Genomic DNA, 226,601 nt, shown 5'->3' with positions numbered 1-226,601 from the left:
CGGGCAGCTGGAAGTAGTCTGCGATATTCCCCATCACCATCCCGGTGACGATCACCAACGCGCCGGTCAGAGCGTAGGAGAAGAAGCTGATCCATGTGAGCTTGATGCGATTGCTGTTAGTCATGTCTGGCCTGTTCAGAAAAAGAAAAGCGCCCAGGAGGGCGCTGAGAGCGGGCAGATTTTAGACATTAAAGTGATCTATTCATATCTTTTAAGAGAAATTAGAACTTCATTGCATGTTTTTGTGTGATCTATATCACACAAAATGGCGCCAAAGCCAACCGTTTGCGCGGTTACAACTGTTTCAATTTCGTAAAATTAGGTAAAAGGCTGGTCTCCGTTCATACTGCTCTTTAGAATCAAGCCATTCGCTTTTTATACTGCGCTTTGTTAAGGAATTCTCATGCTCAAATCAACACTGGCGGCTGTCGCAGCTGTGTTTGCTCTTTCTGCCGTTTCCCCTGCTGCGCTGGCAGCCAAAGGGGACCCTCACGTTCTGCTGACCACCTCCGCCGGGAACATTGAGCTGGAACTGAATAGCCAGAAAGCTCCGGTTTCTGTGAAAAACTTCCTCGACTACGTGAACAGTGGTTTCTATAACAACACCACCTTCCACCGCGTGATCCCAGGCTTTATGGTTCAGGGCGGCGGCTTCAACGAGCAGATGCAGCAGAAACAGCCTAACCCGCCAATCAAAAATGAAGCGGACAACGGCCTGCTGAACAAACGCGGCACCATCTCCATGGCGCGTACCGCAGACAAAGACAGCGCGACCAGCCAGTTCTTCCTGAACGTGGCGGATAACGCCTTCCTCGACCACGGTCAGCGCGACTTTGGCTATGCCGTTTTCGGTAAAATCGTGAAAGGGATGGACGTGGCCGACAAGATTTCTCAGGTGCCTACTCACGACGTCGGTCCCTATCAGAATGTGCCGTCAAAACCGGTGGTTATCCTCTCCGCAAAAGTTCTGCCGTAATTCTTCTGAACGCGGGCTTCTCCTGCCCGCATTCTGTAACCCTCCCTGCGAAAGCGCGTTTTGCTGCTTATACTTGTGGCAAACGGACTATTCAGGGAGGCGTTAAGTGAAAAAGCTCACCGACAAGCAAAAATCCCGTCTCTGGGAACAGCAGCGTAACGTCAATTTACAGGCCAGTTGTCTCCTTGAAAAAGGTAATGGTCCCTCAGAGCCCCATATTGAGACGCTGGAGCTTGGGCCTTCCGCGCCCGGGTTGCCCCATCTGTGCCTTATTCATCGTCATTTGTACCGCAGCGAGATGAAGCGGGCAGGCGAGTTACGCACTGACGATATTTTTAAGGGTGACATTCCTTTCTGCCATTTCGAATACATCGAGAAGATGGGTAACGAGCTGATGGCGGCGCTGGAAAGCGAAAAGTATCTCGTGGGTCTTGAGAAAGCGGCGTTTGTTGACCGGGTTAGCCACTATTACTGCGAAATCAACATGCTGCATCCGTTTATGCGCGGCAACGGTATTGCCCAACGCGTTTTCTTCGAGCAGCTGGCGCTCCACGCGGGCTACTCGCTGGACTGGCGCGATATCGATCCCGACCAGTGGGTGGCGGCTAACCGAAGCGGCGCAACGGGAGATTTAACCGCGCTAAACGCTATCTTTGCCAAAGTAGTGAGCGAAGCGCGGGAATCTGAGTAGAATAGGGCGGCATTTTTTTCGGGAGCCGCCATGATTCTGCTGATTGATAACTACGATTCCTTCACCTGGAACCTTTACCAGTATTTTTGTGAACTGGGTGCAGAGGTGGTTGTCCGCCGTAACGACGAGGTTGGACTGGCCGATATCGGGACGCTGGCTCCGCAGAAAATCGTGATTTCTCCTGGGCCGTGTACGCCGTCGGAATCGGGTATTTCTCTGGATGCTATCCAGTACTATGCCGGCAAGCTGCCGATCCTGGGCGTCTGTCTGGGCCATCAGGCGATTGCCCAGGCGTTTGGTGCCACCATCGTGCGCGCCGAGAAAGTGATGCACGGTAAAACCTCTCCGGTCACCCACGCCGGCACAGGGGTATTCACGGGGCTCAATAATCCGTTAACCGTGACGCGCTACCATTCCCTGGTGATTGACCCGCCGACGCTGCCCGACTGCTTTGAGGTGACCGCCTGGAGCGATGCGCAGGAGATCATGGGGATTCGTCACCGCGAATGGGACCTCGAAGGCGTGCAGTTCCACCCGGAAAGCATCCTCAGCGAGCAGGGGCACGCGCTGCTGGCAAATTTCCTCAATCGCTGAATATCTGTTGCCTTGCTGTGATTTTTTATGCATATTTTGTGATTATATTTTCACAATAACTGTGACATAAAAATGGATGGTCATGACATGGCAACTGAACAACCAGCAATAACCCGCGCGACATTCGATGAAGTGATCCTGCCGATTTATGCACCGGCTGAGTTTATCCCGGTGAAGGGAAAGGGCAGCCGCGTCTGGGATCAGCAGGGGAAAGAGTATGTGGATTTCGCGGGCGGTATTGCGGTCACGGCGCTGGGTCATTGCCATCCCGCGCTGGTTGAGGCGCTGAAAACCCAGGGCGAAACCCTGTGGCACACCAGCAACGTGTTCACCAACGAACCGGCGCTGCGCCTGGGCCGCAAGATCATTGATGCGACCTTTGCCGAGCGCGTGCTGTTTATGAACTCCGGCACCGAAGCCAACGAAACCGCTTTTAAGCTGGCGCGCTACTACGCAACAACGCGCCACAGCCCGTACAAAACCAAAATCATCGCCTTCCACAATGCCTTCCACGGACGCTCCTTCTTTACCGTCTCCGTTGGCGGCCAGCCAAAGTATTCTGACGGGTTTGGCCCGAAACCAGCCGACATTGTCCACGTGCCGTTTAACGATCTGCACGCGGTGAAAGCGGTCATGGACGATCACACCTGCGCGGTAGTCGTTGAGCCGATCCAGGGTGAAGGCGGCGTGACGGCGGCAACTCCGGAATTCCTGAAAGGGCTGCGCGCGCTGTGCGACGAACATCAGGCGCTGCTGGTCTTTGATGAAGTGCAGTGCGGGATGGGGCGTACCGGCGATCTGTTCGCGTATATGCACTACGGCGTTACGCCGGACATCCTGACCAGCGCCAAAGCGCTCGGCGGTGGTTTCCCGGTGAGTGCGGTACTGACGACGCAGGAGATCGCCTCCGCGTTCCACGTCGGCTCTCACGGCTCTACCTACGGCGGTAACCCGCTGGCGACCGCCGTGGCGGGCGCTGCATTCGACATTATCAACACGCCGGAGGTGTTGAACGCCGTGAGCGAGAAGCGCGAGCTGTTCGTAAAACACCTGCAAAAGATTGATGAGCAGTACGATGTGTTCAGCGAAATCCGCGGGATGGGGCTGTTGATTGGCGCCGAGCTGAAGCCGCAGTACAAAGGTCGCGCGCGCGACTTCCTGCACGCCGCCGCGCACGAAGGAGTGATGGTGCTCAATGCCGGGCCGGACGTGATGCGCTTTGCGCCGTCGCTGGTGGTAGAAGACAAAGACATCGAAGAGGGGTTAACCCGCTTTGCCTCGGCGGTCGCGAAGATCGTTAAAGGCTAATACTCGGTTCGCTTTAACCGGCGCGTTAACCAAATGCCGTGATGCGGACGCTGACGCCATGCCACCGACGAAATGGTGTGCATGGTGTTCAGATGCCCCAGAACGCGCTGCAAATGCTGCTCCAGCGTGCTCATTGGCCCGTGGGTTAACGTCTCCGGCGCTTCCAGAATGTTTGAGTCGCCCGACTCGCCCGGCGCGTCATACTCCAGACGCTGCTGACACCTCTGCAACGCAATTTCACACGACTGCAAATAGCGCTGCGCCAGATCCGGCGTCAGCATCGTGTGCTCGCGCGCCAGCGTGGTCATGGCGTTAATGTGCTCGACGATAAACTGGCTGTGCGTCACCCAGAGCTTCATGTCTGCCAGATAGTGCGAGTTAAAGCCCGGCTCCTGCATCGCCTGGTTGAGCGAGTTAAACAGGGCGTTGTGCGCCTGGTTGACCTTCATCCGCTGATAGGCCAGCGGGGAGGGCTGCGGGTCGTCGCTCAGGATCAGGCGAATAGCCTGCTGGTCGGCTTCCAGCGCGTCGTGGGCGTTCTGCCTCAGCAGCCCGCTCTGCCACTGCGGCCACAGCCAGACCATTCCGCCAAAGGCAATCAGGCAGCCGATCAGGGTATCAATCAGCCTGGCGATAATAAACTGTTCGCCATTGAGCGTGAGCAGCTGCAGGGTATATACCGCCGTCACCGTAAAGCCCACCATCGCCCAGCCGTAATTTTTGCGGATAATCAGGTAGCTCACCAGCGTGATCGCCAGCATGCCTGCCAGGGTATAGCCTTCCGGCACGTGGAAGTGTAGCGTTACGCCCGCAATGATCAGCCCGGCCATCGTTCCGCCAGCCCTGTGCAGAATACGCACCCGCGTGGCGCCGTAGCCGTTCTGGGTGACAAACAGCACGGTCATTAAGATCCAGTACGGTTTCGGCAGGTGCAGCGCCATGCCCATCAGGCTGGCGGTACTGAGCATAACGCTAATCCTGGCGGCGTTGCGCAGGGCGGACGATTTAAGGGAAAGATAGCTCCTGAGCGCGGGCAATAACGGAAGCCGTTTTTGCTTATCCGCCATCAGGTCGCGGGGATAAAGCGGGCGCTGCGTGCGCAACACGCGGGCGATGCGGCTGAAGTGCCAGGCGGCAAACTGGCCGACCGGGTTATCGGGATGCTGGCGGGCGATTTTCTCCAGCGCGCCCAGCTGTTTTTCCATGTTAAAGCGCGTGGGGTAGCGGTGGTAGAGAATATCATCGGCCAGCACGCGCAGACGTGCGGACACGGTTTGTGCGTTCCAGCGGATCACCGCTTCGGCGTGGCTGCGCTCGACCAGCTTTTGCACCTCCTGCGGGTGATGAAGGCTTACGGAGATGTGCTCCTGCAGATCCAGCCCGACCTGGAAGGTGCGCAGCAGCCGTTTGTATTCGTGGTTCTTGTTGGCGGCGAGCATATGCAGCTGCTGATAGCACTGGCTTATGAGATCCACCACCTTCTGCTGGCGCGTCAGCAGCGGCGGTAAGGATTTTTCCGGGTCGGTATGCTGGGTGAGCAGGGTATATTTGGCTTCGCAGTAATCCGCAAGCTGCACATAGAGCAGGCTCAGGGATTCACGCAGCGGCTGTTCGCGCCACAGCCAGAACCAAAACCAGTTAAATAGCCCGTACCATAATGTCCCCAGGGCGTAGATCAGCAGCGGCTCCCACACCGGCATGTTCCCGGCGAGGCTCAGCGTGAAAATAGCCGCAATCAGCGAGGCGGGAAGCAGGCGGGCGTGCAGCGAACTGATTTCCGCCGTGACGCCGAGCGTCATCGCCAGCACGGTCAGGATCAGCGGCAGCGGGATATCCCGGGCAAGCAGAAGCTGCACGGCGAGGCTACAGCCGGCAAACAGGCAGCCACCGATAATCAGGCGTTTGAAAAAGCGCTTATGCGGCGTGTCCAGACCGGCGATGTTGCAGCAGGCGGGCACGAGGGAAAACAGCAGGCCTTGCTGAAGATGTCCGAGGATCAGGCCTATGGCCACAGGAAGACACAACACCAGCGTTTGCCGCTGTGCGTAGTTAACTTCCGGGTGATAGATCAGCCTGCGCCACATGGGGAGTAGAGACAAAAACGGCGTGACACCCTGCGGTGACACGCCGTTTGAGCGGAATTAACGCGTTCCGTAGACCACGATGGTTTTACCGTGGGCGGAGATCAGGTTTTGATCTTCCAGCATTTTCAGGATACGGCCCACTGTTTCACGGGAGCAACCGACGATCTGACCAATTTCCTGACGGGTAATTTTAATTTGCATGCCGTCCGGGTGGGTCATTGCGTCTGGCTGTTTCGCCAGGTTCAACAGGGTTTGTGCGATACGGCCGGTAACGTCCAGGAAGGCGAGGTTACCCACTTTCTCTGACGTGACCTGCAGACGGCGCGCCATCTGGGAAGAAAGACGCATCAGGATGTCAGGGTTAACCTGAATCAGCTGACGGAACTTCTTGTAAGAAATTTCAGCCACTTCACATGCTGTCTTTGCACGAACCCAGGCGCTACGTTCCTGGCCCTCTTCAAACAGGCCCAGTTCACCGATGAAATCGCCCTGGTTCAGATAAGAAAGGATCATCTCTTTCCCTTCTTCATCTTTGATCAGCACTGCCACCGAGCCTTTAACGATGTAATACAACGTTTCCGCTTTTTCACCCTGGTGAATCAGCGTGCTCTTCGATGGGTACTTATGAATGTGGCAATGAGACAAGAACCATTCGAGAGTCGGGTCTGTTTGCGGTTTGCCAAGCACCATGCGCTGTTATCCTCTGTTATAAGCTGTCACCAGAGTCATCAGATGCATCCGGACTCTGGGGTTGCAATCGAATTCTTACCCATACCCTGGGAAGTCGGCTACCGTAACGTTTCGCAGCCAGTAAAGTTTGATGTCCTCTGCATACACGTGTAACGTCAATGTATTACTGTAGCATCCTGAGTGTTTTAGCATAGCTTTCGCCGCGTGTCTCCTGGTGTCTCGCTTCAGCATGATGCAGGTCGCCTTCCATTGCGAGAAATGTAACGCACGCGTAATCTGTCACCAAAAATGCAACGTTGGAGTTAATGAATATGCAAGCGCGCGTGAAGTGGGTTGAAGGTTTAACGTTCCTGGGCGAATCCGCATCAGGACACCAGATTTTGATGGACGGTAACTCCGGCGATAAAGCGCCAAGCCCAATGGAAATGGTGCTGATGGCGGCAGGGGGTTGCAGCGCCATTGACGTGGTGTCGATTCTGCAAAAAGGACGTCATGACGTGACGGATTGTGAGGTTAAACTCACATCAGAGCGTCGCGATGAGGCGCCACGCCTGTTCACCCATATTAACCTGCACTTTGTGGTCACCGGTAAAGAACTGAAAGACGCGGCGGTCTCACGTGCGGTGGACCTGTCTGCGGAGAAGTACTGCTCTGTGGCGTTAATGCTGGAGAAAGCGGTAAAAATCACCCATTCGTATGAAGTGATCGAGGCGTGATTGATGGGGCATCGTGCGTGTTGATGCCCTCACCCTAACCCTCTCCCACTGGGAGAGGGAACATGCTCACGCGATCTGCTTCCCTTCCATCAGTCGCTCCACCAGCGGCGTCATGATGAGCTCCATCGCCAGCCCCATTTTCCCGCCCGGCACGACTAACGTATTCATGTGCGAAATAAACGAGCCCTGCAGCATCGCCAGCAGCCAGGGATAGTCAATGCCTTCGAGATTGCGGAAATGGATCACCACAAAGCTCTCATCCAGCGACGGGATGCTTTTAGCGGCAAACGGGTTGGAGGTGTCCACCGTCGGCACGCGCTGGAAGTTGATATGGGTGCGGGAGAACTGCGGCGTCAGGAAGTTGATGTAATCCTCCATGGAGCGCACCACCGAGTCCATCACAGCCTCTCGCGAATGGCCGCGCTCGCTCATGTCACGCGTCAGCTTCTGGATCCACTCCAGGTTAACGATAGGGACCACGCCGACCAGCAGATCCACGTGGCGCGCCACGTCGTGTTGAGGGGTGACCACGCCGCCGTGCAATCCTTCGTAAAACAGGACGTCGGTGGGTTCCGGCAGCGGCTGCCACGGGGTAAAGGTTCCCGGCACCTGATTCCAGGGTACGGCTTCATCATAGGTGTGCAGATACTTGCGGGACTGCCCTTTGCCGCTCTTGCCATACTCTATAAAGGTTTGTTCCAGCAGGCCGAAGTCATTGGCTTCCGGGCCGAAGTAGCTGATGTGTTTACCCGAATCGCGCGCCTTACGAATGGCCATGTCCATCTCCGGACGCGTGTAGCGGTGAAAGCTGTCGCCTTCGACCTCCGCCGCACGGAGATTCAGCTGGGCGAAAATCTTGCGAAATGCGAGGCTGGTGGTGGTGGTTCCTGCACCACTCGACCCCGTAACGGCAATAACCGGATGTCTGGCAGACATAGCAACTCCCTGACTGAAAAGGGTGGAAGATCAGCCGTGAAACGCGTTGCGGGGCATGATATTGACCGTCTCATGCAGTTCTGACCACACCAGCACCACGTCGCCGCTTTTCAGCTGGCGCTTAACATCGTTGACCTTTTGCTCAAGCGAGCGTTCCTGTTCACCATAATCGGTGCCTTCGCGTAATACAAAGCTTTCAATCAGATTATCGAGCGTAATGGGCGCCAGATCCTGCCAGGGAATAATCATTTTGCACCGTCCAGATAAGGGGTCAGCCAGTCAGGAATACGCGCCTCAAGCCACATTTTCGGGCGGCGCAGCGTGCCGCCGATAAACCCGACGTGGCCGCCATGCTCGGTCAACTGATAGTGAACGTTGTCGGGCAGGAATTCCTGAGCGGGGATCGAGTGATGATCCATAAACGGGTCATCTTTGGCATGAATAATCAGCGTCGGCTGCGTGATCTTGCTGAGCAGCGGCATGGCGCTGCACTGACGATAATAGTCAATCGCATCGGCGAAGCCGTGGATTTTCGCGGTGATCAGGTCGTCGAATTCGCGAATGCGGCGCACCTTTTTCAGCTGGCGCAGGCTGACCGGCAGGGTATCCGGGTAGGCCTTCAGCTTACGCGCCGCGTTGGCCTTCAAAAGGTTGAGCAGGTAGCGCTGATAGACGCGGGAAAAGCCCTTATCCATGTGGTAGCTGCACTGCTCGAGCATAAACGGCGCGGAGACAATGACGGCGGCATCCAGCGGGACGCTTTCACCCTCTTTGGCCAGCAGACAGGCCAGCATGTTGCCGCCCAGCGAGTAGCCCACGGCGGCCGTTGGCACGGTGCCATAATTTTCCCGCAGCCAGTGTAAAAACCACGTCCCGTCTTCGGTTTCACCCGAGTGATAAATGCGTTTCTGACGATTCGGTTCGCCGCTGCAGCCGCGAAAATGCATCACCACGCCGAGCCAGCCGCGCGCTTTTGCCGCCTCAATTAGCCCATGCGCATACGGGCTGTGCAGGCTGCCTTCCAGACCGTGGAAAACCACCAGACGCGGCTTATGGCGAGCCTGTTCAGGCGCTTCGCTCCAGGCGAGATCCAGAAAGTCACCGTCTGGCAGGTCAAGCCGTTGCCAGTGCGGGGTGAACTGAACCTTGCGGCGGATCAGTCGCGGCAGCATGGTCTGCAAATGGGGATTGGCCACGCCGCGCATAGGCACGAACTCAGTGCTGTCTTCGGCCGCAATGTCGAAGTCTGATGGAATGATTTGGGTCATAAGCGCGATGCTGATTCTTGTCGGAAATTTACGATACTTTCCGAATTGTACCCCGTTTAAGCTGGATTTCCGAACCCGGTACGGATTCTGTTCTTCAAACGGGGTAAACAGGTCAGTCAGCCTGCAGCATCGCTTCCAGCTGTTCCTGCGCGTCGAGCCACGCCATCTCGCACTCTTCGAGACTGGATTTGGTCTTCGCCTGGGTTTGCAGGCAGTCGGTCAGCTCAGCCTTGCGGCTCTGGTCATACAGGCCGCTATCGCCGAGCTTCTCTTCAACGATAGCCAGCGTGGCGTTGAGTTTTTCCATCTCTTTTTCGAGACGGGTAATCTCTTTACGCAGCGGCTGCGTCTGGGTGCGAAGCTCCGCTTCACGACGCTTCTGGTCTTTACGCGCCTGCGCGCTGTTGGCGTTGTCTTTCGCTGACTCTTCCGGCTGGTTTTCCTGCTTCTGCACGTCCGTCAGCCACTGCTGGTAGTCTTCCAGATCGCCGTCGAACGGTTCAACTTTGCCGCCGTGCACTAAATACAGATCGTCCGTGGTGGAGCGGATCAGGTGACGGTCGTGCGAAACCACCACCAGCGCGCCTTCGAACTCAATCAGCGCTTCGGTCAGCGCCTGGCGCATGTCGAGATCCAGGTGGTTGGTCGGTTCATCGAGCAGCAGCAGGTTCGGGCGCTGCCAGACGATCAGCGCCAGCACCAGGCGGGCCTTTTCGCCGCCGGAGAAGCGCTCGGTGTTTTCAGTCACCTTATCGCCCTGGAAGCCAAAGCCGCCGAGATAGTCGCGCAGCTTCTGCTCCATCTCCTGCGGCGCCAGACGCGCGAGGTGCTGAATCGGTGATTCATCCGCGCGTAAAAATTCCAGCTGATGCTGGGCGAAGTAACCCAGCTTGATGCCCTTCGCGAGGCCGATTTCGCCGCTGACCGGGTTAAGCTCGCCCGCCAGCAGTTTGATCAGCGTCGATTTACCGGCGCCGTTACGCCCCAGCAGGCCAATGCGTGAACCCGGCACCAGGTTGAGCTTGATGGAATCGAGAATAATGCGGTCGGCATAGCCCGCGCTGACTTTCTCCATCTTCAGCAGCGGGTTAGGCAGGCTTTCCGGCTCGCGGAAGCTGAAGTGGAACGGGTTATCCACGTGCGCCGGGGCAATCATCTCCATGCGTTCCAGCATCTTGATGCGGCTCTGGGCCTGCTTGGCTTTTGAGGCTTTGGCCTTAAAGCGATCCACAAAGCTCTGCAGGTGCGCCACGCGCTGCTGCTGGCTTTCGTACATGGACTGCTGCTGGGCGAGACGCGTCGCGCGCTGGCGCTCGAAGGAGCTGTAGTTGCCGGTGTACTCGAACATCGTTTGCTGTTCGATATGAATGATTTTATCCACTACCGGGTCAAGGAAGTCGCGGTCGTGGGAGATCAGAATCAGAGTGCCCTGATAGCTCTTGAGCCACTTCTCCAGCCAAATAACCGCATCGAGATCGAGGTGGTTGGTCGGTTCGTCAAGCAACAGCAGGTCAGAGCGGCAGATCAGCGCCTGCGCCAGGTTAAGACGCATACGCCAGCCGCCGGAGAAGTCGCTGACCGGGCGTTCCAGCTGTTCGTTGCTGAAGCCCAGGCCGTGCAGCAGGCTGGAGGCGCGGGAGCGAATGGTCCACGCGTCGATGGCGTCCAGCTTGCCGTGAACGGTGGCGATGGCGTGGCCGTCGTTGCGCTCGTTAGCAGCATGAAGTTCCGCTTCGAGCTTGCGGTATTCACGGTCGCCGTCGATAACATAGTCGAGTGCCGGTTCGCTCAGCGCCGGCGTCTCCTGGTTTACCCAGGCGAGCTGCCAGTTTCCCGGGAAGGTGAAGTTACCGCCATCCGCGCTAATCTCGTTTTTCAGCAGCGCCAGCAGGGTGGATTTACCGCAGCCGTTTTTACCGACCAGACCCACTTTTTGGCCCGGGTTGATGGTAGCAGTGGCGTTATCCAGCAGGACGCGCACGCCGCGACGAATTTGTAACGAGGAGAAAACAATCATAGAAGCGCCGTATGTTCCGACTATGTTAATTTGTCATTATGATAATGTAAGGTGTGGGCCATTTTCCGCACCGGGCCGCCATGGTAGCCCAAAACAGCGACGATACACAAAAACAGAAACAAGACCGGGAGGGGAATGATGTCTCAGACAGCAAAAGTGCTGCTGCTGTATGCCCATCCGGAATCTCAGGACTCGGTGGCAAACCGGGTGCTGCTTAAGCCGGCCACACAGCTTAGTAACGTAACGGTGCACGATCTCTACGCGCACTATCCTGATTTCTTTATTGATATCCCTTACGAGCAGGAACTGCTGCGTCAGCATGACGTGATTGTGTTCCAGCATCCGCTTTATACCTATAGCTGTCCGGCGCTGCTGAAAGAGTGGCTGGACCGCGTGCTGAGCCGGGGCTTCTCCAGCGGGGTGGGGGGCAACCAGCTGGCGGGAAAGTACTGGCGTAGTGTGATTACGACCGGTGAACCCGAAAGCGCTTACCGTCACGACGGGCTGAACCGTTATCCGATGAGCGACATCCTGCGGCCATTCGAGCTGACGGCGGCCATGTGCCGTATGCACTGGATGAGCCCGATTATTGTCTACTGGGCGCGGCGTCAGGATCCGAAAGAGCTGGCAAGCCACGCCAGAGCCTATGGTGAATGGCTGGCGTCACCCATTCCGGCAGGAGGTCGTTAATGGAAGGATCGAATTTACTCCTCGCCGGGGTGCTGTTTTTATTTGCGGCCGTCGTTGCGGTGCCGCTTGCAGCCCGTATTGGTATCGGCGCGGTGCTGGGGTATCTGCTGGCGGGGATCGCGATTGGCCCCTGGGGGCTGGGATTCATCAGCGATGTCGATGAGATTCTCCATTTCTCCGAGCTGGGCGTGGTGTTCCTGATGTTCATCATCGGCCTGGAGCTGAATCCTTCGAAATTGTGGCAGCTTAGACGCTCTATCTTTGGCGTGGGCGCCGCGCAGGTGTTGTTCAGCGCCGCGATCCTGGGTGGCCTGTTAATGCTGACCAACTTTTCATGGCAGGCGGCGGTGATTGGCGGGATAGGCCTTGCGATGTCGTCGACGGCGATGGCGCTGCAGCTGATGCGCGATAAGGGGATGAATCGCAACGAAGCCGGTCAGCTGGGCTTTTCGGTGCTGCTGTTCCAGGATTTGGCGGTCATCCCGGCGCTGGCGCTGGTGCCGCTGCTGGCGGGGTCCGGGGACGATCACTTCGACTGGGCTAAAATCGCCATGAAGGTGCTGGCCTTCGCGGGCATGCTGATTGGCGGTCGTTTCCTGTTACGTCCCGTGTTCCGCTTTATTGCCGCGTCGGGCGTTCGCGAGGTGTTTACCGCCGCGACGCTGCTGCTGGTGCTGGGATCGGCGTTGTTTATGGACGCGCTGGGGCTGTCGATGGCGCTCGGGACCTTTATCGCCGGGGTGCTGCTGGCGGAGAGCGAGTATCGTCACGAGCTGGAAATTGCCATCGATCCCTTCAAAGGGCTGCTATTAGGCCTGTTCTTTATTTCGGTGGGGATGGCGCTTAACCTCGGTGTGCTCTATACCCATCTGCTGTGGGTGGTCGTGAGCGTCGCCATCCTGGTGGCGGTGAAGATGCTGGTGCTGTACGTGATGTCACGTATCTACGGGCTGCGCAGTTCGGAACGCATGCAGTTTGCCAGCGTGTTGAGCCAGGGAGGCGAGTTCGCGTTTGTGCTGTTCTCCACCGCATCCTCCCAGAAGCTGTTTAAAGACGATCAGATGGCGCTTTTGCTGGTGACGGTCACGCTGTCTATGATGACCACGCCGCTGCTGATGAAGCTGGTGGATAAACTGCTGTCGCGTCGCCTGAACCCGGCAGACGATGAAGACGAAGCGCCGTGGGTGGAAGACGACAAGCCGCAGGTGATTGTGGTGGGCTTTGGCCGTTTCGGACAGGTTATCGGGCGTTTGCTGATGGCGAACAAAATGCGCATTACGGTACTGGAGCGGGATATCAGCGCGGTCAACCTGATGCGCAAATATGGCTATAAGGTTTACTACGGCGATGCGACCCAGCTCGAGCTGCTGCGCTCGGCGGGGGCCGAAGCGGCAGAGTCCATCGTGATTACCTGTAACGATCCGGAAGACACGATGAAGCTGGTGGATCTGTGCCAGCAGCATTTCCCGCATCTGCATATTCTGGCGCGTGCGCGGGGACGTGTTGAAGCTCACGAATTGTTGCAGGCGGGTGTGAAACACTTCTCCCGTGAGACGTTCTCCAGTGCGCTGGAGCTGGGCCGTAAGGCGCTGATCTCGCTCGGCATGCATCCGCATCAGGCGCAGCGCGCCCAGATGCACTTCCGCCGGCTGGATATGCGGATGTTGCGCGAGCTGATGCCTGTACATACCGATACGGCGCAGATCTCCCGCGTGCGGGAAGCGCGTCGCGAGCTGGAGGAGATCTTCCAGCGAGAGATGCAACAGGAACGGCGCCAGCTTGATGGCTGGGATGAATTTGAATAAAGGGTAAAGAAAGATGGCTGTACGTAAACGCTTTATCGCGGGTGCAAAATGCCCGACCTGCCAGGCGCAAGATACCCTGGCGATGTGGCGGGAAAATAATGTTGATGTTGTTGAGTGTGTTAAGTGCGGTCACCAGATGCGTGAGGCCGATAAAGAGGCCCGCGATCACGTTCGCAAAGAAGAGCAAGTTATCGGGATTTTTCATCCGGACTAGCGATATGCCCTGAGTTTTTTTAAGCTAAAGGGTACACGGGTGCAGATTTCCGCTACAATCTGCGCCAGCAATTTTCCCACGCTCAGGAGATATCATGAAAGTAGCAAAAGACCTGGTGGTCAGCCTGGCCTATCAGGTACGTACAGAAGACGGTGTGTTGGTTGATGAGTCTCCGGTGAGTGCGCCGCTTGACTACCTGCATGGTCACGGTTCCCTGATTTCTGGCCTGGAAAACGCGCTGGAAGGTCATGAAGTTGGCGACAAATTTGACGTTGCTGTAGGCGCGAACGACGCTTACGGTCAGTATGACGACAATCTGGTTCAGCGCGTTCCTAAAGACGTGTTCATGGGCGTTGACGAACTGCAGGTTGGCATGCGCTTCCTGGCTGAAACTGACCAGGGTCCGGTTCCTGTTGAAATCACCGAAGTGGAAGATGACCACGTCGTGGTTGACGGTAACCACATGCTGGCTGGCCAGAACCTGAAGTTCAACGTAGAAGTTGTTGCGATCCGTGAAGCGACCGAAGAAGAGCTGGCTCATGGCCACGTTCACGGTGCACACGGTCACGACCATGACCACGATCACGGCCACGACGGCTGCTGCGGTGGTCACGGCCACGATCACGACCATGGTCACGACCACGGTAAAGGTGGTTGCGGTAACGGCGGCTGCGGCTGCCACTAATACCCGTCGTCTTTCAAGCCGCAGGTGCGTTGGCTGCGCTTTCAAACCCCTGTCACATAGTTATCTATGCTCCCGGGGATTTTCAAGCTTGCCGCCTTCCTGCGACTCGAAATCCATAGGGTATTTGGTATGTAGGCCCGGTAAGCTTCGCGCCACCGGGCACAAAAAAAGCGGGATTATCCCGCTTTTTTTACGCCTCAATAATGAGGAGGTGGCGTCTCTTCTGACTGAGAGGCAATGTTTGACGGCTGTGTAGCCTTCAGCTTTTCCGTCAGCAGGCGCATATGATCCCGCAGTTTTGCCATTTCGAGCTCATGTGCGGTCACGGTCTGGTTTAGCTCTTCGATGGTGATGTCCTGAAAAGCCAGGCGGCTTTCCAGCTCAGCCATTCTCGCTTCTATTGCTGTATCCTTCATCATTCACCTCGTTTGTTTCAGATTCGCCATAATGGCCCTGCGGCGGCGCAGTTTAACTGAGTTTATCCTTAAGTACAGTCTGCATCCCTTTGGCAGGAAACTTATTTAAACAAAAATAGTCTGAAAAGTGGCGAGAATTGGAAGTGTCTGTCTGTAGATTTCTTCCGCAACGTTTTATAGTACGTAACTCATTTACGTTTAACGCTGGGGTGAGAGTCCCCAGGCCCTGGAGATATGGATGAAATCACTGTTTAAAGTAACGCTGCTGGCGACGACGATGGCTGTTGCGCTGAACGCGCCGCTGTCATTCGCTGCTGATACTGCTGCGAAGCCTGCTGCCACTGCAGACAGCAAAGCGGCGTTCAAAAATGACGACCAGAAATCCGCCTATGCACTGGGCGCATCTCTGGGTCGCTACATGGAAAACTCTCTGAAAGAACAAGAGAAACTGGGCATCAAACTGGATAAAGCTCAGCTGATCGCGGGCGTTCAGGACGCATTTGCAGATAAGAGCAAGCTGTCTGACCAGGAAATTGAACAGACTCTGCAGGCGTTCGAAGCGCGCGTGAAGGGTGCCGCGCAGACCAAGATGGACGCGGACGCTAAAGACAACGAAGCGAAAGGCAAAGCCTACCGCGATACTTTTGCCAAAGAGAAGGGTGTGAAAACCTCTTCTACTGGCCTGGTGTACAAAGTTGAGAAAGAAGGCACCGGCGATGCGCCTAAAGACAGCGACACCGTTGTTGTGAACTACAAAGGTACGCTGATCGACGGTAAAGAGTTCGATAACTCTTACACCCGCGGTGAGCCGCTCTCCTTCCGTCTGGATGGTGTGATCCCGGGCTGGACTGAAGGCCTGAAAAACATCAAGAAAGGCGGCAAGATCAAGTTGGTTATCCCACCGGATCTGGCCTATGGCAAAACCGGCGTTCCGGGTATCCCTGCTAATTCTACGCTGGTCTTTGACGTAGAGCTGCTGGATATCAAACCGGCACCGAAAGCGGATGCGAAAGCAGACGCACCGGCTGACGATAAAGCAGCTGCTGCTAAGAAGTAATGTTGAAAAAAACCGCCGCCTTTCAGGCGGCGGTTTTTTTATTGTGGGGCAGATATAATTAACACTGGAAAGCGCTACGCACGCTGTATTAATTTAGTTGTCCGTGTAGATAATGAGCCTGCCCTGAAAACCTAACGACAGGCTCCTGAAAAGGAGTGTTTTTTTCATGTCCAGGTCGCTTTTAACCAACGAAACCAGTGAACTTGATTTGCTGGATCAACGTCCTTTCGATCAGACCGACTTCGATATTCTGAAATCCTACGAAGCGGTAGTGGACGGGTTAGCGATGCTCATTGGCTCCCACTGCGAAATCGTATTGCACTCCCTGCAAGATCTGAAGTGTTCCGCCATCCGCATTGCGAATGGTGAGCATACTGGCCGTAAAATTGGTTCGCCAATTACCGACCTTGCATTGCGTATGCTGCATGACATGACCGGCGCGGACAGCAGCGTCTCCAAATGCTATTTCACCCGCGCCAAAAGCGGCGTGCTGATGAAATCAGAAACCATCGCGATTCGAAACCGCGAGCATCGTGTTATTGGGCTGCTGTGCATCAACATGAACCTTGATGTGCCATTCTCGCAAATCATGAGCACCTTTATTCCACCAGAAACGCCGGATGTTGGCTCTTCTGTTAACTTTGCCTCCTCTGTTGAAGATCTGGTGACGCAGACGCTTGAGTTTACGATTGAAGAGGTGAATGCCGATCGCAACGTCTCGAACAACGCCAAGAATCGTCAGATCGTGCTCAATCTTTATGAAAAAGGGATTTTTGATATTAAAGACGCCATCAACCAGGTGGCCGATCGTCTGAACATCTCCAAGCACACGGTCTACCTCTACATTCGCCAGTTCAAAAGCGGCGATTTCCTGGGACAAGACAAGTAATGCGTTTTGCGTTAATGGTGACAGGCCCGGCGTACGGCACTCAGCAGGCCAGCAGCGCGCTGCAGTTTGCGCATGCGCTACTGGCGGCCGGACACGAGCTGGCGAGCGTCTTCTTCTATCGGGAAGGGGTGTATAACGCGAATCAGTTTACGTCACCGGCGAGCGACGAGTTCGATCTGGTGCGTTCCTGGCAGGCATTAAACGAAAAGCAGGGCGTAGAACTGCACATCTGCGTGGCGGCGGCACTGCGCCGCGGCGTGACCGATGCAACCGAAGCCGCGCGTCTTGGTTTATCGGGTTCTAACCTGCAGCCCGGCTTTTCGTTGAGTGGCCTGGGTGCACTGGCACAGGCGGCATTGACCTGCGACAGAGTGGTGCAATTCTGATGAAGCGTGTCGCGTTTGTTTTTGCCTCCGCACCGCACGGCAATGCGTCAGGCAGAGAAGGGCTGGATGCGCTGCTCGCGACCTCAGCATTGACCGAAGATATCGGTGTCTTCTTTTTGGGCGACGGCGTATTTCAGCTTCTGGCGGGGCAACAGCCTCAGGCCATTCTGGCGCGTGATTACATCGCAACGTTCAAAGTGTTACCGCTTTACGATATCGAAACCTTCTATGTCTGTGCCGACTCCCTGGCCGCGCGCGGTTTAAACGAGGCAACGCCTTTCGTGCTGGATGTGACAGTCATGTCTTCTGCTGCATTGCGCGAACACCTTTCCCACTACGACACCGTTCTGACTTTCTGAGGCTGACATGCTCCATACTCTGAGCCATTCACCGTGGCAATGTGATATCGACGCATTACTGAGTATGCTGCGCGAAGGTGATGATCTGCTGCTGATTCAGGATGGCGTGCTTGCCGCACTGGAAGGCAGTCGTTTCGTTGAAATTCTCACGAATGCCCCCATAACAGTCTCTGCGCTGAAGGACGATCTGGATGCGCGGGGTCTTTCTGGTCAAATTTCAACCAAAATTGACGTGGTTGGCTATACTGATTTCGTCAATCTTACTGTGACGCACGCCAGTCAAATGAACTGGTGATTTGAGATCGCTGTATATTTCTTGACACCTTTTCGACGTAGCCCTAAAATTTCGCGTCCTCATATTGTATGAGGTCGTTTTATTACGTGTTTACGAAGCAAAAGCTAAAACCAGGAGCTATTTAATGGCAACAGTTAACCAGCTGGTACGCAAACCACGCGCACGCAAAGTTGCAAAGAGCAACGTGCCTGCGCTGGAAGCCTGCCCGCAGAAACGTGGTGTATGTACTCGTGTATATACCACCACTCCTAAAAAACCAAACTCCGCACTGCGTAAAGTATGCCGTGTGCGTTTGACTAACGGTTTCGAAGTGACTTCCTACATCGGTGGTGAAGGTCACAACCTGCAGGAACACTCCGTGATCCTGATCCGTGGCGGTCGTGTTAAAGACCTTCCGGGTGTTCGTTACCACACCGTTCGTGGTGCGCTCGACTGCTCAGGTGTTAAAGACCGTAAGCAGGCTCGCTCCAAGTACGGCGTGAAGCGTCCTAAGGCTTAATGGTTCTCCGTTAAGTAAGGCCAAACTGATTTATCTTAATGTCAAACTAAACTCTTTGAGTTTTGGACAATCCTGAATTAACAACGGAGTATTCCCATGCCACGTCGTCGCGTCATTGGTCAGCGTAAAATTCTTCCAGATCCGAAATTCGGATCAGAACTGCTGGCAAAATTTGTAAATATCCTGATGGTAGATGGTAAAAAATCTACTGCAGAAGCAATCGTATACAGCGCGCTTGAGACCCTGGCTCAGCGTTCTGGTAAAAATGAACTGGAAGCTTTCGAAGTCGCTCTCGACAACGTTCGCCCAACCGTAGAAGTTAAGTCCCGCCGCGTTGGTGGTTCTACTTATCAGGTTCCAGTTGAAGTTCGTCCGGTTCGTCGTAATGCTCTGGCAATGCGTTGGATCGTTGAAGCTGCTCGTAAACGCGGTGATAAATCCATGGCTCTGCGTCTGGCGAACGAACTTTCTGATGCTGCAGACAACAAAGGTACTGCAGTTAAGAAACGTGAAGACGTTCACCGTATGGCAGAAGCCAACAAGGCGTTCGCACACTACCGTTGGTAATCCCTTCGGAGTATTAGTCACCAGGCGGGCGCTTCAGAGAAGCCGCCCGCTCTGGGTAACTTAACTGAACGCCTAAAGATATAAACGAGGAATCAAATGGCTCGTACAACACCCATCGCACGCTACCGTAACATCGGTATCAGTGCGCACATCGACGCCGGTAAAACCACTACTACCGAACGTATTCTGTTCTACACCGGTGTAAACCACAAAATCGGTGAAGTTCATGACGGCGCAGCCACCATGGACTGGATGGAACAGGAGCAGGAGCGTGGTATCACTATCACCTCCGCAGCGACTACTGCATTCTGGTCAGGTATGGCTAAGCAGTACGAACCGCATCGCGTAAACATCATCGACACCCCAGGGCACGTTGACTTCACCATCGAAGTAGAACGTTCCATGCGTGTTCTTGACGGCGCGGTAATGGTTTATTGCGCAGTTGGTGGTGTTCAGCCACAGTCTGAAACCGTATGGCGTCAGGCGAACAAATATAAAGTTCCACGCATCGCGTTCGTTAACAAAATGGACCGTATGGGTGCTAACTTCCTGAAAGTTGTTGGCCAGATCAAAACCCGTCTGGGCGCGAACCCTGTTCCGCTGCAGCTGGCAATTGGTGCTGAAGAAGGCTTCACCGGCGTTATCGACCTGGTGAAAATGAAAGCCATCAACTGGAACGATGCAGACCAGGGCGTTACCTTCGAATACGAAGATATCCCAGCTGCAATGCAGGACCTGGCTGACGAATGGCACCAGAACCTGATCGAATCCGCTGCTGAAGCTTCTGAAGAGCTGATGGAGAAATACCTGGGTGGTGAAGAACTGACTGAAGAAGAGATCAAAAAAGCTCTGCGTCAGCGCGTTCTGAACAACGAAATCATCCTGGTAACCTGTGGTTCTGCGTTCAAGAACAAAGGTGTTCAGGCGATGCTGGATGCGGTAGTTGACTACCTGCCATCCCCGGTTGACGTTCCTGCGATCAACGGTATCCTGGACGACGGTAAAGATACTCCGGCTGAGCGTCACGCAAGCGACGAAGAGCCATTCTCTGCACTGGCGTTCAAAATTGCTACCGACCCATTCGTGGGTAACCTGACCTTCTTCCGCGTTTACTCTGGTGTGGTTAACTCCGGTGACACCATCCTGAACTCCGTGAAAGCGGCGCGTGAACGTTTTGGCCGTATCGTACAGATGCACGCTAACAAACGTGAAGAGATCAAAGAAGTTCGTGCGGGCGACATCGCTGCAGCTATCGGTCTGAAAGACGTGACCACTGGTGACACCCTGTGTGACCCGGATCACCCGATCATTCTGGAGCGTATGGAATTCCCTGAGCCGGTAATCTCCATCGCAGTTGAACCAAAAACCAAAGCTGACCAGGAAAAAATGGGTCTGGCTCTGGGCCGTCTGGCGAAAGAAGACCCATCATTCCGCGTATGGACTGATGAAGAATCTAACCAGACCATCATCGCTGGTATGGGTGAACTGCACCTGGACATCATCGTTGACCGTATGAAGCGTGAATTCAACGTTGAAGCGAACGTGGGTAAACCTCAGGTTGCTTACCGCGAAGCGATTCGCGCGAAAGTTACCGACATTGAAGGTAAGCACGCTAAGCAGTCTGGTGGTCGCGGTCAGTACGGTCACGTTGTGATCGACATGTACCCACTGGAGCCGGGCTCTAACCCGAAAGGTTACGAGTTCATCAACGACATCAAAGGTGGTGTAATTCCTGGCGAATACATCCCAGCCGTTGATAAAGGCATCCAGGAACAGCTGAAAGCGGGCCCTCTGGCTGGCTATCCGGTTGTTGATATGGGTGTTCGTCTGCACTTCGGTTCTTACCACGACGTTGACTCCTCTGAACTGGCGTTTAAACTGGCTGCGTCTATTGCCTTTAAAGAAGGCTTTAAGAAAGCAAAACCAGTTCTGCTTGAGCCAATCATGAAGGTTGAAGTAGAAACTCCTGAAGAGAACACCGGTGACGTTATCGGTGACTTGAGCCGTCGTCGCGGTATGCTGCGTGGTCAGGAATCCGAAGTAACTGGCGTTAAGATCCACGCTGAAGTTCCGCTGTCTGAAATGTTCGGATATGCAACTCAGCTGCGTTCTCTGACCAAAGGTCGTGCATCATACACCATGGAATTCCTGAAGTATGATGATGCGCCTAACAACGTTGCTCAGGCCGTTATTGAAGCCCGTGGTAAGTAATCCACAGGATTAAAACCTAAGTCCCGTGCTCTCTCCACAGGGGAGAGCACTATAGTAAGGAATATAGCCGTGTCTAAAGAAAAATTTGAACGTACAAAACCGCACGTCAACGTTGGTACTATCGGCCACGTTGACCATGGTAAAACTACCCTGACTGCTGCAATCACTACCGTTCTGGCTAAAACCTACGGTGGTTCTGCTCGTGCATTCGACCAGATCGATAACGCACCAGAAGAAAAAGCGCGTGGTATCACCATCAACACTTCCCACGTTGAATATGACACCCCGACTCGCCACTACGCACACGTAGACTGCCCAGGCCACGCCGACTATGTTAAAAACATGATCACCGGTGCTGCGCAGATGGACGGCGCGATCCTGGTTGTTGCTGCGACTGACGGCCCAATGCCTCAGACTCGTGAGCACATCCTGCTGGGTCGTCAGGTAGGCGTTCCTTTCATCATCGTGTTCCTGAACAAATGCGACATGGTTGATGACGAAGAGCTGCTGGAACTGGTAGAGATGGAAGTTCGTGAACTGCTGTCTCAGTACGATTTCCCGGGCGACGATACTCCAATCGTTCGTGGTTCTGCTCTGAAAGCGCTGGAAGGCGACGCAGAGTGGGAAGCGAAAATCATCGAACTGGCTGGCTTCCTGGATTCTTACATCCCAGAACCAGAGCGTGCGATTGACAAGCCATTCCTGCTGCCAATCGAAGACGTATTCTCCATCTCCGGTCGTGGTACCGTTGTTACCGGTCGTGTAGAGCGCGGTATCATCAAAGTTGGTGAAGAAGTTGAAATCGTTGGTATCAAAGAGACTGCGAAGTCTACCTGTACTGGCGTTGAAATGTTCCGCAAACTGCTGGACGAAGGCCGTGCTGGTGAGAACGTTGGTGTTCTGCTGCGTGGTATCAAACGTGAAGAAATCGAACGTGGTCAGGTTCTGGCGAAGCCAGGCTCAATCAAGCCACACACCAAGTTCGAATCTGAAGTGTACATTCTGTCCAAAGACGAAGGCGGCCGTCATACTCCGTTCTTCAAAGGCTACCGTCCACAGTTCTACTTCCGTACTACTGACGTGACCGGTACCATCGAACTGCCAGAAGGCGTAGAGATGGTAATGCCAGGCGACAACATCAAGATGGTTGTGACTCTGATCCACCCAATCGCGATGGACGACGGTCTGCGTTTCGCAATCCGTGAAGGCGGCCGTACCGTTGGCGCGGGCGTTGTTGCTAAAGTTCTGGGCTAATTAATTATCCCTGAATAAAAAAAGGACGCTTCGGCGTCCTTTTTTGTTTTCTGCCGCCCAGGCACTGTCACAAAATTTCGCATTTTTTGCCTGCTCCCGCCCCGTATTGTGGCGTTTGTGCTATTGTAATCATAACCATTCTCACTTACACTTTGCGCATAATTTGAACGGGAGTCTCTATGTACGTTTGTTTATGTAATGGTGTAAGCGACAAGAAAATACGTCAGGCCGTTCGTCAGTTTCAGCCTCAGTCATTTCAGCAGCTACGCAAATTTGTTCCGGTGGGAAATCAATGCGGTAAATGTGTACGTGCTGCGCGAGAGATCATGCAGGACGAATTGATGCAGATCCCGGAATACAAAGAGATCGCGTAAGCGCCCATCTTTTTTTTGACATCCCTGTAGCCCGATCTACGCTTCAATGAGTGGAAGCGGAGGGACTATATAATGAAAGGTGATGTTAAAATCATAAGTTATCTCAATAAATTATTGGGAAATGAGCTTGTCGCAATTAACCAGTACTTTCTTCACGCGAGAATGTTCAAAAACTGGGGGCTTAAACGTCTGAACGACGTTGAGTACCATGAATCGATCGATGAAATGAAGCACGCTGATAAATATATCGAGCGTATTTTATTCCTTGAAGGTATTCCAAACCTGCAGGATCTCGGAAAGCTGGGCATCGGAGAAGATGTCGAAGAGATGCTGCGTTCCGACCTCAGGCTGGAGCTTGAAGGCGCCAAAGATCTCCGTGAAGCCATTGCCTATGCTGACAGCGTACATGACTACGTCAGTCGCGATATGATGATCCAGATCCTGGCCGATGAAGAAGGCCATATTGACTGGCTGGAAACGGAGCTGGATCTGATTGCTAAAATCGGTCTGCAGAACTACCTTCAGTCGCAGATTAAAGTGGAAGAGTAACCACCGTCTTCCAGCCTACGCATAAACCCGCTGCTGCCAGAAATGGCCCAAAAGGCAGTGGGTTTTTTAATGCTCCCTTATCGCCGGTGAGTAACGAAAACACAAGAATGCTAAGTAGAGCCATAAGCGCAGCGAGTAACGCCAGCGTAGGCAGTATGCACCAGCCATGCCACGCACCAAGCGCCGCCAGGTATTTTACATCGCCGTATCCCATCCCTTCACGCCGGCAGATAAACCGATATCCCCAGTAAATAACGGCAAAGCCGACATATCCAGCCATCGCACCCACCACTGCACTTGGCAGAAAATCAGGTTGGACACAGAGCTGGAAGAGCAGGCCCGCCCATAGCAGCGGGCAGAGAAATTTATCGGGAAGCAGTCCGTAGCGAATATCCGCATGTACAAGAAAGGCAGTCAGCGAAAAATAGATCAGCAAAAAGGGGAGGGTGGTTAACATGGTAAAGGCCTCAAAGGGGTTTGAGCGCATCCTCGCTATAATCGGCCTGGTCGGCAATCTATAAAAACGACACTTGCGTAGGGGCTCGAGACAAAGCCTTGAGAAGGGATACATTGCGTAAAAAGTTGCGCGCCCTTACGCATACTGCGCCTCTGGCGCTTAATTTCTAAACGGCACTTGCGTCTTGTCCAGATTTACGTATAATGCGCGGGCTTGTCGTAATTGACGGCGGGTTCAATCAGAACCAGAGTAGCTCATTTTGTTACTCAACAATGCTCCCAATTGGGGAGCTACGTAAGAACGGTTACACTCTCCCATCAATCGTAATGGGTTTGAGGAGTAATCATTTTCGTTTATAAAATAATTGGAGCTCTGGTCTCATGCAGAACCAAAGAATCCGTATCCGCCTTAAAGCGTTTGATCATCGTCTGATCGATCAATCAACCGCGGAAATCGTCGAGACTGCTAAGCGCACTGGTGCGCAAGTCCGTGGTCCGATCCCGCTGCCGACCCGCAAAGAGCGCTTCACCGTTCTGATCTCTCCGCACGTCAACAAAGACGCGCGCGATCAGTACGAAATCCGCACTCACAAGCGTCTGGTTGACATCGTTGAGCCAACTGAGAAAACCGTTGATGCTCTGATGCGTCTGGATCTGGCTGCCGGTGTAGACGTGCAGATCAGCCTGGGTTAATCAGGTCATCGAGCGATTGAGAGGTTGAAACAATGATTGGTTTAGTCGGTAAAAAAGTGGGTATGACCCGCATCTTCACTGAAGATGGCGTTTCTATCCCAGTAACCGTAATCGAAGTTGAAGCAAACCGCGTTACTCAGGTTAAAGATCTGGCTAACGATGGCTACCGCGCTATTCAGGTTACCACTGGTGCTAAAAAAGCTAACCGTGTAACCAAACCAGAAGCGGGTCACTTCGCTAAAGCTGGCGTAGAAGCTGGCCGTGGTCTGTGGGAATTCCGTCTTGCTGAAGGCGAAGAGTTCACCGTAGGTCAGGACATTAGCGTTGAGCTGTTTGCTGACGTTAAAAAAGTTGACGTAACCGGTACCTCTAAAGGTAAAGGTTTTGCTGGTACCGTTAAGCGCTGGAACTTCCGTACCCAGGACGCTACCCACGGTAACTCCTTGTCTCACCGCGTTCCGGGTTCTATCGGTCAGAACCAGACTCCGGGCAAAGTGTTCAAAGGCAAGAAAATGGCAGGTCAGCTGGGTAACGAACGTGTAACCGTTCAGAGCCTGGACGTAGTACGTGTTGACGCTGAGCGCAACCTGCTGCTGGTTAAAGGTGCGGTCCCGGGTGCAACCGGTAGCGACCTGATCGTTAAACCAGCTGTGAAGGCGTAAGGGGATAGCAATGGAATTAGTATTGAAAGACGCGCAGAGCGCGCTGACTGTTTCCGAAACTACCTTCGGTCGTGATTTCAACGAAGCGCTGGTTCACCAGGTTGTTGTTGCTTATGCAGCTGGTGCTCGTCAGGGTACTCGTGCTCAGAAGACTCGTGCTGAAGTAACTGGTTCTGGCAAAAAGCCATGGCGCCAGAAAGGTACCGGCCGTGCGCGTTCAGGTTCTATCAAGAGCCCGATCTGGCGTTCAGGTGGCGTGACCTTCGCTGCGCGTCCACAGGACCACAGTCAAAAAGTTAACAAAAAGATGTACCGCGGCGCGCTGAAAAGCATCCTGTCCGAACTGGTACGTCAGGATCGTCTGATCGTTGTCGAGAAGTTCTCTGTTGAAGCGCCTAAAACTAAGCTGCTGGCACAGAAACTGAAAGACATGGCTCTGGAAGATGTGCTGATCATCACCGGTGAGCTGGACGAGAACCTGTTCCTGGCCGCACGTAACCTGCACAAGGTTGACGTACGCGATGCGACTGGTATCGACCCGGTTAGCCTGATCGCCTTCGACAAAGTCGTAATGACTGCTGATGCTGTTAAGCAAGTTGAGGAGATGCTGGCATGATTCGTGAAGAACGTCTGCTGAAGGTGCTTCGCGCACCGCACGTTTCTGAAAAAGCGTCTACTGCGATGGAAAAAACAAACACCATCGTTCTCAAAGTTGCTAAAGACGCGACCAAAGCAGAGATCAAAGCTGCTGTGCAGAAACTGTTTGAAGTCGAAGTCGAAGTCGTTAACACCCTGGTAGTTAAAGGGAAAGTTAAACGTCACGGACAGCGTATCGGTCGTCGTAGCGACTGGAAAAAAGCTTACGTCACCCTGAAAGAAGGCCAGAATCTGGACTTCGTTGGCGGCGCTGAGTAAGTCGGAGGAGTAATACAATGGCAGTTGTTAAATGTAAACCGACATCTCCGGGTCGTCGCCACGTAGTTAAAGTGGTTAACCCTGAGCTGCACAAGGGCAAACCTTTTGCTCCGTTGCTGGAAAAAAACAGCAAATCCGGTGGTCGTAACAACAATGGCCGTATCACCACTCGTCACATCGGTGGTGGCCACAAGCAGGCTTATCGTATTGTTGACTTCAAACGCAACAAAGACGGTATCCCAGCAGTTGTTGAACGTCTTGAGTACGATCCGAACCGTTCCGCGAACATCGCGCTGGTTCTGTACAAAGACGGCGAACGCCGTTACATCCTGGCCCCTAAAGGCCTGAAAGCTGGCGACCAGATTCAGTCTGGCGTTGATGCTGCAATCAAAGCAGGCAACACCCTGCCGATGCGCAATATCCCGGTTGGTTCTACCGTTCATAACGTAGAAATGAAACCAGGTAAAGGCGGTCAGCTGGCACGTTCCGCTGGTACTTACGTTCAGATCGTTGCTCGTGATGGTGCTTATGTCACCCTGCGTCTGCGTTCTGGTGAAATGCGTAAAGTCGAAGCAGACTGCCGCGCTACTCTGGGCGAAGTTGGCAATGCTGAGCATATGCTGCGCGTTCTGGGTAAAGCAGGTGCTGCACGCTGGCGTGGTGTTCGTCCTACCGTTCGCGGTACTGCGATGAACCCAGTCGACCACCCACATGGTGGTGGTGAAGGTCGTAACTTTGGTAAGCACCCGGTAACTCCGTGGGGCGTTCAGACCAAAGGTAAGAAGACCCGCAGCAACAAGCGTACTGATAAATTTATCGTACGTCGCCGTAGCAAATAATTTTAGAGGATAAGCCATGCCACGTTCTCTCAAGAAAGGTCCTTTTATTGACCTGCACTTGCTGAAGAAGGTAGAGAAAGCGGTGGAAAGCGGAGACAAGAAGCCCCTGCGCACTTGGTCCCGTCGTTCAACGATCTTTCCTAACATGATCGGTTTGACCATCGCTGTCCATAATGGTCGTCAGCACGTTCCAGTCTTTGTTACCGACGAAATGGTTGGTCACAAACTGGGTGAATTCGCACCGACTCGTACTTATCGCGGCCACGCTGCTGATAAAAAAGCGAAGAAGAAATAAGGTAGGAGGAAGAGATGGAAACTTTAGCTCAACATCGCCATGCTCGTTCTTCTGCTCAGAAGGTTCGCCTTGTTGCTGACCTGATTCGCGGTAAGAAAGTGTCGCAGGCCCTGGACATCCTGACCTATACCAACAAGAAAGCTGCGGTATTGGTCAAGAAAGTACTGGAATCTGCCATTGCTAACGCTGAACACAACGATGGCGCTGACATCGACGATCTGAAAGTCGCGAAAATTTTCGTAGATGAAGGCCCAAGCATGAAGCGCATTATGCCGCGTGCGAAAGGTCGTGCAGATCGCATCCTGAAGCGCACCAGCCACATTACTGTGGTTGTGTCCGATCGCTGAGACTCTGGAGACTAGCAATGGGTCAGAAAGTACATCCTAATGGTATTCGCCTGGGTATTGTAAAACCATGGAACTCTACCTGGTTTGCGAACACCAAAGAATTCGCTGACAACCTGGACAGCGATTTTAAAGTACGTCAGTACCTGACTAAGGAACTGGCTAAAGCGTCTGTATCTCGTATCGTTATCGAGCGTCCAGCGAAGAGCATCCGTGTGACTATTCACACTGCTCGTCCTGGCATCGTTATCGGTAAGAAAGGCGAAGACGTAGAAAAACTGCGCAAGGTCGTAGCGGATATCGCTGGCGTTCCTGCACAGATCAATATCGCTGAAGTTCGTAAGCCTGAACTGGACGCTAAATTGGTTGCTGACAGCATCACTTCACAGCTGGAACGTCGTGTTATGTTCCGTCGTGCTATGAAGCGTGCTGTACAGAACGCAATGCGTCTGGGCGCTAAAGGTATCAAAGTTGAAGTTAGCGGCCGTCTGGGCGGCGCGGAAATCGCACGTACCGAATGGTACCGCGAAGGTCGCGTACCGCTGCACACTCTGCGTGCTGACATCGACTACAACACCTCTGAAGCGCACACCACTTACGGTGTAATCGGCGTTAAGGTATGGATCTTCAAAGGTGAGATCCTGGGTGGTATGGCTGCTGTTGAACAACCGGAAAAACCGGCTGCTCAACCTAAAAAGCAGCAGCGTAAAGGCCGTAAATAAGGAGCGTCGCTGATGTTACAACCAAAGCGTACAAAATTCCGTAAAGTGCACAAAGGCCGCAACCGTGGTCTGGCGCAGGGTACGGATGTTAGCTTCGGCACTTTCGGTCTGAAAGCTGTTGGCCGTGGTCGTCTGACTGCACGTCAGATCGAAGCAGCACGTCGTGCAATGACCCGTGCAGTTAAGCGTCAAGGTAAGATCTGGATCCGTGTATTCCCGGACAAACCGATCACCGAGAAGCCACTGGAAGTTCGTATGGGTAAAGGTAAAGGTAACGTGGAGTACTGGGTTGCCTTGATCCAACCGGGCAAAGTCCTTTATGAAATGGACGGTGTTCCGGAAGAGCTGGCCCGTGAAGCCTTCGGCCTGGCAGCAGCGAAACTGCCTATCAAAACCACCTTTGTAACTAAGACGGTGATGTAATGAAAGCAAAAGAGCTGCGTGAAAAAAGCGTTGAAGAGCTGAACGCTGAGCTGCTGAACCTGCTGCGTGAGCAGTTCAACCTGCGTATGCAGGCTGCAAGTGGCCAGCTGCAACAGACTCACCTGCTGAAGCAAGTGCGTCGCAATGTTGCACGCGTTAAGACTTTACTGACTCAGAAGGCGGGTGCGTAATGACCGATAAAATCCGTACTCTGCAAGGTCGTGTTGTTAGCGACAAAATGGAGAAATCCATTGTTGTAGCTATCGAACGTATTGTGAAACACCCGATCTACGGTAAATTCATCAAGCGTACGACCAAACTGCACGTACATGACGAGAACAACGAATGTGGTATCGGCGACAAGGTTGAAATCCGTGAATGCCGTCCACTGTCCAAGACTAAGTCCTGGACGCTGGTTCGCGTTGTAGAGAAAGCGGTTCTGTAATACAGTACGCCTTCTCAATACGAATAAACGGCTCAGCGATGAGCCGTTTATTTTTTCTACCCATATTGCAGAAGCGGTGTTATAATGCCGCGCCCTCGATATGGGGCTTTTTAACGGCTCTGATTTTAGAGTCTCAGGTAGTAGTTGACATTAGCGGAGCACTAAAATGATCCAAGAACAGACTATGCTGAACGTCGCCGACAACTCCGGTGCACGTCGCGTAATGTGTATCAAGGTTCTGGGTGGCTCGCACCGTCGCTACGCAGGCGTAGGCGACATCATCAAGATCACCATCAAGGAAGCAATTCCACGTGGTAAGGTCAAAAAAGGTGATGTGCTGAAGGCGGTAGTGGTGCGCACCAAGAAGGGTGTTCGTCGCCCTGACGGTTCTGTCATTCGCTTCGATGGTAATGCATGCGTTATTTTAAACAATAACAGCGAGCAGCCTATCGGCACGCGTATCTTTGGGCCGGTAACTCGTGAACTTCGTACTGAGAAGTTCATGAAAATTATCTCTCTGGCACCAGAAGTACTCTAAGGAGCGAATCATGGCAGCGAAAATCCGTCGTGATGACGAAGTTATCGTGTTAACCGGTAAAGATAAAGGTAAACGCGGTAAAGTAAAAAATGTTCTGTCTTCCGGCAAACTTGTCGTTGAAGGTATCAACCTGGTTAAGAAACATCAGAAGCCGGTTCCGGCCCTGAACCAACCAGGTGGCATCGTTGAAAAAGAAGCTGCTATTCAGGTTTCTAACGTTGCAATCTTCAATGCGGCTACCGGCAAGGCTGACCGTGTAGGCTTTAGATTCGAAGACGGCAAAAAAGTACGTTTCTTCAAGTCTAACAGCGAAACTATCAAGTAATTTGGAGTAGTACGATGGCGAAACTGCATGATTACTACAAAGACGAAGTAGTTAACAAACTCATGACTGAGTTTAACTACAATTCTGTCATGCAAGTCCCTCGGGTCGAGAAGATCACCCTGAACATGGGTGTTGGTGAAGCGATCGCTGACAAGAAACTGCTGGATAACGCAGCAGCTGACCTGACAGCAATCTCCGGTCAAAAACCGCTGATCACCAAAGCACGCAAATCTGTTGCAGGCTTCAAAATCCGTCAGGGCTATCCGATCGGCTGTAAAGTAACTCTGCGTGGCGAACGCATGTGGGAGTTCTTTGAGCGCCTGATCACTATTGCTGTTCCACGTATCCGTGACTTCCGTGGCTTGTCCGCTAAGTCTTTCGACGGTCGTGGTAACTACAGCATGGGTGTCCGTGAGCAGATCATCTTCCCAGAAATCGACTACGATAAAGTCGACCGCGTGCGTGGTTTGGATATTACCATTACCACTACTGCGAAATCTGACGAAGAAGGCCGTGCTCTGCTGGCTGCCTTTGACTTCCCGTTCCGCAAGTAAGGTAGGGTTACTGAATGGCTAAGCAATCAATGAAAGCACGCGAAGTAAAGCGCGTAGCTTTAGCTGATAAATTCTTCGCTAAACGCGCTGAACTGAAAGCGATCATTTCTGATGTGAACGCTTCCGACGAAGATCGTTGGAATGCGGTTCTCAAGCTGCAGTCTCTGCCGCGTGATTCCAGCCCGTCTCGTCAGCGTAACCGCTGTCGTCAAACAGGTCGTCCACATGGTTATGTGGGCAAGTTTGGGTTGAGCCGTATCAAACTGCGTGAAGCCGCCATGCGCGGTGAAGTGCCAGGCTTGAAAAAGGCTAGCTGGTAATTACCAATTGAATCACGGGAGTAAAGACAGATGAGCATGCAAGATCCGATCGCGGATATGCTGACCCGTATCCGTAACGGTCAGGCCGCGAACAAAGTTGCGGTCACCATGCCTTCCGCCAAGCTGAAAGTGGCAATTGCCAACGTGCTGAAGGAAGAAGGTTTTATCGAAGATTTTAAAGTTGAAGGCGACACCAAGCCGGAACTGGAACTTACTCTTAAGTATTTCCAGGGTAAAGCTGTTGTAGAAAGCATTCAGCGTGTCAGCCGCCCAGGTCTGCGCATCTATAAGAAAAAAGATGAGCTGCCAAAAGTTATGGCTGGTCTTGGTATCGCAGTTGTTTCTACCTCTAAAGGTGTTATGACTGATCGTGCAGCGCGCCAGGCTGGTCTTGGTGGCGAAATTATCTGCTACGTAGCCTAATCGGAGGAAAGAATGTCTCGTGTTGCTAAAGCACCGGTCGTTATTCCTGCCGGCGTTGATGTAAAAATCGACGGTCAGGTTATTACGATCAAAGGTAAAAACGGCGAGCTGACTCGTACCCTCAACAAAGCTGTTGAAGTTAAACATGCAGATAACGCTCTGACCTTCGGTCCACGTGATGGTTTCGTGGATGGATGGGCTCAGGCTGGTACCGCGCGTGCCCTGCTGAACTCAATGGTTGTTGGTGTTACCGAAGGCTTCACTAAAAAGCTTCAGCTGGTTGGTGTAGGTTATCGTGCAGCTATCAAAGGGAATGCAGTAGGCCTGTCTCTGGGCTTCTCACACCCTGTTGAGCATCCGCTGCCGGCCGGTATCACTGCAGAATGTCCGACTCAAACTGAAATCGTGCTGAAAGGCGCTGATAAACAGCTGATCGGTCAGGTTGCAGCAGATCTGCGCGCCTACCGTCGTCCTGAGCCTTACAAAGGCAAGGGTGTTCGTTACGCCGACGAAGTCGTGCGTACCAAAGAGGCTAAGAAGAAGTAAGGTAACACTATGGATAAGAAATCTGCTCGTATCCGTCGTGCGACCCGCGCACGCCGCAAGCTCAAAGAGCTGGGTGCAACTCGCCTGGTGGTACATCGTACCCCGCGTCATATTTACGCACAGGTAATTGCACCGAACGGTTCTGAAGTTCTGGTAGCTGCTTCTACTGTAGAAAAAGCTATCTCAGAACAATTGAAGTACACCGGTAACAAAGACGCCGCTGCAGCTGTAGGTAAAGCTGTTGCTGAACGCGCTCTGGAAAAAGGCATCAGCAATGTTTCCTTTGACCGTTCCGGGTTCCAATATCATGGTCGTGTCCAGGCACTGGCAGATGCTGCCCGTGAAGCTGGCCTTCAGTTCTAAGGTAGAGGTGTAAGATGGCTCACATCGAAAAACAGGCTGGCGAACTGCAGGAAAAGCTGATCGCGGTAAACCGCGTATCTAAAACCGTTAAAGGTGGTCGTATTTTCTCCTTCACAGCTCTGACTGTAGTAGGCGATGGTAACGGTCGCGTTGGTTTTGGTTACGGTAAAGCGCGTGAAGTTCCAGCAGCGATCCAGAAAGCGATGGAAAAAGCCCGTCGCAATATGATTAACGTCGCGCTGAACAACGGCACCCTGCAGCACCCAGTTAAAGGTGTTCACACGGGTTCTCGTGTATTCATGCAGCCAGCTTCAGAAGGTACCGGTATCATCGCCGGTGGTGCAATGCGCGCCGTTCTGGAAGTTGCTGGGGTTCATAACGTTCTGGCCAAAGCATATGGTTCCACTAACCCGATCAACGTGGTTCGTGCAACTATTGATGGCCTGGAAAATATGAATTCTCCAGAAATGGTCGCTGCCAAGCGTGGTAAATCCGTTGAAGAAATTCTGGGGTAATTGACCATGGCAAAGACTATTAAAATCACTCAAACCCGCAGTGCAATCGGTCGTCTGCCGAAACACAAGGCAACGCTGCTTGGCCTGGGTCTGCGTCGTATTGGTCATACCGTTGAGCGCGAGGATACTCCTGCTGTTCGTGGTATGGTCAACGCGGTTTACTTCATGGTTAAAGTTGAGGAGTAAGAGATGCGTTTAAATACTCTGTCTCCGGCCGAAGGCTCTAAAAAGGCGGGTAAACGCCTGGGTCGTGGTATCGGTTCTGGCCTCGGCAAAACCGGTGGTCGTGGTCACAAAGGTCAGAACTCTCGTTCTGGCGGTGGCGTGCGTCGCGGTTTCGAGGGTGGCCAGATGCCACTGTACCGTCGTCTGCCGAAGTTCGGCTTCACTTCTCGCAAAGCAGCGATCACAGCGGAAATCCGTCTGTCTGACCTGGCGAAAGTTGAAGGCGGCGTTGTAGACCTGAACACGCTGAAAGCAGCAAACATTATCGGTATCCAGATCGAGTTCGCGAAAGTGATCCTGGCTGGTGAAGTTTCTACTCCGGTAACTGTTCGTGGCCTGCGTGTTACTAAAGGTGCTCGTGCTGCTATCGAAGCTGCTGGCGGTAAAATTGAGGAATAAGTAGCAGATGGCTAAGCAACCGGGATTAGATTTTCAAAGTGCCAAAGGTGGATTTGGCGAGCTGAAACGCAGACTGCTGTTTGTTATCGGCGCGCTGATTGTGTTCCGTATTGGCTCTTTTATTCCGATCCCTGGTATCGATGCCGCTGTACTTGCCAAACTGCTTGAGCAACAGCGAGGCACCATCATTGAAATGTTCAACATGTTCTCTGGTGGTGCTCTCAGCCGTGCTTCTATCTTCGCATTGGGTATTATGCCGTACATTTCGGCATCAATTATTATCCAGCTGCTGACGGTCGTTCATCCGGCCCTGGCAGAGTTGAAGAAAGAAGGGGAGTCTGGACGTCGTAAGATTAGTCAGTACACCCGTTACGGTACTCTGGTGCTGGCAATATTCCAGTCGATCGGTATTGCTACCGGTTTGCCGAATATGCCTGGTATGCAGGGCCTGGTGTTAAACCCGGGCTTTGCATTCTACTTCACCGCTGTTGTAAGTCTGGTCACAGGGACTATGTTCCTGATGTGGCTCGGCGAACAGATTACTGAGCGTGGTATCGGTAACGGTATCTCTATCATTATCTTCGCCGGTATTGTTGCGGGCCTCCCGCCAGCCATCGCCCATACTATCGAGCAAGCGCGTCAAGGCGACCTGCACTTCCTCCTGTTGCTGTTGGTTGCAGTATTAGTATTTGCAGTGACGTTCTTTGTTGTCTTCGTTGAACGTGGTCAACGCCGCATTGTGGTGAACTACGCTAAACGTCAGCAGGGTCGTCGTGTCTATGCTGCACAGAGCACACATTTGCCGCTGAAAGTGAACATGGCGGGGGTTATCCCGGCTATCTTCGCTTCCAGTATTATTCTGTTCCCGGCGACCATCGCGTCATGGTTCGGGGGCGGTACTGGTTGGAACTGGCTGACAACAATTTCGCTGTATTTGCAGCCTGGGCAACCACTTTATGTGTTACTCTATGCGTCTGCGATCATCTTCTTCTGTTTCTTCTACACGGCGTTGGTCTTCAACCCGCGTGAAACAGCAGATAACCTGAAGAAGTCCGGTGCATTTGTACCAGGAATTCGTCCGGGAGAGCAAACGGCGAAGTATATCGATAAAGTAATGACTCGTCTGACTTTGGTTGGTGCGCTTTATATTACTTTTATCTGCCTGATCCCGGAGTTCATGCGTGATGCAATGAAAGTACCGTTCTACTTCGGTGGGACCTCACTGCTTATCGTTGTTGTCGTGATTATGGACTTTATGGCTCAAGTGCAAACTCTGATGATGTCCAGTCAGTACGAGTCTGCATTGAAGAAGGCGAACCTGAAAGGCTACGGCCGCTAAATGGTCGCCTGAGAAGTTACGGAGAGTAAAAATGAAAGTTCGTGCTTCCGTCAAGAAATTATGCCGTAACTGCAAAATCGTTAAGCGTGATGGTGTCATCCGTGTGATTTGCAGTGCCGAGCCGAAGCATAAACAGCGCCAAGGCTGATTATTTCGCATATTTTTCTTGCAAAGTTGGGTTGAGCTGGCTAGATTAGCCAGCCAATCTTTTGTATGTCTGTACGTTTCCATTTGAGTATCCTGAAAACGGGCTTTTCAGCATGGTGCGTACATATTAAATAGTAGGAGTGCATAGTGGCCCGTATAGCAGGCATTAACATTCCTGATCAGAAACATGCTGTGATCGCATTAACTTCGATCTACGGCGTCGGCAAGACCCGTTCTAAAGCCATTCTGGCTGCAGCGGGTATCGCTGAAGATGTTAAGATCAGTGAGCTGTCTGAAGAACAAATCGACACGCTGCGTGACGAAGTTGCCAAATTTGTCGTTGAAGGTGATCTGCGCCGTGAAATCAGCATGAGCATCAAGCGCCTGATGGATCTTGGTTGCTATCGCGGTTTGCGTCATCGTCGTGGTCTGCCAGTGCGCGGTCAGCGTACTAAGACCAACGCACGTACCCGTAAGGGTCCGCGCAAACCGATCAAGAAATAATCGGGGTGATTGAATAATGGCAAAGGCACCAGTTCGTGCACGTAAACGTGTAAGAAAACAAGTCTCTGACGGCGTGGCTCATATCCATGCTTCTTTCAACAACACCATCGTTACTATTACTGATCGTCAGGGTAACGCATTGGGTTGGGCAACAGCCGGTGGTTCCGGTTTCCGTGGTTCTCGCAAATCCACTCCGTTCGCAGCTCAGGTTGCAGCAGAGCGTTGCGCAGAAGCCGTAAAAGAATACGGCATCAAGAATCTGGAAGTTATGGTTAAAGGTCCGGGTCCGGGTCGTGAATCTACTGTTCGCGCTCTGAACGCCGCTGGTTTCCGCATCACGAATATTACTGATGTGACTCCGATCCCTCATAACGGTTGTCGTCCGCCGAAAAAACGTCGCGTATAACGCTCCGTTTTTTAGGTTAGTTGGAGATAGAAAATGGCAAGATATTTGGGTCCTAAGCTCAAGCTGAGCCGTCGTGAGGGCACCGACTTATTCCTTAAGTCTGGCGTTCGCGCGATCGATACCAAGTGTAAAATTGAACAAGCTCCTGGCCAGCACGGTGCGCGTAAACCGCGTCTGTCTGACTATGGTGTGCAGTTGCGTGAAAAGCAAAAAGTTCGCCGTATGTACGGTGTGCTGGAGCGTCAGTTCCGTAACTACTATAAAGAAGCAGCACGTCTGAAAGGCAACACAGGTGAAAACCTGCTGGCTCTGCTGGAAGGTCGTCTGGACAACGTTGTATACCGTATGGGCTTCGGCGCTACTCGTGCTGAATCACGTCAGCTGGTTAGCCACAAAGCAATCATGGTAAACGGTCGTGTTGTTAACATCGCTTCTTATCAGGTTAAAGCGAATGACGTTGTTAGCATTCGTGAGAAAGCGAAAAAGCAATCTCGCGTGAAGGCCGCTCTGGAGCTGGCTGAGCAGCGTGAAAAGCCAACCTGGCTGGAAGTTGATGCTGGCAAGATGGAAGGTACGTTCAAGCGTCAGCCAGAACGTTCTGATCTGTCTGCGGACATTAACGAACACCTGATCGTCGAGCTTTACTCCAAGTAAAGCTTAGTACCAAAGAGAGGACACAATGCAGGGTTCTGTGACAGAGTTTCTAAAACCGCGCCTGGTAGATATCGAGCAAGTGAGTTCGACGCACGCCAAGGTGACCCTTGAGCCTTTAGAGCGTGGCTTTGGCCATACTCTGGGTAACGCACTGCGCCGTATTCTGCTCTCATCGATGCCGGGTTGCGCGGTGACCGAGGTTGAGATTGATGGTGTACTTCATGAGTACAGCACCAAAGAAGGCGTTCAGGAAGATATCCTTGAAATCCTGCTCAACCTGAAAGGGCTGGCGGTGAGAGTTCAGGGTAAAGATGAAGTTATTCTTACTCTGAATAAATCTGGCATTGGCCCTGTGACTGCAGCCGACATCACCCATGACGGTGATGTTGAAATCGTCAAGCCGCAGCACGTGATCTGCCACCTGACCGATGAGAACGCAGCTATTAGCATGCGTATCAAAGTTCAGCGCGGTCGTGGTTATGTGCCGGCTTCTGCCCGAATTCATTCGGAAGAAGATGAGCGCCCAATCGGCCGTCTGCTGGTCGACGCATGCTATAGCCCTGTAGAGCGTATTGCCTACAATGTTGAAGCAGCGCGTGTAGAACAGCGTACCGACCTGGACAAGCTGGTCATCGAAATGGAAACCAACGGCACAATCGATCCTGAAGAGGCGATTCGTCGTGCGGCAACCATCCTGGCAGAACAACTGGAAGCTTTCGTTGACTTACGTGATGTACGTCAGCCGGAAGTGAAAGAAGAGAAACCAGAATTCGATCCGATCCTGCTGCGCCCTGTTGACGATCTCGAGTTGACTGTCCGCTCTGCTAACTGCCTCAAGGCAGAAGCTATCCACTATATCGGTGATCTGGTACAGCGTACCGAGGTTGAGTTGCTGAAAACGCCGAACCTGGGTAAAAAATCTCTTACTGAGATTAAAGACGTGCTGGCTTCACGTGGTCTGTCTCTGGGCATGCGCCTGGAAAACTGGCCACCGGCAAGCATTGCTGACGAGTAACCGGATCACAGGTTAAGGTTTTACTGAGAAGGATAAGGTCATGCGCCATCGTAAGAGTGGTCGTCAACTGAACCGCAACAGCAGCCATCGCCAGGCTATGTTCCGCAACATGGCAGGTTCACTGGTTCGTCATGAGATCATCAAGACGACCCTGCCTAAAGCGAAAGAGCTGCGTCGCGTAGTTGAGCCGCTGATTACTCTTGCCAAGACTGACAGCGTTGCTAATCGTCGTCTGGCATTCGCCCGTACTCGTGATAACGAGATCGTGGCAAAACTGTTTAACGAACTGGGCCCGCGTTTCGCGAGCCGTGCCGGTGGTTACACTCGCATTCTGAAGTGTGGTTTCCGTGCAGGCGACAACGCGCCGATGGCTTACATCGAGCTGGTTGATCGTTCAGAGAAAGCAGAAGCTGCTGCAGAGTAATCTGCAGTAACGTAAAAAAACCCGCTCCGGCGGGTTTTTTTATATCCGCGATACCACCACTTCTCTAAAATGTCTGTATCAATTCTGTTCAATCCCTGGAGCTGGTAATGTGGTTGCTCGACCAGTGGGCAGAACGCCATATTCGCGATGCCCAAAAAAAAGGTGAATTCGACGATCTCCCGGGAAGCGGCGAACCCCTTGCGCTTGACGATGATTCGCACATCGCGCCTGAACTTCGGGCTGGATACCGTTTGCTGAAAAATGCGGGCTGTCTCCCCCCGGAGCTTGAACAGCGCAGAGAAGCTGTTGAACTGGCCGATCTTCTCAAAGAGATCCGCCATGACGATCCACGACATTCTGAACTTAGCCGCCGTCTCGCCCTGCTTGAACTCAAGCTGCGCCAGGCTGGGATGAACACTAATTTTCTTCACGGTGAATACGGTGAAAGATTGCTGCAGAAAATAAGCGAGGAGTAGTTATGTACCGCATCGGTGAACTTGCGAAGCTTGCGAACGTTACGCCGGATACCATCCGATATTACGAAAAGCAGCAGATGATCGATCATGAAGTACGTACTGAAGGAGGCTTTCGCCTTTATACCGATAACGATCTGCAGCGCCTGCGGTTTATTCGTTATGCGCGTCAGCTCGGTTTCACGCTGGATTCGATCCGCGAGTTATTATCGATCCGCATCGATCCGGAACATCACACCTGCCAGGAATCTAAAAGCATCGTGCAGGCCCGGCTGGATGAAGTCGAAGCGCGTATACAGGAACTGCAAACCATGCAGCGCTCTCTGCAAAGGCTGAATGCTGCCTGCTGCGGTACGGCACACAGCAGCATTTATTGTTCAATCCTCGAAGCCCTTGAACAGGGAGCGAGTGGAGAAACGCAGGGCTGTTGATTTTTAGTTCAACCGGGTCTAGACTCCCGTCGTCATAAACCCTGCTCTGGAGACATTATGAGCCGCTATCAGCACACGAAAGGACAAATTAAGGACAATGCCATTGAGGCGTTACTTCACGACCCGTTATTCAGGCAGCGCGTTGAGAAGAATAAAAAAGGGAAAGGAAGTTATCTGCGTAAAGACAAACATGAAAAACGGGGTAACTGGGAGGCCAGTGGCAAGCAAGCGAATCGCTTATTTACCACTGGCCTTCCTGCTTTTATCTATTGATTACACGCGATTATTCTGCTCTTTTAACAGATCGCGGATCTCACTTAACAGCACTTCTTCTTTTGTTGGCGCAGGTGCTGCAGCCGGCTCTTCTTTTTTACGGTTGAGCCTGTTGATCAGCTTGATAGCCATAAATATGGCAAACGCGACAATCACAAAATCAAATACGTTCTGAATAAATACGCCGTAGTGCATTACTACTGCCGGAACATCACCCTGCGCTTCACGCAGCGTGAAAGCGAACTGTTTGAAATCAATGCCGCCGATTAACAATCCTAAAGGTGGCATGATAATGTCGGCCACTAATGATGAAACAATCTTGCCGAATGCCGCACCAATAATGACACCCACTGCCAAATCCACCACGTTCCCGCGCATCGCAAATTCGCGAAATTCTTTAATAAAACTCATTGTTCTCTCCTTGTGCCAGCTGACGAGTTTAAGTTTAACAAATCATTAGCCAATTGCCATTCGGGATAATTAAACATTATGAAAAACAAAAGGCACAGAAATGAAAAGGATAAAGTAAGGGTGCTCTTTCTCGAGCACCCAATTCTTTAAAGGAAGAATGGACTTGGCTGGAATAAACGTTCGACGTCGGTAATAAACTTTTTATCGGTAAGGAACATAATAACGTGATCGCCTTGCTCAATTCGTAAATTATCATTGGCAATCATGACATCATTCCCGCGCACAACGGCGCCGATAATCGTGCCTGGCGGCAGTTTAATTTCGTCGATCGAACGGCCGACGACGCGCGACGTCGTTTCATCTCCATGAGCAACGGCTTCAATGGCTTCCGCTACGCCACGGCGGAGCGATGACACACCGACAATATCCGCTTTACGAACATGGCTCAGGAGCGCGGAAATTGTCGCCTGCTGAGGGGAAATGGCAATATCAATAACGCTGCCCTGAACCAGATCGACATACGCCTTGCGCTGAATAAGCACCATGACTTTTTTAGCCCCCATGCGCTTCGCGAGCATGGCGGACATTATATTCGCCTCGTCGTCGTTGGTGACGGCAATAAAGAGATCAACTTGATCAATATGCTCTTCAGCCAGCAACTCCTGATCAGACGCATCACCATAAAATACAATCGTATTTTGAAGTTTTTCCGCCAGTTCAGCAGCACGCTGTTGATCGCGCTCGATCAACTTCACGCTGTAATCTTTTTCCAGCCGATGTGCCAGACCGGCACCGATATTGCCGCCGCCGACCAGCATAATGCGTTTATAGGGTTTTTCGAGACGCTGAAGTTCACTCATCACCGCACGAATATGCTGTGAGGCCGTAATAAAGAAGACCTCATCACCGGCTTCGACAATCGTGGAGCCTTGCGGGCGAATTGGCCTGTCGTGACGGAAAATCGCTGCAACGCGCGTATCGATATGCGGCATGTGCTCGCGCATGGTGGAAAGCGCATTGCCGATCAATGGTCCGCCATAATAGGCCTTAACCACTGCCAGGCTCACTTTGCCCTCGGCAAAGTTCACCACCTGCAGGGCACCCGGATATTCAATCAGGCGATAGATATTGTCGATAACCAGCTGTTCTGGCGCGATGAGGTGGTCAATGGGGACCGCTTCGGAATTAAACAGTTTTTCAGCATCGCGAACATAGTCCGGAGAGCGAATACGCGCAATTCGGTTTGGCGTGTTGAAAAGCGAGTATGCCACCTGACAGGCCACCATATTGGTTTCGTCAGAACTGGTTACCGCAACCAGCATGTCGGCATCGTCGGCGCCCGCCTCACGAAGGACACGTGGATGCGAACCATGACCCTGCACCACGCGCAGGTCAAACTTGTCCTGCAAGACGCGCAGGCGATCGCCGTTGGTATCAACAATTGTGATGTCGTTGTTTTCGCCAACCAGGTTTTCCGCCAGCGTTCCGCCCACCTGTCCTGCACCCAGAATGATAATCTTCATATCTCGTGACCTGTTCTCAACATCACTCTTTGATTAGCTTAGCGTAAAAGAAGCCATCGCCCTCTTCAGCACCCGGCAGGTTCTGCAGACCCGGGGATTCAGGCGTTCCCGTATCGCGCAGCGCGGCGTCCGGCGTACGTCTAAGGAAGGCCGCGATTTGCTGGCTGTTTTCTTCCGGCAGTACGGAGCAGGTCGCATAGACCAGCGTTCCGCCAGATTTAAGATGCGGCCAAATGGCGTCGAGAATGTCGGATTGCAGTTGGGCAAGTTCCTGAATATCACGATCGCGGCGTAGCCACTTGATGTCCGGATGACGACGAATAACACCTGTTGCAGAGCAGGGGGCATCCAGCAAAATGCGATCGAATTGCGTTTCACCACACCATTCTGCGGGTTTGCGTCCATCGCCCTGCTTAACCTGAGCCTTCATGCCCAGACGCTTAAGGTTGTCGTAGACGCGTGAGAGACGCTGTTCATCGACGTCCACTGCCATCACGCTGGCCTGCGGAGCCACTTCCAGAATATGCGTCGTTTTGCCCCCAGGCGCGGCGCAAAGATCGAGGATCTGCTCACCATTTTTGGGATCAAGCCAGGTCATGCAACCCTGCGCCGAGGCATCCTGTACGGTTACCCAGCCTTCATCAAAACCGGGTAATGCATGTACCGGTGCCGGTGAGGCTAAGCGTACGGCATCCGGATAGGCTTCATGCGGGAATCCACTCATTCCAGTTTCTTCAAGCAATGCCAGCCATGCGGCTCGGGTGTGGTGATTCCGATTCACGCGTAACCACATTGGCGGACGCTGATTGTTGGCATCGGCAATCTCCTGCCACTCCTGTGGATAGGCTTTTTTCAGGCGCTTCAACAGCCAGTCCGGGTGCAGGAAACGTGCTTCGCTTTGGGCAAATTCAGCCAGAAGCTCTTCCTGCTGTCTCTGGAACTGACGCAGTACGCCGTTGATCAGGCCTTTCAGCTGAGGGCGTTTAATCGCAACGGCGCCTTCCACCGTCTCAGCCAGCGCGGCATGAGGTGGGATGCGGGTATGAAGAAGCTGATAAAAGCCCACCATAATCAAATAGTGTACGGTGCGCTGCTTGCCTGTCATTGGGCGTGACATCAGCTTGTTAATCAGCCACTCAAGCTGAGAGAGTGTGCGCAGGACGCCAAAGCAGAGCTCCTGAAGCAGGGCTTTATCTTTATCAGAAACTTTTTGCTGCAGGGGAGGCAGGACGTTACTCAATGACTGGCCCTGCTCGATAACCTGCTCAACGGCCTGGGCCGCCATACTGCGTAGATTTTGTTTTTTCATAACCGTAAAAATAAAAATGCCCGGAAACACCGGGCCTTAAGGATAAATTTGCTCAGGCAAGACGATTGCCCGGAATAAACCATTCGCGGCGGGAATTTAACAGATCCTGAGCGCTCATGGCCTTCTTGCCGGCCGGTTGTAGCGATTCAAGATTCAGGATCCCTTGCGCAGTCGCCACCTGGATCCCGTTCTTGTTGGCGTCAACAATCGTGCCGGGTTCAGCCGTGGTAGTACCGCTAATGACGGAGGCTTTCCAGACTTTCACCGGCTGCTCATCAATTTCCATCCAGCTCATCGGCCACGGATTAAAAGCGCGAATGCAGCGTTCAAGCTGCGCAGCTGACAGGGACCAGTCGATCCGCGCTTCTTCTTTGCTCAGTTTTTCGGCATAAGTCACCAGAGCGTCATCCTGAACTTCCGGTTTCGCCGTATTGTCAGCAAGCTGCTGGAGCGTCTCGATAAGCCCTTGTGGGCCAAGGTCTGCCAGTTTGTCATACAGCGTAGCGCTGGTATCGTCTGACGTTATGGGGCACGCCAGTTTATACAGCATATCGCCGGTGTCTAAACCTACGTCCATCTTCATAATGGTAACGCCCGTTTCGGCATCACCTGCCCACAGCGAGCGCTGGATTGGTGCAGCACCACGCCAGCGCGGAAGCAGAGACCCATGCACGTTGATGCAACCCAGGCGTGGCATATCAAGCACAGCTTTTGGCAGAATTAAACCGTAGGCTACCACCACCATTACGTCGGCATTCAGGTCAGCAACCAGCTGCTGATTTTCCTGTGGGCGCAACGATGCGGGCTGAAAAACGGGTAGCCCATGCTCTTCTGCCAGCACCTTTACCGGGCTCGGCATCAGTTTTTTGCCGCGACCAGCAGGACGGTCCGGCTGGGTAAAGACGCCAACAACCTGGTGACCAGACGATAACAGCGCGTCAAGATGACGCGCTGCAAAATCAGGGGTTCCCGCGAAGATAATACGTAGTGTTTTAGACACGATGATCCTTGTATCCGGGGGGACGCTATGCGCGAGAACGCAAACGATCCAGTTTCTCTACTTTTTGACGAATACGCTGCTGTTTCAGCGGCGAGAGATAATCGATAAACAGTTTACCGACCAGGTGATCCATCTCATGCTGAATACAAATTGCCAGCAGGTCGTCTGCTTCCAGTTCGAACGGGTTACCGTCACGATCCAGAGCGCGAATTTTCACCTTTTCGGCACGCGGTACTAAAGCGCGCTGTTCAGGAATGGACAGACAGCCTTCCTCAATACCGGTTTCGCCACTCTTTTCGAGTAGCTCAGGGTTGATCAGCACCAGACGCTCATCGCGATTTTCGGAAACATCAATCACGATAATACGCTTATGAATGTCCACCTGGGTCGCCGCCAGGCCAATGCCTTCTTCGGCGTACATGGTATCGAACATATCATCAACGATACGCTGGATTTCTGCATTCACTTCTTTGACCGGTTCAGCGACGATGCGAAGGCGCTCGTCCGGAATATGTAACACTTGCAAAACTGCCATAAATTTCCAGAGTCGTGTTCAGGAGTTGATAAGAATACTCTCTCTATTCTAGACAAATCCCCCATCGATTGACAGCATCAGTGACCAATCGCAATGATTGCGGAGGCCGCTTATGGCAGGGGAAAGGATGACGTCTACCGAAATATGGCTACGGCTAATACACACAGGGTCGCTGTGTGGTGATGTAATGCTGGAAGCGGCTGCGCGACTGCAGAAGCAGGAACACCTCAACGTGCTCGTGGCCAGAAACGCCGGGCTGACAGCAAAGCAGGTTGAACGCTTCTTTGCACTCGATGAGAGCGAGCTGGAACGTAGCCTTATGTGGCTTGAGCAGCCGGGACATCATTTATTAACGGCCAACCATCCCCTTTATCCTCCTTTGCTCCGCACGATTCCTGATTATCCCGGGGCGTTATTCATAAAAGGTAATCCTGAGGCGCTTAATACGGTTCAGCTGGCGGTGGTAGGCAGTCGTGCGCCGTCATGGTACGGCGAGCGATGGGGGAAAATCCTGTGCGAACAACTGTCGCAAAGCGGTTTCACGATCACCAGCGGGCTGGCCTGCGGTATTGACGGCGTAGCCCACAGCGCGGCGCTTTCAGTTAAGGGACGAAGCGTAGCGGTGCTGGGGAACGGTCTTTTTAGCATTTATCCACGCCGGCATCAGGCACTGGCGATGCGGCTTATCGAATCTGACGGCGCTATAGTGTCTGAGTTTCCGCTTTCCGCACAGCCCAGGCCGGCAAACTTTCCGCGTCGTAATCGGATTATCAGCGGGCTTAGCAAAGGCGTGCTGGTGGTTGAAGCGGCGCGCCGAAGCGGTTCGCTGGTCACGGCGCGATGCGCGCTCGAACAGGGGAGAGAAGTCTTCGCCTTGCCTGGTCCGATAGGTAATCCCGGATGCGAGGGGCCCCACTGGCTTATTAAGCAAGGGGCAACGCCGGTAACGGAAGTAGGAGATATTCTTGAAAATTTGCAATATGGGTTGCAATGGCTGCAGGAAGATCCCGAAAAGCGACAATATTCATCAGATCAGGGAAAGGTGGCATTGCCATTTCCCAAGCTCCTGGCTAACGTAGGAGATGAGGTAACACCTGTTGACGTTGTCGCTGAACGTGCCGGCCAACCTGTGCCAGTAACGGTAGCACAGCTACTCGAACTGGAGTTAGCAGGGTGGATCGCAGCTGTACCCGGCGGCTATGTCCGATTAAGGAGGGCATGCCATGTTCGACGTACTGATGTATTTGTTTGAGACTTACATCCATAACGAAGCAGAAATGCGAGTGGATCAGGACAAATTGACACAGGATCTTACCGATGCGGGGTTTGAGCGGGAAGATATCTATAATGCGTTGATGTGGCTGGAAAAACTGGCTGATTATCAGGAAGGCCTCGCCGAACCGATGCAGCTTGCTTCTGACCCATTGTCAGTACGCATTTATACCGCGGAAGAGTGTGAAAGGCTGGACGCCAGCTGCCGGGGGTTCATCTTATTCCTTGAGCAGATTCAGGTGCTGAACCTCGAAACGAGAGAAATGGTGATAGAGCGCGTCATGGCGCTGGATACAGCAGAATTTGAACTGGAAGATCTCAAGTGGGTGATCCTGATGGTTCTGTTTAATATCCCGGGCTGTGAAAACGCCTATCAGCAAATGGAAGAATTACTCTTTGAAGTGAATGAAGGTATGCTGCACTAATTCAATGTGCAGCACCAAGAGTTGTTATGGCCAAATCAGCACTATTCACGGTGCATAAAAACGAGCCCTGCCCGCAGTGCGGGGCTGAACTTGTTATTCGGTCCGGGAAACACGGCCCGTTTCTCGGTTGTTCACACTATCCGGAATGTGATTATGTCCGTCCCCTGAAAAGCCAGGCTGATGGACATATCGTTAAAATTCTGGAGGGTCAGTATTGCCCACTCTGCGGTGGTGAATTAGCCCTGCGGCAGGGGCGTTTCGGCATGTTTATTGGATGTAGCCGCTACCCGGAATGTGAGCATACGGAACAAATCGATAAGCCTGATGAAACGGCAATTGCGTGCCCACAGTGTCAGCGCGGTCAGTTGGTACAGCGCCGCTCCCGTTATGGTAAGACTTTCCATTCGTGCGATCGCTACCCCGAATGCCAGTTCGTTATCAATTTTAAACCGGTAGCGGGAACCTGCCCTCATTGCAATTATCCGCTACTTATAGAGAAGAAAACCGCGCAAGGCATGAAACGCTTCTGCGCCAGTAAACAATGTGGAAAGCCGGTTACGGCGGATCAAAATAGTGAATAATAACCTGCCATCAGGCTCCATTGCGCATGCTGTGGACGTACTGAAAAAAGAAGAAGTCATCGCCTATCCAACTGAAGCTGTTTTTGGAGTCGGTTGCGATCCTGACAGCGAGACGGCCGTGAGCCGACTGCTTGCTTTAAAACAAAGACCCGTTGAGAAAGGGCTGATTTTGATCGCTGCGAATTACGAGCAGCTTAAACCCTATATCGATGACTCCATGCTGACGCCGGCGCAGCGCGAGACTATCTTCTCCGCGTGGCCTGGCCCGGTGACCTTCGTTTTCCCGGCGCAGCCGACAACGCCTCGCTGGTTAACCGGACGTTTTGATTCCCTCGCCGTTCGCGTAACTGACCATCCGCTGGTGGTTGAGCTGTGTCTGGCATTTGGTAAACCGCTGGTCTCAACCAGCGCCAACTTGACCGGATTGCCACCTTGCCGGACAACCGAAGAAGTACTGGCGCAGTTCGGGAATGACTTCCCAGTCGCTGTCGGTGAAACGGGAGGGCGCCTGAATCCGTCTGAAATTCGCGATGCTTTGACCGGCGAACGTTTTCGCCAGGGGTAATCTCATGGAAACCTATGCTGTTTTTGGTAATCCGATCGCACATAGCAAGTCACCTTTGATCCATCAGCAATTTGCGAAGCAGCTGCAGATAAATCATCCCTATGGTCGCGTACTGGCACCGGTGGATGCATTTATTCCAACGCTGGAGGCTTTTTTCGCCGCGGGCGGTAAAGGCGCGAATGTGACGGTTCCTTTTAAAGAGGAAGCCTTCGAACGAGCGGATGAGCTCACCGAGCGCGCTTCACTGGCTGGTGCAGTCAATACCGTAAAACGGCTTGAGGATGGGCGCCTTTTGGGTGACAACACCGACGGGATTGGTTTACTTAGCGACCTGGAACGACTGTCGTTTATTAAGCCCGGGTTTCGGGTCCTGCTGATTGGTGCGGGTGGCGCATCGCGGGGAGTGCTGTTGCCTCTGCTTTCACTGGACTGCGCGGTGACCATTACCAACAGAACCTTTCCCCGCGCAGAAGCGCTGGCGGCGTTGTTTGCCCATACCGGCAGCGTGAGCGCGGTAGCGCTTGACGATCTCGCCGATCGTGAGTTCGATCTTGTCATCAACGCCACGTCCAGCGGCATTAATGGCGAGATCCCGGCAATTCCCGCTTCTCTGGTCAGCGCGCATATGTACTTCTATGACATGTTTTATCAGAAAGGGAAGACGCCTTTCCTTAACTGGTGCGAACAACACGGCGCGAAACAGTTAGCCGATGGGCTGGGAATGCTGGTGGGTCAGGCCGCGCATGCGGTGCTGCTCTGGCATGGCGTGTTGCCTGTGGTCGAACCTGTCATTGAAAAGTTAAAGCAGGAGCTTTCGGCGTGAACCAGGCTATTCATTTCCCGGACAGAGAGAGCTGGGATGAGAGTAAACAAGCGGTCTGTTTTCCGGTGCTGGTGCAGGGGATGCAACTTACCTGTGCCATTCATGGGGAAACGCTGTTGCGTCGTTTTGGCGGCTCAGACCCGATAGCGATATTTTGCGAAAATCGCTGGGATCTGGAAGAGGAAGCCAGCGATTTAATCCGCGAACAGCAGGAAGACGATCAAGGCTGGGTTTGGCTGTCCTGATCCAAATAGTCATTCTTCCATTTAACATAGTTGTTCGCCGAGTATTTTAACCCTTCGATCTCTGCCTCCTTCAGGGGGCGGATCTGTTTTACCGGGCTTCCCAAGTAGAGATAGCCACTCTCCAGCCGTTTGTTCTGCGGGACCAGGCTACCGGCACCAATCATTACTTCATCTTCTACTATGACGCCATCCAGCAAAATCGACCCCATGCCAACAAGTACGCGATTCCCGATAGTGCAGCCGTGAAGCATCACTTTATGGCCGACGGTAACCTCTTCTCCAATGATGAGGGGATTACCGTCCGGGTTATAGGAGGATTTGTGCGTGACATGCAGAACGCTGCCGTCCTGAATATTGGTACGGGCGCCAATTGACACATAGTTAACATCTCCCCTGATGGCGACGAGCGGCCAGATGCTGACATCATCGGCCATTCGGACATCGCCAATCACCACGCTGCTGGCATCGATCATCACGCGATCGCCTTTTTGGGGGAACAGATCTTTATAAGGACGTAATACTGCGGGCATATCTACCTCTAACAATGAGCGCTATACAGAAGACTTTGATCATATTAATGGATCGCGGCAAGGCAAAATACGTCAATATTTAAGCAGATCGGGCGGGATTTCAGCGAAAAGCGCGGAAAATCAGCAGTCGGAAAAAAAGATCTAAAAAATACTTGTGCTAAAAAATGGGATCCCTATAATGCGCCTCCATCGACACGGCGGATGTGAATCACTTCACACAACAAGCGGTTCGGTTGAAGAGAAAAAATCCTGAAATAACGGGTTGACTCTGAAAAAGGAAAGCGTAATATACGCCACCTCGCAACGGTGAGCGAAAGCCGCGTTGCAACTGCTCTTTAACAATTTATCAGACAATCTGTGTGGGCACTCAAAGTGACATGGATTCTTAACGTCGCAAGACGAAAAATGAATACCAAGTCTCTGAGTGAACATACGTAATTCATTACGAAGTTTAATTCACGAGCATCAAACTTAAATTGAAGAGTTTGATCATGGCTCAGATTGAACGCTGGCGGCAGGCCTAACACATGCAAGTCGAGCGGCAGCGGAAAGTAGCTTGCTACTTTGCCGGCGAGCGGCGGACGGGTGAGTAATGTCTGGGAAACTGCCTGATGGAGGGGGATAACTACTGGAAACGGTAGCTAATACCGCATAACGTCGCAAGACCAAAGAGGGGGACCTTCGGGCCTCTTGCCATCAGATGTGCCCAGATGGGATTAGCTAGTAGGTGGGGTAATGGCTCACCTAGGCGACGATCCCTAGCTGGTCTGAGAGGATGACCAGCCACACTGGAACTGAGACACGGTCCAGACTCCTACGGGAGGCAGCAGTGGGGAATATTGCACAATGGGCGCAAGCCTGATGCAGCCATGCCGCGTGTATGAAGAAGGCCTTCGGGTTGTAAAGTACTTTCAGCGGGGAGGAAGGTGCTGAGGTTAATAACCTCAGCAATTGACGTTACCCGCAGAAGAAGCACCGGCTAACTCCGTGCCAGCAGCCGCGGTAATACGGAGGGTGCAAGCGTTAATCGGAATTACTGGGCGTAAAGCGCACGCAGGCGGTCTGTCAAGTCGGATGTGAAATCCCCGGGCTCAACCTGGGAACTGCATTCGAAACTGGCAGGCTAGAGTCTTGTAGAGGGGGGTAGAATTCCAGGTGTAGCGGTGAAATGCGTAGAGATCTGGAGGAATACCGGTGGCGAAGGCGGCCCCCTGGACAAAGACTGACGCTCAGGTGCGAAAGCGTGGGGAGCAAACAGGATTAGATACCCTGGTAGTCCACGCCGTAAACGATGTCGACTTGGAGGTTGTGCCCTTGAGGCGTGGCTTCCGGAGCTAACGCGTTAAGTCGACCGCCTGGGGAGTACGGCCGCAAGGTTAAAACTCAAATGAATTGACGGGGGCCCGCACAAGCGGTGGAGCATGTGGTTTAATTCGATGCAACGCGAAGAACCTTACCTACTCTTGACATCCAGAGAACTTAGCAGAGATGCTTTGGTGCCTTCGGGAACTCTGAGACAGGTGCTGCATGGCTGTCGTCAGCTCGTGTTGTGAAATGTTGGGTTAAGTCCCGCAACGAGCGCAACCCTTATCCTTTGTTGCCAGCGGTTAGGCCGGGAACTCAAAGGAGACTGCCAGTGATAAACTGGAGGAAGGTGGGGATGACGTCAAGTCATCATGGCCCTTACGAGTAGGGCTACACACGTGCTACAATGGCGCATACAAAGAGAAGCGACCTCGCGAGAGCAAGCGGACCTCATAAAGTGCGTCGTAGTCCGGATTGGAGTCTGCAACTCGACTCCATGAAGTCGGAATCGCTAGTAATCGTAGATCAGAATGCTACGGTGAATACGTTCCCGGGCCTTGTACACACCGCCCGTCACACCATGGGAGTGGGTTGCAAAAGAAGTAGGTAGCTTAACCTTCGGGAGGGCGCTTACCACTTTGTGATTCATGACTGGGGTGAAGTCGTAACAAGGTAACCGTAGGGGAACCTGCGGTTGGATCACCTCCTTACCTTAAAGAACCTGCCTTTGCAGTGCTCACACAGATTGTCTGATGAATGATGAACTTCTGAATGTACTTTTGAGTGCATTAAGAAGTTTTGCTCTTTAAAAATCTGGATCAAGCTGAAAATTGAAACGACACATCTTAAATGGTGTGTTCGAGTCTCTCAAATTTTCGCAATCAGAAGTGAAACATCTTCGGGTTGTGAGGTTAAGCGACTAAGCGTACACGGTGGATGCCCTGGCAGTCAGAGGCGATGAAGGACGTGCTAATCTGCGAAAAGCGCCGGCGAGGTGATATGAACCTTTGACCCGGCGATGTCCGAATGGGGAAACCCAGTGCAATTCGTTGCACTATCGTTAACTGAATACATAGGTTAACGAGGCGAACCGGGGGAACTGAAACATCTAAGTACCCCGAGGAAAAGAAATCAACCGAGATTCCCCCAGTAGCGGCGAGCGAACGGGGAGCAGCCCAGAGTCTGAATCAGCTTGTGTGTTAGTGGAAGCGTCTGGAAAGTCGCACGGTACAGGGTGACAGTCCCGTACACGAAAGCACACAGGCTGTGAACTCGAAGAGTAGGGCGGGACACGTGGTATCCTGTCTGAATATGGGGGGACCATCCTCCAAGGCTAAATACTCCTGACTGACCGATAGTGAACCAGTACCGTGAGGGAAAGGCGAAAAGAACCCCGGCGAGGGGAGTGAAAAAGAACCTGAAACCGTGTACGTACAAGCAGTGGGAGCACCTTCGTGGTGTGACTGCGTACCTTTTGTATAATGGGTCAGCGACTTATATTCTGTAGCAAGGTTAACCGTATAGGGGAGCCGAAGGGAAACCGAGTCTTAACTGGGCGTTAAGTTGCAGGGTATAGACCCGAAACCCGGTGATCTAGCCATGGGCAGGTTGAAGGTTGGGTAACACTAACTGGAGGACCGAACCGACTAATGTTGAAAAATTAGCGGATGACTTGTGGCTGGGGGTGAAAGGCCAATCAAACCGGGAGATAGCTGGTTCTCCCCGAAAGCTATTTAGGTAGCGCCTCGTGAACTCATCTTCGGGGGTAGAGCACTGTTTCGGCTAGGGGGCCATCCCGGCTTACCAACCCGATGCAAACTACGAATACCGAAGAATGTTATCACGGGAGACACACGGCGGGTGCTAACGTCCGTCGTGAAGAGGGAAACAACCCAGACCGCCAGCTAAGGTCCCAAAGTCATGGTTAAGTGGGAAACGATGTGGGAAGGCACAGACAGCCAGGATGTTGGCTTAGAAGCAGCCATCATTTAAAGAAAGCGTAATAGCTCACTGGTCGAGTCGGCCTGCGCGGAAGATGTAACGGGGCTAAACCATGCACCGAAGCTGCGGCAGCGACGCTTATGCGTTGTTGGGTAGGGGAGCGTTCTGTAAGCCGTTGAAGGTGTGCTGTGAGGCATGCTGGAGGTATCAGAAGTGCGAATGCTGACATAAGTAACGATAAAGCGGGTGAAAAGCCCGCTCGCCGGAAGACCAAGGGTTCCTGTCCAACGTTAATCGGGGCAGGGTGAGTCGACCCCTAAGGCGAGGCCGAAAGGCGTAGTCGATGGGAAACAGGTTAATATTCCTGTACTTGGTGTTACTGCGAAGGGGGGACGGAGAAGGCTATGTTAGCCGGGCGACGGTTGTCCCGGTTTAAGCATGTAGGCGGAGGTTCCAGGTAAATCCGGTACCTTTTAACGCTGAGGTGTGATGACGAGGCACTACGGTGCTGAAGTAACAAATGCCCTGCTTCCAGGAAAAGCCTCTAAGCATCAGGTAACACGAAATCGTACCCCAAACCGACACAGGTGGTCAGGTAGAGAATACCAAGGCGCTTGAGAGAACTCGGGTGAAGGAACTAGGCAAAATGGTGCCGTAACTTCGGGAGAAGGCACGCTGATATGTAGGTGAAGCCCCTGCGGGTGGAGCTGAAATCAGTCGAAGATACCAGCTGGCTGCAACTGTTTATTAAAAACACAGCACTGTGCAAACACGAAAGTGGACGTATACGGTGTGACGCCTGCCCGGTGCCGGAAGGTTAATTGATGGGGTTAGCGGCAACGCGAAGCTCTTGATCGAAGCCCCGGTAAACGGCGGCCGTAACTATAACGGTCCTAAGGTAGCGAAATTCCTTGTCGGGTAAGTTCCGACCTGCACGAATGGCGTAATGATGGCCAGGCTGTCTCCACCCGAGACTCAGTGAAATTGAACTCGCTGTGAAGATGCAGTGTACCCGCGGCAAGACGGAAAGACCCCGTGAACCTTTACTATAGCTTGACACTGAACACTGGTCCTTGATGTGTAGGATAGGTGGGAGGCTTTGAAGCGTGGACGCCAGTCTGCGTGGAGCCGTCCTTGAAATACCACCCTTTAATGGCTGGTGTTCTAACGTAGACCCGTAATCCGGGTTGCGGACAGTGTCTGGTGGGTAGTTTGACTGGGGCGGTCTCCTCCCAAAGAGTAACGGAGGAGCACGAAGGTTAGCTAATCCTGGTCGGACATCAGGAGGTTAGTGCAATGGCATAAGCTAGCTTGACTGCGAGAGTGACGGCTCGAGCAGGTGCGAAAGCAGGTCATAGTGATCCGGTGGTTCTGAATGGAAGGGCCATCGCTCAACGGATAAAAGGTACTCCGGGGATAACAGGCTGATACCGCCCAAGAGTTCATATCGACGGCGGTGTTTGGCACCTCGATGTCGGCTCATCACATCCTGGGGCTGAAGTAGGTCCCAAGGGTATGGCTGTTCGCCATTTAAAGTGGTACGCGAGCTGGGTTTAGAACGTCGTGAGACAGTTCGGTCCCTATCTGCCGTGGGCGCTGGAGAATTGAGGGGGGCTGCTCCTAGTACGAGAGGACCGGAGTGGACGCATCACTGGTGTTCGGGTTGTCATGCCAATGGCACTGCCCGGTAGCTAAATGCGGAAAAGATAAGTGCTGAAAGCATCTAAGCACGAAACTTGCCCCGAGATGAGTTCTCCCTGACCCTTTAAGGGTCCTGAAGGAACGTTGAAGACGACGACGTTGATAGGTCGGGTGTGTAAGCGCAGCGATGCGTTGAGCTAACCGATACTAATGAACCGTGAGGCTTAACCTTACAACGCCGAAGCTGTTTCGGCGAAGAGACAGACACGATTTTCAGCCTGATACAGATTAACAGAATTTGCCTGGCGGCTTTAGCGCGGTGGTCCCACCTGACCCCATGCCGAACTCAGAAGTGAAACGCCGTAGCGCCGATGGTAGTGTGGGGTCTCCCCATGCGAGAGTAGGGAACTGCCAGGCATCAAATTTAGCGTGCTGATATGGCTCAGTTGGTAGAGCGCACCCTTGGTAAGGGTGAGGTCCCCAGTTCGACTCTGGGTATCAGCACCACTTTATACTTAGGTTAAAGTTCGGCAAGAAGTAAAAGAATTTGTCTGGCGGCTTTAGCGCGGTGGTCCCACCTGACCCCATGCCGAACTCAGAAGTGAAACGCCGTAGCGCCGATGGTAGTGTGGGGTCTCCCCATGTGAGAGTAGGGAACTGCCAGACATCAAATAAGTGAAAAGGCCATCCGAAAGGATGGCCTTTTTGCGTTTATGCGCCGAAAAAACGGTAGGCCGGGTAAGGCGAAGCCGCCACCCGGCAGAGCAAACAACTAATGAATCACCTGCGACAGGAATGCTCGCGTACGTTCTGACTTCGGATGCGCAAAGAACTCATCCGGCGGAGCTTGCTCAACAATCTCCCCGCGGTCCATAAAGATCACCCGGTCGGCCACGGTTCGCGCAAACCCCATCTCATGCGTCACACACAACATGGTCATGCCGGATTGTGCCAACCCAATCATGGTGTCCAGAACCTCCTTCACCATTTCAGGATCGAGGGCAGATGTTGGTTCATCAAACAGCATAATTTTCGGTTTCATACACAGCGAACGGGCGATAGCCACACGCTGCTGTTGGCCACCCGATATCTGGCCAGGGAATTTATTGGCATGCTCTGCGATACGTACACGCTCCAGGTAGTGCATTGCCAATGCCTCCGCTTCCTTTTTCGGCATCTTTCGTACCCAAATCGGCGCAAGCGTACAGTTCTGCAGAACGGTCAGGTGCGGAAACAGATTAAAGTGTTGAAATACCATTCCTACTTCCTGACGTACGCGTTCGATATTGCGGATATCTTCATTCAGCTCGATACCATCAACCACAATGCGTCCTTGCTGATGTTCTTCAAGATGATTAATACAGCGAATGGTTGTGGATTTTCCGGAGCCCGAAGGGCCGCAAAGGACGATGCGTTCTCCCTGCTTTACCTTAAGATTAATGTCCCTCAGGACATGAAATTGTCCGTACCATTTATTCACATTTTCCAGCGTAATCATCGCGTCGGCGGGTGTCATAGTTATTTGGCTCATAATTTCCTCAGTGCGGTGTACGCCCGGTGTTAAAGCGCTTTTCCAGATGCTGGCTGTAGCGCGACATGCTAAAACAAAAGATCCAGTAGATCAGGGCAGCAAAGACATATCCTTCGGTGGACATACCCAGCCAGACAGGGTCAACGGTTGCCTGTTGCACGCTGCTAAAGAGATCGAACAATCCGATGATGATCACCAGGCTTGTATCCTTGAAGAGGGCAATGATCGTGTTGACCAGACCCGGAATGACCAGCTTGAGTGCTTGTGGAAGAATGACCAGTCCCTGCGTTTTCCAGTAACCGAGAGCCAGTGATTCCGCCGCTTCGTACTGGCCTTTAGGCAACGCCTGCAAACCACCTCGCACAACTTCAGCGACATAGGCGGACTGGAAGAGAATCACCCCCACCAGGGCACGGATCAGCTTGTCGATGGTTGTTCCCTCTGCCATAAACAGCGGCAGCATGACCGACGACATAAACAGGACGGTGATAAGCGGTACGCCGCGCCAGAACTCAATAAAGATAACGGAGAGCACGCGGACGATCGGCATTTTTGAACGCCGTCCCAGAGCAAGTAGAATCCCCCACGGCAGAGCACCGGCTATCCCCACTGATGCGATAATCAACGTCAGCGTCAGCCCGCCCCACTGGCGTGTTTCAACGCGTTCCAGCCCCAGAAAACCGCCATACAGCAGCACCCAGACAATAATCGGATAAACCACCGCCCAGACGGCAATATAGCGTCCACGGTGAGGCAGCTTTTTCCAGAACATGACTGCGACAGAGAGCAGACCGATAACCAGCGCCAGATTAATCCGCCAGCGCTGTTCATGCGGATACAACCCATACATGAACTGACCGAAGCGTTCATGGATAAACACCCAGCAGGCGCCGGCTTTTGTACAGTCTGCCCGGGTTGAACCGACCCAGTTGGCCTGTAAAAACGCCCAGTTCAGCAGGGGAGGAATCAACTCCCACATGAGCCACAGGCAGACAATCGTCAGCAGGCTGTTACTCCAGCTGGAGAACAGATTCTTGCGCGCCCAGAGAATGAAACGTCCACCTGTCGAGTTGGCAGGGCGCGAGGAGTGCGACAGTATCGCTTTTGTCATCATAAATCCTTAGCGCTCGACCAGTGCTATACGACGGTTATAGAGGTTCATCAGCAGTGAAATTACCAGGCTGATGATCAGATAGACAGACATCGTGATGGCGATGGTTTCAATGGCTTGTCCGGTCTGGTTAAGCACGGTTCCGGCGAATAGTGACACCATATCCGGGTAACCAATGGCAGCGGCCAGAGACGAGTTTTTGACAATATTGAGATACTGGCTGGTCAGGGGGGGAATGATGACCCGTAAAGCCTGCGGAATAATGACCTGGCGAAGCGTCACGGTGTGGGGTAATCCCAGCGAGCGCGCCGCCTCGTGCTGCCCATAAGGAACTGCCTGGATCCCTGCACGGATAATCTCTGCGATAAACGCGGACGTATAAATCGACAGCGCCAGCGTCAGGGCTGCCAGCTCGGGAATTAATACCATCCCGCCCTGAAAGTTAAAGCCCCGCAGATGTGGAATATCCCAGTGCAAAGCGGCCCCAAACAGCCAGTGTGCAATTAGCGGCAGGCTAACGATCAGGACAGCTGCCGTGGGCCAGGTTCTGCGAAGCTGACCGGTTTTGATCTGATGCTTGCGGTTAAAACGGAATACCCCCGCAGAGAGCGCAAGCGCTATCACAATCGCGCCGATAAAAGCGTACAGTCCTTCACCCGGCTGAGGAGAAGGAATGGACAATCCACGGTTACTCAGGAAAAACAGCTCAAACGCGTCGACGGCCTGGCGGGGACCGGGAAGGTTACGCAGTACGGCGAAATACCAAAAGAAGATCTGCAGGAGCGGGGGGATATTGCGGAACGTCTCGATATAAACGGTCGACAGTTTCCGCAGGAGCCAGTTTTCAGAAAGACGCGCCAGGCCAATAAAGAAGCCCAGTACCGACGCGAAAACGATACAAAGCGCCGATACCAACAGCGTATTCAGTAAACCGACCACGAACACGCGTCCGTACGTATCACCTTCCTGATAATCAATAAGGTGCTGAACAATACCAAACCCCGCGCTGCGGTCTAAAAACGCGAAACCGGAGGTAATGCCACGGTTATTCAGGTTGGTGATTGTATTATGGATGAGATACACGGCGATGAGAACAACCGCAACAATAGCAATAATCTGGAATAGCCAGGCGCGGACCGCGGGATGAGAAAAGGATAGCGATCCTTTTACGGCTGAGCGGCGATGGGACATAAAGAAACCTCAGTAACCATGACTCTGGAGTGGGCACTGCCGGAGCAGTGCCCGTTACAGCTATGACTTAACGTACTGGTGGTGCGTACTGAATACCGCCGTTGTTCCAGAGATTGTTCTGGCCGCGTTTGATCTTCAGCGGGCTTTCCGATCCCACGTTGCGCTCAAAGATCTCAGAGTAGTTGCCCACCTGTTTGATGATGTTGTAAGCCCACTTGTTATCCAGCTTCAGATCCTTGCCGAAATCACCTTCTTTACCGAGCAGGTGCGCCATATCCGGGTTGGATGGCTTAGCGGCTTTCTCATCAACGTTTTTAGAGTTGATGCCCATCTCTTCTGCGTTCAGCATGGCAAACAGCGTCCAGCGAACGATAGAGAACCAGTCTTCATCGCCGCGACGAACGACGGGGCCGAGAGGCTCTTTGGAAATGACTTCAGGCAGGACAATCCACTCTGCCGGATTGCTCAGCTTAATGCGTAAGGCATACAGCTGTGACTGGTCAGAGGCCAGCGTGTCGCAACGGCCGGATTCCAGCGCTTTGGCCGATTCATCCGAGCGGTCGAATGTCACCGGGGTGTATTTCATGTTGTTTGCTTTGAAATAATCCGCCACGTTCAGCTCGGTATCGGTGCCCGCCTGGATACAAACGGTGGCGCCATCCAGTTCCTTAGCGCTTTTCAGGCCGGCTTTATTGTGGGTCAGGAAGCCGATGCCGTCATAATAGGTTACGCCCGTAAATGACATCCCCATGCCTGCATCACGGGAGGAGGTCCAGGTGGTGTTACGGGAGAGCATGTCGACCTCGCCGGACTGCAGCGCCGTAAAGCGTTCTTTCGCCGTCAGCGGGGTGTATTTCACTTTGCTGTCATCGCCAAAAACGGCGGCTGCAACGCCACGGCAGACGTCCACATCAATACCGGTAAATTTGCCGTTCGCATCGGCATAAGAGAAGCCAGGCAAACCGTCACTGATACCACATTGAACAAAACCTTTCTTTTTAACGGCATCCAGTGTCGTTCCCGCATGGGCTTGACCGGCTACGGCAAACAACATGCCTGCAGCGGCCAGGCTGGCTATCATCGTCTTTTTCATAATGCATCCTGTGTGGCGTAATTTATCGTTATAGAGGCGTTTTTAAACGCTTTACCTGTCTGTGGCTTTGGCCAACGTTTATAAAGCAAACGTAATGCCAGTTTTGCGTTCGACAAAATAAGAGACGAGTGAACGCTTAATGCTGAGTGTAGACAGGCTTAAATAAAACGAGCGCCCCGAAACGGTGCGAAATTACAACCTGTGCCACAAATTGGAGCAAAAGTTGCGAGTCGGGTCAGGAAAAAGAAGAGATAGTTTTTAGCGTGAATATTGGCAGGGTATTCAATAATATTAATGTGTGAAAATCATCACGATAGAATAGGTAATTTGAATGAGTATGCAAAAAAGCTGTGACAGACTTCAGGCTAAGATTAATTACGTGAATAAATACGGGGCTATTTTTTTACTTATTTGAAAATACTGCACTCATTAAAAGCAAAAGCGCGGCCAGAGCCGCGCTTTCTCAACAGATTTTACTTGGTCAGGGCAACAATACCCAGCGTCAGACCCGCTACTGCGGCAGCACCGCCGGCGATAGCACCCGCAGTCTCCCAGTTATCCTGGGTGGTGCCTTTCATACAGGTATTGGTATGAACCAGTCGGCCCTGGTCGTCGTAAACCGGTACACATGGAGAGTCGTGCGCGCAACCAGCAAGCAGCGCAGCGAGAAGTGCAACGGAAATGAATCTTTTCATGATGTTACCTCAGTATTATTTCTCATCCGCTATTAAGCCAGGAGGGCTATTAACGAACTGGAGGTTATTTTACCACCGGGGTAAGTCCTCGTTACACGAGGAATAATCTCAAATTATGTAGTTTGTAAAAATCGTGGAGAAAAGTCGGTTTAAGGAGGCATTAATGGAGGAATTATGGAGTTGCAAGAGACTGTTTTTACTTAATGCAAATCATCATATTTTTAATGCTGCCTTTATGTAAAACCTAATTCATTGTTTATGTTAAAAATAAAAAGGCACCAGAGGTGCCTTTTCAGGGAAACATTAACCTTTATGGTGAGTAAACCGTCGCCGAACAACCACAAAGAAAACAGGCACGAAGAAAATCGCCAGAAGGGTTGCGGAAAGCATTCCCCCCATAACGCCCGTACCGACGGCGTTTTGCGCGCCGCTCCCGGCCCCGGTGCTGATTACCAGCGGCATGACGCCAAGAATAAAGGCCAGGGACGTCATCAGGATCGGTCGAAGGCGCATCCTGGAAGCTTCCAGCGTGGCTTCAATAATGCCTTTGCCTTCTTTATCCATCAGGTCTTTAGCAAATTCGACGATCAGGATGGCGTTTTTCGCCGATAAACCAATCGTCGTCAACAGACCGACCTGGAAATAGACGTCGTTGTTTAACCCGCGCAGCGACGCTGCGAGAAGAGCCCCAATGACCCCCAGCGGCACAACCAGCATGACGGAGAACGGAATGGACCAGCTTTCATACAGCGCAGCCAGGCACAGGAACACCACGATCAGTGAAATGGCGTACAGTGCTGGCGCCTGGTTACCCGAGAGGCGCTCCTGATAAGACATCCCCGTCCAGTCATAGCCGATACCGGAAGGCAGTTTTGCCGCGAGACTTTCCATCATAGCCATGGCCTCACCGGTACTTTTACCCTGAGCGGATTCACCCAGGATCTCCATAGAGGGCATTCCGTTATAGCGCTCCAGACGAGGCGAACCAAAGACCCAGCGAGCGTTGCTGAAGGCTGAGAACGGGACCATTTCCCCATTCGCGCTGCGTACGTAAAGATTATTAATATCTCCCGGCAACATACGGAATTTTGCGTCGGCCTGTACGTAGACCTTTTTCACGCGCCCACGATCGATAAAGTCGTTCACATAGGTGCCACCTAAGGCCGTCGAAATCGTCTGGTTGACGTCAGAAAGACTCACGCCCAGCGCCTGCGCTTTCTCCTGGTCGACATCCAGCTTGAACTGAGGCGTATCTTCAAGGCCGTTAGGTCGCACGCGAACCAGCAGGTCAGGGTGCTCTTTCACCATGCTAAGCAGCTGATCACGCGCCTGCGTCAGCTGGTTATGCCCCAGGTTCGCCTGATCGATCAACTCAAAATCGAAGCCCGTGGCGGTACCCAGCTCAATAATGGCAGGCAGGTTAAAAGGGAACACGAGGCCGTCTTTAATCTGACTGAAGGCTTTTGTCGCGCGACCCACAATGGCTTCAACGCCGTTTTCCGACCCCGGTCGCTCCTCCCAGGGCTTCAGGCTGACGAAGGCAATACCGGCGTTCTGGCCCTGGCCGCTAAAGCTAAAGCCGTTTACGGTAAAGACAGAATCAACGTTCGCTTTCTCTTTGTTCAGATAGTAGTCCTGAACCTGATCAAGGACCTGCTGAGTACGTGTCTGGGTTGCACCCGCCGGGAGTTGAACCATCGTCATAAACACCCCCTGATCCTCTTCGGGCAGGAAGGAGGTGGGCAAGCGCAGGAAGAGCACCGCCATCCCTACGACGATAATGACGTACACCGCCAGATAGCGCCCTGCCTTACGCAAAATACCGCTCACGCTGTTGCTGTAGTGCTCCACGCTTTTATCGAAGAGCGCATTAAACCAGCCGAAGAAGCCACCTTTTTTCTCATGATGGTCGCCGGATAGGGGCTTAAGCAACGTTGCGCAGAGTGCGGGCGTCAGGATTAGCGCAACCAGTACGGACAACGCCATAGCGGAAACGATAGTCAGCGAGAACTGACGATAGATCGCCCCCGTCGAGCCGCCAAAAAAGGCCATCGGAATAAAGACCGCCGAGAGCACCATGGCGATCCCGACCAGTGCACCCTGGATCTGCTCCATCGACTTCTGCGTGGCCTCTTTCGGCGGCAGTTTGTCCTCGACCATGACGCGTTCAACGTTCTCAACGACCACGATAGCGTCATCGACCAGCAGACCTATCGCCAGCACCATGCCGAACATCGTCAGGGTATTGATGGAGAAACCGAATGCCGCCAGAACCGCGAAGGTACCCAGCAGAACGACCGGCACCGCGATAGTTGGGATGAGGGTCGCGCGCAGGTTTTGCAGGAACAGGTACATGACCAGGAAGACGAGAATGATAGCTTCAAACAGCGTCTTCACCACTTCGTGGATGGAGATCTTTACAAAAGGCGTGGTGTCATAGGGATAGACCACTTTCAGCCCCTGCGGGAAGAACTGCTGCAGTTGCGCCAGCTTGCTCTTAATGGCTGCCGCAGTGTCCAGCGCATTTGCCCCGGTTGCCAGCTTAATCCCCAGACCGGTTGCCGCCTGCCCGTTGATTTTAGTGACCATATTGTAGTTTTCGCCACCCAGCTCAATGCGAGCCACGTCCTTCAAATGAACCATCGAGCCGTCCTGGTTCACCTTAAGCGTCACGCGGCCAAACTCCTCCGGTGTTTTCAGGCGGGTTTGCGCGATGATCGAGGTGTTCAGCTGCTGCCCGGGAATGGACGGCGTCCCGCCCAGCTGGCCTGCCGCTATCTGGGCGTTCTGCGTTTTCAGCTGGTTGATAATATCCTGCGGCGTCAGCTGGTATTTGTTCATCGCGTTGCTGTCGAGCCAGATGCGCATTGCATACTGGGCGCCAAACAGCTGAACGTCACCGACGCCAGACGTTCGGCTGATGGCATCTTTGACGTTCGACGCGATATAGTCAGAGATGTCATTCTGCGTGAGATTTTTGTTGTCTGAAACAAAGCCGGCGACCAGCAGGAAGCTGCTGCTGGATTTCTCCACGCCAATCCCTTGCTGCTGTACCTCTTGCGGCAGCAGCGGCATGGCGAGCTGCAGCTTGTTCTGCACCTGCACCTGGGCGATGTCCGGATCGGTTCCTGACTCGAAGGTCAGGGTGATGGTGACGTTACCCGCTGAATCGCTGGTGGAGGACATATACATCAGCTTATCGATACCGTTCATGTTCTGTTCGATAACCTGGGTCACGGTATCCTGCACCGTTTGAGCGTCGGCTCCCGGGTAGGTCGCGGATATCGCCACAGCGGGAGGGGCAATGGTCGGATACTGTGCGACGGGAAGTTTGAGAATGGCCAGCCCGCCTGCAATCATCAAAATGATGGCAAGTACCCAGGCGAAAACCGGTCTCTGAATAAAGAAATTGGCCATGTCGTCGTCCCTTAACCGGCTGGCGTCGTGGTGGTATCCGGCGTGGCGACGACGGTTACCCCGGGTCTGACTTTCTGTAGCCCGCTGACAATCACGCGATCACCGTTTTTCAGCCCTTCCGTTACCATCCAGCGATCGCCAATTGCCTGAGGGGCCACGACGGTTCGCGGCTCAACCTGGTTTTTATCGTTCACCACCAGGACGGTTGCATCGCCTCGCGGTGTGCGGGTCACGCCCTGCTGTGGTACCAGAATCGCATCCGGCTGGGTGCCTTCATCAATGCGGGCGCGAACGAACATGCCGGGTAACAGCTGATGCTGAGGGTTCCGGAAAATGGCGCGCAGGGTGATCGAGCCGGTACTTTCATCAACCGTGACGTCAGAGAACTGCAATGTGCCTTTCAGCGGATAGGGCTGCCCGTTCTCCATCAGCAGTTCAACGCTGCTGGCGGTATCGCCTTTTTGCAGGCTCGTCTGTTTCAGGCGCATAAAATCATTGCTGGACTGGGTGACATCGACATAAATCGGATCGAGCTGCTGGACCGTTGCCAGCGCTGCGGCTTGCCCGTTCGTCACCAGCGCCCCTTCGGTCACGCTGGATTTTCCGATACGACCATCAACCGGAGAGGTCACTTTGGTGTAGGCAAGGTTGATACGTGCGCTTTCAACGCCCGCTTTTGCGGCAACCACGCTGGCATCTGCCTGCTGAGCCGTCGCCACGGCCTGGTCGTACTCCTGCTTACTGACATACTGGGTGCCTACCAGCGGGAGAAAACGTTTTACCGTCAGGTGAGCAATATTGGCTGCCGCCTGAGCCTTCGCCAGTTCGCCTTTCGCGCTGTCATAGGCCGCCTGATAGGTCGCAGGATCGATCTGGTAGAGTGACTCGCCCGCTTTTACATCGCTACCCTCCGCGAAGTTACGGCGAAGAATAATGCCGCTGACCTGAGGACGAACCTCCGCAACGCGAAATGCATCTGTTCTGCCCGGGAGTTCAGTGGTGACAGCCAGAGGCGCGCTTTTCACAATATGCACGCTGACCTGAGGCGCCTGCAGATGCTGTTGTTGATTCTCCTGACCATCGCATCCAGTGAGCAGTACCGTGCAGACAATGAAACCGAATAAAGGCAAGAGTCTGAAATGATTCGTCATTACTGTTCCTTTAAATACCCATTAACCGATATATGCCGCGAATCGGTAGCAGGGGCAGAGAGATAAAAATAAAATGTAGCTGCGTATAATAATGAGGGTATTTAATGTTTTTTAATTTATAAGTGCGAATGACCATGTTTGTAGAAGAAAATAAGAATCAGACCGGCTTCATTCTGGGATATAGTCAGACATGTTAATCAGGTAAATGAGTTTAATATTTTATAATTATTCATTCCGTCAATTTAATTGATTGGATATATTTGAATTAATTATAAATCAAGAGGGGTGACTTTTTTTGTGCAAAATTAAAACGGATTTTAGTGAATACTTACATTTGCATGAACGCAATATGACCTTTAAACCTTGTGAGTAACGAGTAGTTGCCTATGGCGCGTAAAAAGAAAGAAGAGGCTCAACAAACCCGGCAGCAGCTGATTGAGGCGGCTATCGGACAGTTTGCCACGCGTGGCGTAGCCAGCACGACGCTGACGGATATCGCTGATGCCGCTAAGGTGACGCGCGGTGCGATCTACTGGCACTTCACCAGTAAATCTGAAATATTTAATGCCATCTGGGAACAGCAATTACCGCTTCGCGACATTATTCACGACAGGCTTTCGCTTTCCGATAGTGACGATCCATTGTTAAAACTTCGTGAGCAATTTATTACCGCGCTGCAGTATATTGCCCATGAACCCCGACAATGCGCGCTTTTACAAATTCTGTATCATAAGTGTGAATTTAGCAGTGATATGATTTCTGAGCGCGAAATCAGAAAGCGTATCGGATTCAACGATGACACGCTACGCGCCGCGCTGGAGACCTGTATTTCGCGAAACATCATTTCGCCACAGGTGAATGTTGATCTCACCTTGATTGTATTCCACGGTTTTTTTAGCGGAATAATCAAAAACTGGTTAATGAATAACGACAGTTTTAATCTTTATCAGCAGGCTCCCGCTCTGGTCGATAGCATACTGGCGACACTCCCGGTTATTCGCGTGTCGCCAGATGAGGGTGCTTACTGCTCAGCGCCAGGTAACATTTCCCCTCGGGCACAAAGTGCCTCTATGGTCTGCGCGCTGACGGGTTTACCTAACAGATAACCCTGAAGGGTGTTACAGCCAAGCTCGGTTAAAAAGGCTTGCTGCGCTTCGGTTTCCACACCTTCAGCCACGACTTTCAGGTTAAGTGTTTTAGCGAGAGCCACAATTGCTGAGACAATAGTGGCATCCTCGCTCTCGCCGCTGAGCTCTTTCACAAACGCCCTGTCGATTTTCAATTCGCAGGCCGGTAATCGCTTGAGGTACAGCAGGCTCGAATATCCGGTGCCAAAATCATCAATGGAGGCCTTCACGCCCGCATCCGTCAGCTCTGTCAGCACGCGTACGCTCTCATCCGGGTTGCTCATCGCCGTGGTTTCCGTCACTTCGAGGATCAACATTTCCGGTGGCACCTGGTGAAGTGCCAGGCAGTCGAGAACCGTTTTAACCAGTGAAGGTTGTTCAAACTGCAGTGTCGACAGGTTTACCGCCATTGACCAGCTTTGATGCCCCTGGAGATGCCATTCCCGCAGCTGGCGGCAGGCTTCATGAATCACCCAGTTGCCAATGGGGACGATTAGCCCCGTTTTTTCCGCCAGCGGCAGAAAAAGGTCCGGCGTCAGTAGCCCCTGCTTAGGATGCTGCCAGCGCAATAACGCCTCGAATCCGAGGACCGGGCCCGCCGGGGCGTGAAATTTTGGCTGATACAGCAGGCGCAGCTCATTGCGATCGATTGCCATCCACAGATCGTTCATTAACTGGAGATGGGTCTGCGCCAGAGTGTTCATGGAGGGCTGGAAAAAGTGGTAACCGTTACGGCCCATATGCTTCGTGTGATACATCGCCGCGTCGGCGTTAAACATCAGCTCACGCTCGGTTTTGCCGTCGTGAGGGTAGAGCGCGATACCAATGCTGAGGGTCACTACCAGTTCATAGGGGCTGAGATTGAACGGGCTATCGATCGCGCGCACCAGCGAATTTGCCAGCGATGCCGCGTCGTCCGGACCTTCTCCCTCTGCCAGCAGAACAAATTCATCACCGCCGATACGTGCAAGGGTGAACTGGCCTTTCAGAAGCAGCAGCAGACGCTGCGTAACGGCGACCAGCAGCCTGTCACCAACATCATGGCCGTAGGCATCATTGATGGCTTTAAAGCCGTCAAGATCCATGAACATCAGGGCAAAGTGGTTCCCTTCACGATCGGCTTTGCTGATGGCCTGATCGAGTCTGTCTTCCAGCAGGATACGGTTGGGCAGGCGCGTCAGGGTATCGTGTAGCGCCAGTTGAGCGAGTTCCCGGTTAGCTTCTGCCAGCGACGAGGCCAGAAGGGCGGTACGTGCCTGAAGGCGGGCATCCAGCATCGACACCAGTAGGGTGATCCCAAGAATAGAGAGCGCGACGACGCTGACGAGCACCGCCAGCCAGCTCCCGTTGATACCCTCATGGTGAACCATTGTGGACATCGGAAACTGCGCCGCTTTCATCCCGGCATAGTGCATGCCGGCAATGGCAATTCCCATCGTGATGGCGGCACCCATGCGCATCAGCACGACCTGAGCGGCTTCGCGACGCAGGCGGAAGGTCAGCCATAATGCCGCGAGCGAAGCGGCAAGCGCAATCACGACCGAAATGGCCACCCACATCTTGTCCCAGATAATCCCGGGCATCACTTCCAGCGCCGCCATGCCGGTGTAATGCATAGCAACAATACCGCTCCCCATCACCAGCGCGCCGGGCAGCAGTCGGCGCAGGCGTAGTTGCTCGCAGCTCACGAGCCATAGCGCAAACAGCGACGAACCCACGGCGATGACCATGGATAACACCGTCAGGGTGGCGTTGTAGCTCATGCTCATGGAGAGGTCCATCGCCAGCATGCCGATAAAATGCATGGCCCACACGCCGATGCCCATAGCAATACCGCCGCCAGCCAGCCAGACGCGGGCAGCGACACCTTCACTCCCGGCGACGCGTGCAGCCATGTTCAGCGCGGTATACGCAGCAAGAATGGCAACAACAAAGGAGAGGACGACAAGGATAGGGTTGTATTGGCTGACCAGCATGGACGGTTCTACTCGAGTGTGGGGTTACGCTAGAGCGGTTGAGAAGGGCGAGACATTATCACCGTCAGGTAATGGCTCAAAGGGATTTAAATCCCCGTTTTTGGTGGGTAATAACGGGGTGGTTTGCGCAATCGGGCGGTTAGTCGAGCTCTGAGCAGTTCACGAGTTTCAGCGGATTAACGGAGTTCATATTGCGACACTTATCGGTTTCGGTGCTCATCAGTTCAATCCACTGCATCAGGAGTGTATCGAAAATGAGAACGGAGATTGCAAAGACAACCAGCCACCAGTATTTACGAATCATTGTGTCATTCCGCGAGAAGATCGTCAGTAAGGTGGGGGAAATATACACGAAAAACCGTGGTTGAAAAGCGGGAGAGGCGAAGGTTTACAATGCGTTGACGGAGAAGCGCAGGTAATAAAAAAGGCGCTTCCCCATGCCGAAGAGCGCCTTTTTAAACAAGCATTTAACTGATTAGTATCAGTTCATGCCGTATTTTTTCAGTTTCTTACGCAGAGTACCACGGTTGATACCCATCATCAGCGCAGCGCGGGTTTGGTTACCGCGGGTGTATTGCATCACCATGTCCAACAGTGGCTGTTCAACTTCAGCCAATACCAGCTCATACAGATCATTAACATCCTGACCATTCAGTTGAGCAAAATAGTTCTTCAGTGCCTGTTTAACCGAGTCACGCAGGGGCTTTTGAGTTACCTGGTCCTGAGAGTTAACGGTAGAAACGGTCAGTACGTCAGAATTTACGCGTTGTTCGAACATAGTTCTGTCAGCTCTTTATTTCATTACGCAAGATTTTCGAAGTATGCCTCCAACGCCTCCAGCTGTACGCTGGCATCCTCTATGGCGTTGAATGTGCGCCGAAACTGGTCATCTGGAGCGTGCTCCTGGAGATACCAGGAGACGTGTTTACGCGCAATTCGGTACCCTTTTGCCTGACCGTAGTGGTCATGCAGTTCCCGAACATGCGAACAAAGCAAGCGCTTAACCTCTGCCAGAGGCAGCGGGGCAAGCAGCTCCCCAGTGTCCAGATAATGCTGGATTTCCCGGAAGATCCAGGGTCTTCCCTGAGCTGCACGTCCTATCATCAGAGCATCAGCTCCCGTATAGTCGAGTACAGCCCTGGCTTTAAGCGGGTCAGTTATGTCGCCATTCGCGATAATCGGAATGGAAACTTTCTGCTTAACTGCCCGAATGCTGTCGTATTCAGCTTCACCGTTGAACAAACAGGCGCGAGTGCGTCCATGGATGGTCAGGGCCTGAATGCCACAGTCTTCGGCCAGTTGGGCAATCTCTACACAGTTACGGTGTTCCGGCGACCAACCCGTGCGAATCTTCAACGTAACAGGAACGTCCACCGCGCTGACAACCGCCGTCAGGATAGCTTTCACCTGGTCGGGGTATTGCAGAAGGGCTGAACCTGCAAGCTTGCGATTCACCTTTTTGGCCGGGCACCCCATATTGATATCAATAATCTGGGCACCACTTTCCACGTTAATCCGCGCGGCATCTGCCATCTCTTCAGGCACGCTTCCGGCAATTTGCACGGTGCGAATACCTGGTTCATCAACGTGCACCATCCGAAGGCGGGATTTATCGCTTTCCCAAACCTGCGGGTTAGACGACATCATCTCGGATACGGTTAAACCGGCTCCCATCTCATAGCACAGCGTCCTGAACGGCCGGTCTGTAATACCTGCCATTGGGGCTGCGATCAGGCGATTTCTAAGCTGGTGGTGTCCGATGCGCATGAGTTAAGAAATGACCATACTGTGACTGCAAGGCGGCGTATATTACGCATTTTTTGCACGAGATGAAAGGCCAAACTTTGAACAATCCACTGTTGTAGATCAAGGAATCGCCACCCAATCTTCCCGTTAAAAATTATTCATTATTTAAATCATTAAGTTATATGATGATGGTTATTTTATGGGCGCTTACAATTTCCCGTAACTTCTCATCATTTCTGAATAAATGCGTCGCTGAAGCGGGATAATCTGCTGTTTTTAGCAGCAGATTTCCCTTCTTCTTTGCGATCTGCGTCGCATTTTAGAACATGATCGTCATGCGAAAAATGCGTGTTATTCGACCACGACGCGCCCATGCAGCGACTGTACCGGACGGTTATTATCGTGATGCATTGTCTGGGTGAATCTGGCAAGTTGTTCTGCAGAAATCGTCAGGGGCTGTTTAAGTACAATCCAGGTAACGCCTTCTGAACACGGGGGAGTGGTCAGTGAACCGCTAAAGCGCCAGTACGTTTTATTTTTTGGCAGCAGTTTGTTCAGGTTGAGATCCTGTTTGATGGAGACGTTCTGCTCGGCCTGCTGAGGCATAACGCGCCACAGTTTTTCGAGTTCCGGGTTTGCGGTTCCTTTATCAAACATGACCGCCACCACCGTCAGTTCCCCACTGGCATTTTTATGAACCAGATGCATTTCCATCGCGTATCTCTTGCCATGTACGGTGTTTTCGCTCGGCGCGTGGAAATGGAACTGCTGTAACGTCCAGGTTTGCTTATCGAGAGTAAGAGTATCGCGGGTGTTCGCCTGTTCACCTGCCTGAATGGTATGGCCATTGTTCGTCAGCGTAACAGGGCCATCAACGTAGTGGGTTTGTAGCGGGGAGAGATGGGCGATAGCGGTCGAATCAATATTAATAGGGGACTGGTTCATTCCGCTTTGACAGGTCTTATATGCCTCGTCCAGCTCGCCCCAGTGTTGCGGTGAACCTTCCCCTTCATAGCTCCAGTGTGATGCGAATGCTGAAGCCGAGATCATGCTCAGCGCCAGCAGCGCTGCCTTGCCTGTAACCTGTGTCATCATATTCTTCCGGTGAATTTTTGTAATACAAATCAACATGATTTGTAGGGTTATTTTACCGAAGAATGAACGGGGGAGAGAGGATTATCAGAGGGGGAGAGGCGTGGTCAGATGACCACGCCAGATTCTTATTTTTTACGACCGGTGATGCGGCACCACTCTTCTTTTTCCACTACCGGATCAAGGGCAAAGAGATCTGCGTAGGCTTCACACACGCTGTCGGCCTGGCTCGCCAGGATACCGGAAAGCCCCAGCAGACCGCCCTCAACGGGCAGCACGCTGATTAACGGAGCCAGTTCACGCAGCGGGCCCGCCAGAATGTTTGCGACCACCACATCGGCTTTCATGGCTTCTGGCTGACCATCCGGCAGATACAGCTCCAGACGATCGGAGACGCCGTTACGCTCGGCATTATCGCGGCTGGCCTGAATCGCCTGCGGATCGATATCGATCCCGATGGCTTTTGCCGCGCCCAGCTTCAGGGCTGCAATCGCGAGGATCCCGGATCCACAGCCGAAGTCGATCACGGTCTTACCGTCCAGATCGAGACCATCCAGCCACTGCAGGCACAGGGACGTGGTGGGGTGAGTTCCGGTACCAAACGCCAGACCCGGGTCGAGCATCACGTTGACCGCATTCTCGTCCGGGACGTCGCGCCAGCTTGGGCAGATCCACAGACGTTTGCCGAACTGCATCGGGTGGAAGTTATCCATCCACTCGCGTTCCCAGTCTTTGTCTTCCAGCTGTTCGATTTTATGCACGAAACCCGCGCCCAGCAGAGGATGATTCTCCAGAATCGCGACAACCTCTTTCATATCGGTTTCGGCATCAAACAGGCCAATAACGTCGGTATCACCCCACAGGCGGGTTTCGCCCGGCAGCGGCTCAAAGACCGGCGTGTCATGCGTGTCCTGGAAGGTGATAGAGACCGACCCGGCCTCCATCAGCGCATCGCTCAGCTCTTCGGCGTTCGCGCCGGTTGTGTTCAGTTTTAGTTGGATCCACGGCATGGCAAAACTCTTTATTTATCAGTAGAAATCATAGCGGGTTGTGGGACGGGCTGACCGAAACGGTTCCCCACCACAAACGCCAGTAAACTTAGCAGTAACGAAGGCACAATTGGATGGAAGCCCAGGTACTGAATCTTAAACGTTGCGAGGACGGCGTAAAGCACGCCGCCGACAATCATAGCGCTCAGCGCACCGGCGGCATTCGCGCGCTCCCAGTAGAGCCCTAACACCAGAGGCCACAGGAATACCGCTTCAAGCCCACCAAATGCCAGCAGGTTCAGCCAGATGATCATCTCCGGCGGGCGCCACGCGGCTAACAGCAGCAATGCCCCTAACGTCAGAGTAATAACGGCCGACATGCGCTTCAGGCGCCGTTCATTCTCTGCCTGGTCAGGACGCAGGTTCAGATAGAGATCTTTAATGATCGTAGCGGAACTTTGCAGCAGCTGAGCGTTGATGGTCGACATAATGGCGGCCATCGGTGCGGCGAGGAAGATCCCGGCGGCAAATGGCGGCAGTACTTTAACCATCAGGGTTGGGATAACCAGATCGGGTACGGTAAGGTCAGGAATAACTGCCCGACCTAACGCGCCTGCCAGGTGCATACCAAACATCAGGATTGCGACAACGATAGTGCCGATAATGATACCTCTGTGCACGGCTTTGCTGTCTTTGTAAGAGATACAGCGCACGGCGGTATGCGGCAGGCCAATCACCCCAAAGCATACCAACACCCAGAACGAGGTCATAAAGGTTGGCGAAAGGATGTCATCCGCGCCCTGCGGCGAAACCAGTTTTGGATCGATCGCCTCGAGCGTTTCAACCGCATGGCTCAGGCCACCAGCAGCATGCACAATGCCGACCAGCAGAACAAGGGTGCCAACAAGCATCACCAAACCCTGCATCGTATCGTTCAGCACGCTGGCGCGGAATCCGCCAAACGCGGTGTAGAGTGCGATACTCACCCCAAAGATGACGAGGCCCGTCTCGTAGGGAATTCCCGCCGCCGTTTCCAGCAGGCGTGCCCCGCCGATAAACTGCACCGTCATGGCGCCAATAAAGGCCACCAGCAGGCTTAAGCTGGCCAGCCACACCAGTAAACGGCTCTGATAGCGGGCAAACAGCATATCGTTGAGCGTCACGGCATTGTAACGGCGTGCCAGAATGGCAAATTTTTTACCCAGTATGCCCAGCGAGAGCCAGACGGCTGGAAGCTGGATCATCGCCAGCAGCACCCAGCCTAACCCGTATTTATAGGCTGCACCGGGCCCGCCGATAAACGAACTGGCGCTAATGTAGGTCGCGGTCAGCGTCATGGCCAGCACGACGCCGCCCATCGAGCGGCTGCCAAGAAAATACTCGTTCAGGAAGGTGCCCGTCGTTCTTTTACGCATGGCGTAAACGGATAAACCAAACACCACTAACAGGTAAGCGATAAGCGGCAGAATGACTTCAAGCTGCATCATCGTCCTCCAGCGAAATATCGCGATAGATGAATTTCACCATTGCCCAGCACAGCAGGATGAAGACCAGCGGTACCAGCAGACACGCCATTTCGAACCAGTGCGGCAGGCCGGTGATGCCAATAGCGGAGTCAGGTAAGTAAGCAGTTACTAACCATGCTGCGAGATAGAGAAGGGTCAGCCACAGCGCCCAGCGCGCTTCTTTATGGGCCTGAACAAAACGTTTGTCCATTTTTTGTCCCTTGTGGATGAAGAAAGCGGGGATTGTACATGATGAGGCTTTCCAGGCCCCAGAAATAAAAAAGGCCGGATAATCCGGCCTTTTAGCAACACAGGTCTCTTACTTCTCGTTCAGACCGAGTTTTTTCTCCAGATAGTGGATATTAGTTCCACCATTCTGGAAGTGCTCGTCGCTCATGATGCGCATCTGCAGATCAACGTTGGTTTTGATACCGTCGATGATCAGTTCCTGCAGGGCGTTTTTCATGCGGGCAATCGCCACGTCACGGTTTTCGCCGTAGCAGATAAGCTTGCCGATCATTGAGTCATAGTACGGCGGTACGGTGTAACCGGCGTAGATATGAGACTCCCAGCGCACACCAAAGCCACCCGGCGCGTGGAAACGCGTGATTTTACCCGGGCTTGGCAGGAAGGTGTTCGGGTCTTCGGCGTTAATACGGCACTCTACCGCATGGCCTTTCACCACAACTTCTTCCTGCTTGATGGACAACGGCTGGCCTGCAGCGATACGCAGCTGTTCTTTGATCAGGTCAACGCCGGTGATCATTTCGGTAACCGGGTGTTCAACCTGAATACGGGTGTTCATTTCGATGAAATAGAACTCGCCGTTTTCGAACAGGAACTCAAAGGTACCTGCCCCGCGATAGCCGATATCGACACACGCTTTGGCGCAACGCTCGCCGATGTAGCGACGCAGTTCCGGAGTAATGCCCGGTGCTGGCGCTTCTTCGACCACTTTCTGGTGACGACGCTGCATGGAGCAGTCACGCTCTGCCAGATAGATCGCGTTACCCTGACCGTCAGCCAGCACCTGAATTTCGATGTGGCGTGGGTTTTCCAGGTATTTTTCCATGTACACCATGTCATTGCTGAAAGCGGCTTTCGCTTCTGCTTTGGTCATGGAGATGGACTGCGCCAGTTCAGCATCGCTGCGCACAACGCGCATACCGCGACCGCCGCCGCCGCCGGACGCCTTGATGATAACCGGATAGCCAATGCGTTTAGCATGAGCACGGTTAGCATCCATATCGTCGGTCAGAGGGCCGTCAGAGCCTGGTACGGTTGGAACACCGGCTTTTTTCATCGCGGTGATTGCAGACACTTTGTCGCCCATCAGGCGGATGGTGTCGGCTTTCGGGCCGATGAAGATGAAGCCAGAGCGTTCAACCTGCTCAGCAAAGTTGGCGTTCTCAGAGAGGAAGCCGTAACCCGGATGAATTGCCACCGCGCCGGTGATTTCAGCGGCGCTGATGATAGCCGGGATGTTCAGATAGCTTTTTACGGACGGAGCCGGGCCAATACAGACCGTCTCATCCGCCAGCAATACGTGTTTTAAATCGCGATCCGCGCTTGAGTGCACAGCGACGGTCTTGATGCCCAGTTCTTTACAGGCACGAAGAATACGCAGTGCGATCTCGCCGCGGTTGGCGATAACAATTTTATCCAGCATGTACGCCTCGTTACTCGATGACGACCAGCGGCTCGTCAAATTCAACCGGCTGACCACTTTCGACCAGAATCGCTTTCACAGTACCTGATTTGTCTGCTTCGATCTGGTTCATCATTTTCATCGCTTCAACGATGCACAGGGTATCGCCTACGTTGACTTTCTGACCCACTTCGATGAACGCTTTCGCGTCCGGGCTCGGGGTGCGGTAGAAAGTACCAACCATTGGGGAACGTACGATGTGACCACTGATTTCTGCTGCAGCGGCAGGTGCGGCTTCAGCTGCTGGCGCAACGGCTGCGGAGAGCGCAGGCTGCTGCACTGGCGCAGCATAAGCCTGCTGCATTACCGGGAAGCTAGCGGCTGGGGCTGCACGGCTGATGCGTACAGACTCTTCGCCTTCAGAAATTTCCAGTTCGGAGATGCCTGATTCTTCAACCAGCTCGATCAGTTTTTTAATCTTACGAATATCCATGAGTGGGTTCCGTACTCTTGTTTAGTGTGATTGTGACAGGCGTTTTACCGCTGTCTGTAAAGCGTATGAATAGCCGTCTGCGCCCAGTCCACAGATAACGCCAGCAGCGATATCCGACAGATACGAATGGTGACGGAACGGCTCTCGGGCGTGCACATTACTCAGGTGGATCTCGATAAACGGGATACTCACCGCGAGCAGTGCGTCGCGGATAGCAACACTGGTGTGCGTAAACGCGGCCGGATTGATCAGGATATAGTCCACATTGTCTTTAGCCTGATGAATACGGTCGATGAGTGCGTACTCCGCATTCGACTGAAAATGATCCAAATCCACATTCAGTGACGCTGCTTCCGTTCCCAGACGGTTAACAATTTCACTCAATGTTAGCGTGCCGTACTTCTCTGGCTCACGGGTGCCGAGCATGTTCAGGTTCGGTCCGTTCAAAACTAAGATATGGAACTTATCAGTCATAATGCCGCTATCTCCTGCGATTTTCGGGTAAAAAACAAAATATACCTTCGAAACGCAAATGTCACCTTTTCAGAGGCTTAAAACCGCTGTCAGGCGAACCAAGGTCGCACATTATAACGATTTCGTAGCATTTAGCAGCTAAATACTGGTCTTATCAGGGAAGATTATCAACCGCTATCCGAAAAAGATTTGCGGTTGACGGGTAATCTGCGGGAAAACGCACAGTTTCGCGAACTATCGCAACCACTGGCGGAACTTCTTGTAACGCCATGCCAAAAGCGCCACGGCCGCCAGTGCATAAAGGATCGGCTGTGGCGAGAGGATCTTCACCGACCACAGGTAATGAATGGGAGCGAGGATCGCGACAAGATAGACGAAGTTATGCAGAAGCTGCCAGCGCCTGCCCAGTTTTCGCTGCGCATATTGCGTGGATGTCAGCGCTAACGCCAGTAAAACCACCCAGCTCAAGATACCCAGCGTCAGATAAGGACGTGTCACCAGTTCGCGGCCAAGCAGCGCCAGATTGTTAATTCCCAATTCCAGCAGGGCGTAGCTGGTGAGGTGCAGCGTCGCCCAGGCAAAACACCATAGCCCTAACAGCCGACGGGTGCGTATCAATAAGGGCTGTTTAGCGTAGCGCGCCAGCGGCGAGACGAGCAAGGTGGCCAGCAAAAATTTCAGAGCCATCCGACCGGTAAAATGCTGGATATCCTTTGCCGGGTCTGCGCTAAAGAGCCCCTGGCTGGCGGCCCAGAACAGCCATATAAAAGGAAGCAGCCCGGCCAGGTGCAGCAGCACTTTCAGCCAGGTAATCTGTTTTGCCGTTAAACGCACTCAGAAATTCTCCCGTAAGTTGAGACCACGGTAAAGCGAAGCCACTTCATCCGCATAGCCGTTAAACAGCAGCGTCGGCTGGCGCTTTACGTCCAGCGCACCGCCGGAACCAATAAACCGCTCGGTTGCCTGCGACCAGCGCGGATGATCCACGTGCGGGTTCACGTTGGCGAAGAAGCCGTATTCGTCCGGGGCCGCCAGATTCCAGGTGGTTGGCGGACGTTCGCGGGTAAGCTTAATGCTGACGATAGATTTAATCCCTTTGAAGCCATATTTCCACGGTACGGTTAAACGGATGGGGGCGCCGTTCTGCGGCGGAAGCGCTTTGCCATAAACGCCAACGGTCAGCAGGGTAAGGGGGTGCATAGCTTCGTCGAGACGTAACCCTTCCACATACGGATACTCAAGCCCGCCGCCGATAAACCGATCTTTCTGCCCGGGCATCTCGTCAGGCGCATAGCGCGTCTGGAAAGCGACATATTTCGCATTGCTGGTGGGTTCAACCATTGCCAGCAGCTTATGAAGCGGGAAGCCGACCCAGGGCACCACCATCGACCAGGCTTCCACGCAGCGCATGCGATAGATACGCTCTTCGAGCGGGAAGCGGGTAGTGAGATCGTGGTGGTCCAGCGTCAGGGGTTTCGCCACTTCACCATCAATTTTCAGCGTCCACGGATCGGTTTTAAGGCTCCCCGCGTTGGCGGCAGGATCGGCCTTATCGAGACCAAATTCGTAGAAGTTGTTATAGCCGGTAACTTTATCTTCCGGCGTGAGCGTCAGCTTGTTTTGCCATTCGGCCGGTTTCGTAAAGGTGAGTGGGGCGCCGGATGGAGCCTTTGGCCGATCGTTGCCTTTAAACCAGTCGAGCAGGTCGGCGTGTGCCGCCGGAGAGAGCGTCAGGGCAGTGGCGCTGATGCCAAGCATTTTCAGGATCTGGCGGCGCTGTAACATAAAGACAGACTCAGACGTTACGTCGGCTTCCGTCAGTTTTCGGTTTTTCATGGCATCCTCCGTCATGCGTTTTTCTAAGCATGACGGAGGAGAGGGATTCGCGCGAATATGTCACGAAAATTTGAAGATTAGGCGATTTTCACCAGCGCACGACCGTGGAACTGGTTGTCCATGATCTTACTGGCGTATTCCGGCGCCTGGCTGAGGGTTATCTCCGTTGCGCTCTGGGTATAGAAAGATTCCGGCAGATCGCGCACCAGCCGTTCCCAGGCTTCATGACGACGGGCCGCAGGGGTCATCACGGAATCCACACCCTGCAGGCGTACGTTACGCAGAATAAATGGCATCACGGTGGTTGGCAGGGCAAATCCGCCGGCCAGACCGCAGGCTGCCACGCATCCGCCGTAGTTCATCTGCGCCAGGACTTTTGCCAGCACCTTATCGCCGACGGTATCCACCGCCCCTGCCCAAACCTGTTTTTCCAGCGGACGGGTTTCGGCAAATTCGTCGCGGCTGAGAATGCGGCTGGCGCCGAGCTGGCGCAGATAGTCATGGGTACTTTCTCGGCCGGAAACCGCAGCGACCTGATAGCCCAGCTTGTGGAGCAGCGTGACTGCCGTGCTGCCCACGCCGCCGCTGGCACCGGTGACGACAATTTCCCCTGACTCAGGGCGGATACCCGCATCTTCCAGCGCCATCACGCACAGCATGGCGGTAAAGCCTGCCGTGCCGACGATCATTGCCTTGCGGCCATCCATGCCTTTCGGCACAGGCACCAGCCAGTCGCCCTTCACGCGCGCCTGCGTTGCCAGCCCGCCCCAGTGATTTTCACCCACGCCCCAGCCGGTGAGCAGTACATGCTGGCCTGGATGGAAGCGCGGATCCTCGCTGGTATGAACCCGGCCAGCGAAATCAATCCCCGGCACCATAGGGAAATTTCGGATGATTTTACCCTTACCGGTAATAGCCAGCGCATCTTTATAATTTAAACTGGACCAGTCGATGTCGACGGTTACTTCGCCTTCCGGCAGGCGGTTCTCTTCTACCGGCTGCACTGAGGCAAGCGTTTTGCCGTCCTGCTGTTCTAAGATCAAAGCCTGCATACGGGGTCCTCTCGACTCATATGATTGGAAAATAATTTCTGAAGACTATACTCGCTCAGGGAAACGCAGTGCCGATTTAACGCAATAAATTGCCAGATACACCCGATTTGGTAGTATGCCGCATTTGAAATGCAAGTTAGCGCTCACTCGCTACCCCATCAACCCACGGAGTAATCTCAAGGATGCGATTAACGACGAAGTTCTCAGCTTTTATCACCTTGCTGACGGGGCTTACCATTTTTGTCACGCTTCTGGGCTGTTCCCTGAGTTTTTACACCGCCATTCAGGACAAGCTGGTTAACCGGGTACAGTCTGTTGCCTCGGTGATTGATACTCGTCTGCTAACGACGCCGCTACCAACGCTCACCAGTGAGCTTGATGAGTTGATGGTACCTGTTGATATTGTTCAGATCGACATTCTGCAGGGAAAGCATCGTGTTTTAAGCCACGAACGACCGGGAAGCTATCGCCCTGCGGGCGTGGTAAGCCAGTATCGGGAAGTGACGGTGCATTCCCTTAAAAATCCGGGGATGACCATACGCATGGTCTACCTCGATCCGATGGCCAGCTATTTCCGATCCATGATGACCACCGCGCCGCTCACCGTCGCCGTTGCGTTTATCGTCCTGCTGATCTTTCTCGCGGTCCGCTGGCTGCGCCGCCAGCTTTCCGGTCAGGAGCTGCTGGAGATGCGCTCCGTGCGGATCCTGAACGGTGAACGCGGCCCGCAGGTGCGTGGCTCCGTTCACGAGTGGCCGTCACGCGCCAGCAGCGCGCTCGATACCCTGCTCTCCGAAATCCAGTTTGCCAGCGATCAGCGCAGCCGTATGGATACGCTGATCCGCTCTTATGCGGCGCAGGATAATAAAACCGGCCTTAACAACCGTCTTTTCTTTGATAATCAGCTCGCCACGCTGCTCGACGATTCAGAGAAAGTGGGGACTCACGGGGTGGTGATGATGATTCGCCTGCCCGATTTCGATCTCCTGCGCGACACCTGGGGACAGCGGGCCGCGGAAGAAAACCTCTTTACGCTGATCAACCTGCTCTCCACCTTTATTATGCGCTACCCGGGCGCGCTGCTGGCCCGCTATCACCGCAGCGACTTTGCCGTGCTGTTGCCTCATCGTACGCTAAAGGAATCCGAAAGCATCGCCAGCCAGCTGCTGAAGGCGGTAGATGCGCTGCCGCAGAGCAAAATGCTCGACAGGGACGATATGGTCCACATGGGGATCTGCGCCTGGCGTGGCGGACAATCCACCGAGCAGGTGATGGAACATGCGGAAGCCGCTACCCGCAACGCCGTGTTGCAGGGGGCCAACGGATGGGCGGTTTACGATGACTCGCTGCCGGAAAAAGGGCGCGGCAACGTGCGCTGGCGCACGCTGATTGAGCAAATGCTTAGCCGCGGCGGTCCACGTATTTATCAAAAACCCGCAGTCATGAAAAACGGCAACGTTCATCACCGTGAACTGATGTGTCGTATTTTTGACGGCACCGAAGAGGTCATCTCTGCGGAATATCTGCCGATGGTGCTGCAATTTGGCCTGTCCGAAGAGTATGACCGCCAGCAAATTACCCGGCTGATTCCGTTTTTATCCTTCTGGCCTGAAGAAAACCTGGCGTTGCAGGTCACCGTGGAGTCGTTAATACGCCCACGTTTTCAGCGCTGGCTTCGTGATACGTTAATGCAATGCGAAAAATCGCAGCGTAAACACATTATTTTTGAACTTGCTGAGGCCGATGTAGGTCAACACATCAGCCGGTTACGTCCGGTGGTACGTTTGATCAATGCGCTCGGTGCACGTATCGCTGTGACGCAGGCAGGTTTAACGCTGGTCAGCACCAACTGGATCAAGGAGCTGGATGTAGAGTTATTAAAGCTACATCCGGGGCTGGTAAGGAATATTGAGAAGCGTACGGAAAACCAGCTGCTGGTACAGAGTCTGGTAGAAGCGTGCAAGGGTACGCGAACACAAGTATTTGCCACGGGCGTGCGCTCCAGAAGCGAATGGCAGATGTTAACAGCGCGCGGCGTGATGGGCGGTCAGGGGGATTTTTTTGCTGCCTCTCAACCGCTTGACACCAACGTGAAAAAATATTTGCAAAGATACTCTGTTTGACCTGCCGTTTACGCTGTTTTCACGTAGAATATCGCGCCTGTAGCTTTGAGTATGTCGAGCAAAAAGCCAGTGAACGACCTGTAACGGGTTACAAACGTCAGTGGGGAACGCTACTGTTTACTCAGCCCTGAGGGAGTCAGGGGATGATTTTGTAACATCAGGAAACGTGCTGCACAAATTTTCACCGTTGCAGATGATTTTTGCGCCTTGTCGCTGCTGCGTGTGGTTGGTAAAGTAAGCGGATTTTGTTTTCCGCCCCAGCTTTCAGGATTATCCCTTAGTATGTTGAAAAAATTTCGTGGCATGTTTTCCAATGACCTGTCCATTGACCTGGGTACCGCGAATACCCTTATTTATGTAAAAGGACAAGGCATCGTATTGAATGAGCCTTCCGTTGTGGCCATTCGTCAGGATCGTGCAGGCTCGCCGAAAAGCGTGGCTGCAGTGGGTCATGACGCGAAGCAGATGCTGGGTCGTACCCCTGGCAACATCGCCGCCATTCGCCCAATGAAAGACGGCGTTATCGCCGACTTCTTCGTGACTGAAAAAATGCTTCAGCACTTCATCAAGCAGGTTCACAGCAACAGCTTCATGCGTCCAAGCCCGCGTGTTCTGGTGTGTGTGCCGGTTGGCGCAACCCAGGTAGAGCGTCGCGCAATCCGTGAATCTGCCCAGGGTGCAGGTGCACGTGAAGTATTCCTGATTGAAGAGCCAATGGCTGCGGCCATCGGTGCGGGCCTGCCAGTTTCCGAAGCTACCGGTTCTATGGTGGTGGATATCGGTGGTGGTACCACTGAAGTGGCCGTTATCTCTCTGAACGGCGTGGTGTACTCCTCTTCCGTACGTATTGGTGGTGACCGCTTCGATGAAGCCATCATTAATTATGTGCGCCGTAACTACGGTTCTCTGATTGGTGAAGCCACCGCAGAGCGTATCAAACACGAAATCGGCTCTGCGTATCCGGGCGATGAAGTGCGTGAGATCGAAGTTCGTGGCCGTAACCTGGCTGAAGGTGTTCCGCGCGGTTTCACCCTGAACTCCAACGAAATTCTGGAAGCTCTGCAGGAACCACTGACGGGCATCGTGAGCGCGGTAATGGTTGCGCTGGAACAGTGCCCACCAGAGCTGGCGTCCGATATCTCCGAGCGCGGTATGGTTCTGACCGGTGGTGGTGCGCTGCTGCGTAACCTCGACCGCCTGTTAATGGAAGAGACAGGTATTCCTGTCGTAGTTGCAGAAGATCCACTGACTTGCGTCGCCCGTGGTGGTGGCAAGGCGCTGGAAATGATCGACATGCACGGCGGCGATTTGTTCAGCGAAGAGTAGTCGAGTTTGAGAGGGTAGCAATTTGCTACCCTTTCTCTCTGACGCGAGAATACGCATAGCCTATGAAGCCAATTTTTAGCCGTGGCCCATCGCTACAGTTTCGCCTTATTCTGGCGGTTCTGGTTGCGCTTGGGGTCATTATTGCCGATAGCCGCCTCGGTACGTTCAGCCAGATCAGAACGTACATGGATACCGCCGTCAGTCCTTTCTACTTTGTTTCAAATGGTCCCCGTGAACTGCTCGACTCCGTTTCTCAAACGCTGTCTTCGCGAGACCAACTCGAACTCGAAAACCGGGCATTACGTCAGGAACTGTTGCTGAAAAACAGCGAACTGCTGATGCTGGGGCAATACAAGCAGGAAAACGCGCGTCTGCGTGAACTGCTCGGCTCGCCGCTGCGTCAGGATGAGCAGAAAATGGTCACGCAGGTGATCTCCACCGTGAACGACCCCTACAGCGATCAGGTTGTGATCGACAAAGGGAGCGTGAACGGGGTGTATGAAGGTCAGCCTGTTATCAGTGATAAGGGCGTCGTGGGCCAGGTTGTTGCCGTGGCCAAACTGACCAGCCGCGTGCTGCTGATTTGCGATGCCACACATGCGCTGCCGATCCAGGTCCTGCGTAACGACATCCGCGTGATTGCGGCCGGTAACGGCTGTACGGACGACCTGCAGCTGGAACATCTGCCGGCTAACACGGATATTCGCGTGGGCGACGTGCTGGTCACGTCCGGCCTGGGCGGACGCTTCCCTGAAGGCTATCCGGTTGCGGTGGTCTCTTCGGTCAAGCTGGACACCCAGCGTGCCTATACCGTGATTCAGGCGCGTCCAACCGCCGGGTTGCAGCGTCTGCGCTATCTGCTGCTGCTGTGGGGCGCCGATCGTAACGGTGCTAACCCGATGACGCCTGAAGAGGTGCATCGCGTAGCAAATGAGCGCCTGATGCAGATGATGCCGCAGGTTCTCCCGCCTGCGGATTCCATGGGGCCGCCTGCGCCAGTTCCGGCGCCGGCAACAGGGTTAACGCAGCCGCTGCCGGATGCGCCGCCACCGCCTAAACTCTCTTCGGGAGGGCAGTAGTGGCAAGCTATCGTAGCCAGGGGCGCTGGGTCATCTGGCTCTCGTTTCTCATTGCACTGTTACTGCAAGTGATGCCCTGGCCGGATGACATTCTCGTTTTCCGGCCAAACTGGGTATTGCTCATTTTACTCTACTGGATCCTTGCCCTGCCGCATCGCGTAAATGTCGGCACAGGTTTCGTGATGGGTGCCATACTGGATCTCATTAGCGGCTCTACGCTTGGCGTGCGCGCCTTGTCCATGAGCATTATTGCGTACCTCGTCGCACTCAAATTCCAGCTCTTTCGTAACCTTGCGCTCTGGCAACAGGCCCTGGTGGTGATGTTATTGTCGCTCGCTGCGGATATCGTTGTTTTCTGGGCAGAGTTTTTAGTGATCAACGTCTCTTTCCGACCGGAAGTGTTCTGGAGTAGTGTAGTAAACGGTGTGCTCTGGCCATGGTTATTCCTGCTGATGCGTAAGGTTCGCCAGCAGTTTGCTGTGCAATAAAAGGTTTCTATGACGTCTTTGTATCTCGCTTCCGGCTCCCCGCGCCGTCAGGAACTCCTGACGCAGCTAGGGGTCTCTTTTGAACGCATCGTTACCGGCATTGAAGAAAAGCGTGCTGAGGGCGAAAGCGCTCAACAGTATGTGTCTCGCCTGGCGCGCGAGAAAGCGCAGGCGGGCGTGGCCAGTGTGCCACGCGATCTTCCCGTGCTGGGAGCAGATACCATCGTTATTCTGAACGGTGAAGTGCTTGAGAAACCGCGCGATGCCGATCATGCGGCGCGCATGCTGCACAAAATGTCCGGACAAACGCATCAGGTGATGACGGCCGTCGCGCTGGCTGACCGCCAGCACGTGCTGGATTGCCTGGTGGTGACCGAAGTGACGTTCAGAGTACTTACCGACGACGACATCGCCGCTTATATTGCCAGCGGTGAACCGATGGATAAAGCAGGTGCATACGGTATTCAGGGGCTGGGTGGCTGTTTTGTCAGGAAGATTAATGGCAGCTATCACGCCGTAGTCGGCTTACCGCTGGTGGAAACGTATGAGTTGCTGAGCAATTTTAACTCACTGCGTGAGGGAAGGGATAATTATGACGGCTGAATTGTTGGTAAACGTAACGCCATCGGAAACCCGTGTGGCCTATATTGATGGTGGCATTCTTCAGGAAATTCATATTGAGCGTGAAGCGCGGCGCGGAATAGTAGGCAATATCTACAAAGGTCGTGTCAGCCGTGTACTACCGGGTATGCAGGCGGCTTTTGTAGATATTGGACTGGATAAGGCGGCGTTTTTACATGCCTCCGATATCATGCCGCACACCGAGTGCGTCGCGGGCGAAGAGCAAAAGCAGTTTGCCGTGCGCGATATTTCTGAACTGGTGCGTCAGGGGCAGGATCTGATGGTGCAGGTGGTGAAAGATCCCCTCGGTACCAAAGGCGCCCGTCTGACCACCGACATCACCTTACCTTCCCGCTATCTGGTCTTTATGCCCGGCGCGTCGCACGTGGGCGTTTCGCAGCGTATTGAGAGCGAAACCGAGCGCGAGCGTCTGAAGAAAGTGGTCAGCGCCTACTGCGATGAACAGGGCGGGTTTATCATCCGTACCGCTGCGGAAGGGATCAGCGAAGAAGACCTCGCGTCGGATGCGGCTTACCTGAAGCGCGTCTGGACCAAGGTAATGGAGCGTAAAAAACGCAACCAGACCCGCTACCAGCTTTACGGTGAACTGGCGCTTGCTCAGCGCGTTCTGCGCGACTTTGCTGATGCGCAGCTTGACCGCATTCGCGTGGACTCGCGCCTGACCTATGAAGCGCTGCTGGAATTTACCGCTGAGTACATCCCGGAGATGCCCGGCCTGCTGGAGCATTATTCAGGGCGTCAGCCGATCTTCGATCTCTATGATGTCGAAAACGAGATCCAGCGCGCGCTGGAGCGTAAGGTCGAGCTGAAGTCAGGCGGCTATCTGATCATCGATCAGACCGAGGCGATGACCACCGTTGATATCAACACCGGCGCGTTTGTCGGCCATCGCAACCTGGATGACACCATCTTCAACACCAACATCGAAGCCACGCAGGCGATTGCGCGCCAGCTTCGTCTGCGCAATCTGGGCGGCATTATCATCATCGACTTCATCGATATGAGTAATGAAGACCACCGTCGCCGCGTGCTGCACTCGCTTGAGCAGGCGCTGAGCAAAGACCGCGTGAAAACCAGCATTAACGGCTTCTCACAGCTGGGGCTGGTGGAAATGACGCGTAAGCGTACCCGCGAGAGCGTTGAGCATGTGCTGTGTAATGAATGCCCAACCTGCCATGGACGCGGAACGGTAAAGACGGTTGAGACCGTCTGCTACGAAATTATGCGTGAAATCGTCCGTGTTCATCATGCCTACGACTCCGATCGTTTTCTGGTCTATGCTTCCCCTGCGGTGGCTGAAGCGCTGAAAGGCGAAGAGTCACACGCGCTGGCGGAAGTGGAAATCTTTGTCGGCAAACAGGTAAAAGTACAAATTGAACCGCTCTATAACCAGGAGCAGTTTGACGTCGTGATGATGTAAGACGCAGTACGCTGCGTGACGAAAGCTGACAAGGAGAGATGCGTGAGGCGATTGCCGGGGATTTTATTGCTTACAGGGGCAACGCTGGTCGTGATTGTCGCGTTGCTCGTGAGCGGGCTACGCCTCGTATTACCGCATCTGGACAGCTGGCGTCCGCAGCTGCTGGCTAAAATTGAATCCACCACCGGCGTGCCGGTGAACGTAAGCCAGCTAAGCGCTAACTGGCAGAATTTTGGCCCGACGCTTGATGTCCGGGATATCAACGCCAGCCTGAAAGATGGCGGCCACCTGAAAATCAAACGCGTGACCCTGGCGCTGGACGTCTGGCAAAGCCTGCTGCATCTGCGCTGGCAGTTTCGCGATCTCACCTTTTATCAGCTCCAGTTCCTGACCAATACGCCGCTGTCCGGCGGCGATAGCGGTCAGGGTCTTGAAGCCAACCGCTTCAGCGATCTTTTCCTCCGCCAGTTCGATCACTTCGATCTGCGCGACAGCGAAGTGAGCTTCATTACTCTTTCCGGCCAGCGCGCCGAACTGGCGATCCCTCAGCTGACCTGGCTCAACGGTAAAGAACGTCACCGCGCCGAGGGGCAGGTCAATCTCTCAAGCCTGAACGGCCAGCACGGCGTGATGCAGGTGCGCATGGATCTGCGGGACGATGACGGCCTGTTAAACAACGGCAAAGTCTGGCTGCAGGCCGACGATGTTGACGTGAAGCCATGGCTGGGCGACTGGCTCCAGCAAAATATGCAGCTGGAGACTGCCCGTTTCAGCCTTGAAGGCTGGCTGACCCTGACCAAAGGCGAATTTGCCAGCGGCGATATCTGGCTCAAGCAGGGGGGGGCCAGCTGGAAAGGCGAAAAACAGCAGCATCAGCTTTCCGTCGATAACCTCACCGCGCACGTGACGCAGGAGAAAGAGGGCTGGCAGTTTGCCATTCCGGATACGCGCATCACCATGGACGGCAAGTCGTGGCCGCGCGGTGCGCTGACGCTGGCCTGGATGCCGGAGCAGGACGTCGGCGGTACGGCCAGTAAACGCAGCGACGAGCTGCGCATCCGCGCCAGCAACCTCGATTTGGCGGCCATTGAAGGCCTGCGCTCGATGGCGGCAAAGCTCTCTCCGGACCTGGGCGAGATCTGGCTGGCAACGCAGCCGAGCGGGACGATCGATGCTCTGGGGCTGGATATCCCGCTCCAGGCGACGGAAAAAACCCGCTTCCAGGCAACGTGGAAAGATCTTGCCTGGAAGCAGTGGAAGCTGCTGCCGGGGGCGGAGCACTTTAGCGGCAAGCTGGAAGGCAGCGTGGAAAACGGCAGGCTGACGGTTGATATGCACGACGCCAAAATGCCTTACGAGACGGTCTTCCGCGCGCCGCTGGAAATCGAACAGGGCAGCGCGGTGCTTAACTGGCTCCGTAACGACAAGGGTTTCCAGCTTGATGGCCGCCATATCGATGTGAAAGCCAAAGCGGTGCACGCGCGCGGCGATTTCCGCTATCTGCAGCCTGAAGGCGATGAGCCGTGGCTGGGCATTCTGGCCGGGATCAGCACCGATGACGGCTCACAGGCCTGGCGTTACTTCCCGGAAAACCTGATGGGAAAAGCCCTGGTGGACTATCTCAGCGGCGCGATTCAGGGCGGTCAGGCGGACAATGCCACGCTAGTGTACGGCGGTAACCCGCATCTATTCCCGTACAAACATAATGAAGGCCAGTTCCAGGTGCTGGTACCGCTGCATAACGCGACCTTTGCGTTCCAGCCCGGCTGGCCTGCGCTGAAAGACCTGGATATCGAGCTCAACTTCCTCAATGACGGGCTATGGATGAAGTCCGACAGCGTGGTGCTGGGCGGCGTGACGGCCAGCAACCTGACGGCCAACATCCCGGATTACTCCAAAGAGAAGCTGCTGATTGATGCTGACATCAACGGTCCGGGCAAAGCGGTGGGACCGTACTTTGAGGAGACGCCCCTGAAAGAGTCGCTGGCGGCGACGCTCCAGCAGCTACAGCTTGATGGCGATGTGAATGCTCGCTTACATCTTGATATCCCGCTGGACGGAGAGATGACCACCGCCAAAGGTGACGTCCGCCTGAAGAACAACAGTCTGTTCATCAAACCCCTTGAGAGCACGCTGAAAAATCTCAGCGGGCAGTTCAGCTTTGACAACGGTAACCTGAAGAGCGAGCCGCTTACGGCCAGTTGGTTTAATCAGCCCGTTAATATCGACTTCACGACCACCGAGGGTGAAAAGGCTTATCAGGTGGCCGTCAATCTGGACGGTAACTGGCAGCCAGCGCGCATGGACGTCCTGCCGAAGCCCATTGAGGCATCAGTGCAGGGCGCGGTCGCCTGGCAGGGCAAAGTGGCAATTGACCTGCCTTATCACGCGGGCGCCCGGTATAAGGTCGACATCACGGGCGATCTGAAAAACCTTCAGAGCCAGCTGCCTGCGCCGCTGGATAAACAGGCCGGACAGCCCCTGCCGGTAAAGCTGAACGTCGATGGCAACCTGAACAGCTTCGCGCTGACCGGAAGCGCGGGCGGGACAAACCACTTCAACAGCCGCTGGCTGCTTAACCGCAAGCTCACCCTCGACAAAGCCATCTGGACAACGGATAGCCGCTCCACGCCGCCTCTGCCGGAGCAGGCTGGCATTGAGCTGAATCTCCCGCCGATGGACGGCGCAGAGTGGCTGGCGCTGTTCCAGAAAGGCGTTGGGCAAAACGTTGATGAAACCGCCCAGTTCCCGCAAGCCATTACCGTACGTACGCCGTCGCTGATGCTGGGCGGGCAGCAGTGGAACAACCTGAGCATTGTCTCGCGGCCTGGCGCTAACGGCACGAAGGTGGAGGCCCAGGGAAGGGAGATCAACGGCACGCTGACCATGCGCAATCACGCGCCTTGGCAGGCGGCGATCCGCTACCTCTACTACAACCCGGCAAGCGCCGCGAGCGGGAAAGATAAACCGGCAGAGACGTCGCCGCTGAGTAATGTCTCCCGCGTCGATTTTAGCGGCTGGCCCGATCTCCAGCTGCGCTGCGCGGAGTGCTGGCTGTGGGGGCAGAAATATGGCCGTATCGACGGCGATTTCACCATCCAGGCAAATACGCTTACGCTCTCCGGTGGCCTGGTTGATACCGGTTTTGGCCGCATGACGGCCGCAGGGGAATGGGTGAATAACCCGGGCGAGCAGCGAACTTCCCTGAAGGGTGACATTAAAGGCAACAAGCTGGATGCGGCAGCCAATTTCTTTGGTATCAGCACGCCGCTGCGCGGCTCGTCATTTGACGTCGATTACGATCTTCACTGGCGTGACGCCCCGTGGAAGCCTGATGAAGCCTCGCTGAACGGTATTCTGAAAACCCGCTTCGGCAAAGGTGAAATTGCCGACGTGAGCACGGGGCGCGCCGGGCAGATCCTGCGCCTGCTGAGTTTTGATGCGCTGCTGCGCAAGCTGCGCTTCGATTTCAGCGATACGTTCAGCGAAGGTTTCTACTACGATTCCATCCGCAGTACGGCATGGATTAAGGACGGCGTTCTGCATACGGACGATACGCTGGTGGATGGCCTGGAAGCGGATATCGCCATGAAAGGCTCAGTTAACCTCGTGCGTCGCGAGCTGGATATGGAAGCCGTGGTGGCACCGGAAATTTCCGCGAGCGTGGGCGTGGCGGCGGCCTTTGTGGTGAACCCGATTGTCGGTGCGGCGGTGTTTGCCGCCAGCAAAGTGCTGGGTCCGCTGTGGAGCAAAGTCTCCATTCTGCGCTACCGCATTACCGGTCCGGTAGATAAACCGCAGATTAACGAGGTGCTGCGCCAGCCGCGCAAAGATGCACAGCAATGATTTGACGTGGGCAGGTAATTGCCTCACTCTCAATAAATACGATCTTTATACCGCCACGGGCGGCAACGAACGAGTAGCAATACGATGAGTCTGAACCTGGTAAGTGAACATTTGCTCGCAGCGAACGGCCTGAGCCATCAGGACCTGTTCTCCATTCTTGGTCAACTGACCGAACGCCGTCTCGACTACGGCGACCTTTATTTCCAGTCGAGCTATCACGAATCCTGGGTTTTAGAAGACAGCATCATCAAAGATGGCTCCTACAACATTGACCAGGGCGTCGGCGTCCGTGCCGTCAGCGGCGAGAAAACCGGTTTCGCCTATGCCGATCAGATTAGCCTCACCGCACTTGAGCAGAGCGCGCAGGCCGCACGTACCATTGTGCGTGATACCGGCGATGGTCGCGTGAAAACCCTGGGAGAAGTGCAGCACTCTGCGCTCTATACCAGCATCGATCCTCTGCAAAGCATGAGCCGTGAAGAGAAGCTGGATATCCTGCGTCGTGTGGACAAAGTCGCCCGCGCGGCGGATAAACGCGTGCAGGAAGTTTCTGCCAGCCTGAGCGGCGTGTATGAGTTGATTCTGGTTGCGGCAACGGACGGTACCCTTGCGGCAGACGTTCGCCCGCTGGTGCGTCTCTCCATTAGCGTGCAGGTCGACGACGTTGGCAAACGCGAGCGCGGCTCAAGCGGCGGCGGCGGTCGTTTCGGCTATGACTGGTTCCTGGGCGACGTTGACGGTGAAGCTCGCGCCGACGCGTGGGCGAAAGAAGCCGTGCGCATGGCGCTGGTGAATCTGAATGCCGTCGCGGCGCCGGCGGGCTCATTCCCGGTGGTGCTGGGCGCTGGCTGGCCGGGTGTGCTGTTGCACGAGGCCGTAGGCCACGGCCTGGAAGGCGACTTTAACCGTCGCGGGACGTCCGTGTTCAGCGGTCAAATCGGGCAGCTTGTCTCCTCTGAGCTGTGCACCGTGGTGGATGACGGCACCATGCGCGATCGTCGCGGCTCGGTGGCTATCGACGATGAAGGTACGCCAGGGCAGTACAACGTGCTGATCGAAAATGGTGTGCTGAAAGGCTACATGCAGGACAAACTCAACGCGCGTCTGATGGGCGTCGCGCCGACGGGCAACGGACGCCGTGAATCTTACGCGCACCTGCCGATGCCGCGCATGACCAACACGTACATGCTGCCGGGCAAATCCACGCCGCAGGAGATTATCGAATCCGTTGATTACGGTATCTTTGCGCCAAACTTTGGCGGCGGCCAGGTGGACATTACCTCCGGTAAGTTTGTTTTCTCCACGTCAGAAGCGTATCTGATCGAGAAAGGCAAAGTGACCAAAGCGGTGAAGGGTGCGACGCTGATTGGCTCCGGTATTGAAGCCATGCAGCAGATCTCTATGGTCGGTAACGATCTGAAGCTGGATAACGGCGTGGGCGTCTGCGGTAAAGAGGGCCAGAGCCTGCCGGTTGGCGTGGGCCAGCCAACGCTGAAGGTGGACAACCTGACTGTGGGCGGCACGGCGTGATTTCCTGACCCTCTCCCCAAAGGGGAGAGGGAACTGCTCCGCGCAGTCTTTTCTCCCTCGTCCTTTTGGAAAAGGTCTACTCTTTCCTTCTCCCCCGCATCCCCTGAAACAGCTCCGCTACGTCCACAAAATACTCGGTCAGATAGTTAATACACACCTGTACCTTGAGCGGGAGTTTGTCTTTTTCGGTATACAGGGCGTACACAGGACGCGGATCGGACTGGTAGCGCGGGAAGAGGATCTCCAGCACGCCGCTGTTGATCTCGTTGATCACCCACATTAACGGCACGTAGGCGATCCCGGCGCCGGCCACCAGCCAGCGCGAAATGGTCATCGGATCGTTAGTGACAAACCGTCCTTCCGGTAGCAGCCTGGTAGAGATCCCTTCCGGAGCGATCAGCTCAAATTCATTATCGGGCCGCACGCTGTACTCCAGCCACGAGTGGTTGGTGAGATCGGCGGGTTTCTCCGGAACACCGTACTGCGCCAGATAGCTTTTCGAGGCGCAGACCACCATCGGCATGCTGCCCAGCCGTCGCGAGAACAGGCTGGAATCCTGCAACGCGCCGACGCGGATCACCACGTCCAGCCCGTCGGCAATCAGATCCGGCGCCGGGATACCCGTCACCAGATTAACGGTAAGCCCGGGATATTCTTTCAGCATATCCGCCGTCATGGCAGCGAGAACATTTTGTGCCATAGTTGAAGAACACCCGATGCGCAGCGTGCCGATGGGGGTGTTGTTGAAGGCATAGAGCTGTTCGTGAACATCCTGCACTTCAAGCAGCATGCGGCGACAGCCCTGATAGTAAATTTTACCCGCCTCCGTCAGCCCAATGCTGCGGGTACTGCGGTTGAGCAGCTTGACCTGAAGCTCATCTTCCAGTTTGGACACCGTCTGGCTGATGGATGAGACGCTCATCTGAAGCTGGCGTGCAGCGGCGGTAAAAGAGCCCAGCTCAACCACTTTGGCGAAGACCGACATGCGTTTTAAACGTTCCATTGTTCACTCTGGCTTAAAAGTGATTTAGATCACATATTATAGATAACAGCATAACAGTTACGTTAATATATTATTAATTACATAACGGCTGCGCCATTCTCGCCCGGCGTTTCTTGCTCTCCTGCGGTGGCGTGCGCTAAAAAATTCTGAAGCCTGCACTCTCTCTTATCAAGGTCAACATGAGTCTGTTTCCCGTTATCGTGGTGTTCGGTCTGTCGTTCCCACCGATATTTTTCGAGCTTCTTTTATCACTGGCGATCTTCTGGCTGGTGCGCAAGGTGCTGGTCCCTACCGGGATCTACGATTTCGTCTGGCACCCTGCATTGTTCAATACCGCGCTGTATTGCTGCCTGTTTTATCTGATATCGCGCATGTTTGTCTGAGGTTGATGTGAAAACGCTAACAAGAAAAATCTCCCGCACTGCCATCACAATGGCGCTGGTTATCCTCGCCTTCATCGCTATTTTCCGCGCCTGGGTTTATTACACCGAATCACCGTGGACGCGTGATGCACGCTTCAGCGCCGATGTGGTGGCAATAGCCCCTGACGTGGCCGGTCTTATCACGGCGGTCAACGTCCACGATAACCAGCTAGTGAAAAAAGATCAGGTTCTGTTCACCATCGACCAGCCTCGTTACCAGAAAGCGCTGGAAGAGGCGGAAGCGGACGTGGCCTATTATCAGGCGCTCGCTGCGGAGAAACGCCGCGAGGCAGGCCGCCGTAATCAGCTGGGCGTTCAGGCAATGTCCCGCGAAGAGATTGACCAGTCCAACAACGTGCTGCAAACCGTGCTGCACCAGCTGGCGAAAGCGCAGGCAACGCGCGATCTGGCGAAGCTCGATCTCGAGCGCACCGTGATCCGCGCGCCGTCCGATGGCTGGGTCACCAACCTCAACGTCTATGCCGGGGAATTCATTACCCGTGGCTCAACCGCCGTGGCGCTGGTTAAACAGAACTCCTTCTACGTGCTCGCCTATATGGAAGAGACCAAGCTGGAAGGCGTGCGCCCAGGTTATCGGGCTGAAATTACGCCGCTCGGCAGCAATCGCGTCTTTAAAGGCACCGTCGACAGCGTTGCCGCAGGGGTGACTAACTCCAGCAGCTCTAACGATGCCAAAGGGATGGCGACGGTCGATTCCAACCTGGAGTGGGTGCGTCTGGCCCAGCGCGTGCCGGTACGTATTCATCTGGATGAACAGCAGGGAAATCTGTGGCCTGCGGGTACCACGGCGACGGTGGTGATCACCGGTGAAAAGGACCGGGATGCCAGCCAGGACTCGTTCTTCCGTAAAATTGCCCACCGCCTGCGCGAGTTTGGTTAATCGCCATGGGTATCTTTTCCATCGCCAGCCAGCACATTCGCTTCGCCGTAAAGCTGGCGTGCGCCATCGTGCTGGCGCTGTTTGTTGGCTTTCACTTCCAGCTTGAAACCCCTCGCTGGGCAGTGCTGACGGCCGCGATTGTCGCGGCGGGCCCGGCCTTTGCCGCGGGCGGGGAGCCCTATTCAGGCGCGATCCGCTATCGCGGGATGCTGCGTATCATCGGGACGTTTATCGGCTGTTTCGCGGCGCTGACCATTATTATTCTCATGATCCGCACCCCGCTGCTGATGCTGATGGTCTGCTGCATCTGGGCGGGTTTCTGCACCTGGATCTCGTCTCTGGTGAAAGTGGAGAACTCCTACGCCTGGGGACTGGCGGGCTATACCGCGCTGATTATTATCATCACTATCCAAAGCGAACCGCTGCTGGCCCCGCAGTTTGCGGTGGAGCGATGCAGCGAAATTGTGATTGGTATTGTCAGCGCGATCGTCGCTGATCTGCTTTTCTCCCCGCGCTCCATCAAGCAGGAGGTCGACCGTGAGCTCGACGCGCTGATTGTTGCCCAGTATCAGCTGATGCAGCTGTGCATTAAGCACGGCGATAGCGAAGAGGTGGATAAAGCCTGGAGCGGGCTGGTACGCCGTACGCAGGCGCTGGAAGGTATGCGCAGCAACCTTAACATGGAGTCCTCGCGCTGGGCCCGCGCGAATCGACGCCTTAAAGCCCTCAACACCGTCTCTCTGACGCTGATTACCCAGGCCTGTGAAACCTATCTGATTCAGAACACCCGGCCGGAAGCGGTCACCGATACGTTCCGCGAACTGTTTGCCGAGCCGGTGGAAACCGTACAGGACGTGCATAAGCAGCTTAAGCGCATGCGCAGGGTGGTTGCCTGGACCGGGGAGCGCGACACGCCGGTGACCATCTACACCTGGGTCGGCGCCGCGACGCGCTATCTGCTGCTGAAGCGCGGCGTAATCGGTAACACCAAAATCAGCGCGGCGGAAGAAGAGGTGCTGCAGGGGGAAGTGGTGATCAAGGCGGAATCCGCCGAGCGCCATCACGCCATGGTCAATTTCTGGCGTACGACGCTTGCCTGCATGCTCGGTACGCTGTTCTGGCTGTGGACGGGCTGGACGTCCGGCAGCGGCGCGATGGTGATGATTGCCGTTGTGACCGCACTGGCGATGCGTCTGCCTAATCCGCGTATGGTCGCCATTGATTTCCTTTACGGCACGATTGCCGCGTTGCCGATAGGCGCGCTCTATTTCCTGGTCATCATCCCGTCGACGCAACAGAGCATGCTGCTGCTCTGTATTAGCCTGGCGGTAATGGCGTTCTTTATAGGCATTGAAGTGCAAAAGCGGCGTCTGGGATCGCTGGGGGCGCTGGCGAGTACGATTAACATCATCGTGCTCGATAACCCGATGACCTTCCATTTCAGCCAGTTCCTCGACAGCGCGTTAGGCCAGCTGGTGGGCTGCTTCCTGGCCATGATGGTGATACTGCTGGTGCGGGATAACTCGCAGGCAAGAACGGGCCGCGTGCTGCTGAACCAGTTCGTGTCGGCTGCCGTGTCATCTTTGACAACCAATACCGCGCGCCGTAAAGAGAACCACCTCCCCGCGCTGTACCAGCAGCTGTTTTTGCTGCTGAACAAGTTCCCGGGCGATATCGCGAAGTTCCGCCTGGCGTTAACCATGATCATTGCGCACCAGCGTTTGCGTAACGCGCCCGTGCCGATCAACGACGATCTGTCGGCATACCACCGCCAGCTGCGTCGTACCGCCGATCACGTGCTTTCTGCCAGCAGCGATGACAAACGGCGTCGCTACTTTACGCAGCTGCTTGAAGAGCTCGATACCTATCAGGAAAAGCTCAAGCACTGGGAGGCGCCGCCTCAGGTGACCGAGCCGGTAGGACGGCTGGTGTTTATGCTGCATCGCTACCAGAATGCCCTCACGGATAACTGACTGAAGTAAAAAACCGACGCCAAAAGCGTCGGTTTTTTTGTGGCTATACTTATTCCAGCACGTTCTTACATTTCAGAAAGGGAGAACACATGACGACCCAGGCGCTTCAGGACCACATCCTTTTTCAGACCGGTTATCTGGTCAACGGAATCTGGAAAACGCTGGATACAACCTTTGATGTGCTGAATCCCGCGACCGGCGAGGTCATTGCTAAAGTCGCAAAAGCGGGTAAAGCACAGACCGAAGACGCTATTGCAGCGGCTACCCAGGCCTTCCCGGCATGGCGTGCCAAAACCGCGAAAGAACGCTCGGCGATTCTCTACCGCTGGTACGAACTGATTATTGAGAATAAAAGCTGGCTCGGGCGGTTGATGACCACCGAACAGGGCAAACCCCTGAAAGAAGCGGAGGGAGAAGTCGAGTACGCCGCCAGCTTTATCCAGTGGTTTGCCGAAGAGGCCAAACGCGCGAACGGTGAAATTATTCCGCCGATAAAACCCGGCTCACGCATTCTGGCGACCCGTGAACCCATTGGTGTGGTCGCAGCGATTACGCCATGGAACTTCCCGATGGCCATGCTCACCCGCAAGTTAGGCCCGGCGCTGGCAGCAGGATGCACCGGGGTCATTAAACCGGCCAATAACACACCGCTCAGCGCCTTTGCGCTGCTTACGCTGGCGAAACAGGCCGGAGTGCCCGACGGTGTTCTCAACGCCGTAGCCGGGAATACGCATGAAATCAGCGATGCGATTATGGCAAGCCGCGACGTACGTAAAATCTCCTTTACCGGCTCAACCTCCGTCGGCAAAACGCTGGTGCGTAACGCCGCAGAAACCATGAAAAAAGTCTCGATGGAGCTGGGGGGAAATGCCCCGTATATCGTTTTTGAGGATGCGGATATCGACGCCGCGGTTAAGGGTGCGATCGCCAACAAGTTCCGCAATGCCGGGCAGGTCTGCGTCAGCGTGAACCGTTTTTATATTCAGGAAACCGTCTACGACAAATTTGTGAATAAACTCGCCGATGCGGTGAATGCGCTGAAGGTGGGTAATGGTCTTGAGGAGGGGGTCGTGGTCGGGCCGCTGATTGAACCTTCTGCGGTCAACAAGGTGCGTGAGCATGTCGACGACGCCGTTGCCCGGGGCGCAACCGTACTGGCAGGAGGTAAGCCTCATCCACTTGGCGGGAATTTCTGGATGCCAACCGTACTGGGCGACTGCCATGAAGGCATGAAGCTGGCAGAAGAAGAGACGTTTGGCCCGGTGGCGGCGTGCTTCCGTTTCACCTCGGAAGATGAAGTTATCCAGCGCGCCAACAACACCCCCTATGGACTGGCGGCTTACTTCTACACCCAGAATCTTTCTCGGGTCTTCCGCGTTTCACAGGCCATCGAGAGCGGGATGATCGGCATCAACGAGTGCGCTGTCTCCACGGAGCTTGGGCCCTTTGGCGGCGTAAAAGAGTCAGGCCTTGGACGAGAGGGCTCCGTGCTGGGGCTGGAAGAGTATCTGGAAGTTAAAACCCTGCATATTGGGGGATTATAATAGACAGGGCGGCATCTGCCGCTCGCCTGGACTGGGTGGCTGGCAATGAAAACCTATACGTTTGATTTTGACGAGATCGACAGTCAGGAAGACTTCTACCGTGAATTTATCCGGGCGTTTGATCTTGAACGAGAAAGCGTGACGAATCTGGATACGCTGTGGGACGTGGTCACCGGCAGTCAGTTGCCGCTACCGCTGGAAATTGAGTTCATCCATTTGCCTGATAAGCTGCGAAGACGTTTTGGCGCGCTGATATTGCTGTTCGATGAAGCGGAAGAAGAGCTTGAAGGGCAGCTGCGCTTTAACGCGCGGCATTGAATGAAAAAAGCCCCTGACCATGAGGCCAGGGGCAAGTCGTATGATGAGATACGACGAGGGTTTATTTATACAGCTCTGCCGTTGCATGCCAGTGGTCACCCTGATTCAGTTCGGTGACGCGATAGCTGCTGGCGCCTGCTTTTTCAGCTTTGGCGGCAAGTTCGTGACGAATATCCATCGGTGAACCGGTGACAGACGTTACGGAGACGCTGCCCATACGCTGTAGATTTTGTGCCTGGTCGGCATTTACCTGCTGTACGGCTGCGCTTGCGCCGAAAGAGAGAACGGATGCCATACCGAGGGTTGCGATGATCAATTTGGTTTTCATAGTCTTTACTCCTGAATAGGGTTTTTTACTCAACGGCGAGAAGGGTTGAACCGCTATTTTTATGCCTGGTGCCGTTGAGTGGAGATTTTCGTCTTCAGTTATTACTAAAACTTATTTGTACAGCTCAGCGGTGGCGTGCCAGTGTTCACCAGAACGCGCTTCGATGATGCGATAGGATGACGCACCCTGTTCTTCCGCTTTTTTGTTCAGCATCTCATGCATGTCCATTGGCGATGTGCCGACCGCGCCGACAGAAACCGTACCGATGGCCTGGCGGGATTGCGCCTGGTCAGCATTGATAGAGTCTGCTGCGAAAGCACCGAATGACAAGACGGACAGGACGCTGAGCGCCGCTACAGTTGATTTGATTTTCATGATTCTTACCTCGTCGAATTTTTTCGTGGGGTCTTGTTTCGTGACCCTCATCACAAAATCAAGTATACACTAATAACGGCAAAAATTAATACCAGACTAATGGTTTCTCTTGTTATTACGTGGTAACCAGCCTTTTTTTTATAACCAAATTGCATAATATTGAACGTTTTTTGTTCATTTTTGTTGGTTATATCTAATAAAATCATATGGATATCAGCTTTTGATTTTTTGTGCGATTTTTTGATTTAGCATTCACCAGATGAATGTTAATAGGTGGTAAAAAGCACTATTTGTCAAAGTGAAGGGCAGAGGAAAAGAGTGAGAAACGCAGCGGAAGCAGAACGATCCCCGCAGCGGCGCTACGGGGAGAGGGGATTAGAGTTCCTGTTCGAACAGTACCAGAATGGCTTCGTGGAGATCTTTCACGGAGAAACCGCTAGCCGGAGTGGTAAAGATGGTGTCATCACCGGCGATAGTCCCGAGGATACCTTCCGTTTTACCCAGCGAGTCCAGCATGCGGGCAATCAGCTGCGCGGCACCCGGGCTTGTGTGGATCACCACGACGGCGTCGTTATGATCGATATCCAGAACCAGATTTTTGAGCGGGCTGGAGGTGGTCGGCACGCCAAGTTCTGCCGGCAGGCAATAGACCATCTCCATCTTGGCGTTACGCGTACGCACCGCGCCAAATTTCGTTAACATGCGGGAGACTTTCGACTGGTTGATGTTATCGAAGCCTTGTTCCTGCAGCGCCTGAACAATTTCTCCCTGAGAACTGAATTTCTCTTCTTTGAGTAGCGCCTTAAAGGCCTTTACTAATTCTTCTTGCTTAGACGAGCTTCGCATAAGTCACCCGGAATATGACGATAGAAACAACATTATTATGCATGTGGATGAATTTTTATGCAAATTATCTACTCAGCGCCAGGCTGAAATAATGTTATGAAAGGGAGTGATTTTATCAGATTTCGTTATCAGAAAACATGCCTGGGTCACGCCACGCAAATAAGCTTAAAAGTAAATTAAATGTTATCAAAATGATGTTGTTTTGGTGGCGGGGCAGGGTGTATTGTAACCACCTCTTAATGCGTTGCCCTCTGTCGTCAGATAGTCTTCTGGTGAGAGATAAAGTCGCGTGACCTCAAATTCTTTAGCTACGAAAATTGTAATTATTTACTTGCTGAATTATGGTCGCCGCAACGGATTTACAGATACTTAAGTTAACCATAATAAGGAGTTTAGGATGAAAGTCGCAGTCCTCGGCGCTGCTGGTGGTATCGGCCAGGCGCTTGCCCTACTACTGAAAACCCAACTGCCTTCAGGCTCAGAACTCTCCCTGTACGATATTGCTCCGGTAACCCCAGGTGTGGCGGTTGACCTGAGCCACATCCCGACTGCTGTAAAAATCAAAGGCTTCTCCGGTGAAGATGCACGTCCTGCGCTGCAGGGTGCCGACGTGGTGCTGATTTCTGCAGGCGTGGCGCGTAAGCCAGGCATGGATCGTTCAGACCTGTTCAACGTCAACGCGGGCATCGTGAAAAACCTGGTGCAACAGATTGCAGAAATCTGCCCGAAAGCATGCATCGGCATCATCACTAACCCGGTGAACACCACCGTGGCTATCGCGGCAGAAGTGCTGAAGAAAGCGGGTGTTTACGACAAAAACAAACTGTTCGGCGTAACCACGCTGGATATCATCCGTTCCAACACCTTTGTTGCTGAGCTGAAAGGCAAGCAGCCAACAGAAGTGGAAGTACCGGTAATTGGCGGTCACTCTGGCGTCACCATCTTGCCTCTGCTGTCGCAGATCCCAGGCGTGAGCTTCACCGAGCAGGAAGTGGCTGACCTGACTAAACGTATCCAGAACGCGGGCACCGAAGTGGTGGAAGCGAAGGCGGGTGGCGGTTCTGCAACCCTGTCTATGGGCCAGGCGGCTGCGCGTTTTGGTCTGTCACTGGTTCGCGCTCTGCAGGGCGAGAAAGGCGTTGTTGAATGCGCTTACGTTGAAGGCGATGGCGAACACGCTCGCTTCTTCTCCCAACCGCTGCTGCTGGGTAAAAACGGTATCGAAGAGCGTAAATCTATTGGTACGCTGAGCGCGTTTGAACAACACGCGATGGAAGGCATGCTGGATACGCTGAAGAAAGATATTACCCTGGGCGAAGAGTTCGTTAACAAGTAATACGAACCGTCTCCCGGTAAAAAAAACGGAGCCTATCGCTCCGTTTTTTTATGCCTGTCAGTTAGTGGCCGGGTATTCCTGAATCGTCACGTGCAGCGTCAGTTTCTTATCGTTGCGCATGACCTCAACAGGGATGATAGAACCCGGGCGAATTTCTGCCACCTGATCCATCGTCTCCAGCGCAGAGACCGCTGGCGTGCCGTTGACCGACACAATGACATCGTTTACCTGAATCCCCGCGTTAGCCGCCGGACCACCCGGTGCCACCTCGTTAACCACGATGCCCTGAATCTGATCGATACCGCCGCCCTGGGTATGCATCGGCGCAATTTCGCGCCCGCCGATACCGATATAGCCGCGGATCACGCGTCCGTCGCGGATCAGTTTATCCATGATTTTGGTCGCCAGCTGGAACGGAATGGCGAAGCCGATCCCTTCCGGCGTCTCACCGTCGTTACTTTTATCGAACGAGAGGGTATTGATACCCATCAGCTCGCCCAGCGAGTTCACCAGCGCCCCGCCGGAGTTACCGTGGTTGATGGAGGCATCGGTTTGCAGGAAGTTCTGCCGCCCGGAGGGGTTCAGACCGATACGACCGGTCGCGCTGATTATCCCCTGGGTGATGGTCTGGCCCAGGTTGTAAGGGTTACCGATAGCCAGTACCACGTCACCAATATGCGGGGTACGTTTACGGTTGATCGGGATGACCGGCAAACCGCCCGTGGCGTTAATTTTCAGAACTGCCAGGTCGGTCAGGCTGTCAGAACCAACGAGTAACGCCTCAAACACGCGGCCATCCTGCAGAGCGACGATGATCTGGTCGGCATCGTTAATCACGTGCTTGTTGGTAATAATGTAGCCGCGCTCGTCCATGATCACGCCGGAGCCGAGGGTGCGGATCTCCAGCTGGTTATGGGCTGAGGTATTCAGGCCTCGGTTATAGACGTTAACCACGGCAGGTGCGGCACGGCGGACGGCCTGGTTATAGGTGGCCGGCGTTTCATCCGTGCTATCGAACTGGGGAGCCGACAGTTTATTGAACTGACGTAAAGACGGCAGCGCCAGCAGCAGCAGGCCAGCGACAATCAAACCGATGACAGTAGAACGTAAGAGCTTTAAAAGCATGATGCGCGTGTCGTTAAAAAAGGAACGATTTGCAGCATAACATGAGTTATCCGGACATCACACGCAGCGGTGATGTCCGGGTCGCAAATGCTTAGCGCAACAGAATATAGATGGACTCATTGCCACGCATGACCTGCAGGGCAATAACCGCCGGTTTGCTTTCCAGCACCTTGCGCAGTTCGGCAATAGACTGCACTCGGTTGCGGTTGACACCGATAATCACGTCATCCTGATGCAATCCGGCCTGTGCGGCAGGGCTGCTCTTCTCGACGGTATCGATGCTAATGCCTTTCGTGCCGTCCTTCAGCTGCCCGTCGCTCAACGTAGCCCCCTGTAGCGCCGGGGCAATAAGCTCCGCACTGGCCGAGGACGAGGTGCTCTTATCCAGCGTCACTTCAACGTCAAGCGGCTTGCCGTCACGTATCAGGCCCAGCTTCACTTTGGCGCCAGGTTCCGTCGTGGCAATCCGTGAACGCAGTTCTGCAAAGCTGTTCAACGGTTTGTCGTTCAGGCTGACGATCACATCCCCTGATTTCACGCCCGCTTTTGCCGAGCCGGAGTTTGGCAGCACTTCACTGACAAACGCCCCGCGCTGTACGTTGATATTGAACGCTTTTGCGATATCCGCGCTCATCTCCATACCTTTAATACCCAGCAGCCCGCGTTTGATTTCACCGAACTGGATCAGCTGCTGCGCCAGGGTTTTGGCCATATTGCTGGGGATAGCAAAACCGATCCCGATGCTGCCGCCGCCCGGGGCCAGAATCGCCGTGTTAATCCCAATCAGCTCGCCGTTAAGGTTAAGCAATGCTCCGCCGGAGTTACCACGGTTGATTGATGCATCGGTCTGGATAAAGTTTTCCAGCCCTTCCAGGTTGAGGCCGCTGCGTCCCAGCGCCGAGACGATCCCGGAAGTAGCGGTCTGCCCTAAGCCAAAGGGGTTGCCTACGGCGACGGCAAAATCGCCGACGCGCAGTTTGTCGGAATCCGCGATGGCAATCTGGGTCAGGTTGCTCGGGTTTTGTACCTGCAGCAGCGCGATGTCGCTCTGGTCATCGCCGCCGATCAGTTTGGCATCAAATTCGCGGCCATCGTTCAGCTGGACGCTGATCTTATCGGCCTGGCTGATGACGTGATTGTTGGTCAGGATATAGCCTTTTGCCGCATCAATAATGACGCCAGAGCCCAGGCCTTCAAAAGGCTGCGCCTGCTGGTCGGGAGACTCATCGCCGAAATATTTTTTCAGTTCTTCAGGGACGCGTTGGCTTTGTACCGCGGTGCCCTCAACCTGAACGCTAACGACCGCAGGCAACACTTTTTCCAGCATGGGCGCGAGGCTTGGAATGGCCGCCTGGCCAGGCACCTGGGAAGGAATGGCGGCAAATACAGGGACGGACGCCGAGAGAGATAACCCGACACTTAACGCGATAGCGCTCAACAGCTGGTTTTTTTTCTTCATCGATGTTGACTCTCGTAACCTGGAATAAAGGAAAAACGGCCCTAAAAACACGTTGATGTTATTGAATTTTAAACCGCTGAACAATGAGGTGTTTAACTAAATGATAGCTGGGGTAATCAGGAAAGGACGGGCGCAATCGCTGCGCCCGTAAAATAAATTCAGGTTGTGCGATTAATCGCGTTTTACACCGCCGCGCAGCAGGCCGGACGCGCCATCGGAATAGTCGCGAGGCATCTGAACGGGCGCCTGATCGTTACCGGCTTCAGAGTCAGCCAGACGGTTGCGGAACGGGTTGGTTTCCGCGGTCATTTCCGGCAGCAGGCTGCTGGAGCTTTTTGCCATATGTTGATACAGCTGACGATAGTCGGTTGCCATGTTGTCCAGCAGCTCGGCGCTGCGGGCAAAATGGCTGACCAGCTCTTCACGATACTCTTCCAGCTCGGCTTTGTTCTTTTCCAGTTCGTACTGCAGTGACTGCTGCTGACGCAATTTGCGATTACCGAAACGCATGGCCACAGCACCGATGACGATGCCGACGACTAAACCGATTAGCGCATATTCCCAGGTCATGAACTTCTCCCGTTGTCTTGTTGTTCCGTAGGGTGTTGGCTCGGCTCCTGCCTGTGCCTGATAATGCCACTATAACCGCTATTTCTGCAGAAGTGGAATCCTGACGTATCATCGCGTAGTGTAGAACGGCCTTTTTTTCATCAGTCACGTCTGCTGGTGATCGTTAATTGAAGGAATAACAATAAGATTATGCAAAACCTGTCCCCTGCATCGCGTTATCAACTGGCCCTTAACGAGGGCACTCATCAGCCTGATGACGTTCAACGTGAGGCGGTAAACCGTCTGGAGATGGTTTATCAGGAGCTCACGGCAAAACCCGCTGAAGTCGAACAGAACGGTGGGCTAAAGGCGGCATTTGGGCGGTTGCTCGGTAAAAAAGCGCCACAGGCTCACGCGCCGGTACGCGGTTTATATATGTGGGGCGGGGTCGGTCGCGGAAAAACCTGGCTGATGGACCTGTTTTACATGAGTCTGCCTGGCGCACGTAAGCAGCGTCTGCACTTCCATCGTTTTATGCTGCGGGTGCATGAAGAGCTGACCGCACTGCAGGGCAAAAGCGATCCGCTGGAGATTGTGGCCGACAGGTTCAAAGCTGAAACCGACGTGCTCTGCTTCGACGAGTTTTTTGTGTCTGACATCACCGATGCCATGCTGCTAGGCGGCCTGATGAAAGCGCTATTTGCCCGCGGGATCACGCTGGTGGCCACGTCGAATATCCCGCCGGATGAGCTCTATCGTAACGGCCTGCAGCGGGCACGCTTCCTGCCCGCCATTGATGCCATCAAGCAGCACTGCGACATCATGAACGTCGATGCCGGTGTCGATTATCGTCTGCGCACGCTGACTCAGGCGCATCTGTGGCTTTCGCCGTTAAATGCAGAGACCACCCGCGAGATGGATACACTCTGGCTGGCGCTGGCGGGGGCAAAACGCGAGCACGCCCCGGAACTCGAGATTAACCATCGACCGCTGCCCACGCTTGGCGTCGAAAACCAAACGCTGGCGGTCTCCTTTACGACGCTCTGCGTGGATGCCCGCAGCCAGCACGACTACATTGCGCTTTCGCGTCTGTTCCACACCGTGATGGTGCTGGACGTGCCGGTGATGACGCGGCTGATGGAGAGCGAAGCACGGCGCTTCATTGCGCTGGTGGATGAGTTTTATGAGCGCCACGTCAAGCTGGTGGTCAGCGCCGAGGTACCTTTATATGAGATTTACCAGGGAGAGCGGCTGAAATTTGAGTTCCAGCGCTGCCTGTCGCGCCTGCAGGAGATGCAGAGTGAGGAATACCTGAAGCTGGAGCATATGCCATAAATGCCACCCTCTCCCTGAGAAGGGAACCTTGTAGGCCGGGTAAGGCGCAGCCGCCACCCGGCATTTTCCACACCCCCGAAAAACCCATTCCAAATCACATTTAAGGGTCGATCTTTGACCTCAACTTCTCTATAATCTTGCGACCCCACGTTACGAGAAGGTTTTTTTCCCGAAACTTTCTATGTGTCGGCATGTGCTATTCGAAGGGGTAGGTTTGCCGGACTTTGTCGTGTGAACCTCAACTGACTAAACGTTTGGGTGTTCACCAACGTGTAACTTATTATTTGGGTAAGCTTTTAATGAAAACTTTTACAGCTAAACCAGAAACCGTACAGCGCGACTGGTATGTTGTTGACGCGACCGGTAAAACTCTGGGCCGTCTGGCTACTGAACTGGCTCGTCGCCTGCGCGGTAAGCATAAAGCGGAATACACTCCGCACGTTGATACCGGTGATTACATCATCGTTCTGAACGCTGATAAAGTTGCTGTAACCGGCAACAAGCGTACTGACAAAGTGTACTATCACCACACTGGCCACATCGGTGGTATCAAAGAAGCGACCTTTGAAGAGATGATTGCCCGCCGTCCTGAGCGTGTGATTGAAATCGCGGTTAAAGGCATGCTGCCAAAAGGCCCGCTGGGTCGTGCTATGTTCCGTAAACTGAAAGTTTACGCAGGCAACGAGCACAACCACGCGGCACAGCAACCGCAAGTTCTTGACATCTAATCGGGATTATAGGCAATGGCTGAAAATCAATACTACGGCACTGGTCGCCGCAAAAGTTCCGCAGCTCGCGTTTTCATCAAACCGGGCAGTGGTAAAATCGTAATCAACCAGCGTTCTCTGGAACAATACTTCGGTCGCGAAACTGCCCGCATGGTAGTTCGCCAGCCGCTGGAACTGGTTGACATGGTAGAAAAACTGGATCTGTACATCACCGTTAAAGGTGGTGGTATCTCCGGTCAGGCAGGTGCGATCCGTCACGGTATCACCCGCGCTCTGATGGAGTACGACGAATCCCTGCGTTCTGAACTGCGTAAAGCTGGCTTCGTTACTCGTGACGCGCGTCAGGTTGAACGTAAGAAAGTGGGTCTGCGTAAAGCACGTCGTCGTCCACAGTTCTCCAAACGTTAATCCATTCTGCTTACGCAGAACGATTGGCGAAAAACCCGCTTCGGCGGGTTTTTTTATGGATAATGCGCAGGTTATCCACAATATCCATGCATATATCTTCTCTTTTTCCACATTTCCAGAATCCCCTCACCACAAAGCCATCAAAATCTGGTAAACTATCATCCAATTTTCTGCCCAAATATCGGTGAATACTCGATTTTTGTTCGTTTCTTGAACAATGTGTTTTCTCTGGGATGGGCGATACAACATCTGGCTGGCCCCTGTTGGGCTGGTAGCAGTAAAAATTCTGAATATACCTGGAGGTTTTCATGGCTGTCGCTGCCAACAAACGTTCGGTAATGACGCTGTTTTCTGGTCCTACTGACATTTATAGCCATCAGGTTCGTATCGTGCTGGCCGAGAAGGGTGTCAGTTTTGAGATCGAGCATGTGGAAAAGGATAACCCGCCTCAGGATCTGATCGATCTCAACCCGAGCCAAAGCGTACCGACGCTGGTGGATCGCGAGCTGACCCTGTGGGAATCCCGTATCATTATGGAATATCTGGATGAGCGTTTCCCGCATCCGCCACTGATGCCTGTTTACCCTGTCGCGCGTGGTGAAAGCCGCCTGTACATGCAGCGTATCGAAAAAGACTGGTACTCGCTGATGAACGTGATTACCAGCGGTTCCGCTTCTGAAGCTGACGCTGCACGTAAACAACTGCGTGAAGAGCTGCTGGCGATCGCTCCTGTGTTTGGTCAGAAACCATTCTTCCTGAGCGATGAGTTCAGCCTGGTGGATTGCTACCTGGCACCGCTGCTGTGGCGTCTGCCAACCCTGGGCGTAGAGTTCAGCGGTCCTGGCGCAAAAGAGCTGAAAGGCTATATGACTCGCGTCTTTGAGCGCGACTCTTTCCTGGCATCTTTAACTGAACCGGAACGTGAAATGCGTCTCGGCCGAGGCTAATGACTGTGGAAATGTCACAACTTACCCCACGCCGTCCGTATCTGCTGCGCGCCTTCTATGAATGGCTGCTGGATAACCAGCTCACGCCGCACCTGGTTGTGGATGTGACGTTGCCGGGCGTGCTGGTTCCAATGGAATACGCACGTGACGGACAGATCGTACTGAATATCGCCCCGCGCGCGGTGGGTAACCTGGAACTGGCGAACGATGAAGTGCGCTTCAACGCGCGTTTCGGCGGCGTGCCGCGTCAGGTTTCCGTACCTCTGGCAGCCGTGCTGGCTATCTACGCGCGTGAAAACGGTGCGGGTACCATGTTCGAGCCGGAAGCGGCGTATGATGAAGATGTTGCCAGCCTGAATGATGACAACGCATCCGATGAGCGCGAAAGCGACACGGTGATGTCACTTATTGATGGCGATAAACCCGATCATCACGACGACAATGACCCTGATGACGATCCGCCTCCGCGCGGTGGTCGTCCGGCTCTTCGCGTCGTGAAATAATCAAACAGGCCCAATCGGGCCTGTTTTGCTTTCTGCCCCTTTTCGCCCCCTCTAATTTCCTGTGTTATGATAAATTGTTTTACTTCTATGGCACCGGACTGCAATGAAACCAACTGATCTTAAAGCTGAAAACTCTGATGAAACTATTGGCCGCAGCCTGCGACGTCGTCCTCTGGCGCGCAAAAAGCTGTCCGATATGGTGGAAGAAGAGCTCGAGCAGATGATCCGCCGCAAAGAGTTTGCTCAGGGAGAACAACTTCCCTCCGAACGTGAGCTGATGGAGTTCTTCAACGTGGGGCGCCCTTCGGTGCGGGAGGCGCTGGCGGCGCTAAAGCGTAAAGGACTGGTGCAGATCAACAACGGTGAACGTGCCCGCGTCTCCATGCCTTCTGCCGATACCATCATCAACGAGCTTTCAGGCATGGCGAAAGATTTCCTTACCCAGCCCGGCGGCATTGCCCATTTTGAACAGCTACGTCTGTTCTTTGAATCCAGCCTTGTCCGTTTTGCCGCTGAATTTGCCACTGACGAGCAAATCGCTCGGCTGACACAAGCGCTGGAGATCAACAGCCAGTCTCTGGATGATAACGCCCTGTTTATCCGATCCGACGTCGATTTTCACCGCGTGCTGGCGGAAATTCCCGGCAATCCGATCTTTAATGCGATCCACGTTGCGCTGCTCGACTGGCTGATTGCCGCGCGCCCTAAAGTGCCGGATGCCGAGCTGTATAAGCATAATGAAGTCAGCTATCACCAGCATATTGCGATCGTCGATGCGATCCGCCGCCGGGACCCGGATGAGGCCGATCGCGCGCTCCAGACCCATCTCAACAGCGTTTCTGCCACCTGGCACGCTTTCGGCCAACATTCAAAAGCCAAAAAATAACGATCCTTTAGTGAAGCAGATCGCAATATAAGCGTTCTGTATTCCACTGCTGCTTAATTGGTCTGGTATAATAGGTATAAAGGTATGTCGTTTTAACAAACACACGATCGATTGAGGTAACTATGGCAACGCAATTACGCGGCGTAATGGCCGCACTCCTGACCCCGTTTACTCAACAACAAATGCTGGATACAGAGAGCCTGCGCCGTCTGGTGCAGTTCAATATTGAGCAGGGCATCGACGGGCTTTATGTGGGTGGTTCAACAGGAGAGGCTTTTGTACAAAGCCTTTCCGAACGTGAGCAAGTCATGGAGATCGTGGCGGAAGAGGCGAAGGGGAAAATTACGCTCATTGCCCATGTTGGCTGCGTCAGCACAGCAGAGAGCCAGCGGCTGGCCACCGCCGCTGCCCGCTTTGGGTTTGACGCCGTGTCCGCCGTCACACCGTTTTACTATCCGTTCAGCTTTGAAGAACACTGCGATCACTATCGTGCAATTATTGACGCTGCAGAGGGGTTACCGATGGTGGTTTACAACATTCCGGCCCTCAGCGGCGTGAAGCTGACGCTTGAGCAGATCAACACCCTGGTCACGCTGCCGGGCGTCGGCGCGCTGAAGCAAACCTCTGGCGATCTCTTCCAGATGGAACAGATCCGCCGTGCGCATCCGGAACTTGTGCTCTACAACGGCTACGACGAGATCTTCGCCTCCGGTCTGCTTGCAGGCGCTGACGGAGGGATCGGCAGTACGTACAACATCATGGGCTGGCGCTACCAGGCAATCGCTAAAGCGGTTCGGGATGGGGATAACGCCACCGCGCAGAGTCTGCAAAGCGAGTGCAATAAGGTTATCGACCTGCTGATCAAAGCCGGTGTCTTCCGTGGTCTGAAAACGGTGCTGCACTACATGGACGTGGTTTCCGTACCGCTGTGCCGCAAGCCGTTTTCCCCTGTGGACGAAAAATTTGTGCCAGCGTTAAAAGCCCTGGCAGAACAGCTGATGGCGGAAAAACGCTAACGCATTACGCAGACCGGATAAGGCGCAGCCGCCGTCCGGCAAAACGACAGATAAATCGTCGGGAGAGTGAAATGAGTATATCTACCCAAAGCATCCCGTGGTACCGCCATCTCAGCCGCCCGCAGTGGCGTGCCTTCTCCGCCGCCTGGCTGGGATATTTGCTTGATGGCTTCGATTTTGTCCTGATTGCCTTAGTTCTGACGGAAGTAAAAAGTGAGTTCGGCCTGACGACGGTGGAAGCCGCGAGTTTAATTTCGGCGGCCTTTATCTCACGCTGGTTTGGTGGCCTGCTGCTGGGGGCGATGGGCGATCGCTATGGCCGTAAGCTGGCGATGATAACCAGCATTGTTCTGTTCTCCTGCGGTACTCTGGCCTGCGGGTTTGCGCCAGGCTACGTCACCATGTTTATTGCCAGAATGGTGATTGGCATGGGGATGGCAGGCGAATATGGTTCCAGCGCAACCTACGTGATTGAAAGCTGGCCGAAGCATCTGCGCAACAAGGCGAGCGGTTTTCTGATTTCCGGTTTCTCCGTGGGCGCCGTCATTGCCGCGCAGGTTTACAGTCTCGTGGTCCCCGTCTGGGGCTGGCGTGCGCTATTCTTTATCGGCATTTTGCCCATCGTCTTTGCCCTGTGGCTGCGTAAAAACATCCCGGAATCGGAGGACTGGCAAGCGAAGCATGAAGGTAAAGCCCCGGTGCGTACGATGGTTGATATTCTTTATCGCGGCAAATACCGCGTAATCAATATTGCCATGACGCTGTTTGCCGGTATGGCGCTGTGGCTCTGCTTTGCCGGGGAGCTAAACAACGTCGGGATGGTGGTCATTCTGGGGCTGCTGTGCGCTGTCGTTTTTATCAGCTTTATGGTGCAAAGCAGCGGCAAACGCTGGCCTACTGGCGTAACGCTGATGGTAGTGGTGCTATTCGCCTTTCTGTACTCGTGGCCGATTCAGGCGCTACTGCCAACCTATTTGAAAACGGAGCTGGCCTACGATCCGGTTACGGTGGCCCGCGTGCTGTTCTTCAGCGGATTTGGCGCGGCGGTGGGCTGCTGCGTAGGCGGTTTTCTTGGCGACTGGCTGGGAACCCGTAAAGCGTACGTCTGCAGCCTGCTGGCCTCGCAGATGCTCATCATTCCGGTGTTTGCGATCGGCGGTACGAATATCTGGGTGCTCGGGCTGTTGCTCTTTTTCCAGCAGATGCTGGGTCAGGGTATTTCCGGGATCTTGCCTAAACTCATCGGTGGTTACTTCGATACCGACCAGCGGGCGGCCGGGCTTGGATTTACCTATAACGTCGGCGCGCTAGGCGGGGCGCTTGCACCGGTGATCGGCGCGCTGCTGTCGCAACGGATGGAGTTGGGAACCGCGCTGGGATCGCTCTCCTTTGGCCTGACGTTTGTGGTTATCCTGTTGATCGGCCTGGATATGCCGTCTCGCGTTCAGCGTTGGATGAGGCCGGAAGCGCTACGCACTCACGATGCTATCGACGGTAAACCGCTGAGCGGAGCCTTCCCGGCGGGGGCGGTCAAACGCGAGCAGGTGGTGAAATGACGACGCTGGCGATTGATATTGGCGGAACAAAGCTCGCCGCCGCCCTGATAGAGGGACACGTTCTGTCGATGCGTAGGGAGTGCCAGACTCCCGCCAGTCAGACGCCGGGCGCGCTGGAGGAGGCGTTACGTGCCCTGGTTTTACCTCTCGTTACGCATGCCCGTCGCGTGGCGGTGGCGTCGACAGGGATTATTCAAAACGGCGTACTGACCTCCATCAATCCTTCCAACCTGGGCGGGCTGGCACATTTTCCGCTGGTCGCCTTTTTGAAAGCCATCACGCAATTACCGGTGACGGCACTTAACGACGCGCAGGCCGCCGCATGGGCAGAGTTTTGCGCGTTGCACCAGAAACAGGATATGGCATTTCTGACGGTTTCAACCGGCGTGGGCGGCGGTGTTGTGCTCAATGGAAAACTGCAGTCGGGCAGCGGTGGGCTTGCGGGGCATTTTGGCCACACGCTGGCGGATCCAGATGGACCTCTCTGCGGCTGTGGGCGAAGAGGGTGCGTTGAAGCCATTGCCTCAGGGCGAGGTATTGCCGCTCAGGCGAAGGAGGAGCTGGCAGGGCTCGATGCGAAGGCAATATTCAGTCGGGATACACCGCAGGCCCGTAAGCTGGTGGCAAATTCTGCACAAACGCTGGCTCGACTGATCGCTGACGTCAAAGCTGTTACCGACTGTCAGGTTATCGTTGTCGGCGGCAGCGTGGGGCTGGCGGAAGGATATTTGCCCCTGGTGAAAGCCTATTTATCGCAGGAGCCAGAGGTATATCAGGTGGCGCTTCGGGCAGCGCATTATCGCCACGACGCTGGGCTATTGGGTGCGGCGCTGTTAGCAACGGGAGACACGCTATGATGATGGGAGAGCTGCAGTCACTGGCATCGTCGGGCCTGCCCGCCGTACTGGTGAATGCGCTGGCGCTGGCGGTTGCCGCCCGGCCGCAGGAGAAAGCGCCGGGCCACTACGAGGTGCAAGGCAAAGATATCTTTATGAATGTTATGCAGTTTTGCACTCAGAGTCCGGAACAGAAAAAGGCAGAGCTGCACACACGGTATATTGACATTCAGCTCCTGTTGGCCGGTGAAGAGCGGATTCTGTTTGGCGTTGCGGAGTCCGCGCGCGAGTGCGAGGAAATGCATAGCGACGAGGATTATCAGCTTTGCCGTCGCATCGAGGGGGAACAATCGATAGCGTTAAGGCCGGGGATGTTCGTGGTGTTTATGCCGGGGGAACCGCATAAACCGGGGTGTATCACCGACTTGGCGGGAGAGATTAAAAAGGCCGTGGTGAAGGTCCGCGCCAGCCTGTTAACCGCATAAAAAAGCCGGATGGTAATTCCATCCGGCTCGTTTTCTTACACTTCCAGGTAGTTCAGGATCCCGTCAGCCGCTTTACGACCTTCGGCAATCGCCGTTACCACCAGGTCAGAACCGCGAACGATATCGCCACCGGCGAAGATTTTCGGGTTGCTGGTCTGGAATGCGTTGTCGCTGCCTTCTGGCGCAATCACGCGGCCCTGCGAATCCAGCTCAACGCTGTGCTTCGCCAGCCATTCCATGCTGTGAGGACGGAAGCCGAACGCCATCACTACGGCATCGGCCGGGATCACGTGCTCAGAACCGGCTACGATCTCGGCGCGACGACGGCCTTTCGCATCCGGTGCGCCCATCTCAGTGCGCGCCATCTTCACGCCGCTCACTTTACCGTTGGCATTCACTTCAATACCCAGAGGCTGGATGTTGAACTGGAACTCCACGCCCTCTTCACGCGCGTTTTTCACTTCGCGTTTAGAGCCCGGCATGTTCTCTTCGTCACGACGATAGGCGCAGATCACGTGTGCCGCATTCTGACGAATGGAGGTACGCACGCAGTCCATCGCGGTATCACCGCCGCCCAGCACCACCACGCGTTTGCCTTCCATGCTGACGAACGGCTCATCGGCGGTTTCGCCGTAGCCCATGATCTGCTTGGTATTGGCAATCAGGAACGGCAGCGCGTCGTACACGCCCGGCGCATCTTCGTTCTCCAGACCGCCGCGCATGGACTGATAGGTGCCCACGCCGAGGAACACGGCGTCGTAATCCTTCAGCAGGTCGTCGAGCTGCACGTCGCGGCCCACTTCCACGTTCAGTTTGAACTCAATGCCCATGCCGGTGAAGATTTCACGGCGACGGGTCATGACCTCTTTTTCCAGCTTGAAGGCCGGGATACCGAAGGTCAGCAGACCGCCGATTTCCGGATGGCGGTCAAAGACCACCGCCTTCACGCCGTTGCGGGTCAGCACGTCCGCACAGGCCAGGCCCGCCGGGCCCGCACCGATGATTGCCACGCGCTTGTCGGTTTGCTTCACGCCGGTCATATCCGGACGCCAGCCCATCTCGAACGCTTTATCGTTGATATAGCGCTCGATGTTGCCGATGGTCACCGCGCCGAACTCGTCGTTCAGCGTACAGGAACCTTCGCACAGACGGTCCTGAGGGCACACGCGGCCGCACACTTCCGGCAGGGTGTTGGTCTGGTGAGACAGCTCGGCGGCTTCAAAAATACGCCCTTCGTTGGCCAGCTTCAGCCAGTTCGGGATGTAGTTGTGTACCGGACATTTCCATTCGCAGTAAGGGTTACCGCAGGACAGGCAGCGGTCTGCCTGTGCCTTGGCCTGGCCTTCTGAAAACGGCTCGTAGATTTCAACAAATTCAATTTTGCGGATCTTCAGCGGTTTCTTTGGCGGATCAACACGCTGCAGGTCGATAAACTGGTATACGTTCTGGCTCATCTGAATTCCTTACTGCGCCTGCACGCGCAGCTCTGCTGCGCTACGACTACGGTGACCCAACAGGGCTTTAACATCGCTGGACTTCGGCTTAACCAGCGCGAATTTCGCAGAGAACGCCGGCCAGTTTGCCAGGATCTCTTCGCCGCGCGAAGAACCGGTATGCTGCACGTGTTCGGTAATCAAACCACGCAGGTGTTCTTCATGGATAGCCAGCGTATCAACGTCCAGCACTTCTACCAGCTCCGGGTTCACGCGTTTGCGGAACTCACCGTCTTCGTCCAGGACGTACGCAAAACCGCCCGTCATGCCCGCGCCGAAGTTCACGCCGGTTTTACCCAGAACGCAAACAATCCCGCCCGTCATGTATTCACACCCGTTATCGCCAATGCCTTCCACCACGGTGATAGCACCGGAGTTACGCACCGCAAAACGCTCGCCCGCACGGCCTGCTGCAAACAGACGACCGCCGGTCGCGCCGTACAGGCAGGTGTTACCGATGATGCTGGCTTCATGGCTGCGGAAGGCTGAGCCGACCGGAGGACGCACCGCCAGCAGGCCGCCTGCCATGCCTTTACCGACGTAGTCGTTGGCATCGCCGGTCAGGTACAGCTCAACGCCGCCTGCGTTCCATACGCCGAAGCTCTGACCCGCGGTACCGCTGAAGTGTGCGGTAATCGGATCCGCCGCCAGCCCCTGGTCACCGTGCGTTTGCGCGATGTAGCCGGAGAGGGAGGCGCCCACGGAGCGGTCGGTGTTGCGGATATCAAACCAGAACGTTTTGCTCTGCTTGTCGTCCACGTACGGTTTCGCCTGCTGCAACAGCTGCGCGTTCAGCACGCCGTTATCGAACGGCGGGTTGTTCTCGGTGCAGTAGACCGCTTTGCCAGGGTGCGGCTGCGCGGTTTCCAGCAGCTTGCTCAGCTCCAGCTTCTGCTGCTTCGCCGTGAAGCCTTCCAGCTCTTTCAGCAGGTCGGTACGGCCAATCAGGTCCACCAGACGCTTCACGCCCAGCTGCGCCATCAGCTCGCGGGTTTCGCGGGCGATGAACTCAAAGTAGTTGGTCACTTTGAACGGCAGACCGTGATAGTGGTTCTTACGCAGCTTCTCGTCCTGGGTAGCAACGCCGGTTGCGCAGTTGTTCAGGTGGCAAATACGCAGGTATTTACAGCCGAGCGCAACCATTGGGCCGGTACCGAAGCCGAAGCTTTCCGCGCCGAGGATCGCCGCTTTAATGATGTCGAGACCGGTTTTCAGGCCGCCGTCCACCTGCAGGCGGATCTTGTGACGCAGACCGTTCGCCACCAGCGCCTGCTGGGTTTCAACCAGGCCAAGCTCCCACGGGCAGCCCGCGTATTTCACGGAGGAGAGCGGGCTTGCGCCGGTACCGCCGTCGTAGCCGGCGATGGTGATGAGATCCGCATAGGCTTTCGCCACGCCGGTAGCGATGGTGCCGACGCCCGGTTCGGAAACCAGCTTCACGGAGATCATCGCCTTCGGGTTGACCTGCTTCAGGTCGAAAATCAGCTGCGCTAAGTCCTCGATAGAGTAGATATCGTGGTGCGGCGGCGGGGAGATCAGCGTCACGCCCGGCACGGAATAGCGCAGTTTGGCGATGTACGGGGTAACTTTATCACCCGGCAGCTGGCCGCCTTCGCCCGGTTTAGCACCCTGAGCGACTTTAATCTGAATCACGTCGGCGTTGACCAGGTACGCAGGCGTCACGCCAAAGCGACCGGATGCCACCTGCTTGATGCGGGACACTTTGTTGGTGCCGTAACGCGCCGGGTCTTCACCGCCTTCGCCGGAGTTGGAGTTGCCGCCGATGCTGTTCATGGCTTCCGCCAGCGCTTCGTGGGCTTCCGGGCTCAGCGCGCCGATGGACATCGCCGCGGTATCGAAGCGTTTGAACAGTTCGGATGCAGGCTCAACCTCGTCAATGCTGACCGCTTCATCACCCGGGTTCAGGGCAATGAGGTCGCGGAGCGTTGCCGCCGGGCGGTTGTTTACCAGCTCAGCGTACTGCTGGTAATCGCTGTATTCACCGCTCTGAACCGCCTGCTGCAGCGTGCGCACCACGTCCGGGTTGTAGGCATGATACTCGCCGCCGTGAACGTATTTCAGCAGACCGCCCTGATCCAGCGGCTTACGTGCCAGCCAGGCGCGTTTGGACAGGTTCACCAGATCCTGCTGGAAGTCAGCAAAACCGGCGCCGCCGATGCGGCTGACCACGCCCTGGAAGCAGAGGTTGGCGACCTCGTCATGCAGGCCGACCGCTTCAAACAGCTTCGAACAGCGGTAGGAGGCAATGGTCGAGATGCCCATTTTGGACATGATCTTGTACAGACCTTTGTTGATGCCGTTACGGTAGTTCAGCATCACCGCGCGGTAATCTTTGTCGATCGCGCGGGTATCCACCAGGCGTGCCAGCGTTTCGTAGGCCAGGTACGGGTAGATCGCCGTCGCGCCAAAGCCTAACAGCACGGCAAAGTGGTGCGGGTCGCGGGCGCTGGCGGTTTCCACAATGATGTTGGCGTCGCAGCGCAGGCTCTTGTCGACCAGACGCGTCTGGATAGCGCCAACAGCCATCGGGGCAGGCACCGGCAGACGGTTTTTCGCAATATTGCGGTCGGACAGCACCAGCAGAACGGTACCGTTACGCACCATCTGTTCGGCTTTGTCACACAGCGCATTCACCGTCTCTTCGAGGCTCGCTTCGGTCACGTCGAAGGTAATATCGAGCGTGTCTGCGCGGTAGTGCTCCTCTTTCATGGTGGTGAGCTGTTTAAAATCGGAGTACAGCAGGATCGGCGATTTAAAGGTCAGACGGTGCGCCTGGCCTTCGGCCTCGCAGAAGACGTTCATCTCGCGACCGATGCTGGTAGCCAGCGACATCACGTGCGCTTCGCGCAGCGGGTCGATCGGCGGGTTGGTCACCTGCGCGAACTGCTGGCGGAAGTAATCGTAAATGATGCGTGGCTGGCTGGAGAGTACGGCAAACGGGGTGTCATCGCCCATGGATCCGACCGCTTCCTGGCCGTTTTCACCGAGCACGCGAATAACAGAGTCCAGCTCTTCTGCGCTGTAGTTAAACTGTTTCTGGAAGCTTGCAAGCGTATCGTCGTCCAGTTCGCGGCGACCCACTTCTTCATCCGATAAATCTTCGAACGGCACGAGGCGACGCACGTTCTTCTCCATCCACTCTTTGTACGGATGGCGGCTTTTCAGATCGTGATCGGTTTCGGCAGAGTGCAGAATGCGCCCACCGCGGGTGTCGATCACCATCAGCTCGCCAGGACCGACGCGGCCTTTTTCGACCACTTCGTCAGGCTGGTAATCCCAGATACCGACTTCAGAGGCGCAGGTGATGAGCTTGTCTTTGGTAATGACGTAGCGTGCTGGACGCAGACCGTTACGGTCCAGGTTACAGGCGGCGAAGCGGCCGTCGGACATGACGATGCCCGCCGGGCCGTCCCACGGCTCCATGTGCATGGAGTTAAAGTCGAAGAACGCGCGCAGCTCGGGGTCCATATCCGGGTTGTTCTGCCAGGCCGGTGGCACAAGCAGACGCATGGCGCGCACGATGTCCATCCCGCCCGCCAGCAGCAGTTCCAGCATGTTATCCATTGAGCTGGAGTCAGAGCCGGTTTCGTTCACGAACGGCGCGGCATCGTGCAGGTCAGGGATCAGCGGCGTCTGGAACTTATAGGTACGGGCGCGGGCCCACTGGCGGTTACCGGTGATGGTGTTGATCTCGCCGTTGTGCGCCAGGTAGCGGAACGGCTGAGCCAGCGGCCAGCGTGGAACGGTGTTGGTGGAGAAGCGCTGGTGGAACAGGCAAATGGCCGATTCCAGACGCAGGTCCGCCAGGTCCAGGTAGAAGCGCGGCAGGTCAGCCGGCATACACAGACCCTTATAGATGTTCACCAGGTTAGAGAGGCTACAAACGTAGAACTCTTTATCGTCCTGGAGACGTTTTTCAATGCGGCGGCGGGCAATAAACAGACGGCGTTCCATATCACGCGGACGCCAGCCCGCAGGCGCGTTGACGAAAATCTGTTCAATACGAGGCAGCGAGGAGAGGGCGATTTCACCGAGCACCCCTTCGTTGGTTGGCACATTGCGCCAGCCGACAATCGACAGGGTTTCACGCTGAAGTTCTTCTTCGACGATGCGGCGTGAGGCGGCAGCCTTTTCAGGATCCTGGTTCAGGAACAGCATGCCGACAGCGTAGTTTTTGGCTAAACGCCAGCCGCGCTCTTCCGCCACGATGCGGAAGAAACGATCCGGTTTTTGCAGCAGCAGGCCGCAACCGTCGCCCGTTTTACCATCGGCAAGAATAGCGCCACGGTGCTGCATTCGGGCCAGTGCGTGAATAGCAGTACGCACTACCTTGTGGCTAGGTTCGCCTTCTATGTGGGCGATCAGGCCGAAACCACAGTTATCCTTCTCAAGGGATTTATCGTACAACATATCAGTGAACCTCCCCAGGCTCGTCGGGCTTCCCACTGAACTTTACCGTGGCGCACAGGCACAGAAAGAGCATGGCGACGGGGTTTGCGTTTCATACGCGGACCTCGCATTCGCCCTCTTTTTCATCCTTTCGCGCAGGTAAACAAGTTTGAGGACTTGCTTCAGAGGGAATCTCAATTACTGCATAAATATGATGAGCAGGCCGCTCATCCAGAAAGCTTCCAGCGGATTTCCAACTTATCGGGAATTGGTACACAGGTCAAATGGCAATCTTATTTATACAAAAATGTGCTAAAGAGAGTTTATGTCTTTGAAATTAAATGTCATTTAACTATTTTTACATTGATTGTATGCCCTGGCAGGACGCAGCGGAGTGTGATCTGACTCACTATATGAAAGCGGTATTATCAATGTAGCGTGCTGAATAGCCGTTTTATAGCAGAATAATAATCTGGCAATGGCTGAAAACCCGCATAAACCCACTGTTTTTCAGTGGTGGCGCTATAAATGAAAAAAACAATCAGAACATAAGGAAAAGTAATCACGGGTAGCGTGAATGAAATTGCAGTAATCCTGAGTATTTATTCATATAGATAAAAGCCGTCCAGGGCGATTGATCCAGGTCATCGCCGACAGAGGCTAAAAGTGGCAGGCTTGTCCCCTTTCTCCGGGACGGTCTATCAGATTATGCAGTTACAGAAATTAGTCAATATGTTTGGTGGGGATCTTTTGCAGCGGTATGGGCAAAAGGTTCATAAGCTGACGCTGCACGGCGGGTTTAGCTGCCCGAATCGCGATGGCACCATCGGGCGCGGCGGCTGCACCTTCTGTAACGTTGCGTCCTTTGCTGACGAAGCCCAGCAGCATAAATCTATCGCTGAACAGCTTGTCCATCAGGCAAGCCAGGTGAACCGCGCGAAGCAGTATCTGGCCTATTTTCAGGCCTACACCAGCACGTGGGCGGAAGTACAGGTGCTGCGCTCTATGTATCAGCAGGCCGTCAGCCAGACTAACATCGTTGGGCTGTGCGTGGGCACGCGCCCGGACTGCGTACCGGACGCGGTGCTGGACCTGCTCAGCGAGTACAAAGAGCAAGGCTACGAGATCTGGCTGGAGCTGGGCCTGCAGACCGCGCATGACAAAACCCTGCACCGTATTAACCGTGGCCATGATTTCGCCTGCTACCAGCGCACCACGCGCCTGGCCCGCGAGCGCGGGCTGAAGGTCTGCTCGCATCTGATTGTCGGCTTGCCGGGTGAAGGGCAGCAGCACGGCCTGGAGACGCTGGAAAAGGTGGTTGAGACCGGCGTGGACGGCATTAAGCTGCACCCGCTGCATATCGTTACGGGAAGCATTATGGCGAAAGCCTGGGAAGCCGGGCGGTTAAGCGGTATTGAGCTTGAGGACTATACGGTGACGGCGGGGGAGATGATTCGCCACACCCCGCCGGAAATCGTCTACCACCGCATCTCGGCCAGCGCCCGCCGTCCAACGCTTCTGGCACCGCTATGGTGTGAGAACCGCTGGACGGGGATGGTGGAAATCGACCGCTACCTGCAGGAGAACGGCGTGCAGGGGGCGGCGCTTGGCCGCCCGTGGGTTCCCCGTCTAACGGCGACGGCCGCCTAACAGACTTCCCAGCATGCCGCGCACTATCTGATTGGTGACCTGTCTCGCGGCGCTTTTCGCCATGGTTTGTACCACGCCGTCGCGCTTGCCGCCGCGCGGCCCGGTGCTGCCGAACAGGATGTCTTTGAGACCCCCGAGAATACCGTCATCCACGGCGACAGACTGCCCTTTAGCGGCAGGCGCATCTTGGGATTCGGTGGTCGCCTGCACTCCTTTTTGCAGCATCTCGAACGCGGACTCGCGATCAACCTCGTCTTCGTACTTCCCGTAAACCGGAGAGTGGTTAATCAGGCCGTTACGTTCATCGTCGGTAACCGGCCCCATGCGCGAGCAGGGCGCGATCACCATGGCGCGTTCCACCACGGACGGGCTGCCCTTCGCATCCAGGAATGAGATCAGCGCTTCACCGGTGCCTAACGCCTGAATCGCCGCTTCGGTATCAAAGGCAGGATTAGCGCGCATGGTCTGCGCGGCGGCTTTCACCGCTTTCTGATCCTTCGGCGTAAAGGCGCGCAGGGCGTGCTGCACGCGGTTACCGAGCTGGCCGAGCACGTTATCCGGGATATCCGACGGGTTTTGTGAAACAAACCAGACGCCAACGCCTTTGGAGCGGATCAGGCGAATGACCTGTTCAATTTTATCCAGCAATACCTGCGGCGCATCGTTAAACAGAAGGTGCGCTTCGTCGAAGAAGAAGACCAGCTTCGGTTTTTCCAGATCGCCCGCTTCGGGTAACTGTTCGTAGAGCTCAGAGAGCATCCACAGCAGGCTGGCGGCGTAGAGCTTTGGCATCTGGTAGAGCTTCTCGGAGCTCAGAATGTTGATGATGCCTTTGCCGCTGCTGTCGGTGCGCATCCAGTCTTTAATATCCAGCATCGGCTCGCCGAAGAAGTGTTCGGCACCCTGTTGCTCCAGGGTCAGCAACCCGCGCTGAATGGCGCCCACCGAGGCGCTGCTGATATTGCCGTACTGGTTCTGGAAGGATTTGGCGTTATCGCCGATGTACTGCGTAATGGCGCGCAGATCTTTGAAATCAAGCAGCAACAGCCCCTGATCGTCGGCAATGCGGAAGATAATATTCAGCACGCCGGACTGCACGTCGTTGAGGTTAAGCAGACGGGCCAGCAGCAGCGGGCCGAGGTCGGAGACGGTAGCGCGCACCGGGTGGCCTTTCTCACCAAAGATATCCCACACTACCACCGGATTGTTATGCGGCGTCCAGTCCGTGATGCCAATATTCTTCAGCCGTTCAAGCAGTTTCTCAGAGGCCGTACCTTCCTGAGCCACACCGGTTAAATCGCCTTTCACGTCAGCCATAAAGACCGGTACGCCAATCTCCGAAAGCGACTCAGCCAGCTTTTGCAGGGTGACGGTTTTGCCTGTCCCGGTCGCTCCGGTGATCAGACCGTGGCGGTTCGCCATCGCAGGCAGTAAATACAGCTCTTTTTCCAGCGTCCGGGCAATTAACAATGGTGTACTCATGATGCGCTTCCTCTCTTAGTCCTGGGTGGAGTATAGGCAACCTGACCGCAATTTGGTTGAGTAAATTCCTGACTTTGCGGCGCATTATCCAGCGCGGACTATGCTTTTGCATACGGTTCACAAAAATAGTGGGAAACGATGTCCAGATTCTTCTTTAACGATCGCAAACAGCTGGTCAACGATGCCATTGAAGGCATACTGCTTTCTGCGCCACACGCAAATCTCGTCAAACTTGATATCGATCCGGCCATCAGGATCGTCGCACGCGGCGACTGGGACAAAAGCCGCGTGGCGGTGATCTCCGGCGGCGGCTCAGGCCACGAACCCGCGCACGCCGGGTTTGTCGGCAAAGGGATGCTGACGGCGGCAGTGTGTGGCGATCTGTTTGCCTCGCCGAGCGTGGATGCGGTGCTGAATGCCATTGTGGCGGTCACGGGCGATCGCGGCTGTCTGCTGATTGTCAAAAACTACACCGGCGATCGCCTGAACTTTGGCCTCGCGGCAGAAAAGGCCAAACGCTACGGTCTTAAGGTGGAGATGGCGATCGTGGCGGACGATATTGCGCTGCCGGATAACAAACAGCCGCGCGGTATTGCCGGTACGGCACTGGTGCACAAGATTGCGGGCTATGCGGCGGAGCACGGTAAATCGCTAAGCGAGGTGCGGGATATTGCGCAACAGGCCTGCGATAACCTCTGGAGTCTGGGCGTTGCGATGCAAACGTGCAACCTGCCGGGCAGCGACGAGGAAGAGGGGCGCATTAAGCAGGGCCATGTCGAGCTGGGGCTGGGCATTCACGGCGAGCCCGGTGCTTCCGTCGTGGATACGCAGAACAGCAAAGCCATTATCGACACGCTGGTGACGCCGTTACGCGCGCAGGCGGGAGAAGGGCGGTTTGCGGTATTGATTAACAATCTCGGCGGCGTATCGGCGCTGGAGATGGCGCTGCTGACCAAAGAGCTGGCGCATTCGGCGCTGAAAGAGGAGATCGCGTACCTGATAGGCCCCGCGCCGCTGGTGAGCGCGCTGGACATGAAGGGCTTTTCGCTCACGCTGCTTAAGCTCAACGACTTCTTTGAAAAGGCGATTCACGCCGAGGTCGAAACGCTGGGCTGGCAGAAGCCCGTGGCGTTTGCGCCACTGCGCACCGTGGCGCATACCGCCATTCACGATCGCGTGGAATACACTCCGTCGGACAATCTGCGGGTGGGAGAGTATGTCTCCTCGGTGACGAAAACGCTGCTCCAGCTGGAAAACCGACTGAACGCGCTGGATGCCAAAGTGGGCGACGGCGATACCGGCTCCACTTTTGCGCAAGGGGCGCGGGATATTGCGCAGCGTCTGGAGGATCGCAAGCTCCCGCTTGATAACGTATCGACGCTGCTGTTGCTGGTGGGCGAGCGCCTGGCGACGGTGATGGGCGGATCGAGCGGGGTGCTGATGTCGATCTTCTTCACTGCGGCCGGGCAAAAGCTTCACGATGGTCAGCCGCTGCCCGAGGCATTGCTCAGCGGGCTGGCGCAGATGAAGCAGTACGGTGGGGCAGATCTCGGCGATCGTACCCTGATCGATGCGCTGCAGCCGGCGCTGGAGGCGTTGCTGAAAGGCGATATCGAGGCAGCGGCGCAGGCCGCACAGCACGGTGCCGAAGCAACGGCGAAAATGGCGAAAGCCGGCGCGGGACGTTCATCGTATGTGAATAAAGAGAATCTGGATGGGGTAATGGATCCCGGTGCGGTCGCGGTGGCTGAGGTGTTTAAGGCCCTGGTAGATGCAAAACGGTAACGACCGTTACCGTTTTTAGTGTGTACGCCCTCTCCCTGTGGGAGAGGGTTGGGGTGAGGGCATCAGGCCGCACATTCCCCGCCTATGTCACATCAAAAATCCGCTTTCAACACCACGCGGTAGCGGGCTTTGCCGTCACGCACGTGCTGGATCGCTTCGTTGATTTTCGACATCGGATACAGTTCAGTGGTCGGGGCCACTTTGGTGCGTCCGGCAAACTTCATCAGCTTGCGCAACTCAAACGGCGTACCGGTCGCGGAGCCTGACACGCTGCGATCCCCGCCGATCAGGGTAAACGCCGGAACCGGCAGCGGCTTCATCACAGCACCTACGGTATGGAAGTTACCGCCGTAGGCCAGCGCCTCAAAGTACGGCTGCCAGTTGAGATCGACGTTAACGGTGTTGATGATCAGGTCAAACTGCCCAGCCAGCGCGTTAAGCGCTTCAGGATCGCGGCTGTTCACGACTTTATCCGCACCCATCGCCAGCACTTCTTTCTCTTTCGCCGGGTTCGAGCTGAATGCCGTGACTTCACAGCCCATCGCGTGCAGCAGCTTGATAGCGATATGGCCCAGACCGCCAATACCAATCACGCCCACGCGGCTGGTGGCGGTGATATGGTGCATCAGCAGGGGTTTGAAGACGGTGATACCGCCGCACAGCAGCGGACCGGCGGATTCGATATCAATGCTGTCCGGCAGCGGGATCACCCATTGCCAGTCGGCGCGCAGTTTGTCGGCAAAACCGCCTTTGTTCAGAATGGTGGGAACGGCGCCTTCGAGGCAGTTGATCTGATTACCGCTGATACAGGCGTCACAGTGGCCACAGCTGCGTGCCGTCCAGCCAATGCCCACGCGCTGGCCCACTTTCAGCCCTTTGTCCTGCGCGGCGCTACCGAGCGCCACGACGCGGCCAATAACTTCGTGCCCGGCAACCAGCGGATAGCTGGAGAAGCCCCATTCGTTATCGATCATCGAGAGATCCGAGTGGCAGATCCCGCAGTAATCAACCTGTACTTCGACGTCTTCTGCTTTTAGTTCGCCGGCATCGTACTCGTACAGCTCAAGTTCTGCACCCGCCTGCGGTGCGGCGTAGCTTTTTATCTTCGACATCGTGTTTCCCCCGTTGTGGTGTGAACTGAGAGTGTAGAGCATTCAGTTTACAGCCGCTTAACAGAAGAGGGCAGGAACGAAAGTTACAGACTTTTCAGCATTCTGACTTCGCAATCAACGTGGCCGGTACAGCCCAGCGGTGCATCGATATGCTCAAAGCCCAGATGTTCATACAGGCCGATGGCCTCTTTGAGGAAAGCGGTTGTTTCAAGGTAGCAGCGTGTAAAACCCTGCTTGCGCGCGTGGTCCAGCGCAATCAGCGCCAGCTTTTTTGCCAGTCCTTGCCCGCGCGCCGTTGGCAGGAAATACATTTTCTGTAGTTCACAGATATCCGGCTCGCTGCAGCTGAGGGGCGCTACGCCGCCGCCGCCCACCACCTGGCCGTTCTGCTCGATTACCCAGTAGGCATGCCCTGGCTGGCTGTAGAGCTGGTAAAGCTCGTCCAGGTTCGGGTCAGCAACCGTGTAGCCTTTGTCAGCCGTCAGGCCATATTCGGCAGAAACGGTGCGGATAACGGCGGCGATTGCCGGGTTATCCTGCTCAGCGATCCGGCGCATCGTCGTCGCGACGGGGGTAATCACGCTCATAGCATTACTCATAACAAAAATTGACACATAACTGCTGTTAATAGCACCGCAGAAAGGGGAGTGCAAGCGAGGAGTTTTCAGGAAGGTTACCCCTTACGCCCTGAAGCGTAAGGGGTAAAAGCATTACAGGGCTGCGATAACCGCCTGCTGCTCGATCAGTTTGGTCTTCGCATCGGCGAAAGCAACCAGACGCTCGCGCTCTTTCGCGATGACCGCTTCCGGCGCGCGGGCCACAAAGCCTTCGTTCGCCAGCTTGCTTTCGATTTTGCCAATTTCCACGTCGACTTTTGCCACTTCTTTCGCCAGACGAGCCAGCTCGGCGTCTTTGTCGATCAGGCCCGCCATCGGGATCAGCAGCTCGGCACCGTCGATGATTTTGGTCACGGAAACCGGACCTTTGTCATCCGCAGGCAGCACGGTGATGCTTTCCAGACGCGCCATGGTCTTCAGGAAAGTGTTGTTCTCAGTGACGCGACGAACGACCGCTTCGCTGCAGCCACGAAGCAGCAGCTCCAGCGGTTTGCCAGGGGCGATGTTCATTTCAGCACGGATGTTACGTACCGCAACGATCGCCTGTTTCAGCCACTCGGTATCCGCGGACGCCGCTTCATCAACCTTGGCCGCATCGAATTCCGGGAACGGCTGCAGCATGATGGTATCGGCGTTGATGCCCGCAATTACCTTCACGCGCTGCCAGATGGTTTCGGTGATAAATGGAATGACCGGATGCGCCAGGCGCAGCAGGCCTTCCAGAACGGTAATCAGCGTGTTGCGCGTGCCGCGTAGTTCCGCCTCAGTGCCGCCGTTCATCACCGGCTTCGCCAGCTCCAGATACCAGTCGCAGAACTGGTTCCAGGTGAATTCATACAGAATGCCCGCCGCGATATCGAAGCGGTAGCTGTCCAGCGCCTCGCGGAACGCTTTCACCGTCTGGTTGAATTCCGCCAGGATCCAGCGGTCTGCCAGAGACAGCGTCATCTCGCCGCCGTTGAAGCCACAGTCCTGATCTTCGGTATTCATCAGCACGAAGCGGCTGGCGTTCCACAGTTTGTTACAGAAGTTACGGTAACCTTCCAGACGCTTCATGTCCCAGTTGATGTCACGACCGGTTGAGGCCAGTGCCGCCAGGGTGAAGCGCAGGGCGTCGGTACCGTGAGACTCGATCCCGTTCGGGAACTGCTTCTCGGTGCGCTTGCGGATTTTCTCAGCCAGCTGCGGCTGCATCATGTTGCCGGTACGTTTTTCCAGCAGATCTTCCAGAGAGATACCGTCAACCATATCCAGCGGGTCAATCACGTTCCCCTTGGACTTGGACATCTTCTGGCCTTCATCGTCGCGGATCAGACCGGTCATGTAGACGGTATGGAACGGAACCTGCGGCTTGCCGTCTTCGTCTTTGATGAAGTGCATGGTCATCATGATCATGCGGGCAATCCAGAAGAAGATAATGTCGAAGCCGGACACCATCACGCTGGTTGGGTGGAACTGACGCAGTGCGTCGGTGTTTTCTGGCCAGCCGAGGGTGGAGAAGGTCCACAGCGCGGAGGAGAACCAGGTGTCCAGAACGTCTTCGTCCTGACGCAGCGCAACGTCCGCGCTCAGGTTGTTTTCCTGACGCACTTCGTCTTCGCTACGGCCAACGTAAACGTTGCCTTCGTTGTCGTACCACGCCGGAATACGGTGACCCCACCACAGCTGACGGGAGATACACCAGTCCTGAATGTCGCGCATCCAGGAGAAGTACATGTTTTCGTACTGCTTCGGCACGAACTGAATGCTGCCGTTCTCAACCGCTTCCACAGCCGGTTTCGCCAGCACGTCGGCACGCACGTACCACTGGTCGGTCAGCATTGGCTCGATAACCACGCCGCCACGGTCGCCGTACGGCACGGTCAGATCGTGAGGTTTGATCTCTTCCAGCAGGCCGAGCGCGTCAACGGCAGCCACGATGGCTTTACGCGCGGCAAAACGCTCCAGCTTCTGGAACTCAGCCGGGATGTCGCTGGAGTAAACGTCGGATTCGTTGCCTTTGGTGTCGTACACTTCTGCGCTTTCGCGGATATCACCGTCGAAGGTCAGAATGTTGATCATCGGCAGGGCGTGACGACGGCCGACTTCATAGTCGTTGAAGTCGTGTGCAGGGGTGATTTTTACGCAGCCGGTGCCTTTTTCCATGTCGGCGTGTTCGTCGCCCACAATCGGAATACGGCGGTTTACCAGCGGCAGCACCACGAATTTGCCGATCAGATCTTTATAACGCGGATCTTCCGGGTTAACGGCTACGCCGGTATCGCCCAGCAGGGTTTCCGGACGGGTGGTCGCGACCACCAGGTAATCTTTACCGTCGGCGGTTTTTGCGCCATCGGCCAGCGGATAGCGGATGTGCCACATGGAGCCTTTAGACTCGCGGTTTTCCACTTCCAGGTCAGAGATGGCGGTGCGCAGTTTTGGATCCCAGTTTACCAGGCGTTTGCCGCGGTAAATCAGGTCTTCTTTGTACAGGCGGACGAAAACTTCTTTAACGGCGTTGGACAGGCCTTCGTCCATGGTGAAGCGCTCGCGCTCCCAGTCCACGGAGTTGCCTAGACGGCGCATCTGACGGGTAATTGTGCCGCCGGATTCCGCCTTCCACTGCCAGATTTTGTCGATGAACGCGTCGCGACCGTAGTCGTGGCGGGTTTTTCCTTCTTCAGCGGCAATTTTACGCTCAACTACCATCTGGGTCGCGATACCCGCGTGGTCAGTCCCCGCCTGCCACAGGGTGTTTTTACCCTGCATGCGCTGGTAGCGGATCATGGTGTCCATGATGGTCTGCTGGAAAGCATGACCCATATGCAAACTGCCGGTGACGTTCGGCGGCGGGATCATGATGCAGAAGGACTCTTTGCTTTCGTCGCCGTTAGGCTTGAAATAGCCCTGCTGTTCCCAGTGCTCGTAAAGCGGCTGTTCGATATCGCGTGGGTTATATGTCTTTTCCATTATTTCCAGGTTGCCGTATTCAGGTTAAAACCAGCCAGGCGGTACGCTTTATAGCGTTCGCGCGCCAGTTGTTTCAAAGATTCTTCGTAAGGGACAAAGTCTACCACTTCTGTGAAAGCGGTGGCAAAATCTGCAAAATCTATCCGCAGGCTAATCAGAATATCGCGCGCGCTGCTGTTGCGCTTTTGCGGCCAGGCAATTTCAACCGGTGCACCGCCGCGCGGGCCTTCGCCCGACAGGTTATGCGGCACAAAACTCTCCGGCGGGCGCGCCCACAGCGCTTCATCCAGGCGAATCGCCTGCTGTTCATCTTCACAGGCAATCAGAACGCGTTTACCTGCGCGCCAACGTTCTGCGGCAATTTCACACACCAGCTGTTCTACGGCGCTGAGGCCATCCTGATGGGTGTCGTTGTCCAGAAGGTAGAACGTTGCATTCTTCATATATGGGGCTTCTTGTGCTCACTTTAAATGCTTAAGCCGGGCGGCGGCTTCGCCTTACCCGGCCTACGGTTTACTGCCGTTTTGACTTACTCGTCGCCGTTAAAACCTGCGCGGTTCAGCAGGAACTGCGACAGCAGCGCCACTGGACGACCGGTTGCGCCTTTAGCTTTACCGGAGCGCCATGCGGTGCCCGCGATATCCAGGTGCGCCCAGTTGTACTTGCGGGTGAAGCGTGCCAGGAAGCAGCCCGCGGTGATCGCCCCGCCAGGACGTCCGCCAATGTTCGCCATATCCGCAAAGTTAGACTCCAGCTGATCCTGATACTCGTCACCCAGCGGCAGACGCCATGCGCGGTCCCCGGCCTGCTCTGAGGCACCAATAAGCTCGTGCGCCAGCGGATTGTGGTTCGACATCAGGCCGGTGATGTGGTGGCCCAGCGCAATCACACAGGCTCCGGTGAGGGTAGCGACGTCAATCACCGCTTCCGGCTCGAAGCGCTCAACGTAGGTCAGCACGTCACAGAGTACCAGACGGCCTTCGGCGTCGGTGTTCAGCACTTCAACGGTCTGGCCGGACATGGTGGTCAGAACGTCACCCGGACGATAGGCGCGCCCGCCAGGCATGTTTTCGCAGCCCGCCAGAACGCCGATCACGTTGATAGGCAGCTGCAGTTCCGCGACCATGCGCATCACGCCGTAAACCGCCGCCGCACCGCACATGTCGTACTTCATCTCATCCATGCCTTCGGCAGGCTTGATGGAGATACCGCCGGAGTCGAAGGTCAGGCCTTTACCGACGAGCACAATCGGGCGCGCGTCTTCGGATGGATTGCCTTTGTACTCGATGACGGACATCAGGGATTCGTTCTGCGAGCCGTTACCGACCGCCAGGTAAGAGTGCATCCCCAGCTCTTTCATCTGCTGTTCGCCGATGACGCGGGTAATGACGTTTTTGCTGTAGGCGTCGGCCAGCTGACGCGCCTGAGAGGCCAGGTACGCCGCGTTACAGATGTTAGGCGGCATGTTGCCGAGATCTTTGGCCGCTTTAATGCCGGCTGCGATCGCCAGACCGTGCTGGATCGCGCGTTCGCCGCTGGTCAGCTCGCGACGGGTCGGCACGTTAAAGACCATTTTACGCAGTGGACGACGCGGCTCGCTTTTATTGGTCTTCAGCTGATCGAAGCTGTACAGGCTCTCTTTTGCCGTTTCAACCGCCTGACGCACTTTCCAGTAGGTGTTACGTCCTTTAACGTGCAGTTCCGTCAGGAAGCAGACGGCTTCCATTGAGCCGGTATCATTCAGCGTATTGATTGTTTTCTGAATCACCTGCTTATACTGACGTTCATCCAGCTCGCGTTCTTTGCCGCAGCCAATCAGCAGAATACGTTCTGACAGTACGTTCGGAACATGGTGCAGTAACAGCGTCTGCCCAGGTTTGCCTTCCAGTTCGCCACGGCGCAGCAGGGCGCTAATATAGCCGTCACTGATTTTATCGAGTTGCTCGGCGATCGGGGAGAGTCGGCGTGGTTCAAAGACGCCCACAACGATGCAGGCACTCCGCTGTTTCTCCGGGCTACCGCTTTTTACACTGAACTCCATGCACTACGCTCCTGAATCTTAAAGACAACGGCGGCAGCTACGGATAGAATTGAAACCTTTCGTAACTCATGTCCGCTGTTGTGGTGACTTCGTGTTAATCTTACGTTACTACGGTTTCGACACGTCAGAAAAAGTCCTGAAGCGTGAATCCGCCGGATGTTTTAATCTTAGCGATGATTTCGACGACTCAAGAGAATAAATGACGTTTAAGCCATGAAACAAGCGATTTTCCAGCAAAGAGACGGGTTTTTACGGGCGTATTTAAAGTGATAATCATAAGATATCTGGTGCGGGAGACGCTCAAAAGCCAACTGGCGATCCTCTTCATCCTGCTGCTGATTTTTTTCTGTCAGAAGCTGGTTAAGATCCTCGGTGCGGCCGTTGACGGCGAAATTCCAACTAATCTGGTGCTTTCCCTGCTTGGTTTAGGGATCCCGGAAATGGCGCAGCTCATCCTGCCGCTAAGTCTTTTCCTTGGCCTGCTCATGACGCTTGGGAAACTCTACACCGAGAGTGAAATCACGGTGATGCATGCCTGTGGTCTGAGCAAAGCGGTACTGGTGAAAGCGGCCATGATACTGGCGCTGTTCACGGGTATTGTCGCGGCGGTGAATGTGATGTGGGCGGGTCCCATGTCTTCCCGTCATCAGGACGAAGTGCTGGCCGAAGCGAAAGCCAACCCCGGCATGGCAGCCTTAGCTCAGGGTCAGTTCCAGCAGGCGACCGACGGCAACTCCGTGCTGTTTATTGAGAGCGTTGACGGCAGTAAATTCAACGACGTATTCCTGGCGCAGTTACGTCCCAAAGGTAACGCGCGTCCTTCCGTGGTGGTTGCAGACTCCGGTCAGCTTGCTCAGCGCAAAGATGGTTCTCAGATCGTGACGCTGAACAAAGGCACCCGTTTCGAAGGCACCGCGATGCTGCGCGACTTCCGTATTACGGATTTCCAGAACTATCAGGCCATTATCGGCCATCAGGCGGTGGCGCTCGATCCAACGGATACCGAGCAAATGGACATGCGTACCCTGTGGAATACCGATACCGACAGAGCGCGCGCTGAGTTCCACTGGCGTATTACGCTTGTCTTCACCGTGTTTATGATGGCGCTGATTGTCGTTCCGCTGAGCGTGGTGAACCCGCGCCAGGGACGCGTGCTCTCTATGCTGCCGGCGATGCTGCTTTACCTGATCTATTTCCTGCTGCAAACCTCGATTCGTTCTAACGGCGCGAAGGGTAAGCTGGACCCTATGGTCTGGACATGGTTCGTCAACAGCCTGTACATCTTACTGGCGCTGGGATTAAACCTGTGGGATACGGTGCCTGTGCGCCGCATACGTGCCCGATTCTCGCGTAAAGGAGCCATCTAATGCAGGCGTTTGGCGTTCTTGATCGCTATATCGGTAAAACCATTTTTACCACCATCATGATGACGTTGTTCATGCTGGTGTCGCTCTCCGGCATTATCAAATTTGTCGATCAGCTGAAAAAAGCCGGGCAGGGGAGCTATGACGCGATGGGCGCGGGGATGTATACCCTGCTCAGCGTGCCGAAAGATGTGCAGATTTTCTTCCCGATGGCGGCCCTGCTGGGCGCGCTGCTGGGGCTAGGAATGCTGGCGCAGCGCAGCGAGCTGGTCGTTATGCAGGCCTCGGGCTTTACCCGCATGCAGGTTGCGCTGTCGGTCATGAAAACCGCGATCCCACTGGTGCTGTTGACCATGGCGATTGGCGAGTGGGTCGCGCCGCAGGGCGAACAGATGGCGCGTAACTACCGTGCGCAGGCCATGTACGGCGGCTCGCTGCTCTCGACCCAACAAGGTTTATGGGCGAAAGACGGTAAAAACTTCGTCTACATCGAACGGGTGAAGGGGAATGATGAACTGGGTGGGGTCAGCATCTATGCTTTCGATGACCAGCGCCGTCTGGAGTCAGTCCGCCACGCCTCTTCGGCGAAATTTGACGCCGAACATAAACTGTGGCGTTTGTCCCAGGTCGATGAGTCTGACCTGACCGATCCGAAACAGATCGCCGGTTCTCAGACTGTAACCGGTACGTGGAAGACCAACCTGACGCCCGATAAGCTCGGTGTTGTTGCGCTGGACCCTGACGCGCTCTCCATCAGCGGTTTGCACAACTATGTGAAATATCTGAAGTCGAGCGGGCAGGATGCGGGACGTTATCAGCTCAACATGTGGAGCAAGATCTTCCAGCCAATGTCCGTGGCGGTGATGATGCTGATGGCGCTGTCGTTTATCTTCGGCCCGTTACGCAGCGTGCCGATGGGCGTGCGCGTAGTGACCGGTATCAGCTTCGGCTTTGTGTTCTACGTGCTCGATCAGATCTTCGGTCCGCTGACGCTGGTTTATGGCATTCCGCCGATAATTGGTGCGCTGCTGCCAAGCGCAAGTTTCCTCCTGATCAGCCTCTGGCTGCTGTTGAAACGCTCCTGATCGATCTCTCCTCGCTTCCGGTTAACCGGGAGCGAGGCTAATCTCCTGTTTCACCCCGCACTTTTTCTCACAACCTTCAACGCCTCGCCCTGAATTTGAGTATTATTGAGCGATAAAGTCGTGAAGGGATCCTCTATGAAGCAAATTCGAATGCTTGCCCAGTATTACGTCGACCTGATGATGAAGCTTGGGCTGGTGCGTTTCTCCATGCTGCTTGCGCTGGCGCTGGTCGTTCTGGCCATTGTCGTGCAAATGGCCGTCACCATGGTTCTGCATGGTCAGGTCGAGAGTATCGACGTTATCCGCTCCATATTCTTTGGCTTGCTCATTACTCCCTGGGCGGTCTATTTCCTTTCCGTGGTGGTTGAACAGCTGGAAGAGTCCCGTCAGCGCCTGTCAAAACTGGTCGATAAACTGGAAGAGATGCGCGAGCGCGACCTGAAGCTCAACGTCCAGCTTAAAGACAACATTGCGCAGCTGAATCAGGAGATTTCAGATCGTGAGAAGGCGGAAGCCGAGCGTCAGGCCACGCTGGAGCAGCTGAAAATCGAAATGAAAGAGCGCGAGGTCACGCAGATCCAGCTTGAGCAGCAATCCTCTTTCCTGCGGTCGTTCCTCGATGCTTCGCCGGATCTGGTGTTTTACCGTAATGAAGATAAAGAGTTTTCCGGCTGTAACCGGGCGATGGAGTTGCTCACAGGGAAAAGCGAGAAGCAGCTGATTAACCTGAAGCCGCAGGACGTTTACTCTGAAGAAGCGGCGGCCAAGGTCATGGAGACGGACGAAAAAGTATTCCGCCATAACGTCTCGCTGACCTATGAACAGTGGCTGGATTACCCGGACGGACGCAAAGCCTGTTTTGAGATCCGTAAGGTGCCCTACTATGACCGCGTGGGGAAACGCCACGGCCTGATGGGCTTTGGCCGCGATATCACCGAGCGTAAGCGCTACCAGGACGCTCTGGAGCGCGCCAGCCGTGATAAGACGACCTTTATCTCCACCATCAGCCACGAGCTGCGTACGCCGCTTAATGGCATTGTCGGGCTGAGCCGTATTCTGCTGGATACCGACCTGACCGCAGAGCAGGAAAAATACCTCAAGACTATCCATGTCTCAGCGGTCACGCTGGGTAATATCTTCAACGATATTATTGATATGGATAAGATGGAGCGCCGTAAAGTTCAGCTTGATAATCAGCCTGTTGATTTCACCAGCTTCCTTGCCGACCTCGAAAACCTGTCCGGCCTGCAGGCGCAGCAGAAGGGACTGAGTTTTGTCATGGAGCCAACCCTGCCGCTGCCGCATAAAGTGGTGACTGACGGCACGCGTCTGCGCCAGATCCTGTGGAACCTTATCAGCAACGCGGTGAAATTTACCCAGAAGGGGCAGGTGGCGGTGCGCATCCGCTATGACGAAGGCGACATGCTGCACTTCGAGGTGGAGGACTCCGGGATAGGTATTCCGCAGGAGGAGCAGGACAAAATTTTCGCCATGTACTACCAGGTGAAGGACAGCAACGGCGGGAAACCGGCGACCGGAACGGGCATTGGCCTGGCGGTCTCTAAACGGCTGGCGAAGAGTATGGGTGGCGATATCACCGTTGCCAGCCAGCCGGGTAAAGGGTCAACCTTCACGCTGACGGTCCATGCGCCGGCGGTGGCGGAAGAGGTTGAAGACACCTTTGAAAACGACGACATGCCGCTGCCCGCGCTGCACGTCCTGCTGGTGGAAGATATTGAGCTGAACGTGATTGTGGCGCGCTCGGTGCTGGAAAAACTGGGCAACAGCGTGGATGTCGCGATGACCGGTAAGGCCGCGCTGGAGATGTTTAAACCGGGCGAATACGATCTTGTTCTGCTGGATATTCAGCTGCCGGATATGACCGGGCTGGATATTTCTCGAGAGCTGACGCGTCAGTACGCGGCCGACGAACTGCCGCCGCTGGTGGCGCTGACGGCGAACGTGCTGAAAGATAAAAAAGAGTATCTCGATGCCGGTATGGACGATGTACTCAGCAAGCCGCTGGCGGTGCCTGCTCTGACCGCCATGATTAAGAAGTTCTGGGATACCCGTGATGAAGAGGAGAGCACCATGACGTCTGCTGATAGCGCAAAAGCCCAAACGATACTCGATACCGCGATGCTGGAGCAGTACATCGATCTGGTCGGCCCGAAACTGATTACCGATGGTCTGGCGGTGTTCGAAAAAATGATGCCGGGCTATCTGAGCGTGCTGGAATCAAACCTGACCGCCCGGGACCAGAAGGGCATTGTCGAAGAAGGACATAAAATTAAAGGTGCGGCCGGCTCGGTCGGCTTACGCCATCTGCAGCAGCTGGGTCAACAGATTCAGTCGCCTGATTTACCTGCATGGGAAGATAACGTGGGTGATTGGGTTGAAGAGATGAAACAAGAGTGGCAAAACGATGTGGCGGTGCTTAAAGCCTGGGTCGACGCCAGAAAAAAATGACCCCGGCTTAACCGGGGTGCGCGAATACTGCGCCAACACCACGGAAATCGTGGCTGCGCCTGTTTTATAAAGTTATTTTCGAAAGGGCGCTGCCTGAAAAATTTAGGCCGCACGCAGATAAGATAGCAAATCTTAAATGGTTTGTTACATGAATCAGTGAAATGTGTGAAGCATAGCGTTTTAATCAAAATTATTAATGTGCTTCAGCAAGTTGCAGAAAAGGATTGTCATGATGAAAAAGATTGGTGTCGTGCTGAGCGGATGCGGTGTTTACGATGGTTCTGAAATACATGAAGCCGTAATCACGCTGCTGGCCCTGGCTAAGCAGGGAGCAGAGGTTATTTGTTTTGCGCCGGACAAAAATCAGGCGGATGTGATTAATCATCTGACCGGCGAGCCGATGGCGGAAACCCGTAATGTACTGATTGAAGCCGCGCGTATTGCGCGAGGTGATATCCATCCTCTTATTCAGGCAGACCCTACAGAGCTTGATGCGCTCATTGTGCCGGGTGGGTTTGGGGCGGCCAAAAATCTCAGTACCTTTGCTGCGCAGGGAGCGGAGTGTCAGATCGATCCTCATCTTAAAGCGCTGTCGCAGGCCATGCATGCGGCTGGAAAACCGCAGGGCTTTATCTGCATCGCGCCGGCAATGCTGCCCAGGATTTTTGATTTCCCGCTGCGGCTGACTATCGGGACGGATATTGATACCGCGGAGATCGTGGAGGAAATGGGGGGCGAGCACGTTCCTTGCCCGGTTGATGACATTGTGGTTGATGAAGATAACAAAATTGTCACCACGCCAGCGTATATGCTGGCGAATAATATCGCTGAGGCGGCCTCAGGTATTGAAAAGCTGGTGGCTCGCGTGCTGGTGCTGACTGAATGAGGCGTAAATTTGCCGCAGGCGCAGGAGTGAAACGTTTTCTCTTGCGCATCGTACTTGTGCTGGCGGTATTCTGGGGAGGCGGGCTGGCTTTATTCAGCATTATGCCGGTTCCGTTCTCTGCCGTTATGGTTGAGCGCCAGCTTAGCGCGTGGTTCAGCGGCGATTTCGGCTACGTTGCCCACTCTGACTGGGTGAGCATGGACGAGATCTCACCGTTCATGGGGCTGGCGGTCATCGCGGCGGAGGACCAGAAATTCCCGGAGCACTGGGGGTTCGACGTGGCGGCCATTGAGAAGGCGCTAGCCCATAACGAACGCCATGAAAACCGCGTGCGCGGTGCGTCAACCTTGTCGCAGCAGACGGCCAAAAATCTGTTTCTGTGGGATGGTCGAAGCTGGTTGCGAAAAGGGCTGGAAGCGGGGTTGACCCTGGGAATGGAAACGGTCTGGAGCAAAAAACGCATTCTGACCGTCTATCTCAACGTCGCTGAGTTTGGCGACGGTATTTTTGGCGTGGAAGCTGCCGCACAGCGGTATTTCAATAAGCCAGCCAGCCGTCTGAGCATGTCAGAAGCGGCGCTACTGGCCGCTGTGTTACCGAACCCTATCCGCTTTAAGGCCAGCGCCCCATCAGGGTACGTGCGAAGCCGTCAGGCGTGGATTATGCGCCAGATGAATCAGCTGGGTGGAGAGGGGTTTATGCAGCGTAATAATCTTATGTAGAGCGGGTAAGCGCATCGCTACCCGCCTGAATAGCAGACCTTAATCTTCGTCGAACCCTGCGTTAAACAGGGCAATCACCGCCGCCAGAGCTTCCTCTTCCTGAGGACCGGTGGCTTCAACCTCAATCTGGCGCCCTTTGGCGGAATCCAGCATCAGCAGCGCAATCACGCTGTTTGCTTCCGCTTCGGTACCTTCGTCATTCCGCAGCAGAACCTCGGCATCGAAACCCTGCATCAGCTCGAACAGCTTCATCGCCGGGCGTGCATGCATACCCAGCTTATTGGTGATCTCAACGGTTTGTTTTACGGTCATGTTTTACGTTTTTCCAGCGTGCGATGACGGGACTGAACGTTATTCCCGCGCGAGCGGAAATAGTCGGCCAGCTGTTCGGCGATATAAACCGAACGATGTTTACCGCCGGTACAGCCAATCGCCACCGTCAGGTAGCTACGATTGTTTGTCTCCAGCATAGGTAACCATAGCTCAAGGTAGCTTCGCGTCTGGTAGATAAAATTGTGTACTTCTGTGTGCCGGTCGAGGAACGCCGCCACCGGCTTATCCAGACCGGTCATTGGACGCAGCTTCGGATCCCAGTGCGGGTTCGGCAGGAAGCGCACGTCGAAAACGTAATCCGCATCGATTGGAATACCGTGCTTAAAGCCGAAGGATTCGAACACCATCGTCAGTTCGCGCTCGCGTTTACCCAACAGCCGGGTACGCAGCATTTCCGCCAGCTCGTGAACGGACATCTCAGAGGTGTCGACAATCAGGTCGGCACGAGAACGCAGCGGTTCCAGCAGGTCGCTCTCTTCATCGATAGCGCTCTCCAGAGAGAGGTTCTTGCTGGAAAGCGGGTGCAAGCGACGGGTATCGCTGTAGCGGCGGATCAGCGTATTGCGGTCTGCATCAAGGAACAGCAGCTGAGGCGAGAACGCGTCAGGCAGGTTGCTCATGGCCTGTTCGAAGATCTCTGGCGATTCAGGCATGTTGCGAACGTCGATACTGACGGCGGCAGAGGTTTGTCTCTCCGCCAGCGTGCGGGCCAGGTCGGGTAACAACACGACCGGCAGGTTATCGACGCAGTAAAAACCCATGTCTTCCAGGGCGCGCAGAGCAACGGATTTCCCCGACCCTGAACGGCCACTGACAATCATCAGCACCATGTTCCGTTTCTCCTCAGGACAACAGATGTGAAGGCCATCTCCTGGTTACGCATCATCCTGATTGCCTTCTGCTTCAGTGATAATTTGATAGAGCTCTTCATCACTTTGGGCCGAGCGCAGTCGACGGCAAATGGTTTTATCGGCCAGACGTTTTGCGACCAGCGACAGCGTATGCAGATGGGTTTTTGTCTGGTCAGCGGGCACCAGCAGCGCGAAGAGGAGATCGACGGGCTGGTTATCAATGGCATCGAAAGCGATGGGTGTTTCAAGCTGCACAAACACACCAACGGCACGCAGGGTATCCTCTTCCAGTTTGCCGTGCGGGATCGCGATGCCGTTGCCGATACCGGTACTGCCCATTTTTTCACGGGTCAGAATCGCTTCGAACACCACCTGCGGCGGCAGGCCCAGCTGTTTGGCAGCCAGTTCACTGATGATCTCCAGCGCACGTTTTTTGCTCTGGCAGTGAACCGCACTGCGGGTACATTCCTGGTTAAGGACATTGCTCAGTTGAAGAGCGGAATCGTTGTTCATCATAATTTCACCTAAGCGCTAACTGTACAAATGGCCTGTTGTGTTTCACAACAGGCCGTCCTGCACCCGTTAACTGCCCGGACAATTAGTGTTGTTTCAGTTTATCTTTATGTTTATTGAGCTGTCGTGCAAGCTTATCAATCAAGCCGTCGATAGCAGCGTACATGTCTTGCCCTTCCGCACTGGCATGCAGTTCACCCCCGTTAACATGCAGGGTGGCATCCGAGATATGAGTCACTTTCTCCACTTTCAACACAATATAGACCTGATTGATCCTTTCGAAATACTGCTCGAGTTTTGCAAACTTCGCGTTCACGAAGTCGCGTAAAGCCTCAGTAATTTCGACGTTTTGTCCAGTGATGTTGAGCTGCATAGTGTCTTCCTTATCGGTTGTGTCAGACCAGCTGTTTACGCTGGTTGGACGGCGGAATGGATAAAGACTCTCGATACTTCGCAACAGTACGACGTGCCACCATAATACCCTGATCGGACAGCATGGTGGTTAACTTACTATCGCTTAGTGGCTTCGCGGGGTTCTCCGCGGCGATCAACTTCTTCACCAGGGCACGAATGGCCGTTGACGACGCTTCGCCGCCGCCCTCGGTATTCACATGGCTGGAGAAGAAATACTTAAGCTCAAAAATACCGCGTGGACTGTGCAGATACTTCTGCGTGGTGACACGGGAAATGGTTGATTCATGCATCTCGACGGCCTGGGCGATATCCGCCAGTACCATCGGTTTCATATACTCTTCGCCCTGCTCAAAGAACGCCTGCTGCTGTTCGACAATACAGCGGCTGACGCGTAGCAGCGTATCATTTCGGCTCTCCAGACTTTTGATCAGCCATCGCGCTTCCTGAAGATTGCTGCGAATATATTGATTGTCGGAGTCGTTACGCGCGCTGGTGCACATGGAGGCATACTGCTGGTTGATTTGCAGGCGAGGGATGCTGTCTGAGTTCAGTTCAACGACCCAGCGGTCATTGTGTTTTCTGACCAGCACGTCCGGGATGACGTACTCGGGCTCGCTGGTCTGGATCGACTGTCCCGGGCGCGGATCGAGCGACTGGATCAGATTCACCGCTTCTTTCAGCACCTCTTCCTTCAGGCGCGTGACGCGCATCAGGGAGCGGAAATCGTGGTTGGCCAACAGATCCAGATGATCGCTGATGATTAAGCGCGCCTCGTCGATCCATGGCGTCTCTTTACTGAACTGAGAAAGCTGGATCAGCAGGCAGTCGCGCAGATCTTTTGCGGCCACGCCTACCGGATCGAAACGCTGGATGCGCTTCAGAACGGCTTCGACTTCCTCAAGCTCAATCTCGTCGTCGCCCATGCTTTCCAGAATATCGTCCAGCGTGACGGTCAAATAGCCGGTGTCGTCAACGGCATCGACAATGGACGTGGCAATCGCGCGGTCGGTATCGGAGAAGGGGGTGAGTTCCACCTGCCACATCAGGTAATCCTGCAGTGACTGGGTGGTTTCGCCCTGATATACCGGTAGCTCATCATCCTGGTAGTCTGCACGCGTACCGGAAGGGGTTCCAGCGGTGTAGATTTCATCCCAGCTGGCATCCAGCGGTAGCTCGTCGGGCATCTCTTTTTGTTCGAGTGCATCCGCAGTGTCGAGCGCTTCTGTATCCTGTGACTGCTGAGTATCTACCTCGTCATGAAGATCGGTTTGTTCCAGCAGGGGGTTGCTGTCCAGCGCCTGCTGGAGCTCCTGCTGAAGTTCTAACGTGGACAGCTGCAACAGGCGAATTGCCTGCTGTAGCTGCGGCGTCATCGCCAGTTGTTGGCTGAGCCTTAATTGCAAACCTTGCTTCATGTTCAGAGCATTTTTCTCCGGTTCGGCGTTACGTTACCTCTACCCTATCAGAGTCTGAAGTCTTCCCCAAGATAGACGCGCTTAACATGATCGTCTTCGAGGATCTGCTGCGGCGTACCGTGGGCGATCAGGTTGCCCTGGCTCACAATATACGCGCGTTCACACACGGCCAGCGTTTCACGGACGTTGTGGTCGGTGATCAGTACGCCAAGCCCGCTGTCACGCAGGTGTTCAATGATGCGTTTAATGTCGATAACCGAGATCGGGTCAACGCCGGCAAAGGGTTCATCCAGAAGGATAAATTTCGGGTTTGCAGCCAGCGCACGCGCAATCTCAACGCGACGGCGTTCACCCCCGGAGAGTGCCTGACCGAGGCTGTCGCGCAGATGCTCAATGTGGAACTCTTCCATCAGCTCGTTGGCACGATCCTGACGCTGCTCGCTGGTCAGATCGTTACGAATTTGCAGGACCGCCATCAGGTTATCGTAAACGCTGAGACGACGGAAAATGGAAGCTTCCTGCGGCAGGTAGCCGATCCCGCGACGCGCGCGCGCGTGCAGCGGCAGAAGGCTGATGTCTTCATCGTCAATGATAATGTTGCCGGCATCGCGCGGCACAATGCCAACGACCATGTAGAAGGTGGTGGTTTTACCCGCACCGTTAGGGCCGAGCAGCCCTACAATTTCGCCGGAGTTGACGGTCAGACTGACATCTTCTACGACACGGCGGCCCTTGTAGGCCTTCGCGAGATTTTTTGCAGTTAATGTTGCCATAACGAATTAGTTACTCTTCTTCTGTGCCGGGGCCTGGCCTTTGCCTTTGTCCTGCAGCTGCGACGGAACCAGTACGGTCGTGACGCGTTTGCCTTTCTCGCTGGAAGCCTGCATTTTTTGCTCTTTCACCAGATAGGTGATCTGGTCGCCGGTAATGTTGCTGTCCAGCTGTTCCAGATACGCGTTTCCGGTCAGGATGACCAGGTCCTTCGCCAGCTCGTAGTGCATATGCGAGGCGTGACCTTTCACCGGCTTGCCGTTGTCCTGCATCTGGTAGAAGGTTGCCGGGTTGCCGTAACCATCAATGATCTCTTTGCCCTGCTCGCCACCCGGACGGGTCACGACCACTTTGTCGGCGTTAATTTTGATGGTGCCCTGAGTCATGACAACGTTACCCGTGAAGGTGACGACGTTGCCCTGCATATCGAGAGACTGGGTATCAGACTCGATATGGATCGGTTGGTCGGTATCGCCCGTTACAGCAAGCGCGGGGAGACTGGTCGCCAGCATCGCGCTGGCGATAATTACTTTAAGGCTGAGTTTGTTTGTTTTGAATTTCATAGGAGGTTCTAACCTTTTCAATCAGCTCGGCGTTCTTGCTACGTAAGTTCCCGCGCATTCTCAAACCGCTGGAATTAAATGTTGTGCCATACAGTGTGACCAGATCCTGCGAGGTCACGTCCTGGGTTACCAGGTTAATCTGGGCATTATCCGTCGTAATTTTTCTCAGTTGCGAGTCAGCGGTCAGGGCGTTGACTTCAACGTGACCATACAGATAAAGCATACGGTCATTTGTCAGTTTTGCCCGATCTGACTTAATTGACCACGTCGGCACTTTGTCCTTATCAAATGTGGTCATGACAGGCTGGGTAAACCACGAAATACCGTCATCTGAAAAATATTCAACATGCTGGGCAATCAGGCGATAGTTCAGTGCGCCTTCCGGGCTGTAGACCACGGTGTCGCTGTGATCGCTTTTATAGGTTGGATCGTTATTGTTGACCACTTCCGTTTGCGTATCGTCGCGATCGGCAAGGTTCACGCCAATCAATACCAGTGCGACAAGCGAAAGCAAAATGATAATCCAGCGTCTGGTTTTACTCATATCGATTGCCCTTTGGCCTCATCAAGCTTGCCCTGCGCCAGCAAAAGCAGATCGCAGACTTCACGTACGGCACCACGGCCCCCGTTGATGTGGGTGACATAATCAGCGCGCGGGATCAGCAGCGGATGCGCATCGGCAACGGCGATGCTCAGCCCGACTTCAGCCATCACGGGCCAGTCAATCAGATCGTCTCCGACGTAGGCCACGTTTTCCGGTGCGATAGCCAGTTTACCCAGTAAATCCTTAAACGCTGCCATCTTATCGGATTGACCCTGATACAGATGGGTAATTCCTAAGGTTTCACAGCGGTCTTCTACCAGTTTAGCTTTTCGCCCGGTGATGATAGCCACCTCAATACCCGAGGTGAGCGCACAGCGGATACCGTAGCCGTCGCGAACGTTAAACGCTTTCAGCTCTTCACCATTATTGCCCATGTAAATCAGGCCATCGGAAAGTACGCCATCCACGTCCAGGATGAGCAGACGAATGTTTTCCGCCTTCGCCATCATCTGGGTGCTGACCGGTCCATAACAGGTTGCAAGGGATGCACCCGCATTACTCATTGTCTTATCCTTCATTACACTACGCCTGCGCGCAGCAGATCATGCATATGTACCACACCCAGCAACTGGTCGCCATCGGCAACCATCACTGAGGTAATGTGACGGGACTGCATCAGGTTCAGCACATCCACCGCCAGCGTACCCGGACGGACGCGGATACCGCCCGGCGTCATCACGTCGGCAATGCCGAGCGTGCGGACATCTACACCCATGTCGAACACGCGACGCAGGTCGCCATCGGTGAAGATCCCCTGAATTTTCATCAGACCGTCGCACACGACCGTCATACCCAGATTCTTACGGGTGATTTCCAGCAGCGCATCACGCAGGGAGGCTTCTTTACTGACGTGAGGGATCTCATCCCCGGTGTGCATAATATCGTTAACCCGAAGCAGAAGCTTGCGCCCCAGCGCACCGCCGGGGTGGGAAAGTGCGAAATCCTCCGGCGTAAAACCGCGGGCTTCGAGCAGCGCGACGGCAAGCGCATCACCCATGACCAGCGCGGCCGTGGTGCTGGACGTCGGCGCCAGGCCGAGCGGACAGGCCTCCTTGGGCACTTTCACGCACAGGTGAATATCCGCCGCCCGCGCCATGCTGCTTTCCGGACGGCTGGTCATGCAAATAAGCGGCACCTGCAGTCGCTTCAGTACCGGGATCAGCGCCAGAATTTCATTGGACTCCCCGGAGTTGGACAGCGCGATGACGATATCCTGCGGCGTGACCATACCCAGGTCACCGTGCGCGGCTTCCCCCGGATGTACAAAGAAGGAAGAGGTTCCGGTGCTGGCAAACGTTGCCGCCATTTTGCGTCCAATGTGGCCGGACTTACCCATCCCCATCACCACGACTTTGCCGGCACAGTAGAACATCTTCTCACATGCCAGACTAAAATCCTGATTAATGTACTGATCTAACTGCGCCAGACCTTCACGTTCAATCTCCAGAACCTCTTTGCCTGCTTTCTGAAAGTCAAAACCCGGCTGCAATTCTATTTGCGACATAATGCGTTTCCGTTTACCCAGAGAGAAGAGGCGAGAGCCAGTACAGCATCGCCATCCATACGATAAATCCACCCGTCAGCAGCGCGCCTGCGCCTTTGCCGATCTGTCGTTGCCGCCGCCAGCAGAGCAGGGCAAATATCACGCTGACCAATAACATCACACCGTAGTCGCGTGAGAATGCCAGGGGATTAAAGGGCCCTGGCGTAATCAGGGCCGGCAGGCCCATCACAATGGCGATATTAAATATGTTGGAACCGATGATATTACCTATGGCAATGTCATCCTCACCTTTACGAGCCCCCGCAATGGCCGTGGCCAGCTCCGGCAGGCTGGTACCGATGGCAATCACCGTCAGGCCAATGGTCAGTTCACTGATGGCGAAATAGTTCGCCAGCACCGTCGCGTTATCCACGACCATGCGCGTTGCCATAGGCATGATGATCAGCGCAACGCCAAGCCAGAGCAGGGCAACAGGCAGCGTGCCTTCTCGCGGCAGTTCGGCGACCTGCTCCCGCGTGAGGCTATCCTGACCCTGCTTCTCAGCCAGACGGGCGATTTTAACACTATACAGCAGCCAAATAACGGCCAGCGCCAGCAGGAAAATGCCGTCGCTGTAGCTCAGCACACCATCGTAAAATACGCAGCCTGCCAGCAGGCTTACGATTAACATTAGCGGCAATTCGCGGCGCAGAACATCAGAATGCACGCGAAATGGATGGAGCAGTGCGGCCAGGCCTAAAATCAAGAGTATATTGACGATGTTAGAGCCAATCGCGGTGCCTACTGCCAGGTCTAACTGACCATGCAGCGATGCTGTTACAGAGACGATGATTTCAGGAAGTGACGTTCCCACACTGACAACGGTCATCCCGATGACGACAGGCGGTACGCCCGTCAGGCGACACAGGATAGATGCAGCAAACACTAAACGGTCAGCACTGTAGACCACCAAAAGTAAACCAATTATTAACAGTGCTGTTGCTAAAAGCATCAAAAGTCCTTTCTTCAGGTATACTCGTCGGTCCATCGCACGGGAATGGCTGGACTGCATACAGTCTGAGGCGTAACGAATTCCTAATTTTGACTTTATGCGCCGGAAAAGTAAAACAAATGCCAGCTTTCGCTAACCTCAACGGCTATTATTCTGTAAAAATGCAGAGTTGAGGGCTGATTCAGGCGGCATGCCTTAACGTGAGCAGGGTAATAAAGGAACCATAAATGAGCCAAACGATGGCGAATTTAGTCGATGTTCGCGGCGTGAGTTTTTCTCGCGCCAACAGATTGATATTTGATGATATTTCATTGACCGTACCGCGTGGCAAGATCACTGCCATCATGGGGCCGTCCGGGATCGGTAAAACGACCCTGCTGCGCCTCATTGGTGGGCAAATCCCACCCGATCGCGGTGAAATCCTCTTCGATGGCGAAAACATCCCGGAGATGTCACGCTCGCGTCTGTATACTGTCCGCAAACGCATGAGCATGCTCTTTCAGTCGGGAGCCTTGTTCACCGACATGAATGTCTTTGATAACGTGGCCTATCCGCTGCGCGAGCATACCAGCCTGCCGCCTGAACTGCTGAAAAGCACGGTGATGATGAAGCTCGAAGCCGTCGGTTTGCGGGGCGCCGCGAAGCTGATGCCTTCGGAGCTGTCCGGCGGGATGGCGCGCCGCGCCGCGCTGGCACGCGCCATTGCATTAGAACCTGATTTAATCATGTTCGACGAACCGTTTGTTGGACAGGATCCCATCACGATGGGCGTGCTTGTTAAGCTCATCTCTGAACTGAACAGCGCGCTTGGCGTCACCTGCATTGTTGTATCTCACGACGTACCTGAAGTATTGAGCATTGCCGATTACGCCTATATCGTGGCGGACAAAAAGATCGTCGCACACGGCAGCGCTCAGGCGCTGCAGGAAAATTGCGATCCGCGCGTGCGGCAGTTCCTCGACGGTATTGCCGATGGCCCTGTGCCGTTCCGCTACCCGGCGTGCGACTATCGTGACGATTTACTGGGAATAGGGAGTTAAGCCACTCATGCTGTTAAATGCGTTGGCCGCTCTCGGACACCGTGGCATAAAAACCATCAGGACGTTCGGGCGTGCCGGATTGATGTTATTCAACGCGCTGGTCGGCAAGCCGGAATTCCGCAAGCACGCACCGCTGCTGGTGCGGCAGCTTTATAATGTCGGCGTGCTGTCGATGCTCATCATCATTGTCTCCGGTCTGTTTATCGGTATGGTGCTTGGGCTGCAGGGCTATCTGGTTCTGACAACCTACAGTGCAGAAACCAGCCTTGGGATGCTGGTAGCGCTCTCGCTGCTGCGCGAGCTGGGGCCGGTTGTGGCGGCGCTGCTGTTCGCCGGGCGTGCGGGGTCGGCATTAACGGCTGAAATTGGCCTGATGCGTGCGACCGAGCAGCTCTCCAGCATGGAGATGATGGCGGTCGATCCGCTGCGTCGCGTGATCTCGCCGCGTTTCTGGGCTGGGGTGATCTCTTTACCGTTACTGACTATTCTGTTTGTCGCCGTGGGTATCTGGGGCGGTTCGCTGGTTGGCGTGCACTGGAAAGGCATTGATGCCGGTTTCTTCTGGTCCGCGATGCAGGACGCCATCGACCTGCGGATGGATCTGGTTAACTGCCTGATTAAAAGCGTGGTATTTGCCATTACGGTCACCTGGATTGCATTGTTCAATGGATACGATGCCATCCCGACGTCGGCGGGCATTAGCCGCGCAACAACACGTACAGTCGTACATTCGTCGCTGGCCGTACTGGGTCTGGATTTTGTGCTCACCGCACTGATGTTTGGGAATTGAGTTCATGCAAACGAGAAAAAATGAAATTTGGGTCGGTGTATTCCTGCTGCTGGCGCTGCTGGCCGCACTGTTTATCTGCCTGAGAGCGGCGGATATCACGTCTGTGCGCACCGAGCCGACGTATCGCATCTATGCCACCTTCGATAACATCGGCGGGCTGAAGGCGCGTTCACCGGTTCGCATCGGCGGCGTGGTGATCGGACGCGTATCTGACATTACGCTGGATGAGAAAACCTATCTGCCACGCGTCGCGATGGATATCGAAGAGCGTTACAACCACATTCCGGACACCAGCTCCCTTTCTATCCGCACTTCCGGTCTGCTGGGCGAACAATATCTGGCGCTTAACGTCGGTTTTGAAGACCCCGAGCTGGGAACGACTATCCTTAAGGACGGGAGCGTGATCCAGGACACCAAGTCCGCCATGGTGCTGGAAGATATGATTGGTCAGTTCCTTTACAACAGTAAAGGGGATGATAAAAAGTCTGACAATGCCCCTGCGCAGAGTGAAGACCATACCAATGCCGCGCCGACCCCAGGTGCTGCGAATTAATATCAGGAGAAGTCATTCATGTTTAAACGACTGTTAATGGTTGCCATGCTGGTCATCGCCCCTCTAACCGCCGCCCACGCTGCGGATCAGAGTAACCCGTACAAACTGATGGACGAAGCGGCGAAAAAGACCTTCGACCGTCTTAAAAACGAACAGCCTAAAATTCGTGCTAATCCTGATTATCTGCGTGAAGTTGTTGACCAGGAGCTGCTGCCGTACGTGCAGATTAAATATGCGGGTGCGCTGGTGCTGGGACGTTATTACAAAGACGCGACCCCTGCGCAGCGTGATGCCTACTTTGCCGCGTTCCGTGAATACCTGAAACAGGCTTATGGCCAGGCGCTGGCGATGTACCACGGCCAGACCTATCAGATTGCGCCTGAGCAGCCGCTGGGCGATGCGACCATCGTCCCTATCCGTGTGACGATCATCGATCCTAACGGTCGTCCGCCGGTTCGTCTGGATTTCCAGTGGCGTAAAAACAGCCAGACCGGTAACTGGCAGGCGTATGACATGATTGCCGAAGGGGTAAGCATGATCACCACCAAACAGAACGAATGGAGCGACCTGCTGCGCACCAAAGGCATTGATGGCCTGACCGCTCAGCTGCAGTCTATCTCTCGCCAGAAAATTACCCTGGACGAGAAGAAGTAATGTCACAGCAACTCAGCTGGTCGCGTGAAGGCGAGACATTAAAGCTGTCCGGTGAACTGGATCAGGATCTGCTGAACCCACTGTGGGACAAACGCCACGAAGCGATGCAGGGCGTGACGCTTATCGATTTGACAGACGTCACGCGGGTAGATACGGCAGGTGTTGCGCTGCTTGCCCATCTGATTGCCGTGGGGAAAAAGCAGGGGACAAGCGTCACGCTTCACGGCGCGAGCGATAATGTCGTGACCCTTGCGCAGCTCTACAATCTCCCTCAGGACGTACTGCCTCGTTAATATTTTCAGTGCGTTACTTCCGAAAGCCCTGACTGTTTCATCGTCGGGGCTTTTTGCTTGTTTAAGACAACGCCACTTTGCTCTAAGATGTTGGGCTTGTTTTCACTATCAGATGATTAAGAGCCCATGGAAAATCATGAAATCCAGACAGTGCTGATGAATGCACTCTCCCTTCAGGAAGCCCACGTCACTGGCGATGGCAGTCACTTCCAGGTTATTGCTGTGGGTGAGATGTTCGACGGTATGAGCCGCGTGAAGAAACAGCAGGCTGTGTACGCGCCGCTGATGGAATATATTGCGGATAACCGCATCCACGCCCTGTCGATTAAAGCGTTCACCCCGCAAGAGTGGGCACGCGATCGCAAACTAAACGGTTTTTGAGCTGAGGGCGACAGGCCCGCAGCACGGTTGAATTTATAAGAGAGCACACAATGGATAAATTTCGTGTACAGGGGCCAACGCGTCTCCAGGGCGAAGTCACAATTTCTGGCGCTAAAAACGCCGCGCTGCCAATCCTCTTTGCTGCGCTGCTGGCTGAAGAGCCGGTAGAAATTCAGAACGTACCGAAGCTGAAAGATATCGACACCACCATGAAGCTGCTCACCCAGTTGGGCACGAAAGTTGAGCGTAACGGTTCCGTCTGGATCGACGCCAGCAAGGTGAACAACTTTTCAGCCCCTTACGATCTGGTGAAAACCATGCGTGCATCCATCTGGGCGCTTGGCCCGCTGGTAGCGCGTTTTGGTCAGGGTCAGGTCTCTCTGCCGGGCGGCTGCGCTATCGGTGCGCGTCCGGTTGACCTGCACATCTTTGGTCTGGAAAAACTGGGCGCCGAGATCAAGCTGGAAGAAGGTTACGTTAAAGCGTCCGTTAATGGTCGTCTGAAAGGCGCGCACATCGTCATGGACAAAGTGAGCGTGGGCGCAACTGTCACCATTATGTCTGCGGCGACGCTGGCAGAAGGTACTACCATCATCGAAAACGCCGCGCGCGAACCGGAGATTGTGGATACCGCCAACTTCCTCGTGGCGCTGGGGGCGAAGATTTCAGGTCAGGGCACCGACCGTATCACCATCGAAGGCGTTGAGCGTCTGGGCGGCGGTGTCTATCGCGTACTGCCGGACCGTATCGAAACCGGTACCTTCCTGGTCGCTGCGGCGATTTCCGGCGGGAAGATTGTTTGTCGCAACGCGCAGCCAGATACCCTGGATGCGGTGCTGGCGAAACTGCGCGATGCGGGTGCGGATATCGAAATGGGCGAAGACTGGATCAGCCTTGATATGCACGGGCAGCGTCCAAAAGCGGTAAATGTGCGTACGGCGCCGCATCCGGCGTTCCCTACGGACATGCAGGCACAGTTCACCCTGTTGAACCTGGTTGCCGAAGGTACTGGCTTCATCACAGAAACCATTTTCGAGAACCGCTTTATGCACGTACCGGAGCTGATCCGTATGGGCGCGCATGCTGAGATCGAAAGTAATACCGTGATCTGCCACGGCGTTGAGAAACTGTCAGGTGCTCAGGTGATGGCAACCGATCTGCGTGCGTCTGCAAGCCTGGTGCTGGCGGGTTGTATCGCGGAAGGTACAACCATCGTGGATCGTATCTATCACATCGATCGTGGTTATGAGCGTATCGAAGATAAACTGCGCGCGCTGGGTGCCAACATCGAGCGTGTGAAGGGCGAGTAATCGTTCCGGCAGCCCCCTGCCAGCAATGACCGGGGGGTTGCTGTTCCTGTCAAAAACGCGTTATTCCTGCGGTTCTCTTTTTACCTTTCTCTGGCGAATCATGCGCGATCTGTCGATAAATTCATGGGTAATGGGATCGTGGTAGCGCGAAGGCCAAATTACCCACGGATGCGTATCCAGCGCCGTCGCGATAATTAATTCTCCCTTGGGCCAGGGGCGGGTGAGGGCGTTTGCCAGAGTTGAAGAACTCAGTCCATGGCGGCGGGACTCTGCTGCCAGTGAAGTGCCTCTTTTGCGCAGTGCGGCAATAATATCAGCCGTGTGCCAGTCGATAAATTTCGTATCCATAACGCCGTCCTTAAGTTCGGATTCACCTACGCCGTTTCTTCTGAAACGACGCGGTTACTATACCCATTTCAACTTCTTGTTCTAAAAAGTTCGCGTTACTTGAAGGGATATTCAGAATAAGACACGGCTTTATTCATGCGGTCTCTAAACCGATGAATTTACATGAACACGGAATTTACAGGTGTGTACTGGAATCTCCCCGCTATCGCTGCGGGGAGAAACAAGGGGATTAACGGTCGCGCTGAACGGCGATGTGAGCAAGACCAATCAGTGCATCGCGCCATGGGCTGTCTGGAATGACCTGAAGCGCTTCGATGGCTTTGTCGGCTTCTTCTTCCGCACGCTGACGCGTCCATTCCAGCGATCCGCAGATAGCCATGGTTTCCAGTACAGGTTCCAGAAGATGGCGGCCATTTCCCTGCTCAATCGCTTCACGGATCATTTTCGCCTGGTCGGCTGTTCCATTGCGCATAGCATGAAGCAGCGGCAGAGTTGGTTTGCCTTCGTTCAGGTCATCGCCCACGTTTTTGCCGAGCGTCTCGCCGTCCGCACTGTAGTCCAGCAAATCATCAATCAGCTGGAATGCCGTACCCAGATAGCGGCCATAGTCCTGCAGGCCTTTTTCCTGTGCTTCGGTACAGTCGGCCAGAATGCCGGAACACTGAGCAGCCGCTTCAAAGAGGCGCGCAGTTTTGCTGTAGATGACGCGCATGTAGTTTTCTTCGGTAATGTCAGGGTCGTTGACGTTCATCAGCTGCAGCACTTCGCCTTCAGCAATGACGTTTACGGCTTCGGACATCACTTCCAGCACTTTCAGTGAGCCCAGGCTGGTCATCATCTGGAAGGCACGGGTATAGATAAAATCCCCCACCAGGACGCTGGCTGCGTTTCCGAAAGCGGCGTTTGCCGTGGCTTTGCCACGACGCATATCCGATTCATCCACAACATCGTCATGCAGAAGCGTCGCCGTGTGAATAAATTCGATGAGCGCTGCGATAGTGATGTGAGCATTTCCCTGATAGCCAACGGCTCTGGCAGCCAGAATGGCAATCATCGGACGAATGCGTTTACCGCCGCCGCTGACGATGTAATAGCCCAACTGATTGATCAACTGAACGTCAGAGTTGAGTTGCTCCAGGATTGCTGCATTCACACCCGCCATATCTTGCGCGGTTAACTCGTTGATTTTTTCTAAATTCATCGCAAAAGCCGGGCTTTTTATCCTGTTGATCCCATCTTCAATGGGGTAACGAAGGGTTTCGGTTTATCAATAGTAGTGCTGATTGTACTGAAAAAACGGCACAGATAAACGTTACCGTACGTGTTGTGTTTTTTTTCTTCATGTATTGACGGTAGCACTTGTCAAAGGCTCGCGTTTTGCGTAATATTCGCGCCCTATTGTGAATATTTATAGCGCACTCTGATTCATACGAGGATGTGCGCGGAAGCGGAGTTTATATGTACGCGGTTTTCCAAAGTGGTGGTAAACAACACCGAGTAAGCGAAGGTCAGACCGTTCGCCTGGAAAAGCTGGACATCGCAACTGGCGAATCTGTTGAGTTCGCAGAAGTTCTGATGATCGCAAACGGTGAAGAAGTCAAAATCGGCGTTCCTTTCGTTGATGGCGGCGTTATCAAAGCTGAAGTTGTTGCACACGGTCGTGGCGAGAAAGTTAAAATCGTTAAGTTTCGTCGTCGTAAGCACTACCGTAAGCAGCAGGGCCACCGTCAGTGGTTCACTGATGTGAAAATTACTGGCATCAGCGCCTAAGACCTGAGGAGAGATTTAAATGGCACATAAAAAGGCTGGCGGCTCCACACGTAACGGTCGCGATTCAGAAGCTAAACGTCTTGGCGTTAAGCGTTTCGGTGGCGAATCCGTTCTGGCGGGTAGCATCATCGTTCGTCAACGTGGTACCAAATTCCACGCTGGCAACAACGTAGGTTGCGGTCGTGACCACACTCTGTTTGCTAAAGCAGACGGTAAAGTGAAATTTGAAGTTAAAGGCCCGAACAACCGTAAATACATCAGCATCGTTGCTGAGTAAGGTTTTCTCGGTCCGGTAACGGATTAAAGCCCCGCAACCTGTTGCGGGGCTTTTTACATTGGAAACCCGGTAATTTTTTCTGTAGGGAAAACGGGCATGAAGCAGCAGGCCGGCATTGGTATTCTTTTGGCGCTCACTACCGCAATGTGCTGGGGTGCGCTGCCAATTGCAATGAAGCAGGTTCTGGAAGTGATGGAGCCGCCTACGGTGGTCTTTTATCGCTTTCTGATGGCAAGCATCGGCCTCGGGGCCATTCTGGCTATCAAAGGTAAGCTTCCACCCTTGCGGCTTTTCCGCAAACCGCGCTGGCTGGTATTGCTGGCTATCGCGACGGGCGGTCTGTTCGGTAACTTCATCCTGTTCAGCTCTTCCCTGCAATATCTCAGCCCCACGGCGTCGCAGGTGATAGGTCAGCTTTCACCGGTGGGCATGATGGTCGCCAGCGTCTTTATCCTCAAGGAAAAGATGCGTGGTACGCAGATTATCGGGGCGAGCATGTTGTTGTGCGGTCTGGTGATGTTCTTCAACACCAGTCTGATAGAGATTTTCACCCGCCTGACGGATTACACATGGGGTGTAATTTTTGGTGTGGGGGCAGCAACGGTCTGGGTGAGCTATGGCGTCGCACAAAAGGTGTTATTGCGTCGTCTTGCCTCACAGCAGATCCTCTTTTTACTGTACACTTTGTGTACAATAGCATTGCTGCCATTAGCAAAGCCGGGTGTGATTTCCCAGCTTAGCGACTGGCAACTGGCGTGCCTCATTTTTTGTGGGCTGAACACGCTGGTCGGTTATGGCGCGCTGGCCGAAGCGATGGCGCGCTGGCAGGCAGCACAGGTGAGCGCGTTAATTACGCTTACTCCGCTGTTTACGCTGTTATTTTCAGATTTGTTATCAATGGCCTGGCCCGATGTCTTCGTCAGACCGATGCTCAACCTGTTGGGCTATCTCGGTGCGTTTGTCGTGGTTGCGGGCGCGATGTATTCCGCCATTGGTCATCGTCTTTGGGGACGTTGGCGCAAAAATGAAGCGGTTGTAGTAGTCCCCCGCTCAGGCGAATGAGTTACGGAGAGTAAAATGAAGTTTGTTGATGAAGCGACGATCCTGGTCGTGGCTGGTGATGGCGGCAATGGTTGCGTGAGCTTCCGCCGTGAAAAGTATATCCCACGTGGCGGTCCTGACGGCGGCGATGGCGGGGATGGTGGTGACGTGTGGCTGGAGGCGGATGAGAACCTCAACACGCTGATCGACTACCGTTTCGAAAAATCCTTCCGTGCTGAACGTGGCCAGAACGGCCAGAGCCGTGACTGTACCGGGAAACGCGGTAAAGACGTAACCATTAAAGTTCCGGTCGGTACGCGTGTGATTGACCAGGGAACCGGTGAAACCATGGGTGACATGACCAAACACGGTCAGCGCCTGATGGTGGCGAAAGGCGGCTGGCACGGTCTGGGTAACAGCCGTTTCAAATCCTCCGTTAACCGTACACCGCGTCAGAAAACGATGGGTACGCCGGGTGATAAGCGCGATCTGCAGCTGGAGCTGATGCTTCTGGCAGACGTGGGCATGCTGGGTATGCCAAACGCCGGGAAATCGACGTTCATTCGCGCCGTTTCTGCGGCGAAACCAAAAGTGGCGGACTATCCGTTTACCACGCTGGTACCAAGCCTGGGCGTTGTCCGTATGGATAACGAGAAGAGCTTTGTGGTTGCCGATATTCCGGGTCTGATTGAAGGCGCTGCGGAAGGCGCGGGTCTGGGTATTCGCTTCCTGAAACACCTTGAGCGCTGCCGCGTGCTGCTGCACCTTATCGATATCGATCCTATCGACGGTTCCGATCCGGTTGAAAACGCCCGCATCATCGTTGGCGAGCTGGAAAAATACAGCGAAAAGCTGGCGAATAAACCACGCTGGCTGGTCTTCAACAAAATCGACCTGATGGACAAAGCCGAAGCGGAAGCGAAAGCGAAAGCGATTGCTGAAGCAATGGGTTGGGAAGATAAATACTACCTGATCTCTGCGGCAAGCCAGGTTGGCGTGAAAGATCTGTGCTGGGATGTGATGACCTTCATCATTGAGAACCCAATTGTTCAGGCGGAAGAAGCGAAACAGCCTGAAAAAGTCGAATTCATGTGGGATGACTACCACCGTCAGCAGCTCGAAGAGCTGGAAGCGGAAGAAGATGATGAAGACTGGGACGATGACTGGGATGAAGACGACGAAGAAGGCGTCGAGTTTATCTACAAGCACTAATATCTGTCCAAAGCCCCCATTATGGGGGCTTTTTTTATTCCAGCGTTGCGGGCAGCCAGCAGCTGGCGATCAAACCACCTTCAGCGCCATTCTCAAGCGTCAACCTGCCGTGGTGGAGCTGCACGATGCGCTGCACGATACTCAGGCCCAGACCGCTGCCACCGTAGCGCTGGTCAAGACGGCGGAATGGCTCGGTAATTGACTGTCGGTGCGCTTCATCAATACCGGGCCCCTGATCGATCACGCTAATCTGCGTTCCCCCGTCGACCCCGGTTAATGTCACTGTAATCGTTGTCCCTGCCGGGCTGTAGCGCCCGGCATTCTCCAGCAGGTTGCGCAGCATCAGACGCAGGAGCACGGCATCTCCCTGAACCGTAAGCGCGCTTTTAGCAGGCCAAATCACCGTATGCTCTTTGGCTTCATGGCCCAGGCCGAGAGGTTCAATGATATTTTCAGTCCAGCTCACGGTTTCGTAGTGTCCGCTGGCCATTGCCTGTCCGGCACGGGCCAGCATCAGCAGCTGCTCAACGGTATGCATGAGCTGATCGATACGGCTAATTAACGTCGCGGCCTGTGGTGCGCCTGACTGCGCCATAAGCTCCAGATGAAGCCGGATACCGGCAAGGGGCGTTCGAAGCTCGTGTGCGGCGTCAGCGGTGAAGAAACGCTCCTGCTGAATGGTATTGTCCAGCCGGGCGAGCAGCTGGTTCAGGGAGGTTGTCACCGCGCCTATTTCTTCCATGTCGGAATACATAGGAAGCGGAGTTAAGTTATCCGCCGAACGGTTAGCCAGGCTGTCACGCAGTTTATTCAGCGGTCGGGTTATCCAGGTGACCGCCCAGAATGAAAACAGGAGTGTGAAACCGACCATCACCAGAGAAGGTACGAGAAGGGAAGCAATCGCCTCGCGGATCTCTTTTTCGACATGGTTATTGCGGGCTTTTGCCGACAGCGTTTCATTCACCAGAAAACCAATCTGCTCACGGCTTTCATGCCACAGCCAGATGACGCTTATCAGCTGGAAAAATAAGAGAATAACCGCCAGCAGCACCATCAAACGCCGACGCATGCTGTTCATTTCTGGCTCTCAAGGCGATAGCCAACGCCACGGACGGTTTTGATTCTGTCCTTGCCGAGCTTGCGACGCAGGTTGTGAATGTGAACTTCAAGGGTATTTGACCCCGGGTCGTCCTGCCAGGAGTAGATATCCTGCTGGAGCGTTTCTCTGTGCACCGTTTGCCCGCTGCGCATGATCAGACGCGTAAGCAGGGCGAACTCTTTTGGCGTCACCTCTACAGCCTGGTCACGGCGCAGTACCTGCTGGGTTTGCAAATTCAGCGTAATATCGCCGTCGGTCAGTAAGTTATCACTATGGCCCAGATAACGGCGAATCAACGCTCGTACCCGGGCCTGCAGCTCCGCAAGCGCAAAAGGCTTCACCAGGTAATCATCTGCGCCTGCGTCGAGGCCGGTGATACGATCCTCAATGGCATCGCGTGCCGTCAGGATCAATACCGGGTTGGCGATACCGCGACGTCGCCACTGACTGAGCAGCGTGGCGCCGTCTTTATCTGGCAAGCCCAAATCGAGGATCACCAGGCTGTATTCCCCGCTCTGGATCAGAGAGTCCGCCTCCGCTGCGGTGCCAGCGCAGTCGAGAGCATAGCCTTCATTGGCCAGCCCCAGCGCCAGCCCTTCCTGCAATAACAGATCGTCTTCAACTATAAGTAGTTTCATCGCTAGTTATTCTGGTAGATGTCCTTATAGAGCCTGCTTTCGAAGCGAACAAGCGGAATACGACGATTGCGCTGGTCGGCCGGTTCGACGGCATAGCCGGAAAGATACTGCACGAATGCCATGCGTTGTCCGCTGGCCGTAGTGATAAAGCCTGCAAGGTTGTAAACCCCCTGCAGCGAGCCTGTCTTAGCGGATACTTTGCCATCCACGCCGGCAGCGTGAAGCCCGGCGCGATACTGCAGCGAACCGTCATGCCCGGCCAGCGGCAGCATTGAAATAAAGTTTAGCTCAGTGTCATGCTGTGCAATGTACTGAAGCACCTGCATCATCGTGGCCGGCGAGATCAAATTATGACGCGATAATCCGGAGCCATCGACGGCGATGGTATTGCCCAGCTCGATCCCGGCCTGCTGGCGCAGGATCTGACGAACGGCGTCTGAACCCGCGCGCCAGGTGCCCGGCACGCCGAAACGCGCGTGGCCAATCATGCGGAACACGGTGTCGGCAATCATGTTGTCAGACTTTTTCAGCATGATTCGCAGTAAATCGTGCAGCGGCGGAGACTGTTTGCTGGCGATGACCGTGCCGGGCTGGTTAACCTGCGTCTGGCGAAGCAGCGTGCCGGTGTAGGTTATGCCCGCTTGTTTCAGTTCATCTTTCAAAATGGCACCCGCATAGCTTGCACCATCCTGTATCGCAAAGGCCAGCGGCAGCGGATCGGCGCGCTGCGTCAGGCAGCCGGTAAGCGTGAAGCGGTTAAGATCCCCTGGCACGACGTCCAGCTCACAATATTGCGCATCCGGGGAGCCTTTCGCCAGCGTGCGGACCTGGCTGAACATGGTGACCGGGTAGTAGGACGCTATGCGGATAAACGCTAAATCATCCGGCTTTGGTGCGCTGTAAAGCGAAACCGAGAAGCAGTTACGGTCAACGATTGCTGCGGCGGGCGGGGCGCTAAAACATTGTGTCATGTCGTTCCACGGCCAGCCCGGGGCTTTATCGTGGCTGGCAAAGATGGATGTGTCGATCAGCACATTGCCATCAATTTTCTGTACGCCAGATTTTTTCAGTACCGCAACCATATTGCGGATATCCTGGCGCTTAAAGGTCGGATCGCCGCCAAAACGGGCGATAAGATCGCCTTTCAGTGCGCCTCCCTCGACGTTACCTTTGGTCTCGAGTGTGGTCGTAAAACGGAAATCAGGGCCGAGCTGGAGCAGGGCGGCGAGGGCGGTGATCACCTTTTGGGTACTGGCAGGCAGCGCCATCTGTTGACTGTGATAGTCAATCTCGGGAGCCTGTGCGCCAACCTTCTGCACCATCAGGGCGAGGTTCGCGCCTGCGGGGAGCTGATTAATGTACTCATCAACATTCGCGGCCTGGGTGGTGAACGTTATACTGGTAGTCAATCCGATGATAAATCTGGAAAATCGCATAATCTCGCGCTAACAACCCGAAAACAAACCGTCATACTACGGTGCATGGCACTGCAAAGTAAACGATGACCCATAGTGAACTTCGCGGTAAAATGCGTATCAAACTGAAAAATTGCTGCTGACCTGGGGCATTGCTCCCGGGTCGGTTTTCTTTTTGCTTCTTGCCCGCTTAGGGGGGCAGGAGCAGGGAACACTGCTCCCAACAGGAATGTTTAAGAGGTATAACAAATGCAAGCTATTCCGATGACCTTACGTGGTGCCGAAAAACTGCGCGAAGAGCTGGATTTTCTGAAATCCGTGCGTCGCCCTGAAATCATCGCCGCTATCGCGGATGCGCGCGAGCATGGCGACCTGAAAGAGAACGCTGAATACCACGCCGCGCGTGAGCAGCAGGGCTTCTGTGAAGGGCGTATTAAAGATATCGAAGCAAAACTGTCCAATGCACAGGTTATTGATATCACCAAAATGCCTAACAACGGGCGTGTGATCTTTGGTTCTACCGTTACCGTGCTGAACCTGGACAACGACGAAGAGCAGACCTATCGCATCGTGGGTGATGATGAAGCTGACTTCAAACAGAACCTGATTTCAGTGAACTCTCCGATTGCTCGCGGCCTGATTGGCAAAGAGCAGGACGATGTTGTCACCATCCGCACCCCTGGCGGTGAAGTGGAATACGAAATTATCAAGGTTGAATACCTGTAATTCGCTTCTCTACTAAGATGTTGATACATTGTAAAGAAAAGAAAAAGGCCGCATAGCGGCCTTTTATCAACTCAAGGAGCATGGCATTTTGCTCGCCTGCTGACAGAAATCCCTCGTTTCACACAGAAAATGTGTTTAATTCAGGATATCCTTAGCGTGGCAGCGAGATTTTACGCTCTTTAGATGGGCGGTAGAGCACCAGCGTTTTACCGATGACCTGTACATTACAGGCGCCGGTTTCGCGCACGATGGCTTCCACGATCAGGTTTTTAGTGTCTCTGTCTTCAGAGGCGATTTTCACCTTGATCAGCTCGTGGTGTTCCAGCGCTTGTTCAATCTCGGCAAGCACCCCTTCGGTCAAACCATTGTTGCCAAGCATCACTACAGGCTTGAGCGGATGTGCCAGACCTTTAAGGTGCTGTTTTTGTTTAGTACTCAGATTCATCGTATATTTTTGCTTACGTTGGGATTGAAAACGGTTCATTCTACCGCCATCTCCCTTATATCGCCAAATAGCTGCGTAGAAATTTACGTCACAGGCAGGTAACGATGAACCAGGACGGAAATGTTAAATGACAGGTAAAAAGCGTTCTGCCAGCTCCAGCCGCTGGCTTCAGGAACACTTTAGCGATAAATATGTTCAACAGGCACAGAAAAAGGGGTTGCGTTCCCGTGCCTGGTTTAAACTTGATGAAATACAGCAAAGTGACAAACTTTTTAAGCCGGGGATGACGGTTGTTGACCTCGGTGCGGCACCTGGCGGATGGTCCCAGTATGCGGTAACGCAGATCGGCGGAACGGGCCGAATCATCGCGTGCGATCTTTTACCAATGGATCCCATCGTCGGTGTCGACTTCCTTCAGGGCGACTTTCGTGATGAATTAGTGCTGAAAGCGTTACTTGATCGTGTAGGTGACAGTAAGGTCCAGGTTGTCATGTCAGATATGGCACCAAATATGTGCGGAACACCGGCGGTGGATATCCCCCGCGCCATGTATCTGGTGGAGCTAGCGTTAGAAATGTGTCGTGATGTACTAGCGCCTGGTGGTAGTTTTGTTGTGAAGGTGTTTCAGGGCGAAGGTTTCGAGGAGTATCTTAAGGAAATTCGCTCCCTGTTTGCGAAGGTTAAAGTTCGTAAGCCGGACTCTTCCCGGGCCCGTTCCCGAGAAGTGTATATTGTAGCGACCGGGCGAAAATGATAACCGGTAGATTTCAGGCGAAAGTTTGAATGAAACTGGATATAGAGTATCCTGACGCTGTTTTTAACACAGTTGTAATATGAGGTTAATCCCTTGAGTGACATGGCGAAAAACCTAATACTCTGGCTGGTCATTGCCGTTGTGCTGATGTCAGTATTCCAGAGCTTTGGGCCCAGCGAGTCGAATGGCCGCAAGGTGGATTATTCTACCTTCCTGCAGGAGGTCAATCAGGACCAGGTTCGCGAAGCGCGTATCAACGGACGTGAGATCAACGTTACCAAGAAAGATAGTAACCGTTACACGACTTACATCCCGGTGAACGATCCTAAGCTGCTTGATAACCTTCTGACCAAAAACGTCAAGGTGGTAGGTGAGCCGCCAGAAGAACCAAGCCTGCTGGCTTCTATCTTCATTTCCTGGTTCCCGATGCTGCTTCTTATTGGCGTCTGGATCTTCTTTATGCGTCAGATGCAGGGCGGCGGTGGCAAAGGTGCCATGTCGTTCGGTAAGAGCAAGGCGCGTATGCTGACGGAAGACCAGATCAAGACTACTTTCGCTGACGTCGCCGGTTGTGACGAAGCGAAAGAAGAGGTGGGTGAACTGGTTGAATACCTGCGTGAACCGAGCCGTTTCCAGAAGCTGGGCGGTAAGATCCCGAAAGGCGTGCTGATGGTTGGCCCTCCGGGTACCGGTAAAACCCTGCTGGCGAAAGCCATCGCAGGTGAAGCGAAGGTGCCGTTCTTTACTATTTCAGGTTCTGACTTCGTCGAAATGTTCGTGGGTGTCGGTGCATCTCGTGTACGTGACATGTTCGAGCAGGCCAAGAAGGCAGCACCGTGCATTATCTTCATCGATGAAATCGACGCCGTGGGCCGCCAGCGTGGCGCAGGCCTGGGCGGTGGTCATGATGAACGTGAACAGACGCTGAACCAGATGCTAGTTGAGATGGACGGCTTCGAAGGTAACGAAGGTATCATCGTTATCGCGGCGACTAACCGTCCGGACGTACTTGACCCTGCGCTGCTGCGTCCAGGCCGTTTCGACCGTCAGGTTGTTGTGGGTCTGCCGGACGTTCGCGGTCGTGAACAGATTCTGAAAGTTCACATGCGTCGCGTACCGCTGGCGCCAGATATCGACGCGGCAATCATTGCGCGCGGTACTCCTGGCTTCTCCGGTGCGGACCTGGCGAACCTGGTCAACGAAGCTGCTCTGTTTGCCGCTCGCGGTAACAAGCGCGTCGTATCTATGGTGGAGTTTGAGAAAGCGAAAGACAAAATCATGATGGGCGCGGAACGTCGCTCTATGGTGATGACGGAAGCGCAGAAAGAGTCCACGGCATACCACGAAGCGGGTCACGCGATTATCGGTCGCCTCGTGCCGGAACACGATCCGGTGCATAAAGTGACGATTATTCCGCGCGGTCGTGCGCTGGGTGTGACTTTCTTCCTGCCTGAAGGCGACGCGATCAGCGCCAGCCGTCAGAAGCTGGAAAGCCAGATTTCGACCCTGTACGGCGGTCGTCTGGCAGAAGAGATTATCTACGGTGTGGAACATGTTTCTACCGGTGCGTCCAACGACATTAAAGTTGCGACAAACCTGGCGCGTAACATGGTGACGCAGTGGGGCTTCTCCGACAAACTCGGTCCGCTGCTGTATGCAGAGGAAGAGGGTGAAGTATTCCTGGGCCGTTCTGTGGCTAAAGCGAAACATATGTCCGATGAGACGGCTCGTATCATCGATCAGGAAGTAAAATCTCTGGTAGAGCGTAACTACGCACGTGCACGCCAGATCCTGACCGACAATATGGACATCCTGCATTCGATGAAAGATGCGCTCATGAAATATGAGACCATCGATGCACCGCAGATTGACGACCTGATGGCGCGCCGCGAAGTACGTCCGCCGGCAGGCTGGGAAGACCCAGGCGCTTCCAATAATTCTGACAATAATGGCACCCCGCGTGCGCCGCGTCCGGTTGATGAACCGCGTACGCCAAATCCGGGCAACACCATGTCAGAACAGTTGGGCGATAAGTAAGCCACTGCTGTTGAAGCGTTTGTCTGTAACTCAAACCCTGGAGCTTGCTCCGGGGTTTTTCATTTGTGTTTAACGATATAGATACCAGGGATTTCGCCATGAAATTATTCGCTCAGGACTCGCATCTCGATCTTTCACATCCCCATGTGATGGGGATCCTGAATGTTACCCCTGACTCTTTCTCAGACGGCGGCACGCATAACACGCTTATCGAGGCGGTTAAGCACGCGAATTTAATGATTAATGCGGGCGCCACCATTATTGACGTGGGCGGCGAATCGACGCGTCCTGGTGCGGCGGACGTGTCTGTGGAAGAAGAGCTGGCGCGCGTGGTGCCGGTGGTTGAAGCTATCGCGCAGCGGTTTGAAGTATGGATCTCCGTTGATACCTCTAAACCCGAAGTGATTCGTGAAGTGGCGAGAGTGGGCGCTCACATTATCAATGATATTCGTTCACTCACCGAGCCTGGGGCACTGGAAGCCGCGGCAAAGACCGGGTTACCGGTATGCCTAATGCATATGCAGGGTCAGCCGAAAACCATGCAGGAAGCACCGAAGTATGATGATGTCTTTGCCGACGTGAATCGCTTCTTTATTGAACATATTGCGCGCTGCGAACGTGCAGGTATCTCAAAAGAGAAATTGTTGCTCGACCCGGGGTTCGGTTTCGGTAAAAATCTCTCCCACAATTATGCGTTGCTCGCGCGCTTATCGGAATTCCATCACTTTGACCTGCCGCTGCTGGTGGGGATGTCGAGAAAGTCGATGATTGGGCAGTTGCTGAACGTGGGGCCGAGCGAACGCCTGAGCGGCAGCCTGGCCTGCGCGGTGATTGCGGCGATGCAGGGCGCGCACATTATTCGTGTCCATGACGTTAAAGAAACAGTAGAAGCCATGCGTGTGGTGGAAGCCACACTGGCAGCGAAGGAAAACAAACGCTATGAGTAATCGTAAGTATTTTGGTACCGATGGTATCCGTGGGCGTGTAGGCGATGCTCCCATCACCCCTGATTTTGTCCTGAAGCTCGGCTGGGCTGCTGGCAAAGTGCTGGCGCGTCATGGTTCCCGTAAGATCATTATCGGTAAAGACACCCGTATTTCCGGCTATATGCTGGAATCAGCGCTGGAAGCGGGTCTGGCGGCGGCTGGACTGTCCGCGTCCTTTACGGGCCCAATGCCAACGCCTGCAGTCGCGTATCTGACGCGTACCTTCCGTGCGGAAGCGGGGATTGTTATCTCAGCTTCTCACAACCCGTTCTACGACAACGGCATTAAATTCTTCTCCATTGACGGCACCAAGCTCCCGGATGACGTGGAAGAAGCCATTGAAGCCGAAATGGAAAAAGAGATCACCTGCGTTGATTCCGCAGAGCTGGGTAAAGCGAACCGTATCGTTGATGCGGCGGGCCGTTATATCGAATTCTGTAAAGGCACCTTCCCGAATGAGCTGAGCCTGGCTCACCTCAAAATTGTGGTGGACTGTGCTAATGGCGCGACCTATCACATCGCCCCGAATGTCTTCCGCGAACTGGGTGCGAAAGTCATCACCATTGGCTGCGAGCCGGATGGTCTGAACATTAACGAGCAGGTGGGGGCAACTGACGTTCGTGCCCTGCAGGCGCGTGTTCTGGCAGAGAAAGCCGACCTGGGTATTGCGCTGGACGGCGACGGCGACCGCGTGATCATGGTCGACCACGAAGGTAACAAGGTCGACGGCGATCAGATCCTCTACATCATTGCCCGTGAGGGCCTGCGTCAGGGCCAGCTGCGCGGCGGTGCGGTGGGCACGCTGATGAGTAACATGGGCCTGGAACTGGCGCTGAAACAGCTCGGTATTCCGTTTGTCCGCGCGAAAGTGGGTGACCGCTATGTGCTGGAAAAACTGCAGGAGAAGGGCTGGCGCATCGGCGCAGAAAACTCGGGTCACGTGATCCTGCTCGATAAAACCACCACCGGTGACGGTATCGTGGCCGCGCTGCAGGTGGTTGCCGCGATGGCGCGCAACCATATGAGCCTGCACGATCTGTGCAGCGGGATGAAAATGTTCCCTCAGATTCTGGTAAACGTACGCTTCACTGCCGGTAAAGGCGATCCGCTGGAAAACGAGAACGTCAAAGCGGTGATGGCTGACGTTGAAGCGGCCCTGGGCAATCGTGGGCGTGTGCTGCTGCGTAAGTCCGGTACTGAACCGCTGATCCGCGTGATGGTGGAAGGTGAAGACGAAGCGCAGGTAACCGAATTTGCACACCGTATTGCGGATGCTGTGAAAGCTGCATAATTGTGCAAGCTAAATGTATAAAAAGGCGGCTTTTGTCGCCTTTGTTTTAAGCAATTAATGGCTTTTTGCTGTTTTTTTCCGCAGTTGATACAATGCGTCAAAAATGCCCTTGCGAAGGTCATTCGCTTTGGTTAGTATTCACACCCGCTTCAGTGGGAAACAAAAATCCTGCTAATTGGTCGAAGCATTGGTATGCGGCAAATCCGCAAGGAACAGGTTGATTATGTACGAAGCTCTTTTAGTTGTTTTCCTTATTGTAGCCATCGCTCTCGTAGCGCTGATTATGCTGCAGCAAGGTAAAGGCGCTGATATGGGAGCCTCCTTCGGAGCAGGCGCTTCCGGTACGCTGTTCGGTTCAAGTGGTTCTGCGAACTTCATGACCCGCACAACGGCGATTCTGGCTACGCTGTTCTTCATCATCAGTCTGGTGCTTGGCAATATCAACAGCAACAAGACCAGCAAAGGAAGCGAGTGGGAAAATCTGAGCGCGCCAGCAAAAACTGAGCAGACTCAGCCAGCTGCACCGGCTAAGCCAACCAGCGATATCCCGCACTAAGTATTCTGTACCGAGGTGGTGGAATTGGTAGACACGCTACCTTGAGGTGGTAGTGCCCTAACGGGCTTGTGGGTTCGAGTCCCATCCTCGGTACCAATATTCCAGAAGAAAGACGTCGAAAGACGTCTTTTTTTTCGTCTGCATATTCTGAGGTGTGGTTTTGTAGGCCCGTTAAGCGCAACGCCACCGGGCAAAATGGCGGGTGACGCTGCGCTTACCCGCCCTACGAAAGTCCACAAAAAAGGCGTCCATAGGACGCCTTTTACACGTTATATCAGCGATTACTTCTTATCGCTGTGCTCCAGGTTTTCAACCTGCGGCAGACCGTTACCGGAATTCGCGGAGAGCAGGCCATTCTCAACATAGTTGAACAGCTTCTCGCGGGTATCGGTGATGTCCAGGTTACGCATAGTCAGCTGACCGATACGATCGTCCGGCGAGAACACGGATTCACCTTTCTCCATGGTCAGACGCTCTGCTTTATAGGTCAGGTTGTCAGACACGGTGTTCAGGATGGAGTAGTCGTTACCGCGACGCAGCTCCAGCGTCACTTCGCCGGTGATTGCGCTTGCCACCCAACGCTGCAGCGCATCGCGCAGCATCAGCGCCTGTGGATCGAACCAGCGGCCCTGATACAGCAGTTTACCCAGCTGACGGCCATGAGAGTGATACTGCTCAATGGTGTCTTCGTTGTGAATGCCGGTCAGCAGACGCTCGTAAGCGATGTGCAGCAGCGCCATTCCCGGGGCTTCATAGATGCCGCGGCTTTTCGCTTCGATGATGCGGTTTTCAATCTGATCGCTCATGCCCAGGCCGTGACGACCGCCAATACGGTTCGCTTCCAGCATCAGCTCAACATCATCAGAGAAGGTTTTGCCGTTCAGCGCAACCGGATGACCACGTTCGAAACGTACTGTCACTTCTTCAGCCTGGATTTTGACGTTCTCGTCCCAGAACTTCACGCCCATGATCGGGTTAACGATCTTCACGCTTGAGTTCAGGAATTCCAGGTCTTTCGCTTCGTGCGTCGCACCCAGCATGTTGGAGTCAGTGGAGTAAGCTTTCTCGACAGACATCTTATAGTCGAAACCGCAGGCGATCATAAACTCGGACATCTCATGGCGGCCACCCAGCTCGTCGATGAAGTCGGTATCCAGCCACGGCTTGTAGATCTGCAGTTCGGCGTTGGTCAGCAGGCCATAACGATAGAAACGCTCAATATCGTTGCCTTTATAGGTACTGCCGTCACCCCAGATGTTGACGCCGTCTTCTTTCATCGCCGCAACCAGCATGGTGCCGGTGACCGCACGGCCCAGCGGGGTGGTGTTGAAATAGGTCAGGCCGCCGGTGGTGTTATGGAACGCACCGCACTGAATAGCCGCGATACCTTCAGCGACAAGTTGCTTACGGCAGTCAATCAGGCGCGCGTTCTCTGCACCATACTCTTTAGCGCGACGAGGAATGGCATCATAGTCGTCCTCATCCGGCTGACCCAGGTTCGCGGTATAGGCGTACGGAACCGCTCCCTTCTGGCGCATCCACAGTAGTGCAGCGCTGGTATCCAGGCCACCTGAGAAAGCGATGCCAATACGTTGTCCAACCGGAAGATGCTTGAGAATCGTCGTCATAGAATAAAACCCTGCTTGATTGACTGATTAGAGACCGCTTTCGCTCTCTTGTGCATTTTTATGCAAAATAAGTGAGTATTCATTTAATCATCTTTTGGCGAAGACCGGAAGAGAGTCGTGCGTTTTTTGTAAAAATTTTGGTCTAATTGATCTGGCGGAAGTTGGGTTGACAGGTGGGGTCAACTATCAATATACTAAACGCCGATTTTACGTCCCGTCTTCGGTACCAAATCCCAGCATTATTTGCAAATTCTGTCCAAAACGCGTAGAATTTGCCACGTTTCAGGCGCGGGGTGGAGCAGCCTGGTAGCTCGTCGGGCTCATAACCCGAAGGTCGTCGGTTCAAATCCGGCCCCCGCAACCACTTTCCCATAAAGTTCTTTTTCAAATATACTGTGAAGACTTAGAGCCTTCGTAGCTGGATTTGAAAAAATTCTTTCGGAAAGTGCTCCAGGCCACAGTTGTGGCTATAGGGTTCAGTTATCTAAAGCCCCGATTTATCGGGGTTTTTTGTTATCTGACTACAGAATAACTGGGCTTTACGCCCTTTTTTTATGTCTTGGGGGTGGGCTTGTCCACATTAGAGCAAAAATTAACAGAGATGATTACTGCACCGGTCGAAGCACTGGGCTACGAACTGGTCGGCATCGAATTCGTTCGCGGCCGTACATCGACGCTGCGCATCTATATTGATAGTGAAGATGGCATCAATGTTGATGATTGTGCTGATGTCAGCCACCAGGTGAGTGCGGTTCTTGATGTTGAAGACCCGATTACCGTTGCGTACAACCTGGAAGTTTCCTCACCTGGCCTCGATCGCCCGATGTTCACGGCCGAGCACTATGTGCGCTTTACCGGTGAAGAAGTGGCTCTCGTTCTGCGTATGGCCGTACAGAACCGCCGTAAATGGCAGGGAATTATCAAAGCCGTTGATGGTGAAATGATCACGGTGACAGTCGAAGGCAAAGATGAAGTGTTCGCGCTGAGTAATATCCAGAAGGCGAACCTGGTTCCCCACTTTTAACAGTCTGGATTGAGGTGAAAAGCCCGCGATGAACAAAGAAATTTTGGCTGTTGTTGAAGCCGTCTCCAACGAGAAATCACTGCCGCGTGAGAAGATTTTCGAAGCGCTGGAAAGTGCACTGGCTACAGCAACCAAGAAAAAATATGAACAAGAGATCGATGTTCGCGTAGAAATCGATCGTAAAAGCGGTGACTTCGATACATTCCGTCGTTGGGTAATCGTTGAAGAAGTGACCCAGCCGACTAAAGAGATCACGCTGGAAGCCGCCCGTTTTGAAGACGAAAGTCTGAACGTGGGTGACTACGTTGAAGATCAGATCGAATCTGTGACCTTCGACCGTATCACCACCCAGACCGCTAAACAGGTTATCGTGCAGAAAGTGCGCGAAGCCGAGCGCGCGCTGGTTGTCGATCAGTTCCGCGATCAGGAAGGCGAAATCATTACCGGCGTGGTGAAGAAAGTGAACCGCGACAACATCTCCCTCGAGATCAAATCCGAAGGGTTGCCGGGTAACGCTGAAGCCGTGATCCTGCGTGAAGATATGCTGCCGCGTGAAAACTTCCGCCCGGGCGACCGTATTCGCGGCGTTCTGTACGCGGTACGCCCTGAAGCGCGTGGTGCACAGCTCTTCGTGACCCGTTCTAAACCAGAAATGCTGGTAGAACTGTTCCGTATCGAAGTGCCGGAAATCGGTGAAGAAGTTATCGAAATTAAAGCGGCGGCTCGCGATCCGGGCTCCCGTGCGAAAATTGCGGTGAAAACCAACGACAAGCGTATCGACCCGGTCGGTGCTTGCGTCGGTATGCGCGGTGCGCGTGTCCAGGCAGTTTCTACTGAGCTGGGCGGCGAACGTATTGATATCGTTCTGTGGGATGACAACCCGGCGCAGTTCGTGATCAACGCAATGGCTCCAGCTGATGTGGCGTCTATCGTTGTTGACGAAGACAAACACACCATGGATATCGCTGTTGAAGCGGGCAACCTGGCGCAGGCAATCGGCCGTAACGGTCAGAACGTACGCCTGGCGTCACAGCTGAGCGGCTGGGAACTCAACGTAATGACCGTTGATGACCTGCAGGCTAAGCATCAGGCTGAAGCCCATGCGGCGATCGATACCTTCACTAAATACCTGGATATTGACGAAGACTTCGCCACTGTTCTGGTTGAAGAAGGATTCTCTACGCTGGAAGAACTGGCCTATGTGCCAATGAAAGAGCTGCTGGAAATTGACGGTCTGGATGAACCAACCGTTGAAGCCCTGCGTGAACGCGCTAAAAACGCACTGACCACCCTGGCACTGGCTCAGGAAGAAAGCCTTGGCGATAAGAAGCCGGCTGATGACCTGCTGAATCTGGAAGGTCTTGATCGTGCGATTGCGTTCAAGCTGGCTGCCCGTGGTGTTTGTACGCTGGAAGATCTCGCTGAGCAAGGCGTTGATGACCTGGCTGATATCGAAGGTTTAACCGACGAGAAAGCCGGCGAGCTCATCATGGCCGCACGTAATATTTGCTGGTTCGGCGACGAAGCGTAATAAACTGTAGCAGGAAGGAACAGCATGACTGATGTAACTGTAAAATCGCTGGCTGCTGAGATTCAGACCTCCGTGGACCGCCTGGTACAGCAATTTGCTGATGCAGGGATCCCGAAGTCCGCTGATGACTCGGTGACCGCGCAAGAAAAACAAACCTTGTTAACGCACCTGAACCGTGAACACGGTTCTACGCCTGACAAGTTAACGCTGCAGCGCAAAACGCGCAGCACGTTAAACATCCCTGGTACCGGTGGCAAAAGCAAATCGGTACAAATTGAAGTCCGCAAGACGCGCACCTTTGTAAAACGTGATCCGCAAGAGGCAGAACGCCTTGCCGCGGAAGAGCAGGCACAGCGTGAAGCGGAAGAACAAGCTCAGCGTGAGGCGGAAGCAGCCGCCAAACGTGAAGCAGAATTAAAAGCTGAACGTGAGGCCGCAGAAAAAGCGAAACGCGACGCAAGTGATAAAGTGAAGCGTGACGCTGCGGAAAAAGACAAAGTGAGCAATCAACAGACAGACGAAATGACCAAAACCGCCCAGGCTGAAAAAGCCCGCCGTGAAAATGAAGCTGCCGAGCTGAAGCGTAAAGCGGAAGAAGAAGCCCGCCGTAAGCTGGAAGAAGAAGCTCGCCGCGTCGCCGAAGAAGCGCGCCGCATGGCAGAAGAAAACGAGAAGAATGGTGTGAATACCGTTGAGCCGACTGAAGACACCAGCGACTATCACGTGACCACTTCTCAGCATGCGCGTCAGGCTGAAGATGATAACGACCGTGAAGTAGAAGGCGGCCGTGGCCGTGGTCGTAATGCAAAAGCAGCGCGTCCGGCGAAAAAAGGCAACAAGCACGCTGAATCCAAAGCTGACCGTGAAGAAGCACGCGCTGCTGTTCGCGGCGGTAAAGGCGGCAAGCGTAAAGGTTCCGCGCTGCAGCAGGGCTTCCAGAAGCCGGCTCAGGCAGTTAACCGTGACGTCGTGATTGGCGAAACCATTACCGTTGGCGAACTGGCGAACAAGATGGCGGTTAAAGGCTCTCAGGTCATCAAAGCAATGATGAAGCTGGGTGCCATGGCGACCATCAACCAGGTCATCGATCAGGAAACCGCACAGCTGGTTGCTGAAGAGATGGGCCACAAAGTTATCCTGCGTCGTGAAAACGAGCTGGAAGAAGCGGTAATGAGCGACCGTGATACTGGTGCTGCGGCTGAACCGCGTGCACCGGTTGTGACCATCATGGGTCACGTTGACCACGGTAAAACCTCTCTGCTTGACTACATTCGTTCTACCAAGGTTGCCTCTGGCGAAGCGGGTGGAATTACCCAGCACATCGGTGCTTACCACGTAGAAACTGACAACGGTATGATCACCTTCCTGGATACTCCGGGCCACGCCGCGTTTACCTCAATGCGTGCTCGTGGTGCTCAGGCGACGGATATCGTTGTTCTGGTTGTTGCTGCAGACGACGGCGTCATGCCGCAGACCATCGAAGCTATCCAGCACGCGAAAGCAGCAGGTGTGCCGGTTGTGGTTGCAGTGAACAAGATCGATAAGCCAGAAGCGGATCCCGATCGTGTTAAAAACGAACTTTCCCAGTACGGTATTCTGCCGGAAGAGTGGGGCGGCGAAAGCCAGTTCGTACACGTGTCTGCGAAAGCGGGTACCGGTATCGACGAACTGCTGGACGCGATCCTGCTGCAGGCCGAAGTTCTGGAGCTGAAAGCCATCCGTAACGGTATGGCGAGCGGTGCGGTTATCGAATCCTTCCTGGATAAAGGACGTGGCCCGGTTGCTACCGTTCTGGTTCGCGAAGGTACGCTGCATAAAGGCGATATCGTTCTGTGCGGTTTCGAATACGGTCGCGTTCGTGCGATGCGTAACGAACTGGGTCAGGAAGTGCTGGAAGCAGGTCCGTCCATTCCAGTGGAAATCCTGGGTCTGTCCGGTGTTCCGGCTGCCGGTGACGAAGTGACCGTGGTGCGTGACGAGAAGAAAGCGCGTGAAGTGGCACTGTATCGTCAGGGTAAATTCCGTGAAGTTAAACTGGCTCGTCAGCAGAAATCTAAACTCGAGAACATGTTTGCCAACATGACCGATGGCGAAGTTCACGAAGTGAACATCGTTCTGAAAGCCGACGTTCAGGGTTCTGTGGAAGCGATCTCCGACTCCTTGCTGAAACTGTCTACCGACGAAGTGAAAGTTAAGATCATCGGTTCTGGTGTAGGTGGTATCACCGAAACCGACGCGACCCTGGCTGCTGCCTCCAACGCTATCCTGGTTGGCTTCAACGTTCGTGCGGATGCATCTGCGCGTAAAGTGATTGAAGCTGAAAGCCTGGATCTGCGCTACTACTCCGTCATCTATAACCTGATCGACGAAGTCAAAGCAGCGATGAGCGGCATGCTGTCTCCTGAGCTGAAACAGCAGATCATCGGTCTGGCTGAAGTACGTGACGTGTTCAAATCACCGAAATTCGGTGCGATCGCGGGCTGTATGGTTACCGAAGGTAACATCAAGCGTCACAACCCAATCCGCGTACTGCGTGACAACGTGGTTATCTACGAAGGCGAGCTGGAATCCCTGCGCCGCTTCAAAGATGACGTTAACGAAGTCCGTAACGGCATGGAATGTGGTATCGGCGTGAAGAACTACAACGACGTTCGCGTTGGCGATATGATCGAAGTGTTCGAGATCATCGAAATTCAGCGTACCATCGCTTAATCTTCGTCGGCTTTTGGGCCGCCACTGCGTTGGCTGCGCTCGTTCACCCCGGTCACATAGTTATCTATGCTCCCGGGGATTCACGAGCTTGCCGCCTTGTTGCAACCCAAAATCCTTAGAAGATTAACTAGCGTAGGCCGGGTAAGCGAAGCGCCACCCGGCAATAATTTTAAAAGGGGCTTTTAGCCCCTTTTTTGTCTGGAGAATTTATTATGGCGAAAGAATTTGGTCGCCCTCAGCGCGTAGCGCAGGAAATGCAGAAAGAGATCGCACTCATTCTGCAACGTGAAATTAAAGACCCGCGCGTCGGCATGATGACCACCGTTTCCGGTGTCGAAATGTCCCGCGATTTGGCCTATGCAAAAGTGTTCGTCACCTTCCTGAACGATCAGGACGAAGCGGCAGTGAAAAACGGCATTAAAGCGCTGCAGGAAGCCTCTGGTTTCATCCGCTCCCTGCTCGGCAAAGCGATGCGCCTGCGTATCGTGCCTGAACTGACCTTCTTCTACGACAACTCGCTGGTCGAAGGTATGCGTATGTCCAACCTGGTGACCAGCGTGGTTAAACATGACGACGAGCGTCGTGTTAACCCGGCGGACGACAGCAAGGAGGACTAATGAGTCGTCCTCGTCGTCGTGGTCGCGACGTGCATGGTGTGCTGCTGCTGGATAAACCCCAGGGCGCTTCCAGCAACGACGTGCTGCAGAAAGTTAAGCGTATTTATAACGCCAACCGTGCGGGCCACACCGGCGCGCTCGATCCGCTGGCAACCGGCATGCTGCCGGTCTGCCTGGGAGAGGCGACAAAGTTTTCCCAGTACCTGCTCGACTCCGATAAGCGCTACCGCGTTATCGCTAAACTGGGCCAGCGCACGGATACCTCCGACGCGGATGGCCAGGTGGTGGAAGAGCGTCCGGTGACGTTCAGCGCGGAACAGCTTGATGCTGCGCTGGAGAGCTTCCGTGGAGACACGATGCAGGTGCCGTCGATGTATTCGGCGCTGAAATATCAGGGCAAGAAGCTCTACGAATATGCGCGCCAGGGCATTGATGTCCCGCGTGAAGCCCGTCCGATAACCGTGTATGAGCTGCTGTTTATTCGCCACGAAGGCGATGAGCTGGAGCTGGAAGTACACTGTTCGAAAGGGACCTATATTCGCACCATCATCGACGACCTCGGTGAAAAGCTGGGCTGCGGTGCGCATGTGATTTACCTGCGCCGTCTGGCGGTAAGCAAGTACCCGGTGGAGCGGATGGTGACCCTGGAACATCTGCGCGAGCTGGTAGAACAGGCGGAAGCGCAGGGGATCGCGCCGGCAGATTTGCTGGATCCCTTGCTGATGCCGATGGACAGTCCGGCAGCGGACTTCCCGGTTGTTAATCTTCCTTTAACATCGTCCGTTTACTTTAAGAACGGCAACCCGGTTCGTACGGCGGAAGCGCCGCTGGAAGGACTGGTACGCGTGACCGAAGGTGACGAAGGGAAATTCATCGGTATGGGCGAAATGGATGGCGAAGGGCGCGTTGCGCCGCGTCGTCTGGTCGTCGAATATCCGGTCGACGCGTGACGGTGATAACGGCTCACCTTGCGATAAGCAGGGGAGACGAGTAGAATATCGCCGCTTAACGCCTGGTAAATTGTTTAACAATCTGCGGGGCGTACATGGGATTGCTGAATTAGAGATCGGCATCCTTACATTCTTTATACTTTGGAGTTTGAAAATGTCTCTAAGCGTTGAAGCTAAAGCTAAAATCGTTTCTGAGTTTGGTCGTGGTACTAACGACAGCGGTTCTACCGAAGTTCAGGTTGCACTGCTGACTGCACAGATTAACCACCTGCAGGGTCACTTTGCAGAGCACAAAAAAGATCACCACAGCCGTCGTGGTCTGCTGCGTATGGTTTCTCAGCGTCGTAAACTGCTCGACTACCTGAAACGTAAAGATGTTGCACGCTACACCGCGCTGATCGAGCGTCTGGGTCTGCGTCGCTAATTCTTGCGAGTTTCAGAAAAGGGGGCCTGATGGCCCCTTTTTTCAACCAGACGGCAGCAATTCACTGGAAACTATTGTATTGTTGCTATAAATGATCTTCATTGCAGAGGTTCGCGCGGCTAATGAGAGGCTTCACCCATGGGGGTGTTGGTTGTCATTAGTCGCGAGGATGCGAAGAAGGTCGGGTTAAATCGACAGCACACCGGTGGTGTGCTGTCAAACATTTAAGAAAGGACAGAACTTTGCTGAATCCGATCGTTCGTAAATTCCAGTATGGTCAACATACCGTCACGCTGGAAACCGGCATGATGGCACGTCAGGCTACTGCTGCCGTTATGGTAAGCATGGATGACACTGCGGTATTCGTTACCGTTGTTGGCCAGAAAAAAGCTAAACCAGGTCAGGACTTCTTCCCGCTGACCGTTAACTACCAGGAGCGTACCTACGCTGCCGGTAAAATCCCGGGTGGTTTCTTCCGTCGTGAAGGCCGTCCAAGCGAAGGCGAAACGCTGATTGCGCGTCTGATTGACCGCCCGGTTCGTCCGCTGTTCCCGGAAGGCTTCGTTAACGAAGTACAGGTTATCGCGACCGTTGTTTCCGTTAACCCACAGGTTAACCCGGACATCGTTGCCATGATCGGCGCATCCGCTGCCCTGTCACTGTCTGGTATTCCATTCAATGGCCCAATCGGTGCCGCGCGCGTGGGCTACATCAACGACCAGTACGTGCTGAACCCAACTCAGGAAGAGCTGAAAGAAAGTAAGCTGGACCTGGTGGTTGCGGGTACCGAAGCCGCTGTGCTGATGGTTGAATCCGAAGCTGAACTGCTGAGCGAAGACCAGATGCTGGGCGCTGTGGTATTTGGCCACGACCAGCAGCAGATCGTTATCCAGAACATCAACGACCTGGTGAAAGAAGCCGGTAAACCTCGTTGGGACTGGCAGCCAGAAGCAGCAAACGACGCGCTGAACGCACGCGTTGCAGCCCTGGCAGAATCTCGTCTGAGCGATGCATACCGCATCACTGACAAGCAGGAGCGTTATGCTCAGGTTGACGTGATCAAGTCTGAAACTATCGCCACTCTGGTTGCTGAAGATGAAACGCTGGACGCTAACGAACTGAGCGACATCCTGCACGCAATCGAGAAAAACGTTGTTCGTAGCCGTGTACTGGCAGGCGAGCCGCGTATCGATGGCCGCGAAAAAGACATGATCCGTGGTCTGGATGTGCGTACTGGCGTTCTGCCACGTACTCACGGTTCCGCGCTGTTCACCCGTGGCGAAACGCAGGCGCTGGTTACCGCGACCCTGGGTACTGCACGTGACGCACAGATCATCGACGAACTGATGGGCGAGCGCACTGACAGCTTCCTGTTCCACTACAACTTCCCTCCGTACTCCGTAGGCGAAACCGGTATGGTTGGCTCGCCGAAGCGTCGTGAAATTGGTCACGGTCGTCTGGCGAAGCGCGGCGTGCTGGCAGTAATGCCAGAAGCTGACAAGTTCCCGTACACCGTTCGTGTGGTTTCTGAAATCACCGAATCCAACGGTTCTTCTTCCATGGCTTCCGTGTGTGGTGCCTCTCTGGCGCTGATGGATGCAGGCGTACCAATTAAAGCCGCTGTGGCTGGTATCGCTATGGGTCTGGTGAAAGAAGGCGACAACTTTGTTGTTCTGTCTGACATCCTGGGCGACGAAGACCACCTGGGCGATATGGACTTCAAAGTAGCGGGTTCCCGCGAAGGTATCTCTGCGCTGCAGATGGATATCAAAATTGAAGGTATCACCAAAGAGATCATGCAGGTTGCTCTGAACCAGGCTAAAGGTGCACGTCTGCACATCCTGGGCGTGATGGAACAGGCGATTAACGCGCCGCGTGGCGACATTTCTCAGTTCGCTCCACGTATCCACACCATCAAGATCAACCCAGATAAGATCAAAGATGTTATCGGTAAGGGCGGTTCCGTAATCCGTGCGCTGACCGAAGAGACTGGCACCACGATCGAAATCGAAGATGACGGTACTGTGAAGATCGCAGCAACCGACGGCGAGAAAGCGAAATTCGCGATCCGTCGCATCGAAGAAATCACGGCAGAGATCGAAGTGGGCCGCGTCTACGCAGGTAAAGTGACCCGTATCGTTGACTTTGGCGCGTTCGTTGCCATCGGTGGCGGTAAAGAAGGTCTGGTTCACATCTCTCAGATCGCTGACAAGCGCGTTGAGAAAGTGACCGATTACCTGCAGATGGGTCAGGAAGTACCGGTGAAAGTTCTGGAAGTTGATCGCCAGGGCCGTATCCGTCTGAGCATTAAAGAAGCAACCGAGCAGTCTCAGCCAGCTGCTGCGCCAGAAGCACAGGCAGCAGAACAGCAAGGCGAGTAAGTTGCCATTTGCCCTCCGCTTTGCGGAGGGCCTATTATCAGGCAGGACGCCTTGTTAAGCCGCCGGGGGACAGGACGTTCATCCAATAGTTGTCTTCGGGAGTGGGAAATGAAGCCTTTTTTGCGCTGGTGTTTCGTTGCGACAGCTTTAACGCTGGCAGGATGCAGCAACTCTGCCTGGCGTAAGAGCGAAGTCCTCGCAGTGCCATTGCAACCGACTTTGCAGCAGGAAGTGATTCTGGCACGCATGGAACAAATACTTGCCAGTCGGGCTTTAACCGATGAAGAACGCGCACAGCTTTTATATGAGCGCGGAGTGTTGTATGATAGTCTCGGTCTGAGGGCATTGGCGCGAAATGATTTTTCACAAGCGCTGGCTATCCGACCTGATATGCCTGAAGTATTCAATTACTTAGGCATTTATTTAACGCAGGCAGGCAATTTTGATGCTGCCTATGAAGCGTTTGATTCTGTACTTGAGCTTGATCCAACTTACAACTACGCGCACTTGAATCGCGGTATCGCATTGTATTACGGCGGTCGTGATAAGTTAGCGCAAGATGATCTGCTGGCGTTTTATCAAGACGATCCTAATGATCCTTTCCGCAGCCTGTGGCTTTACATCGTTGAGCGGAAGCTCGATGAGAAGCAGGCAAAAGAAGCACTGAAACAGCGCTTCGATAAATCGGACAAGGAACAGTGGGGATGGAACATTGTCGAGTTCTACCTGGGCAACATCAGCGAAGCAACGCTGATGGAACGCCTCAAGGCGGACGCAACGGATAACACCTCGCTCGCTGAGCATCTCAGTGAAACCAACTTCTATTTAGGTAAGTACTACCTAAGTCTGGGGGATATGGACAGCGCTACGGCACTGTTCAAATTAGCGGTTGCTAACAACGTACACAACTTCGTTGAGCACCGTTATGCATTGTTGGAATTATCGCTCTTGGGCCAGGAGCATGACGACCTGGCAGAATCGGACCAGCAATAGCTGACGACATAAACATCAGCCCGTAATCTTTTGATTGCCATCACCTTAACTGGTGAGGGCGTTGTTGTTCGTCAATACACCTACTTTGAGCCGGTTCACACTTTTCAATGAAAATTGCTAATCATTTTCACGATGAGCTAAGTAGACTGGCCGCCATTAATATCGAGGCACTTGTACTACATGGCTGAATTCGAAACCACTTTTGCAGATCTGGGCCTGAAGGCTCCTATCCTTGAAGCCCTTAACGATCTGGGTTACGAAAAACCATCTCCGATCCAGGCTGAGTGTATCCCACACCTGCTTTCTGGTCGTGACGTGCTGGGCATGGCCCAGACTGGTAGCGGTAAAACTGCAGCATTCTCGCTGCCGCTGCTGAACAACATTGATCCGGACCTGCGTGCACCGCAGATCCTCGTCCTGGCTCCAACCCGTGAACTGGCTGTTCAGGTTGCAGAAGCAATGACGGAATTCTCTAAACATATGCGCGGCGTAAACGTGGTAGCTCTTTACGGCGGCCAGCGTTATGACGTGCAGTTACGCGCCCTGCGCCAGGGTCCACAGATTGTTGTCGGTACGCCGGGCCGTCTGCTGGATCACCTGAAGCGCGGTACTCTGGACCTCTCTAAACTGAGCGGCCTGGTACTGGATGAAGCAGATGAAATGCTGCGTATGGGCTTCATCGAAGACGTCGAAACCATCATGGCGCAGATCCCGGACGGTCATCAGACCGCGCTGTTCTCTGCCACCATGCCTGAAGCGATTCGTCGTATCACCAAGCGCTTCATGAAAGATCCTCAGGAAGTGCGTATTCAGTCCAGCGTAACCACTCGCCCGGACATCAGCCAGAGCTACTGGTCTGTGTACGGCATGCGCAAAAACGAAGCGCTGGTACGTTTCCTGGAAGCAGAAGATTTTGATGCGGCGATTATCTTCGTTCGTACCAAAAACGCGACCCTGGAAGTGGCTGAAGCTCTGGAGCGTAGCGGCTACAACAGCGCAGCGCTGAACGGCGACATGAACCAGGCCCTGCGTGAGCAGACTCTGGAGCGTCTGAAAGACGGTCGTCTGGATATCCTGATTGCAACCGACGTGGCAGCACGTGGTCTGGACGTTGAGCGTATCAGCCTGGTTGTTAACTACGACATCCCGATGGATTCCGAGTCTTACGTTCACCGTATCGGCCGTACCGGTCGTGCGGGTCGTGCTGGCCGCGCGCTGCTGTTCGTTGAGAACCGCGAGCGTCGTCTGCTGCGTAACATTGAACGCACCATGAAGCTGACCATTCCAGAAGCTGACCTGCCAAACGCAGAGCTGCTGGGCAAACGCCGTCTGGAAAAATTCGCCGCGAAAGTACAGCAGCAGCTGGAAAGCAGCGATCTGGATCAGTATCGCGCGCTGCTGTCGCAGATTCAGCCTGTTGCTGAAGGCGAAGAGCTGGACATGGAAACCCTGGCCGCAGCACTGCTGAAAATGGCTCAGGGCGAACGTAGCCTGATCGTGCCACCTGATGCGCCGATGCGTCCTAAGCGTGAATTCCGTGACCGTGACGATCGCTTCGAACGTCGTGGCGACCGTAATGACCGTGGCCCACGCGGTGACCGTCCAGAGCGTGGTGGTGAAGACCGTCCACGTCGTGAACGTCGTGACGCGGGTGACATGGAACTGTACCGCATTGAAGTGGGCCGTGATGATGGCGTTGAAGTTCGTCACATCGTTGGCGCGATCGCTAACGAAGGCGACATCAGCAGCCGTTACATCGGTAACATCAAGCTGTTCGCATCTCACTCCACCATCGAGCTGCCAAAAGGCATGCCGGGCGAAGTGCTGCAGCACTTTACGCGTACCCGCATCCTGAACAAGCCGATGAACATGCAGCTGATGGGTGATGCACAGCCACGCCCTGACCGCGGTGGTGAACGTCGTGGCGGTGGTCGCAGCTTTGGTGGCGAGCGTCGTGAAGGCGGCCGCAGCGAAGGTCGCGGTGGTGAAGGTCGTCGTTTCTCCGGCGAGCGTCGCGAAAACCGTGGCCCACGTCGTGAAGAAGGCACCAGCCGCCGTCGTTTCGGTGACGCGTAAGCCTTTCGCTTCTGACGTAAAGTAAAATATACAGCCCCGATATACGCTATCGGGGCTTTTTTTATTCCCTTTGTACTCTTGTACTGGTACAGTGCGTCACATTAAAATGCAGAACCGCATGATTGACTGGAGAAAAGGCTGTATGGCGACACTAACCACCACCCAAACGTCACCTTCGCTGCTTGGCGGCGTGGTGATCATCGGCGGAACCATTATAGGTGCCGGGATGTTCTCCCTGCCCGTGGTCATGTCCGGTGCGTGGTTCTTCTGGTCGCTGGCGGCGCTGGTCTTTACCTGGTTCTGTATGCTCCATTCCGGGCTGATGATCCTTGAGGCGAACCTGAACTACCGCATTGGCTCCAGCTTCGACACCATCACCAAAGATCTGCTGGGTAAAGGCTGGAACCTGGTGAACGGGCTGTCCATCGCGTTTGTGCTCTATATCCTGACCTACGCGTATATTTCGGCGAGCGGCTCGATTCTGCATCACACCTTCTCGGAGATGTCGCTGAACGTTCCGGCGCGTCTGGCGGGGCTGTGTTTTGCGCTGGCTGTGGCGTTTATCGTCTGGATGAGTACCAAAGCGGTGAGCCGCATGACGGCGATTGTATTAGGCGCTAAGGTCATCACCTTCTTCCTGACCTTCGGCAGCCTTCTGGGGCAAGTGACGCCCGCCACGCTGTTTAACGTTGCCGAAGTGAACACCTCCTACACGCCGTATCTGCTGATGACGCTGCCGTTCTGTCTGGCGTCGTTCGGTTACCACGGTAACGTGCCGAGCCTGATGAAGTACTACGGCAAAGATCCCCGTACCATTGTGAAGTGTCTGGTCTACGGCACGCTGCTGGCGCTGGGTCTGTATGTTATTTGGCTGCTGGGGACGATGGGCAACATCCCGCGTCCGGAATTTATCGGCATTGCCCAGAAGGGCGGTAACATCGACGTGCTGGTGCAGGCGCTGAGCGGCGTGCTGAACAGCCGCAGCCTGGATCTGCTGCTGGTTATCTTCTCTAACTTTGCGGTGGCGAGTTCTTTCCTGGGCGTGACGCTGGGCCTGTTTGACTATCTGGCGGATCTGTTCGGCTTTGATGATTCTGCGATGGGGCGTTTAAAAACCGCGCTGCTGACCTTCCTGCCGCCGATTGTGGGCGGCCTGCTATGGCCGAACGGCTTCCTGTATGCCATCGGTTATGCAGGGCTGGCGGCAACTATCTGGGCGGCGATTGTGCCGGCGCTGCTGGCGCGCAAATCACGTAAACGCTTCGGCAGCCCAAAATTCCGCGTCTGGGGCGGTAAGCCGATGATTACGCTGATTCTGGTATTCGGCGTTGGTAACGCACTGGTACACGTGCTGTCGAGTTTTAACCTGTTGCCCGTTTATCAGTAAAACGAGGGGTTGACCCCCTCACCCCGGCCCTCTCCCATAGGGAGAGGGAGAAAAGCAAAAAACTACCCCACCAACTCCTCTTTCACCTGCATCGCCAGTTCAAACGAATGCAAACGCGCCTGGTGATCGAAAATCTGGCCGTTAACCATAATCTCATTCGCCTGCGTTTCGCGCAGCACCGCGTCCAGCCCGTGACGCACTTTCGCCTTATCGCCAACCAGCGACATGCTCAGGGCCTGCTGCACGCCATACTGCTCGGAGGCGGACCACAGCTGATGCATATTCTCCACCGGCGGTGGAAGCTGGCCCGTCTCACCGCGGCGCAGCTTCACAAAAGCCTGCTGCATTGAGGTAAACAGGAATTCCGCGTCGCGATTGCTGTCGGCCGCAACGATGTTGATACACACCATTGCGTACGGCTTCTCAAGACGCTCGGACGGTTTGAAGTTCGTGCGGTAGAGATGCAGCGCCTGATGCAGCATATCCGGGGCAAAGTGGGAGGCAAACGCAAACGGCAGCCCAAGCTGCGCGGCGAGCTGTGCGCTGTAGAGGCTTGATCCCAACAGCCACACCGGGATCTTCTCACCGTAGCCCGGCACCGGGCGCACGTGCGGGTTCGGATCGCGCGCGTCGAACCAGTCCACCAGCTCGGCCACATCGCGCGGGAAGTTGTCGATATCGCCGCTCATATGGCGACGCAGGGCGCGCATGGTTGGCTGATCGCTGCCCGGCGCACGACCAAGACCCAAATCAATACGCCCCGGATAGAGGGTATTCAGGGTGCCAAACTGCTCGGCAATCACCAGCGGGGCGTGGTTCGGCAGCATCACGCCGCCGGAGCCCAGGTGCAGGGTGGTGGTATTTGCCGCCAGATAGCCGATCAAAACCGAGGTCGCGGCGCTGGCGATGCCAACCATATTGTGGTGCTCGGCCAGCCAGTAGCGGTGATAGCCACGCTTTTCGGCCAGCTGAGCCAGATCCAGAGAGTGCGAAAAGGCTTCTCTTGCCGAGGAGCCCTGAGGGATCGGCGCCAGATCCAGCACCGAAAACGGAATGGTTTTGTCAGTCATAACAGCTCACTTTGTCGACGGTCAATCTTTAATACTGCATTAAATAATGATAACCGTTGTTAACAAAGTGAGCCTTTTTTACGCCTGAAGTTCCAGCCCGGCGAGACGTCTCCAGTAGCCGTTGCAGTCGCTGTTTGCCGTCAGCGGCAGCGGAGCGGCGCCGTTTTCATTGGCGCGGAAAGCGTCCAGCATCGCGAACACGCCGGTATCCAGCGGTGACAGACGCACCATGTCCACCAGCCCGTCCATCGACGCCAGCTCGTTGCCGAGGTTATAGACATAGCCGCTCATGGTCTGAATACCGTTGAGGACAAATACCTGCTGATTCTCCTGCGACAGCATGCTGCGTCCGTTCGGGTACTTGATGCAGCAGGTTTCGCATTCGTCTTTCGGGCGGTCTTCCGAGCGCGCGGTGAAGCAGCGGGCGGAGTAGGCCAGCGGCAGATGGCCGTAGCTCAGCACTTCCACTTCAAACTGATTGCGAATGCCCAGCTCGTCGCACTGTTTAAGCAGGTTTGCCAGCCAGTCGCGGGAGAGCTCTACCGGCATGCACCAGCGCGTCATTCCCTGTTTGAGCAGCAGGCGCAGGGTTACAGCGTTGTAGCAGTTCAGGGCATGGCCCGCGACAAACGGCAGCTTGCGTTCAGCGCACATGTTCACCACGCCCAGATCGCTCGCTTCCAGCAGGAACTCGCCGTTTTCAACGTAGCGCTTCAGCTCGCCCAGTTCGGACGACGCCTGCACAAGCGCCAGCGTGGAGAGCACTACCTGCTTGCCGCTTCCGGTCAGGGCTTTCGCCATATCCAGCCAGTCGCCCACTTTTGTGGCGCGGCGCTTGCTGCACACCGCTTCGCCGAGGTAAATCACGTCGGCGCTGCTGGTCGCGGCCTGTTGGTAAAAATCTTCCAGCGTCTCTTTTGGCCAGTAGTAGAGCACCGGTCCTAATGAATATTTCATGATGATCTCACTGCCATTTACGGTGATACGCGCCAAGCGTGGTTTGTGTGCCTTCGGACATCGAACCAAGCGTTTCCATCCAGGCCTGCTGTGGAGCGTAGTTCTGCGGATCCGCCATGCAGCGGTCGATGGCCTGACGCCACACTTTCGCTACCTGGCTCACGTAGGCCGGGCTACGCTGACGTCCTTCGATTTTCACCGAGGCAATATTGGCCGCCAGCAGTTCCGGCAGTAGCTCCAGCGTGTTGAGGCTGGTCGGCTCCTCCAGCGCGTGATAGCGCTCGCCGTCGACCAGATAGCGGCCTTTACACAGGGTTGGATAACCGGCGTTTTCACCGTCCTGGTAGCGGTCGATCAGCACCTCATTCAGGCGGGATTCCAGCCCCTGTGGGGTTTGCTGCCAGCGGACAAAGCGGGCAGGAGAGCAGGCCCCGACGGTATTCGGCGATTCACCGGTTAAATAAGAGGAAAGATAGCAACGGCCTTCAGCCATGATGCACAGGCTGCCAAAGGCAAAAACTTCCAGCGGCACTGGCGTGACGCGTGCGAGTTGCTTAACCTGATGAATAGAGAGTACGCGCGGCAGCACCACGCGGGCCACGTCAAAGTGTTGATGATAAAAACGCACCGCCTCTTCGTTGGTGGCAGATGCCTGAACAGAGACGTGGCGCTCAATATGGGGATAGCGTTCTGCCGCATACTCAAGCATGGCGAGGTCGGCCAGGATCAGCGCATCGGCACCCAGCTGTGCCGCCATATCCACCGCGCGCTGCCAGCGGGCATAGCCGTCAGGATGAGCAAAGGTATTGATGGCGATATGCAGCTTGCGGCGGTGCTGGTGAACGAAGTTAACGGCTTCCTGAAGCTTTTTCTCCGTAAAGTTGAGGCCAGCAAAATGGCGGGCGTTGGTATCATCCTTCAGCCCGATATAGACCGCATCGGCCCCATTTTCGATGGCCGCCTTAAGCGCCGGAAGGTTTCCGGCTGGGCAGAGCAGCTCCATAATTTATCCTGATGTAGTCGATCGCAAAATTGTTAACGAGCTGGGATTTTAATTAACCCATACGCGACAATTTTTGATTTAAGGCAGCTAATGGCGTATTGATGACACCAATAATGAGGTACGGCTGACGACGGTTTGTTGATTTACGCCGCTATGTTGTGCTTCGGATATGGCAAAATAGCAGGACTATAGATATCAGGGAGTAAAGCTCGTGCTGGATAAACTGCGTTCACGTCTCGTACAATTTGGACCATCAATGCTGAGCGTGCCGGTCAAGCTGGCGCCGTTCGCGCTAAAACGCCAGGTGCTGGAGCAGGTCCTGAGCTGGCAGTTCCGCCAGGCGCTGCAGGACGGCGAGCTGGAGTTCCTGGAAGGCCGCTGGTTAAGCATTGAGGTGCGTGACATCGGGCTGCGCTGGTTTACCTCCGTTGAGAATGACCAGCTGATCGTACGCGAATCCGCCGACGCGGATGTGAGCTTTAGCGCCAACGCCAGCGATCTGCTGATGATCGCCGCGCGCAAGCAGGATCCGGATACGCTCTTCTTCCAGCGCCGTCTGGTGATTGAAGGCGACACGGAACTGGGCCTGTACGTGAAGAATTTAATGGATGCCATTGAGCTGGAGCAGATGCCGAAAGGGCTGCGCGTGATGTTAATGCAAGTGGCAGATTTCGTTGAGGCCGGGCTGAAAACCCCGCCGGACGGTAAACATACTTCAGTAGGTGAGCCATGCTGATTCGAGTCGAAATTGGGATTGATGCGCCGGGGATCGATGCGTTGTTACGCCGCGCCTTTGCGAGCGATGCCGAAGCCCAACTGGTCCACGACCTTCGCGAAGACGGCCTGATTACGCTGGGGCTGGTTGCCACCGATGACGAAGGTCAGGTGGTGGGCTATGTTGCCTTCAGTCCAGTCATCGTTCAGGGCGAAGAGCTGCAGTGGGTCGGCATGGCGCCGCTGGCGGTAGATGAAAGCTATCGCGGGCAAGGTCTGGCGCGCCAGCTGGTCTATGAAGGGCTGGATTCGCTCAATGAGTTTGGCTATGCCGCCGTTGTCACGCTGGGCGATCCGGCGTTCTATGGCCGTTTAGGCTTTGAGCAGGCCGCGCATTACGATCTGCGCTGTCGCTGGCCGGGTACGGAATCCGCTTTCCAGGTCCACCGTCTGGCGGACGACGCGCTCAACGGCGTCAACGGCCTGGTCGAGTATCACGACCATTTCAATCGCTTTTAATCAGGCTCTCGCGTAGCGCCTCAAAGGAGCCGTCTCCGGTCACGAGGCGCTCTTTCTGGCGCTTCGTCAGCTGCTTGATGCGGTATTCCAGCCTGAGCGCCAGCGATCGGTCGCCGACTGCCGTTGAGAAGGCGAGCTGTAATTCCCCTTTCCCCCGCAGCGCTTTTGCCCCTTTCCCCGTTTGATGTTGTAAAAAACGCCGCGCCACATCGGTGGTGATCCCGGTGTAGAGGGCGTTATCAGCGGTTCGGACAAGATAGAGAAACCAGCACACGGTAAACGGATTCAGTATGTTAAGGTGAACGCACCATAGCATGAGAGAGAACGAAAATGGAAACACTGGCCGCCATTAACCGCTGGCTGGCAAAGCAGCATGTTGTCACCTGGTGCGTCTATGACGAAGGGGAAATGTGGTGCGCAAATGCGTTTTACTACTACGATCCTGAGCGCGTGGCTTTTTATGTCATGAGCGAAGACAAAACGCGGCATGCGCAGATGACCGGCCAGCAGGCAAAGGTGGCGGGGACGGTAAACGGCCAGCCGAAAACGGTCGCGCTGATCCGCGGCGTGCAGTTTAAAGGGGAGATCCGTCGTCTGGATGGTGAAGAGAGCGACGCGCGCCGTAAGCTCTACACGCGCCGCTTTCCCGTTGCCGCTGCGCTAAAAGCCCCGGTGTGGGAAATCCGCCTCGATGAGCTGAAATTTACCGACAACACCCTGGGCTTTGGCAAGAAGCTGCACTGGTTACGCGCCGAGCAGGCGTAGCGCTTCGCGGTTAAACGCCGGGAGATCGTCCGGGGTTCGGCTGGTGATCAGCTGGTCTTTGTCGTTGACCACCTCCTGATCGTAAAACTCGGCCCCCGCATTTTTCAGATCGATAACGATCGGTTTCACGGCGGTAAGCTTACGCCCGCGGACCACGTCTGCGCTGATGAGCAGCTGCGGGCCGTGGCAGATGGCAAAGACCGGTTTGCCGGTAGAGACAAAATCCCGGGTGAAGGTCACGAAGCGCTCGTCCCCGCGCAGGGAATCCGGGGAATGGCCGCCGGGTAACAGCAGGGCGTCAAAATCTGAGGGACTCACGTTATCGATGGTCTCATCGATGGTTACGGTCGCCTCGCCCTTATGGCCTGTCACCGTTTTACCCGCCTCTTTCTCAATGGTGATGACCTCATGTCCCGCCTTGCGGAACGCCTCTGCTGGAGAGGTGAATTCTGAATCTTCAAACTCGTCGGTAATCAAGACTGCGATTTTCTTGACCATGCTTCCTCCGTTGTTTTGGCTTCAGACTGATTTTTCTCCGCTTGTGGTAAATACTTACCCGTAACAGACTTCTAAGTGTGGTCGACGACGCTGAGTTCGCAAACGGACAATTCTGTAAAGGGGAAAAGATGAGTCAGGTATTGATTACAGGTGCTACCGGGTTAGTGGGCGATCATCTGCTGCGGCTGCTGATTCAGGATCGCCGCGTGAACTATATCGCCGCACCGACGCGTCGACCGCTGGCGGACATATCCGGCGTCTTTAATCCGCACGATCCTCAGCTGACCGACGCGCTGGCGCAGGTGCAGGATCCCATTGATATCGCCTTTTGCTGTCTGGGCACCACGCGGCGGGAGGCGGGCAGCAAAGAGGCATTTATCCACGCCGACTATACGCTGGTGGTGGATACCGCGCTCACGGCGAAAAAGCTGGGGGCCAAACATTTTCTGGTGGTCAGCGCGCTGGGCGCCAGTGCCGGGTCGCCTTTCTTCTACAACAAGGTGAAGGGCAAGATGGAGGATGCGCTGATTGCGCAGAAATGGGAGCAGCTGACGATTGTGCGCCCCTCGATGCTGATCGGCCACCGGGACGAACGCCGGTTTAACGAGTCGATATTTGCCCCGCTGTTTCGCATTCTTCCCGGCAACTGGAAATCCATCGAGGCACGGGACGTCGCGCGCGCGATGTTAAAAGAGGGGCTGGCCCCGTCGAAAGCGGGCGTAAACATTATCCCTTCGGCAAAACTGCGTGAAATCGCTCAGGGCGAGGCGTAAACTCCCCCGGCTAATAACCTAATACTCTCCGGGGAATGCTATGACTGGTCAGTCTTCATCTCAGGCGGCAACACCTGTTCAGTGGTGGAAGCCCGCACTCTTCTTTCTCGTGGTCATTGTTGGCCTCTGGTACGTGAAATGGCAGCCGTACTACGGCAAAGCCTTCACCGCCGCCGAAACGCACAGCATCGGTAAATCTATTCTCGCACAGGCTGATTCCAGCCCGCTTCAGGCGGCGTGGGACTACGCCATGGTCTACTTCCTTGCCGTCTGGAAGGCCGCCGTCTTAGGCGTGATCCTGGGGTCACTGATTCAGGTGCTTATCCCGCGCAACTGGCTGGTGAAAACCCTTGGGCAGCCGCGCTTTCAGGGCACGCTGCTGGGGACGATTTTCTCGCTGCCGGGCATGATGTGTTCCTGCTGCGCCGCGCCCGTGGCCGCAGGTATGCGCCGTCAGCGCGTGTCGATGGGCGGCGCGCTGGCGTTCTGGATGGGGAACCCGCTGCTCAACCCGGCAACGCTGGTGTTTATGGGCTTTGTGCTGGGCTGGCATTTTGCGTTCATCCGTCTGGTCGCCGGGCTACTGACCGTACTGGTGGTGGCGACGCTGGTGCAAAAACTGGTGAAGGATACTGCCGCAGAACCCGCAGCCGTTGAGCTGGACGTCAGCGAGCCGCAGGGGGAATTCTTTGCGCGCTGGGGCAGGGCGCTATGGCAGCTTTTCTGGAGCACCATCCCGGTCTATATCCTGGCGGTACTGGTTCTGGGGGCGGCGCGCGTCTGGCTCTTCCCGCATGCGGATGGCGCAATCGACAACACGCTGATGTGGGTCATTGCAATGGCCGTTGCAGGCTGTCTGTTTGTGATCCCAACGGCGGCGGAGATCCCGATTGTTCAGACCATGATGCTGGCCGGTATGGGCACCGCGCCGGCGCTGGCGCTGCTGATTACGCTGCCGGCGATCAGCCTGCCGTCGCTTATCATGCTGCGTAAGTCGTTCCCGGCAAAAGCGCTGTGGCTGACCGCAGGGCTGGTGGCATTGAGCGGGGTGATGGTGGGGAGTATTGCGCTTCTGTGAAAAAGACCCGGTGGCGGCGCTACGCTTACCGGGCCTACAAAAAAATCCCCTCAAGCGAGGGGATTTTTTTTATTTGATGTAAGTAAACGCGGTGGTGACGTGCTTCACGCCGCTCACCCGGCTAGCGATATCGGCCGCCGCTTTCCCTTCACGCTCCGTTACCAGACCCAGCAGGAACACTTCGCCGTTTTCAGTCGTCACTTTCACGTTGGAGGATTTCACCTGGTCCGAGCCCAGCAGCTGGGAACGCACTTTGGTGGTGATCCAGGTATCGGAAGAGGCGTCACCCAGGCCAATTGGCTTGCCCTGACGCACTTCGTTAAACACCTCTGTGGTACCTTCTACGCCCATCGCAATCTGTTTCGCACGAGAGGCGAGCTCCAGATTCGGCGCCTGGCCTGCCAGCAGCACTTTGCCCTGATAAGCCGTCACGTTGATACGCGCTTCTTTCTTGATTTGTTCGTCTTTCGACAGCGCACTGTTGACGCGCAGCTCCAGCGTACCGTCATCCACCTGCGTCCCCACGGAGCGCGGATCGGTCGCTGCTTTGGTGCCCACTGCAGCGGTGCCCACAACGGCCGCAGCGATACATCCCTGAAGCAGTAATGCAGACATAAGGACTGCGAGGGTCGATAAAGCCTTCATAAGAACTCCTTAATCATCCTGGTGAGGGAAAAGCGTGTTATCGATCAAATCACATAAGCAGTTCACCGTGAGCATATGCATCTCCTGAATACGCGCGCTCCGGTGAGAAGGAATGCGGATTTCCACATCCTGCGGCCCAAGCAGACCCGCCAGCTCACCCCCGTCATAGCCGGTTAAGGCCACGATTGTCATGTCGCGGGTGACGGCGGCTTCAACGGCTTTGACAATGTCCCGGCTATTGCCGCGCGTGGAGATGGCCAGCAGCACATCTCCGGCGTGACCCAGGGCTCGCACCTGCTTTGCATAAATTTCGTCATGCAGACGATCGTTAGCAATCGCCGTTAAGACCACATTATCGGTATTAAGTGCAATGGCGGGTAAACTCGGGCGTTCTGTTTCAAAGCGATTGATCATGCTGGCAGCAAAATGCTGTGCGTTGGCGGCTGACGTGCCGTTGCCACAACAGAGGATTTTGTTGCCATTAAGCAGGGATTGCACCAGCGTCATTGCGGCACGCGAGATAGCATCCGGAAGGGCTTCCGCCGCGGCAATCTGAGTCTGGATGCTTTCTGTGAAGCACACTTTAATTCTTTCGAGCACGTTATCCCTTTTAAATCTTAATTATGCGTCTTCGCCAAAAGCGTTTTTAAGCCATTCGATCTCATTTCCGGTGAAGGCTATCACATCGAACCGGCAATCCACAGTATCAAAGCTCCCATTATGGCGGGCAAGCCACAAGTGGGCAGTCTGTAATAATTTATGTTGTTTGGCGAGCGTCACGCTGGCGGCAGCACCGCCAAAACGGGAGGACTGTCGAAAGCGGACTTCTACAAACACGATGACCTGACCGTCTTTCATGATCAGGTCGATTTCGCCGCCGCGCCCGCGGACGTTAGCGGCGATAAAGCGCAGTCCTTTGCCTTCAAGCCAGCGACGCGCCTTTAACTCCCACGCATCGCCGGTCTCTTTACGGCTTAACTGGCCGGGACGATCTGCCCCTGCTGGTATTTGAGCCATGATAACTTCCTGTTAATCACACAATCCTGGGTCGCGGTCAGATCGCCGGTGTTGCCGTTAAGCTCGAAGCCCGGCACCTGACGCATCTGGGTAAAGTGGTTTGCCAGCGCCCACGCATCAACCCCCATCGCATACAGACGCGCCAGAGAGTAATCGTTACGCACCGCGCTCAGCGCCTGCTGCATCAGGGATGGATTGCTGCCGGCCAGCATCGGGATTTCGCTGTACTGCAGACCGTCCATTTCCAGACGGAAATCCGGGCCTGCGGTGCCCTGTGCGCTGCGGGAGCTGGCGTAGAGCGTTGCGCCGCTCTGGCTGCCGTTACGCATCGCAATCATCGGTTTGATAAAGGCGATCTCCTGCGGCGTGGCAACGATATAGGCCGCATCCACTTTACCGCCACCGCTAATCTGCGCGTCGGTTGGCGGCGCAGGGATCGTCAGGCCGCCAATCGTCACGCCCTGCTGCTGTGGCAGGCTCGCGGTGACCGGGCTACCGTTAAGTGCGATACCCGCCCCGCCGTTGACGCCTGCGCGCAGTTCAGAGACGGAACCGAATTTCTGCTGCAGCACCACGCCGCCGCCCAGCTTCTGCCACTCATCGGCAAAGGCATTGGCCACGCGATCGCCCAGCGTGCTGCGTGGGATGAGCAGCAGCGGAGCCTGCTTACCCTGCTCGTGAATATGACGCGCCGCATCGCGGGCTTCATCTTCTGGAGAGAGCGCGAAGTAGCAGATATTGGCCCGGTTCTGAACCTGCTCTGGCTGGTTGAGCGCCAGCACGTTCAGCGTGGTATTGCTCTTCATCAGCTCTTCCACGTTGTTCTTCAGCAGCGGACCGACAACGATGCTCGCCCCGTCCTGCTGTACCTGCGCCAGCACCTGGTCAAGCGGCTGCGAGCTGGTGTCGTAGATTTTCAATTCAGCGCCCGGGTTGGCGCTGGTGGTTGCCACGGCCTGCGGCTGCGCGGCAGGTTGAGCCGCGGGTTGTGCAGGCTGCTGTTGAGGCTGTTCTGCTGTCGTGGCAGGAGCTGGCGCCGTTTGCGTCTCGGCCGGAGCCTGGGCCGCAGGTGCTGCTGTAGCCGGTGCAGCTTCAGCTGGAGGCGTCGTCGGGGCCGTCACAGGATTTTGCATCGTACCCTGCGCCGGCGCTTGCGCCGTGGTCAGGTCGCTGGTCTCCGCTGCGGACGGGCTGACCACATCATTCACGTTAGCCGCCTGGGCCGCCTGCGCGGGAACCGCGCTGCCGGTTACCGAGGTGGTACCGTTTTTCGCGGCTTCAAAGCCCTGCTGAATAGTACGGCCAAACACCGCCGCCTGGCCGTTGAGCGGCAGAAGCAGAGCGATTTTGCTGGTGGACGCTGGCTTAAAGTTTTGCACGTTCACCAGTTGGGTTGGCAGCATTTTCGCACCCGGGTTTTGCGGGTAGCGCGTCTGCCAGTCCGTAATACCGGCTTTCAGCATCTTTGGATCGCTGCGGTTGTTAAACCACATCTGCTGCAGATCCAGCCAGCCCTGAAGGACGTTTTCATCGGCGTTGATGACCAGCGCCTGCGCCTGTTCCTGGGTCATCGAGGCAAGCGCTTGCCAGGTGGCATCGATATTTTTCTGCTTGTCGGCACCGCCGAGCAGCGGCTCTTGCGCGACGAGGGCGCGGAGCAGCGTCAGGGAAGGGCGCCCCTGCTCCGCGGTAATGCCCGCCTGCCAGAAGCGAGCCTGCTGATTGTTATCCAGCGCGCTCACGTCAATATCCCCGAGGATCTTCTTCGCGGCGGCGTAATCTTTCAGCGCGACCTTCAGCTCGGCAGAGAGCAGGCTCTGCTCACGACGCTGGGCGTCGTTAAGATCTTTTGGCAACTGGTTAAACAGTTCGGCTGCCTGCTGGGTTTTACCCTCTTTCAGCAGTGCACGAATGGCGAGTAATTGCCAGTTGGTCTTGGTATCATTTGAACTCTGCGACATTTGTTGCAGATAAAAGCCAGAATCAGCCTGAGCAGAACCCTGAAGATGGGCGGTGCTCTGGTCAGGTGCCTGGGTGCCACAGCCTGCAAAGATCAGGGCTGCCAGCAGAAGCGGCACGCTGCGCGTGGCTTTTTTTCGAAGAAACGTTAACGGTACCATACTGTATCCAGTGATTTTTTTTACGCAATGCTCAATATTAAATCGGCAATACGGACGAAACAATGAAACAACACGAAACGGCAGATAATTCTCAAGGCCAGCTTTATATTGTACCTACTCCTATCGGGAATTTGTCTGATATTACCCAACGTGCGCTCACCGTACTGCAAGCTGTTGATTTAATTGCTGCTGAAGATACCCGCCACACCGGCCTGCTGCTGCAACATTTCGCGATTAATGCCCGTTTGTTTGCTCTGCACGATCACAATGAGCAACAAAAAGCCGAAACGCTGGTGGCGAAGCTGAAAGAGGGACAGAACATTGCCCTGGTCTCCGATGCCGGTACGCCGCTGATCAACGATCCCGGCTATCACCTGGTGCGTACCTGTCGTGAAGCCGGTATTCGCGTTGTGCCGCTGCCGGGGCCGTGCGCTGCCATTGCTGCGCTGAGCGCGGCGGGTCTGCCGTCTGACCGTTTCTGCTATGAAGGCTTCCTGCCTGCTAAATCCAAAGGCCGCCGTGACGTGTTAAAAGATCTGGAAGCGGAACCGCGCACCCTGATTTTCTACGAATCCACGCACCGCCTGCTGGAGAGCCTGGAAGATATGGTAACCGTGTGGGGAGAAGCCCGCTACGTGGTGCTGGCGCGCGAGCTGACCAAAACCTGGGAAACCATTCACGGTGCCCCAGTGGGTGAACTGCTGGCGTGGGTGAAGGAAGACGAAAACCGCCGCAAGGGCGAAATGGTGCTGATTGTCGAAGGGCATAAGCCGCAGGAAGACGCGCTGCCAGCCGACGCGCTGCGCACGCTGGCGCTGCTGCAGGCGGAACTGCCGCTGAAGAAGGCCGCTGCGCTGGCGGCGGAAATTCACGGCGTGAAGAAAAATGCGCTGTATAAGCATGCGCTGGAGCAGCAGGGGGAGTAAGCCCCTGCCGCCTGTTTTGCCGGGTGGCGGCTGCGCCTAACCCGGCCTGCAGATCGTTATGCGTCTTTTAGCTAACTGGCACCGCCTCAAACACCAGCGTTTCCAGCGGCTGCAGCGTAATCACCACCGCGTTTTTATACTCCTCCGGTACGGTTGAATTACTGCCGTACACCGCTTTCAGACGAAACTGCGCCGCGTTTCCTGTCGGGATTTCAAAATCTTTTGTTAAATCCAGGTAGTAGCTTTGCGGCTTATCCGACGGGTTACGCAAGCCGAGAATCGCTTTGTCCTTGCTCCAGGATGCCCAGCCGTAAACCTGCAGCGCGGTTGGATCGCCACCAATCCAGTGTGTATCCACCAGCACGCCGGCGTTTCCCCGCGACCACTTCGCGGCCCGCGCCAGGGTGTCCCACTTCGCCTTATTCAGCATTTAAGGGGTGATATACAGCTCCTGCAGCTGGGTTCCGGTGGCGAAGTAGCTCCAGACCTGATCGGCAAAGTCGCTGTCCGTTTGCACCTTCTCCAGCCCGTAATAGGCGTTTTCCGCGCTAACGATCCCGTGGTACATCAGCGAGTTCAACGGGAACAGCGGCCCTTTGCGAACAATGGAGCGGTACGTTTCCGCATCGCGGTAGGTCATCCACTGCTGCACCGGCGTGCCGGGACCGTACAGGTTGATGTCATCGCCCTGGCGCCAGATGGAATCAGCGTAGAACAGCCAGGACGGGCTGGCGTTGGTACCTGTCGTCAGGTTAATAAACAGATTCGGGTTGGCGCTGCGCATGTTGTGCAGCAGAGCGATAGAGGCGTCAAAATCCGAGGCGAACGGGCTGCCCTTAATATGCGAATTGGCATTACCCATCCCGTCCAGCTTGAACGAGGTAATGTGCTCGTTTTTAATTAGCTTAACGATCTGCTCATTGAAGTTTTTAAAATAGTTTGGGCCTGACAGCGCCAGCTTCCCGTCTACCGTTTCGAAACCGTACTCTTTTGCATGCGAGACGCGAGTGTCGCGCGGTTTGTTATATCCACCCCACGGCGAGAGCCACAGTCCAACGGAGCTGTGCATGCTGTCGGCTTTTTCCCGAACTTTGCTAAAACCGTTGCTGAATGCCGGGCCAAACAGCCAGCGTCCGGTCAGGTCATCCCAGCCATCGTCAAGCAGGAACGCATCCAGCGCCACGCCGCGCCCGGTGATAAATTCCTTATTCCATTCATCCATCCGCCCCAGCACGTCCTGCTCGGAGTACGGGGTAAAGAAGCCGATATCCATCCAGCTGTTGTAGTGTAAATAAGGCTTATACGGACGCGGGCGGACGGCATCAATAAACTGGTTTACGCTGCGGCGCAGCTGGCTGGTCTCCGGGAAGGTGCCGAACCAGGTGGTAAAGCTGACCGGCGACTCTGGCTGAATCGGCGTTTTCAGCTCTACGTTGAGATTGGTGGTCGCTTCATAGGCGTAAGTGTTAACGATGGGCTTGTCCGGCAGAATAAAGAACGAGTCTGCGACGATCGGCGAGCTGTTAATCGCCCCGTCTACGTAAGGTGCCTGAGCCTGCTTTTTGGTCGGGAAGAAGGTAATTTTTGCCACGTCTCGCGGCTGACCAACGGCGGCAACGGTGTAGTCGATGCTGGCGTATTTCCCCTTCACCAGGTTCAGATTCACCGTTACGTTAAAGCCCGGATGGGTGAAATCGATGACCAAGCCGCTGTCCTGCTTTTCGACATGCTTGATTTTAAAATCAGCGGTGTGGATTTTCGTCTCGTCCGGCAGCGTCAGAAAGAACAGCTCCTGCGGCGTGAGCGGATGGTTAGCCCTGGTGTCCTTAACCACTACCGTTGAGTTTGCATCATCAAATGACAGAGCAATATTGTCGTTACCGAGCGCGTAGTTCGCGGCCACCGCGCTATGGGAAACGCACATGGCCAGCACTGAGAGTGCGAGGATTTTTTTCATCAGCGTAAGCTCCTTTTTAATCAGGCTTCTGCCGGAAGCAGCAATCGGTTTGCCGAGCCGCAAACGGCGATCTTGCTTCTGACCACCTCTTTCATGGCGTCCATGCCGACCCGCATATAGAAGCGCGGATCGTTGCCCTGCGGGTTTTCGGCAAACCAGGCCTTAACCGCGTCAGAGAAAGCAATTTTCAGCTCGGTCGCCACGTTGACTTTGCACACGCCCAGCTCAATGGTGCGGCGAACAAACTCATCCGGCACATCGCTCGCGCCGTGCAGCACCAGCGGCACGGTGACCACTTCGCGGATTTCCGCCAGCCGCTGGAAGTCGATTTTCGGGCGCTTGGTATACAGGCCGTGGGCGGTGCCGATGGCGACGGCGAGGCTGTCTACGCCGGTCAGTTCGACGAAGCGTTTCGCCTCCTGCGGATCGGTGAGGAATGCGCTTTCCGCGTCCACGCTCATGTCATCTTCCATGCCGCCCAGACGGCCCAGCTCGGCCTCGACGCTGCAGTCGTTGAGGTGGCAGAAATCGACCACCGACTTCACCAGCTTCACGTTTTGGTCAAACGGGTAGTGGCTGCCGTCGATCATCGCGCTGCGCACGCCCGCGTTGACCTTGCGGCGAATATCGTCCAGCGATTCGTGGTGATCGAGGTGCAGCGCCAGCGGCATGTCGTAGGTGTGGGAGTACGCGCTGCACAGGGCGTAGATCTCTTCCAGCGCAATATGCTTAAAGGTGCCCGGCGTGCCCGCGAGGATCACCGGCGATCGCATTTCGCTGCACGCTTCGAGGATCGCCTGGATCGTCTCCGCGTTGTGGATGTTGAACGCCGGAACGGCGTAGCCTTTTGCCTGCGCGTCCTGCAGAAGATATTTCGTCGAGATAATACTCATAATCAGATCCTCTTAAGCCTGCCACGGATGAATAACGACGCCCTGCACCACGCGGTTGACCGTCCCGCTGGCCGATGGCGTATCGGGCGTAATGCCTGCGCTAAGCGACTGGGTGAGCGCAAAGACCTGGGCATACATCAGGAAGCAGAACGCCTGTTCCATATCGATAAACGGACGTGAAGGCGGCAGCAGAATGTGCGGACCCGCTTCAATGACCGGATCGTTTTCAGCGGCGATGGCGACGACGCGCAGGGCCTGGCGATCGCGGCGCAGCTCGGCCAGCAGATCCAGATCGTACTGACGCGTATATGGATGGCTGGAGATGAACACCACCACCAGCGTTTCATTGTCTACCAGCGACTTCGGCCCGTGACGGAAGCCCGTAGGGGAGTCGTAAAATGCCGCCAGCTTGCCCGCCGTCAGCTCCAGCACCTTCAGCGCCGATTCGCGCGCCGCGCCCTGCAGGCCGCCGCTTCCCAGATACACGATCCGTTTCCACGGTTCGCTGCCAAAGACGCCGTGGCTGAAATCCCCGAGCGAGGCGAGGATCGCCTGACAGCGATCGGCGACGTCGCGGAAGGTGTGGCTATTGATCGTTTCCGGGGCGAGCACGGCCAGACAGCTCGCCATCATGGTGGTGATGCTGCTGGTCATCGCGAACCCGCGATCGTGCGTTTCGGCAGGCATCAGCAGGGCAAAGGCGTTATCGCTGTCGACGGCGTTCTGGTACAGGCTCCCCGCCTCGTTGCAGGTAATGGACAGGTGATAGCACTCCGGCACGAACTGGTTTGCCAGCTCAACGGCCGCGACGCTTTCCGGACTGTTGCCGGAGCGGGCAAACGAAACCAGCAGCAGCGGGTGCCCAGGGCTGAAGTAGTCCATCGGGTTCGTGACCAGATCGGTTGTCGGGACGGCGGTGAAGTTTTTCCCGGTGTGGCTTGAAAGCCATGGCGCAATGATATCGCCGATAAAGGCGGACGTGCCCGCGCCGGTCAGGACGATCCGCAGATCGCGCTTGCGCAGCAGCGGCGTCAGGAAACTGTCGATCGAAGCACGCAGGTTATCGATGTTGTTGAGCGAGCGGATCCAGCTGGCAGGCTGCTGGCGGATCTCTTCCTCGGTCCAGGTGCCGGTTGTGGTGGCGGTAGTGGTTTGTTGCATAACTCAGTCCTTAGTCGTGTGAATTCCACATCAGACGCTGGCAATCGTGTCGCTATCTTTCGTTTCGTTTCACTTGTTCACTTAAGCAGTTAAATAAAATCTATAGAAAAGAAATCGAAACTTCAATGAAAGAAAAGAAATAAAACGAAAAGTGTGATCGTGAAAGGAAAGGTAAAATTTAAGGAAAGGAAAAGAAAGGCCTTACGGTTTCAGGCCGTAAAGCCAAAAGGAGACACAATGAAAGGGCTAAAGGGGGAGAGCCTGGCCCTGAATCCAGATCCGCTGGAGGTGTAAACCCCCGTCCAGCGCAATAATATTGGCGCGTTTGCCCGGGGCTAAGGATCCAAGCTGATCGTCAACGCCCAGCAGCCGGGCAGGGTGCAGCGAGGCCATATGGATCGCCTCTTCGGCTGTTACGCCCGCATACATCACCATATTCCTGACCGCGGCATCCAGCGACAGCGTACTGCCCGCCAGCCCGCCGGAGCCGGTTCGAACCACGCCGTTTTGCATCGTGACCTCTTCACCGCACAGGGTATACCGACCGTCCGGCATACCTGCCGCCTGCATGGCATCGGTAATCAGCACCACGCGATCCTGAGCGCAGCAGCAGCATAAACGCATCGCTCCCGGATGGACGTGGTGGCCGTCGGCAATCAGCTCCAGCCACGCCCGTTTGTCCGTCAGCCCTGCGCCGACCATGCCGGGCTCTCTGTGGTGCAAACCCATCATACCGTTGTAGCAGTGCACCAGCCCGTCGGCACCCGCATCAAACGCGGCGAGAGTTTGCCGGTACGTAGCAGCGCTGTGGCCCAGCATGACGCGGATACCGCGCTGTTTAAGATGATGAATCGCCTGCAGCGCGCCGGGTTTTTCCGGCGCGAGCGCCACCACCCGTAGCGTGCCCTGTGAAACGTCAATCAGCCTGTCCAGCTCGGCGATATCCAGCTCCCGGAACAGCTCGGGCGGATGCGCCCCTTTGTTCTGGGGCGTAAAGTACGGTCCTTCCAGATAACTGCCCAGGATCTGCGCGCCGGGGCCGCCGGACTGACTGCGCCGGGCGATACGCATCAGTGCGCTGTGGATGGCTTCCATCGGCGCGGTCACGGTGGTGGGCAGAAATGCGCCCACGCCTTCACGCGCTTTATGCATCGCCAGAGTGTCCAGCACGTCAGGCGCATCATCCATGACGTCCACGCCCGCGCCGCCGTGGACGTGCGTATCGATATACGCCGGGCAAAGCAGCTCCGCATCGCGCGCCGTAACGCCCGCCGGGATGGGTTCAATCGCCGCAACCGCGCCGCTTTCAATGCGTAGCTGGTGGTCGTCCAGCCAGCCCTGTTCGGTAAGGATCCGTCGCGCGCGCAGCAGCTGGCTCATATCCCTTCCTCAGCCGGAGCTTCCTCGCGACAGCGCCCCAGCTCGTCGACCAGGCTCGTCAGGCCGCGGTGCCCGCACTCCAGCGCCTGCAGACGAAACGCCTCGCTGCTTAATCCGTCGCGCTCCAGCACCATCTCCAGCAGCAACTGCAGGTTGGTGCCGGTGATGACTTCACTGCCCGGCCGTTGCATGGCGAGCGTCGATGCCACGCGAAACGGCGTGCCGCCGAGCAGGTCGGTGAGAAACACAATATCGTGCTCTGCATCGAGTTCACTCACTGCCTGCTCAAGCTGAGCGGTCAGCCGCGCGGTGGTGGAGGTTTCCGGAAAATCGATGGCAATAAACTGCGGCTGTTCGCCCAGGATCTGCTTCATCGCCTGCTCAAGTCCGCTGGCAAAACCGCCGTGACCCGTCAAAATAATGCCTAACATCGCGACCTCTTTACTTTTACAGGAAGTGACAGAATTTACCGACAACGCCCAGCAGCACGGTGATACCGATCAGCCGCAGCGGGCTCCAGCCGCGGCGTACCAGCCAGAACATGGTCAGGGTGTAGACCAGCGGCAGGAACGCGGGCATCAGCTTGTCGATGACGTCGGCCTGCAGTTTGACGACCGCATCACCCGCCTTGATTTCGAGCGTGGTATTGAGGCGGACGTAGGTTGCCACCAGCGCGCCAATCACCGTCATCCCGACGATAGACGCCGCGTGGCCGACCTTTTTGGTGTTGGCTTTAATCAGCGGAATGGCCGCGACGCCCATCCGGTAAGCGTAGTGCGCCAGGCCAAAGCGCAGGCCGAGGTGTACCACGTTAAACAGCACGATAAAGACCACCGCGCCCAGAATCGAACCCTGCAGCGCCAGGCTGGCACCAATACCGCCGCAGATGGGCAGCAGGGTCAGCCAGAACATGGCATCGCCAATACCGCCAAGCGGCGCGCCGACGGCAATTTTGGTGCTCTGGATGCTGTTCACATCCTGCTTGGATCGCTCCATCGCCAGAATGATGCCGATAACAAAGGTCACCAGGAACGGGTGGGTGTTAAAGAAGCCCATATGGCCTTTCATCGCCCGCGCCAGGTCCCGCTTGTTGGTGTGGATCTTTTTCAACGCGGGCAGCAGCCCGTACAGCCAGCCGGAGGCCTGCATACGTTCGTAGTTAAACGAGGCCTGCAGCAGCATGGAACGCCAGGCCACGCGGTTGATATCCTTTTTCGTCAGCTCGGCACCGATGTTCTGGTCTTCGTAGACGTTTTCATTCACGCCGGTCAGCAGCGTCTCTTCGCTTTCAGACACGCCCGGCAGGGTGGTGTGGTTAGATGCCATCTTCGAATTCCTCTTTCTGGGCCGCGGGAGCCGTCGGTTCAGGTGATTTACGCATCAGGTCGATCAGCGCCATCGCCAGCGCGGCCGCCGCAATCGCCAGCACCGGAAGCTTGAGCCAGGCGGCGGCGACAAAACCAATAATGAAGTAAGGGATGTAGACGTTTTTCATCATGATTTTCAGCAGCACGGCGAAGCCGATGGCTGGCATGATGCCGCCCGCGACGCCGAGGCCGTCAATCAGACGCGCTGGCAGAACGTCAATGGCGGTTTTCGCATGTTCCGCACCGAAGTAGATTGGCAGGAACGCGCACAGAAAATAGAAGATGCCGAGCGCCAGCAGCGCAAGATAGTTAACCCGTTCAATTCCGTTGGTGTCTGCATTGGCCGCCATGCGATCGCAGCGCGACATGACGCCGGACATCACCGAGAAGAGGAACGTAATCCCCATCTGCACCGCAACGGCAAACGGCACGGCGACGCCAACCGCGACTTCTGGCTTCACGCCGGTGCTGATGGCAAACGCGGTCCCCACGATGGTGCCGATAATGACGTTAGGCGGCTGGGCACCGGCGAGCGGGGCCAGCCCCATCCAGACCAGCTCTAACGTACCGCCGGTCAAAATGCCGGTGTGCAGATCGCCCAGAATCAGGCCGACCAGCGGCCCGAGTACCACAGGGCGGTGCATGTGCGTTAACCCGTTAAACATATCCAGACCGGCGATAAAGGCGAGTATGCCCAACCCCAGCGCCTGCAACAGACTGATTTCCATTGTGAATCCCTCAGAGCAGTTTAAAGAGATCCAAAGCAGTTTCTGTTGGAACGCCCTGAACGAAGCATTCCACACCGGCCGCTTTCAGGCCGTTGAACGCTTCAATATCGTTCGCGTCGACAGAGACCGTTTTGGCAATTTGTTGTTTGCCACTGGCGTAGTGCATATTTCCGACGTTAATACGGGTGATGGGCACGCCGCCCTCGACCAGCTTCAGAAAATCGGCAGGTGATTTGCAGACCAGCAGGATTTTCTGGCGGTCAGCGGCGCGGTGAATGTTGTCGATGACCTTTTGCAGCGACCAGAAGCGCACGGCGATCCCTTCCGCGAGCACCATTTCCATCAGGTTCTGTTGAACCGGATCCTCAGCGACCTCGTCATTAGCGACCAGCACCAGGTTTGCCCCCGCAAACCCCACCCACTGCACGCCCACCTGACCGTGGATCAGGCGTTCGTCGATGCGGCATAAGACAATGTTTGGCATAGCGTTTTCCTCTTTTTTAATTATGCGTCTTGAGTCGTTACGCCTTCGCAGGCGGCGTGGTACTGCTGGAGTATGTCCTGAATGTGGTCGATGATGAGTTCCCGTGGCGTTGACTTGAGAGCGCCCTCGCGAACTTTGCTGTACTGCAGCGGCAGGTACTGGCTGATCAGCGGCAGGGGAACAGGCTCGTCTGCCAGGTTACGCACCAGCCGTGCAAAGGCGTCGTCGATCTGGCTGTCCGGCCAGTAGTAGCGCACGCGGTCAGAGTAGCTGTAGCCGCGCGCCAGGCGACGCGCGTTGCCGTCACCGTGGTAATGGCTTTGCCAGTATTCCGGGCGGTCGAGCATGACGTTTTCCAGCACGTGACGCAGGCCGGAGCTGGCTTTTGCCGGCAGCAGCTCCTCTTCAATGGCGGCCAGCGAGAACAGCGCCTCGCGCAGGGCGAAGGTCAGGGCGGGGCCAACTTTTAGAATCGCAAAGTGATCGTTAACCAGCTGGCGCAGCGCCTGCGGCGTCTGGTAGTCGGTGGAATGCGCTTCAAACACCAGCGTATCGTAGGCTTCAACCATTTTGCTCAGGGCCACGGCTTTCTGCGGCTGATAGTCGCAGACGTGCGCGTGGTCGAACTCCACGCCAGGCTGGACCACCAGGCCAATAATGCGCGGCCAGATGTCGCTTAAGCCTTCCTTTTCGAACGCGTGGCGGTGCGCTTCAAGCGTGGCGCGGGCCGCATCCGGCGTGGTGACGGCAAGTTCGGTGAGCGTCTCGTGCGCGCCGCCGGGAACCGGCACTTCCGTGCCGATAACGTAGACCAGATCGGATTCACCAAACTGCTCGCGACAGGTCGCTTCGGCAATTTTCGCCAGGCGTGCGGCGCGTCCGGCGACGAGCTCGTCGGTCAGGGGAACCGGGTCGTCCTCGCAGGACATGCTGCAGTCCAGGTGGATCTTTTTGAATCCGGCGGAAACATAGCTTTTGATCAGATCGTCGGCATTTGCCATCGCCTGTTCCGCAGGGAGATTTTGCCAGCGGTTAGGGCCCAGATGATCGCCGCCGAGGATCAGCTGTGACGTCGGAAAACCGAGCGACTCGGCCAGCCGGCAGACAAACGCGTGAAAATCCGCAGGCGTCATGCCGGTATAGCCGCCAAATTGATCCACCTGGTTGGAGGTCGCCTCGATCAGCAGCGGCGTCTGATGCGAATGCGCGTAACGAATGGCAGCTTCAAGTACCAGCGGATGTGCGGAGCAGACGGCATAGATCCCGTTCGAATTCCCTCGTTTATGTTGTTCCACCATTTCTGTCAGATGTTTCACTTTCCTCTCCATTTCGGATGGTAATGACACTTGTCTTTCGTTTTGTTTCATTTAATCCATGCATCATGGTGATATAAAAATAAAACGAAAGATAATAGTTTTCCGATCTGTTTCACAAAAGAAACATAATGAAAGGTTTCAGCGCAGTGTTGGCTTGCGTCTGTACGTAAGGCGGGACTTGCATTCCCGAAAAAGAAAGGCCTTAATAGGCAAAACGAAATGAAACGAAAGACTATTTATTAAGGAGCTCGTATGAGCAGCACCGATTCATCCGCGGAAAAGCGCATCACCGGCACCAGTGAAAGGCGAGAGCAGATCATTCAGCGGTTGCGGGCGCAGGGAAGCGTGCAGGTTAACGATCTGTCTCATCTGTACGGCGTATCGACGGTGACGATCCGCAACGACCTGGCGTTTCTGGAGAAGCAGGGTATTGCCGTTCGCGCCTACGGCGGGGCTTTGATTTGCGAAGGCAATGTACCGGGCGCTGAGCCTTCCGTGGAGGATAAAAGCTCGCTGAATACGGCGGTGAAGCGCAGTATCGCGCAGGCCGCTGCCGCGCTGGTTAAACCCGGGCACCGTATTATTCTGGACTCCGGCACCACGACGTATGAAATCGCCCGCATGCTGCGCCAGCACACGGACGTGATTGCGATGACCAACGGGATGAACGTGGCGAATGCGTTGCTGGAAGCGGAAGGGGTGGAATTGCTGATGACCGGCGGGCACCTGCGCCGTCAGTCGCAATCCTTCTACGGTGACCAGGCAGAACAGTCGCTACAGAATTACCATTTTGACCTGCTGTTCCTCGGCGTTGACGCCATCGATCTCGACCGCGGCGTAAGTACGCATAACGAAGACGAAGCACGACTGAACCGCAAAATGTGCGAGGTTGCGGAGCGTATTATCGTTGTCACGGACTCCAGCAAATTTAACCGCTCAAGTCTGCATAAAATCATTGATACGCAAAGGATTGATATGATTATTGTCGATGAAGGCATTCCGGCGGAGAGCCTGGACGGGCTCCGAAAAAGCGGGATTGAGGTGGTGCTGGTTTAAGGAGGCTTTCCCCTCTTCCTGTGGGCTGAGGGTTCCCCCTAAAATAATGCCAGCACGGACGACCCCCTCTCCCTGAGGGAGAGGGCTGGGGTGAGGGGAATATACGGCTCTGGTGGTCATTCCGTTCACTTTATGTTCCTTGCTACTCTGTAACGACATGACCTGTGAACGTGCCATGGCGGCTCAGTCGCCGCCGCCCTGGCGACCCGGGCTCCCGGCGGTAAATCGCCGCTTCGCGGTGCCCTCGGCTTATTCCTTCCGGCTTGTCGGGTACGGGCGGAGGCAACGTCCATGTAAAGCCCGCCCTCTCGGCGCATCCCTGCGCCTCGCCCCGGCCTGCAGGAAACGCCTCAGCGATTTACAGCCGGACCAGGGCGTTGCTGCAATTGATTCATTTTCCTGAAGCAACATTCATCGCTTCGGGTTGAGAAATTACTGGGGCTCCCTCTCTCACAGGGAGAGAGGACCGTTCGGTGCGGTTGGGAATATGAATCACGTCACCGGTGCCGGGTTGAACACCGCCAGCTGATTATGTAATCCCCATTGATCCGAGAAGGTTTTCTTCCGCCCGCTGGCGACATCCAGAATGAAGTGGAACAGTTTCCAGCCCACGTCCTCAATGCTCTCTTCCCCGGTGGCGATAGTGCCCGCGTTGATATCCATTAAGTCATACCAGCGGTTTGCCAGCTCGGTGCGGGTCGCCATCTTGATCACCGGTACCGCCATCAGGCCGTACGGCGTGCCGCGCCCGGTGGTAAAGACCTGCACCGTAATGCCGGATGCCACCTGCTGCGTGCCGCAGACGAAATCGCTGGCCGGCGTTGCCGCGTAGATCAGGCCGCGTTTCGTCGGGCGCTGGCCCGGAGAGAGCACTTCCACAATCGCGCTCTGGCCGGATTTGGCAATCGACCCGAGGGCTTTTTCCACTACGTTGGCCAGGCCGCCTTTTTTGTTCCCCGGTGAGGGATTGGCGCTGCGGTCGGTTTTGCCCATATCGAGATAGCTATCGTACCAGGCCATTTCCTCGAGCAGGCGCTTGCCGACCTCTTCATTAACGGCGCGTGGCGTGAGCAGATGGATGGCGTCACGCACTTCGGTCACCTCGGAGAACATCACCGTGGCGCCGCAGCGAACAAGCAGATCGGACGCATAGCCCACCGCCGGGTTGGCCGTCACGCCGGAGAAGGCATCGCTGCCGCCGCACTGTGTTCCCACTACCAAATCAGACGCCGGGCAGGTTTCGCGCTGGCGCTTGTTGAGCTTGTCCAGATGGCGTTCAGCCACCTGCAGGATATCGTCGACCATTGAGCGGAAACCCACGTGGCGTTCATCCTGCAGGCGCACGATGCTGGCCTCGTCTGCGGGAATGGCTTTCACATCTTCGGTGCCCTGCAGCAGGCGCTCTGGCTGCAATTTTTCACACCCCAGACCGATGACCATCACCTCGCCGCCAAAGTTTGGGTTCAGGGCGATATTGTGGATGGTACGGATAGGCACTACGGCAGCGGGGGCGTTAATCGCCACGCCGCAGCCGTAGAGGTGGTTCAGGCCAACCACGCCGTCGACGTTCGGGTATTTCGGCAGCAGATCGCGTTCGATGATTTTCACCACGTAGTCCACCACACCCGCCACGCAGTGCACGCTGGTGGTAATGCCGAGCAGATTCTTGGTGCCGACGCTGCCGTCCGCGTTGCGGTAGCCTTCGAAGGTATAGCCCTCCAGCGGAGGAAGCGGTTCCGGTACGCGAGTCGCCAGCGGAAGCGTGTTTAGCGGCGGCGCTTCCGGCAGCGCCACCAGCGACTCCTCAACCCAGCTCCCCTGTGGTATAGAGCGAACGGCATAACCGATGACTTCACCGTAACGTACGATTTCGCTGTTAGCAGGGATATCCACCAGGGCGACTTTATGTCCCTGCGGAATATGCTCAATCAGTTCCAGCCCGTCCGGGAAGCGGGTGCCCGCTTTTAAGCCATTGTCGTTGACAATAATCGCCACATTATCGGTGTCGTGGACTTTTATATAAAACGCCGTCGGCGATGCCTGTCGAATTTCAATGTCGGCCATTGTTCAATATTCTCCAGCAAAGTGTCTGATAATAAATTCAGCCAATTTTCAAATGGTAGAAATAAATACGCGGCTTTCAGAAATAAAGCATGTCAGCATAGGGGATATGAAAATGTGATCGCGATCGCTCCAGAACCAGTAATGCCTGATTCTGTGCATTAGCGCCCAGCGCCTTGTGCATATGCAAAAAAATTTATCGAAGTGTAACGCAATACTTGAGCATTAAAACAATGTGCGGTTGTGGATTGCGTCTTATACTGAATGACGATTTTATAACGCCAAAATACGTCAGAATAATAAATATAATGCTGGTGCGGTGTCTGAATAAATAAAATGATGCTGATATAGGCTGCGAATTAAAAAGGTAAATACGATGAATAACGATATCTTCCCGAATAAATTTAAAGCGGCCCTCGCGGCACACCAGATTCAGATTGGCTGCTGGTCCGCGCTGGCAAACCCTATCAGCACCGAAGTGCTGGGCCTGGCCGGTTTTGACTGGCTGGTGCTGGACGGCGAACATGCGCCGAACGATATCAGCACCTTTATTCCGCAGCTGATGGCGCTGAAAGGCAGCCCCAGCGCCCCGGTAGTGCGCGTGCCCACCAACGAGCCGGTGATTATCAAGCGCCTGCTGGATATCGGTTTCTACAACTTCCTGATCCCGTTTGTGGAGACGGAAGAACAAGCGGCCCTGGCCGTAGCCTCAACGCGCTATCCGCCAGAAGGGATCCGCGGCGTTTCCGTTTCGCATCGCGCCAATATGTTTGGCACCGTGCCGGACTATTTCGCGCAGTCTAATAGCAACATCACCATTCTGGTTCAGATCGAGAGCCAGCAGGGCGTTGATAACGTCGACGCGATTGCCGCCACAAACGGCGTGGACGGGATCTTCGTCGGCCCAAGCGATCTGGCTGCCGCCTTTGGTCATCTGGGTAACGCCGGCCACCCTGACGTGCAGCGCGCGATCCAGCACATCTTTGCCCGCGCTAAAGCTCACGGCAAACCGTGCGGCATTCTGGCGCCGGTTGAGGCTGATGCACGCCGCTATCTGGAGTGGGGAGCCACGTTTGTAGCCGTCGGCAGCGACCTCGGCGTATTCCGCTCGGCCACGCAGAAATTAGCCGACGCTTTTAAAAAATAACCATCATTGAGGAAACAGATTATGACGCTGAAAGTGGGTTTTATTGGCCTGGGCATTATGGGTAAACCAATGAGTAAGAACCTCATCAAAGCGGGTTACTCGCTGGTGGTATCCGATCACAATCCGCAGGCCGTGGCAGAGGTGATAGCGGCTGGCGCTGAAACGGCCACCACCGCGAAGGCCATTGCCGAGCAGTGCGATGTCATCATCACCATGCTGCCAAACTCACCGCATGTTAAAGAAGTTGCGCTGGGTGAGAACGGCATTATCGACGGTGCGAAGCCGGGCCTGGTGCTGATCGATATGAGCTCTATCGCACCGCTCGCGAGCCGTGAAATCAGCGAGGCATTAAAAGCGAAGGGCGTCGATATGCTGGATGCGCCGGTCAGCGGCGGTGAGCCGAAAGCGATCGACGGCACGCTGTCGGTGATGGTCGGCGGCGATAAAGCCATTTTCGATAGATACTACGACCTGATGAAAGCCATGGCGGGCTCCGTGGTGCATACCGGGGACATCGGGGCGGGTAATGTGACCAAGCTGGCAAACCAGGTGATTGTGGCGCTGAACATTGCCGCCATGTCCGAAGCGCTGACGCTGGCAACCAAAGCGGGCGTCAACCCGGATCTGGTCTATCAGGCCATTCGCGGTGGTCTGGCGGGCAGTACCGTGCTGGATGCCAAAGCGCCGATGGTCATGGATCGTAATTTCAAACCCGGTTTCCGCATCGACCTGCATATCAAAGATCTGGCGAACGCGCTGGATACGTCACACGGCGTGGGCGCACAGCTGCCGCTGACCGCGGCGGTCATGGAGATGATGCAGGCGCTGCGTGCCGATGGCCTGGGCACGGCCGATCACAGCGCGATTGCGTGCTACTACGAAAAACTGGCGAAGGTGGAAGTGGCGCGTTAATCACGCCTTGCCCACACCTGAGGGTGACAGCGGCGCGCAAACCCTCTATACTGCGCGCCGAAGCTGACCAGACAGTCGCCGCTTCGTCGTCGTCCCTTTCGGGGGAGACGGGCGGAGGGGAGGAAAGTCCGGGCTCCATAGGGCAGGGTGCCAGGTAACGCCTGGGGGGGAAACCCACGACCAGTGCAACAGAGAGCAAACCGCCGATGGCCCGCGCAAGCGGGATCAGGTAAGGGTGAAAGGGTGCGGTAAGAGCGCACCGCGCGGCTGGTAACAGTCCGTGGCACGGTAAACTCCACCCGGAGCAAGGCCAAATAGGGGTTCACATGGTACGGCCCGTACTGAACCCGGGTAGGCTGCTTGAGCCAGTGAGCGATTGCTGGCCTAGATGAATGACTGTCCACGACAGAACCCGGCTTATCGGTCAGCTTCAACTTCTTAAAAAACCCCGCTTCGGCGGGGTTTTTGCTTTCCTGGTGATGCTGGATGGGTAAGCGCAGCGCCGGACAAACGACATCAATTCTCATATTTGCGACATTAAGCACATTTCACTGCTTTTATACCTTTCGTATCGATCCTGTACCTGTATACGATCGCCATCACAAAATTTCGCGCTAAAAAACACACGATTTTTAGTATTGATAATTTGTTATGTTTGTTACTTTTATGATCGCGAATCTTTTCTCGTTTGATATGCATATATTGAAATCAAATACATTTCTCCCGTGAATATGTGACGAATTCCACTCTTTTCCGCAGACCTGAAAATTTGCATCGGAAAAATTTAATAAATTGAAAGAATGTTTCAAACAAATAGCGGTTATTTATTGGTCTTTAATTGCCTGAAAGATCGTCTTTATTGATTTTTTTAACGCTGAGAAATTTATCAAGGTTATCGCCATAAAATAAATTTATTACTACTGCTTTTATTGATCGATATCAGCGTAATGGTGTTGTTGTATTTATTCATGTTATTGATAATAAATATGTTTTTTGGTTTTCGTTGATCATGTGAAGCGTGCGGAAAAGCAAATTGTGAGTGACAGCACATACCCCCTTAAACACTATTAGGTAGAATCCGCTCCGTCATAGGGAAATAAGCGCAGAATATTATGAACACTATTATTCTACCGAAAACACAGCACCTCGTGGTATTTCAGGAAGTCATTAAGAGTGGCTCCATAGGTTCTGCAGCAAGACAGCTTGGCCTGACGCAACCCGCCGTCAGCAAAATCATCAGCGATATTGAGTCCTACTTCGGCGTGGAAGTGATGGTGCGTAAAAACACCGGCGTAAAACTCACTGCCGCGGGCCAGGTCCTGCTCTCGTACTCAGAGTCGATCACCCGCGAAATGAAAAACATGGTGAGTGAGATTAACAGCCTGAGTTTCAGCACCGTCATGGACGTCTCCTTTGGCTACCCGTCGCTGATCGGCTTTACCTTCCTGTCCGAGATGATCAAAAAATTCAAGGAAGTGTTCCCGAAAGCACGCGTCTCGATGTATGAAGCCCAGCTCTCATCTTTCCTTCCGGCCATTCGCGACGGTCGTCTGGATTTCGCTATCGGCACGCTAAGCGATGAAATGCTGCTGCAGGATCTGCACGTCGAACCGCTGTTTGAGTCCGAGTTTGTGCTGGTCGCCAGCAAAACGCGAACGTGCACCGGCCCGACGACACTGGCATCGCTCACGCACGAGCAGTGGGTGATGCCGCAAACCGATATGGGCTACTACAAAGAACTTCTGACTACTCTGCAAGACAACCACATCAGCATCGAAAACATCGTCCAGACCGATTCCGTCGTCACCATTTATAACCTCGTGCTGAATGCCGATTATCTGACGGTCATTCCCCGCGACATGATTGCCCCGTTCGGTTCCGACCAGTTTATTGTGCTGCCCGTGGAAGATGAATTACCCGTGGCGCGTTATGCCGCCGTGTGGTCAAAAAATTACAGGATTAAAAAATCGGCGTCAGTATTAGTTGAGCTGGCAAAACAGTATTCGTCGATGAATATCGAAAGACGACGATGAATAATAAGTGATTATTTTAAAAACACCCAGAGCTTATCTCTGTAACGCTCTGATACCCTGACTTTGCCTGAAAAGAATGAATTATTATAACGAGGATATTATGCATATTACCTACGATCTCCCGGTAACGATTGAAGATATTCAGGACGCCAGAAAACGACTGGCAGGAAAAATATATAAAACCGGTATGCCGCGCTCGAATTATCTTAGCGAACGCTGCAAGGGCGAAATATACCTGAAGTTTGAGAACATGCAGCGTACCGGCTCGTTTAAGATCCGCGGCGCGTTTAACAAATTAAGCTCGCTGACCGACGCTGAAAAACGCAAAGGCGTTGTCGCCTGCTCCGCAGGGAACCACGCGCAGGGTGTGTCCCTCTCCTGCGCGATGCTCGGCATCGACGGCAAAGTGGTGATGCCGATGGGCGCGCCGAAGTCTAAAGTGGCCGCGACGCGCGACTACTCGGCGGAAGTTGTGCTGCACGGCGAGAACTTCAACGACACCATTGCCAAAGTCAGCGAAATCGTCGAGATGGAAGGGCGTATTTTTATTCCGCCATACGATGATGCCAAAGTGATCGCCGGGCAGGGCACCATCGGTCTGGAAATTCTCGAAGATTTATACGACGTGGATAACGTTATTGTGCCTATCGGCGGCGGCGGTTTAATTGCCGGGATTGCGACGGCAATTAAATCCATCAACCCCACCATTAATATCATCGGCGTGCAGTCAGAAAATGTTCACGGCATGGCGGCATCGTATCAGGCCGGAGAAATAATGAGCCATCGCGTTACCGGCACGCTGGCCGACGGCTGTGATGTTTCTCGTCCCGGTAATTTACCGTTCGAAATTGTTCGCGAGCTGGTTGATGACATTGTGCTGGTCAGCGAAGACAACATTCGCGACAGCATGATCGCGCTTATTCAGCGTAATAAAGTGGTGACGGAAGGTGCCGGCGCGCTGGCCTGTGCCGCGTTATTAAGCGGCAAGCTTGACCACTATATTCAGGGTCGTAAAACCGTCTGCATTATTTCCGGCGGCAATATCGATCTCTCCCGTGTTTCCCAAATTACCGGCTTCGTTGACGCATAAAGGTGACCTATGAGCAACACAGAAAGCATTATCGTTGGCCAGACAAAAACGTCCTCCTGGCGTAAGTCTGATACCACCTGGACGCTTGGCCTGTTTGGTACCGCCATTGGCGCAGGCGTGCTGTTCTTCCCCATTCGCGCAGGTTTTGGTGGATTGATCCCTATCCTGCTAATGCTGGTTCTCGCGTTCCCGATTGCGTTTTACTGCCACCGCGCGCTGGCGCGTTTGTGCCTCTCCGGCAGCAACGTCTCGGGCAACATCACCGAAACGGTGGAAGAGCACTTTGGAAAAACCGGCGGGGTGGTGATCACCTTCCTCTACTTCTTCGCTATTTGCCCGCTGCTGTGGATTTACGGCGTCACCATTACCAACACCTTTATGACCTTCTGGGAAAACCAGCTCCAGCTACCTGCGCTGAACCGCGGCGTGGTGGCGCTGTTCCTGCTGCTGCTGATGGCCTTTGTTATCTGGTTTGGTAAAGACCTGATGGTGAAGGTCATGAGCTTCCTGGTGTTCCCGTTTATCGCCAGCCTGGTGCTGATTTCCCTGTCGCTGATCCCTTACTGGAACTCGGCGGTGATTGACCAGGTCAACCTGAGCGATATCGCCTTCACCGGTCATGACGGCATTCTGGTCACGGTGTGGCTGGGTATCTCCATCATGGTCTTCTCCTTCAACTTCTCGCCTATCGTCTCCTCGTTTGTGGTTTCCAAGCGCGAAGAGTACGAGCCGGAGTTCGGTAAAGAATTCACCGAGCAGAAATGTTCCAAAATCATCGGTCGCGCCAGCCTGCTGATGGTGGCCGTGGTGATGTTCTTCGCCTTTAGCTGCCTGTTTACGCTCTCTCCGCAGAACATGGCGGACGCTAAGGCGCAGAACATTCCGGTGCTCTCTTACCTGGCGAACCACTTTGCGTCAATGTCAGGAACCAAATCGACGTTCGCGACGGTACTGGAATACGGTGCCTCCATCATCGCGCTGGTCGCTATCTTCAAATCCTTCTTCGGTCATTACCTGGGCACGCTGGAAGGGCTGAACGGCCTGATCCTCAAGTTCGGCTACAAGGGCGATAAGAAGAAAGTCTCCGTTGGCAAGCTGAACACCATCAGCATGGTGTTCATCATGGGCTCCACCTGGGTTGTGGCCTACGCCAACCCGAATATTCTCGACCTTATCGAAGCCATGGGCGCGCCAATTATCGCCTCTCTGCTGTGCCTGCTGCCGATGTACGCCATCCGCAAAGCGCCAGCCATGGCGAAATATAAGGGCAAACCCGAGAACATCTTCGTCACGGTTGTGGGCCTGCTGACCATTCTGAATATCGTTTACAAACTGTTCTAAACCATTGCTCAGGAAGAGCGGAGTCACATGATGATTGAGTTTCCGGTTGTACTGGTAATTAACTGCGGTTCGTCCTCTGTTAAGTTTTCGGTGCTCGACGCCAGCAGCTGCGATGCCCTGATGACGGGCATTGCAGATGGGATCAACACCGAGAAGGCCTTTATTTCCGTGAACGGGGGTGAGCCAGCCAGACTGGCTCACCAGGACTACGAAGGGGCGCTGGCTGCCATCGCCCTGGAGCTGGAGAAGCGTAACCTGATGAGCAGCGTGGCATTAATTGGCCACCGCATTGCGCACGGGGGAAATCTCTTCAGCGAGTCGACCCTGATCACGGAAGAGGCGATCGCGCAGATCCGACAGGTTTCCCCGCTGGCGCCACTGCATAACTACGCCAACCTGAGCGGCGTGGAAGCCGCAGAGCGTCTGTTCCCGGGCGTGCAGCAGGTGGCGGTATTTGATACCAGCTTCCACCAGACGCTGCCGCCGCAGGCGTATCTGTACGGATTGCCGTACCGCTATTTTGAAGAGCTGGGCGTGCGCCGCTACGGCTTCCACGGCACCTCTCACCGCTACGTAGCTGCGCAGGCGCATACGCTTCTCGGGCTGTCCCCCGATGACAGCGGCCTGGTGATTGCCCATCTCGGCAACGGAGCCTCCATCTGTGCGGTGCGCAACGGCGAAAGCGTCGATACCTCGATGGGGATGACGCCGCTGGAAGGGCTGGTAATGGGGACGCGCTGCGGCGACGTGGACTTCGGCGCGATGGCGTGGATTGCCCAGCAGACCGGCCAGTCGTTCGAGGATCTGGAGCGCGTGGTCAATAAAGAGTCCGGGCTGCTGGGGATCTCCGGCATCTCCTCCGATTTACGCGCGCTGGAGAAAGCCTGGCACGAAGGCAACGAGCGTGCGCAGCTGGCTATCCATACCTTCGTTCACCGCATTGCGCGGCATATCGCCGGGCACGCGGCGTCGCTGCACCGCCTGGATGGGGTGGTCTTTACCGGCGGTATTGGCGAAAACTCGAAGCTTGTCCGCGCGCTGGTGGCGGAACATCTGAAAGTCTTCGGCATCATCTTCGACGACGACAAAAATGCCCTGCCGGGGAGCGCGGGAGAGCGCGTGATTTCCACCGAATCGTCCCGCGTGGCCTGCGCGGTTATCCCTACCAACGAAGAAAAAATGATCGCGCTGGACGCCCTCCGTCTTGGAAAGGTTACCCCGGCCGCGGCTTACGCCTGATAAAGCGAGAAACACATGAAAGTAACAATCGATACGGGCGTCGCGCCCTACAGCGACGCATGGGCCGGGTTTCGCGGTGAAGAATGGAAAAACGCCGTCAACGTCCGCGATTTTATTCAGCATAACTACACCCCTTATGAAGGCGATGAAGCTTTCCTCGCGCAGGCGACGCCAGCAACGACGGCGCTGTGGCAGAAGGTAATGGTCGGCATTCGCCAGGAGAATGCCACCCACGCCCCGGTGGATTTTGACACCAACATTGCCACCACCATTACGGCCCACGGGCCGGGCTATATCGACCAGGATCTGGAGACGATCGTCGGCCTGCAAACCGATAAGCCGCTCAAGCGCGCGCTGCATCCGTATGGCGGGATCAACATGATCCGCAGCTCGTTCGAAGCCTATGGCCGGGAGATGGATCCGCAGTTCGAATACCTGTTTACCGACCTGCGCAAAACCCACAACCAGGGCGTGTTTGACGTCTACTCCCCGGAGATGATGCGCTGCCGTAAATCCGGCGTGCTGACCGGTCTGCCGGACGGCTACGGGCGCGGACGCATCATCGGTGACTATCGCCGCGTGGCGCTGTACGGGATCGCTTATCTGGTGCGCGAGCGCGAACTTCAGTTTGCCGATCTGCAGGGCAGGCTGGAGCGCGGCGAAGATCTGGAGGCGACGATCCGCCTGCGTGAAGAGCTGGCGGAGCACAGGCGCGCGCTGCTGCAGATCCAGCAGATGGCGGCGAACTATGGCTTTGATATTTCACGTCCGGCGATGAACGCCCAGGAAGCGGTGCAGTGGGTCTATTTTGCCTACCTTGCAGCGGTGAAATCCCAGAACGGCGGGGCGATGTCGCTGGGGCGCACGGCCTCGTTCCTCGATATCTACATTGAACGCGACATGCAGGCGGGGCGCCTGAATGAAGTCCAGGCGCAGGAGCTGATCGACCACTTCATCATGAAGATCCGCATGGTGCGCTTCCTGCGCACGCCGGAGTTCGACACGCTCTTCTCCGGCGATCCGATCTGGGCGACGGAAGTGATCGGCGGCATGGGGCTGGACGGGCGCACGCTGGTGACCAAAAATAGCTTCCGCTATCTTCATACCCTGCACACCATGGGGCCTGCGCCGGAGCCGAACCTGACGATCCTCTGGTCTGAACAACTGCCGATCGCGTTCAAGAAATACGCCGCTCAGGTGTCGATCGTCACCTCTTCGCTGCAGTATGAGAACGACGATCTGATGCGTGCGGACTTCAACAGCGACGACTACGCCATTGCCTGCTGCGTCAGCCCGATGGTGATCGGCAAGCAGATGCAGTTCTTTGGCGCGCGCGCCAACCTCGCCAAAACGCTGCTGTACGCGATCAACGGCGGGGTGGACGAGAAGCTGAAGATCCAGGTCGGCCCGAAAACCGAGCCGCTGCTGGACGACGTGCTGGATTACGACACCGTGATGGCGAGCCTCGATCACTTTATGGACTGGCTGGCGGTGCAGTACATCAGCGCCCTGAACCTCATTCACTACATGCATGATAAGTACAGCTACGAAGCCTCGCTGATGGCGCTGCATGACCGCGACGTCTATCGCACCATGGCCTGCGGCATTGCCGGGCTGTCGGTGGCCGCGGATTCCCTGTCGGCCATTAAATACGCCACGGTGAAGCCGGTGCGCGACCATACCGGACTGGCGGTCGATTTTGTGATTGAAGGGGACTATCCGCAGTACGGCAACAACGACGACCGCGTGGACAGCATCGCCTGCGACCTGGTGGAGCGCTTTATGAAGAAAATTCAGGCGCTGCCAACCTACCGCAACGCGGTGCCAACCCAGTCGATCCTGACCATCACCTCCAACGTGGTATACGGCCAGAAGACCGGGAACACGCCGGACGGACGCCGCGGCGGCACGCCGTTTGCGCCAGGCGCGAATCCGATGCACGGACGCGACAGAAAAGGGGCGGTAGCCTCGCTAACGTCGGTGGCCAAGCTGCCGTTCACCTATGCGAAAGATGGGATCTCCTACACCTTCTCCATCGTGCCGCAGGCGCTGGGCAAGGACGAGCTGGTGCGCAAAACCAACCTGGTGGGGCTGCTGGACGGGTACTTCCATCACGAAGCGTCCATTGAGGGCGGGCAGCATCTGAACGTCAACGTCATGAACCGGGAAATGCTCCTCGATGCCATTGCGCATCCCGAGAATTACCCGAACCTGACGATCCGCGTTTCAGGCTATGCGGTGCGTTTTAATGCGCTGACGCGCGAGCAGCAGCAGGATGTGATTTCGAGGACGTTTACGCAATCAATCTGACGACATTCAGGTCTCATGCCCCCTCAACCCTGGGGGCATTTTTTTGCCCGCTGAACATACAAAATTGTTTATATAATTACTCACACATATTCATCCGCTCTTGAAAAACAATACGCCTGCTTTTCCCTATCACAGCATGTAAGGACAGTAAGATGATGAAAATGACCCGTATTGCGCTGGTCGCCGCCTCGCTGGCAGTGTGCAGTTTTACGGTACAGGCCGCGAACGTTGAGGCTGCCCCGTCTCCCTCGCAGGATCCGCTGGTACAGCACCTGAAGCTCAGCAATGAGCAGGTTAAGAAGATTGAAGATCTGCATAAGCAGCTGGAACAAAATGTCAGCAAGATCCCGATGACGGGAGTGAAGGACGGCGCGCTGATCGACATGTTCCAGGCGGGTAAATGGGACGAAAGCACGGTGAAAAGCCAGCTTGCTGCCTTTAGCAAAATTGAAGAGCAGACCCGCTATTACCGCGTGAAATATTACTTCGACGTCAGCCAGGTGTTGACGCCGGAACAGCGTAAGCAGATTAGAACCGATATGGCTAACGCGCTGGCAGAGTGATTTCGTACGTCGTGAACAGCGCCGGATGATTCTGCCGTGGCTCGATCGGTTCCCTCTCCCATTGGGAGAGGGTTAGGGTGTGAGTATTTTCTAAACCGGCAAATCAATCAGCAGCGCGCGAAGCGGCGTATCCGCCACCAGGGTGATATTCGCTTCATCACGAATAAACGCCCCGTCGCCGCAGGTGAGCGCTTCTTTCTCTTCCGTGTGCGTCACCGCATGTACCGTACCGTGAATAGACTGTAAATAGGCGCGCGGACCATGAAGCTGGAAGCTCGCCTGTTCACCTTTCTTCAGTTCGATATGGTGCAGCCACACCTGCTGGCGCAGCTGCAGGCTACCTTTACTGCCGTCCGGCGATGCAATCAGCTGCTGCTTATCGCCCGTTAAATCTAACTTCTGCACCAGCGGATTTTCCCGCTCGGGGCAGGCGTCCAGCCACAGCTGCATACGGGTCAGCGTTTTATCTTTGCTGAGGTTATGCTCGCTGTAGCTGATGCCCGGCTGCGTGGAAATTAACAACGCTTCGCCAGCCTTTGCCTGGACATGATTGCCCTCGCTATCGCGGTATTCTGCCTCGCCTTCCAGGATCAGGTTCAGGATATCGACTTTCGGGTACGTACGCGGCTGGAAGGAGGCGCCCGGGGCGAGCACTTCCTGATTCAACACGCGCAGTGAAGCGTAACCGAGGAGTTTAGGGTCAAAGTAGTGTCCAAAGGAAAAGGTGTAGCGGGCCTGCATCCAACCGAAATCGGCTTGTCCGCACTGTTTAGCTGTTCTTGTCGTAATCATAAACTTGACCTCTCTTTACACTAAAACAATGGTAAAGGTATGGACGCTGCATTGTTAGCCAGATATTCTGCCCGGTATGTTCAAATTTCCTGAATGAGAACGAGATGGCTAAAGAGAGAGCATTGACGCTTGAGGCGCTTCGCGTCATGGACGCGATTGACCGGCGCGGCAGTTTTGCGGCGGCGGCAGATGAGCTGGGGCGCGTTCCGTCTGCGCTAAGCTACACCATGCAGAAGCTGGAGGAAGAGCTGGACGTGGTGCTGTTTGACCGCTCCGGTCATCGAACAAAATTCACCAACGTGGGGCGAATGCTGCTGGAGCGCGGCCGCGTGCTGCTGGAAGCGGCGGACAAGCTCACGACGGACGCCGAAGCGCTGGCGCGCGGCTGGGAAACCCATCTGACGTTAGTTACCGAAGCGCTGGTGCCGACTGAAGCGCTGTTCCCGCTGGTGGACCGCCTGGCGGCGAAGGCCAATACGCAGCTGTCAATCATCACCGAGGTGCTGGCAGGCGCGTGGGAACGTCTGGAGACGGGCAGGGCGGATATTGTGATTGCGCCGGACATGCACTTCCGTTCCTCATCGGAAATCAACTCGCGCAAGCTCTACAGCGTGATGAACGTCTATGTTGCCGCACCCAATCACCCGATTCACCAGGAGCCGGAGCCGCTCTCTGAAGTGACGCGCGTGAAGTATCGCGGCGTGGCGGTAGCGGATACCGCGCGTGAGCGTCCGGTGCTGACGGTGCAGCTGCTGGATAAGCAGCCTCGCCTGACGGTGACCTCGCTGGAAGACAAACGGCAGGCGCTGCTGGCCGGTCTGGGCGTGGCGACGATGCCGTACCCGTTTGTGGAGAAAGATATTGCGGAAGGGCGACTGCGCGTTGTTAGCCCGGAATACACCAGCGAAGTGGATATCATTATGGCGTGGCGCCGCGACAGCATGGGCGAAGCCAAATCCTGGTGTCTACGCGAAATTCCGAAGCTTTTTGCCCACCACAATAAATAAGGATATAGGCCCGGATCGCTGTGCGCCACCGGGCCATTATTTATGCGTCGAGCTTCGGATCCGGACCAAAGCGGTTCTCGCCCGGCGTGCCGCTCTGGCAGTTGAAAATCAAAATCACGATCCAGCCAACAAGCGGGATCAGCAGCAGCAGTAACCACCACGCTGAACGATCGGTGTCGTGCAGCCGACGGAACAGTACCGCCCACGATGGTAGCAGGACTAACAGGCCATAAATGGTGGTCAGTACGCCTTCACCGCCAGCTCGCTCCCAGCCAAGAATTTTATCCACGATGCCCAGCACCATAATCAGGACGAAGTTCACCAGAACGAACATCCAGTACTCTTTGCGGCGGGCACGGCCACCAAATCCAATGTAGTTACGCAGTACTTTTAAATACCAGTCCATTTTTCCTAGCCTCATTAGTCAGTCAATCACTTGTTTTCTAAGCGATCGAGGTAAGGATAGATGGAGATTGTGAATTAAAAAAGGGCATCCATTGATGCCCTTAACATTTATCCAAAACGCACGTCGCGCCCGTGCGGTTCTTCCAGGTTCTGCCACGGGCCGATGGAGATAATACCCGTCGGGTTGATGGTCTTGTGGCTGCGGAAATAGTGGGTGCGAATATGGTCGAAGTCGACCGTGTCGGCAATACCCGGCATCTGGTAGATGTCGCGCAGAAAACCATACAGGTTCAGGTAGTCGCTGATGCGGTGCTTGTCGCACTTAAAGTGGGTGACATAGACCGGATCGAAGCGAACCAGCGTGGTCCACAGGCGAATGTCCGCTTCCGTCAGGCGATCGCCCGTCAGGTAGCGATGCTGGCCCAGGATCTGCTCCAGACGCTCAAGTGATTCAAACACCTTTCCGACCGCTTCGTCATACGCTTCCTGGCTGGTGGCGAAACCGGCCTTGTAGACACCGTTGTTGACGTTGTCGTAAATCCAGCTGTTCAGCTCGTCAATTTTCTCACGCAGCTCAGCCGGATAGTAATCTCCGGCACGGGCGCCGTGCGCGTCAAAGGCGGTATTGAACATGCGGATGATTTCCGCAGACTCATTGCTGACAATCGTCTGGTTTTTCTTGTCCCACAGCACCGGCACGGTAACGCGCCCGGTGTAGTGAGGATCGGCGCGCAGATAGAGCTGGTAAAGGAAATCGTGGTGGTAAAGATCGTCGCCGGTCGCCGCGGGGAAATCACTGTCAAACGTCCAGCCGTTTTCCAGCATCAGCGGGTTCACGACCGAAACCGGGATTAAGGATTCGAGACCTTTAAGCTTGCGCACAATCAGCGTGCGGTGTGCCCACGGGCAGGCAAGCGAAACATAAAGATGATAACGGTCTTTCTCAGCCTCGAAGCCGCCTTCGCCGCTCGGGCCTGGCGCGCCGTCGGCGGTCAGCCAGTTACGGAAGGCCGAAACTGAGCGCTTGAAGCGACCTCCGGTGGATTTGGTGTCATACCAGACATCCTGCCATACGCCGTCTACGAGTTGTCCCATTTTTTCTCCTCCGTCAGATAGCAAAAGCGAGGAGATGTCTCCTCGCTTTGTGTTTATTCAGTATAGCGTGCTTACCATTTCTTATTCAGAACGCGGTCGATGCTGTATGCACCCGGGCCGGTGACGGCCAGCAGCAGGAAGCCACCCGCGATGGTCAGGTTTTTCATGAACATCAGAGAGTTCACGCCTTCCGCAAAGTTGCTGTGGAAGATGAACGCTGTCAGCACGGTGAAGCCTGCGGTAAACAGCGCGGTGGTACGGGTCAGGAAGCCGAACAGTACCGCCAGGCCGCCGCCGAACTCAAGAAGAATGGTCAGCGGCAGCAGGAACCCCGGAACGCCCATGGCTTCCATATACTGCTGGGTGCCCGCATAACCGGTGATTTTTCCCCAACCTGCCACGATGAACAGAATTGGCATCAGAATACGCGCGACCAGTACACCAACATCTTCTAATTTTTTCATTTTACTCTCCAGGAAACCACATGAGCGGCTGAACATTATTTGTCTGCAATTCCGCGTAGATACCGCGGCGCTGCTGTCGATGGAGAGGATAATAAACGGGGCGGGTGGTAATTGTTAGCAAGGAAAACTGTCAATCTTCTTCAAAGATATTGAGTAAGGGGCATGCGCGCTGGTGCCCTCACCCCATCCCTCTCTCACGGGGAGAGGGCGCAAAAACAAAAAACGGTAACCTGGGTTACCGTTTTGCTTTTATCACCGCAGCTGCTGCTGCCGCAAAGTGGCTTTCACCAGACGCCAGGCGCTCCAGGCGCCGAATCCACGACGTGCCCAGCGGATGAGCATATTTGGATGACGAACCGTCCAGATAGCCATCACGCTGCTGCCGACCAGCGCCCATGAGCGCAGGCTCAGGAAGGTGTTCCAGCCGCGGTCAAACCGTCGCGTCGCGTCAATCCAGTCGCGGCGGCTGGCAGACAGATCCAGCCGTTGCTGCTGGATCTGACTTAACAGGTACGCTTTTCGCTTCTGACGTTCCGCTTTATCGCTCACGGCTTGTCATCCTCCAGCAGAGCGCGATCGTTCGCCAGCTCCTGACGCGTATGGCGCAGGAAAGTGGACTTGCGCGCTTTACGCAGCGTCCAGATACCGCCTATCAACGCGGCGACCAGCAGAACGACGGTGGTGGCAATCATCGCGTTAAGACGATACTGCGGATCGATGGCCCAGATGATTAACACCATCAGGCTCATCAGACCAAATGCGGCGAAGAGCATGGTCAGCCCGAGCATCAGCAGCATCTGGAAGAGGTTCGCTTTCTCCTCTTCCAGCTCGACCACTGCCAGCCGGACGCGCGTTTCGGCAATCCCGACCAGCGTCGTTAAAATACGCTGGCCGATGCCGAGGACGTTGTTAGCAGGCCCTTGTGCGTGACGAGGATCTTCCATATCAACGACGCGTCAGAAGGACACCCAGTACCACACCCACTGCGGCACCAATCCCTACACCCGTCCATGGATTATCACGCACATATTCGTCCGCGCGGGCAGCCGCTTCGCGGGTCTGTTTCGCCAGCGCATCACCGGTTTCACCCAGGCGATAGCGGCTCTCTTTCAGCGCCTGCTCCGCCTTGCTGCGCAGCTTGCTGACCTCTTCTTTTGACTTGTCAGCAGAGGAATTCAGCACCTCTTCAAGGGTATCGGCCAGGGATTTCAGTTCAGCGCGCAGATGTTCAGACGTCGTATCTTTTGACATGATTCTCTCTCCTGTTGAGATTTCCGTTAACTCAATAATCGCGAGCTTCCAGCGCTTTCAGGTCATCCTGCGCTTCTTTCAACTTCTTCTCGCGCTTGGCAATTTTTTCCGCATCTCCTTTCTCTTTCGCTTCCTGCAGGTCGCGACGGCGCTCGGCTATCTCGTCCTTCTGTTCAGCGATTTTCTTCTTGTGGTCGGCACGAAGCTTGCTGTCTGAACAGTTCGCTTTCACTTCGCTCAGCGCTTTTTTAAGACCATCAACACGGTGCTGATTGTTATGCTTTTCGGCATAACCGATCTCACGCTGAATATCCTGTTCTTTCTCCTGACAGAGAGAGTTTGCGAAGGATGCTGTGCTTAAAGAAAAAAGGGCCAGAGCCAGAGTCATGCGGAATTTCATTATCGAAACCTTCCATTGTGTTGCGGCGTTTGCCGCTATCCAAAGTTATGCGGAGTACATTGAGGGGTGCTCCGCGTACTTAAGCATAGTAAGTAAACGGGGGATTCACCAAAGTGAGTGAAAAGATTCGGAATCCTGGAAGTTATCCAAACCGATGCGACGTATCGCGAATCAATGACAGCCAGGCTGCAGGTTGGCTGTCATCTTCCTGCTGGGCAATGATATACCCGTGCGGCAGCGTACGATCGAGAACCACTTTCGCGGCGGCACTTTGCGCACGGGAATCAAACTTGATCAGTAAAACGTCGTCCTGCGGGGTAATGCTCTTAAAGCGGATCCCGTTCGCGTCCAGATGATGCCAGACAGAAAAACCGTCAGGCACGCTGGCGCCCTGGTTTACCGGGCGGATGGCCAGCGTCGATTCCTGATGCGAAAGCGCGCTCCATGCCAGCAGCATGGCGCTGAGGACGATCAGCGTAATCACGGCAACGGCAAAACGGCGCAGGGCGAGCGGTGAGATAACCATCGTTAGCCTCTGGCTCCGTATTTCTTCTTCCACAGGACAACCAGTGAGCCAATCAGGCCGAAGACCAGCAGAACCACAGGAAGCAGCATCAGGCAGGACATCAGCTGGTCTTCATATTTCATAAAGACCGGCGTTTTACCCAGCGCATAGCCCAGCGTCGTCAGAATAAGCACCCATAGCAGGCCGCTCATCCAGTTAAAGAACTGGAAGCGCGCGCTGCTCAACCCCGACAGACCGGCAATGGTCGGCAGCAGGGTGCGAACAAAGGCGATAAAGCGGCCAATCAGCAGCGCGGAAAGCCCGTGCTTGTGGAACAGGTGGTGCGCCCGCTGGTGATAATGAGCAGGCAGATGAGAGAGCCAGTTCTGGACGATCCGGGTATTGCCCAGCCATCTTCCCTGGATATAGCTCACCCAGCAGCCGAGACTGGCCGCGACGGTCAGTAATAAAATGGTGTGTGGAAACGCCATCGCCCCTTTGGCACACAGCACGCCGACAAGCACCAGCAAACTGTCACCGGGCAGGAAGGCAGCAGGCAGCAAACCGTTCTCAAGGAACAGGATCATAAACAAGACGAAATAGAGCATGCCAATCATGGAAGGGTTGGCCAGCGTTTCAAAATCCTGCGCCCAGAGGGCATGCAGCAGTTGGGTCAAAAGTTCCATTCAGTGTTCCTGGAAATCGGTTAACGTCACGCCTGTTATCCGGGACAAACAGCACGGCGACGTTGTTGTGATTTCATTATGGTCGCTCGCGGACACATTGCGGTGTGGCCAACACTGTTCCCTGTTAATTGGCTGGTTAGCAAGCACTAACTTACAAAATAAGGAATTGAATCCAATTGTAACAAAGCCCAACGTTCTGCGTCACAGAATTTGCAGGGTTGAGTTGATTTTGGCGTAAGCCCAGGAAGTGAGCGAGGGGATTTACAAAGGCTGACACTATATATGTTTTGCTTACTCCTGTAAGCCGGAAGGCGCAACGTAGCGCCTGCCAGCAGAAAGGTCATCTATTTTGCGGCACTGGAAGCCGTATCGAGATGAACAACCGGATTATCGGCAAAAAGATAGCGGTCAGCGTTAAATTCGAAGTCATCGCTGGTTTCGTTGAACAGCATCTGCTTGGTGTTTTCCAGGTGCTGCCACATCGCCAGCTTAGCGGCATGCGGATCTTTACGAATCAGGGCCTTAAGGATTTGGTCGTGATCGTCGCACCAGTTGTCAACGGTACGGGAATCGATATGGTCGTGCAGTTTTTTCCAGTACGGGTTGTGAACGCGCTGAGTCCACATTTTTTCTACGATAGCTGCCAGCGCCGTATTTTGGGTTGCCAGGGCGACCTGAACGTGGAACTGCAGATCCCACTCTGAATCGCGGAAACATTTTTCCTTACGGGCATTCTCCTGGATCTCCATCAGCTTCATGATGTCCTGCTTGGTCACCTGCGTCGCCGCAAACTCAGCAATATTGCTTTCGATCAGCTGGCGAGCCTGGAGCAGCTCGAAGGGGCCATAGCTGGCGAATTCCAGACTTTCGTCCGCGACGGGAGAGTGTTTCGGCAGATTAGAAATCACGTGAATGCCGGAACCTTTGCGTACCTCAACGTAGCCTTCCACTTCCAGCATGATAATTGCTTCACGCACCACGGTGCGGCTGACGCTTTTTTCATCCGCGATGAAGCGCTCGGCGGGAAGTTTATCACCGACAAGATAGACCCCTTGCTCGATGCGATCTTTCAGCTCCGCAGCAAGTTGTTGATATAAACGACGTGGTTCGGTGATTTCCATATGCGCTCCAGGCAGGGTACGGCAGATGATTTGTTATACCACTTTTGCGTGCCACTCTCCAGATTTTGCCATTAAAAAAGCCGCCCGGAGGCGGCTTAGTTGAAACGTATTTTCACTAACTCTGCGTAGCCGGTTTGCCAATGGACTCTTTCGCCAGCTCCTCTGCCGATTTGCTTTTCAGGACCGTCCAGATAACCACTGCACCCATCAGGTCAAAGATCGCCAGCACCGCGAACAGCGGGCTGAAGCCGATGGTATCCGCCAGCGCGCCGACCACCAGTGCAAACATGGTGCTCGCGGTCCAGGCGGCCATCCCGGTCAGGCCGTTGGCGGTTGCCACTTCGTTACGACCAAAGACGTCAGACGAGAGCGTAATCAGCGCGCCGGACAGGGACTGGTGAGCAAAGCCACCGATGCACAGCAGGGCAATGGCGACGTACGGGCTGGTGAACAGGCCGATCATCCCCGGGCCGATCATCAGCAGCGCGCCCATGGTCACCACCATCTTACGGGAAACGATCAGGTTCACGCCAAACCAGCGCTGGAACAGCGGTGGCAGGTAGCCGCCCACGATACAGCCCAGGTCAGCGAACAGCATTGGCATCCAGGCGAACATCGCGATCTCTTTCAGGTTAAAGCCGTAGACTTTAAACATGAACAGGGGGATCCACGCGTTAAAGGTACCCCAGGCCGGTTCAGCCAGGAAGCGCGGCAGGGCGATACCCCAGAACTGACGGGTGCCCAGGATCTGCCAGACGGTCATTTTTTTACCGTTGTTGGTCTGATGCTGCGCTTCCTGACCGCCAATGATGTATTCACGTTCTTCTTCAGACAGTTTTTTCTGATCGCGCGGGTGTTTATAGAAAACCAACCACGCCATCGCCCAGGCAAAGCTCAGCACGCCAGAGATAATGAACGCCATCTGCCAGCTGTGCATCACGATCGCCCACACCACCAGCGGCGGCGCTATCATCGCCCCGATGGACGAGCCCACGTTGAAGTAGCCGACGGCAATGGAACGCTCTTTCGCCGGGAACCACTCGGAGCTGGCCTTCAGACCCGCCGGGATCATCGCGGCTTCCGCCGCACCGACCGCACCGCGCGCCAGCGCCAGTCCACCCCAGCTGCCTGCCAGCGCGGTTGCGCCGCAGAACACCGCCCAGGCGATGGCGAAGAAGGCATAACCGATTTTGGTACCGAGAATGTCCAGCACATAGCCCGCAACAGGCTGCATGATGGTATAAGCCGCGGAATAGGCAGCAATGATGTAGGAGTATTGCTGCGTGGAGATATGCAGCTCTTCCATCAACGTTGGCGCTGCTGCTGCCACCGTGTTACGCGTCAGGTAGCCCAGCACGGTGCCTAACGTCACCAGTGCGATCATATACCAACGTAACCCTTTAATTTTACGCATCTAAAACCTCATCGTTATGTTATTTCCGCGCCAGAGCACGGCAACCTCTCAACCGTTTCCGGGAGCAGTTGTGTAACGGGAGGGGCGTAACCAGGAGCATGTCCCGGAACGGCCCGAACCTTGCCATAAGTAAGCGTGCATAAGTCGGTATCCGTACCGTTAAACCCGATGTCTCTCACACCGGTAATGCATTCCGTCGGCTTATAGTTTGCGACGGCGAAAAGATAACTTGTCATACAGCTTTAAAAGGTGAGTGACATCACAAATGTATGATTCTTTGTGGGGACATTAATCGTCGCGCGCAAAGCCAGTAATGGCGGGGGTTGCAGAAGGGTTTACTTCATTGAGGGTAATTTATTTGTTGGCGTTTATTGATCTCACTCACGAAAAAAGCTTCGGTTGGTGGAAATTGGTGTGATAACTTTGCAGCATATGAACATACGCTTTCTGCGCTCCCGTAATGAGGAAGACGATAATGACGCCGTTTATGACCGAAGACTTTCTGTTAGATACCGAATTTGCCCGCCGCCTGTACCACGACTACGCAAAAGACCAGCCGATTTTCGACTACCACTGCCATTTACCGCCGCAGCAGGTTGCCGAAAATTATCGCTTCAAAAACCTGTATGACATCTGGCTGAAGGGTGACCACTACAAATGGCGTGCCATGCGCACCAACGGCGTGGCTGAGCGCCTGTGTACCGGCGATGCGACCGACCGCGAGAAGTTTGACGCCTGGGCGGCAACCGTTCCGCACACCATCGGCAACCCGCTTTACCACTGGACCCATCTTGAGCTCCGCCGTCCGTTTGGCATCACCGGCAAGTTGCTTTCCCCAACGACCGCGGATGAAATTTGGGATCGCTGCAACGCGCTGCTGGCGCAGGATAACTTCTCCGCGCGCGGCATCATGAAGCAGATGAACGTGAAGATGGTGGGCACTACCGACGATCCGATCGACTCTCTGGAGCATCATGCCGTTGTCGCCAAAGACACCTCTTTCGATATCAAAGTGCTGCCAAGCTGGCGCCCGGACAAAGCCTTCAACATTGAGCAGGCCACCTTCACCGACTACATGGCGAAGCTGGCGGAAGTGTCGGATACCGACATCCGTCGTTTCGCTGACCTGCAAACCGCGCTGACCAAACGTCTGGATCACTTCGCCGCGCACGGCTGCAAAGTGTCTGACCACGCGCTGGACGTGGTGCTGTTTGCGGAATCAAACGAAGCCGAGCTGGACAGCATTCTGGCGCGTCGTCTCTCCGGCGAAGGCTTAAGCGAGCACGAAGTGGCGCAGTTTAAAACGGCGGTGCTGGTATTCCTCGGTGCGGAATACGCGCGTCGCGGCTGGGTACAGCAGTACCACATCGGCGCGCTGCGCAATAACAACCAGCGCCAGTTCAAACTGATCGGCGCTGACGTGGGCTTCGACTCCATCAACGATCGTCCGCTGGCGGAAGAGCTGTCAAAACTGCTGAGCAAACAGAACGAACAAAACCTGCTGCCAAAAACCATCCTGTACTGCCTGAACCCGCGCGATAACGAAGTGCTGGGTACCATGGTCGGCAACTTCCAGGGCGAAGGGATGCCGGGCAAGATGCAGTTCGGTTCCGGCTGGTGGTTCAACGATCAGAAAGACGGCATGGAACGTCAGATGACGCAGCTCGCGCAGCTGGGCCTGCTGAGCCGTTTTGTCGGCATGCTGACCGACAGCCGCAGCTTCCTGTCCTATACCCGTCATGAATACTTCCGCCGCATTCTGTGCCAGATGATTGGCCGCTGGGTACACGCGGGCGAAGCGCCAGCGGATATCCAGCTGCTGGGCGAAATGGTGAGAAACATCTGCTTTAACAATGCGCGTGACTACTTCGCCATTGAACTGAACTAAGGCCGTTTGAGGTTGATATGCAATACATCAAAATCCATTCGCTGGATAACGTGGCCGTCGCGCTGACGGATCTCGCTGAAGGCGACGTGGTGACCGTTGATAACCAGAGCGTCACCCTGCGTCAGGCGATCGTTCGTGGACATAAGTTTGCCCTGATCCCCATTGCGAAAGGGGAGAACGTGGTGAAGTACGGTTTGCCCATCGGCCATGCGCTGGCGGATATTGCGCCGGGTGAATACATTCACTCCCACAATACCCGCACCAATCTGAGCGATCTGGACGAGTACAGCTATCAACCTGATTTACCCGCAGAAGAACGTCAGGCGGCGGATCGTGAGGTGCAGATCTACCGTCGCGCCAGCGGCGACGTGGGGATCCGCAACGAGCTGTGGATCCTCCCGACCGTCGGCTGCGTCAACGGAATTGCGCGTCAGATCCAGACACGTTTTCTGAAAGAGACCAACGATGCCGAAGGCACTGACGGTGTGCATCTGTTCAGCCACACTTACGGCTGCTCGCAGCTCGGCGACGACCACATCAATACCCGCACCATGCTGCAAAACATGGTGCGCCACCCGAATGCGGGCGCGGTGCTGGTGATTGGCCTCGGCTGCGAGAACAACCAGGTGGACGCCTTCCGCGACACGCTGGGCGAGTTCGATCCTGAGCGCGTGCATTTTATGGTGTGCCAGCATCAGGACGACGAAGTGGAAGCGGGCGTGGAACAGCTTCACCTGCTTTATGAGGTGATGCGCCACGACAGGCGCGAGCCGGGCAAGCTGAGCGAGCTGAAGTTTGGGCTGGAGTGCGGCGGGTCAGATGGCCTGTCCGGGATCACCGCTAACCCTATGCTGGGCCGCTTCTCGGATTACGTGATTGCCAACGGCGGCACGACGGTGTTGACCGAAGTGCCGGAAATGTTCGGCGCGGAGCGTATTCTGATGAGCCACTGCCGCGACGAAGAGACCTTTGAGAAGACCGTCACCATGGTGAACGACTTCAAACAGTATTTCATCGCCCACAATCAGCCGATTTACGAGAATCCGTCGCCGGGCAACAAAGCGGGTGGGATCACCACGCTGGAAGAGAAATCCCTCGGCTGCACCCAGAAAGCGGGCGCGAGCCAGGTGGTTGACGTGCTGCGCTACGGCGAGCGCCTGAAAACCCACGGTCTGAATCTGCTGAGCGCACCGGGCAACGATGCGGTCGCCACCAGCGCGCTGGCGGGTGCCGGCTGCCATATGGTGCTGTTCAGTACCGGTCGCGGCACGCCGTACGGCGGTTTTGTGCCAACGGTGAAAATCGCCACCAACAGCGAGCTGGCGGCAAAGAAAAAGCACTGGATCGACTTTGATGCGGGCCAGCTGATTCACGGCAAAGCCATGCCGCAGCTGCTGACGGAGTTCGTGGATACTATCGTGGAATTTGCTAACGGCAAGCAGACCTGTAACGAGAAGAACGACTTCCGCGAGCTGGCGATCTTCAAGAGTGGTGTGACGCTGTAATCGGTGCGGCCTGATGCCCTCACCCTGACCCTCTCCCACGGGGAGAGGGTACAAACACTAAAAACGGCAACCGTTGGTTGCCGTTTTGCATTTACCCTGTAGGCCCGGTAAGGCGTAGCCGCCACCGGGCTTTTGTTTTTAACTGCGCAGGGCATTCTTCGCTAAACGCGCGTCTTCCGCCTGACAGGCCGCTGCGGTAAACAGCACGTCGGTAGAGGAGTTCAGCGCGGTTTCGCAGGAGTCCTGCAGCACGCCGATGATAAAGCCGACGGCCACAACCTGCATCGCAATCTCGTTCGGGATGCCGAACATATTACACGCCAGCGGGATCAGCAGCAGCGAACCGCCCGCCACGCCGGATGCGCCACAGGCACACAGCGACGCCACCACGCTCAGCAGCAGCGCGGTTGGCAGATCCACCGGAATGCCCAGCGTATGCACCGCCGCCAGGGTCAGCACGGTAATGGTGATTGCCGCGCCCGCCATGTTCACGGTTGCGCCCAGCGGGATCGACACGGAGTAGGTATCGCGGTCCAGGTTCAGCTTCTCCGCCAGCGCCATGTTAACCGGAATGTTCGCCGCAGAGCTGCGGGTGAAGAAGGCATACACGCCGCTCTCGCGCAGGCAGGTCAGCACCAGCGGATACGGGTTGCGGCGGATCTGCCAGAACACCAGCAGCGGGTTGATCACCAGCGCCACCAGCAGCATACAGCCGACCAGCACAACCAGCAGCTGCGCGTAGCCCCACAGCGCGTCGAAACCGGTGGTTGCAAGCGTAGAGGAGACCAGCCCGAAAATACCGATTGGCGCAAAGCGAA

Annotated in this window: 234 protein-coding genes, 3 tRNA genes, 4 rRNA genes, 1 other RNA gene and 3 pseudogenes (2 of these 245 cut by a window edge); 144 read left to right on the top strand and 101 right to left on the bottom strand. The window is 54.9% G+C overall.

All coding sequences use genetic code 11. The features are described 5' to 3' along the window. Positions 1-124, bottom strand: partial view of an MFS transporter TsgA gene (gene tsgA / locus WM95_RS23795; RefSeq protein WP_045357612.1) — the beginning only. The gene continues 1,061 nt to the left of window position 1, outside the view; only the first 124 of its 1,185 coding nucleotides appear in the window; the start codon lies at positions 122-124; the stop codon falls past the left edge of the window. Between the two features lie 279 nt (positions 125-403). Here tsgA and ppiA point away from each other — a divergent pair, with 279 nt between their 5' ends. The 5 genes and pseudogenes from ppiA to argD all read left to right on the top strand — a co-directional run bounded on the left by ppiA (position 404) and on the right by argD (position 3,569). After that, positions 404-976: a peptidylprolyl isomerase A gene (gene ppiA, locus WM95_RS23790; RefSeq protein WP_023309471.1), complete on the top strand. Its 573-nt coding sequence runs from the start codon at positions 404-406 to the stop codon at positions 974-976. 106 nt (positions 977-1,082) lie between these two features. After that, positions 1,083-1,154 (top strand): annotated as a pseudogene (locus WM95_RS27790) (YhfG family protein); the annotation flags it as partial. A 45-nt stretch (positions 1,155-1,199) separates the two neighbouring features. Beyond that, positions 1,200-1,667, top strand: a pseudogene (locus WM95_RS23785) (putative adenosine monophosphate-protein transferase Fic); the annotation flags it as partial. 30 nt (positions 1,668-1,697) lie between these two features. Next, positions 1,698-2,261 (top strand): aminodeoxychorismate synthase component 2, encoded by a 564-nt coding sequence (gene pabA / locus WM95_RS23780; RefSeq protein WP_063409737.1) that lies wholly within the window; start codon positions 1,698-1,700, stop codon positions 2,259-2,261. 87 nt (positions 2,262-2,348) lie between these two features. Continuing rightward, positions 2,349-3,569 (top strand): bifunctional acetylornithine/succinyldiaminopimelate transaminase, encoded by a 1,221-nt coding sequence (argD, locus tag WM95_RS23775; RefSeq protein WP_176600586.1) that lies wholly within the window; start codon positions 2,349-2,351, stop codon positions 3,567-3,569. Here the strand turns inward: argD and WM95_RS23770 are convergent. Both WM95_RS23770 and crp read right to left on the bottom strand, forming a co-directional pair. Continuing rightward, positions 3,566-5,653: a YccS/YhfK family putative transporter gene (locus WM95_RS23770; protein ID WP_088544986.1), complete on the bottom strand. Its 2,088-nt coding sequence runs from the start codon at positions 5,651-5,653 to the stop codon at positions 3,566-3,568. The two genes, argD and WM95_RS23770, sit on opposite strands and share 4 nt — an antisense overlap. 57 nt (positions 5,654-5,710) lie before the next feature. Next, positions 5,711-6,343: a cAMP-activated global transcriptional regulator CRP gene (gene crp / locus WM95_RS23765; protein ID WP_000242758.1), complete on the bottom strand. Its 633-nt coding sequence runs from the start codon at positions 6,341-6,343 to the stop codon at positions 5,711-5,713. 311 nt (positions 6,344-6,654) lie between these two features. Here crp and WM95_RS23760 point away from each other — a divergent pair, with 311 nt between their 5' ends. After that, complete coding sequence (locus tag WM95_RS23760) at positions 6,655-7,059, top strand: OsmC family protein (protein ID WP_023309466.1); 405 nt, start codon at positions 6,655-6,657, stop codon at positions 7,057-7,059. A 66-nt stretch (positions 7,060-7,125) separates the two neighbouring features. Here WM95_RS23760 and WM95_RS23755 read toward each other — a convergent pair whose 3' ends face one another. The 4 genes from WM95_RS23755 to WM95_RS23740 form a co-directional block, all read right to left on the bottom strand. Further along, positions 7,126-7,995: a phosphoribulokinase gene (locus WM95_RS23755; protein ID WP_023309465.1), complete on the bottom strand. Its 870-nt coding sequence runs from the start codon at positions 7,993-7,995 to the stop codon at positions 7,126-7,128. A gap of 30 nt (positions 7,996-8,025) precedes the next feature. Next, positions 8,026-8,244 (bottom strand): YheU family protein, encoded by a 219-nt coding sequence (locus WM95_RS23750; RefSeq protein ID WP_047652866.1) that lies wholly within the window; start codon positions 8,242-8,244, stop codon positions 8,026-8,028. Continuing rightward, positions 8,241-9,263 carry a hydrolase gene (locus WM95_RS23745; protein WP_039263094.1) on the bottom strand — a complete coding sequence of 341 codons (1,023 nt, stop codon included), beginning with the start codon at positions 9,261-9,263 and terminating at the stop codon, positions 8,241-8,243. Before WM95_RS23745 ends, WM95_RS23750 begins: the two co-directional genes overlap by 4 nt. A 112-nt stretch (positions 9,264-9,375) precedes the next feature. Next, entirely contained in the window at positions 9,376-11,280 is a 1,905-nt protein-coding gene (locus WM95_RS23740; RefSeq protein ID WP_063409740.1) for an ABC transporter ATP-binding protein, read from the bottom strand. 138 nt (positions 11,281-11,418) lie between these two features. Between WM95_RS23740 and kefG the strand changes: the two genes are divergently transcribed. From kefG to slyD, 4 genes are all read left to right on the top strand, one after another. After that, positions 11,419-11,970, top strand: a complete 552-nt coding sequence (gene kefG / locus WM95_RS23730) for a glutathione-regulated potassium-efflux system ancillary protein KefG (RefSeq protein ID WP_014885493.1) — start codon at positions 11,419-11,421, stop codon at positions 11,968-11,970. Then, positions 11,970-13,775, top strand: coding sequence for a glutathione-regulated potassium-efflux system protein KefB (kefB, locus tag WM95_RS23725; protein ID WP_047646847.1), 1,806 nt, complete (start codon positions 11,970-11,972; stop codon positions 13,773-13,775). The genes kefG and kefB overlap by 1 nt, the downstream gene beginning before the upstream one ends. A gap of 13 nt (positions 13,776-13,788) precedes the next feature. Beyond that, positions 13,789-13,989, top strand: coding sequence for a YheV family putative zinc ribbon protein (locus WM95_RS23720; RefSeq protein ID WP_033146793.1), 201 nt, complete (start codon positions 13,789-13,791; stop codon positions 13,987-13,989). 94 nt (positions 13,990-14,083) lie between these two features. Continuing rightward, positions 14,084-14,674, top strand: a complete 591-nt coding sequence (gene slyD, locus WM95_RS23715; RefSeq protein ID WP_014833521.1) for a peptidylprolyl isomerase — start codon at positions 14,084-14,086, stop codon at positions 14,672-14,674. Between the two features lie 197 nt (positions 14,675-14,871). Here slyD and WM95_RS23710 read toward each other — a convergent pair whose 3' ends face one another. Further along, positions 14,872-15,090, bottom strand: a complete 219-nt coding sequence (locus WM95_RS23710) for a protein SlyX (RefSeq protein ID WP_023309461.1) — start codon at positions 15,088-15,090, stop codon at positions 14,872-14,874. 238 nt (positions 15,091-15,328) lie between these two features. Between WM95_RS23710 and fkpA the strand changes: the two genes are divergently transcribed. The 11 genes from fkpA (at position 15,329) to bfr (ending at position 23,530) form a co-directional block, all read left to right on the top strand. Then, a complete protein-coding gene (fkpA, locus tag WM95_RS23705) occupies positions 15,329-16,147 on the top strand; it encodes an FKBP-type peptidyl-prolyl cis-trans isomerase (protein ID WP_063408130.1) in 819 nt (272 codons plus the stop codon). Between the two features lie 166 nt (positions 16,148-16,313). Further along, positions 16,314-17,036, top strand: a complete 723-nt coding sequence (locus tag WM95_RS23700; protein WP_003861697.1) for a helix-turn-helix transcriptional regulator — start codon at positions 16,314-16,316, stop codon at positions 17,034-17,036. Beyond that, positions 17,036-17,422: a sulfurtransferase complex subunit TusD gene (gene tusD / locus WM95_RS23695; RefSeq protein ID WP_023309459.1), complete on the top strand. Its 387-nt coding sequence runs from the start codon at positions 17,036-17,038 to the stop codon at positions 17,420-17,422. Before WM95_RS23700 ends, tusD begins: the two co-directional genes overlap by 1 nt. After that, positions 17,422-17,781, top strand: coding sequence for a sulfurtransferase complex subunit TusC (gene tusC, locus WM95_RS23690; RefSeq protein WP_063408131.1), 360 nt, complete (start codon positions 17,422-17,424; stop codon positions 17,779-17,781). Before tusD ends, tusC begins: the two co-directional genes overlap by 1 nt. Positions 17,782-17,788: 7 nt before the next feature. Beyond that, on the top strand, positions 17,789-18,076 hold the full coding sequence (tusB, locus tag WM95_RS23685; protein WP_023309457.1) for a sulfurtransferase complex subunit TusB: 288 nt from the start codon (positions 17,789-17,791) through the stop codon (positions 18,074-18,076). Between the two features lie 124 nt (positions 18,077-18,200). Further along, complete coding sequence (gene rpsL / locus WM95_RS23680) at positions 18,201-18,575, top strand: 30S ribosomal protein S12 (RefSeq protein ID WP_000246815.1); 375 nt, start codon at positions 18,201-18,203, stop codon at positions 18,573-18,575. A gap of 96 nt (positions 18,576-18,671) precedes the next feature. Next, entirely contained in the window at positions 18,672-19,142 is a 471-nt protein-coding gene (rpsG, locus tag WM95_RS23675; RefSeq protein WP_004106370.1) for a 30S ribosomal protein S7, read from the top strand. Positions 19,143-19,238: 96 nt separating this feature from the next. After that, positions 19,239-21,353: an elongation factor G gene (fusA, locus tag WM95_RS23670; protein WP_008503004.1), complete on the top strand. Its 2,115-nt coding sequence runs from the start codon at positions 19,239-19,241 to the stop codon at positions 21,351-21,353. A 69-nt stretch (positions 21,354-21,422) separates the two neighbouring features. Continuing rightward, positions 21,423-22,607, top strand: a complete 1,185-nt coding sequence (tuf, locus tag WM95_RS23665) for an elongation factor Tu (protein WP_023309456.1) — start codon at positions 21,423-21,425, stop codon at positions 22,605-22,607. Between the two features lie 179 nt (positions 22,608-22,786). Then, a complete protein-coding gene (gene bfd / locus WM95_RS23660; protein WP_008503493.1) occupies positions 22,787-22,981 on the top strand; it encodes a bacterioferritin-associated ferredoxin in 195 nt (64 codons plus the stop codon). 72 nt (positions 22,982-23,053) lie between these two features. After that, positions 23,054-23,530, top strand: a complete 477-nt coding sequence (gene bfr, locus WM95_RS23655) for a bacterioferritin (RefSeq protein WP_008503492.1) — start codon at positions 23,054-23,056, stop codon at positions 23,528-23,530. Here the strand turns inward: bfr and WM95_RS23650 are convergent. Continuing rightward, positions 23,514-23,987 (bottom strand): prepilin peptidase, encoded by a 474-nt coding sequence (locus WM95_RS23650; protein ID WP_045357920.1) that lies wholly within the window; start codon positions 23,985-23,987, stop codon positions 23,514-23,516. The genes bfr and WM95_RS23650 overlap by 17 nt on opposite strands. A 380-nt stretch (positions 23,988-24,367) precedes the next feature. Here WM95_RS23650 and rpsJ point away from each other — a divergent pair, with 380 nt between their 5' ends. The 31 genes from rpsJ (at position 24,368) to WM95_RS23495 (ending at position 39,198) form a co-directional block, all read left to right on the top strand. Then, complete coding sequence (rpsJ, locus tag WM95_RS23645; RefSeq protein WP_001181005.1) at positions 24,368-24,679, top strand: 30S ribosomal protein S10; 312 nt, start codon at positions 24,368-24,370, stop codon at positions 24,677-24,679. A 32-nt stretch (positions 24,680-24,711) separates the two neighbouring features. Continuing rightward, positions 24,712-25,341, top strand: a complete 630-nt coding sequence (rplC, locus tag WM95_RS23640) for a 50S ribosomal protein L3 (protein WP_003863274.1) — start codon at positions 24,712-24,714, stop codon at positions 25,339-25,341. A gap of 10 nt (positions 25,342-25,351) precedes the next feature. Continuing rightward, entirely contained in the window at positions 25,352-25,957 is a 606-nt protein-coding gene (gene rplD / locus WM95_RS23635; RefSeq protein WP_000424395.1) for a 50S ribosomal protein L4, read from the top strand. Beyond that, positions 25,954-26,256 (top strand): 50S ribosomal protein L23, encoded by a 303-nt coding sequence (rplW, locus tag WM95_RS23630; protein WP_000617546.1) that lies wholly within the window; start codon positions 25,954-25,956, stop codon positions 26,254-26,256. Before rplD ends, rplW begins: the two co-directional genes overlap by 4 nt. 17 nt (positions 26,257-26,273) lie before the next feature. Further along, on the top strand, positions 26,274-27,095 hold the full coding sequence (gene rplB, locus WM95_RS23625) for a 50S ribosomal protein L2 (protein ID WP_000301859.1): 822 nt from the start codon (positions 26,274-26,276) through the stop codon (positions 27,093-27,095). Positions 27,096-27,111: 16 nt separating this feature from the next. Next, positions 27,112-27,390: a 30S ribosomal protein S19 gene (rpsS, locus tag WM95_RS23620; protein WP_001138117.1), complete on the top strand. Its 279-nt coding sequence runs from the start codon at positions 27,112-27,114 to the stop codon at positions 27,388-27,390. A 14-nt stretch (positions 27,391-27,404) separates the two neighbouring features. Beyond that, the gene (gene rplV / locus WM95_RS23615; RefSeq protein ID WP_002919773.1) at positions 27,405-27,737 is read left to right on the top strand and encodes a 50S ribosomal protein L22; all 333 of its coding nucleotides are present in this window, start codon (positions 27,405-27,407) and stop codon (positions 27,735-27,737) included. Positions 27,738-27,754: 17 nt separating this feature from the next. Further along, positions 27,755-28,456 carry a 30S ribosomal protein S3 gene (gene rpsC / locus WM95_RS23610; protein ID WP_000529945.1) on the top strand — a complete coding sequence of 234 codons (702 nt, stop codon included), beginning with the start codon at positions 27,755-27,757 and terminating at the stop codon, positions 28,454-28,456. A 12-nt stretch (positions 28,457-28,468) separates the two neighbouring features. Continuing rightward, on the top strand, positions 28,469-28,879 hold the full coding sequence (gene rplP, locus WM95_RS23605) for a 50S ribosomal protein L16 (RefSeq protein ID WP_002919759.1): 411 nt from the start codon (positions 28,469-28,471) through the stop codon (positions 28,877-28,879). After that, entirely contained in the window at positions 28,879-29,070 is a 192-nt protein-coding gene (gene rpmC, locus WM95_RS23600; protein ID WP_003863282.1) for a 50S ribosomal protein L29, read from the top strand. Before rplP ends, rpmC begins: the two co-directional genes overlap by 1 nt. Next, positions 29,070-29,324, top strand: coding sequence for a 30S ribosomal protein S17 (rpsQ, locus tag WM95_RS23595; RefSeq protein ID WP_008503489.1), 255 nt, complete (start codon positions 29,070-29,072; stop codon positions 29,322-29,324). The genes rpmC and rpsQ overlap by 1 nt, the downstream gene beginning before the upstream one ends. Positions 29,325-29,490: 166 nt before the next feature. Next, positions 29,491-29,862: a 50S ribosomal protein L14 gene (gene rplN / locus WM95_RS23590; RefSeq protein ID WP_002919748.1), complete on the top strand. Its 372-nt coding sequence runs from the start codon at positions 29,491-29,493 to the stop codon at positions 29,860-29,862. Positions 29,863-29,872: 10 nt separating this feature from the next. Beyond that, complete coding sequence (rplX, locus tag WM95_RS23585) at positions 29,873-30,187, top strand: 50S ribosomal protein L24 (protein WP_003863287.1); 315 nt, start codon at positions 29,873-29,875, stop codon at positions 30,185-30,187. Between the two features lie 14 nt (positions 30,188-30,201). Beyond that, positions 30,202-30,741, top strand: a complete 540-nt coding sequence (gene rplE, locus WM95_RS23580; protein WP_001096206.1) for a 50S ribosomal protein L5 — start codon at positions 30,202-30,204, stop codon at positions 30,739-30,741. A gap of 14 nt (positions 30,742-30,755) precedes the next feature. Beyond that, positions 30,756-31,061, top strand: a complete 306-nt coding sequence (gene rpsN / locus WM95_RS23575) for a 30S ribosomal protein S14 (RefSeq protein ID WP_003863291.1) — start codon at positions 30,756-30,758, stop codon at positions 31,059-31,061. A gap of 30 nt (positions 31,062-31,091) precedes the next feature. Beyond that, complete coding sequence (gene rpsH / locus WM95_RS23570) at positions 31,092-31,484, top strand: 30S ribosomal protein S8 (protein ID WP_006178918.1); 393 nt, start codon at positions 31,092-31,094, stop codon at positions 31,482-31,484. A gap of 12 nt (positions 31,485-31,496) precedes the next feature. Beyond that, positions 31,497-32,030, top strand: a complete 534-nt coding sequence (gene rplF / locus WM95_RS23565; RefSeq protein WP_003863296.1) for a 50S ribosomal protein L6 — start codon at positions 31,497-31,499, stop codon at positions 32,028-32,030. A gap of 9 nt (positions 32,031-32,039) precedes the next feature. Further along, complete coding sequence (gene rplR / locus WM95_RS23560) at positions 32,040-32,393, top strand: 50S ribosomal protein L18 (protein ID WP_003863297.1); 354 nt, start codon at positions 32,040-32,042, stop codon at positions 32,391-32,393. Positions 32,394-32,407: 14 nt separating this feature from the next. Further along, positions 32,408-32,908, top strand: coding sequence for a 30S ribosomal protein S5 (gene rpsE / locus WM95_RS23555; RefSeq protein WP_003863299.1), 501 nt, complete (start codon positions 32,408-32,410; stop codon positions 32,906-32,908). 6 nt (positions 32,909-32,914) lie between these two features. After that, the gene (rpmD, locus tag WM95_RS23550) at positions 32,915-33,094 is read left to right on the top strand and encodes a 50S ribosomal protein L30 (protein WP_003863301.1); all 180 of its coding nucleotides are present in this window, start codon (positions 32,915-32,917) and stop codon (positions 33,092-33,094) included. A gap of 3 nt (positions 33,095-33,097) precedes the next feature. Next, positions 33,098-33,532, top strand: a complete 435-nt coding sequence (rplO, locus tag WM95_RS23545) for a 50S ribosomal protein L15 (protein WP_003863304.1) — start codon at positions 33,098-33,100, stop codon at positions 33,530-33,532. A 7-nt stretch (positions 33,533-33,539) separates the two neighbouring features. Continuing rightward, positions 33,540-34,871 carry a preprotein translocase subunit SecY gene (secY, locus tag WM95_RS23540; protein WP_003863305.1) on the top strand — a complete coding sequence of 444 codons (1,332 nt, stop codon included), beginning with the start codon at positions 33,540-33,542 and terminating at the stop codon, positions 34,869-34,871. A 31-nt stretch (positions 34,872-34,902) separates the two neighbouring features. Then, positions 34,903-35,019 carry a 50S ribosomal protein L36 gene (rpmJ, locus tag WM95_RS23535; protein ID WP_000868187.1) on the top strand — a complete coding sequence of 39 codons (117 nt, stop codon included), beginning with the start codon at positions 34,903-34,905 and terminating at the stop codon, positions 35,017-35,019. Positions 35,020-35,165: 146 nt separating this feature from the next. Further along, a complete protein-coding gene (gene rpsM / locus WM95_RS23530; RefSeq protein ID WP_003863308.1) occupies positions 35,166-35,522 on the top strand; it encodes a 30S ribosomal protein S13 in 357 nt (118 codons plus the stop codon). 16 nt (positions 35,523-35,538) lie between these two features. Beyond that, positions 35,539-35,928 carry a 30S ribosomal protein S11 gene (gene rpsK, locus WM95_RS23525; RefSeq protein ID WP_003863312.1) on the top strand — a complete coding sequence of 130 codons (390 nt, stop codon included), beginning with the start codon at positions 35,539-35,541 and terminating at the stop codon, positions 35,926-35,928. A 33-nt stretch (positions 35,929-35,961) separates the two neighbouring features. Next, entirely contained in the window at positions 35,962-36,582 is a 621-nt protein-coding gene (rpsD, locus tag WM95_RS23520; RefSeq protein ID WP_004868345.1) for a 30S ribosomal protein S4, read from the top strand. A gap of 25 nt (positions 36,583-36,607) precedes the next feature. Beyond that, complete coding sequence (locus WM95_RS23515) at positions 36,608-37,597, top strand: DNA-directed RNA polymerase subunit alpha (protein ID WP_002919219.1); 990 nt, start codon at positions 36,608-36,610, stop codon at positions 37,595-37,597. 40 nt (positions 37,598-37,637) lie between these two features. Continuing rightward, positions 37,638-38,021: a 50S ribosomal protein L17 gene (gene rplQ, locus WM95_RS23510; protein ID WP_001216368.1), complete on the top strand. Its 384-nt coding sequence runs from the start codon at positions 37,638-37,640 to the stop codon at positions 38,019-38,021. 107 nt (positions 38,022-38,128) lie between these two features. After that, positions 38,129-38,497: a DUF1992 domain-containing protein gene (locus WM95_RS23505; RefSeq protein ID WP_063409591.1), complete on the top strand. Its 369-nt coding sequence runs from the start codon at positions 38,129-38,131 to the stop codon at positions 38,495-38,497. 2 nt (positions 38,498-38,499) lie between these two features. Beyond that, entirely contained in the window at positions 38,500-38,925 is a 426-nt protein-coding gene (gene zntR / locus WM95_RS23500; RefSeq protein ID WP_059446351.1) for a Zn(2+)-responsive transcriptional regulator, read from the top strand. Positions 38,926-38,982: 57 nt separating this feature from the next. Next, positions 38,983-39,198, top strand: coding sequence for an alternative ribosome-rescue factor A (locus tag WM95_RS23495; protein ID WP_023309450.1), 216 nt, complete (start codon positions 38,983-38,985; stop codon positions 39,196-39,198). On the opposite strand, the gene mscL is transcribed toward WM95_RS23495, so the two are convergent. The 5 genes from mscL to def all read right to left on the bottom strand — a co-directional run bounded on the left by mscL (position 39,199) and on the right by def (position 43,976). Continuing rightward, positions 39,199-39,609, bottom strand: a complete 411-nt coding sequence (gene mscL, locus WM95_RS23490) for a large-conductance mechanosensitive channel protein MscL (RefSeq protein WP_023309449.1) — start codon at positions 39,607-39,609, stop codon at positions 39,199-39,201. Between the two features lie 146 nt (positions 39,610-39,755). Beyond that, entirely contained in the window at positions 39,756-41,132 is a 1,377-nt protein-coding gene (gene trkA / locus WM95_RS23485; RefSeq protein WP_088544985.1) for a Trk system potassium transporter TrkA, read from the bottom strand. 22 nt (positions 41,133-41,154) lie between these two features. Beyond that, on the bottom strand, positions 41,155-42,441 hold the full coding sequence (gene rsmB / locus WM95_RS23480; protein WP_063409595.1) for a 16S rRNA (cytosine(967)-C(5))-methyltransferase RsmB: 1,287 nt from the start codon (positions 42,439-42,441) through the stop codon (positions 41,155-41,157). A 52-nt stretch (positions 42,442-42,493) separates the two neighbouring features. Beyond that, entirely contained in the window at positions 42,494-43,441 is a 948-nt protein-coding gene (fmt, locus tag WM95_RS23475) for a methionyl-tRNA formyltransferase (protein ID WP_023333663.1), read from the bottom strand. Positions 43,442-43,466: 25 nt separating this feature from the next. Further along, a complete protein-coding gene (gene def / locus WM95_RS23470; protein WP_006812188.1) occupies positions 43,467-43,976 on the bottom strand; it encodes a peptide deformylase in 510 nt (169 codons plus the stop codon). A 127-nt stretch (positions 43,977-44,103) separates the two neighbouring features. On the opposite strand from def, the gene dprA reads away from it, so the two are divergent. The 6 genes from dprA to WM95_RS23440 are packed head-to-tail and all read left to right on the top strand — an operon-like array spanning position 44,104 to position 47,887. Continuing rightward, positions 44,104-45,228, top strand: a complete 1,125-nt coding sequence (gene dprA / locus WM95_RS23465; RefSeq protein ID WP_045357957.1) for a DNA-protecting protein DprA — start codon at positions 44,104-44,106, stop codon at positions 45,226-45,228. Beyond that, on the top strand, positions 45,200-45,673 hold the full coding sequence (gene smg / locus WM95_RS23460) for a DUF494 family protein Smg (RefSeq protein ID WP_008503477.1): 474 nt from the start codon (positions 45,200-45,202) through the stop codon (positions 45,671-45,673). The genes dprA and smg overlap by 29 nt, the downstream gene beginning before the upstream one ends. A 26-nt stretch (positions 45,674-45,699) precedes the next feature. Next, a complete protein-coding gene (locus WM95_RS23455) occupies positions 45,700-46,254 on the top strand; it encodes a DNA topoisomerase family protein (protein WP_023309445.1) in 555 nt (184 codons plus the stop codon). After that, positions 46,247-46,819, top strand: coding sequence for an L-threonylcarbamoyladenylate synthase type 1 TsaC (gene tsaC, locus WM95_RS23450; protein ID WP_033146781.1), 573 nt, complete (start codon positions 46,247-46,249; stop codon positions 46,817-46,819). The genes WM95_RS23455 and tsaC overlap by 8 nt, the downstream gene beginning before the upstream one ends. A 4-nt stretch (positions 46,820-46,823) precedes the next feature. Next, positions 46,824-47,642: a shikimate dehydrogenase gene (gene aroE / locus WM95_RS23445; protein WP_063409593.1), complete on the top strand. Its 819-nt coding sequence runs from the start codon at positions 46,824-46,826 to the stop codon at positions 47,640-47,642. Then, complete coding sequence (locus tag WM95_RS23440) at positions 47,639-47,887, top strand: DUF1488 domain-containing protein (RefSeq protein ID WP_032662345.1); 249 nt, start codon at positions 47,639-47,641, stop codon at positions 47,885-47,887. Before aroE ends, WM95_RS23440 begins: the two co-directional genes overlap by 4 nt. Here the strand turns inward: WM95_RS23440 and WM95_RS23435 are convergent. Continuing rightward, a complete protein-coding gene (locus WM95_RS23435) occupies positions 47,863-48,417 on the bottom strand; it encodes a gamma carbonic anhydrase family protein (RefSeq protein ID WP_063409594.1) in 555 nt (184 codons plus the stop codon). The genes WM95_RS23440 and WM95_RS23435 overlap by 25 nt on opposite strands. Before the next feature lie 473 nt (positions 48,418-48,890). Between WM95_RS23435 and WM95_RS23430 the strand changes: the two genes are divergently transcribed. The 5 genes from WM95_RS23430 to rrf (WM95_RS23410) all read left to right on the top strand — a co-directional run bounded on the left by WM95_RS23430 (position 48,891) and on the right by rrf (WM95_RS23410) (position 53,970). Continuing rightward, positions 48,891-50,432: ribosomal RNA gene (locus tag WM95_RS23430) — 16S ribosomal RNA — on the top strand. A 199-nt stretch (positions 50,433-50,631) separates the two neighbouring features. Then, positions 50,632-53,536, top strand: a 23S ribosomal RNA gene (locus WM95_RS23425). A 69-nt stretch (positions 53,537-53,605) separates the two neighbouring features. Continuing rightward, positions 53,606-53,721: ribosomal RNA gene (gene rrf, locus WM95_RS23420) — 5S ribosomal RNA — on the top strand. Positions 53,722-53,735: 14 nt separating this feature from the next. Further along, a tRNA-Thr gene (locus WM95_RS23415) sits at positions 53,736-53,811 on the top strand. 43 nt (positions 53,812-53,854) lie between these two features. Further along, a 5S ribosomal RNA gene (gene rrf, locus WM95_RS23410) occupies positions 53,855-53,970 on the top strand. Together the 16S, 23S and 5S rRNA genes with 1 tRNA gene alongside form the textbook arrangement of a ribosomal RNA operon. Before the next feature lie 106 nt (positions 53,971-54,076). On the opposite strand, the gene WM95_RS23405 is transcribed toward rrf (WM95_RS23410), so the two are convergent. From WM95_RS23405 to WM95_RS23375, 7 genes are all read right to left on the bottom strand, one after another. Then, complete coding sequence (locus WM95_RS23405; protein WP_023309440.1) at positions 54,077-54,835, bottom strand: amino acid ABC transporter ATP-binding protein; 759 nt, start codon at positions 54,833-54,835, stop codon at positions 54,077-54,079. Positions 54,836-54,842: 7 nt separating this feature from the next. Next, positions 54,843-55,946, bottom strand: coding sequence for an amino acid ABC transporter permease (locus WM95_RS23400; RefSeq protein ID WP_023309439.1), 1,104 nt, complete (start codon positions 55,944-55,946; stop codon positions 54,843-54,845). 9 nt (positions 55,947-55,955) lie between these two features. Further along, a complete protein-coding gene (locus WM95_RS23395; protein ID WP_038417798.1) occupies positions 55,956-57,137 on the bottom strand; it encodes an amino acid ABC transporter permease in 1,182 nt (393 codons plus the stop codon). 67 nt (positions 57,138-57,204) lie between these two features. Beyond that, positions 57,205-58,230, bottom strand: coding sequence for an amino acid ABC transporter substrate-binding protein (locus tag WM95_RS23390; protein ID WP_023333654.1), 1,026 nt, complete (start codon positions 58,228-58,230; stop codon positions 57,205-57,207). A gap of 473 nt (positions 58,231-58,703) precedes the next feature. Then, complete coding sequence (locus tag WM95_RS23385; RefSeq protein WP_008502867.1) at positions 58,704-58,925, bottom strand: lipoprotein; 222 nt, start codon at positions 58,923-58,925, stop codon at positions 58,704-58,706. Between the two features lie 303 nt (positions 58,926-59,228). Continuing rightward, a complete protein-coding gene (locus WM95_RS23380; protein ID WP_063409296.1) occupies positions 59,229-62,342 on the bottom strand; it encodes an efflux RND transporter permease subunit in 3,114 nt (1,037 codons plus the stop codon). A gap of 11 nt (positions 62,343-62,353) precedes the next feature. After that, on the bottom strand, positions 62,354-63,493 hold the full coding sequence (locus WM95_RS23375; RefSeq protein WP_063409295.1) for an efflux RND transporter periplasmic adaptor subunit: 1,140 nt from the start codon (positions 63,491-63,493) through the stop codon (positions 62,354-62,356). Between the two features lie 386 nt (positions 63,494-63,879). On the opposite strand from WM95_RS23375, the gene envR reads away from it, so the two are divergent. After that, positions 63,880-64,599 carry an acrEF/envCD operon transcriptional regulator gene (gene envR / locus WM95_RS23370; RefSeq protein WP_074166157.1) on the top strand — a complete coding sequence of 240 codons (720 nt, stop codon included), beginning with the start codon at positions 63,880-63,882 and terminating at the stop codon, positions 64,597-64,599. Here the strand turns inward: envR and WM95_RS23365 are convergent. From WM95_RS23365 to acuI, 14 genes are all read right to left on the bottom strand, one after another. Next, a complete protein-coding gene (locus WM95_RS23365; protein WP_059446723.1) occupies positions 64,515-66,596 on the bottom strand; it encodes a putative bifunctional diguanylate cyclase/phosphodiesterase in 2,082 nt (693 codons plus the stop codon). The genes envR and WM95_RS23365 overlap by 85 nt on opposite strands. 139 nt (positions 66,597-66,735) lie before the next feature. Further along, a complete protein-coding gene (locus WM95_RS23360; RefSeq protein ID WP_023309432.1) occupies positions 66,736-66,900 on the bottom strand; it encodes a DUF2556 family protein in 165 nt (54 codons plus the stop codon). A 177-nt stretch (positions 66,901-67,077) separates the two neighbouring features. Then, positions 67,078-67,374 (bottom strand): DNA-binding transcriptional regulator Fis, encoded by a 297-nt coding sequence (fis, locus tag WM95_RS23355; RefSeq protein ID WP_000462905.1) that lies wholly within the window; start codon positions 67,372-67,374, stop codon positions 67,078-67,080. A gap of 23 nt (positions 67,375-67,397) precedes the next feature. Beyond that, positions 67,398-68,363 (bottom strand): tRNA dihydrouridine synthase DusB, encoded by a 966-nt coding sequence (gene dusB, locus WM95_RS23350; RefSeq protein ID WP_023309409.1) that lies wholly within the window; start codon positions 68,361-68,363, stop codon positions 67,398-67,400. A 330-nt stretch (positions 68,364-68,693) separates the two neighbouring features. After that, positions 68,694-69,434 carry a carbonic anhydrase gene (locus WM95_RS23345; protein ID WP_032667954.1) on the bottom strand — a complete coding sequence of 247 codons (741 nt, stop codon included), beginning with the start codon at positions 69,432-69,434 and terminating at the stop codon, positions 68,694-68,696. Between the two features lie 128 nt (positions 69,435-69,562). Then, positions 69,563-70,444, bottom strand: coding sequence for a 50S ribosomal protein L11 methyltransferase (gene prmA, locus WM95_RS23340; RefSeq protein WP_023309407.1), 882 nt, complete (start codon positions 70,442-70,444; stop codon positions 69,563-69,565). An 11-nt stretch (positions 70,445-70,455) separates the two neighbouring features. Further along, the gene (gene panF, locus WM95_RS23335; protein ID WP_059446505.1) at positions 70,456-71,907 is read right to left on the bottom strand and encodes a sodium/pantothenate symporter; all 1,452 of its coding nucleotides are present in this window, start codon (positions 71,905-71,907) and stop codon (positions 70,456-70,458) included. Then, a complete protein-coding gene (locus WM95_RS23330; protein WP_047347658.1) occupies positions 71,897-72,139 on the bottom strand; it encodes a YhdT family protein in 243 nt (80 codons plus the stop codon). The genes panF and WM95_RS23330 overlap by 11 nt, the downstream gene beginning before the upstream one ends. Positions 72,140-72,247: 108 nt before the next feature. Next, complete coding sequence (accC, locus tag WM95_RS23325) at positions 72,248-73,597, bottom strand: acetyl-CoA carboxylase biotin carboxylase subunit (protein ID WP_003860388.1); 1,350 nt, start codon at positions 73,595-73,597, stop codon at positions 72,248-72,250. A 10-nt stretch (positions 73,598-73,607) separates the two neighbouring features. Continuing rightward, positions 73,608-74,069 carry an acetyl-CoA carboxylase biotin carboxyl carrier protein gene (accB, locus tag WM95_RS23320; RefSeq protein ID WP_010436174.1) on the bottom strand — a complete coding sequence of 154 codons (462 nt, stop codon included), beginning with the start codon at positions 74,067-74,069 and terminating at the stop codon, positions 73,608-73,610. Positions 74,070-74,090: 21 nt separating this feature from the next. Continuing rightward, positions 74,091-74,543, bottom strand: coding sequence for a type II 3-dehydroquinate dehydratase (aroQ, locus tag WM95_RS23315; RefSeq protein ID WP_023309405.1), 453 nt, complete (start codon positions 74,541-74,543; stop codon positions 74,091-74,093). Between the two features lie 234 nt (positions 74,544-74,777). Then, a complete protein-coding gene (msrQ, locus tag WM95_RS23310; protein WP_063409294.1) occupies positions 74,778-75,377 on the bottom strand; it encodes a protein-methionine-sulfoxide reductase heme-binding subunit MsrQ in 600 nt (199 codons plus the stop codon). After that, positions 75,378-76,379, bottom strand: coding sequence for a protein-methionine-sulfoxide reductase catalytic subunit MsrP (gene msrP / locus WM95_RS23305; RefSeq protein WP_032659657.1), 1,002 nt, complete (start codon positions 76,377-76,379; stop codon positions 75,378-75,380). Between the two features lie 77 nt (positions 76,380-76,456). Then, complete coding sequence (acuI, locus tag WM95_RS23300) at positions 76,457-77,431, bottom strand: acrylyl-CoA reductase (NADPH) (RefSeq protein ID WP_063409293.1); 975 nt, start codon at positions 77,429-77,431, stop codon at positions 76,457-76,459. Positions 77,432-77,613: 182 nt separating this feature from the next. Here acuI and csrD point away from each other — a divergent pair, with 182 nt between their 5' ends. The 8 genes from csrD (at position 77,614) to tldD (ending at position 89,885) form a co-directional block, all read left to right on the top strand. After that, positions 77,614-79,554: an RNase E specificity factor CsrD gene (gene csrD / locus WM95_RS23295; RefSeq protein WP_063409292.1), complete on the top strand. Its 1,941-nt coding sequence runs from the start codon at positions 77,614-77,616 to the stop codon at positions 79,552-79,554. Between the two features lie 282 nt (positions 79,555-79,836). Continuing rightward, positions 79,837-80,880, top strand: a complete 1,044-nt coding sequence (gene mreB / locus WM95_RS23285; protein WP_000913396.1) for a rod shape-determining protein MreB — start codon at positions 79,837-79,839, stop codon at positions 80,878-80,880. 62 nt (positions 80,881-80,942) lie between these two features. Continuing rightward, the gene (gene mreC, locus WM95_RS23280; RefSeq protein ID WP_023309400.1) at positions 80,943-81,959 is read left to right on the top strand and encodes a rod shape-determining protein MreC; all 1,017 of its coding nucleotides are present in this window, start codon (positions 80,943-80,945) and stop codon (positions 81,957-81,959) included. Continuing rightward, on the top strand, positions 81,959-82,447 hold the full coding sequence (gene mreD, locus WM95_RS23275) for a rod shape-determining protein MreD (protein WP_023309399.1): 489 nt from the start codon (positions 81,959-81,961) through the stop codon (positions 82,445-82,447). Before mreC ends, mreD begins: the two co-directional genes overlap by 1 nt. A gap of 9 nt (positions 82,448-82,456) precedes the next feature. Continuing rightward, positions 82,457-83,050 (top strand): Maf family protein, encoded by a 594-nt coding sequence (locus WM95_RS23270; protein WP_023309398.1) that lies wholly within the window; start codon positions 82,457-82,459, stop codon positions 83,048-83,050. Further along, positions 83,040-84,509 carry a ribonuclease G gene (rng, locus tag WM95_RS23265; protein WP_010436156.1) on the top strand — a complete coding sequence of 490 codons (1,470 nt, stop codon included), beginning with the start codon at positions 83,040-83,042 and terminating at the stop codon, positions 84,507-84,509. The genes WM95_RS23270 and rng overlap by 11 nt, the downstream gene beginning before the upstream one ends. Positions 84,510-84,551: 42 nt before the next feature. After that, a complete protein-coding gene (gene yhdP / locus WM95_RS23260; protein ID WP_063409291.1) occupies positions 84,552-88,355 on the top strand; it encodes an AsmA2 domain-containing protein YhdP in 3,804 nt (1,267 codons plus the stop codon). Between the two features lie 84 nt (positions 88,356-88,439). Continuing rightward, complete coding sequence (gene tldD, locus WM95_RS23255; RefSeq protein ID WP_063409290.1) at positions 88,440-89,885, top strand: metalloprotease TldD; 1,446 nt, start codon at positions 88,440-88,442, stop codon at positions 89,883-89,885. Between the two features lie 76 nt (positions 89,886-89,961). Here tldD and aaeR read toward each other — a convergent pair whose 3' ends face one another. Further along, the gene (gene aaeR, locus WM95_RS23250; protein ID WP_023309395.1) at positions 89,962-90,888 is read right to left on the bottom strand and encodes an HTH-type transcriptional activator AaeR; all 927 of its coding nucleotides are present in this window, start codon (positions 90,886-90,888) and stop codon (positions 89,962-89,964) included. A gap of 179 nt (positions 90,889-91,067) precedes the next feature. On the opposite strand from aaeR, the gene aaeX reads away from it, so the two are divergent. The 5 genes from aaeX (at position 91,068) to WM95_RS23225 (ending at position 96,046) form a co-directional block, all read left to right on the top strand. Continuing rightward, positions 91,068-91,271, top strand: a complete 204-nt coding sequence (gene aaeX, locus WM95_RS23245) for a p-hydroxybenzoic acid efflux pump operon protein AaeX (RefSeq protein WP_003860416.1) — start codon at positions 91,068-91,070, stop codon at positions 91,269-91,271. Positions 91,272-91,278: 7 nt separating this feature from the next. Continuing rightward, positions 91,279-92,211 carry a p-hydroxybenzoic acid efflux pump subunit AaeA gene (gene aaeA, locus WM95_RS23240; protein WP_023309394.1) on the top strand — a complete coding sequence of 311 codons (933 nt, stop codon included), beginning with the start codon at positions 91,279-91,281 and terminating at the stop codon, positions 92,209-92,211. A gap of 5 nt (positions 92,212-92,216) precedes the next feature. Further along, positions 92,217-94,184 carry a p-hydroxybenzoic acid efflux pump subunit AaeB gene (gene aaeB / locus WM95_RS23235; RefSeq protein WP_063409190.1) on the top strand — a complete coding sequence of 656 codons (1,968 nt, stop codon included), beginning with the start codon at positions 92,217-92,219 and terminating at the stop codon, positions 94,182-94,184. 89 nt (positions 94,185-94,273) lie between these two features. Next, the gene (locus tag WM95_RS23230) at positions 94,274-95,728 is read left to right on the top strand and encodes an NAD-dependent succinate-semialdehyde dehydrogenase (RefSeq protein ID WP_023309392.1); all 1,455 of its coding nucleotides are present in this window, start codon (positions 94,274-94,276) and stop codon (positions 95,726-95,728) included. Positions 95,729-95,773: 45 nt separating this feature from the next. Next, positions 95,774-96,046 (top strand): barstar family protein, encoded by a 273-nt coding sequence (locus tag WM95_RS23225; RefSeq protein ID WP_023309391.1) that lies wholly within the window; start codon positions 95,774-95,776, stop codon positions 96,044-96,046. A 61-nt stretch (positions 96,047-96,107) separates the two neighbouring features. Here WM95_RS23225 and yhcN (WM95_RS23220) read toward each other — a convergent pair whose 3' ends face one another. The 3 genes from yhcN (WM95_RS23220) to argR form a co-directional block, all read right to left on the bottom strand. Further along, a complete protein-coding gene (gene yhcN, locus WM95_RS23220; RefSeq protein WP_059445455.1) occupies positions 96,108-96,374 on the bottom strand; it encodes a peroxide/acid stress response protein YhcN in 267 nt (88 codons plus the stop codon). A 111-nt stretch (positions 96,375-96,485) separates the two neighbouring features. Next, positions 96,486-96,749: a peroxide/acid stress response protein YhcN gene (yhcN, locus tag WM95_RS23215; RefSeq protein WP_088544984.1), complete on the bottom strand. Its 264-nt coding sequence runs from the start codon at positions 96,747-96,749 to the stop codon at positions 96,486-96,488. A 375-nt stretch (positions 96,750-97,124) separates the two neighbouring features. After that, on the bottom strand, positions 97,125-97,595 hold the full coding sequence (argR, locus tag WM95_RS23210; protein WP_023309388.1) for a transcriptional regulator ArgR: 471 nt from the start codon (positions 97,593-97,595) through the stop codon (positions 97,125-97,127). A gap of 397 nt (positions 97,596-97,992) precedes the next feature. On the opposite strand from argR, the gene mdh reads away from it, so the two are divergent. After that, positions 97,993-98,931 carry a malate dehydrogenase gene (mdh, locus tag WM95_RS23205; RefSeq protein ID WP_023309387.1) on the top strand — a complete coding sequence of 313 codons (939 nt, stop codon included), beginning with the start codon at positions 97,993-97,995 and terminating at the stop codon, positions 98,929-98,931. A 57-nt stretch (positions 98,932-98,988) separates the two neighbouring features. On the opposite strand, the gene degS is transcribed toward mdh, so the two are convergent. From degS to zapG, 3 genes are all read right to left on the bottom strand, one after another. Beyond that, positions 98,989-100,056: an outer membrane-stress sensor serine endopeptidase DegS gene (gene degS, locus WM95_RS23200; protein ID WP_023309386.1), complete on the bottom strand. Its 1,068-nt coding sequence runs from the start codon at positions 100,054-100,056 to the stop codon at positions 98,989-98,991. Positions 100,057-100,147: 91 nt separating this feature from the next. Beyond that, positions 100,148-101,515, bottom strand: a complete 1,368-nt coding sequence (gene degQ, locus WM95_RS23195) for a serine endoprotease DegQ (protein WP_023309385.1) — start codon at positions 101,513-101,515, stop codon at positions 100,148-100,150. A 171-nt stretch (positions 101,516-101,686) separates the two neighbouring features. Then, positions 101,687-102,085, bottom strand: a complete 399-nt coding sequence (gene zapG / locus WM95_RS23190) for a Z-ring associated protein ZapG (RefSeq protein WP_008502832.1) — start codon at positions 102,083-102,085, stop codon at positions 101,687-101,689. 189 nt (positions 102,086-102,274) lie between these two features. Between zapG and zapE the strand changes: the two genes are divergently transcribed. From zapE to nanQ, 10 genes are all read left to right on the top strand, one after another. Further along, positions 102,275-103,399: a cell division protein ZapE gene (zapE, locus tag WM95_RS23185; protein ID WP_045403581.1), complete on the top strand. Its 1,125-nt coding sequence runs from the start codon at positions 102,275-102,277 to the stop codon at positions 103,397-103,399. Positions 103,400-103,698: 299 nt separating this feature from the next. Further along, positions 103,699-104,127, top strand: a complete 429-nt coding sequence (gene rplM / locus WM95_RS23180) for a 50S ribosomal protein L13 (RefSeq protein ID WP_006178824.1) — start codon at positions 103,699-103,701, stop codon at positions 104,125-104,127. A 15-nt stretch (positions 104,128-104,142) separates the two neighbouring features. Next, positions 104,143-104,535 (top strand): 30S ribosomal protein S9, encoded by a 393-nt coding sequence (rpsI, locus tag WM95_RS23175; protein WP_003860436.1) that lies wholly within the window; start codon positions 104,143-104,145, stop codon positions 104,533-104,535. A 308-nt stretch (positions 104,536-104,843) separates the two neighbouring features. Next, on the top strand, positions 104,844-105,482 hold the full coding sequence (sspA, locus tag WM95_RS23165; RefSeq protein WP_014885418.1) for a stringent starvation protein SspA: 639 nt from the start codon (positions 104,844-104,846) through the stop codon (positions 105,480-105,482). A 5-nt stretch (positions 105,483-105,487) separates the two neighbouring features. Next, positions 105,488-105,985 carry a ClpXP protease specificity-enhancing factor gene (gene sspB, locus WM95_RS23160; protein ID WP_024906337.1) on the top strand — a complete coding sequence of 166 codons (498 nt, stop codon included), beginning with the start codon at positions 105,488-105,490 and terminating at the stop codon, positions 105,983-105,985. A 103-nt stretch (positions 105,986-106,088) separates the two neighbouring features. Then, the gene (gene nanR, locus WM95_RS23155) at positions 106,089-106,871 is read left to right on the top strand and encodes a transcriptional regulator NanR (RefSeq protein ID WP_023309382.1); all 783 of its coding nucleotides are present in this window, start codon (positions 106,089-106,091) and stop codon (positions 106,869-106,871) included. 122 nt (positions 106,872-106,993) lie between these two features. Next, positions 106,994-107,887 (top strand): N-acetylneuraminate lyase, encoded by an 894-nt coding sequence (nanA, locus tag WM95_RS23150; RefSeq protein WP_047743532.1) that lies wholly within the window; start codon positions 106,994-106,996, stop codon positions 107,885-107,887. 71 nt (positions 107,888-107,958) lie between these two features. Beyond that, a complete protein-coding gene (locus WM95_RS23145; RefSeq protein WP_063409191.1) occupies positions 107,959-109,443 on the top strand; it encodes an MFS transporter in 1,485 nt (494 codons plus the stop codon). Further along, positions 109,440-110,300, top strand: a complete 861-nt coding sequence (nanK, locus tag WM95_RS23140) for an N-acetylmannosamine kinase (RefSeq protein WP_023309379.1) — start codon at positions 109,440-109,442, stop codon at positions 110,298-110,300. Before WM95_RS23145 ends, nanK begins: the two co-directional genes overlap by 4 nt. Next, positions 110,297-110,764 carry an N-acetylneuraminate anomerase gene (gene nanQ / locus WM95_RS23135; protein WP_063409192.1) on the top strand — a complete coding sequence of 156 codons (468 nt, stop codon included), beginning with the start codon at positions 110,297-110,299 and terminating at the stop codon, positions 110,762-110,764. Before nanK ends, nanQ begins: the two co-directional genes overlap by 4 nt. A gap of 35 nt (positions 110,765-110,799) precedes the next feature. Here the strand turns inward: nanQ and gltD are convergent, their stop codons facing one another. Together gltD and gltB are read right to left on the bottom strand one after the other, a co-directional pair. After that, complete coding sequence (gene gltD / locus WM95_RS23130; RefSeq protein ID WP_023309377.1) at positions 110,800-112,218, bottom strand: glutamate synthase subunit GltD; 1,419 nt, start codon at positions 112,216-112,218, stop codon at positions 110,800-110,802. A 9-nt stretch (positions 112,219-112,227) separates the two neighbouring features. Next, positions 112,228-116,688 carry a glutamate synthase large subunit gene (gltB, locus tag WM95_RS23125; RefSeq protein WP_032665053.1) on the bottom strand — a complete coding sequence of 1,487 codons (4,461 nt, stop codon included), beginning with the start codon at positions 116,686-116,688 and terminating at the stop codon, positions 112,228-112,230. 687 nt (positions 116,689-117,375) lie between these two features. Here gltB and WM95_RS23115 point away from each other — a divergent pair. Beyond that, positions 117,376-118,317, top strand: a complete 942-nt coding sequence (locus WM95_RS23115) for a TIGR01212 family radical SAM protein (protein ID WP_103791516.1) — start codon at positions 117,376-117,378, stop codon at positions 118,315-118,317. On the opposite strand, the gene WM95_RS23110 is transcribed toward WM95_RS23115, so the two are convergent. After that, positions 118,297-119,799, bottom strand: coding sequence for a helicase HerA-like C-terminal domain-containing protein (locus tag WM95_RS23110; protein ID WP_023309371.1), 1,503 nt, complete (start codon positions 119,797-119,799; stop codon positions 118,297-118,299). The two genes, WM95_RS23115 and WM95_RS23110, sit on opposite strands and share 21 nt — an antisense overlap. Before the next feature lie 138 nt (positions 119,800-119,937). Here WM95_RS23110 and WM95_RS23105 point away from each other — a divergent pair, with 138 nt between their 5' ends. Continuing rightward, positions 119,938-121,584 (top strand): dihydroxyacetone kinase subunit DhaK, encoded by a 1,647-nt coding sequence (locus WM95_RS23105; protein ID WP_063409194.1) that lies wholly within the window; start codon positions 119,938-119,940, stop codon positions 121,582-121,584. Between the two features lie 92 nt (positions 121,585-121,676). Here WM95_RS23105 and ahr read toward each other — a convergent pair whose 3' ends face one another. The 5 genes from ahr to pepA form a co-directional block, all read right to left on the bottom strand. Next, positions 121,677-122,696, bottom strand: coding sequence for an NADPH-dependent aldehyde reductase Ahr (gene ahr / locus WM95_RS23100; protein ID WP_023309369.1), 1,020 nt, complete (start codon positions 122,694-122,696; stop codon positions 121,677-121,679). A gap of 83 nt (positions 122,697-122,779) precedes the next feature. Beyond that, positions 122,780-123,283, bottom strand: a complete 504-nt coding sequence (locus WM95_RS23095) for a GNAT family N-acetyltransferase (protein WP_059445460.1) — start codon at positions 123,281-123,283, stop codon at positions 122,780-122,782. A gap of 123 nt (positions 123,284-123,406) precedes the next feature. Continuing rightward, positions 123,407-126,262: a valine--tRNA ligase gene (locus WM95_RS23090; protein WP_045355395.1), complete on the bottom strand. Its 2,856-nt coding sequence runs from the start codon at positions 126,260-126,262 to the stop codon at positions 123,407-123,409. After that, a complete protein-coding gene (gene holC / locus WM95_RS23085) occupies positions 126,262-126,705 on the bottom strand; it encodes a DNA polymerase III subunit chi (protein WP_008502815.1) in 444 nt (147 codons plus the stop codon). Before holC ends, WM95_RS23090 begins: the two co-directional genes overlap by 1 nt. An 86-nt stretch (positions 126,706-126,791) precedes the next feature. Continuing rightward, a complete protein-coding gene (gene pepA, locus WM95_RS23080) occupies positions 126,792-128,303 on the bottom strand; it encodes a leucyl aminopeptidase (RefSeq protein WP_023309366.1) in 1,512 nt (503 codons plus the stop codon). 266 nt (positions 128,304-128,569) lie between these two features. Here pepA and lptF point away from each other — a divergent pair, with 266 nt between their 5' ends. From lptF to mtgA, 5 genes are all read left to right on the top strand, one after another. Beyond that, the gene (gene lptF, locus WM95_RS23070) at positions 128,570-129,670 is read left to right on the top strand and encodes an LPS export ABC transporter permease LptF (protein WP_024906345.1); all 1,101 of its coding nucleotides are present in this window, start codon (positions 128,570-128,572) and stop codon (positions 129,668-129,670) included. Next, on the top strand, positions 129,670-130,752 hold the full coding sequence (gene lptG, locus WM95_RS23065) for an LPS export ABC transporter permease LptG (protein WP_023309364.1): 1,083 nt from the start codon (positions 129,670-129,672) through the stop codon (positions 130,750-130,752). The genes lptF and lptG overlap by 1 nt, the downstream gene beginning before the upstream one ends. A 135-nt stretch (positions 130,753-130,887) precedes the next feature. Next, a complete protein-coding gene (gene arcB, locus WM95_RS23060; RefSeq protein WP_063409195.1) occupies positions 130,888-133,221 on the top strand; it encodes an aerobic respiration two-component sensor histidine kinase ArcB in 2,334 nt (777 codons plus the stop codon). 232 nt (positions 133,222-133,453) lie between these two features. Then, the gene (gene elbB / locus WM95_RS23055; RefSeq protein WP_047743546.1) at positions 133,454-134,107 is read left to right on the top strand and encodes an isoprenoid biosynthesis glyoxalase ElbB; all 654 of its coding nucleotides are present in this window, start codon (positions 133,454-133,456) and stop codon (positions 134,105-134,107) included. Further along, a complete protein-coding gene (gene mtgA, locus WM95_RS23050; RefSeq protein WP_023309361.1) occupies positions 134,104-134,829 on the top strand; it encodes a monofunctional biosynthetic peptidoglycan transglycosylase in 726 nt (241 codons plus the stop codon). The genes elbB and mtgA overlap by 4 nt, the downstream gene beginning before the upstream one ends. Positions 134,830-134,868: 39 nt before the next feature. Here the strand turns inward: mtgA and npr are convergent, their stop codons facing one another. The 11 genes from npr to WM95_RS22995 form a co-directional block, all read right to left on the bottom strand. Beyond that, a complete protein-coding gene (gene npr, locus WM95_RS23045) occupies positions 134,869-135,141 on the bottom strand; it encodes a PTS phosphocarrier protein NPr (RefSeq protein ID WP_003861872.1) in 273 nt (90 codons plus the stop codon). Next, positions 135,138-135,992: an RNase adapter RapZ gene (gene rapZ / locus WM95_RS23040; RefSeq protein ID WP_088544983.1), complete on the bottom strand. Its 855-nt coding sequence runs from the start codon at positions 135,990-135,992 to the stop codon at positions 135,138-135,140. The genes npr and rapZ overlap by 4 nt, the downstream gene beginning before the upstream one ends. Before the next feature lie 45 nt (positions 135,993-136,037). Further along, positions 136,038-136,529 (bottom strand): PTS IIA-like nitrogen regulatory protein PtsN, encoded by a 492-nt coding sequence (gene ptsN, locus WM95_RS23035; protein WP_008501443.1) that lies wholly within the window; start codon positions 136,527-136,529, stop codon positions 136,038-136,040. An 82-nt stretch (positions 136,530-136,611) separates the two neighbouring features. After that, positions 136,612-136,899: a ribosome hibernation promoting factor gene (gene hpf / locus WM95_RS23030; protein ID WP_008501444.1), complete on the bottom strand. Its 288-nt coding sequence runs from the start codon at positions 136,897-136,899 to the stop codon at positions 136,612-136,614. A 22-nt stretch (positions 136,900-136,921) separates the two neighbouring features. After that, complete coding sequence (gene rpoN / locus WM95_RS23025; RefSeq protein ID WP_023309360.1) at positions 136,922-138,355, bottom strand: RNA polymerase factor sigma-54; 1,434 nt, start codon at positions 138,353-138,355, stop codon at positions 136,922-136,924. Positions 138,356-138,402: 47 nt separating this feature from the next. Continuing rightward, positions 138,403-139,128 carry an LPS export ABC transporter ATP-binding protein gene (lptB, locus tag WM95_RS23020; RefSeq protein ID WP_023309359.1) on the bottom strand — a complete coding sequence of 242 codons (726 nt, stop codon included), beginning with the start codon at positions 139,126-139,128 and terminating at the stop codon, positions 138,403-138,405. 6 nt (positions 139,129-139,134) lie between these two features. Further along, positions 139,135-139,689, bottom strand: a complete 555-nt coding sequence (lptA, locus tag WM95_RS23015) for a lipopolysaccharide ABC transporter substrate-binding protein LptA (RefSeq protein ID WP_023309358.1) — start codon at positions 139,687-139,689, stop codon at positions 139,135-139,137. Next, a complete protein-coding gene (gene lptC / locus WM95_RS23010) occupies positions 139,658-140,233 on the bottom strand; it encodes an LPS export ABC transporter periplasmic protein LptC (RefSeq protein ID WP_023309357.1) in 576 nt (191 codons plus the stop codon). Before lptC ends, lptA begins: the two co-directional genes overlap by 32 nt. Then, a complete protein-coding gene (kdsC, locus tag WM95_RS23005) occupies positions 140,230-140,796 on the bottom strand; it encodes a 3-deoxy-manno-octulosonate-8-phosphatase KdsC (RefSeq protein WP_023309356.1) in 567 nt (188 codons plus the stop codon). Before kdsC ends, lptC begins: the two co-directional genes overlap by 4 nt. A gap of 14 nt (positions 140,797-140,810) precedes the next feature. Further along, on the bottom strand, positions 140,811-141,797 hold the full coding sequence (kdsD, locus tag WM95_RS23000) for an arabinose-5-phosphate isomerase KdsD (RefSeq protein ID WP_023309355.1): 987 nt from the start codon (positions 141,795-141,797) through the stop codon (positions 140,811-140,813). 13 nt (positions 141,798-141,810) lie between these two features. Next, positions 141,811-142,788, bottom strand: a complete 978-nt coding sequence (locus WM95_RS22995) for a calcium/sodium antiporter (RefSeq protein ID WP_032642374.1) — start codon at positions 142,786-142,788, stop codon at positions 141,811-141,813. Between the two features lie 227 nt (positions 142,789-143,015). Between WM95_RS22995 and mlaF the strand changes: the two genes are divergently transcribed. The 7 genes from mlaF to murA all read left to right on the top strand — a co-directional run bounded on the left by mlaF (position 143,016) and on the right by murA (position 147,809). Continuing rightward, entirely contained in the window at positions 143,016-143,828 is an 813-nt protein-coding gene (gene mlaF, locus WM95_RS22990; protein ID WP_063409196.1) for a phospholipid ABC transporter ATP-binding protein MlaF, read from the top strand. 7 nt (positions 143,829-143,835) lie between these two features. Continuing rightward, positions 143,836-144,618: a lipid asymmetry maintenance ABC transporter permease subunit MlaE gene (gene mlaE / locus WM95_RS22985; protein ID WP_010436044.1), complete on the top strand. Its 783-nt coding sequence runs from the start codon at positions 143,836-143,838 to the stop codon at positions 144,616-144,618. Positions 144,619-144,622: 4 nt separating this feature from the next. After that, a complete protein-coding gene (mlaD, locus tag WM95_RS22980; protein WP_008501455.1) occupies positions 144,623-145,171 on the top strand; it encodes an outer membrane lipid asymmetry maintenance protein MlaD in 549 nt (182 codons plus the stop codon). Positions 145,172-145,189: 18 nt separating this feature from the next. After that, on the top strand, positions 145,190-145,825 hold the full coding sequence (mlaC, locus tag WM95_RS22975) for a phospholipid-binding protein MlaC (RefSeq protein WP_063409197.1): 636 nt from the start codon (positions 145,190-145,192) through the stop codon (positions 145,823-145,825). Further along, on the top strand, positions 145,825-146,118 hold the full coding sequence (gene mlaB, locus WM95_RS22970) for a lipid asymmetry maintenance protein MlaB (protein ID WP_023309350.1): 294 nt from the start codon (positions 145,825-145,827) through the stop codon (positions 146,116-146,118). The genes mlaC and mlaB overlap by 1 nt, the downstream gene beginning before the upstream one ends. 126 nt (positions 146,119-146,244) lie before the next feature. Then, positions 146,245-146,499: a BolA family iron metabolism protein IbaG gene (ibaG, locus tag WM95_RS22965; RefSeq protein ID WP_008501458.1), complete on the top strand. Its 255-nt coding sequence runs from the start codon at positions 146,245-146,247 to the stop codon at positions 146,497-146,499. 50 nt (positions 146,500-146,549) lie between these two features. After that, on the top strand, positions 146,550-147,809 hold the full coding sequence (gene murA, locus WM95_RS22960; RefSeq protein WP_063409198.1) for a UDP-N-acetylglucosamine 1-carboxyvinyltransferase: 1,260 nt from the start codon (positions 146,550-146,552) through the stop codon (positions 147,807-147,809). Positions 147,810-147,869: 60 nt separating this feature from the next. Here murA and sfsB read toward each other — a convergent pair whose 3' ends face one another. Together sfsB and ispB are read right to left on the bottom strand one after the other, a co-directional pair. Further along, positions 147,870-148,157, bottom strand: coding sequence for a DNA-binding transcriptional regulator SfsB (gene sfsB / locus WM95_RS22955; protein ID WP_023309348.1), 288 nt, complete (start codon positions 148,155-148,157; stop codon positions 147,870-147,872). A gap of 229 nt (positions 148,158-148,386) precedes the next feature. Next, positions 148,387-149,358 (bottom strand): octaprenyl diphosphate synthase, encoded by a 972-nt coding sequence (gene ispB, locus WM95_RS22950; protein ID WP_045355402.1) that lies wholly within the window; start codon positions 149,356-149,358, stop codon positions 148,387-148,389. A gap of 257 nt (positions 149,359-149,615) precedes the next feature. Here ispB and rplU point away from each other — a divergent pair, with 257 nt between their 5' ends. The 4 genes from rplU (at position 149,616) to cgtA (ending at position 152,457) form a co-directional block, all read left to right on the top strand. Further along, complete coding sequence (gene rplU, locus WM95_RS22945) at positions 149,616-149,927, top strand: 50S ribosomal protein L21 (RefSeq protein ID WP_003025032.1); 312 nt, start codon at positions 149,616-149,618, stop codon at positions 149,925-149,927. A gap of 19 nt (positions 149,928-149,946) precedes the next feature. Continuing rightward, a complete protein-coding gene (gene rpmA, locus WM95_RS22940; protein WP_004385076.1) occupies positions 149,947-150,204 on the top strand; it encodes a 50S ribosomal protein L27 in 258 nt (85 codons plus the stop codon). 96 nt (positions 150,205-150,300) lie between these two features. Further along, a complete protein-coding gene (locus tag WM95_RS22935) occupies positions 150,301-151,266 on the top strand; it encodes a DMT family transporter (protein ID WP_023309346.1) in 966 nt (321 codons plus the stop codon). Positions 151,267-151,281: 15 nt separating this feature from the next. Continuing rightward, positions 151,282-152,457, top strand: coding sequence for an Obg family GTPase CgtA (gene cgtA, locus WM95_RS22930; protein WP_023309345.1), 1,176 nt, complete (start codon positions 151,282-151,284; stop codon positions 152,455-152,457). A gap of 34 nt (positions 152,458-152,491) precedes the next feature. On the opposite strand, the gene pmrB is transcribed toward cgtA, so the two are convergent. Genes pmrB through dacB form a run of 3 tightly spaced genes read right to left on the bottom strand, consistent with a single transcriptional unit; the run spans position 152,492 to position 155,630 of the window. Then, complete coding sequence (gene pmrB / locus WM95_RS22925; protein ID WP_059445466.1) at positions 152,492-153,535, bottom strand: two-component system sensor histidine kinase PmrB; 1,044 nt, start codon at positions 153,533-153,535, stop codon at positions 152,492-152,494. Beyond that, positions 153,532-154,194, bottom strand: coding sequence for a two-component system response regulator PmrA (gene pmrA, locus WM95_RS22920; RefSeq protein WP_023309343.1), 663 nt, complete (start codon positions 154,192-154,194; stop codon positions 153,532-153,534). The genes pmrB and pmrA overlap by 4 nt, the downstream gene beginning before the upstream one ends. A gap of 2 nt (positions 154,195-154,196) precedes the next feature. Then, on the bottom strand, positions 154,197-155,630 hold the full coding sequence (gene dacB / locus WM95_RS22915) for a serine-type D-Ala-D-Ala carboxypeptidase (protein ID WP_063409199.1): 1,434 nt from the start codon (positions 155,628-155,630) through the stop codon (positions 154,197-154,199). Positions 155,631-155,858: 228 nt separating this feature from the next. On the opposite strand from dacB, the gene greA reads away from it, so the two are divergent. Further along, complete coding sequence (gene greA / locus WM95_RS22910; RefSeq protein WP_014171793.1) at positions 155,859-156,335, top strand: transcription elongation factor GreA; 477 nt, start codon at positions 155,859-155,861, stop codon at positions 156,333-156,335. A gap of 151 nt (positions 156,336-156,486) precedes the next feature. Here the strand turns inward: greA and yhbY are convergent, their stop codons facing one another. Next, positions 156,487-156,780, bottom strand: coding sequence for a ribosome assembly RNA-binding protein YhbY (yhbY, locus tag WM95_RS22905; protein WP_003861814.1), 294 nt, complete (start codon positions 156,778-156,780; stop codon positions 156,487-156,489). 127 nt (positions 156,781-156,907) lie between these two features. Between yhbY and rlmE the strand changes: the two genes are divergently transcribed. The 6 genes from rlmE to WM95_RS22875 all read left to right on the top strand — a co-directional run bounded on the left by rlmE (position 156,908) and on the right by WM95_RS22875 (position 162,500). Further along, complete coding sequence (gene rlmE, locus WM95_RS22900; RefSeq protein WP_003861812.1) at positions 156,908-157,534, top strand: 23S rRNA (uridine(2552)-2'-O)-methyltransferase RlmE; 627 nt, start codon at positions 156,908-156,910, stop codon at positions 157,532-157,534. A 102-nt stretch (positions 157,535-157,636) separates the two neighbouring features. After that, positions 157,637-159,571, top strand: coding sequence for an ATP-dependent zinc metalloprotease FtsH (gene ftsH / locus WM95_RS22895; protein ID WP_029739626.1), 1,935 nt, complete (start codon positions 157,637-157,639; stop codon positions 159,569-159,571). 98 nt (positions 159,572-159,669) lie between these two features. After that, positions 159,670-160,518 (top strand): dihydropteroate synthase, encoded by an 849-nt coding sequence (gene folP / locus WM95_RS22890; RefSeq protein WP_063409200.1) that lies wholly within the window; start codon positions 159,670-159,672, stop codon positions 160,516-160,518. Continuing rightward, the gene (gene glmM / locus WM95_RS22885; RefSeq protein WP_023309339.1) at positions 160,511-161,848 is read left to right on the top strand and encodes a phosphoglucosamine mutase; all 1,338 of its coding nucleotides are present in this window, start codon (positions 160,511-160,513) and stop codon (positions 161,846-161,848) included. The genes folP and glmM overlap by 8 nt, the downstream gene beginning before the upstream one ends. Before the next feature lie 223 nt (positions 161,849-162,071). Then, the gene (gene secG, locus WM95_RS22880; protein ID WP_023309338.1) at positions 162,072-162,404 is read left to right on the top strand and encodes a preprotein translocase subunit SecG; all 333 of its coding nucleotides are present in this window, start codon (positions 162,072-162,074) and stop codon (positions 162,402-162,404) included. Between the two features lie 9 nt (positions 162,405-162,413). Then, positions 162,414-162,500: transfer RNA gene (locus WM95_RS22875), tRNA-Leu, on the top strand. Between the two features lie 185 nt (positions 162,501-162,685). Here the strand turns inward: WM95_RS22875 and argG are convergent. Next, positions 162,686-164,032 carry an argininosuccinate synthase gene (argG, locus tag WM95_RS22870; RefSeq protein WP_023309336.1) on the bottom strand — a complete coding sequence of 449 codons (1,347 nt, stop codon included), beginning with the start codon at positions 164,030-164,032 and terminating at the stop codon, positions 162,686-162,688. A gap of 287 nt (positions 164,033-164,319) precedes the next feature. Between argG and WM95_RS22865 the strand changes: the two genes are divergently transcribed. The 12 genes from WM95_RS22865 (at position 164,320) to mtr (ending at position 178,127) form a co-directional block, all read left to right on the top strand. Further along, positions 164,320-164,396, top strand: a tRNA-Met gene (locus WM95_RS22865). Positions 164,397-164,603: 207 nt separating this feature from the next. Next, entirely contained in the window at positions 164,604-165,056 is a 453-nt protein-coding gene (gene rimP, locus WM95_RS22860; protein WP_014833432.1) for a ribosome maturation factor RimP, read from the top strand. A 28-nt stretch (positions 165,057-165,084) separates the two neighbouring features. Further along, on the top strand, positions 165,085-166,587 hold the full coding sequence (gene nusA / locus WM95_RS22855) for a transcription termination factor NusA (protein WP_003861798.1): 1,503 nt from the start codon (positions 165,085-165,087) through the stop codon (positions 166,585-166,587). 24 nt (positions 166,588-166,611) lie between these two features. Next, positions 166,612-169,299 carry a translation initiation factor IF-2 gene (infB, locus tag WM95_RS22850; protein ID WP_023309335.1) on the top strand — a complete coding sequence of 896 codons (2,688 nt, stop codon included), beginning with the start codon at positions 166,612-166,614 and terminating at the stop codon, positions 169,297-169,299. A 212-nt stretch (positions 169,300-169,511) separates the two neighbouring features. Beyond that, positions 169,512-169,916 (top strand): 30S ribosome-binding factor RbfA, encoded by a 405-nt coding sequence (gene rbfA, locus WM95_RS22840; protein WP_003024988.1) that lies wholly within the window; start codon positions 169,512-169,514, stop codon positions 169,914-169,916. After that, complete coding sequence (gene truB, locus WM95_RS22835; protein WP_045355410.1) at positions 169,916-170,866, top strand: tRNA pseudouridine(55) synthase TruB; 951 nt, start codon at positions 169,916-169,918, stop codon at positions 170,864-170,866. Before rbfA ends, truB begins: the two co-directional genes overlap by 1 nt. A 154-nt stretch (positions 170,867-171,020) precedes the next feature. Then, positions 171,021-171,290 carry a 30S ribosomal protein S15 gene (rpsO, locus tag WM95_RS22830; RefSeq protein ID WP_003861789.1) on the top strand — a complete coding sequence of 90 codons (270 nt, stop codon included), beginning with the start codon at positions 171,021-171,023 and terminating at the stop codon, positions 171,288-171,290. A gap of 242 nt (positions 171,291-171,532) precedes the next feature. Then, a complete protein-coding gene (gene pnp / locus WM95_RS22825) occupies positions 171,533-173,671 on the top strand; it encodes a polyribonucleotide nucleotidyltransferase (RefSeq protein WP_024906369.1) in 2,139 nt (712 codons plus the stop codon). Positions 173,672-173,779: 108 nt separating this feature from the next. Further along, positions 173,780-174,664: a lipoprotein NlpI gene (nlpI, locus tag WM95_RS22820; RefSeq protein WP_023309331.1), complete on the top strand. Its 885-nt coding sequence runs from the start codon at positions 173,780-173,782 to the stop codon at positions 174,662-174,664. A 107-nt stretch (positions 174,665-174,771) separates the two neighbouring features. Then, entirely contained in the window at positions 174,772-174,852 is an 81-nt protein-coding gene (yrbN, locus tag WM95_RS27300) for a protein YrbN (protein WP_097397692.1), read from the top strand. Continuing rightward, entirely contained in the window at positions 174,845-176,740 is a 1,896-nt protein-coding gene (locus tag WM95_RS22815; protein ID WP_023309330.1) for a DEAD/DEAH family ATP-dependent RNA helicase, read from the top strand. Before yrbN ends, WM95_RS22815 begins: the two co-directional genes overlap by 8 nt. Before the next feature lie 142 nt (positions 176,741-176,882). Then, a complete protein-coding gene (mtr, locus tag WM95_RS22810) occupies positions 176,883-178,127 on the top strand; it encodes a tryptophan permease (protein WP_063409212.1) in 1,245 nt (414 codons plus the stop codon). A 62-nt stretch (positions 178,128-178,189) separates the two neighbouring features. Here the strand turns inward: mtr and WM95_RS22805 are convergent, their stop codons facing one another. From WM95_RS22805 to ubiU, 3 genes are all read right to left on the bottom strand, one after another. Beyond that, complete coding sequence (locus WM95_RS22805) at positions 178,190-179,197, bottom strand: luciferase-like monooxygenase (protein ID WP_063409201.1); 1,008 nt, start codon at positions 179,195-179,197, stop codon at positions 178,190-178,192. Positions 179,198-179,275: 78 nt separating this feature from the next. Then, a complete protein-coding gene (locus WM95_RS22800) occupies positions 179,276-180,154 on the bottom strand; it encodes a U32 family peptidase (RefSeq protein ID WP_063409213.1) in 879 nt (292 codons plus the stop codon). A 7-nt stretch (positions 180,155-180,161) separates the two neighbouring features. Beyond that, on the bottom strand, positions 180,162-181,157 hold the full coding sequence (ubiU, locus tag WM95_RS22795) for a ubiquinone anaerobic biosynthesis protein UbiU (protein WP_023309326.1): 996 nt from the start codon (positions 181,155-181,157) through the stop codon (positions 180,162-180,164). 211 nt (positions 181,158-181,368) lie between these two features. Here ubiU and ubiT point away from each other — a divergent pair, with 211 nt between their 5' ends. Together ubiT and WM95_RS22785 are read left to right on the top strand one after the other, a co-directional pair. Further along, positions 181,369-181,893: a ubiquinone anaerobic biosynthesis accessory factor UbiT gene (gene ubiT / locus WM95_RS22790; protein ID WP_059445472.1), complete on the top strand. Its 525-nt coding sequence runs from the start codon at positions 181,369-181,371 to the stop codon at positions 181,891-181,893. Then, positions 181,887-182,390, top strand: a complete 504-nt coding sequence (locus WM95_RS22785; protein ID WP_023309324.1) for a GNAT family N-acetyltransferase — start codon at positions 181,887-181,889, stop codon at positions 182,388-182,390. The genes ubiT and WM95_RS22785 overlap by 7 nt, the downstream gene beginning before the upstream one ends. On the opposite strand, the gene WM95_RS22780 is transcribed toward WM95_RS22785, so the two are convergent. Continuing rightward, positions 182,377-182,706: a GIY-YIG nuclease family protein gene (locus WM95_RS22780; protein ID WP_063409202.1), complete on the bottom strand. Its 330-nt coding sequence runs from the start codon at positions 182,704-182,706 to the stop codon at positions 182,377-182,379. The genes WM95_RS22785 and WM95_RS22780 overlap by 14 nt on opposite strands. A gap of 14 nt (positions 182,707-182,720) precedes the next feature. On the opposite strand from WM95_RS22780, the gene WM95_RS22775 reads away from it, so the two are divergent. Then, positions 182,721-183,155 carry a YhbP family protein gene (locus tag WM95_RS22775; RefSeq protein ID WP_023309322.1) on the top strand — a complete coding sequence of 145 codons (435 nt, stop codon included), beginning with the start codon at positions 182,721-182,723 and terminating at the stop codon, positions 183,153-183,155. Here the strand turns inward: WM95_RS22775 and WM95_RS22770 are convergent. Further along, positions 183,135-183,653, bottom strand: a complete 519-nt coding sequence (locus tag WM95_RS22770; protein WP_063409203.1) for a type 1 glutamine amidotransferase domain-containing protein — start codon at positions 183,651-183,653, stop codon at positions 183,135-183,137. The genes WM95_RS22775 and WM95_RS22770 overlap by 21 nt on opposite strands. Before the next feature lie 128 nt (positions 183,654-183,781). On the opposite strand from WM95_RS22770, the gene WM95_RS22765 reads away from it, so the two are divergent. Continuing rightward, positions 183,782-184,426: an NAD(P)H-binding protein gene (locus WM95_RS22765; protein ID WP_023309320.1), complete on the top strand. Its 645-nt coding sequence runs from the start codon at positions 183,782-183,784 to the stop codon at positions 184,424-184,426. 40 nt (positions 184,427-184,466) lie between these two features. Then, complete coding sequence (locus tag WM95_RS22760; protein WP_063409204.1) at positions 184,467-185,504, top strand: permease; 1,038 nt, start codon at positions 184,467-184,469, stop codon at positions 185,502-185,504. A 69-nt stretch (positions 185,505-185,573) separates the two neighbouring features. Here the strand turns inward: WM95_RS22760 and dolP are convergent, their stop codons facing one another. Genes dolP through WM95_RS22740 form a run of 4 tightly spaced genes read right to left on the bottom strand, consistent with a single transcriptional unit; the run spans position 185,574 to position 189,286 of the window. Then, positions 185,574-186,149, bottom strand: a complete 576-nt coding sequence (dolP, locus tag WM95_RS22755) for a division/outer membrane stress-associated lipid-binding lipoprotein (protein WP_063409205.1) — start codon at positions 186,147-186,149, stop codon at positions 185,574-185,576. A 9-nt stretch (positions 186,150-186,158) separates the two neighbouring features. Then, positions 186,159-186,749 carry a DnaA initiator-associating protein DiaA gene (gene diaA / locus WM95_RS22750; RefSeq protein ID WP_003861754.1) on the bottom strand — a complete coding sequence of 197 codons (591 nt, stop codon included), beginning with the start codon at positions 186,747-186,749 and terminating at the stop codon, positions 186,159-186,161. A 21-nt stretch (positions 186,750-186,770) separates the two neighbouring features. Next, on the bottom strand, positions 186,771-187,166 hold the full coding sequence (locus tag WM95_RS22745) for a YraN family protein (RefSeq protein WP_063409206.1): 396 nt from the start codon (positions 187,164-187,166) through the stop codon (positions 186,771-186,773). Further along, the gene (locus WM95_RS22740) at positions 187,124-189,286 is read right to left on the bottom strand and encodes a penicillin-binding protein activator (protein ID WP_063409207.1); all 2,163 of its coding nucleotides are present in this window, start codon (positions 189,284-189,286) and stop codon (positions 187,124-187,126) included. The genes WM95_RS22745 and WM95_RS22740 overlap by 43 nt, the downstream gene beginning before the upstream one ends. Before the next feature lie 62 nt (positions 189,287-189,348). On the opposite strand from WM95_RS22740, the gene rsmI reads away from it, so the two are divergent. Then, positions 189,349-190,212, top strand: coding sequence for a 16S rRNA (cytidine(1402)-2'-O)-methyltransferase (gene rsmI, locus WM95_RS22730; RefSeq protein WP_063409208.1), 864 nt, complete (start codon positions 189,349-189,351; stop codon positions 190,210-190,212). Positions 190,213-190,279: 67 nt separating this feature from the next. On the opposite strand, the pseudogene WM95_RS22725 reads toward rsmI, so the two are convergent. From WM95_RS22725 to kbaZ, 9 genes and pseudogenes are all read right to left on the bottom strand, one after another. Further along, positions 190,280-192,169: pseudogene (locus WM95_RS22725) on the bottom strand (enterotoxin). A 20-nt stretch (positions 192,170-192,189) separates the two neighbouring features. Then, positions 192,190-193,062 carry a tagatose-bisphosphate aldolase subunit KbaY gene (kbaY, locus tag WM95_RS22720; protein ID WP_063409209.1) on the bottom strand — a complete coding sequence of 291 codons (873 nt, stop codon included), beginning with the start codon at positions 193,060-193,062 and terminating at the stop codon, positions 192,190-192,192. Positions 193,063-193,074: 12 nt separating this feature from the next. Continuing rightward, a complete protein-coding gene (locus WM95_RS22715) occupies positions 193,075-194,223 on the bottom strand; it encodes an SIS domain-containing protein (RefSeq protein ID WP_063409210.1) in 1,149 nt (382 codons plus the stop codon). A 246-nt stretch (positions 194,224-194,469) separates the two neighbouring features. After that, positions 194,470-195,603 carry an N-acetylglucosamine-6-phosphate deacetylase gene (nagA, locus tag WM95_RS22710; protein ID WP_063409211.1) on the bottom strand — a complete coding sequence of 378 codons (1,134 nt, stop codon included), beginning with the start codon at positions 195,601-195,603 and terminating at the stop codon, positions 194,470-194,472. Beyond that, positions 195,600-196,034 carry a PTS galactosamine/N-acetylgalactosamine transporter subunit IIA gene (gene agaF, locus WM95_RS22705; protein WP_045355421.1) on the bottom strand — a complete coding sequence of 145 codons (435 nt, stop codon included), beginning with the start codon at positions 196,032-196,034 and terminating at the stop codon, positions 195,600-195,602. The genes nagA and agaF overlap by 4 nt, the downstream gene beginning before the upstream one ends. Before the next feature lie 16 nt (positions 196,035-196,050). Then, on the bottom strand, positions 196,051-196,929 hold the full coding sequence (gene agaE / locus WM95_RS22700; RefSeq protein WP_045355422.1) for a PTS N-acetylgalactosamine transporter subunit IID: 879 nt from the start codon (positions 196,927-196,929) through the stop codon (positions 196,051-196,053). Continuing rightward, a complete protein-coding gene (gene agaW / locus WM95_RS22695) occupies positions 196,919-197,698 on the bottom strand; it encodes a PTS N-acetylgalactosamine transporter subunit IIC (RefSeq protein ID WP_023309308.1) in 780 nt (259 codons plus the stop codon). Before agaW ends, agaE begins: the two co-directional genes overlap by 11 nt. Before the next feature lie 10 nt (positions 197,699-197,708). Next, positions 197,709-198,182, bottom strand: coding sequence for a PTS N-acetylgalactosamine transporter subunit IIB (agaV, locus tag WM95_RS22690; RefSeq protein ID WP_063409599.1), 474 nt, complete (start codon positions 198,180-198,182; stop codon positions 197,709-197,711). 20 nt (positions 198,183-198,202) lie between these two features. Then, complete coding sequence (gene kbaZ / locus WM95_RS22685; protein ID WP_231106844.1) at positions 198,203-199,498, bottom strand: tagatose-bisphosphate aldolase subunit KbaZ; 1,296 nt, start codon at positions 199,496-199,498, stop codon at positions 198,203-198,205. Positions 199,499-199,750: 252 nt separating this feature from the next. Here kbaZ and WM95_RS22675 point away from each other — a divergent pair, with 252 nt between their 5' ends. Continuing rightward, a complete protein-coding gene (locus WM95_RS22675; protein ID WP_045355424.1) occupies positions 199,751-200,554 on the top strand; it encodes a DeoR family transcriptional regulator in 804 nt (267 codons plus the stop codon). A 492-nt stretch (positions 200,555-201,046) separates the two neighbouring features. Here the strand turns inward: WM95_RS22675 and garD are convergent, their stop codons facing one another. After that, positions 201,047-202,618 carry a galactarate dehydratase gene (gene garD, locus WM95_RS22665; protein WP_045888054.1) on the bottom strand — a complete coding sequence of 524 codons (1,572 nt, stop codon included), beginning with the start codon at positions 202,616-202,618 and terminating at the stop codon, positions 201,047-201,049. Between the two features lie 373 nt (positions 202,619-202,991). Here garD and garL point away from each other — a divergent pair, with 373 nt between their 5' ends. The 9 genes from garL (at position 202,992) to WM95_RS22620 (ending at position 213,250) form a co-directional block, all read left to right on the top strand. Further along, the gene (garL, locus tag WM95_RS22660) at positions 202,992-203,762 is read left to right on the top strand and encodes a 2-dehydro-3-deoxyglucarate aldolase (protein WP_023309303.1); all 771 of its coding nucleotides are present in this window, start codon (positions 202,992-202,994) and stop codon (positions 203,760-203,762) included. A 21-nt stretch (positions 203,763-203,783) separates the two neighbouring features. Then, positions 203,784-204,674, top strand: a complete 891-nt coding sequence (gene garR, locus WM95_RS22655) for a 2-hydroxy-3-oxopropionate reductase (protein WP_023309302.1) — start codon at positions 203,784-203,786, stop codon at positions 204,672-204,674. 59 nt (positions 204,675-204,733) lie between these two features. Next, positions 204,734-205,110, top strand: an RNA gene (gene rnpB, locus WM95_RS22650) — RNase P RNA component class A. A gap of 676 nt (positions 205,111-205,786) precedes the next feature. Then, the gene (tdcA, locus tag WM95_RS22645) at positions 205,787-206,707 is read left to right on the top strand and encodes a transcriptional regulator TdcA (protein ID WP_008501504.1); all 921 of its coding nucleotides are present in this window, start codon (positions 205,787-205,789) and stop codon (positions 206,705-206,707) included. A gap of 100 nt (positions 206,708-206,807) precedes the next feature. Continuing rightward, complete coding sequence (tdcB, locus tag WM95_RS22640; RefSeq protein ID WP_063409602.1) at positions 206,808-207,797, top strand: bifunctional threonine ammonia-lyase/L-serine ammonia-lyase TdcB; 990 nt, start codon at positions 206,808-206,810, stop codon at positions 207,795-207,797. A 9-nt stretch (positions 207,798-207,806) separates the two neighbouring features. Then, positions 207,807-209,138: a threonine/serine transporter TdcC gene (gene tdcC / locus WM95_RS22635; protein WP_023344972.1), complete on the top strand. Its 1,332-nt coding sequence runs from the start codon at positions 207,807-207,809 to the stop codon at positions 209,136-209,138. 30 nt (positions 209,139-209,168) lie between these two features. Beyond that, positions 209,169-210,377, top strand: a complete 1,209-nt coding sequence (gene tdcD, locus WM95_RS22630; RefSeq protein WP_063409601.1) for a propionate kinase — start codon at positions 209,169-209,171, stop codon at positions 210,375-210,377. 15 nt (positions 210,378-210,392) lie between these two features. Then, complete coding sequence (gene pflB / locus WM95_RS22625) at positions 210,393-212,687, top strand: formate C-acetyltransferase (RefSeq protein WP_023309297.1); 2,295 nt, start codon at positions 210,393-210,395, stop codon at positions 212,685-212,687. Between the two features lie 152 nt (positions 212,688-212,839). Then, positions 212,840-213,250, top strand: coding sequence for a Spy/CpxP family protein refolding chaperone (locus WM95_RS22620; RefSeq protein ID WP_023309296.1), 411 nt, complete (start codon positions 212,840-212,842; stop codon positions 213,248-213,250). A gap of 90 nt (positions 213,251-213,340) precedes the next feature. Here WM95_RS22620 and WM95_RS22615 read toward each other — a convergent pair whose 3' ends face one another. Beyond that, positions 213,341-214,042: a pirin family protein gene (locus tag WM95_RS22615; RefSeq protein WP_063409596.1), complete on the bottom strand. Its 702-nt coding sequence runs from the start codon at positions 214,040-214,042 to the stop codon at positions 213,341-213,343. Positions 214,043-214,146: 104 nt separating this feature from the next. On the opposite strand from WM95_RS22615, the gene yhaJ reads away from it, so the two are divergent. Next, positions 214,147-215,049 (top strand): DNA-binding transcriptional regulator YhaJ, encoded by a 903-nt coding sequence (yhaJ, locus tag WM95_RS22610; RefSeq protein ID WP_008503135.1) that lies wholly within the window; start codon positions 214,147-214,149, stop codon positions 215,047-215,049. Between the two features lie 40 nt (positions 215,050-215,089). Here yhaJ and WM95_RS22605 read toward each other — a convergent pair whose 3' ends face one another. From WM95_RS22605 to WM95_RS22555, 11 genes are all read right to left on the bottom strand, one after another. After that, entirely contained in the window at positions 215,090-215,455 is a 366-nt protein-coding gene (locus WM95_RS22605) for a DUF805 domain-containing protein (RefSeq protein WP_023309294.1), read from the bottom strand. 107 nt (positions 215,456-215,562) lie between these two features. Then, positions 215,563-216,549 carry a glutathione S-transferase family protein gene (locus WM95_RS22600; RefSeq protein WP_059446162.1) on the bottom strand — a complete coding sequence of 329 codons (987 nt, stop codon included), beginning with the start codon at positions 216,547-216,549 and terminating at the stop codon, positions 215,563-215,565. Positions 216,550-216,620: 71 nt separating this feature from the next. After that, the gene (locus WM95_RS22595; protein WP_023309292.1) at positions 216,621-217,013 is read right to left on the bottom strand and encodes a DoxX family protein; all 393 of its coding nucleotides are present in this window, start codon (positions 217,011-217,013) and stop codon (positions 216,621-216,623) included. A 252-nt stretch (positions 217,014-217,265) separates the two neighbouring features. Further along, complete coding sequence (locus WM95_RS22590) at positions 217,266-217,562, bottom strand: YqjK-like family protein (RefSeq protein ID WP_014885330.1); 297 nt, start codon at positions 217,560-217,562, stop codon at positions 217,266-217,268. Then, positions 217,559-217,957, bottom strand: a complete 399-nt coding sequence (locus WM95_RS22585; protein ID WP_014885329.1) for a phage holin family protein — start codon at positions 217,955-217,957, stop codon at positions 217,559-217,561. The genes WM95_RS22590 and WM95_RS22585 overlap by 4 nt, the downstream gene beginning before the upstream one ends. A gap of 1 nt (position 217,958) precedes the next feature. Further along, complete coding sequence (locus WM95_RS22580) at positions 217,959-218,264, bottom strand: DUF883 family protein (RefSeq protein ID WP_008503141.1); 306 nt, start codon at positions 218,262-218,264, stop codon at positions 217,959-217,961. Between the two features lie 31 nt (positions 218,265-218,295). Beyond that, positions 218,296-218,664 carry a DUF1090 domain-containing protein gene (locus WM95_RS22575; RefSeq protein WP_023309291.1) on the bottom strand — a complete coding sequence of 123 codons (369 nt, stop codon included), beginning with the start codon at positions 218,662-218,664 and terminating at the stop codon, positions 218,296-218,298. 142 nt (positions 218,665-218,806) lie between these two features. Continuing rightward, the gene (mzrA, locus tag WM95_RS22570; RefSeq protein WP_023309290.1) at positions 218,807-219,190 is read right to left on the bottom strand and encodes an EnvZ/OmpR regulon moderator MzrA; all 384 of its coding nucleotides are present in this window, start codon (positions 219,188-219,190) and stop codon (positions 218,807-218,809) included. Between the two features lie 2 nt (positions 219,191-219,192). After that, positions 219,193-219,855 carry a DedA family general envelope maintenance protein YqjA gene (gene yqjA / locus WM95_RS22565; RefSeq protein ID WP_023309289.1) on the bottom strand — a complete coding sequence of 221 codons (663 nt, stop codon included), beginning with the start codon at positions 219,853-219,855 and terminating at the stop codon, positions 219,193-219,195. A 344-nt stretch (positions 219,856-220,199) separates the two neighbouring features. After that, a complete protein-coding gene (gene exuR, locus WM95_RS22560) occupies positions 220,200-220,976 on the bottom strand; it encodes a transcriptional regulator ExuR (RefSeq protein WP_023309288.1) in 777 nt (258 codons plus the stop codon). 115 nt (positions 220,977-221,091) lie between these two features. Continuing rightward, positions 221,092-222,390, bottom strand: a complete 1,299-nt coding sequence (locus tag WM95_RS22555; RefSeq protein WP_029739665.1) for an MFS transporter — start codon at positions 222,388-222,390, stop codon at positions 221,092-221,094. A gap of 475 nt (positions 222,391-222,865) precedes the next feature. Here WM95_RS22555 and uxaC point away from each other — a divergent pair, with 475 nt between their 5' ends. Together uxaC and WM95_RS22545 are read left to right on the top strand one after the other, a co-directional pair. Beyond that, positions 222,866-224,278, top strand: coding sequence for a glucuronate isomerase (uxaC, locus tag WM95_RS22550; protein ID WP_029739666.1), 1,413 nt, complete (start codon positions 222,866-222,868; stop codon positions 224,276-224,278). A 17-nt stretch (positions 224,279-224,295) separates the two neighbouring features. Further along, on the top strand, positions 224,296-225,783 hold the full coding sequence (locus WM95_RS22545) for a UxaA family hydrolase (RefSeq protein ID WP_063409580.1): 1,488 nt from the start codon (positions 224,296-224,298) through the stop codon (positions 225,781-225,783). 138 nt (positions 225,784-225,921) lie between these two features. On the opposite strand, the gene sstT is transcribed toward WM95_RS22545, so the two are convergent. Next, on the bottom strand, positions 225,922-226,601 hold the 3' portion of the coding sequence (sstT, locus tag WM95_RS22540; RefSeq protein ID WP_029739668.1) for a serine/threonine transporter SstT. 562 nt of this gene lie beyond the right edge of the window; the window shows 680 of its 1,242 coding nt (coding positions 563-1,242); its start codon lies beyond the right edge, outside the window; its stop codon occupies positions 225,922-225,924.

Source organism: Enterobacter cloacae complex sp. ECNIH7 (assembly GCF_002208095.1).
In the GTDB taxonomy this organism is placed as follows: domain Bacteria; phylum Pseudomonadota; class Gammaproteobacteria; order Enterobacterales; family Enterobacteriaceae; genus Enterobacter; species Enterobacter cloacae_M.
Note: the sequence above shows the minus strand (reverse complement) of the source record. Positions and strands in the feature narration are given on the sequence as shown.

Bases quoted from the DNA above. Each gene is read 5' to 3' on its own strand.
- pmrA (WP_023309343.1), bottom strand. From the start codon at position 154,194: ATGAAACTACTTATAGTTGAAGACGATCTGTTATTGCAGGAAGGGCTG.
- WM95_RS23750 (WP_047652866.1), bottom strand. From the start codon at position 8,244: ATGATTATTCCCTGGCAGGATCTGGCGCCCATTACGCTCGATAATCTG.
- WM95_RS22545 (WP_063409580.1), top strand. From the start codon at position 224,296: ATGCAATACATCAAAATCCATTCGCTGGATAACGTGGCCGTCGCGCTG.
- WM95_RS23145 (WP_063409191.1), top strand. From the start codon at position 107,959: ATGAGTATATCTACCCAAAGCATCCCGTGGTACCGCCATCTCAGCCGC.
- argR (WP_023309388.1), bottom strand. From the start codon at position 97,595: ATGCGAAGCTCGTCTAAGCAAGAAGAATTAGTAAAGGCCTTTAAGGCG.
- WM95_RS23110 (WP_023309371.1), bottom strand. From the start codon at position 119,799: ATGAGTACACCATTGTTAATTGCCCGGACGCTGGAAAAAGAGCTGTAT.
- rplW (WP_000617546.1), top strand. From the start codon at position 25,954: ATGATTCGTGAAGAACGTCTGCTGAAGGTGCTTCGCGCACCGCACGTT.
- WM95_RS22605 (WP_023309294.1), bottom strand. From the start codon at position 215,455: ATGGACTGGTATTTAAAAGTACTGCGTAACTACATTGGATTTGGTGGC.
- lptB (WP_023309359.1), bottom strand. From the start codon at position 139,128: ATGGCAACATTAACTGCAAAAAATCTCGCGAAGGCCTACAAGGGCCGC.
- mlaF (WP_063409196.1), top strand. From the start codon at position 143,016: ATGAGCCAAACGATGGCGAATTTAGTCGATGTTCGCGGCGTGAGTTTT.
- mreB (WP_000913396.1), top strand. From the start codon at position 79,837: ATGTTGAAAAAATTTCGTGGCATGTTTTCCAATGACCTGTCCATTGAC.
- tdcC (WP_023344972.1), top strand. From the start codon at position 207,807: ATGAGCAACACAGAAAGCATTATCGTTGGCCAGACAAAAACGTCCTCC.
- rng (WP_010436156.1), top strand. From the start codon at position 83,040: ATGACGGCTGAATTGTTGGTAAACGTAACGCCATCGGAAACCCGTGTG.
- secG (WP_023309338.1), top strand. From the start codon at position 162,072: ATGTACGAAGCTCTTTTAGTTGTTTTCCTTATTGTAGCCATCGCTCTC.
- rplB (WP_000301859.1), top strand. From the start codon at position 26,274: ATGGCAGTTGTTAAATGTAAACCGACATCTCCGGGTCGTCGCCACGTA.
- npr (WP_003861872.1), bottom strand. From the start codon at position 135,141: ATGACCGTAAAACAAACCGTTGAGATCACCAATAAGCTGGGTATGCAT.
- infB (WP_023309335.1), top strand. From the start codon at position 166,612: ATGACTGATGTAACTGTAAAATCGCTGGCTGCTGAGATTCAGACCTCC.
- kbaY (WP_063409209.1), bottom strand. From the start codon at position 193,062: ATGAGTATTATCTCGACGAAATATCTTCTGCAGGACGCGCAGGCAAAA.
- WM95_RS23405 (WP_023309440.1), bottom strand. From the start codon at position 54,835: ATGAGCCAAATAACTATGACACCCGCCGACGCGATGATTACGCTGGAA.
- rpmD (WP_003863301.1), top strand. From the start codon at position 32,915: ATGGCAAAGACTATTAAAATCACTCAAACCCGCAGTGCAATCGGTCGT.
- dolP (WP_063409205.1), bottom strand. From the start codon at position 186,149: ATGAAGGCTTTATCGACCCTCGCAGTCCTTATGTCTGCATTACTGCTT.
- aaeX (WP_003860416.1), top strand. From the start codon at position 91,068: ATGAGTCTGTTTCCCGTTATCGTGGTGTTCGGTCTGTCGTTCCCACCG.
- WM95_RS23380 (WP_063409296.1), bottom strand. From the start codon at position 62,342: ATGGCCAATTTCTTTATTCAGAGACCGGTTTTCGCCTGGGTACTTGCC.
- WM95_RS23270 (WP_023309398.1), top strand. From the start codon at position 82,457: ATGACGTCTTTGTATCTCGCTTCCGGCTCCCCGCGCCGTCAGGAACTC.
- agaE (WP_045355422.1), bottom strand. From the start codon at position 196,929: ATGGCATCTAACCACACCACCCTGCCGGGCGTGTCTGAAAGCGAAGAG.
- yqjA (WP_023309289.1), bottom strand. From the start codon at position 219,855: ATGGAACTTTTGACCCAACTGCTGCATGCCCTCTGGGCGCAGGATTTT.
- sspA (WP_014885418.1), top strand. From the start codon at position 104,844: ATGGCTGTCGCTGCCAACAAACGTTCGGTAATGACGCTGTTTTCTGGT.
- accC (WP_003860388.1), bottom strand. From the start codon at position 73,597: ATGCTGGATAAAATTGTTATCGCCAACCGCGGCGAGATCGCACTGCGT.
- WM95_RS22615 (WP_063409596.1), bottom strand. From the start codon at position 214,042: ATGATTACGACAAGAACAGCTAAACAGTGCGGACAAGCCGATTTCGGT.
- mlaE (WP_010436044.1), top strand. From the start codon at position 143,836: ATGCTGTTAAATGCGTTGGCCGCTCTCGGACACCGTGGCATAAAAACC.
- pepA (WP_023309366.1), bottom strand. From the start codon at position 128,303: ATGGAGTTCAGTGTAAAAAGCGGTAGCCCGGAGAAACAGCGGAGTGCC.
- agaV (WP_063409599.1), bottom strand. From the start codon at position 198,182: ATGCCAAACATTGTCTTATGCCGCATCGACGAACGCCTGATCCACGGT.
- rplR (WP_003863297.1), top strand. From the start codon at position 32,040: ATGGATAAGAAATCTGCTCGTATCCGTCGTGCGACCCGCGCACGCCGC.
- WM95_RS23095 (WP_059445460.1), bottom strand. From the start codon at position 123,283: ATGAGCGTGATTACCCCCGTCGCGACGACGATGCGCCGGATCGCTGAG.
- rpsG (WP_004106370.1), top strand. From the start codon at position 18,672: ATGCCACGTCGTCGCGTCATTGGTCAGCGTAAAATTCTTCCAGATCCG.
- WM95_RS23755 (WP_023309465.1), bottom strand. From the start codon at position 7,995: ATGTCTGCCAGACATCCGGTTATTGCCGTTACGGGGTCGAGTGGTGCA.
- WM95_RS23740 (WP_063409740.1), bottom strand. From the start codon at position 11,280: ATGATTGTTTTCTCCTCGTTACAAATTCGTCGCGGCGTGCGCGTCCTG.
- WM95_RS22740 (WP_063409207.1), bottom strand. From the start codon at position 189,286: ATGGTACCGTTAACGTTTCTTCGAAAAAAAGCCACGCGCAGCGTGCCG.
- agaF (WP_045355421.1), bottom strand. From the start codon at position 196,034: ATGTTAGGCATTATTTTGACGGGTCACGGCGGTTTTGCCAGCGGACTT.
- WM95_RS22555 (WP_029739665.1), bottom strand. From the start codon at position 222,390: ATGCGTAAAATTAAAGGGTTACGTTGGTATATGATCGCACTGGTGACG.
- rsmI (WP_063409208.1), top strand. From the start codon at position 189,349: ATGAAACAACACGAAACGGCAGATAATTCTCAAGGCCAGCTTTATATT.
- exuR (WP_023309288.1), bottom strand. From the start codon at position 220,976: ATGGAAATCACCGAACCACGTCGTTTATATCAACAACTTGCTGCGGAG.
- mlaD (WP_008501455.1), top strand. From the start codon at position 144,623: ATGCAAACGAGAAAAAATGAAATTTGGGTCGGTGTATTCCTGCTGCTG.
- ftsH (WP_029739626.1), top strand. From the start codon at position 157,637: ATGGCGAAAAACCTAATACTCTGGCTGGTCATTGCCGTTGTGCTGATG.
- mlaC (WP_063409197.1), top strand. From the start codon at position 145,190: ATGTTTAAACGACTGTTAATGGTTGCCATGCTGGTCATCGCCCCTCTA.
- WM95_RS23650 (WP_045357920.1), bottom strand. From the start codon at position 23,987: ATGTTAACCACCCTCCCCTTTTTGCTGATCTATTTTTCGCTGACTGCC.
- mlaB (WP_023309350.1), top strand. From the start codon at position 145,825: ATGTCACAGCAACTCAGCTGGTCGCGTGAAGGCGAGACATTAAAGCTG.
- uxaC (WP_029739666.1), top strand. From the start codon at position 222,866: ATGACGCCGTTTATGACCGAAGACTTTCTGTTAGATACCGAATTTGCC.
- WM95_RS23710 (WP_023309461.1), bottom strand. From the start codon at position 15,090: ATGAAGGATACAGCAATAGAAGCGAGAATGGCTGAGCTGGAAAGCCGC.
- yhcN (WP_088544984.1), bottom strand. From the start codon at position 96,749: ATGAAAATCAAATCAACTGTAGCGGCGCTCAGCGTCCTGTCCGTCTTG.
- rpsS (WP_001138117.1), top strand. From the start codon at position 27,112: ATGCCACGTTCTCTCAAGAAAGGTCCTTTTATTGACCTGCACTTGCTG.
- rplV (WP_002919773.1), top strand. From the start codon at position 27,405: ATGGAAACTTTAGCTCAACATCGCCATGCTCGTTCTTCTGCTCAGAAG.
- gltD (WP_023309377.1), bottom strand. From the start codon at position 112,218: ATGAGCCAGAACGTATACCAGTTTATCGACCTGCAGCGTGTTGATCCG.
- rpmA (WP_004385076.1), top strand. From the start codon at position 149,947: ATGGCACATAAAAAGGCTGGCGGCTCCACACGTAACGGTCGCGATTCA.
- rplO (WP_003863304.1), top strand. From the start codon at position 33,098: ATGCGTTTAAATACTCTGTCTCCGGCCGAAGGCTCTAAAAAGGCGGGT.
- rpsN (WP_003863291.1), top strand. From the start codon at position 30,756: ATGGCTAAGCAATCAATGAAAGCACGCGAAGTAAAGCGCGTAGCTTTA.
- yhaJ (WP_008503135.1), top strand. From the start codon at position 214,147: ATGGCTAAAGAGAGAGCATTGACGCTTGAGGCGCTTCGCGTCATGGAC.
- tldD (WP_063409290.1), top strand. From the start codon at position 88,440: ATGAGTCTGAACCTGGTAAGTGAACATTTGCTCGCAGCGAACGGCCTG.
- pabA (WP_063409737.1), top strand. From the start codon at position 1,698: ATGATTCTGCTGATTGATAACTACGATTCCTTCACCTGGAACCTTTAC.
- WM95_RS22815 (WP_023309330.1), top strand. From the start codon at position 174,845: ATGGCTGAATTCGAAACCACTTTTGCAGATCTGGGCCTGAAGGCTCCT.
- WM95_RS23745 (WP_039263094.1), bottom strand. From the start codon at position 9,263: ATGACCCAAATCATTCCATCAGACTTCGACATTGCGGCCGAAGACAGC.
- nagA (WP_063409211.1), bottom strand. From the start codon at position 195,603: ATGAGCCAGCTGCTGCGCGCGCGACGGATCCTTACCGAACAGGGCTGG.
- fusA (WP_008503004.1), top strand. From the start codon at position 19,239: ATGGCTCGTACAACACCCATCGCACGCTACCGTAACATCGGTATCAGT.
- WM95_RS22715 (WP_063409210.1), bottom strand. From the start codon at position 194,223: ATGCAACAAACCACTACCGCCACCACAACCGGCACCTGGACCGAGGAA.
- yrbN (WP_097397692.1), top strand. From the start codon at position 174,772: ATGAAAATTGCTAATCATTTTCACGATGAGCTAAGTAGACTGGCCGCC.
- WM95_RS23385 (WP_008502867.1), bottom strand. From the start codon at position 58,925: ATGAAAAGATTCATTTCCGTTGCACTTCTCGCTGCGCTGCTTGCTGGT.
- WM95_RS22585 (WP_014885329.1), bottom strand. From the start codon at position 217,957: ATGGAAGATCCTCGTCACGCACAAGGGCCTGCTAACAACGTCCTCGGC.
- WM95_RS22800 (WP_063409213.1), bottom strand. From the start codon at position 180,154: ATGAAATATTCATTAGGACCGGTGCTCTACTACTGGCCAAAAGAGACG.
- mzrA (WP_023309290.1), bottom strand. From the start codon at position 219,190: ATGGTTATCTCACCGCTCGCCCTGCGCCGTTTTGCCGTTGCCGTGATT.
- csrD (WP_063409292.1), top strand. From the start codon at position 77,614: ATGCGATTAACGACGAAGTTCTCAGCTTTTATCACCTTGCTGACGGGG.
- WM95_RS22775 (WP_023309322.1), top strand. From the start codon at position 182,721: ATGGAAACACTGGCCGCCATTAACCGCTGGCTGGCAAAGCAGCATGTT.
- WM95_RS22595 (WP_023309292.1), bottom strand. From the start codon at position 217,013: ATGAAAAAATTAGAAGATGTTGGTGTACTGGTCGCGCGTATTCTGATG.
- WM95_RS23515 (WP_002919219.1), top strand. From the start codon at position 36,608: ATGCAGGGTTCTGTGACAGAGTTTCTAAAACCGCGCCTGGTAGATATC.
- kdsD (WP_023309355.1), bottom strand. From the start codon at position 141,797: ATGTCGCAAATAGAATTGCAGCCGGGTTTTGACTTTCAGAAAGCAGGC.
- nusA (WP_003861798.1), top strand. From the start codon at position 165,085: ATGAACAAAGAAATTTTGGCTGTTGTTGAAGCCGTCTCCAACGAGAAA.
- tusB (WP_023309457.1), top strand. From the start codon at position 17,789: ATGCTCCATACTCTGAGCCATTCACCGTGGCAATGTGATATCGACGCA.
- WM95_RS23330 (WP_047347658.1), bottom strand. From the start codon at position 72,139: ATGGACAAACGTTTTGTTCAGGCCCATAAAGAAGCGCGCTGGGCGCTG.
- zapE (WP_045403581.1), top strand. From the start codon at position 102,275: ATGCAAAACCTGTCCCCTGCATCGCGTTATCAACTGGCCCTTAACGAG.
- holC (WP_008502815.1), bottom strand. From the start codon at position 126,705: ATGAAGAATGCAACGTTCTACCTTCTGGACAACGACACCCATCAGGAT.
- bfd (WP_008503493.1), top strand. From the start codon at position 22,787: ATGTACGTTTGTTTATGTAATGGTGTAAGCGACAAGAAAATACGTCAG.
- WM95_RS23105 (WP_063409194.1), top strand. From the start codon at position 119,938: ATGTCCAGATTCTTCTTTAACGATCGCAAACAGCTGGTCAACGATGCC.
- ispB (WP_045355402.1), bottom strand. From the start codon at position 149,358: ATGAATTTAGAAAAAATCAACGAGTTAACCGCGCAAGATATGGCGGGT.
- WM95_RS22600 (WP_059446162.1), bottom strand. From the start codon at position 216,549: ATGGGACAACTCGTAGACGGCGTATGGCAGGATGTCTGGTATGACACC.
- rbfA (WP_003024988.1), top strand. From the start codon at position 169,512: ATGGCGAAAGAATTTGGTCGCCCTCAGCGCGTAGCGCAGGAAATGCAG.
- nlpI (WP_023309331.1), top strand. From the start codon at position 173,780: ATGAAGCCTTTTTTGCGCTGGTGTTTCGTTGCGACAGCTTTAACGCTG.
- lptG (WP_023309364.1), top strand. From the start codon at position 129,670: ATGCAGGCGTTTGGCGTTCTTGATCGCTATATCGGTAAAACCATTTTT.
- ubiU (WP_023309326.1), bottom strand. From the start codon at position 181,157: ATGGAGCTGCTCTGCCCAGCCGGAAACCTTCCGGCGCTTAAGGCGGCC.
- rpsI (WP_003860436.1), top strand. From the start codon at position 104,143: ATGGCTGAAAATCAATACTACGGCACTGGTCGCCGCAAAAGTTCCGCA.
- WM95_RS23360 (WP_023309432.1), bottom strand. From the start codon at position 66,900: ATGATTCGTAAATACTGGTGGCTGGTTGTCTTTGCAATCTCCGTTCTC.
- aaeB (WP_063409190.1), top strand. From the start codon at position 92,217: ATGGGTATCTTTTCCATCGCCAGCCAGCACATTCGCTTCGCCGTAAAG.
- WM95_RS22575 (WP_023309291.1), bottom strand. From the start codon at position 218,664: ATGAAATTCCGCATGACTCTGGCTCTGGCCCTTTTTTCTTTAAGCACA.
- rpoN (WP_023309360.1), bottom strand. From the start codon at position 138,355: ATGAAGCAAGGTTTGCAATTAAGGCTCAGCCAACAACTGGCGATGACG.
- slyD (WP_014833521.1), top strand. From the start codon at position 14,084: ATGAAAGTAGCAAAAGACCTGGTGGTCAGCCTGGCCTATCAGGTACGT.
- rplX (WP_003863287.1), top strand. From the start codon at position 29,873: ATGGCAGCGAAAATCCGTCGTGATGACGAAGTTATCGTGTTAACCGGT.
- rapZ (WP_088544983.1), bottom strand. From the start codon at position 135,992: ATGGTGCTGATGATTGTCAGTGGCCGTTCAGGGTCGGGGAAATCCGTT.
- rpsC (WP_000529945.1), top strand. From the start codon at position 27,755: ATGGGTCAGAAAGTACATCCTAATGGTATTCGCCTGGGTATTGTAAAA.
- tdcD (WP_063409601.1), top strand. From the start codon at position 209,169: ATGATTGAGTTTCCGGTTGTACTGGTAATTAACTGCGGTTCGTCCTCT.
- yhcN (WP_059445455.1), bottom strand. From the start codon at position 96,374: ATGAAAACCAAATTGATCATCGCAACCCTCGGTATGGCATCCGTTCTC.
- degS (WP_023309386.1), bottom strand. From the start codon at position 100,056: ATGCTTTTAAAGCTCTTACGTTCTACTGTCATCGGTTTGATTGTCGCT.
- nanA (WP_047743532.1), top strand. From the start codon at position 106,994: ATGGCAACGCAATTACGCGGCGTAATGGCCGCACTCCTGACCCCGTTT.
- WM95_RS23365 (WP_059446723.1), bottom strand. From the start codon at position 66,596: ATGCTGGTCAGCCAATACAACCCTATCCTTGTCGTCCTCTCCTTTGTT.
- rpsK (WP_003863312.1), top strand. From the start codon at position 35,539: ATGGCAAAGGCACCAGTTCGTGCACGTAAACGTGTAAGAAAACAAGTC.
- arcB (WP_063409195.1), top strand. From the start codon at position 130,888: ATGAAGCAAATTCGAATGCTTGCCCAGTATTACGTCGACCTGATGATG.
- WM95_RS22620 (WP_023309296.1), top strand. From the start codon at position 212,840: ATGATGAAAATGACCCGTATTGCGCTGGTCGCCGCCTCGCTGGCAGTG.
- rlmE (WP_003861812.1), top strand. From the start codon at position 156,908: ATGACAGGTAAAAAGCGTTCTGCCAGCTCCAGCCGCTGGCTTCAGGAA.
- aroQ (WP_023309405.1), bottom strand. From the start codon at position 74,543: ATGACTGATAAGTTCCATATCTTAGTTTTGAACGGACCGAACCTGAAC.
- WM95_RS22805 (WP_063409201.1), bottom strand. From the start codon at position 179,197: ATGACTGACAAAACCATTCCGTTTTCGGTGCTGGATCTGGCGCCGATC.
- WM95_RS22580 (WP_008503141.1), bottom strand. From the start codon at position 218,264: ATGTCAAAAGATACGACGTCTGAACATCTGCGCGCTGAACTGAAATCC.
- murA (WP_063409198.1), top strand. From the start codon at position 146,550: ATGGATAAATTTCGTGTACAGGGGCCAACGCGTCTCCAGGGCGAAGTC.
- WM95_RS22745 (WP_063409206.1), bottom strand. From the start codon at position 187,166: ATGGCTCAAATACCAGCAGGGGCAGATCGTCCCGGCCAGTTAAGCCGT.
- lptC (WP_023309357.1), bottom strand. From the start codon at position 140,233: ATGAGTAAAACCAGACGCTGGATTATCATTTTGCTTTCGCTTGTCGCA.
- dacB (WP_063409199.1), bottom strand. From the start codon at position 155,630: ATGCGATTTTCCAGATTTATCATCGGATTGACTACCAGTATAACGTTC.
- fkpA (WP_063408130.1), top strand. From the start codon at position 15,329: ATGAAATCACTGTTTAAAGTAACGCTGCTGGCGACGACGATGGCTGTT.
- WM95_RS23115 (WP_103791516.1), top strand. From the start codon at position 117,376: ATGCAGTTACAGAAATTAGTCAATATGTTTGGTGGGGATCTTTTGCAG.
- prmA (WP_023309407.1), bottom strand. From the start codon at position 70,444: ATGCCGTGGATCCAACTAAAACTGAACACAACCGGCGCGAACGCCGAA.
- rpmJ (WP_000868187.1), top strand. From the start codon at position 34,903: ATGAAAGTTCGTGCTTCCGTCAAGAAATTATGCCGTAACTGCAAAATC.
- kefB (WP_047646847.1), top strand. From the start codon at position 11,970: ATGGAAGGATCGAATTTACTCCTCGCCGGGGTGCTGTTTTTATTTGCG.
- truB (WP_045355410.1), top strand. From the start codon at position 169,916: ATGAGTCGTCCTCGTCGTCGTGGTCGCGACGTGCATGGTGTGCTGCTG.
- dusB (WP_023309409.1), bottom strand. From the start codon at position 68,363: ATGCGCATCGGACACCACCAGCTTAGAAATCGCCTGATCGCAGCCCCA.
- rplE (WP_001096206.1), top strand. From the start codon at position 30,202: ATGGCGAAACTGCATGATTACTACAAAGACGAAGTAGTTAACAAACTC.
- rpsE (WP_003863299.1), top strand. From the start codon at position 32,408: ATGGCTCACATCGAAAAACAGGCTGGCGAACTGCAGGAAAAGCTGATC.
- nanR (WP_023309382.1), top strand. From the start codon at position 106,089: ATGAAACCAACTGATCTTAAAGCTGAAAACTCTGATGAAACTATTGGC.
- fis (WP_000462905.1), bottom strand. From the start codon at position 67,374: ATGTTCGAACAACGCGTAAATTCTGACGTACTGACCGTTTCTACCGTT.
- nanQ (WP_063409192.1), top strand. From the start codon at position 110,297: ATGATGATGGGAGAGCTGCAGTCACTGGCATCGTCGGGCCTGCCCGCC.
- WM95_RS22765 (WP_023309320.1), top strand. From the start codon at position 183,782: ATGAGTCAGGTATTGATTACAGGTGCTACCGGGTTAGTGGGCGATCAT.
- bfr (WP_008503492.1), top strand. From the start codon at position 23,054: ATGAAAGGTGATGTTAAAATCATAAGTTATCTCAATAAATTATTGGGA.
- WM95_RS23375 (WP_063409295.1), bottom strand. From the start codon at position 63,493: ATGACGAATCATTTCAGACTCTTGCCTTTATTCGGTTTCATTGTCTGC.
- rpsQ (WP_008503489.1), top strand. From the start codon at position 29,070: ATGACCGATAAAATCCGTACTCTGCAAGGTCGTGTTGTTAGCGACAAA.
- WM95_RS23090 (WP_045355395.1), bottom strand. From the start codon at position 126,262: ATGGAAAAGACATATAACCCACGCGATATCGAACAGCCGCTTTACGAG.
- panF (WP_059446505.1), bottom strand. From the start codon at position 71,907: ATGCAGCTTGAAGTCATTCTGCCGCTTATCGCTTACCTGTTAGTGGTG.
- garR (WP_023309302.1), top strand. From the start codon at position 203,784: ATGACGCTGAAAGTGGGTTTTATTGGCCTGGGCATTATGGGTAAACCA.
- mtr (WP_063409212.1), top strand. From the start codon at position 176,883: ATGGCGACACTAACCACCACCCAAACGTCACCTTCGCTGCTTGGCGGC.
- yhbY (WP_003861814.1), bottom strand. From the start codon at position 156,780: ATGAATCTGAGTACTAAACAAAAACAGCACCTTAAAGGTCTGGCACAT.
- mdh (WP_023309387.1), top strand. From the start codon at position 97,993: ATGAAAGTCGCAGTCCTCGGCGCTGCTGGTGGTATCGGCCAGGCGCTT.
- envR (WP_074166157.1), top strand. From the start codon at position 63,880: ATGGCGCGTAAAAAGAAAGAAGAGGCTCAACAAACCCGGCAGCAGCTG.
- rpsL (WP_000246815.1), top strand. From the start codon at position 18,201: ATGGCAACAGTTAACCAGCTGGTACGCAAACCACGCGCACGCAAAGTT.
- ahr (WP_023309369.1), bottom strand. From the start codon at position 122,696: ATGTCGAAGATAAAAAGCTACGCCGCACCGCAGGCGGGTGCAGAACTT.
- rpsJ (WP_001181005.1), top strand. From the start codon at position 24,368: ATGCAGAACCAAAGAATCCGTATCCGCCTTAAAGCGTTTGATCATCGT.
- WM95_RS23400 (WP_023309439.1), bottom strand. From the start codon at position 55,946: ATGACAAAAGCGATACTGTCGCACTCCTCGCGCCCTGCCAACTCGACA.
- WM95_RS22675 (WP_045355424.1), top strand. From the start codon at position 199,751: ATGAGCAGCACCGATTCATCCGCGGAAAAGCGCATCACCGGCACCAGT.
- WM95_RS23395 (WP_038417798.1), bottom strand. From the start codon at position 57,137: ATGTCCCATCGCCGCTCAGCCGTAAAAGGATCGCTATCCTTTTCTCAT.
- WM95_RS22760 (WP_063409204.1), top strand. From the start codon at position 184,467: ATGACTGGTCAGTCTTCATCTCAGGCGGCAACACCTGTTCAGTGGTGG.
- kdsC (WP_023309356.1), bottom strand. From the start codon at position 140,796: ATGAGTAATGCGGGTGCATCCCTTGCAACCTGTTATGGACCGGTCAGC.
- WM95_RS23770 (WP_088544986.1), bottom strand. From the start codon at position 5,653: ATGTGGCGCAGGCTGATCTATCACCCGGAAGTTAACTACGCACAGCGG.
- WM95_RS23505 (WP_063409591.1), top strand. From the start codon at position 38,129: ATGTGGTTGCTCGACCAGTGGGCAGAACGCCATATTCGCGATGCCCAA.
- zapG (WP_008502832.1), bottom strand. From the start codon at position 102,085: ATGACCTGGGAATATGCGCTAATCGGTTTAGTCGTCGGCATCGTCATC.
- glmM (WP_023309339.1), top strand. From the start codon at position 160,511: ATGAGTAATCGTAAGTATTTTGGTACCGATGGTATCCGTGGGCGTGTA.
- WM95_RS22780 (WP_063409202.1), bottom strand. From the start codon at position 182,706: ATGCTATGGTGCGTTCACCTTAACATACTGAATCCGTTTACCGTGTGC.
- zntR (WP_059446351.1), top strand. From the start codon at position 38,500: ATGTACCGCATCGGTGAACTTGCGAAGCTTGCGAACGTTACGCCGGAT.
- trkA (WP_088544985.1), bottom strand. From the start codon at position 41,132: ATGAAGATTATCATTCTGGGTGCAGGACAGGTGGGCGGAACGCTGGCG.
- argG (WP_023309336.1), bottom strand. From the start codon at position 164,032: ATGACGACGATTCTCAAGCATCTTCCGGTTGGACAACGTATTGGCATC.
- WM95_RS23495 (WP_023309450.1), top strand. From the start codon at position 38,983: ATGAGCCGCTATCAGCACACGAAAGGACAAATTAAGGACAATGCCATT.
- aroE (WP_063409593.1), top strand. From the start codon at position 46,824: ATGGAAACCTATGCTGTTTTTGGTAATCCGATCGCACATAGCAAGTCA.
- mscL (WP_023309449.1), bottom strand. From the start codon at position 39,609: ATGAGTTTTATTAAAGAATTTCGCGAATTTGCGATGCGCGGGAACGTG.
- rplM (WP_006178824.1), top strand. From the start codon at position 103,699: ATGAAAACTTTTACAGCTAAACCAGAAACCGTACAGCGCGACTGGTAT.
- smg (WP_008503477.1), top strand. From the start codon at position 45,200: ATGTTCGACGTACTGATGTATTTGTTTGAGACTTACATCCATAACGAA.
- rpsD (WP_004868345.1), top strand. From the start codon at position 35,962: ATGGCAAGATATTTGGGTCCTAAGCTCAAGCTGAGCCGTCGTGAGGGC.
- cgtA (WP_023309345.1), top strand. From the start codon at position 151,282: ATGAAGTTTGTTGATGAAGCGACGATCCTGGTCGTGGCTGGTGATGGC.
- rpsH (WP_006178918.1), top strand. From the start codon at position 31,092: ATGAGCATGCAAGATCCGATCGCGGATATGCTGACCCGTATCCGTAAC.
- pflB (WP_023309297.1), top strand. From the start codon at position 210,393: ATGAAAGTAACAATCGATACGGGCGTCGCGCCCTACAGCGACGCATGG.
- tusC (WP_063408131.1), top strand. From the start codon at position 17,422: ATGAAGCGTGTCGCGTTTGTTTTTGCCTCCGCACCGCACGGCAATGCG.
- sfsB (WP_023309348.1), bottom strand. From the start codon at position 148,157: ATGGATACGAAATTTATCGACTGGCACACGGCTGATATTATTGCCGCA.
- rsmB (WP_063409595.1), bottom strand. From the start codon at position 42,441: ATGAAAAAACAAAATCTACGCAGTATGGCGGCCCAGGCCGTTGAGCAG.
- ptsN (WP_008501443.1), bottom strand. From the start codon at position 136,529: ATGATGAACAACGATTCCGCTCTTCAACTGAGCAATGTCCTTAACCAG.
- elbB (WP_047743546.1), top strand. From the start codon at position 133,454: ATGAAAAAGATTGGTGTCGTGCTGAGCGGATGCGGTGTTTACGATGGT.
- ppiA (WP_023309471.1), top strand. From the start codon at position 404: ATGCTCAAATCAACACTGGCGGCTGTCGCAGCTGTGTTTGCTCTTTCT.
- mreC (WP_023309400.1), top strand. From the start codon at position 80,943: ATGAAGCCAATTTTTAGCCGTGGCCCATCGCTACAGTTTCGCCTTATT.
- accB (WP_010436174.1), bottom strand. From the start codon at position 74,069: ATGGATATTCGTAAGATTAAAAAACTGATCGAGCTGGTTGAAGAATCA.
- gltB (WP_032665053.1), bottom strand. From the start codon at position 116,688: ATGTTGTACGATAAATCCCTTGAGAAGGATAACTGTGGTTTCGGCCTG.
- def (WP_006812188.1), bottom strand. From the start codon at position 43,976: ATGGCAGTTTTGCAAGTGTTACATATTCCGGACGAGCGCCTTCGCATC.
- WM95_RS23760 (WP_023309466.1), top strand. From the start codon at position 6,655: ATGCAAGCGCGCGTGAAGTGGGTTGAAGGTTTAACGTTCCTGGGCGAA.
- WM95_RS23345 (WP_032667954.1), bottom strand. From the start codon at position 69,434: ATGACACAGGTTACAGGCAAGGCAGCGCTGCTGGCGCTGAGCATGATC.
- WM95_RS22770 (WP_063409203.1), bottom strand. From the start codon at position 183,653: ATGGTCAAGAAAATCGCAGTCTTGATTACCGACGAGTTTGAAGATTCA.
- rpmC (WP_003863282.1), top strand. From the start codon at position 28,879: ATGAAAGCAAAAGAGCTGCGTGAAAAAAGCGTTGAAGAGCTGAACGCT.
- WM95_RS23230 (WP_023309392.1), top strand. From the start codon at position 94,274: ATGACGACCCAGGCGCTTCAGGACCACATCCTTTTTCAGACCGGTTAT.
- rplF (WP_003863296.1), top strand. From the start codon at position 31,497: ATGTCTCGTGTTGCTAAAGCACCGGTCGTTATTCCTGCCGGCGTTGAT.
- secY (WP_003863305.1), top strand. From the start codon at position 33,540: ATGGCTAAGCAACCGGGATTAGATTTTCAAAGTGCCAAAGGTGGATTT.
- rplD (WP_000424395.1), top strand. From the start codon at position 25,352: ATGGAATTAGTATTGAAAGACGCGCAGAGCGCGCTGACTGTTTCCGAA.
- rpsO (WP_003861789.1), top strand. From the start codon at position 171,021: ATGTCTCTAAGCGTTGAAGCTAAAGCTAAAATCGTTTCTGAGTTTGGT.
- WM95_RS22935 (WP_023309346.1), top strand. From the start codon at position 150,301: ATGAAGCAGCAGGCCGGCATTGGTATTCTTTTGGCGCTCACTACCGCA.
- acuI (WP_063409293.1), bottom strand. From the start codon at position 77,431: ATGCAGGCTTTGATCTTAGAACAGCAGGACGGCAAAACGCTTGCCTCA.
- tdcA (WP_008501504.1), top strand. From the start codon at position 205,787: ATGAACACTATTATTCTACCGAAAACACAGCACCTCGTGGTATTTCAG.
- WM95_RS23720 (WP_033146793.1), top strand. From the start codon at position 13,789: ATGGCTGTACGTAAACGCTTTATCGCGGGTGCAAAATGCCCGACCTGC.
- WM95_RS23700 (WP_003861697.1), top strand. From the start codon at position 16,314: ATGTCCAGGTCGCTTTTAACCAACGAAACCAGTGAACTTGATTTGCTG.
- msrP (WP_032659657.1), bottom strand. From the start codon at position 76,379: ATGAAAAACCGAAAACTGACGGAAGCCGACGTAACGTCTGAGTCTGTC.
- dprA (WP_045357957.1), top strand. From the start codon at position 44,104: ATGACGTCTACCGAAATATGGCTACGGCTAATACACACAGGGTCGCTG.
- mtgA (WP_023309361.1), top strand. From the start codon at position 134,104: ATGAGGCGTAAATTTGCCGCAGGCGCAGGAGTGAAACGTTTTCTCTTG.
- kefG (WP_014885493.1), top strand. From the start codon at position 11,419: ATGTCTCAGACAGCAAAAGTGCTGCTGCTGTATGCCCATCCGGAATCT.
- WM95_RS23225 (WP_023309391.1), top strand. From the start codon at position 95,774: ATGAAAACCTATACGTTTGATTTTGACGAGATCGACAGTCAGGAAGAC.
- rplC (WP_003863274.1), top strand. From the start codon at position 24,712: ATGATTGGTTTAGTCGGTAAAAAAGTGGGTATGACCCGCATCTTCACT.
- greA (WP_014171793.1), top strand. From the start codon at position 155,859: ATGCAAGCTATTCCGATGACCTTACGTGGTGCCGAAAAACTGCGCGAA.
- garL (WP_023309303.1), top strand. From the start codon at position 202,992: ATGAATAACGATATCTTCCCGAATAAATTTAAAGCGGCCCTCGCGGCA.
- aaeR (WP_023309395.1), bottom strand. From the start codon at position 90,888: ATGGAACGTTTAAAACGCATGTCGGTCTTCGCCAAAGTGGTTGAGCTG.
- ibaG (WP_008501458.1), top strand. From the start codon at position 146,245: ATGGAAAATCATGAAATCCAGACAGTGCTGATGAATGCACTCTCCCTT.
- WM95_RS23390 (WP_023333654.1), bottom strand. From the start codon at position 58,230: ATGAAAAAGACGATGATAGCCAGCCTGGCCGCTGCAGGCATGTTGTTT.
- rplP (WP_002919759.1), top strand. From the start codon at position 28,469: ATGTTACAACCAAAGCGTACAAAATTCCGTAAAGTGCACAAAGGCCGC.
- lptA (WP_023309358.1), bottom strand. From the start codon at position 139,689: ATGAAATTCAAAACAAACAAACTCAGCCTTAAAGTAATTATCGCCAGC.
- agaW (WP_023309308.1), bottom strand. From the start codon at position 197,698: ATGGAAATCAGTCTGTTGCAGGCGCTGGGGTTGGGCATACTCGCCTTT.
- tdcB (WP_063409602.1), top strand. From the start codon at position 206,808: ATGCATATTACCTACGATCTCCCGGTAACGATTGAAGATATTCAGGAC.
- rplU (WP_003025032.1), top strand. From the start codon at position 149,616: ATGTACGCGGTTTTCCAAAGTGGTGGTAAACAACACCGAGTAAGCGAA.
- tusD (WP_023309459.1), top strand. From the start codon at position 17,036: ATGCGTTTTGCGTTAATGGTGACAGGCCCGGCGTACGGCACTCAGCAG.
- garD (WP_045888054.1), bottom strand. From the start codon at position 202,618: ATGGCCGACATTGAAATTCGACAGGCATCGCCGACGGCGTTTTATATA.
- WM95_RS22995 (WP_032642374.1), bottom strand. From the start codon at position 142,788: ATGCTTTTAGCAACAGCACTGTTAATAATTGGTTTACTTTTGGTGGTC.
- crp (WP_000242758.1), bottom strand. From the start codon at position 6,343: ATGGTGCTTGGCAAACCGCAAACAGACCCGACTCTCGAATGGTTCTTG.
- WM95_RS22785 (WP_023309324.1), top strand. From the start codon at position 181,887: ATGCTGATTCGAGTCGAAATTGGGATTGATGCGCCGGGGATCGATGCG.
- folP (WP_063409200.1), top strand. From the start codon at position 159,670: ATGAAATTATTCGCTCAGGACTCGCATCTCGATCTTTCACATCCCCAT.
- degQ (WP_023309385.1), bottom strand. From the start codon at position 101,515: ATGAAGAAAAAAAACCAGCTGTTGAGCGCTATCGCGTTAAGTGTCGGG.
- WM95_RS23455 (WP_023309445.1), top strand. From the start codon at position 45,700: ATGGCCAAATCAGCACTATTCACGGTGCATAAAAACGAGCCCTGCCCG.
- pmrB (WP_059445466.1), bottom strand. From the start codon at position 153,535: ATGAACAGCATGCGTCGGCGTTTGATGGTGCTGCTGGCGGTTATTCTC.
- rplQ (WP_001216368.1), top strand. From the start codon at position 37,638: ATGCGCCATCGTAAGAGTGGTCGTCAACTGAACCGCAACAGCAGCCAT.
- hpf (WP_008501444.1), bottom strand. From the start codon at position 136,899: ATGCAGCTCAACATCACTGGACAAAACGTCGAAATTACTGAGGCTTTA.
- nanK (WP_023309379.1), top strand. From the start codon at position 109,440: ATGACGACGCTGGCGATTGATATTGGCGGAACAAAGCTCGCCGCCGCC.
- WM95_RS23435 (WP_063409594.1), bottom strand. From the start codon at position 48,417: ATGCCCGCAGTATTACGTCCTTATAAAGATCTGTTCCCCCAAAAAGGC.
- rplN (WP_002919748.1), top strand. From the start codon at position 29,491: ATGATCCAAGAACAGACTATGCTGAACGTCGCCGACAACTCCGGTGCA.
- argD (WP_176600586.1), top strand. From the start codon at position 2,349: ATGGCAACTGAACAACCAGCAATAACCCGCGCGACATTCGATGAAGTG.